Annotated in this window: 205 protein-coding genes, 1 tRNA gene, 1 other RNA gene, 5 pseudogenes and 1 riboswitch (1 of these 213 running past the window's edge); of the genes and pseudogenes, 105 read left to right on the forward strand and 107 right to left on the reverse strand. The window is 70.8% G+C overall.

Annotated features, from left to right (window positions below):
• A pseudogene (locus tag Vlu01_RS08825) lies at positions 1–829 on the forward strand (prolyl oligopeptidase family serine peptidase); its annotated part reaches 1238 nt to the left of the window's first position; the annotation flags it as partial.
• A gap of 38 nt (positions 830–867) precedes the next feature.
• Here Vlu01_RS08825 and Vlu01_RS08830 read toward each other — a convergent pair.
• Positions 868–1773 (reverse strand): L,D-transpeptidase, encoded by a 906-nt coding sequence (locus Vlu01_RS08830; protein ID WP_239095794.1) that lies wholly within the window; start codon positions 1771–1773, stop codon positions 868–870.
• A 155-nt stretch (positions 1774–1928) separates the two neighbouring features.
• Positions 1929–3377: an alpha-amylase gene (locus Vlu01_RS08835; RefSeq protein ID WP_203996442.1), complete on the reverse strand. Its 1449-nt coding sequence runs from the start codon at positions 3375–3377 to the stop codon at positions 1929–1931.
• Positions 3378–3633: 256 nt separating this feature from the next.
• Between Vlu01_RS08835 and Vlu01_RS08840 the strand changes: the two genes are divergently transcribed.
• The 4 genes from Vlu01_RS08840 (at position 3634) to Vlu01_RS08855 (ending at position 8479) form a co-directional block, all read left to right on the forward strand.
• Positions 3634–5442, forward strand: a complete 1809-nt coding sequence (locus tag Vlu01_RS08840; RefSeq protein ID WP_239095795.1) for a ferric reductase-like transmembrane domain-containing protein — start codon at positions 3634–3636, stop codon at positions 5440–5442.
• Positions 5439–6905, forward strand: a complete 1467-nt coding sequence (locus Vlu01_RS08845; RefSeq protein WP_203996444.1) for an NADH-quinone oxidoreductase subunit NuoF family protein — start codon at positions 5439–5441, stop codon at positions 6903–6905. The genes Vlu01_RS08840 and Vlu01_RS08845 overlap by 4 nt, the downstream gene beginning before the upstream one ends.
• A 63-nt stretch (positions 6906–6968) precedes the next feature.
• Complete coding sequence (locus Vlu01_RS08850; RefSeq protein ID WP_203996446.1) at positions 6969–7541, forward strand: redoxin domain-containing protein; 573 nt, start codon at positions 6969–6971, stop codon at positions 7539–7541.
• Positions 7541–8479, forward strand: coding sequence for a cytochrome c biogenesis CcdA family protein (locus tag Vlu01_RS08855; protein ID WP_203996448.1), 939 nt, complete (start codon positions 7541–7543; stop codon positions 8477–8479). The genes Vlu01_RS08850 and Vlu01_RS08855 overlap by 1 nt, the downstream gene beginning before the upstream one ends.
• A 70-nt stretch (positions 8480–8549) precedes the next feature.
• Here Vlu01_RS08855 and serS read toward each other — a convergent pair whose 3' ends face one another.
• The 5 genes from serS to Vlu01_RS08880 form a co-directional block, all read right to left on the reverse strand.
• Positions 8550–9830: a serine--tRNA ligase gene (gene serS, locus Vlu01_RS08860; RefSeq protein WP_203996450.1), complete on the reverse strand. Its 1281-nt coding sequence runs from the start codon at positions 9828–9830 to the stop codon at positions 8550–8552.
• Between the two features lie 117 nt (positions 9831–9947).
• Positions 9948–11027: a DNA polymerase III subunit beta family protein gene (locus Vlu01_RS08865; RefSeq protein ID WP_203997067.1), complete on the reverse strand. Its 1080-nt coding sequence runs from the start codon at positions 11025–11027 to the stop codon at positions 9948–9950.
• 45 nt (positions 11028–11072) lie between these two features.
• A complete protein-coding gene (locus tag Vlu01_RS08870) occupies positions 11073–12260 on the reverse strand; it encodes a saccharopine dehydrogenase family protein (RefSeq protein ID WP_203996455.1) in 1188 nt (395 codons plus the stop codon).
• A 43-nt stretch (positions 12261–12303) separates the two neighbouring features.
• Positions 12304–13458, reverse strand: coding sequence for an alcohol dehydrogenase catalytic domain-containing protein (locus Vlu01_RS08875; protein ID WP_203996463.1), 1155 nt, complete (start codon positions 13456–13458; stop codon positions 12304–12306).
• A complete protein-coding gene (locus tag Vlu01_RS08880) occupies positions 13455–13892 on the reverse strand; it encodes a hypothetical protein (protein ID WP_373307320.1) in 438 nt (145 codons plus the stop codon). Before Vlu01_RS08880 ends, Vlu01_RS08875 begins: the two co-directional genes overlap by 4 nt.
• Positions 13893–14129: 237 nt before the next feature.
• On the opposite strand from Vlu01_RS08880, the gene Vlu01_RS08885 reads away from it, so the two are divergent.
• The gene (locus Vlu01_RS08885) at positions 14130–16940 is read left to right on the forward strand and encodes a winged helix-turn-helix domain-containing protein (protein WP_203996466.1); all 2811 of its coding nucleotides are present in this window, start codon (positions 14130–14132) and stop codon (positions 16938–16940) included.
• Here the strand turns inward: Vlu01_RS08885 and Vlu01_RS08890 are convergent.
• The 4 genes from Vlu01_RS08890 to Vlu01_RS08905 form a co-directional block, all read right to left on the reverse strand.
• Positions 16933–17496 carry a DsbA family protein gene (locus Vlu01_RS08890; protein ID WP_203997069.1) on the reverse strand — a complete coding sequence of 188 codons (564 nt, stop codon included), beginning with the start codon at positions 17494–17496 and terminating at the stop codon, positions 16933–16935. The genes Vlu01_RS08885 and Vlu01_RS08890 overlap by 8 nt on opposite strands.
• 79 nt (positions 17497–17575) lie before the next feature.
• A complete protein-coding gene (locus Vlu01_RS08895; RefSeq protein WP_203996467.1) occupies positions 17576–18265 on the reverse strand; it encodes a BON domain-containing protein in 690 nt (229 codons plus the stop codon).
• Positions 18266–18511: 246 nt separating this feature from the next.
• Entirely contained in the window at positions 18512–18925 is a 414-nt protein-coding gene (locus Vlu01_RS08900) for a hypothetical protein (protein ID WP_203996468.1), read from the reverse strand.
• Positions 18926–19116: 191 nt separating this feature from the next.
• On the reverse strand, positions 19117–19266 hold the full coding sequence (locus tag Vlu01_RS08905) for a hypothetical protein (RefSeq protein ID WP_203996469.1): 150 nt from the start codon (positions 19264–19266) through the stop codon (positions 19117–19119).
• Positions 19267–19598: 332 nt separating this feature from the next.
• Between Vlu01_RS08905 and Vlu01_RS08910 the strand changes: the two genes are divergently transcribed.
• The gene (locus Vlu01_RS08910; RefSeq protein ID WP_099850669.1) at positions 19599–19964 is read left to right on the forward strand and encodes an STAS domain-containing protein; all 366 of its coding nucleotides are present in this window, start codon (positions 19599–19601) and stop codon (positions 19962–19964) included.
• A gap of 21 nt (positions 19965–19985) precedes the next feature.
• Here the strand turns inward: Vlu01_RS08910 and surE are convergent, their stop codons facing one another.
• The 6 genes from surE to Vlu01_RS08940 all read right to left on the reverse strand — a co-directional run bounded on the left by surE (position 19986) and on the right by Vlu01_RS08940 (position 27572).
• On the reverse strand, positions 19986–20849 hold the full coding sequence (surE, locus tag Vlu01_RS08915; RefSeq protein ID WP_203996470.1) for a 5'/3'-nucleotidase SurE: 864 nt from the start codon (positions 20847–20849) through the stop codon (positions 19986–19988).
• Positions 20846–21826 (reverse strand): 1-phosphofructokinase family hexose kinase, encoded by a 981-nt coding sequence (locus tag Vlu01_RS08920; RefSeq protein WP_203996472.1) that lies wholly within the window; start codon positions 21824–21826, stop codon positions 20846–20848. The genes surE and Vlu01_RS08920 overlap by 4 nt, the downstream gene beginning before the upstream one ends.
• Positions 21827–22050: 224 nt before the next feature.
• Entirely contained in the window at positions 22051–23154 is a 1104-nt protein-coding gene (locus Vlu01_RS08925) for a coiled-coil domain-containing protein (RefSeq protein ID WP_203996478.1), read from the reverse strand.
• A 4-nt stretch (positions 23155–23158) separates the two neighbouring features.
• Positions 23159–23290: riboswitch (cyclic di-AMP (ydaO/yuaA leader) on the reverse strand.
• A gap of 148 nt (positions 23291–23438) precedes the next feature.
• Entirely contained in the window at positions 23439–24356 is a 918-nt protein-coding gene (locus tag Vlu01_RS08930; RefSeq protein ID WP_203996479.1) for a cation diffusion facilitator family transporter, read from the reverse strand.
• Between the two features lie 89 nt (positions 24357–24445).
• Positions 24446–26560: a HelD family protein gene (locus Vlu01_RS08935; RefSeq protein WP_203996480.1), complete on the reverse strand. Its 2115-nt coding sequence runs from the start codon at positions 26558–26560 to the stop codon at positions 24446–24448.
• An 88-nt stretch (positions 26561–26648) separates the two neighbouring features.
• On the reverse strand, positions 26649–27572 hold the full coding sequence (locus Vlu01_RS08940) for an alpha/beta fold hydrolase (RefSeq protein ID WP_203996481.1): 924 nt from the start codon (positions 27570–27572) through the stop codon (positions 26649–26651).
• Positions 27573–27721: 149 nt separating this feature from the next.
• On the opposite strand from Vlu01_RS08940, the gene Vlu01_RS08945 reads away from it, so the two are divergent.
• Positions 27722–28384 (forward strand): carbonic anhydrase, encoded by a 663-nt coding sequence (locus tag Vlu01_RS08945; RefSeq protein WP_203996483.1) that lies wholly within the window; start codon positions 27722–27724, stop codon positions 28382–28384.
• Positions 28385–28467: 83 nt separating this feature from the next.
• Here the strand turns inward: Vlu01_RS08945 and Vlu01_RS08950 are convergent, their stop codons facing one another.
• Positions 28468–28797 carry a hypothetical protein gene (locus tag Vlu01_RS08950; RefSeq protein WP_203996485.1) on the reverse strand — a complete coding sequence of 110 codons (330 nt, stop codon included), beginning with the start codon at positions 28795–28797 and terminating at the stop codon, positions 28468–28470.
• 306 nt (positions 28798–29103) lie between these two features.
• Here Vlu01_RS08950 and Vlu01_RS08955 point away from each other — a divergent pair, with 306 nt between their 5' ends.
• Both Vlu01_RS08955 and Vlu01_RS08960 read left to right on the forward strand, forming a co-directional pair.
• Positions 29104–29595: a DUF3145 domain-containing protein gene (locus Vlu01_RS08955; protein WP_203996487.1), complete on the forward strand. Its 492-nt coding sequence runs from the start codon at positions 29104–29106 to the stop codon at positions 29593–29595.
• 47 nt (positions 29596–29642) lie between these two features.
• Positions 29643–31376, forward strand: coding sequence for a glycoside hydrolase family 3 protein (locus Vlu01_RS08960; protein ID WP_203996488.1), 1734 nt, complete (start codon positions 29643–29645; stop codon positions 31374–31376).
• 94 nt (positions 31377–31470) lie between these two features.
• Here the strand turns inward: Vlu01_RS08960 and fabF are convergent, their stop codons facing one another.
• The 5 genes from fabF to Vlu01_RS08985 form a co-directional block, all read right to left on the reverse strand.
• Positions 31471–32697, reverse strand: coding sequence for a beta-ketoacyl-ACP synthase II (gene fabF / locus Vlu01_RS08965; RefSeq protein WP_203996490.1), 1227 nt, complete (start codon positions 32695–32697; stop codon positions 31471–31473).
• A 2-nt stretch (positions 32698–32699) separates the two neighbouring features.
• Positions 32700–32939, reverse strand: coding sequence for an acyl carrier protein (locus Vlu01_RS08970; protein WP_007072348.1), 240 nt, complete (start codon positions 32937–32939; stop codon positions 32700–32702).
• A gap of 83 nt (positions 32940–33022) precedes the next feature.
• Positions 33023–33964, reverse strand: a complete 942-nt coding sequence (locus tag Vlu01_RS08975; protein WP_203996492.1) for a beta-ketoacyl-ACP synthase III — start codon at positions 33962–33964, stop codon at positions 33023–33025.
• Positions 33961–34944 (reverse strand): ACP S-malonyltransferase, encoded by a 984-nt coding sequence (locus Vlu01_RS08980; RefSeq protein ID WP_203996494.1) that lies wholly within the window; start codon positions 34942–34944, stop codon positions 33961–33963. Before Vlu01_RS08980 ends, Vlu01_RS08975 begins: the two co-directional genes overlap by 4 nt.
• A gap of 78 nt (positions 34945–35022) precedes the next feature.
• Positions 35023–36300, reverse strand: coding sequence for a PucR family transcriptional regulator (locus Vlu01_RS08985; RefSeq protein WP_239095818.1), 1278 nt, complete (start codon positions 36298–36300; stop codon positions 35023–35025).
• Positions 36301–36436: 136 nt separating this feature from the next.
• Between Vlu01_RS08985 and Vlu01_RS08990 the strand changes: the two genes are divergently transcribed.
• Complete coding sequence (locus Vlu01_RS08990; protein ID WP_203996499.1) at positions 36437–36802, forward strand: hypothetical protein; 366 nt, start codon at positions 36437–36439, stop codon at positions 36800–36802.
• Between the two features lie 65 nt (positions 36803–36867).
• Here the strand turns inward: Vlu01_RS08990 and Vlu01_RS08995 are convergent, their stop codons facing one another.
• Positions 36868–37515, reverse strand: coding sequence for a hypothetical protein (locus Vlu01_RS08995; RefSeq protein WP_203996501.1), 648 nt, complete (start codon positions 37513–37515; stop codon positions 36868–36870).
• 222 nt (positions 37516–37737) lie between these two features.
• Here Vlu01_RS08995 and Vlu01_RS09000 point away from each other — a divergent pair, with 222 nt between their 5' ends.
• The gene (locus tag Vlu01_RS09000; protein ID WP_203996503.1) at positions 37738–38352 is read left to right on the forward strand and encodes a copper resistance CopC family protein; all 615 of its coding nucleotides are present in this window, start codon (positions 37738–37740) and stop codon (positions 38350–38352) included.
• A gap of 164 nt (positions 38353–38516) precedes the next feature.
• Here Vlu01_RS09000 and gltX read toward each other — a convergent pair whose 3' ends face one another.
• From gltX to Vlu01_RS09015, 3 genes are all read right to left on the reverse strand, one after another.
• On the reverse strand, positions 38517–39926 hold the full coding sequence (gltX, locus tag Vlu01_RS09005; protein ID WP_275409279.1) for a glutamate--tRNA ligase: 1410 nt from the start codon (positions 39924–39926) through the stop codon (positions 38517–38519).
• 95 nt (positions 39927–40021) lie between these two features.
• The gene (locus Vlu01_RS09010) at positions 40022–41293 is read right to left on the reverse strand and encodes an MFS transporter (protein WP_203996505.1); all 1272 of its coding nucleotides are present in this window, start codon (positions 41291–41293) and stop codon (positions 40022–40024) included.
• The gene (locus Vlu01_RS09015) at positions 41290–42639 is read right to left on the reverse strand and encodes a GH1 family beta-glucosidase (protein WP_203996506.1); all 1350 of its coding nucleotides are present in this window, start codon (positions 42637–42639) and stop codon (positions 41290–41292) included. Before Vlu01_RS09015 ends, Vlu01_RS09010 begins: the two co-directional genes overlap by 4 nt.
• A gap of 186 nt (positions 42640–42825) precedes the next feature.
• On the opposite strand from Vlu01_RS09015, the gene Vlu01_RS09020 reads away from it, so the two are divergent.
• Positions 42826–43272 (forward strand): SRPBCC family protein, encoded by a 447-nt coding sequence (locus Vlu01_RS09020; RefSeq protein ID WP_203996507.1) that lies wholly within the window; start codon positions 42826–42828, stop codon positions 43270–43272.
• A gap of 94 nt (positions 43273–43366) precedes the next feature.
• On the opposite strand, the gene Vlu01_RS09025 is transcribed toward Vlu01_RS09020, so the two are convergent.
• From Vlu01_RS09025 to aceE, 3 genes are all read right to left on the reverse strand, one after another.
• Complete coding sequence (locus tag Vlu01_RS09025; RefSeq protein ID WP_203996509.1) at positions 43367–44299, reverse strand: DUF8832 domain-containing protein; 933 nt, start codon at positions 44297–44299, stop codon at positions 43367–43369.
• Positions 44296–45585 (reverse strand): choice-of-anchor B family protein, encoded by a 1290-nt coding sequence (locus tag Vlu01_RS09030; RefSeq protein ID WP_203996512.1) that lies wholly within the window; start codon positions 45583–45585, stop codon positions 44296–44298. The genes Vlu01_RS09025 and Vlu01_RS09030 overlap by 4 nt, the downstream gene beginning before the upstream one ends.
• A gap of 291 nt (positions 45586–45876) precedes the next feature.
• A complete protein-coding gene (aceE, locus tag Vlu01_RS09035; RefSeq protein ID WP_203996514.1) occupies positions 45877–48621 on the reverse strand; it encodes a pyruvate dehydrogenase (acetyl-transferring), homodimeric type in 2745 nt (914 codons plus the stop codon).
• 199 nt (positions 48622–48820) lie between these two features.
• On the opposite strand from aceE, the gene Vlu01_RS09040 reads away from it, so the two are divergent.
• The 6 genes and pseudogenes from Vlu01_RS09040 (at position 48821) to Vlu01_RS09060 (ending at position 53189) form a co-directional block, all read left to right on the forward strand.
• The gene (locus tag Vlu01_RS09040; protein ID WP_203996516.1) at positions 48821–49225 is read left to right on the forward strand and encodes a YjbQ family protein; all 405 of its coding nucleotides are present in this window, start codon (positions 48821–48823) and stop codon (positions 49223–49225) included.
• A gap of 72 nt (positions 49226–49297) precedes the next feature.
• Positions 49298–49699, forward strand: a pseudogene (locus Vlu01_RS28060) (transketolase); the annotation flags it as partial.
• Between the two features lie 312 nt (positions 49700–50011).
• Positions 50012–51964: pseudogene (locus Vlu01_RS09045) on the forward strand (thiamine pyrophosphate-dependent enzyme); the annotation flags it as partial.
• Positions 51965–52073: 109 nt separating this feature from the next.
• Entirely contained in the window at positions 52074–52511 is a 438-nt protein-coding gene (locus Vlu01_RS09050; RefSeq protein ID WP_203996518.1) for a DUF3052 domain-containing protein, read from the forward strand.
• A gap of 52 nt (positions 52512–52563) precedes the next feature.
• Positions 52564–53028, forward strand: coding sequence for a peroxiredoxin (locus Vlu01_RS09055; protein ID WP_203996519.1), 465 nt, complete (start codon positions 52564–52566; stop codon positions 53026–53028).
• 86 nt (positions 53029–53114) lie between these two features.
• Positions 53115–53189 (forward strand) — tRNA-Val (locus tag Vlu01_RS09060).
• Between the two features lie 43 nt (positions 53190–53232).
• Here the strand turns inward: Vlu01_RS09060 and Vlu01_RS09065 are convergent.
• A complete protein-coding gene (locus Vlu01_RS09065; protein WP_203996522.1) occupies positions 53233–53646 on the reverse strand; it encodes a VOC family protein in 414 nt (137 codons plus the stop codon).
• Positions 53647–53851: 205 nt separating this feature from the next.
• Between Vlu01_RS09065 and Vlu01_RS09070 the strand changes: the two genes are divergently transcribed.
• A complete protein-coding gene (locus tag Vlu01_RS09070) occupies positions 53852–54649 on the forward strand; it encodes an alpha/beta fold hydrolase (protein ID WP_203996523.1) in 798 nt (265 codons plus the stop codon).
• Between the two features lie 5 nt (positions 54650–54654).
• Here the strand turns inward: Vlu01_RS09070 and Vlu01_RS09075 are convergent, their stop codons facing one another.
• The gene (locus Vlu01_RS09075; protein ID WP_239095796.1) at positions 54655–54987 is read right to left on the reverse strand and encodes a hypothetical protein; all 333 of its coding nucleotides are present in this window, start codon (positions 54985–54987) and stop codon (positions 54655–54657) included.
• 139 nt (positions 54988–55126) lie between these two features.
• Here Vlu01_RS09075 and Vlu01_RS09080 point away from each other — a divergent pair, with 139 nt between their 5' ends.
• A complete protein-coding gene (locus Vlu01_RS09080) occupies positions 55127–56272 on the forward strand; it encodes a polysaccharide pyruvyl transferase family protein (RefSeq protein WP_203996525.1) in 1146 nt (381 codons plus the stop codon).
• An 18-nt stretch (positions 56273–56290) separates the two neighbouring features.
• Here Vlu01_RS09080 and Vlu01_RS09085 read toward each other — a convergent pair whose 3' ends face one another.
• Positions 56291–56497, reverse strand: a complete 207-nt coding sequence (locus Vlu01_RS09085; RefSeq protein ID WP_203996528.1) for a DUF8847 domain-containing protein — start codon at positions 56495–56497, stop codon at positions 56291–56293.
• A gap of 126 nt (positions 56498–56623) precedes the next feature.
• The gene (locus tag Vlu01_RS09090) at positions 56624–57493 is read right to left on the reverse strand and encodes a carbohydrate kinase family protein (protein WP_203996530.1); all 870 of its coding nucleotides are present in this window, start codon (positions 57491–57493) and stop codon (positions 56624–56626) included.
• Positions 57494–57599: 106 nt separating this feature from the next.
• Between Vlu01_RS09090 and Vlu01_RS09095 the strand changes: the two genes are divergently transcribed.
• Together Vlu01_RS09095 and Vlu01_RS09100 are read left to right on the forward strand one after the other, a co-directional pair.
• On the forward strand, positions 57600–60848 hold the full coding sequence (locus Vlu01_RS09095; RefSeq protein WP_203996532.1) for a DEAD/DEAH box helicase: 3249 nt from the start codon (positions 57600–57602) through the stop codon (positions 60846–60848).
• Positions 60845–61864 (forward strand): SWIM zinc finger family protein, encoded by a 1020-nt coding sequence (locus Vlu01_RS09100; RefSeq protein WP_203996534.1) that lies wholly within the window; start codon positions 60845–60847, stop codon positions 61862–61864. Before Vlu01_RS09095 ends, Vlu01_RS09100 begins: the two co-directional genes overlap by 4 nt.
• A gap of 149 nt (positions 61865–62013) precedes the next feature.
• Here the strand turns inward: Vlu01_RS09100 and Vlu01_RS09105 are convergent, their stop codons facing one another.
• A complete protein-coding gene (locus Vlu01_RS09105) occupies positions 62014–62271 on the reverse strand; it encodes a DUF3040 domain-containing protein (RefSeq protein WP_203996536.1) in 258 nt (85 codons plus the stop codon).
• A gap of 488 nt (positions 62272–62759) precedes the next feature.
• On the opposite strand from Vlu01_RS09105, the gene Vlu01_RS09110 reads away from it, so the two are divergent.
• From Vlu01_RS09110 to Vlu01_RS09120, 3 genes are read left to right on the forward strand one after another with little or no spacing between them, the layout of a single operon-like run.
• On the forward strand, positions 62760–64178 hold the full coding sequence (locus Vlu01_RS09110; RefSeq protein ID WP_203996544.1) for a ferredoxin reductase family protein: 1419 nt from the start codon (positions 62760–62762) through the stop codon (positions 64176–64178).
• A gap of 13 nt (positions 64179–64191) precedes the next feature.
• Entirely contained in the window at positions 64192–64761 is a 570-nt protein-coding gene (locus Vlu01_RS09115; RefSeq protein ID WP_203996548.1) for an FMN-binding protein, read from the forward strand.
• 47 nt (positions 64762–64808) lie between these two features.
• On the forward strand, positions 64809–65531 hold the full coding sequence (locus Vlu01_RS09120) for an FAD:protein FMN transferase (RefSeq protein ID WP_203997075.1): 723 nt from the start codon (positions 64809–64811) through the stop codon (positions 65529–65531).
• A 402-nt stretch (positions 65532–65933) separates the two neighbouring features.
• On the opposite strand, the gene Vlu01_RS09125 is transcribed toward Vlu01_RS09120, so the two are convergent.
• Positions 65934–66605 carry a bifunctional DNA primase/polymerase gene (locus tag Vlu01_RS09125; protein ID WP_203996551.1) on the reverse strand — a complete coding sequence of 224 codons (672 nt, stop codon included), beginning with the start codon at positions 66603–66605 and terminating at the stop codon, positions 65934–65936.
• Positions 66606–66853: 248 nt separating this feature from the next.
• On the opposite strand from Vlu01_RS09125, the gene Vlu01_RS09130 reads away from it, so the two are divergent.
• The 5 genes from Vlu01_RS09130 (at position 66854) to Vlu01_RS09150 (ending at position 71706) form a co-directional block, all read left to right on the forward strand.
• The gene (locus tag Vlu01_RS09130) at positions 66854–68083 is read left to right on the forward strand and encodes a helix-turn-helix domain-containing protein (RefSeq protein WP_203996553.1); all 1230 of its coding nucleotides are present in this window, start codon (positions 66854–66856) and stop codon (positions 68081–68083) included.
• A gap of 13 nt (positions 68084–68096) precedes the next feature.
• Positions 68097–68669, forward strand: a complete 573-nt coding sequence (locus Vlu01_RS09135; protein ID WP_203996555.1) for a flavoprotein — start codon at positions 68097–68099, stop codon at positions 68667–68669.
• A 210-nt stretch (positions 68670–68879) separates the two neighbouring features.
• Positions 68880–69767, forward strand: a complete 888-nt coding sequence (locus tag Vlu01_RS09140; protein WP_203996563.1) for a Nif3-like dinuclear metal center hexameric protein — start codon at positions 68880–68882, stop codon at positions 69765–69767.
• On the forward strand, positions 69757–70494 hold the full coding sequence (locus Vlu01_RS09145; protein ID WP_203996565.1) for a zinc ribbon domain-containing protein: 738 nt from the start codon (positions 69757–69759) through the stop codon (positions 70492–70494). The genes Vlu01_RS09140 and Vlu01_RS09145 overlap by 11 nt, the downstream gene beginning before the upstream one ends.
• 3 nt (positions 70495–70497) lie before the next feature.
• Positions 70498–71706 carry a bifunctional RNase H/acid phosphatase gene (locus Vlu01_RS09150; RefSeq protein ID WP_203996567.1) on the forward strand — a complete coding sequence of 403 codons (1209 nt, stop codon included), beginning with the start codon at positions 70498–70500 and terminating at the stop codon, positions 71704–71706.
• 20 nt (positions 71707–71726) lie between these two features.
• Here the strand turns inward: Vlu01_RS09150 and Vlu01_RS09155 are convergent, their stop codons facing one another.
• Together Vlu01_RS09155 and Vlu01_RS09160 are read right to left on the reverse strand one after the other, a co-directional pair.
• Positions 71727–72488, reverse strand: a complete 762-nt coding sequence (locus Vlu01_RS09155; protein ID WP_203996569.1) for a sulfite exporter TauE/SafE family protein — start codon at positions 72486–72488, stop codon at positions 71727–71729.
• Positions 72489–72541: 53 nt separating this feature from the next.
• Entirely contained in the window at positions 72542–73048 is a 507-nt protein-coding gene (locus Vlu01_RS09160) for a DinB family protein (protein ID WP_239095821.1), read from the reverse strand.
• A gap of 219 nt (positions 73049–73267) precedes the next feature.
• Here Vlu01_RS09160 and rnpB point away from each other — a divergent pair.
• The 3 genes from rnpB (at position 73268) to Vlu01_RS09175 (ending at position 78123) form a co-directional block, all read left to right on the forward strand.
• Positions 73268–73680, forward strand: an RNA gene (gene rnpB, locus Vlu01_RS09165) — RNase P RNA component class A.
• Positions 73681–74077: 397 nt separating this feature from the next.
• Positions 74078–74311 (forward strand): hypothetical protein, encoded by a 234-nt coding sequence (locus tag Vlu01_RS09170; RefSeq protein WP_203996573.1) that lies wholly within the window; start codon positions 74078–74080, stop codon positions 74309–74311.
• 686 nt (positions 74312–74997) lie between these two features.
• Positions 74998–78123 (forward strand): Eco57I restriction-modification methylase domain-containing protein, encoded by a 3126-nt coding sequence (locus Vlu01_RS09175; protein WP_203996579.1) that lies wholly within the window; start codon positions 74998–75000, stop codon positions 78121–78123.
• Between the two features lie 448 nt (positions 78124–78571).
• On the opposite strand, the gene Vlu01_RS09180 is transcribed toward Vlu01_RS09175, so the two are convergent.
• Positions 78572–78982: a GntR family transcriptional regulator gene (locus Vlu01_RS09180; protein WP_203996580.1), complete on the reverse strand. Its 411-nt coding sequence runs from the start codon at positions 78980–78982 to the stop codon at positions 78572–78574.
• A gap of 870 nt (positions 78983–79852) precedes the next feature.
• Here Vlu01_RS09180 and Vlu01_RS27515 point away from each other — a divergent pair.
• The 13 genes from Vlu01_RS27515 to Vlu01_RS09245 all read left to right on the forward strand — a co-directional run bounded on the left by Vlu01_RS27515 (position 79853) and on the right by Vlu01_RS09245 (position 90982).
• On the forward strand, positions 79853–80197 hold the full coding sequence (locus tag Vlu01_RS27515; protein WP_239095797.1) for a hypothetical protein: 345 nt from the start codon (positions 79853–79855) through the stop codon (positions 80195–80197).
• Between the two features lie 130 nt (positions 80198–80327).
• The gene (locus Vlu01_RS09190; RefSeq protein WP_203996581.1) at positions 80328–81149 is read left to right on the forward strand and encodes a GntR family transcriptional regulator; all 822 of its coding nucleotides are present in this window, start codon (positions 80328–80330) and stop codon (positions 81147–81149) included.
• Complete coding sequence (locus tag Vlu01_RS09195; RefSeq protein WP_239095798.1) at positions 81137–81913, forward strand: glycosyltransferase family 2 protein; 777 nt, start codon at positions 81137–81139, stop codon at positions 81911–81913. Before Vlu01_RS09190 ends, Vlu01_RS09195 begins: the two co-directional genes overlap by 13 nt.
• A gap of 1191 nt (positions 81914–83104) precedes the next feature.
• Positions 83105–83500, forward strand: a complete 396-nt coding sequence (locus tag Vlu01_RS09200; RefSeq protein ID WP_131052056.1) for a transcriptional regulator — start codon at positions 83105–83107, stop codon at positions 83498–83500.
• A 204-nt stretch (positions 83501–83704) separates the two neighbouring features.
• Positions 83705–85297, forward strand: coding sequence for an FtsK/SpoIIIE domain-containing protein (locus Vlu01_RS09205; protein WP_203996582.1), 1593 nt, complete (start codon positions 83705–83707; stop codon positions 85295–85297).
• Positions 85294–85542, forward strand: a complete 249-nt coding sequence (locus Vlu01_RS09210) for a hypothetical protein (protein ID WP_203996583.1) — start codon at positions 85294–85296, stop codon at positions 85540–85542. Before Vlu01_RS09205 ends, Vlu01_RS09210 begins: the two co-directional genes overlap by 4 nt.
• Before the next feature lie 5 nt (positions 85543–85547).
• On the forward strand, positions 85548–85739 hold the full coding sequence (locus tag Vlu01_RS09215) for a hypothetical protein (RefSeq protein ID WP_203996586.1): 192 nt from the start codon (positions 85548–85550) through the stop codon (positions 85737–85739).
• Complete coding sequence (locus tag Vlu01_RS09220; protein ID WP_203996588.1) at positions 85736–86293, forward strand: DUF2637 domain-containing protein; 558 nt, start codon at positions 85736–85738, stop codon at positions 86291–86293. Before Vlu01_RS09215 ends, Vlu01_RS09220 begins: the two co-directional genes overlap by 4 nt.
• Positions 86290–88038, forward strand: a complete 1749-nt coding sequence (locus Vlu01_RS09225; RefSeq protein ID WP_203996590.1) for a replication initiator — start codon at positions 86290–86292, stop codon at positions 88036–88038. The genes Vlu01_RS09220 and Vlu01_RS09225 overlap by 4 nt, the downstream gene beginning before the upstream one ends.
• A gap of 2 nt (positions 88039–88040) precedes the next feature.
• Positions 88041–88220 carry a helix-turn-helix transcriptional regulator gene (locus tag Vlu01_RS09230; RefSeq protein ID WP_155221921.1) on the forward strand — a complete coding sequence of 60 codons (180 nt, stop codon included), beginning with the start codon at positions 88041–88043 and terminating at the stop codon, positions 88218–88220.
• Positions 88220–89431, forward strand: coding sequence for a tyrosine-type recombinase/integrase (locus tag Vlu01_RS09235; protein WP_203996592.1), 1212 nt, complete (start codon positions 88220–88222; stop codon positions 89429–89431). Before Vlu01_RS09230 ends, Vlu01_RS09235 begins: the two co-directional genes overlap by 1 nt.
• 59 nt (positions 89432–89490) lie before the next feature.
• Complete coding sequence (locus Vlu01_RS09240) at positions 89491–89829, forward strand: Imm51 family immunity protein (protein ID WP_203996593.1); 339 nt, start codon at positions 89491–89493, stop codon at positions 89827–89829.
• A gap of 379 nt (positions 89830–90208) precedes the next feature.
• Positions 90209–90982, forward strand: a complete 774-nt coding sequence (locus tag Vlu01_RS09245) for an aminoglycoside phosphotransferase family protein (protein ID WP_308440934.1) — start codon at positions 90209–90211, stop codon at positions 90980–90982.
• A 70-nt stretch (positions 90983–91052) separates the two neighbouring features.
• Here Vlu01_RS09245 and Vlu01_RS09250 read toward each other — a convergent pair whose 3' ends face one another.
• Entirely contained in the window at positions 91053–92060 is a 1008-nt protein-coding gene (locus tag Vlu01_RS09250) for a hypothetical protein (protein ID WP_203996595.1), read from the reverse strand.
• Between the two features lie 541 nt (positions 92061–92601).
• Here Vlu01_RS09250 and Vlu01_RS09255 point away from each other — a divergent pair.
• Positions 92602–93087: a DinB family protein gene (locus tag Vlu01_RS09255; RefSeq protein ID WP_203997078.1), complete on the forward strand. Its 486-nt coding sequence runs from the start codon at positions 92602–92604 to the stop codon at positions 93085–93087.
• 150 nt (positions 93088–93237) lie between these two features.
• On the opposite strand, the gene Vlu01_RS09260 is transcribed toward Vlu01_RS09255, so the two are convergent.
• From Vlu01_RS09260 to Vlu01_RS09270, 3 genes are all read right to left on the reverse strand, one after another.
• A complete protein-coding gene (locus Vlu01_RS09260; protein ID WP_239095799.1) occupies positions 93238–94050 on the reverse strand; it encodes a nucleotidyltransferase domain-containing protein in 813 nt (270 codons plus the stop codon).
• Positions 94031–94540, reverse strand: a complete 510-nt coding sequence (locus Vlu01_RS09265) for an NUDIX hydrolase (RefSeq protein ID WP_203996596.1) — start codon at positions 94538–94540, stop codon at positions 94031–94033. Before Vlu01_RS09265 ends, Vlu01_RS09260 begins: the two co-directional genes overlap by 20 nt.
• 190 nt (positions 94541–94730) lie before the next feature.
• The gene (locus tag Vlu01_RS09270) at positions 94731–95945 is read right to left on the reverse strand and encodes a hypothetical protein (RefSeq protein ID WP_203996597.1); all 1215 of its coding nucleotides are present in this window, start codon (positions 95943–95945) and stop codon (positions 94731–94733) included.
• A 106-nt stretch (positions 95946–96051) separates the two neighbouring features.
• Between Vlu01_RS09270 and Vlu01_RS09275 the strand changes: the two genes are divergently transcribed.
• On the forward strand, positions 96052–97476 hold the full coding sequence (locus tag Vlu01_RS09275; RefSeq protein WP_203996599.1) for an RNB domain-containing ribonuclease: 1425 nt from the start codon (positions 96052–96054) through the stop codon (positions 97474–97476).
• 130 nt (positions 97477–97606) lie between these two features.
• Positions 97607–98305 carry an NADPH-dependent F420 reductase gene (npdG, locus tag Vlu01_RS09280; RefSeq protein ID WP_203997080.1) on the forward strand — a complete coding sequence of 233 codons (699 nt, stop codon included), beginning with the start codon at positions 97607–97609 and terminating at the stop codon, positions 98303–98305.
• A gap of 62 nt (positions 98306–98367) precedes the next feature.
• Here npdG and Vlu01_RS09285 read toward each other — a convergent pair whose 3' ends face one another.
• A complete protein-coding gene (locus Vlu01_RS09285) occupies positions 98368–98859 on the reverse strand; it encodes a hypothetical protein (RefSeq protein ID WP_203996600.1) in 492 nt (163 codons plus the stop codon).
• A 108-nt stretch (positions 98860–98967) separates the two neighbouring features.
• On the opposite strand from Vlu01_RS09285, the gene Vlu01_RS09290 reads away from it, so the two are divergent.
• The 4 genes from Vlu01_RS09290 (at position 98968) to Vlu01_RS09305 (ending at position 102738) form a co-directional block, all read left to right on the forward strand.
• Positions 98968–99543, forward strand: a complete 576-nt coding sequence (locus Vlu01_RS09290) for an RNA polymerase sigma factor (RefSeq protein ID WP_203996601.1) — start codon at positions 98968–98970, stop codon at positions 99541–99543.
• Positions 99540–100361, forward strand: coding sequence for a hypothetical protein (locus Vlu01_RS09295; protein ID WP_203996602.1), 822 nt, complete (start codon positions 99540–99542; stop codon positions 100359–100361). Before Vlu01_RS09290 ends, Vlu01_RS09295 begins: the two co-directional genes overlap by 4 nt.
• A gap of 57 nt (positions 100362–100418) precedes the next feature.
• On the forward strand, positions 100419–101933 hold the full coding sequence (locus tag Vlu01_RS09300) for an HNH endonuclease signature motif containing protein (protein ID WP_308440935.1): 1515 nt from the start codon (positions 100419–100421) through the stop codon (positions 101931–101933).
• A 394-nt stretch (positions 101934–102327) separates the two neighbouring features.
• Complete coding sequence (locus tag Vlu01_RS09305) at positions 102328–102738, forward strand: VOC family protein (RefSeq protein ID WP_203996604.1); 411 nt, start codon at positions 102328–102330, stop codon at positions 102736–102738.
• A 57-nt stretch (positions 102739–102795) separates the two neighbouring features.
• Here Vlu01_RS09305 and panB read toward each other — a convergent pair whose 3' ends face one another.
• Both panB and Vlu01_RS09315 read right to left on the reverse strand, forming a co-directional pair.
• Positions 102796–103641, reverse strand: a complete 846-nt coding sequence (gene panB / locus Vlu01_RS09310) for a 3-methyl-2-oxobutanoate hydroxymethyltransferase (protein ID WP_203996605.1) — start codon at positions 103639–103641, stop codon at positions 102796–102798.
• Between the two features lie 142 nt (positions 103642–103783).
• Complete coding sequence (locus tag Vlu01_RS09315) at positions 103784–105568, reverse strand: NAD+ synthase (RefSeq protein ID WP_203996607.1); 1785 nt, start codon at positions 105566–105568, stop codon at positions 103784–103786.
• Positions 105569–105771: 203 nt separating this feature from the next.
• Here Vlu01_RS09315 and glnA (Vlu01_RS09320) point away from each other — a divergent pair, with 203 nt between their 5' ends.
• Positions 105772–107121, forward strand: a complete 1350-nt coding sequence (glnA, locus tag Vlu01_RS09320; protein ID WP_203996610.1) for a type I glutamate--ammonia ligase — start codon at positions 105772–105774, stop codon at positions 107119–107121.
• A gap of 124 nt (positions 107122–107245) precedes the next feature.
• Entirely contained in the window at positions 107246–107671 is a 426-nt protein-coding gene (locus Vlu01_RS09325) for a DUF350 domain-containing protein (protein WP_203996612.1), read from the forward strand.
• Positions 107672–107754: 83 nt separating this feature from the next.
• Here Vlu01_RS09325 and Vlu01_RS09330 read toward each other — a convergent pair whose 3' ends face one another.
• Entirely contained in the window at positions 107755–108684 is a 930-nt protein-coding gene (locus Vlu01_RS09330) for a S66 peptidase family protein (protein WP_203996614.1), read from the reverse strand.
• A gap of 168 nt (positions 108685–108852) precedes the next feature.
• On the opposite strand from Vlu01_RS09330, the gene Vlu01_RS09335 reads away from it, so the two are divergent.
• From Vlu01_RS09335 to mptB (Vlu01_RS09355), 5 genes and pseudogenes are all read left to right on the forward strand, one after another.
• On the forward strand, positions 108853–109617 hold the full coding sequence (locus tag Vlu01_RS09335; RefSeq protein ID WP_203996616.1) for a type 1 glutamine amidotransferase: 765 nt from the start codon (positions 108853–108855) through the stop codon (positions 109615–109617).
• A complete protein-coding gene (locus Vlu01_RS09340) occupies positions 109617–112739 on the forward strand; it encodes a bifunctional [glutamine synthetase] adenylyltransferase/[glutamine synthetase]-adenylyl-L-tyrosine phosphorylase (protein WP_203996618.1) in 3123 nt (1040 codons plus the stop codon). Before Vlu01_RS09335 ends, Vlu01_RS09340 begins: the two co-directional genes overlap by 1 nt.
• A 79-nt stretch (positions 112740–112818) precedes the next feature.
• Positions 112819–114444, forward strand: a complete 1626-nt coding sequence (locus Vlu01_RS09345) for a DUF2339 domain-containing protein (protein WP_203996620.1) — start codon at positions 112819–112821, stop codon at positions 114442–114444.
• A 56-nt stretch (positions 114445–114500) separates the two neighbouring features.
• Entirely contained in the window at positions 114501–115913 is a 1413-nt protein-coding gene (gene mptB / locus Vlu01_RS09350; RefSeq protein WP_203996622.1) for a polyprenol phosphomannose-dependent alpha 1,6 mannosyltransferase MptB, read from the forward strand.
• Between the two features lie 162 nt (positions 115914–116075).
• Positions 116076–117764 (forward strand): annotated as a pseudogene (gene mptB, locus Vlu01_RS09355) (polyprenol phosphomannose-dependent alpha 1,6 mannosyltransferase MptB); the annotation flags it as partial.
• A gap of 206 nt (positions 117765–117970) precedes the next feature.
• Here the strand turns inward: mptB (Vlu01_RS09355) and Vlu01_RS09360 are convergent.
• The 4 genes from Vlu01_RS09360 to glnA (Vlu01_RS09375) all read right to left on the reverse strand — a co-directional run bounded on the left by Vlu01_RS09360 (position 117971) and on the right by glnA (Vlu01_RS09375) (position 121563).
• Entirely contained in the window at positions 117971–119029 is a 1059-nt protein-coding gene (locus tag Vlu01_RS09360) for a hypothetical protein (RefSeq protein WP_203996632.1), read from the reverse strand.
• Complete coding sequence (locus tag Vlu01_RS09365; protein WP_203996633.1) at positions 119026–119385, reverse strand: PadR family transcriptional regulator; 360 nt, start codon at positions 119383–119385, stop codon at positions 119026–119028. The genes Vlu01_RS09360 and Vlu01_RS09365 overlap by 4 nt, the downstream gene beginning before the upstream one ends.
• 36 nt (positions 119386–119421) lie before the next feature.
• Complete coding sequence (locus Vlu01_RS09370; RefSeq protein ID WP_203996634.1) at positions 119422–119976, reverse strand: hypothetical protein; 555 nt, start codon at positions 119974–119976, stop codon at positions 119422–119424.
• Positions 119977–120138: 162 nt separating this feature from the next.
• On the reverse strand, positions 120139–121563 hold the full coding sequence (gene glnA / locus Vlu01_RS09375; protein ID WP_203996640.1) for a type I glutamate--ammonia ligase: 1425 nt from the start codon (positions 121561–121563) through the stop codon (positions 120139–120141).
• Positions 121564–121946: 383 nt separating this feature from the next.
• Between glnA (Vlu01_RS09375) and Vlu01_RS09380 the strand changes: the two genes are divergently transcribed.
• Entirely contained in the window at positions 121947–122282 is a 336-nt protein-coding gene (locus Vlu01_RS09380; protein WP_239095823.1) for an RDD family protein, read from the forward strand.
• A gap of 27 nt (positions 122283–122309) precedes the next feature.
• On the opposite strand, the gene Vlu01_RS09385 is transcribed toward Vlu01_RS09380, so the two are convergent.
• A complete protein-coding gene (locus Vlu01_RS09385; RefSeq protein WP_203996644.1) occupies positions 122310–122999 on the reverse strand; it encodes a DUF4191 domain-containing protein in 690 nt (229 codons plus the stop codon).
• A gap of 162 nt (positions 123000–123161) precedes the next feature.
• The gene (lipA, locus tag Vlu01_RS09390; RefSeq protein ID WP_203996648.1) at positions 123162–124154 is read right to left on the reverse strand and encodes a lipoyl synthase; all 993 of its coding nucleotides are present in this window, start codon (positions 124152–124154) and stop codon (positions 123162–123164) included.
• A gap of 472 nt (positions 124155–124626) precedes the next feature.
• Here lipA and aspS point away from each other — a divergent pair, with 472 nt between their 5' ends.
• The gene (aspS, locus tag Vlu01_RS09395; protein WP_203996650.1) at positions 124627–125913 is read left to right on the forward strand and encodes an aspartate--tRNA(Asn) ligase; all 1287 of its coding nucleotides are present in this window, start codon (positions 124627–124629) and stop codon (positions 125911–125913) included.
• Positions 125914–126080: 167 nt separating this feature from the next.
• Here aspS and lipB read toward each other — a convergent pair whose 3' ends face one another.
• Complete coding sequence (lipB, locus tag Vlu01_RS09400) at positions 126081–126725, reverse strand: lipoyl(octanoyl) transferase LipB (protein ID WP_203996652.1); 645 nt, start codon at positions 126723–126725, stop codon at positions 126081–126083.
• A gap of 86 nt (positions 126726–126811) precedes the next feature.
• Entirely contained in the window at positions 126812–128632 is a 1821-nt protein-coding gene (locus Vlu01_RS09405; protein ID WP_203996654.1) for a DUF6311 domain-containing protein, read from the reverse strand.
• A 225-nt stretch (positions 128633–128857) separates the two neighbouring features.
• Between Vlu01_RS09405 and Vlu01_RS09410 the strand changes: the two genes are divergently transcribed.
• A complete protein-coding gene (locus Vlu01_RS09410) occupies positions 128858–130093 on the forward strand; it encodes an extracellular catalytic domain type 1 short-chain-length polyhydroxyalkanoate depolymerase (RefSeq protein WP_203996656.1) in 1236 nt (411 codons plus the stop codon).
• Positions 130094–130178: 85 nt separating this feature from the next.
• Here the strand turns inward: Vlu01_RS09410 and Vlu01_RS09415 are convergent, their stop codons facing one another.
• The 5 genes from Vlu01_RS09415 to Vlu01_RS09435 are packed head-to-tail and all read right to left on the reverse strand — an operon-like array spanning position 130179 to position 137683.
• Positions 130179–131078 carry a TIGR01777 family oxidoreductase gene (locus Vlu01_RS09415; protein WP_203996657.1) on the reverse strand — a complete coding sequence of 300 codons (900 nt, stop codon included), beginning with the start codon at positions 131076–131078 and terminating at the stop codon, positions 130179–130181.
• Between the two features lie 47 nt (positions 131079–131125).
• Complete coding sequence (locus Vlu01_RS09420) at positions 131126–132133, reverse strand: aldo/keto reductase (protein WP_203996658.1); 1008 nt, start codon at positions 132131–132133, stop codon at positions 131126–131128.
• Positions 132134–132167: 34 nt separating this feature from the next.
• On the reverse strand, positions 132168–132827 hold the full coding sequence (locus tag Vlu01_RS09425; RefSeq protein WP_203996659.1) for a hypothetical protein: 660 nt from the start codon (positions 132825–132827) through the stop codon (positions 132168–132170).
• Positions 132824–134227 carry an AAA family ATPase gene (locus Vlu01_RS09430; RefSeq protein WP_203996660.1) on the reverse strand — a complete coding sequence of 468 codons (1404 nt, stop codon included), beginning with the start codon at positions 134225–134227 and terminating at the stop codon, positions 132824–132826. Before Vlu01_RS09430 ends, Vlu01_RS09425 begins: the two co-directional genes overlap by 4 nt.
• Before the next feature lie 21 nt (positions 134228–134248).
• Complete coding sequence (locus Vlu01_RS09435; RefSeq protein ID WP_203996661.1) at positions 134249–137683, reverse strand: DEAD/DEAH box helicase family protein; 3435 nt, start codon at positions 137681–137683, stop codon at positions 134249–134251.
• A gap of 287 nt (positions 137684–137970) precedes the next feature.
• Between Vlu01_RS09435 and Vlu01_RS09440 the strand changes: the two genes are divergently transcribed.
• The 3 genes from Vlu01_RS09440 to Vlu01_RS09450 are packed head-to-tail and all read left to right on the forward strand — an operon-like array spanning position 137971 to position 139311.
• Positions 137971–138231, forward strand: coding sequence for a hypothetical protein (locus Vlu01_RS09440; protein ID WP_203996663.1), 261 nt, complete (start codon positions 137971–137973; stop codon positions 138229–138231).
• A 41-nt stretch (positions 138232–138272) separates the two neighbouring features.
• On the forward strand, positions 138273–138890 hold the full coding sequence (locus Vlu01_RS09445; protein WP_203996665.1) for a hypothetical protein: 618 nt from the start codon (positions 138273–138275) through the stop codon (positions 138888–138890).
• Positions 138880–139311 carry a hypothetical protein gene (locus Vlu01_RS09450; protein WP_203996667.1) on the forward strand — a complete coding sequence of 144 codons (432 nt, stop codon included), beginning with the start codon at positions 138880–138882 and terminating at the stop codon, positions 139309–139311. Before Vlu01_RS09445 ends, Vlu01_RS09450 begins: the two co-directional genes overlap by 11 nt.
• 113 nt (positions 139312–139424) lie before the next feature.
• Here Vlu01_RS09450 and Vlu01_RS09455 read toward each other — a convergent pair whose 3' ends face one another.
• Both Vlu01_RS09455 and Vlu01_RS09460 read right to left on the reverse strand, forming a co-directional pair.
• Positions 139425–140516, reverse strand: a complete 1092-nt coding sequence (locus tag Vlu01_RS09455) for a helix-turn-helix domain-containing protein (protein WP_203997082.1) — start codon at positions 140514–140516, stop codon at positions 139425–139427.
• A 74-nt stretch (positions 140517–140590) separates the two neighbouring features.
• The gene (locus tag Vlu01_RS09460) at positions 140591–140758 is read right to left on the reverse strand and encodes a hypothetical protein (RefSeq protein ID WP_203996669.1); all 168 of its coding nucleotides are present in this window, start codon (positions 140756–140758) and stop codon (positions 140591–140593) included.
• 215 nt (positions 140759–140973) lie between these two features.
• On the opposite strand from Vlu01_RS09460, the gene Vlu01_RS09465 reads away from it, so the two are divergent.
• From Vlu01_RS09465 to Vlu01_RS09485, 5 genes are all read left to right on the forward strand, one after another.
• Positions 140974–141168 carry a helix-turn-helix transcriptional regulator gene (locus Vlu01_RS09465; protein ID WP_203996671.1) on the forward strand — a complete coding sequence of 65 codons (195 nt, stop codon included), beginning with the start codon at positions 140974–140976 and terminating at the stop codon, positions 141166–141168.
• 494 nt (positions 141169–141662) lie between these two features.
• On the forward strand, positions 141663–141854 hold the full coding sequence (locus tag Vlu01_RS09470; RefSeq protein WP_203997083.1) for a DUF397 domain-containing protein: 192 nt from the start codon (positions 141663–141665) through the stop codon (positions 141852–141854).
• Between the two features lie 97 nt (positions 141855–141951).
• A complete protein-coding gene (locus Vlu01_RS09475; protein ID WP_203996672.1) occupies positions 141952–142146 on the forward strand; it encodes a DUF397 domain-containing protein in 195 nt (64 codons plus the stop codon).
• A 178-nt stretch (positions 142147–142324) separates the two neighbouring features.
• Entirely contained in the window at positions 142325–142516 is a 192-nt protein-coding gene (locus tag Vlu01_RS09480) for a DUF397 domain-containing protein (RefSeq protein WP_203996673.1), read from the forward strand.
• Between the two features lie 203 nt (positions 142517–142719).
• Complete coding sequence (locus Vlu01_RS09485; protein ID WP_203996674.1) at positions 142720–142911, forward strand: DUF397 domain-containing protein; 192 nt, start codon at positions 142720–142722, stop codon at positions 142909–142911.
• A 65-nt stretch (positions 142912–142976) separates the two neighbouring features.
• Here the strand turns inward: Vlu01_RS09485 and Vlu01_RS09490 are convergent, their stop codons facing one another.
• The 9 genes from Vlu01_RS09490 to lpdA form a co-directional block, all read right to left on the reverse strand.
• Complete coding sequence (locus Vlu01_RS09490) at positions 142977–144182, reverse strand: restriction endonuclease subunit S (RefSeq protein ID WP_275409284.1); 1206 nt, start codon at positions 144180–144182, stop codon at positions 142977–142979.
• The gene (locus Vlu01_RS09495; protein WP_203996676.1) at positions 144179–145714 is read right to left on the reverse strand and encodes a type I restriction-modification system subunit M; all 1536 of its coding nucleotides are present in this window, start codon (positions 145712–145714) and stop codon (positions 144179–144181) included. Before Vlu01_RS09495 ends, Vlu01_RS09490 begins: the two co-directional genes overlap by 4 nt.
• A gap of 182 nt (positions 145715–145896) precedes the next feature.
• Positions 145897–146229, reverse strand: a complete 333-nt coding sequence (locus Vlu01_RS09500) for a helix-turn-helix domain-containing protein (protein ID WP_203996678.1) — start codon at positions 146227–146229, stop codon at positions 145897–145899.
• A complete protein-coding gene (locus Vlu01_RS09505) occupies positions 146226–146591 on the reverse strand; it encodes a type II toxin-antitoxin system RelE/ParE family toxin (RefSeq protein WP_203996680.1) in 366 nt (121 codons plus the stop codon). The genes Vlu01_RS09500 and Vlu01_RS09505 overlap by 4 nt, the downstream gene beginning before the upstream one ends.
• Positions 146592–146751: 160 nt before the next feature.
• Entirely contained in the window at positions 146752–147528 is a 777-nt protein-coding gene (locus tag Vlu01_RS09510; RefSeq protein ID WP_203996682.1) for a M23 family metallopeptidase, read from the reverse strand.
• A gap of 167 nt (positions 147529–147695) precedes the next feature.
• Positions 147696–147911 (reverse strand): prevent-host-death protein, encoded by a 216-nt coding sequence (locus Vlu01_RS09515; protein WP_203996684.1) that lies wholly within the window; start codon positions 147909–147911, stop codon positions 147696–147698.
• Positions 147912–148011: 100 nt separating this feature from the next.
• Positions 148012–149337 carry a low temperature requirement protein A gene (locus Vlu01_RS09520; protein WP_203996687.1) on the reverse strand — a complete coding sequence of 442 codons (1326 nt, stop codon included), beginning with the start codon at positions 149335–149337 and terminating at the stop codon, positions 148012–148014.
• A 201-nt stretch (positions 149338–149538) separates the two neighbouring features.
• A complete protein-coding gene (gene sucB / locus Vlu01_RS09525; protein ID WP_203996689.1) occupies positions 149539–151332 on the reverse strand; it encodes a 2-oxoglutarate dehydrogenase, E2 component, dihydrolipoamide succinyltransferase in 1794 nt (597 codons plus the stop codon).
• A 72-nt stretch (positions 151333–151404) separates the two neighbouring features.
• The gene (gene lpdA / locus Vlu01_RS09530; RefSeq protein WP_203996691.1) at positions 151405–152796 is read right to left on the reverse strand and encodes a dihydrolipoyl dehydrogenase; all 1392 of its coding nucleotides are present in this window, start codon (positions 152794–152796) and stop codon (positions 151405–151407) included.
• Positions 152797–152976: 180 nt separating this feature from the next.
• Here lpdA and Vlu01_RS09535 point away from each other — a divergent pair, with 180 nt between their 5' ends.
• Positions 152977–153306, forward strand: a complete 330-nt coding sequence (locus tag Vlu01_RS09535) for a hypothetical protein (RefSeq protein ID WP_203996694.1) — start codon at positions 152977–152979, stop codon at positions 153304–153306.
• A gap of 59 nt (positions 153307–153365) precedes the next feature.
• On the opposite strand, the gene Vlu01_RS09540 is transcribed toward Vlu01_RS09535, so the two are convergent.
• Entirely contained in the window at positions 153366–154937 is a 1572-nt protein-coding gene (locus Vlu01_RS09540) for a leucyl aminopeptidase (protein WP_203996696.1), read from the reverse strand.
• Positions 154938–155099: 162 nt separating this feature from the next.
• Here Vlu01_RS09540 and gcvT point away from each other — a divergent pair, with 162 nt between their 5' ends.
• Positions 155100–156224, forward strand: a complete 1125-nt coding sequence (gcvT, locus tag Vlu01_RS09545) for a glycine cleavage system aminomethyltransferase GcvT (RefSeq protein WP_203996703.1) — start codon at positions 155100–155102, stop codon at positions 156222–156224.
• Positions 156225–156230: 6 nt separating this feature from the next.
• On the opposite strand, the gene Vlu01_RS09550 is transcribed toward gcvT, so the two are convergent.
• The 4 genes from Vlu01_RS09550 to Vlu01_RS09565 form a co-directional block, all read right to left on the reverse strand.
• Positions 156231–157520: a DUF2314 domain-containing protein gene (locus tag Vlu01_RS09550; RefSeq protein WP_203996704.1), complete on the reverse strand. Its 1290-nt coding sequence runs from the start codon at positions 157518–157520 to the stop codon at positions 156231–156233.
• A 67-nt stretch (positions 157521–157587) separates the two neighbouring features.
• Entirely contained in the window at positions 157588–158361 is a 774-nt protein-coding gene (locus Vlu01_RS09555) for an adenosylcobinamide-GDP ribazoletransferase (protein WP_203996705.1), read from the reverse strand.
• The gene (cobU, locus tag Vlu01_RS09560) at positions 158351–160321 is read right to left on the reverse strand and encodes a bifunctional adenosylcobinamide kinase/adenosylcobinamide-phosphate guanylyltransferase (RefSeq protein WP_203996706.1); all 1971 of its coding nucleotides are present in this window, start codon (positions 160319–160321) and stop codon (positions 158351–158353) included. The genes Vlu01_RS09555 and cobU overlap by 11 nt, the downstream gene beginning before the upstream one ends.
• 99 nt (positions 160322–160420) lie before the next feature.
• Positions 160421–160627 (reverse strand): hypothetical protein, encoded by a 207-nt coding sequence (locus Vlu01_RS09565; RefSeq protein WP_203996707.1) that lies wholly within the window; start codon positions 160625–160627, stop codon positions 160421–160423.
• A 189-nt stretch (positions 160628–160816) separates the two neighbouring features.
• Between Vlu01_RS09565 and Vlu01_RS09570 the strand changes: the two genes are divergently transcribed.
• Positions 160817–161017: a hypothetical protein gene (locus Vlu01_RS09570; protein WP_203996708.1), complete on the forward strand. Its 201-nt coding sequence runs from the start codon at positions 160817–160819 to the stop codon at positions 161015–161017.
• Positions 161017–161808 carry a site-2 protease family protein gene (locus Vlu01_RS09575; RefSeq protein ID WP_203996709.1) on the forward strand — a complete coding sequence of 264 codons (792 nt, stop codon included), beginning with the start codon at positions 161017–161019 and terminating at the stop codon, positions 161806–161808. Before Vlu01_RS09570 ends, Vlu01_RS09575 begins: the two co-directional genes overlap by 1 nt.
• 59 nt (positions 161809–161867) lie before the next feature.
• On the opposite strand, the gene Vlu01_RS09580 is transcribed toward Vlu01_RS09575, so the two are convergent.
• The 5 genes from Vlu01_RS09580 to nadA form a co-directional block, all read right to left on the reverse strand.
• Positions 161868–162866, reverse strand: coding sequence for an aldo/keto reductase family protein (locus tag Vlu01_RS09580; protein ID WP_203996711.1), 999 nt, complete (start codon positions 162864–162866; stop codon positions 161868–161870).
• A 37-nt stretch (positions 162867–162903) separates the two neighbouring features.
• Entirely contained in the window at positions 162904–166956 is a 4053-nt protein-coding gene (locus Vlu01_RS27525; protein WP_239095802.1) for a WG repeat-containing protein, read from the reverse strand.
• Between the two features lie 442 nt (positions 166957–167398).
• Positions 167399–168001, reverse strand: a complete 603-nt coding sequence (locus Vlu01_RS09590; RefSeq protein WP_203996713.1) for a DUF3043 domain-containing protein — start codon at positions 167999–168001, stop codon at positions 167399–167401.
• A gap of 91 nt (positions 168002–168092) precedes the next feature.
• A complete protein-coding gene (gene murA / locus Vlu01_RS09595; RefSeq protein WP_203997088.1) occupies positions 168093–169448 on the reverse strand; it encodes a UDP-N-acetylglucosamine 1-carboxyvinyltransferase in 1356 nt (451 codons plus the stop codon).
• Between the two features lie 230 nt (positions 169449–169678).
• Positions 169679–170854 carry a quinolinate synthase NadA gene (nadA, locus tag Vlu01_RS09600; protein ID WP_203996715.1) on the reverse strand — a complete coding sequence of 392 codons (1176 nt, stop codon included), beginning with the start codon at positions 170852–170854 and terminating at the stop codon, positions 169679–169681.
• A 68-nt stretch (positions 170855–170922) separates the two neighbouring features.
• Here nadA and Vlu01_RS09605 point away from each other — a divergent pair, with 68 nt between their 5' ends.
• The 3 genes from Vlu01_RS09605 to Vlu01_RS09615 all read left to right on the forward strand — a co-directional run bounded on the left by Vlu01_RS09605 (position 170923) and on the right by Vlu01_RS09615 (position 173795).
• Complete coding sequence (locus Vlu01_RS09605) at positions 170923–172062, forward strand: glycerate kinase family protein (protein ID WP_203996717.1); 1140 nt, start codon at positions 170923–170925, stop codon at positions 172060–172062.
• A gap of 151 nt (positions 172063–172213) precedes the next feature.
• On the forward strand, positions 172214–172582 hold the full coding sequence (gene erpA / locus Vlu01_RS09610) for an iron-sulfur cluster insertion protein ErpA (protein WP_013735179.1): 369 nt from the start codon (positions 172214–172216) through the stop codon (positions 172580–172582).
• Positions 172583–172817: 235 nt separating this feature from the next.
• Positions 172818–173795 carry a carbohydrate kinase family protein gene (locus Vlu01_RS09615; protein WP_203996719.1) on the forward strand — a complete coding sequence of 326 codons (978 nt, stop codon included), beginning with the start codon at positions 172818–172820 and terminating at the stop codon, positions 173793–173795.
• A gap of 155 nt (positions 173796–173950) precedes the next feature.
• Here Vlu01_RS09615 and Vlu01_RS09620 read toward each other — a convergent pair whose 3' ends face one another.
• Together Vlu01_RS09620 and Vlu01_RS09625 are read right to left on the reverse strand one after the other, a co-directional pair.
• Positions 173951–174202, reverse strand: coding sequence for a sulfurtransferase TusA family protein (locus Vlu01_RS09620; RefSeq protein ID WP_203996721.1), 252 nt, complete (start codon positions 174200–174202; stop codon positions 173951–173953).
• Positions 174199–175350, reverse strand: a complete 1152-nt coding sequence (locus tag Vlu01_RS09625) for a cysteine desulfurase family protein (protein WP_203996723.1) — start codon at positions 175348–175350, stop codon at positions 174199–174201. The genes Vlu01_RS09620 and Vlu01_RS09625 overlap by 4 nt, the downstream gene beginning before the upstream one ends.
• A gap of 192 nt (positions 175351–175542) precedes the next feature.
• Here Vlu01_RS09625 and ctaC point away from each other — a divergent pair, with 192 nt between their 5' ends.
• Positions 175543–176505 carry an aa3-type cytochrome oxidase subunit II gene (gene ctaC / locus Vlu01_RS09630; RefSeq protein ID WP_203996725.1) on the forward strand — a complete coding sequence of 321 codons (963 nt, stop codon included), beginning with the start codon at positions 175543–175545 and terminating at the stop codon, positions 176503–176505.
• 10 nt (positions 176506–176515) lie between these two features.
• Positions 176516–176944, forward strand: a complete 429-nt coding sequence (locus Vlu01_RS09635) for a cytochrome c oxidase subunit 4 (protein WP_203996727.1) — start codon at positions 176516–176518, stop codon at positions 176942–176944.
• A 56-nt stretch (positions 176945–177000) separates the two neighbouring features.
• Here Vlu01_RS09635 and Vlu01_RS09640 read toward each other — a convergent pair whose 3' ends face one another.
• The 4 genes from Vlu01_RS09640 to Vlu01_RS09655 form a co-directional block, all read right to left on the reverse strand.
• Positions 177001–177198: a hypothetical protein gene (locus Vlu01_RS09640; RefSeq protein WP_203996729.1), complete on the reverse strand. Its 198-nt coding sequence runs from the start codon at positions 177196–177198 to the stop codon at positions 177001–177003.
• A gap of 186 nt (positions 177199–177384) precedes the next feature.
• Positions 177385–178431: an anthranilate phosphoribosyltransferase gene (trpD, locus tag Vlu01_RS09645; protein ID WP_203996737.1), complete on the reverse strand. Its 1047-nt coding sequence runs from the start codon at positions 178429–178431 to the stop codon at positions 177385–177387.
• Positions 178432–178515: 84 nt separating this feature from the next.
• Positions 178516–178914, reverse strand: coding sequence for a response regulator (locus Vlu01_RS09650; protein WP_203996739.1), 399 nt, complete (start codon positions 178912–178914; stop codon positions 178516–178518).
• A 164-nt stretch (positions 178915–179078) separates the two neighbouring features.
• A complete protein-coding gene (locus Vlu01_RS09655) occupies positions 179079–180077 on the reverse strand; it encodes a cytochrome c oxidase assembly protein (RefSeq protein ID WP_373307326.1) in 999 nt (332 codons plus the stop codon).
• A gap of 107 nt (positions 180078–180184) precedes the next feature.
• On the opposite strand from Vlu01_RS09655, the gene ctaE reads away from it, so the two are divergent.
• From ctaE to Vlu01_RS09680, 5 genes are all read left to right on the forward strand, one after another.
• Entirely contained in the window at positions 180185–180784 is a 600-nt protein-coding gene (gene ctaE, locus Vlu01_RS09660; RefSeq protein ID WP_203996741.1) for an aa3-type cytochrome oxidase subunit III, read from the forward strand.
• A 76-nt stretch (positions 180785–180860) separates the two neighbouring features.
• Positions 180861–181700, forward strand: a complete 840-nt coding sequence (gene qcrC, locus Vlu01_RS09665; RefSeq protein WP_203996743.1) for a cytochrome bc1 complex diheme cytochrome c subunit — start codon at positions 180861–180863, stop codon at positions 181698–181700.
• An 11-nt stretch (positions 181701–181711) separates the two neighbouring features.
• Positions 181712–182797, forward strand: coding sequence for a cytochrome bc1 complex Rieske iron-sulfur subunit (gene qcrA, locus Vlu01_RS09670; protein WP_203996747.1), 1086 nt, complete (start codon positions 181712–181714; stop codon positions 182795–182797).
• Positions 182794–184413, forward strand: a complete 1620-nt coding sequence (gene qcrB, locus Vlu01_RS09675) for a cytochrome bc1 complex cytochrome b subunit (protein WP_203996749.1) — start codon at positions 182794–182796, stop codon at positions 184411–184413. The genes qcrA and qcrB overlap by 4 nt, the downstream gene beginning before the upstream one ends.
• Positions 184414–184578: 165 nt before the next feature.
• Positions 184579–185268, forward strand: coding sequence for a DUF4142 domain-containing protein (locus tag Vlu01_RS09680; RefSeq protein WP_203996751.1), 690 nt, complete (start codon positions 184579–184581; stop codon positions 185266–185268).
• A 47-nt stretch (positions 185269–185315) separates the two neighbouring features.
• Here the strand turns inward: Vlu01_RS09680 and Vlu01_RS09685 are convergent, their stop codons facing one another.
• The 5 genes from Vlu01_RS09685 to Vlu01_RS09705 form a co-directional block, all read right to left on the reverse strand.
• On the reverse strand, positions 185316–185603 hold the full coding sequence (locus Vlu01_RS09685; RefSeq protein ID WP_164449239.1) for an Lrp/AsnC family transcriptional regulator: 288 nt from the start codon (positions 185601–185603) through the stop codon (positions 185316–185318).
• Positions 185604–186000: 397 nt separating this feature from the next.
• The gene (locus tag Vlu01_RS09690) at positions 186001–186876 is read right to left on the reverse strand and encodes a nucleotidyltransferase family protein (protein ID WP_203996753.1); all 876 of its coding nucleotides are present in this window, start codon (positions 186874–186876) and stop codon (positions 186001–186003) included.
• Complete coding sequence (locus Vlu01_RS09695) at positions 186873–187415, reverse strand: NUDIX hydrolase (protein WP_203996755.1); 543 nt, start codon at positions 187413–187415, stop codon at positions 186873–186875. The genes Vlu01_RS09690 and Vlu01_RS09695 overlap by 4 nt, the downstream gene beginning before the upstream one ends.
• A gap of 74 nt (positions 187416–187489) precedes the next feature.
• Positions 187490–189277 (reverse strand): RelA/SpoT family protein, encoded by a 1788-nt coding sequence (locus Vlu01_RS09700; protein ID WP_203996757.1) that lies wholly within the window; start codon positions 189275–189277, stop codon positions 187490–187492.
• Positions 189278–189409: 132 nt separating this feature from the next.
• Positions 189410–191164 carry a DEDD exonuclease domain-containing protein gene (locus Vlu01_RS09705; RefSeq protein ID WP_203996759.1) on the reverse strand — a complete coding sequence of 585 codons (1755 nt, stop codon included), beginning with the start codon at positions 191162–191164 and terminating at the stop codon, positions 189410–189412.
• Positions 191165–191290: 126 nt separating this feature from the next.
• On the opposite strand from Vlu01_RS09705, the gene Vlu01_RS09710 reads away from it, so the two are divergent.
• From Vlu01_RS09710 to Vlu01_RS09720, 3 genes are all read left to right on the forward strand, one after another.
• Positions 191291–192721 (forward strand): NYN domain-containing protein, encoded by a 1431-nt coding sequence (locus Vlu01_RS09710; protein ID WP_203996761.1) that lies wholly within the window; start codon positions 191291–191293, stop codon positions 192719–192721.
• A gap of 182 nt (positions 192722–192903) precedes the next feature.
• Entirely contained in the window at positions 192904–194163 is a 1260-nt protein-coding gene (locus Vlu01_RS09715) for a M48 family metallopeptidase (RefSeq protein ID WP_203996769.1), read from the forward strand.
• A complete protein-coding gene (locus tag Vlu01_RS09720) occupies positions 194160–195284 on the forward strand; it encodes a glycosyltransferase family 4 protein (protein ID WP_203996770.1) in 1125 nt (374 codons plus the stop codon). The genes Vlu01_RS09715 and Vlu01_RS09720 overlap by 4 nt, the downstream gene beginning before the upstream one ends.
• Positions 195285–195361: 77 nt before the next feature.
• On the opposite strand, the gene Vlu01_RS09725 is transcribed toward Vlu01_RS09720, so the two are convergent.
• The 5 genes from Vlu01_RS09725 to Vlu01_RS09745 all read right to left on the reverse strand — a co-directional run bounded on the left by Vlu01_RS09725 (position 195362) and on the right by Vlu01_RS09745 (position 202260).
• Complete coding sequence (locus Vlu01_RS09725) at positions 195362–197017, reverse strand: putative bifunctional diguanylate cyclase/phosphodiesterase (protein WP_203997090.1); 1656 nt, start codon at positions 197015–197017, stop codon at positions 195362–195364.
• Positions 197018–197096: 79 nt separating this feature from the next.
• Complete coding sequence (locus Vlu01_RS09730) at positions 197097–197906, reverse strand: SAM-dependent methyltransferase (protein WP_203997091.1); 810 nt, start codon at positions 197904–197906, stop codon at positions 197097–197099.
• Positions 197907–198075: 169 nt separating this feature from the next.
• On the reverse strand, positions 198076–198744 hold the full coding sequence (locus Vlu01_RS09735) for a response regulator transcription factor (protein WP_007072219.1): 669 nt from the start codon (positions 198742–198744) through the stop codon (positions 198076–198078).
• Between the two features lie 7 nt (positions 198745–198751).
• Positions 198752–200446: a sensor histidine kinase gene (locus Vlu01_RS09740; RefSeq protein ID WP_203996772.1), complete on the reverse strand. Its 1695-nt coding sequence runs from the start codon at positions 200444–200446 to the stop codon at positions 198752–198754.
• Positions 200447–200460: 14 nt separating this feature from the next.
• The gene (locus tag Vlu01_RS09745; RefSeq protein ID WP_203996774.1) at positions 200461–202260 is read right to left on the reverse strand and encodes an AMP-dependent synthetase/ligase; all 1800 of its coding nucleotides are present in this window, start codon (positions 202258–202260) and stop codon (positions 200461–200463) included.
• Between the two features lie 145 nt (positions 202261–202405).
• Here Vlu01_RS09745 and Vlu01_RS09750 point away from each other — a divergent pair, with 145 nt between their 5' ends.
• From Vlu01_RS09750 to Vlu01_RS09775, 6 genes are all read left to right on the forward strand, one after another.
• Positions 202406–202861 carry an SRPBCC family protein gene (locus Vlu01_RS09750; RefSeq protein ID WP_203996776.1) on the forward strand — a complete coding sequence of 152 codons (456 nt, stop codon included), beginning with the start codon at positions 202406–202408 and terminating at the stop codon, positions 202859–202861.
• Between the two features lie 43 nt (positions 202862–202904).
• Positions 202905–203621 carry a hypothetical protein gene (locus Vlu01_RS09755; protein WP_239095804.1) on the forward strand — a complete coding sequence of 239 codons (717 nt, stop codon included), beginning with the start codon at positions 202905–202907 and terminating at the stop codon, positions 203619–203621.
• A gap of 73 nt (positions 203622–203694) precedes the next feature.
• Positions 203695–204642: an ROK family glucokinase gene (locus tag Vlu01_RS09760; RefSeq protein ID WP_203997100.1), complete on the forward strand. Its 948-nt coding sequence runs from the start codon at positions 203695–203697 to the stop codon at positions 204640–204642.
• 3 nt (positions 204643–204645) lie between these two features.
• The gene (locus Vlu01_RS09765) at positions 204646–205371 is read left to right on the forward strand and encodes an endonuclease/exonuclease/phosphatase family protein (protein WP_373307329.1); all 726 of its coding nucleotides are present in this window, start codon (positions 204646–204648) and stop codon (positions 205369–205371) included.
• 91 nt (positions 205372–205462) lie between these two features.
• Complete coding sequence (locus Vlu01_RS09770) at positions 205463–206869, forward strand: flavin-containing monooxygenase (protein ID WP_203996778.1); 1407 nt, start codon at positions 205463–205465, stop codon at positions 206867–206869.
• A gap of 11 nt (positions 206870–206880) precedes the next feature.
• A complete protein-coding gene (locus Vlu01_RS09775) occupies positions 206881–207684 on the forward strand; it encodes an alpha/beta hydrolase (protein ID WP_373307341.1) in 804 nt (267 codons plus the stop codon).
• Between the two features lie 22 nt (positions 207685–207706).
• Here Vlu01_RS09775 and Vlu01_RS09780 read toward each other — a convergent pair whose 3' ends face one another.
• Both Vlu01_RS09780 and Vlu01_RS09785 read right to left on the reverse strand, forming a co-directional pair.
• A complete protein-coding gene (locus tag Vlu01_RS09780; protein WP_203996782.1) occupies positions 207707–209122 on the reverse strand; it encodes an alpha,alpha-trehalose-phosphate synthase (UDP-forming) in 1416 nt (471 codons plus the stop codon).
• Between the two features lie 175 nt (positions 209123–209297).
• A complete protein-coding gene (locus Vlu01_RS09785) occupies positions 209298–210146 on the reverse strand; it encodes a DUF308 domain-containing protein (RefSeq protein ID WP_203996784.1) in 849 nt (282 codons plus the stop codon).
• A gap of 537 nt (positions 210147–210683) precedes the next feature.
• Here Vlu01_RS09785 and Vlu01_RS09790 point away from each other — a divergent pair.
• Positions 210684–211388, forward strand: coding sequence for a lysophospholipid acyltransferase family protein (locus Vlu01_RS09790; protein WP_203996786.1), 705 nt, complete (start codon positions 210684–210686; stop codon positions 211386–211388).
• 56 nt (positions 211389–211444) lie between these two features.
• Here Vlu01_RS09790 and Vlu01_RS09795 read toward each other — a convergent pair whose 3' ends face one another.
• Positions 211445–215008 (reverse strand): ATP-binding protein, encoded by a 3564-nt coding sequence (locus Vlu01_RS09795; protein ID WP_203996788.1) that lies wholly within the window; start codon positions 215006–215008, stop codon positions 211445–211447.
• Between the two features lie 167 nt (positions 215009–215175).
• Here Vlu01_RS09795 and Vlu01_RS09800 point away from each other — a divergent pair, with 167 nt between their 5' ends.
• Positions 215176–215385, forward strand: coding sequence for a hypothetical protein (locus tag Vlu01_RS09800; protein ID WP_203996792.1), 210 nt, complete (start codon positions 215176–215178; stop codon positions 215383–215385).
• 85 nt (positions 215386–215470) lie between these two features.
• On the opposite strand, the gene Vlu01_RS09805 is transcribed toward Vlu01_RS09800, so the two are convergent.
• Complete coding sequence (locus Vlu01_RS09805; protein ID WP_093401197.1) at positions 215471–216163, reverse strand: Crp/Fnr family transcriptional regulator; 693 nt, start codon at positions 216161–216163, stop codon at positions 215471–215473.
• A 263-nt stretch (positions 216164–216426) separates the two neighbouring features.
• Here Vlu01_RS09805 and Vlu01_RS09810 point away from each other — a divergent pair, with 263 nt between their 5' ends.
• The 6 genes from Vlu01_RS09810 (at position 216427) to Vlu01_RS09835 (ending at position 220814) form a co-directional block, all read left to right on the forward strand.
• Entirely contained in the window at positions 216427–216924 is a 498-nt protein-coding gene (locus Vlu01_RS09810) for a polyadenylate-specific 3'-exoribonuclease AS (protein ID WP_203996794.1), read from the forward strand.
• Positions 216925–217030: 106 nt separating this feature from the next.
• Positions 217031–217525, forward strand: coding sequence for a pyridoxamine 5'-phosphate oxidase family protein (locus Vlu01_RS09815; protein WP_203996797.1), 495 nt, complete (start codon positions 217031–217033; stop codon positions 217523–217525).
• A gap of 156 nt (positions 217526–217681) precedes the next feature.
• Entirely contained in the window at positions 217682–218710 is a 1029-nt protein-coding gene (locus tag Vlu01_RS09820) for a 6-phosphofructokinase (RefSeq protein ID WP_203996798.1), read from the forward strand.
• 70 nt (positions 218711–218780) lie between these two features.
• Positions 218781–219599, forward strand: a complete 819-nt coding sequence (proC, locus tag Vlu01_RS09825; RefSeq protein ID WP_203996800.1) for a pyrroline-5-carboxylate reductase — start codon at positions 218781–218783, stop codon at positions 219597–219599.
• A 54-nt stretch (positions 219600–219653) separates the two neighbouring features.
• Positions 219654–220004, forward strand: a complete 351-nt coding sequence (locus Vlu01_RS09830; RefSeq protein WP_203997107.1) for a DUF2203 domain-containing protein — start codon at positions 219654–219656, stop codon at positions 220002–220004.
• Between the two features lie 141 nt (positions 220005–220145).
• Entirely contained in the window at positions 220146–220814 is a 669-nt protein-coding gene (locus Vlu01_RS09835; protein WP_239095805.1) for an SLATT domain-containing protein, read from the forward strand.
• Here the strand turns inward: Vlu01_RS09835 and Vlu01_RS09840 are convergent.
• Both Vlu01_RS09840 and Vlu01_RS09845 read right to left on the reverse strand, forming a co-directional pair.
• Positions 220769–221692: an HAD family hydrolase gene (locus Vlu01_RS09840; protein ID WP_203996802.1), complete on the reverse strand. Its 924-nt coding sequence runs from the start codon at positions 221690–221692 to the stop codon at positions 220769–220771. The two genes, Vlu01_RS09835 and Vlu01_RS09840, sit on opposite strands and share 46 nt — an antisense overlap.
• A complete protein-coding gene (locus tag Vlu01_RS09845; RefSeq protein WP_203996804.1) occupies positions 221689–223380 on the reverse strand; it encodes an anti-phage phosphoesterase in 1692 nt (563 codons plus the stop codon). Before Vlu01_RS09845 ends, Vlu01_RS09840 begins: the two co-directional genes overlap by 4 nt.
• A 277-nt stretch (positions 223381–223657) precedes the next feature.
• Here Vlu01_RS09845 and Vlu01_RS09850 point away from each other — a divergent pair, with 277 nt between their 5' ends.
• Positions 223658–224137 carry a GNAT family N-acetyltransferase gene (locus tag Vlu01_RS09850; protein ID WP_203996807.1) on the forward strand — a complete coding sequence of 160 codons (480 nt, stop codon included), beginning with the start codon at positions 223658–223660 and terminating at the stop codon, positions 224135–224137.
• A complete protein-coding gene (locus Vlu01_RS09855) occupies positions 224137–224700 on the forward strand; it encodes a GNAT family N-acetyltransferase (protein ID WP_203996809.1) in 564 nt (187 codons plus the stop codon). The genes Vlu01_RS09850 and Vlu01_RS09855 overlap by 1 nt, the downstream gene beginning before the upstream one ends.
• Before the next feature lie 94 nt (positions 224701–224794).
• On the opposite strand, the gene Vlu01_RS09860 is transcribed toward Vlu01_RS09855, so the two are convergent.
• From Vlu01_RS09860 to Vlu01_RS09875, 4 genes and pseudogenes are all read right to left on the reverse strand, one after another.
• A complete protein-coding gene (locus Vlu01_RS09860; RefSeq protein WP_203996811.1) occupies positions 224795–225703 on the reverse strand; it encodes a glycine betaine ABC transporter substrate-binding protein in 909 nt (302 codons plus the stop codon).
• 99 nt (positions 225704–225802) lie between these two features.
• Positions 225803–226690: an ABC transporter permease gene (locus Vlu01_RS09865; protein WP_239095806.1), complete on the reverse strand. Its 888-nt coding sequence runs from the start codon at positions 226688–226690 to the stop codon at positions 225803–225805.
• Positions 226691–226901: 211 nt separating this feature from the next.
• A pseudogene (locus Vlu01_RS09870) lies at positions 226902–228087 on the reverse strand (quaternary amine ABC transporter ATP-binding protein); the annotation flags it as partial.
• 762 nt (positions 228088–228849) lie between these two features.
• Positions 228850–229338: a glutathione peroxidase gene (locus Vlu01_RS09875; RefSeq protein ID WP_203996813.1), complete on the reverse strand. Its 489-nt coding sequence runs from the start codon at positions 229336–229338 to the stop codon at positions 228850–228852.
• Positions 229339–229550: the final 212 nt, after the last annotated feature.

Here is a 229550-nt window from a genome sequence, read left to right on the forward strand (position 1 = left end):
GCTGCGGCTCGGTCGGCTCGGCGGCGGCGCGGAGACGCTCAAGCGGGCACCGGCGTTCTTCGACACCGACGGTCTGGCGGTACGTCAGTTCTTCGCCACCTCCGCCGACGGCACCCCGGTGCCGTACTTCGTGGTCGGGGATCCGGCCGCACCGGCCGGGCCGACGCTGCTGCACGGGTACGGCGGCTTCGAGGTGTCCCTGACCCCGGGCTACGACGGGATCATCGGCCGGGGTTGGCTGGCGCGCGGCGGCAGCTACGCGGTGGCGAACATCCGGGGCGGCGGCGAGTACGGCCCGCGCTGGCACCGGGCCGCGCTGCGCGAGCACCGACCGAGGGCGTACGCGGACTTCGCGGCCGTGGCGACCGACCTGGTGACCCGGGGCATCACCACGCCGGCCATGCTGGGCATCGAGGGCGGCAGCAATGGTGGCCTGTTGATGGGGGCGATGCTGACCCGCTACCCGTCGCTCGTCGGCGCCGTCGTCGCGAACGTGCCGCTGCTGGACATGCGGCGCTACCACCGGCTGCTGGCCGGTGCCTCCTGGATCGCCGAGTACGGCGACCCGGACGTGGCGGAGGACTGGGCCTATCTGCGGGAGTACTCGCCGTACCACAATGTGCGCGGTGAGGTGCGGTACCCGCCGGTCCTGTTCGTCACCTCCACCCGCGACGACCGGGTGCACCCCGGGCACGCCCGGAAGATGACCGCCCGGCTGCGCGAGCACGGCCACGACGTGTCGTACTACGAGAACGTCGAGGGTGGGCACGGCGCGGCAGCCAACAACGAGCAGCGCGCCTTCATCGAGGCCATGTCACTGGAGTTCCTCTGGCGGAAGCTGGCGCCGTCGGCGGACTCCGTGCCCGCTCAGGCGGTTGGAGGAGGTTCGGGCAGCTCGTCGACGACCACCACCGGGGTGCCGGGGCGCACCTTCTCCAGCAGCAGACGCTGGCCGCTGGCGGTCAACCGGATGCAGCCGTTTGTGGTCTGCTGACCCAGCTCGCCGTCGTGATACCAGGTGTGGATGCCGATGTGGGCGCCGCGCAGCCCGGTCGGCACGGAGTCCAGGTCGTCGGGGATCGAGCCGAGGGCGTAGATGTCCACCCCGCCGTACACCGACTCCGGCGGTGGGGTACGGCCCAGGACGAAGGTCCGGCCGAGCGGAGTTTCCTGACCACGCTGACCGAGGCTGACCTGCCAGGACCGTTGGGCGGTGCCGTCGCGGTACCAGGTGAGCCGGAACGGTCTCCGTTCCACCACGATCTGGTCGCGTAGCGCGACGGTGCGGAAGCCGCCGGGGGGCAGCCAGGCCAGCTTGCGGTTGGCCGAGGGGAGCAGTACCGCCGTCCAACCGGACTCGCGGCCGGCGATCGGCACGGTCAACTCCACCTCGCTGATGGTCGGCATCAGGAAGGCCAGCGGCCGGCCGCCGGGCGCGTCGTACGCGGCGAGCTTGCGGGTCGGATGCAGACCGTGGGTCAGCGGTGTGGTGTCCAGGGTGTCCGGATCATCGGGAAAGCCGGCGGGAGCCGGATCGTAGTCGATCTCTGGCAGCCCGTCCGGTGCCGGTGCGGCGGCCGGCACCCGCTCGACGTCGGGCGACGGCCGCACGTCCGCGATCGGCGCCTCCGGCCCGCCCGTGGGCCCGACGACCGGCGCGGGGGCGGTCGCCGGAGTCAACGCCCACCCGGTGTACGCCGCCCCACCCATCAGCACCGCCACACCGAGCCCGACGGCAACCCCCCGCCGCCCTCTAGACCCCAAAAAACCCACACAACCACCCTACCCCCCCCAAGCACCCCAAACCCCCCAAAACCCCCGACCACTCAAGGTTGATCATGAGGTTATTGTCCTTTTTGATCTCCAATCCGGGCAATAACCTCATGATCAACGCGGACGGGTGGGGGGTGGGGGTGGGGGGTGGGGGTTTAGGGGAGGCGGGCGTTGAGGTGGATGGCTATGGCGTCGTGGGCGGGGATGTTGGCGGCGAACCAGCCGTTGGCGTCGACGGTGATGACCGGGCCGGAGCAGGTGCCGTTGGTGAAGGTGCCGTGGATGACGTCGCAGTAGCGGCCAGCCGGGAGACCGGTGTAGTAGGAGCGGCCGTTGATTGCCGAGCCCTCGTCGTTGATGGTGACGAAGCCACGGCCGGTCCGGCTGAAGGCGATGTGGTTGTTGCCGTTGTCGTACCAGTTGCTGACGCCGGCGCCCTCGGTGGCGTTGCGGAAGCCGACCATGTTCGCGATCACCGGCCAGCGATGCTCGCACTCCCAGCCGGAGTAACAGACCGTGTTGCGCGTCTTGTTGTTGCTGTCCGAGGGTGGGCCGGCGTCCCGGCTGCTGTAGGTGTAGCTCGACATCACCGTCGGGGAGCCGTACGGCCAGGCCAGCATGAAGGCGTTCGCGAGGGCGTAGCTGCCCCGGTCCCGGTAGGTGAGTACCCCACCGTCGTCGCGCTGGGTGTCGTGGTTGTCCACGAAGACCGAGGCCACGCCGCTGGGCAGGTGGCCCCAGCCCTCACCGAAGTTGCGCAGGTACGCGAGCCGTTCGGAGCGGAACACCCGGGCCAGGTCCTTGCCGTAGCGGAACTCGTGCACGTCACCGTTGCCGGTGTACTCGTTCGGCGTGATCGGCTCGCCCGCGCCGTAGATGACCTCCTGCACGATGTACGCCGACCGGTTGAGCCGGCTGCGGATGTTGGCGATGTCGGCCGCCGGCATGTGCTTGCTGGCGTCCAGCCGGAAGCCGTCCACGCCGAGTGACAGCAGGTCGTTGAGGTACGCGGCCAGTCGGGACCGGACGTAGTCGGACTCCGTCTTCAGGTCGGCGAGGTTGACCAGCTCGCAGTTCTGCACCTCGTACCGGTCGTGGTAGTTGACGATGTCGTTGTTGCCGTTGCGGCCGCAGTAGTGGAAGTCCTGCGCCTGGTAGATGCCGGGGTAGACGTGGTGCTGGTAGGACGAGCCGGCCCAGCCGGTGCCGCCGTTGGCCTGACCGGACATGTGGTTGATGACCGCGTCGACGATCACCTTCACGCCGGCCGCGTGGCAGGCGTCGACCATGGACTTGAACTGCGCGCGGGTGCCCTTGCGGGATTCGATCCGGTAGCTGACCGGCTGGTAGGCCACCCACCACTGGTTGCCGCGTACGTGCTCCTGGGGTGGTGACACCTGGACGAAGCCGTAGCCCTTCGGGCCGAGGGTGCTGCCGCACTCGCTGGCGACCGAGGGCCAGTTCCACTCGAAGAGGTTGGCGATGACCTTCTTGCCGCCGCTCGGCGCGGCAGCGGCGGGGGGTGCGGTCACCACGCCAGGGGCGAGGAGACCGGCGATCACGGCGAGGGCGAGGATCGCCGGGCGGAGTCGACGTCGATGCATCGGGTGCTCCAGGGGGCCGGGGGATGGGGGATGGTGGTGCGGGTTGCTCGCATCTTGCAAGCAACGCTGAAAGTTTCGGAAAGGTTACAAGCACATTTCAATCACTGTCAATGCGATGATGCGGGTGGCCAGTGGCGCGGGTGCTACACGCGCCACGCCGCGGGGCGGTTCGACAAGTCGTCGAGATTTTTTCCTCGAACACTGATCCGACCGGAGCCGCGCTGCGTACTGGAGTGGGGAACAGGGTCGGCCGGCGGTGCGCCGCCGCGAGACGATCGAGGAGCAGATGGCCCGGGCTACGCAGAACGAGAAGACGGCTGCCGTCCGTACCAGCAGCAGCAGTCGAGGGATCCGGGTCTGGTCCCGCGGCCAGATCATGGCACTCTCCGCGTCCGGGCTCGCCGCGTTGTGGGCCTTGACGATGCTCACCGGCGCGGGCCAGACGATGTACGCGATGGGTTTCTTCTTCACCGAGTTCTTCGCCGGCGTGATCGCGTTGGTCGCGTTGAGCCTCACGGTGATGATGGGACTGCTCGCCACCGACCGGCTGGTGCTGCTCATCCGGCACCGGGTGCTGATGCAGTCCGCGCACCGGGCCACCGGCATCCTCGGCGTGGCCGGGCTGGTCTTCCACGTCATCACGAAGGTCGTCAGCGGTCGGGCGGGGGTGACCGACGCCGCCGTGCCGTTCGTCGGTGGCCGGGGCCTCTACGTCGGGCTCGGCACCATCGCCGCGCTGCTCATGGTGGGTGTGCTCTGGACCGGCATCATCCGGGCCCGCTTCGCCGACGTCGGTCCGAAGTGGGTGTGGCGTGCCCTGCACTCGATGGCGTACGTCTCCTGGCCGTTCGCCATCTTCCACGGTCTCCTCGCCGGCCGCCCGCCCGCCACCTGGGTGAGCCTGAGCTACTTCGCCTGCGTGGTGGTGGTCGTGCTCGCCCTGATGGTCCGCCTCTCGGTCACCCTGCAACGGCGCAGTCGCGAGCAGCAGCAGGCGGCCGTCCTCAACGAGGTCATGAGCGGCAGCAAGTCCACCGAGGAGACCCGCAGCATGTCTCTGCTCGGCACCCTGACCGGCCGACGCGGTGAGGTCGACGACGGCCGTGAGAAGCGGGTCCGTCGCGACACCAGTTGGGCCGACAGCACCTCCGGAACCTGGGCCAGCCCCACCATCCGGCGCAACGACCCGGAACGATTCACCGTGCCGGTGGTGCCCGAGCCGGGCACCCTGGGCGAGCCCGTCCGGGCCGGACGGGACCGCCGCGACGAGGAGTTCGAGCCGGTCGTCCGGCGTGCCTCGCGTCGCGAGGAGGAGGAACTGGAGCGGGTCGTGCGCCGGGAGACCGAGGCGCTGGAGCCGGTGGCGCGGCGGCGTCGCGATGCGGAGCCGGTCAGCGGGCGCACGTCGCGCCGGGACGAGGAGCTGGAGAGAAGCGGGCGACGTGCGGCGCGGGTCGAGGAGGACCTGGAGCCGGTGGCCCGCCGGTCGCGCCGCGACGAGGAATCGCCCCGCCGCCGGTCACGGCGCGAGGAGGAGCGCGAGCCGGTGGGCCGCCGGGCCTCCCGTCGCGACGAGGAGCTGATGGAGTACGAGGCGCCGGTGCGTCGCCGACGCGACGAGGACGAGGAGGAGTACGGCGGCCGCTCCCGCCGGTCCCGGTCCGAGGTCGGAAGCCGGTACTCAGCTCCGCCGCAGCGCGTCCAGGACGAGGCGGAGGAGCCCTGGGACAGCCCGCGCCGGTGGGAGTCGACCGCGCCGATCTCCGCCGACCCGATCTCCGGTGCGCCCATCTCCGGTTCGCCGATCTCGGCCGCGCCCCGCAGCGGCGGTGGGCGGCACAGCGCCGAGGACGACCTGCCGGAGGCGGAGACCGACTACTGGCGTCCGCCGGCCCGGTACACCCCAGACGAGGACGTCGTCGACGACGACACTCCCACCCTGGTCGACCTGGCCTCCCGGCGTGCCCGTCGGGCCTCGTCGGCGGAGAGCCGGCGTCGCCGCAAGGCCGACCCGGACTCGGTGGACGGTGCCTACTGGGCCGGGCTGCGAGGTGAGGCCAAATGACGATGCGCACCACTGTGCCCCCGGTGGCCGCCGTCGGTGAGCCCCGGCTCACCGCGGGCTTCGCCGAATTCGGTCGCCTCGACCTGCGCGCCCACGAGATGGTGCACGGTCCGATCAGCCCGATGGAACCGTCCAACCTGCTGCGTCTGGCCGAGGGCATCCAGCTCAAGGGCAAGGGCGGCGCCGGCTTCCCGTTCGCCAGGAAACTGCGGGCGGTGCTGGAATCCTGCGAACGCCAGGACCTGCCCCCCGTGGTGGTGGTCAACGCCACCGAGGGTGAACCGGCCAGTTGGAAGGACAAGGTCCTGCTCACCCGGGCACCGCACCTGATCCTCGACGGTGCCGCGCTGGCCGCGTTCGCGTTGGACGCCGAGGAGATCGTGCTCTGCGTGGCCGACGACCTGGTGGGCCGGGACTCCCTGCTGGAGGCCCTGGACGAGCGTCGGATGCCGGCACCGACCAGCGTCGTGACGGTGCCGCACCGCTTCATCAGCGGTGAGGGTGGCGCGTTGGTGAACGGCATCAACGGGCTGCCGCACATCCCGCCCGGCACCAAGAAGCGCTCCAGCGACTCCGGTGTCGGCGGGCTGCCGACCCTGCTGTCGAACGCCGAGACGTACTCCCAGATGGCGATCGCCGCCCGACTCGGGCCGTACGAGTACGCGGCGCTCGGCACCGACGACGAGCCCGGCACGGTGCTGCTCAGCGTCACCGGCGCGGCGAAGCGGCACGCGGTGGTGGAGTGCGCGGCCGGCACCCCGTTGGCCGAGATCCTCGAACTGTGCGAGGTGCCGGACGGCCCCGGCATCCTGATGGGCGGCTACCACGGCAAGTGGATCACCCGGGAGGCGGCGGAGAAGGCCGAGGTTTCCCGCAAGGGACTCGCCGCGGTCGGTGGCACGCTCGGCGCGGGCATCATCGTCCCGCTCGCCAACGACACCTGCCCGCTCGGTGAGGCGGCGCAGGTGGTCCGTTACCTGGCCGGCGAGTCCGCCGGGCAGTGCGGTCCGTGCAAGCGAGGGCTGCCCGACCTCGCCCGCGCCGTCGACCTGGCGGTCTCCGGTAGCGCGCCGGTGGAGGTCGTCCGGGCCGCCGCCGGGGACGTCAAGGGCCGTGGCGCGTGCAGCCACCCCGACGGTACGTCCCGCTTCGCGCTCTCGGCGATGGAGGTCTTCGCCGACGACCTGAAGAAGCACACCACCGGCGAGGGCTGTGGTCGGCGGGTCAAGGGCATGATGGGCCTGCCCGGTGCCCCCGATCCCGACCCGCAGAAGCTGGTTCTGGACTGGTCCCGCTGTGACGGGCACGGTCTCTGCGCCCACGTGGTGCCGGACTTCATCCGGCTCGACCAGAACGGATACCCGGCCTTCCCGCCCACCCCCGTGCCGACCTGGTTGCGGGAGGGCGCGGTGAAGGCGGTCAAGGTCTGTCCGGAGCTGGCGCTGCGGCTGACCAAGGCCTGAGTACCGCCGATCGTGGCGGCATGGCTGCCCGGGTGACGGGCGAGCGGACCGAAGGAGACGCGGATGGGGTCGGTTACATCGACGCTACGGCCCACCGGTGCGGTCACGGCCGCACTGCTCGCCGCCGTGCTGGCCACCGCCGGATGCGGCACCGGACCGGACGCCGAGGCTGCCCCGCCCGCCGGCGGTGCGCCGTCCGCCGCGTCCCCGTCGACCGGTCCGACCGGGCCGGTGCCGGACACCCTGCGGTTCACCGGCACCACCCTGGACGGCGCGGCCTTCGACGCGGCCTCCCTGGCGGGCCGGCCGGCGGTGCTCTGGTTCTGGGCGCCCTGGTGCGCCTCGTGCGCCAGCCAGGCGTGGACGATCGCCGAGATCGAGCCGGGCTTCCGGGCGACCGTGCCGATCATCGGCGTCGCGGGGCTCGGTGAACGGAAGGCGATGACCGACTTCGTCACCGAGTTCGAACTGGGCCCGATGCCGCAGATCGAGGATCGTGCGGGGACGCTCTGGCGGCGCTTCGGGGTCGTCGAGCAGAGCACCTTTGTGATCATCGACCGGGACGGACGGGTGATTCACCAGGGTTGGCTGGACGGCGAGGACCTCACCCGCCGGGTCACCGCCCTGGCGGCCTGATGGAAGCGCCGCTGCTGCTCGCCTTGACGGCGGGCATGCTCGGCGCGGTCAACCCGTGCGGCTTCGCGATGCTGCCGGCGTACCTGTCGCTGCTGGTCGCTGGCACCACCGACACCCGGAGCGCGGTCGGCCGGGCGCTGGCCGCCGCGGGCGCGCTCACCCTCGGGTACGTCCTGGTGTTCGGTGCCTTCGGGCTGGCGCTGGCCCCGATCGCCGGCTGGCTGCGTCCCCGGCTGCCCTGGTTCACCGTGGGGCTGGGCCTGCTGCTGGTGCTGCTCGGGTGCTGGCTGCTCGCCGGCCGGCGGCTACCGACCCTGCGCCCGCTGGCCCGGGCCCCCCGGGTGACCCGCTCACTGCCGTCGATGGTGCTGTTCGGGATGGCCTACGCGACGGCCTCGCTGGGCTGCGCCATCGCGCCGTTCCTGGCGACCGTGGTGACCAGCCTCCAAACCGGCTCGACGGCACGCGGGCTGGCGCTGTTCGGCGCGTACGCCCTCGGGATGGGGCTGGTGGTCGCGGTGGCCGCGCTCGGCGTGGCGCTGGTGCGCGGCGAGGTGGTGGCCCGGCTGCGCGGGGCCGGCGCCTGGGCGCCCCGGCTCAGCGGCCTGGTGCTGCTGCTCGCCGGCGGCTACGTCGCCTGGTACGGCTGGTACGAGGTGCGGCTGGCCGCCGGCAACCGCGATGCCCTGACCGACCCGCTCGTCACCACCGCCGCCAGCGTCCAGCGTTGGCTGGCCGACACCATCGACACCGCCGGCCCCATCACCCTCACCACCCTGCTCGCCGCCCTCCTCCTCACCGCCCTGCTGAGAAGGAAGGGCACCTTGTTAACGCCTGCGGTAGAGAAAGGGCCCCTTATTAACAGCGAGCCGGCGCGCACCGAGCCGGCGCGCACCGAGCCGGCGCGCACCGAGCCGACGCGCAGCGCCGACGGCTAGCCGCGCCTGCCGGCGGGCGGCGGGCGGCGGGCGGCGGCGGGAACGCCGGCCGGGAACGCCGGCGCGCCGGTCAGCGAGGGGTTAGGCGGTCGGTGCCCAGGCGGTCGCGGAGGACCTCCGGCACCAGGACCGATCCGTCGGGCTGCTGGAACTGCTCCAGGATGGCCGGGTAGAGGCGGCTGGTGGCCAGCGCCGAACCGTTGAGCGTGTGTACGAAGCGGGTCTGCTTGCCGCCCGGCTCGCGGTAGCGGATCGCCGCCCGGCGGGCCTGGTAGTCACCACCCCAGGAGACCGACGAGACCTCCTTGTACTTGCCCGTGCTCGGCATGAACACCTCGATGTCGAGGGTCTTGCGCATCGACGCGCTGGAGTCACCGGCGGCGAGCAGGCTGCGTTGGTAGTGCAGCCCCAACCCCTCCACCAGGCTCTCCGCGTGGGTGACCATCTGCTCCAACGCGGCGTCGGCCTGCTCGGGCAGGGTGAACTGGAAGATCTCCACCTTGTTGAACTGGTGGCCCCGGACGGTGCCCCGTTCGTCGGAATGCGAGCCGGCGGCCTCGCGCCGGTAGCACGGGGTGTACGCGAACACCTTCAGCGGCAGCTTCGCGGTCTCCAGGATCTCGTCCTGGTACGCCCCGAGGATCGCCGTCTCCGCCGTCGGCAGCAGGAACTGGCCGCGTGGCGCGGACTGCTTGTCCAGGTGGTAGACGTCGTCGTAGAACTTGGGAAACTGGCCGGCGGCAAAACCGGCGCTGTCCAGCAGCAGGTGCGGCGGGAGGAGGAATTCGTACCCGGCCTCGATGTTCCGCTCGATCAGCCAGTTGATCAGCGCCCACTCCAGCCGGGCACCCATTCCGGTGTACATCCAGAAGCCGGATCCGCCCAGCTTGACGCCGCGTTCGTGGTCGACCAGGCCCAGCATCCGGCTCAACTCGACGTGGTCGCGGACCTTCTCGATGGCGGGTGGGTCACCGAAGGTCTTCACCACCCGGTTGGCCTCCTTGCCGCCCGGCACCACGTCCTCGGCGGGCAGGTTGGGCAACTCGCTCATGGTGGTACGCAGCCGCGCCTGCACCTCGTCGAGTTCCGTCTCCAGCTCGGCGACCTGCTTGCGGCCGGTCTCCGAGGTCGGCTGCGGCTCGACACCGGCCCGCTTCGCCTGTGCGTACGCCCGAGCCTCGGCCTTGCGGCGCTGGCGTTCCCCGTCGATCTCACTGATCAGCCGGCGGCGCTCCCGGTCGAGCTGCTGGATCTCCTCCAGCGCCCGGTCGACCTCGGCGGCGTCGAGCCGCTTCGCCAGCGCGGCCGCCACCGCGTCGCGATCCTTCCGGATCAACTCCATGTCGAGCATGCTGCTCCGTACGCCTCCGTCCGGGCTCAGGTGGACCTCCAGATGCTACCGTCGTGCCCGAATCGCCCCGCCTCCCGCACCCGACCCAACCCGGAGCCGGTGGTTCCGGACGACCGGTCAGAGTCGGATCGGCATCAGAATGGAGAAGGCGGCCGGGTCGTCGGGCCGGCGGATGGCCAGTGGAGTGACCGGTCCGTCCAGTTCCAGCACCAGGCGCGGGCCACCCGCTGCGTGCAGCGCGTCGAGCAGATAACCGCCGTTGACGCCGACCCGCAGCTCAGTGCCGGCCCGACCGGTCCGGTCGTCGGCCAGTTCGTCCGGGCCGAGCAGACGTACCTCGTCCGGGCCACCCAGCCCCAGCACGGTCACCGGCAGGTGGCTGCCGGCGTGTTTGCGGGTCACCGCCGGGGTACCCGAGCGCAGCGCGTCGACCAGCCACGGCGCGTCGATCGGCACCCGGCGGGCCGGGCCGCCGGTCGCGGCGGGCAGCAGGGCGTGGTAGTCGGGGAAGTCGTCCGTCAGGGTCGTCGCCCGCATCCGGGATCCGGTGACGTCGACGACCACCTGCCGTCCGATCAGGGTCAGCCGCACCTCGCCGGCCCCCGCGTCGCCGGCTAGCCGGCGTAGCCGGTCCACCGCGGCCACCGGCAGCAGCGCCCGCACCCCTGGTCCCTGCACCGTCGCGCCGGCCGTCGCCACCGCCAGCCGGTGCCGGTCGGTCGCCACCAGCCGCACCTCCTCCTCGGTCACCTCGAGCAGCACGCCGGCCAGCCCCGGCAGCGTCGGGTCGGTGCCGACGGCGAAGCGGACGGCGTCCACGGCGGCGGACAACTCGCTCCCGGTCAGCACGAGCCGGGTCGCCAGTAAGGGCTGATCGTCGGCGAGCAGGCGACGAATCCGGGTGACCTCGCGACGCGCCTGGGCCAGTCCGTCGGCCAGCTGTCCCAGGTGCGCGTCGAGCAGCCGGTGCACCACCGAGGGCTCTGCGCGTACGGCCCGGGCGATCTCGGCCACAGGCAGGCCGATCCGGCGCAGCCCGGCCACCAGCCGGGCCGGTGCCACCTGGTCGTCGGCGTACCAGCGGTAGCCGGTGGCCGGATCGACCCGGGCCGGGACCAGCACCCCGGCGGCGTCGTAGAACCGCAGCGCGCTCACCGTCAGCCCACTGGCCCGGGCCAGCTCACCGATGCTGCGCAGGTCGCCATTCACGACCCGATCCTGCCCCCTCGACCTGGTCGAGGGTCAAGCCACCGACTGCTCCTTCAGCACCCGGAAGGTGATGCCGGCGGCGGTGAGCCGGTGCAGCAGCGCGTCGCCCATCGCGGTGACCGGTGTGACCTGGCCGGAGGTGGCCGGCAGATCGTCGCAGGCCAGGCAGAGCGCGGACTCGGCGAGCATCTTCGCGGTCTCGTCGTAGCCGGGGTCGCCGCCGGCCACCTCCGTCACCACGCGTCGTCCACCTCCGACGCCGACGAACCGCACCGAGAACCACGACTTCGCCCGCTGCTCGGCGCTCGGTCCCTGCCCGGAGGCGAGCCGGCCGAGCAGCCAGCGTCGGGTCGGCGGCAGCTTCACCAGCCCCAGCACGGCACCGAGCCCCGCACCGGCGGCCAGCACCGTGGGCAGCCGCCGTACCGCCGCGAAGTGCCGGTAGCGGAAATCCGGGCCGTACTCGGGGCGGGCCGCCGCCGAGCGGCGGACCACCTGCGGGTCGATGGTCGGCAGCGGTACCGCCCAGACGGGCAGGTCCCGCGAGCGGCCCAGTCGGCCCGGCACGGCCCGGACCCGACGGTCGGCCGGGCGGGGTTCGGCGGCCCGGCGTTCGCGGGCGGCGCGCGACGCCTCGCCGGTACGCGCGAAGGCGGTCAACGCCGAGTGGTACGTGCCGGCGGAGAACCGTCCGCCGGCCCGCACGTACCCGTCGACCGTGATGGCGGAGTCGGCCGGGAGGCGTTTGATCGTGAACCAGACCCCGAGATCGTGGGGGATCGAGTCGAAGCCGCAGGCGTGCACCAGCCGCGCGCCGGTGCGTACCGCCTCGGTGTGGTGGCGTAGGTACACCCGGTCGACGAACTCCGGCTCACCGGTGATGTCGAGGTAGTCGGTGCCGGCGGCGGCGCAGGCGGCCACCAGCGGCTCTCCATGGTGGACGTACGGGCCGACGGTGCTGGCCACCACCCGGGCGTCGTCGGCCACCGCACGCAGCGAGGCCGGGTCGGTGACGTCGGCGGTGAGCAGCGGCAACCCGGCCAGCGCCGGCTCGATCGTGGCCAGCTGGTCCCGGACCGCGGCCAGCTTTTCCGGGTTGCGCCCAGCGATCGCCCAGCGCAGCCCCGGTGGCGCGTGCCGGGCCAGGTAGCGAGCGGTGAGCCCGCCGGTGAACCCGGTCGCCCCGAACAACACCACGTCGTACGACCGTTGAGCAGCCATCCCGCGATCATGCCACCGTCGTCGCCGATCCGCCCGGCGCTGGTCAGGGTGGGGTGAACACCGCGCGCAGGCACTCGTCGGGCCGGTCCCGGAACAACGCGTACCCCTCGGCGGCCCGGTCCAGCGGGAAGTGGTGTGTGGCCAGGTGCTCGGTACGCAGCTCGTCGCGGGCCATCCGGTCCAGCAGCATGGGGATGTGGCGTTGGCCGTGCTGGCGTCCGCCGCGCACGGTCAGCCCCTTGTGCACGACGGTGCCGGCCGGGAACGCGTCGACGTGGCGGGCACCGTTGTTGAGGACGAACACGGTGCCACCCTTGCGGCACGCGTACACCGCCTCCCGGACCGCCTCCGGCAACCGGGCACGGCCGGTGAACCGGTCGGCGAGTGACAGGTGTTCACCGGCGGGCCCGCCGACCGCCTCGACACACACGTCCGGTCCCCGTCCACCGCTGAACTCCCGCAGTTGCGCGGTGACGTCGGTGTCCCGCCGGTCGATGGTCTCCACGCCGACGTGCTGCCGTGCCATCAGCAGCCGCGCGGGGTGCCGGTCGACGACGACCACCCGTTCGGCGCCCAGCAGCCAGGCCGCCCGGGCGGCCAACTGACCCACCGCGCCCGCACCCCACACGGCCACCACGTCACCGGGACGCACCTCGCCCGCCTCGGCACCCAGCCAGCCGGCCGGTGCGGCGTCCGAGGCGAACACGGCCCGGTCGTCGCCCACCGACTCCGGTACCGGAAACGCCCCGACGTCCGCGTACGGCACCCGGACGTACTCGGCGTGGCTGCCGGCGAAGCCCCCTGCGGCCCGAGGCTGGCCGAAACAGCCCGCCACCGGGTGACCCCACTGCGCCTCGTTGCCGACCGGATCGGTGCTGCCGTTGTCGCAGCACGACGGCAACCCTCGCCGGCAGTACCAGCAGGCACCGCAGGCCACCGACGCGCAGACCACCACTCGGTCGCCGACCCGGTGCCGGCGTACTCCCGCGCCCACCTCGACCACGTCGCCGAGGAACTCGTGGCCGAGCACGTCACCGGGGGCCAGACCTGGCACCTGCCCGGTGAGCAACGGCAGGTCGGCACCGCAGGTGGCGCTGCGCCGCACCCGGACGATCACATCGTGGTCGTTGCGCAGTTCCGGATCGGGCACCTGACAGACGGTCAACTCGCCGCCGGCGGTCCAGCACAACGCTCTCACCGCGGCGACCCCTCCGACGGCGACCCGGTGGCGGCGATCGGCACCACCGGCCCACGCTCGCCGGGAGTACGGTCGGCGCGAAGCACCTCACCGGTCTCGGCGAGCTGCTTGACCTGCCACAACGTTCGTCGTACCAGCAGGCCGGGGTCGTCACCCAGCAGGTGCGCGGAGAGTCCGGGCCAGACGGCGTGTGGTCGTACCCGGGCCGCCAGTTCGGTGCCCCGACCGCCCGGTGCACGCGCCACCGCGACCTCGACGGCGCCGTCGAGACGGCGGAGTGGCTCCGGCCAGACCGCCGACGGCAGCACCTGCTCCGGTGACCGGTCGACCGTGACCACCTGCCACCGTCCCGGACATCCGGCGCGCCGGGCCCGATGCCGGGTGACGACGGTACGCGCGACCCCGGCCACCGCCACCCCGAGGGCGCCGGCCAATGCGGCAACTGTCCCGACCCGTCCCACTCGTACCTCCGACCTCCGCTGGCCCTCCCCTTCCACCGAACCGCGCGGAGGGGTGACCGGGTGGAATCCGCGGCGCGTTCGTCCAGCTCAGCGCCATCGTCGTCGCCGGTTGGGTGAACCCGGGTCCCCCGGAAGGGGTGAACCGCCGCGGGTCGGGTAACCGCCCGCCGCAGGATCGGGGAGGAAGACGCGTCCGTGGGGGTGGGCCGGATGCCGGATGACCACAGCGCCGTCCGGGCCGACGCGGCGGCCCGGGTGCCGGGCGGCCCGCCCCTGCTGGCCTCCCGGCTGACGCCCGCCGTGCCGCCCGAACCGATGGTCCTCCGGCCTCGGCTGGCCCGGTTGCTCGACGAGGCGGTGACCCGCCCGGCCACCCTGCTCCGGGCACCGGCCGGCTGGGGCAAGACCACCCTGCTCGCCACCTGGTGGCGGACTCGGCAGGACGCCGACCCGCAGGCCCCGACGCCGGCCTGGGTGTCGGTCGAGGCGGGTGACGACCCGGACCGTCTCTGGGCGTACCTCGGTGCGGCGCTGGGCGCCGTCCTGGACCCGGCGGAGACACCGCTGCCTGACCGGGCACCGCGTCCGGACGAACTGGAGGTCCTTGCCGCGGCCCTGGCCGCCCGGGAACGGCCGGTGGTGCTGGTCGTGGACGATCTGGACCGGATCACCGAACCGGCGGCGCTGACCGGGCTGGAGTTCCTGCTGCGCCACAGTGAGCAGCGGCTTCGCCTGGTGGCGGCGGGACGGACCGGACCACCCCTGGCAGTACACCGGCTGTGGCTGGCTGGGGAGTTGACCGAGATCGGCCCGGACGACCTGGCTTTCACCGGCGACGAGATCGCCGACCTGCTCACCGCAGACGGCGTGGCGGTACCGGCCGCCGCCGTCACCCGGCTGCGACAGCGGACCGGGGGGTGGGCAGCGGTGTTGCGGATCGCCGCGCTGACCCTGCGCGACCAGGCTGACCCGGAGCGCTGGATCGCCGAACTCGGTGCCGACCAGCCGGAGATCGCCGGCTACCTGCGGGCGGAGCCGCTGGCCGGGCTGCCGCCGGCGGACCGGGAGTTGCTGTGCCGGGCGGCGATCGTCGACGCCGTCTGCGCTGGTCTGGCCGCCGCACTCAGCGGCGACGCGGACGCCGGGGAGCGCCTGAACACCCTTGCCGACGACCGCGGCCTGCTCCACCGCGACGGCAGCCGGCCGGTCTGGTACCGGTGCCATCCCCTCCTGGCCGACCTGCTGCACCGGGAACTGGTCCGACTACCCGGGGAGGAGCTTCGCGACCTGCACCTGCGGGCATCGGGTTGGTACGCCGACAACGGTCGGCCGGCCGACGCGTTGCGCCACGCCCTCGTCGCCGGCGACTGGACGGCCGCCACCGACCTGTTCGTGATCCGATGGCCGGAACTGGTGCCCTACGAACGGCCGGCGGCCATCGGACCGGCACCCGCGCCGCCTCCACCGGAGGCGGTGAGCCGGGACCCCGAACTCGCGTTGGCCTGCGCCGCCGAACGGGCCCTCGACGGCGACGCCGACGCGGCGGCGGCGTACCTGCGACTGGCCATCGGGCACACCCGACGGCTGCCGCAACCGCGCCGGTCCCGCTTCGGCCGGCTGGCCGCCGTGCTCGAACTCACCCTGGCCCGGCTGGCCGGCGACCCGCAGACCGTACGCTCCGCCGCCGATCGCCTGCTCGCCACCAGCGATGGACGCCCGGCGGGTACCCCGCAGTCCGTCCGCCCGGAGGCGTCGTCCGACGCGGTGCCCTCCGAGATCGCGTCGTCTGGCGGCAGTGGTGTCGCGGGGACGCGCGGCCAAGCGGGTGAGGACGCCGACGTGCGGGCGGTGGCCGGCACCGCGCTGGCCCTGCTCGCCCTGGACGACGGCGATCTGACCGAGGCGGCGACCGGTTTCCGGGGAGCGCTGGTGGCTGCCCGGCAGGCGACACGTCCCCGCACCGAACTGGTCTGTGCCAGCCGATGGTCCCTGGTGACGGCGCTGCGTGGCGAGCTGCGCGCCGCCGAGGAGGCGGCCCGTGCGGCGCTGGCCCTGCCGGCCTGTCAGGGCTGGGCGGCGCTGCTCCACTGCGGGTACGCGCAGCTGGCACTGGCGGTCGTGGCGCTGCACCGGAACCAGCCGGTGGAGGCCGAAGCACATCTGGGGCTGGCCGCGCCAGCCGACGGTGAGCCCGTCGCCGCTGCGGTCGCCGGTTGGTGCCGCGCGTACCTGCGCCACGACGAGGGGGATCTCAGCGTCGGCCACCGACTGCTGGTCGAAGCGCGCGCCGGATGGGGTGCGCGTGGCGGTGAGCTGGGCTCGTGGCTGCGCGCCGCCGAGTTGGACCTGCACAGTGCCCGGGGTGACGTGCAGACCGCCCGGGAACTGGCCGGTGCGTGGCCGGCGGCGGACTCGCCGACCGTCGCGGCGGTGCCCCTGGCCGTCGCGGCGGCCCGAACCGAACTACGGGCCGGTGACCCCCGGGCCGCCGATCGTCTGCTGCCGGACTGGACCGCCGCACCGGCGGCCGACTGGCCGCTCCCGGTACGCCTGGACGCCGCGTTGCTGGCCACGGTGCTGGCCCTCCGGGCCGATGACGACCGCCGGGCGGGCCGGCTGCTGGAGCAGGCGCTCGACCTGGCCGCACCCGAGGGCTTGCGTCGCCCGTTCCTGCGGGCCGAGCCGGGACTGCGCGAGTTGCTCGCCGCCCACCTCGACTCCGGCACCGCCCACTGGCCACTGGTGAGTGACCTGGTACGCGCCGTCGACGCGTCGGCCGGCCCGGCGGGTGGTACGGGTACCGCCGACGCGACGGTGCCACCACTGGACGAGCCGCTCACCGAACGGGAGCTGACGATCCTGCGTTACCTGCAGAGCATCCTGTCCAACGTGGAGATCGCCGCTGAACTGTCGGTCTCCGTCAACACCGTCAAGACCCACGTACGCAACATCTACCGCAAACTCGACGCCACCCGCCGCCGCGACGCCGTCCGCCGCGCCCGCCAACTCCACCTCATCTAGTGCGGTGTCCAGGAACGTTGGCGGCATCGATGGCGGCCAGCAGAGTGGGTGGGTTGAAGTCGCCGTCGTGACGGACGTCGTTGACGAAGAGGGTGGGGGTGGCGTCCACCCCGCTGCGCACGGCGCTGACGAAGTCGTGCCGGATCCGGTCGCTGTGGGCGTGCTGTCCGATCTCCGTCTCCACCTCGTCGGCGGGCAGGCCGAGTTGCTCGACACCGAGCGTCAGGTGCACCGGGTCCAACTGGTCTTGGTGTTCGTAGAGCCAGTCGTGCATCTCCCAGAAGCGGCCCCGCCGTGCGGCGGCCTCGGCGGCCTCGGCGGCCCGTTCGGCGTACGGGTGCATGTTGGTGATCGGGAAGTGGCGGTAGACGTGCCGGACCTGGTCGCCGCGTTGCCGCAGCACCTCCGTCAGGTTGGCGTGGGCGAGGCCACAGAAGGGGCACTGGAAGTCGCCGTACTCGACGATCGTCACGGGTGCGTCGAGCGCCCCACGGATGTGGTCGTGTTCCGTGACGGGTGTGCGCAGTCGTGCGGTGACCTGCAGGGGCGTCGTCAGCCGATCGGTCATACCCCCCAGCCTCGGACCGGGTCGGGTGAGCGTGGCTCACCCGACCCGGGTGGTTTCCGGGGTCGACTCAGCGGAGCACCGGGGCGACCGCGATGTGGTTCTGCACCTCGCGGATGCCGGGGGCGGACCAGACCACCCGTTCCACCTCGGCGCGTTCGGGCATCGAGTGCACCAACCCGCCGAGCAGCACCGTGTCGCCGTGTACGCGTACTGTCACCTGCTCCGCTTCGGTGGCGCGGTTGCGGGCCAGCGCGTCGACGATGTGCCGGGCCAGGAGGACGCCGTCCGGGCGTACCGAGGGTCGGACGGTCATGCCGTTGCTGACCCCGCGTACGCCGTTCAACTGGCCGACGGCCTGCTCGGCGGCGCGGCGCTGGTACTCCCACTCGACCTCACCGTGCAGGGTGACCCAGCCCTGGGAGACCGTCACGTCGAGCGCGTCGACCGGCACGAACGCCTGCCACTGCAGCGCGTGCTGGACCGCGGCGGCGATCTCCGGGTCGGTACGTTCGGCACCGGTCACCAGCCGCACCGCGAGGTCGTTGGCGACCGCCCGTACCTGGGTGACCCGGTGCGCGGCGCGCTCGGCTGCCCACTTCTTGGCGTAGCTGTCCACCCGCCCGGTCAGCGTCACCACGCCCTCGGTGACGATCACCCCGATCTCGTGCGGTCGGACCCGGGGCTCCCAGTCGAGTTCGTCCAGCACCGCGGACCGGATGTCCTCGTCGGTGCGATTGATCGTCGAGATAGTGGCCATCGGTCGACTCCCTTCTCGCCAGGGTGGCGGACCGGCACGCCGGTCCGCGCCGCGCCGTCGCGGCGCGGCGCATGCACCCCACCGCCGCGGGCGTGGGTACGCCCGCGGCGCGGCGTGGGTCGGCAACCGGGTCCGCGTGACCGAGCCTGGTGACCGTCCGGGTGAATCGGCCTCATCCGCATCGGACGAGGGGCGGCGATCCGCCCGCCCTCCCCGGTCGGTGAGGGCCCGTCGTCACGGGGAGCGTCAGGTGGCGGGACTGGTCGGGTCGGCGGGGGAGTCGGGCCGGTCCACGTCGACGAATTCGATGTCCTCCAGGGCCTGGTCACGGCTCCCGGCGGCGCGCGCGGCGGTGCCGGCTGCCCAGCCGATCGCGGCACCGACCAGAGCGGCACCGATCAGCAACGTCCAGGGCAGTGCCGGCCGGCGTCCGGCGAGCGCGTCGAAGGCGAGGCCGGCGCGGTGACGGGCCTCCTCGGCGGCCGACTCGACCAGGTCACCGGCGTCTCCGGCAAGGCCGGCGGAGCTGTGGCGGGCGGTGCGGGCGGTGTCGCGGATGCTGTCGCCCGCGTTGTTCACCGCCGAGACGAGGTGTTGCCACGCCTGGTCCGCGATCCGCTCCGGCTTGCTGCGGCGCTCCAGCAGATTGGTTCCGAACATGGTGATTTCCTCCTCGGCATTGCCGGAGCCGGTGCACGCATCAGATGTCGGGAGCGTTGTCCGGCTGGCGGCGCTTGGCATCCGAGGCTGTGCCCGTACCGGCCCGGCCGCAAACCCGACACTCGGCCCCCGACGCGAGGCGCCGACGGGTATCCGCCGCGTGGTCCGGACCGATCGTTCCGGACCGGGGGTCAGCGGGCGACGACTGCCACCGCTGCCGCGCGGGCGAAGTCGTCGTCATCGTCATCGTCGTCGTCACCGTCGCCGCCGCCGAACCCGCAGGCCAGCAGAAGGGCGAGCAGAGCACTGACACCGGCGAGCGCGGCGAGTCGACGGATCATGATCGTCCTCCGGTCATTGACGTCACTCGTGATGCTAGGCACACCATGCCATGAACACGCGGCGAGCGCAGGTCAGGCCGAGTTCGTGGGCCACGCCGGCAGGGTTGGGATGCGGCGGGGGTGGCGGCAGCCCGCTACTCTGGTTCGACGGCGTCGGCGGTGCTGTGCGCCGAGAAAAGGTCAATAAAGTTTGGATATGGGCGATTTTCCACGCCCGGATCCGTGAATTGCTCATCCCGAGGGGTGGCGACCGAGGCCGTTGAAGGAATACTGTCGGTCGCGGCCCGCGTACTGATGAGGCGCCCGTCGTACGGGCGAGTGGAGGTGCTCGCGTGAGCCTGTCGATCCTGCAGACGGTTCGGCCTGGTGGTGTCATCGAGATCGCCCCGCGAGGGGAGATCGACGTCGACACCGCGTACGAGGTTAAAGAGGCCATCGCCGAAGTGCTGGCCAAGGGACGTCCGGCCCGGATCGAGCTCAACATGCGGCTGGTCACCTTCATCGACTCCGTCGGCATCAGCGCCATGGTCGCCGGCTTCCAGACCGCCGAGGTCAGCGGGGTGAAGCTGGTCGTCACCGAGCCGAGCCGGTTCGTGCACCGGCAGCTCTGGGTGACCGGCCTGCTCGGCCTCTTCGGCGCGCCCGAGCCCTACTACGCCGGTGCCGCCACGGCACCCGAGGTGCTGCCCGGGGCCTGACCGTGGCGACGTCTGGCCTGGTCAGTCCACGCCAAGGCCGGTCAGGTCCACGTCGCCGGTCAGGTCCACGTCGAGGCCGGTCAGGTCCACGTCGGTCGCCTCGGTGACCGCCCGGACGGCCGTCACCGAGGCGTAGCCCTCGGCCAGCAGCGCCAGGTCGGTGCCGGGCTGCACCGTCTGGCCCGGCTCCTCCAACGAGGTACGGACGAAGCCGTGCCCGGCTTCGGCGACCGTCATCTGCACCTGGCCGAAGGTGGCCAGGGCGGCGCGGCGCACCCCGCGCAGTCGACCGAGCGGCAGGTCCGGCGAGTTGACGTTCAGCACGCTCTCCGTGGGCCCGGCGGTCAGCCGGGGCAGCAGATCCAGGGCGACCTGGGCGGCGGTGGCCCAGTTCCGTTCGGCGTCGCGTACCCGGGCGGCGGCCGCCACCGCGGCGCCGCCGCTGACCGTGGTGGCCTCACCGACGGAGAGCACGTCCAGCGACACCGCCATTGCCCGGCAGCCGTTCGCCGCAGCGGTGAAAGCGGCCCCCACGGTGCCGGAGTGCAGCACCGCGCGCCCCGCGTTGGCGCCCCGGTTGATCCCTGACAGCAGCACCGACGGCGGCGGTCCGAAGGCACCGTGTACGGCGATGAGCGCGATGAAGCCGGGTGAGCCACCGACGCCGTACGCCGGCACCCCGTCGAGTTCCGGCAACGGGTGGTCGTGGACCACCACCTGTCCGTCCTGCTCCATGGCGCTCATCGCGGCGCTGGTGCCGCTCGCCTCCTCCAGCGGGGCGGCCACCACCACGTCCAGGCCACGGTCGACGGCCGCTCGGGCGAGCGCCTGGATGCCCGGTGCGGCGATCCCGTCGTCGTTGGTGATCAACACCCGTAGTGTCATCGGCCACCCACCCGCTGCGCCAGTTCGTCCGGGGTGGTGCGCTCCTGAGGCCGGCTGCCCGCCGGTTCCAGCCGGACCCGGTCGACCAGGCCGTTGATCGAGTCAAATCGGCCGGTACCGAGACCGTGCCGGGTGACGTTCAGCGCGCCGGCCGCCGCGCCGGTACGGATCGCCGTGCGGACGTCGCCACCTCTGGCCACCACGGCGGCGACGCCGGCCGTCATCGAGTCACCCGCCCCGCGTGGGTCGGCCGCCTCCAGGCGTGGCATCAGCACCTCGAACACCTCGCCGTCGATCAGCGCCAACGCGGGCTGGTCGGCCCGGCTGACCACCACGTTCTCCGCGCCGGAGGCGTGCAGGTCGTACATCGCGCGGGTGAGCTGGTCCTCGTCGTCGCCGTCCGTCCGCCCGTCGGCGATCAGCTCCTCGTGGCTGATCTTGAGGAAGAAGACCCCGCTCTCCAGGACGGCGGTGAGGTGCTCGCCGCAGAGGTCCACCACCACCCGGCCGCCGTTGGCACCGAGATCGGCGGCGAAGCGCCGGTAGAGGTCGGCGGGGACCAGTGACGGATGGTTTGGCCCGCTCAACACGCTCACCGGCGCCCGCAGTCCCTCGCCGAGCGCGAGGTTGTACAACTCGTCGAGCTCGTGCCGGCTCAATGGCTGGCCAGTCACGTCGACCACCTCCCGCCGGGTGCCCTCGCGGCGGTCGTGCACGTACCCGCCGGTACCGCCGGAGTCGCGTGCCACCACCTTGAGGTCGACCCCCTCGCTGACCAGCAACGGCTCCAGTACCTGCCCGACCTCGCCGCCGAGCGCCGCGCAGAGCACCACGTCGACGCCGAGTGACCGCGCCATCCGCGCCTGCCAGACTCCCTGCCCACCCGGGTGCAGGTGCAGTTCCGGCACGTCGCTCGGCTGGTCGATGGTGACGGTCAGCAGCGGGGTGGGGGCGAAGATCATGACGTGGCCGCTCATGACCGGACTCCGCAGTCCGTACCGCCGTCGAGCCTGGTGAGTCGCTCGTTGCCTGCGATCATGGATGTTCCTCCCGTTAGCGGACAAACGCCGCTTCCTGGTACGACGGTAACCAAGGGGACGCGTCGGCGCGTCGAAGGCACGGTGCCCCACCAACGGACGGCGAAAACACGACGCCGGGTGAACCGCCCGTGCAGAGCGGTTCACCCGGCGCGACGAGGAACTCAGTACACCGACAGGTGAACGTGGTTGGTGTGGTCGCTGGACGGGTCACCCCGAGCGCCGCTGTACGACTTCCAGCCGCTGCTGGGCAGCCAGATCTGCCTGTACCAGATCACATAGAGCACGGCGAGCCGGTCGGCGTTGTTCACGAAGTACGCCGCCAGGTTGTTGCCGTAGGTCCGGTCGCCGCCGGTCGCGTCTCCACCGAAGCCGTTCTTCTGGGCTGCGAAGTCACAGGCCCGGCCCTTCGGGTGCTCGCCGGAGCCGCCGGAGCGGAAGCAGGAGACGTATCGGGTGAAACCCGCCGACTTGGCCTGCTTCAGCGCGTGCAGGGTGCGTGGCGTGATGCAGCCGTTGGCCGGGGTGGGGTCGTTGACGCTGCACGACTCGGCGGGCCACGACCCGTCGGAGTTGCGGGGGGCGGGCTTGGCGGTGGGGCTGGACCCGCCGCTGCGCGACGGTGACCGGGCGGCCCGCTCGGCGGCCTCGGCCCGCTCGGCCGCCTTGTCCCGTTCGACGGCCACGGTCAACGCCCGCTCGGCCTGGTCCTTGCGCTTGGCCATCACGGCCACCTGCTTGCGCTGTTCCCGGATCTCCACATCCAGGGCCTGCTTGGTGGCGCTGACCTCGTCCCGGGCGATCTGGAGCTGGCGCAGCGCGCGGTCGGAGTTGGCGGCGACCGCGTCCAGTGCCGCCGCCCGGTCCATGAAACCGCTCGGCGATCCGCTGTTGAGCAGTGCCGACGCGGCACCCAGCCGCCCCGTGCGGTACGCCTGCGCAGCGATCTCGGCGACCTTGGTGCCACGCTCGGTGACCTGGACCTCGGTCGTCTTGAGCTGCTCGGCGAGCTGCTTCTGACGCTTGACCGAGCGGTCGAGCGCGGTCTTGGCGTCGAGGTAACCCTTGCTGGCGGCCTCCAGCTGGTTCCGGAGTGCCGGAGTGCCGCCCTCGTCGTCCACCTCGTCCGGGGCCGCCGCCCGTACCGGCTGCGGTGCCGCGGTGGCCGGGGTGAAGGGGGCCAGCGCAGCGCCGAGGGTGAGGGCGAGCGCGGCGGCGATCAGGGCCGCCGTACGGGCGGCCGGTCTTACCGTTGCCACTGCTGGCATGCATACGTCCTTCCGTCAGCCGCCGACCGGGTTAGCTGACGGGTTCGGGACGGAAGATCCCTACCGCTGACGCGGATACACCCCAGGAACATGGTTCCCCGGTTCGCCCTGGCGGGCGATTAGGCGGCGGCCGCCGCCGGCACCGGTGGGTGCCGCCTGGCGGAGGCCGGGTCCGAGCCTACCGGTGCCCCTGGGACCGGTGCAGCTGCTGTTACTCCTGGTGTTCAGTTGTTGACTAGTAGAACAGACAAAAACGGACATCAGGTGAATTTAGGGATTGTTCGTCACCACCGCACCGCCCCGCAATTCCCAGGATCTGATCGCGGCTCGATCTGGAGGGTCGCGTGCTCGATCTGGAAGTCCTCATGCAGCGCCGTGCGGGCCGCTGCCAGCACGGCGCCGACGTCGGCACCGTGGGTGATGGTCAGGTGTGCGGAGGCGACCTCCATCCCGGAGGTCAACGTCCAGACGTGCAGGTCGTGTACGCCGGCGACCCCGGGCACCGTGGCCAGCCGGTCGTGCACCGCGGTGACCTGAAGGTGTTCCGGTGCGGCCTGGACCAGGATGCGCACCGCCGCCCGCCCCAGACGCCACGTGCGGGGCAGGATGAACCCGGCGATCGCGACCGCCACCAGCGGATCGGCCCACCACCAGCCGGTTGCGGCGATCAGCAGGGCGGCCGCGATCACGCCCAACGAGCCGAGCAGGTCGCCCAGCACCTCCAGGTAGGCCCCGCGCAGGTTGATGCTCTCCCGCGCCCCCGGGCGCAGGAGGGCGAAGGCGGTGATGTTGGCGAGCAGGCCGAGGGTCGCCACCACCAGTACCGGGCCAGTGAGCACCTCGGGCGGATCGTCGAACCGGCGGGCCGCCTCGACCAGCACGTACACCGCGACGCCGCAGAGCAGCACGGCATTGGCCAGGGCCGCGAGCACCTCCAGCCGGTAGAGCCCGAACGTGCGTTGCGGATCTGTGTTGGCCCGACGGGTGGCGGCGACGGCCGCGAGGGCCATCCCGATGCCCAGCACGTCGGTGAACATGTGTCCGGCGTCGGAGAGCAGGGCCAACGAACCGGTCCGCAGAGCGGTCACTGCCTCGATCACCATCAGCGTGCTGAGCAGGGCGAACGCTGCCCACAGCCGGCCGGAGTGGCGGTGTGCGGCGTTCGAGACCGCAGCGTGGTGGTGGTCATGGCCGGAGCCCACCCAGACACCTTGCGTCGTCTGTCAGGCCGGAGACGTATCTATGCCAACATCGCTATGTGTGCAATCGTCGGTGGGTTCGGCGCTCGATCTCAGCCGATCGGATCGAGAGTGGTCAACCGCTGGGTGGCCCGGGACAGTGCGACGTAGAGGGTACGGACGCCGGAGCCCGGCTCCGCCCGGATCTCGCTCGGGGCGACCAGCACCACACCGTCGTACTCCATGCCCTTGGCCTCCAGGCTGGTCACCACCTGCAGCCGCTCCCCGCCGACCGCCCCCAGCCACGCCGCGACCTGATCCCGCCGTGGCACCGGGGTGATCACGCCGACGGTCCCCTCGACCTCGCCGAGCAGGGCGCTGGCGGCCGTGACGACAGTGGTCTCCAACTCCGACATCGGCACCACGAGCTGGACCGGATCGATCCCGGTGGAACGGACCGCGGTGGGCAAGGCGAGATCCGGGTAGGCCCGCCGGATCTCGGCCGCCGCCACCGCGAAGATCTCCGCCGAGTTGCGGTAGTTCGTGGTCAAGGTGAACCGGTGCCGCCGACGGCGACCCAGCGCCTGGTCGCGGGCCCGAGCCAGTTCCTCCGGATCCCCCGTCCACGCGGTCTGTGCCGGGTCACCCACCACCGTCCAGGACGCCAGCCGCCCGCGCCGGCCCACCATCCGCCACTGCATCGGTGAGACATCCTGGGACTCGTCGACCACCAGGTGGGCGTAGTCGCGGTAGTCCTCCGGACGTTCCCGGGCAGCCTGTCGGGCGGCCCGCTGCCGCTCGCCGAAGGTGCTCAGCTCACGCACCCCGCCGGCCAACTGGAACGGGTCCCGCTTCCGCCGGGCGGGGCGCATCGGCTTGCCGAGCAGTGCGTCCAACTCGTCCAGCAGCGCGACGTCGGCGACGGACAGACCCTCCGTGGCCAGCCCCTGGTACGCCGTACCGAGCAGCCGGATCTCGGCACCGGAGAGGATGCCCCCGCCGTACCGGCGTAGCCGCTGCGGATCGGCCAGCCAGGCGAGCACGTGACGCGGGTGCAGCCGTGGCCACCACGCCTTCAGGAAGTCGCGGAAGTCCGTCCGGTCGATCAGCTCGTCCTCGAAGACGCGCTGCTCGGGCAGCCCGGTGATGCCGAGTCGGCGGACCTGTGACCAGAGGGCGGCGAGCACGCCGTCGAAGCCGGCCCGACGCACCTCGTTGCGGCGGGCGCCGCGGGGCAGGGCACGATTGCGGATGGCATCCAGCTCGGCCCGCTCCAGCCGCAGCAACGTGCCCCGGTACAGCAGACGCAGCTCGGTGGGGGAGTCGGGCACCGAGTCCCGGGCCGCCCGCTCCAGCACCCGACGCATCCGCAGGGAACCCTTGACCGCGGCGACCTCGGGCGGGTCGGTACGGGTGGCTACCACTCCGGGGAACAGGCTGCCCAGCGAGTGCAGGGTGGCGGTGTCCTCGCCCAGCGACGGCAGCACCGAGGCGATGTACTCGACGAAGACCGAGGAGGGGCCGATCACCAGGATGCCGCCTCCGGCGTACCGGCTGCGGTCGGCGTAGAGCAGGTACGCCGCGCGGTGCAGTGCCACCGCCGTCTTGCCGGTGCCCGGACCTCCGGATACGAGGGTCACCCCCGAGCTGGGGGAGCGGATCGCCTCGTCCTGCTCGCGCTGGATGGTGGCCACGATGTCCCGCATGCCGCGACCGGTGGTGCGGGACAGGGTGGCCAGCAGCGCACCGTCGCCGACCACCGGCATGTCCGGTGGGGCGGCGTCCGGGTCCAGCAGATCATCCTCGATCCGGACGACCCGCTCACCGCTCGACTGGATCGTCCGACGCCGGACGACACCGAGCGGCTCGGCCGGGGTCGCCTGGTAGAACGCGGCAGCGGCCGGGGCCCGCCAGTCCACCACCAGCGTGTTGGCGTCCTCGTCGCGGATACCGAGTCGCCCGACATAGAGGGTCTGCCCGTCCCGCAGATCGAGCCGGCCGAAGACCAGCCCCTCGTACTCGGCGTCGAGCAGGTGGCGTCGCTGCGCGGCGTGGAAGACCATCGCGTCCCGTTCGACCAGCGCACCGAAGTTGCCGACCCGGGCGAGTCGGTAGCCATCCCGTTCCGCGCGCACCGCCGATCGACGTAGCTCGGCCAGTCGTGCGTACACCCGGTCGAGATGCCGTTGCTCGGCGGCGATCTCCTGATCCAGGGTGCTCTGATCCACCGCTCGTTCTCCTCGTGACGCCGCCCGGCCAACCGCACGAGATTACGCCCCACGCCCGAGAGCCAGTCCGCCGGATCTTCGCGGGAGGTCAGCCGGGGACGCGTCGCCGAGCCGGGAGGGCGGCCAGGACCCGGCGCAACACGCCCGCCAGGGCGGCGTTGACCTCCTCCGGCCGCTCCATCATCAGCATGTGCCCGGCACCCGGGCAGACGGTCAACTCGGTGGCTGGAAGGGCGGCGGCGATCGACTCCGCACAGGGCGGCGGGGTGAGCCGGTCCCGGTCGCCGACCAGCGCCGCCGCCGGTAGGTGAGCCAGCGCGGAGAGCGTGGCCAGCCGGTGCTGGGTGCCGATCGAGGCCCGGAACCCGCCGATCGACCGCAACGAGGCACGGGCCACCGCCGAGGTGACCAGCCGAATGTCCGTGGGGTCGCAACGGTCCCCGAAGAGCATCCAACGGATGCTCGGACGTAGCGCGCGCAGCAGGGCCCGGGGCGGTCGCCAGGCGCCACAGCGGGCGAGAACCCCGGCTCCGGTGGTCTCGGCCAGCCGGATGATCCGGGCGATCCGGGGAGACAGGCCGTAGACGGTGTGGGTGTGCCCCTCGGCGGTGGTGGAGACGAAGACCAGACCGGCGATGCGGTGCGAGAAGTGTTCCGGGTGGCGGTGCGCGTACTCCATGATCGTCATGCCGCCCATCGAGTGGCCGACCAGCACCACCGGTCCGGTCGGAGCCACCGTGTCCAGCACCTCGGCCAGGTCGTCACCCAGTTGGGCCAGGGTGGCCGTGGGCAGGGCCATACAGCTGGACCGGCCGTGCCCTCGCGCGTCGTAGGTGAGCACCCGGACCGAGCCGAAGGTCTCCTGGATGGCGGCCAGTTGACGGTGCCAGCTGCGCCCGTCCAGGGTCCAGCCGTGCAGCAGCACGACCGTCACCTCGGCGTCGATCGGGCCGACGGTCTCCACGTGCAGGCGTACGTCGTCACCCAGCCGTACCTCAGTCGGCTCCGGCATCGCCACCTCCCCAGGCCGCACGGATGCGTAACACCGGGAATACCCGGTGGTAACACCGGCTACCCGTCATGACAACACGCGAACCGGGGTGTTGAGAAGATCTCGTCGATCGGCCTCCGCCGGGGCGACGGCGCGGCCAGGCTGAAAAGGTGGCATCCACGGATGGCGTACCCGCCAGCGCCGCGCTCGCCGGCCAGGCGCGCGGGGGCACCCCGCGCGCGGCCCTGACCGAACTGCTCGCCGGCAACCGGCGTTTCGTCAGCGGGCAGCCGATGCACGGCCACGACGTGAGCGCGGCGGCCGCGACCGCCTCCGGCGACCAGCAGCCGTACGCCGTGGTGCTGGGCTGCATCGATTCGCGGGTGCCGTTGGAGGCGATCTTCGATCAGACGTTCGGCTCGATCTGCGTGATCCGTACCGGGGCGCACGTGCTGGACCGGGCGGTGCTGGGCTCGATCGAGTACGTGGTCGAGGTGCTGGGTGTGCCGCTCGTGATGGTGCTGGGTCACGAGCGGTGCGGGGCGGTGCGGGCGACGGTCGACTCGCTCCGGGCCGACCGGCGTCCGCAGGGCGCGCTGGCCCATCTGGTCGACCGGATCGCGCCGGCGGTCGTCGAGGTGGGGGTGGACGATCCGCAGGTGCTGCCGGTGGCGGTCCGCCGGCACGTGGCCCGCACCGTGACCGCGCTGCGTGCCGACCCGCGACTGGCGCCGCAGGTCGCCGCCGGCCGGGTCGCAGTCGCCGGAGCCCTCTACGACCTGGTCAGCGGCGAGGTCGCCCTGCTCGACCCGCCGGAAACGGGAATCGCGTGAAGCCGGAAACAGCGAACGCCCGCCGGGTGCGACCCGACGGGCGTTCACAGGTGGTACGGAGAGAGCGTGCTGCCCTCGACCGATCAGGCCTCGAAGACGCCGGCCTCGACCAGGCGCTTCTCGGTGGCGTCCCAACCGTCGCCCGGGTGGGCGGCGTTGAGACCGACGAGCTCGGCACGGATCTTGGTGGCGTGGCCGGCGGCGGCCAGCACCCGGATCTCCTCGATGAACGCCTCGGAGTCGGTGCGCAGGTGCGCCGTCCGGCCGTTGGTGAGGTTCCGTACGTAGGCGTGCTTGCCGCCGTTGAGCGGAATCACGTACTTGAACTCGCCCAGCACGCTGAGGGCGCCACCCTGGCCAGCCTGGCCGGCCCGGACTGACGCGCGCGCGGTCTTAGAGGTGTTGCTCGCCACGGAGGTACTCCTTGCAAGACGTACGGAGGACGGAACGTCCGGGGGCTGTTGCGGGCGCCGTCAAAGGCGAGACCCGCGGAGGCTTACGCGGCACAGGCCGCCGATGGAACTGTACACGACCCACGATGCCCGCTGGTCATCGCGGCGTCACGAGGTGGAACCGCGGTCACCTGTCCGGTTATTTCCGGACGGCGGATTTTCCGATTCCCTGGCGTACCATCCGTCACACCAGTCATCATGTGTTCCACAAGCCCGGGTCGGGCGAGGTCGTAGGGGAAGACGCACCTCGCACTCCGGGAGGTCACCGTGCCAACGCGTGGCGTCGTATACGTCCATTCGACCCCGCTCGCCGTGTGCTCACACGTCGAGTGGGCGATCGCGCGCGTCCTCGTCGCGCCGGTCAACCTGCAGTGGACGGCTCAACCCGTCGACCCCGGCGCCCGTCGGGCCGAGTGTGGGTGGTCCGGTAGCCCGGGAACGGGTGCCGAACTGGCCGCTGCCCTCCGGCAGTGGCCCATGATCCGTTTCGAGGTCACCGAGGAGCCCAGTCCGGGCGTCGACGGTGAGCGGTTCATGCACGTGCCGGGCCGGGGCCTGTTCCGGGCGACCGTCGGTGCCGCGGGGGACATCCAGATCGGCGAGGACCGGTTGCGCAGCATCATGGCCGCCGCGCGGGCACCGGAGGCCCTCGCGCACGCCCTCGACAAGGCGCTCGGCACCGCCTGGGACGCGGAACTGGAGCCGTACCGCCACGCCGGGGACGGCGCACCGGTGACCCTGCTCACCCGGGTCGGGTAGGCCGCCTGAGCAGGGTCGAGTTGCCCGGTACGCGGTGAACTGGTGGGATGGTCCGCGTGTCGACTACCCCTCGGCGCGTCGCCACGCTCGTCCTGGTGACCGCCCTGCTCGTCGCCGGCTGTTCCGGGGCTGGCCAACGCCCCGGGACGAGCCCCACCGCCTCGACCCCGGTGACGAAGCCCGCGCCGCCGTCGAGCGCCCCGCCCGAGGATCCGGCCACCCTGGCCGCTGCCCTCGTCGCCGAACTCGCCGACGAGGACCTGGTCGGCCAGGTGCTCATGCCGTACGCCTACGGCGACCAGGCGACGAAGGTGTCGGCCGGTTCGGCGGCCGGCAACCAGGCGCTGGCCGGGGTGGACACACCCGCCGAGATGGTCGAGAAGTACCGGCTCGGTGGGCTGATCCTGGTGGGCTTCAGCGCCGACGACCCCACCCAGGCCAACCAGGAGACCACCAACGTCGACAACCCGAAGCAGGTCCGCAAGCTGACCACCGGGTTGCGTGAGGCCGCCGGGCGGCTGTCCGCGGGCGCGGCGCCCTTCCTGATCGGCACCGACCAGGAGTACGGGGTGGTCACCCGGATCACCGACGGGGTCACCATGCTGCCCAGCGCGCTCGGCGCCGGAGCCGCCGGTAAGCCGGATCTGACCGAGGCCGCCTGGCGCGCCGCCGGCACCGAACTGGCCGCCATGGGCATCAACGTCGACTTCGCGCCGGTGGCCGACGTGCTGGTGACCCGCAGCACCGTGATCGGGTCCCGCTCGTTCGGCGCGGATCCCCAGCGGGCCGCCGACCAGGTCGGTGGCGCGGTACGCGGGCTGCAGACCGCCGGCGTGGCGGCCACTCTCAAGCACTTCCCGGGCCACGGTCACAGCGCCGTCGACTCGCACAAGGATCTGCCGCAGCTCGTCCAGTCCCGCAGCAAGTTGGCAGCCGAGGCGTGGCCGCCGTTCACCGCCGGGATCGAGGCCGGCGCGTTGGCGGTGATGTCCGCGCACCTCGACGTGCGCTCGGTCGACCCGGGTGTGGCGGCCACCTTCTCCTACAAGCTGCTCACCGAGGTGCTGCGTGGGGAACTCGGCTTCCAGGGAGTGGTGATCACCGACGGGATGAACATGCCGCCGGCCCGCCGCTACTCTCCGGGTGAGGCGGCGGTACGGGCGCTGAAGGCGGGCAACGACGTGATCCTCATGCCCCCGCACGTCGGGCAGGCGTACGACGGACTGCTGGCCGCGTTGCGTGACGGCACACTGCCCCGGAGCCGGCTGGTCGAGGCGGTCACCCGCGTGCTGACCATGAAGTTCACCCTCGGCGACACACCCGCGCCGGAGCTGTCCACGCTGGGCGCCCCGGCGCACCGCGCGGCGGCCACGGCGCTGGCTGCCGGCGCGGTGACCGTGCTGCGCGGCCGGTGCGACACCACCGGTGTCCGCGGCCCGGTCACCGTCACCTCGTCGGGCGGGCGGGCGCACACCCGGGCGGCGTTGACCGAGGCGCTGACCTCGGCCGGGGTGAAGGTGGCGCCCCGCGGTGGCACCGTCGTCCACCTGGTCGGCTACGGAGACGGCGCGAAGGACCTGCGGGCCGACGCGGCGGTCACCGTCGCCATGGACACCCCGTACCTGCTGGCCTCGGCCAGGTCGGCCACCCTGCTGGCCACCTACTCGTCCAGCCGAGCCTCGATGACCGCGCTCGCCGACGTGCTCGCCGGTAAGACCCGCCCGACGGGTCGCTCCCCGGTCAAGGTGACCGGGCTGCCCGCGACCACCTGCGCGGACTGACCAGCCCGACCGGCCCCGCGAACCGAACCGGGGCCCGGCGGGCGGGTGTCGGGAAACCCGCAGCGGTCAGGGCGTTCCCGACACCCGTGCCGGCTCAGGGCCGGGTGAAGACCAGCGCCACGTTGTGACCGCCGAAGCCGAACGAGTTGTTCAGCGCGGCGGGCACGTCCATGTGCCGTGCCTTGTTGGCTGCCACGTCCAGCGTGAGACTGTCGTCCGGGTCGTCCAGGTTGATCGTCGGCGGTACCACGCTGTCGCGGATCGTCAGGATGGTGGCGATCGACTCCAGCGCCCCGGCAGCGCCGAGCAGGTGACCGGACATGGACTTGGTGGCGGTGAGCACCGGGTGGTCGCCCAGCGCGACCCGCAACGCGGTGATCTCCGCGAGGTCGCCCACCGGGGTCGAGGTGGCGTGCGCGTTGACGTGGACGATGTCGGACTTCGCCACGTCCGCGTCCGAGATCGCCTTCGCGATCGCCCGGATCGCGCCGGCACCCTCCGGGTGCGGCTGGACGATGTCGAAGCCGTCGGAGGTGATGCCCGAACCGGCGAGCCGGGCGTACACCCGGGCGCCCCGGGCGACGGCGTGTTCGGCGCGCTCCAGCACGACGACGCCGGCGCCCTCGCCGATCACGAAGCCGTCGCGGCCCTTGTCCCACGGGCGGGAGGCCCGCTCGGGATCGTCGTTGCGGGTCGACATCGCCCGCATCGAGGAGAAACCGGCGAGGGGCAACGGGTGGATGACCGCCTCGGTGCCGCCGGCCACCACCACGTCGGCGCGGCCGGCACGGATCATGTCCAGTCCGAGGGCGATCGCCTCCGCGCCGGTGGCGCAGGCACTGGCGACCGAGTGCACGCCCGCGCGGGCGCCCAGTTCCAGACCGACCCACGCGGCCGGACCGTTCGGCATCAGCATCGGAATGGTGTGCGGCGAGACCCGCCGCGGGCCGGACGCCTCCAGGATGTCGTCCTGGGCGAGCAGGGTCAGCGCCCCGCCGATACCCGACCCGATGCTCACGCCGAGCCGCTCCGGGTCGAGCCCGGAGTCGGCCAGGCCGGAGTCGCCCCAGGCCTGGTGGGCGGCGATCAGGGCGATCGCCTCGGAGCGGTCCAACCGGCGCAGCTTGACCCGGTCGAGCAGACCGGACGGTTCGACCGCGAGTTGGGCGGCGATCCGGACCGGCAGTTGCGCGGCCCACTCCTGGGTGAGCGGACTCACCCCGGAGCGGCCGGCGAGCATGGCGTCCCAGGTCGACGCGACGTCCCCGCCCAGCGGGGTGGTCGCGCCGAGCCCGGTGACGACGACGTCGATGCGACTCATGATCAGGACTGTGCCTCGATGTAGCTCACGGCGTCCCCGACCGTCTTGAGGTTCTGTACCTCGTTGTCAGGGATCTTGACGCCGAACTTCTCCTCGGCGGCGACCACGACCTCCACCATGGAGAGCGAGTCGACGTCAAGGTCGTCGGTGAAGGACTTCCCCTCGGCCACGTCGTCCGGGTTCACCCCGGCAACCTCTTCGAGGATCTCGGCGAGGCCGGCGGTGATCTCGTCACGGGTCATTGCGGTGGGTTCCTCTCATCGGGTTCTCTCGACGGGGCGGCGACGCCACCCGTCGCTCCTCGGCGCCGCGCGCCGTGGGGGTCTCAGGGGCAGCGGACGACCTGACCGGCGTAGGTCAGGCCACCGCCGAAGCCGAACAGCAGCACCGGGGAGCCGGAAGGCACCTCGCGACGCTCCACCAGCTTGGACAGGGCCAGCGGGATGCTGGCCGCGGAGGTGTTACCGGACTCGACGATGTCCTTGGCGACGATCGCCTGGGGGATGTTCAGCCGCTTGGCGATGCCGTCGATGATCCGTGCGTTGGCCTGGTGCGGAACGAAGGCGGCCAGCTCCGACGGGTCGACACCGGCCCGTTCGCACGCCTGGATGGCCAGTGGCGCGAGCGCCGTGGTGGCCCAGCGGAACACCGTCTGGCCCTCCTGGGCCACGTACGGCCGCCACCCCTCGATGCGTACCGCGTCGCCGCGCTCCGGCACCGAGCCCCAGACCACCGGACCGACGCCGGCCGGCTCGTCCCCGGCAGCGGTGACCACGGCGGCGCCCGCGCCGTCGCCGAAGATGATGCAGGTGGAGCGGTCGGTCCAGTCGGTGAAGTCGGACAACTTCTCCGCGCCGATCACCAGGGCGTTACCCGACGCACCGGCGCGGATCGCGTGGTCCACCGTGCCCAACGCGTACGCGAAGCCGGAGCAGGCGGTGTTCACGTCGTACGCCCCGGGGGCGTTGATCCCCAGCTTGGCGGCGACCCGGCAGGCGACGTTCGGGCTGCGGTCGATCGAGGTGCAGGTGGCGACCACGACCAGGTCGATGTCGGCGGCGGTCAGGCCGGAGTTGGCCAGCGCCTTGTCAGCGGCGGCGGCGGCCATGTCGGCGACCGTCTCGTCACCGGCGATCCGGCGGGTCGCGATACCGACCCGGTCGCGGATCCACTCGTCACTGGTCTCCACCAGTTGGGCGATCTCGTCGTTGGTCACCACCCGCGACGGCTGGTAGTGCCCGAGGGACAGGATCCGGCTGCCCGTCATGACGAGGCCTCCCCAGCGTCGGTGTTCTGCGGACTGTTTCCGTTGGCCGGGTTGCCCGTCGTCGTGCCGTGCCGGGCGATGAGATCCCGGGCGGCCGGCAGGTCGTCCGGGGTCTTCAAGGTGACGATCTCCGGCGCGCCGGCCCCGGCGAGTTCGCGCTTGACCAACCCGGCGAGCGTGCCGGCGGGCGGCAGCTCGATCACGCCGGTCACGCCGAGTTCCGCGAGAGTGGCCATGCAGAGATCCCAGCGGACCGGGGCGGTGACCTGACGAACCAACCGTTGGAGCAGCTCGCTGCCGTCATCGACCACCGTTCCGTCGAGGTTGGACAGCAGCATGCGCTCCGGGTCCTTCGGAGCGATCTCGGCGGCGGCGGTGGCCAGCGCCGCCTCCGCCGGGCCCATGTACGGAGTGTGGAACGCGCCGGCCACCTGCAGCCGGATGACCCGGACCCCTTCCGGCGGCTCGGCCGCCAGCTTCTCCAACCCACCCAGTGCGCCAGCGGCGACGACCTGACCCCGGCCGTTGCGGTTGGCGGCGTGCAGGCCGTGCCGGCTGATCGCGGCGATCACCTCGTCCCGGTCGCCACCGAGCACCGCGGCCATGCCGGTCGGCTCCAGCGCGCAGGCGGCGGCCATCTCCCGGCCGCGTACGCCAGCGAGGGTGATCGCCGCCTCGGCCGACAGCACCCCGGCCAGCGCCGCTGCGCCGAGTTCACCGACGCTGTGCCCTGCGGTCAGGGTGACCTCCCGCATCGGCAGGTGCTCGGCGGCGAGCAGCGCCGCAGCGACCAGCAGCGGCTGGGTACGGGCGGTGTCCCGGATCTCGTCGGAGTCGGCGGTGGTGCCCAGGTGCACCAGGTCGACGCCGGCCAGCTCGGACCACGAGCGCAGTCGGGCCTCGGCGTCAGGCAGGGCGAGCCAGGGGGTCAGAAAGCCGGGTTTCTGGGAACCCTGGCCGGGGCAGAGTACGGCGAGCACGTCTATGACTCTCCTGGATACCCATGGGTTGCGCTGTGCCGGCTGGCACCAAACCGCACTAGGACAGTTGGAGGGATCCTACAAAGACTGGCGCTGGTCATCACCATGCTGTGATCTTTTACCGGCTGGTGGGGCCAATGTCTGGGTCGGGACCACCGGATCGAGCCGGCCGACGGTCAGCGCGACCCGCAACGCGAAGGCGTCCCGGGGTGCCAGCGGGCTGAACCCGGTCACCTCGGAGATCCGGCGCAACCGGTAGCGCACGGTGTTCGGGTGCACGTACAGCGCCCGCGCGGCGCTCTCCAGCGTTCCGCCTGCGGCGAAGAAGGCGTCCAGCGTCTCCAGCAGCTCACCACCGGAGCGGACCAGCACCGCGTACACGTCGTGGCGCAACCGCCGACGGGCGTCGGCGTCGCCGGCGAGGGCCCGCTCGGGCAGCAGGTCACCGGCGTGCACCGGGCGGGGTGCGGCCGGCCAGGCCGGCGCCGCCCGGTATCCGGCCAGCGCCGCCCGGGCCGACTCGGTCGCCTCGTCCAGGCTCGGCACCGCCGGGCCGACCACCACCGGTCCGTCCCGGAAGGCGGTGAGCAGTTTGCCGGTCGCCGCGACCGGGTCCGCCGCTCCACCGAGCACGATCACCAGGCGGTCACCGTGCACACCGCCGATCACCTCGACCCCGATCCGCCGTGCCTGCCGGTAGACGGTGTGCAGTACGGCGGCGACCTCGCCACCGGGGGAGGGGCCGACCGCCACCGCCACCGGTGGCGCATCCGTCCAGCCGAGCGCGGCGGCGCGGCTGGCCAGCACGTCCGGCGAGTCGCCGCGCAGCAGCGCGTCCACCAGCAGGGCCTGCAGGCGGGCGTCCCAGGAACCGCGCGACTCGGCGGCCCGGGCGTACACCCGGGCGGCGGCGAAGGCGATCTCCCGGGAGTACCGGAGCACCGCCTCCCGCAACTGCGGCTCCTCACCGGGAGCGGCCAGTTCGTCGACCCGTTCCTCCACCACGTCGATGGTCACCTTGATCAGCGCGACGGTCTGCTGGAGGGTGATCGAGCGGGCCAAGGCCTGCGGTGCGGCGGCGAACACCTCGTCGGAGACCTCCTGAGTGCCCTCGCCGGTCCCGCCACCAGCGCGCAACCACTGGACCAGGGAGCGGGCGCCGGCCTGGGCGACGAGCATCACCCAGGAGCGCTGGTCGGCCGGCAGCTCCCGGAACCAGGGCAGGGTCTCGTCCATTCGGACCACGCTCGCGGTGGCCAGCGCGCCAGCGGCCCGCTCGATCCGGCGCAGCGTGGCTGACAGGTCCGTGCCGCCCGACTCGCTCACCCGCCTAGCCTGACATGCCCTGACCTGGATCTCGACGGCAGGCGTCGGCAGCGCCGCACTGGTGGGAAACCGGTACGCGCTGCGCGGCCGGTCAGATCCGGCCAGTACGGTGACAGGGCACGTCGGGTGGGCGCCGGCGGGTGAGGGCGAGCGTGAGGAGACGCCGATGGCGTACGGGGAGGCCGACCACGGCTGTGCCCAGGGGGAGCCGTGCCGACCAGGCCCGCACGAGCAGCCGGCGCTCGCCAAGCACCACCGCCGGCTGCCGGGTCTGGCGCATCCGGTCGAGCCGACCTCAGGTCGGGTGCCCGAGCGCATCGAGGACGACTCCACGTCCGTCCGGTCGCGCGGCGGTGAGCCACCGGTGCCCCGGCAGCGCGCCATCGAGCCGACCATGGCGGAGCAGATTGAAACGACGGCCGGTGGCTGCCGCAGTGACCTGCCCGGCTGGGCCGGAGCACACCGGCACGGTCCGGTTCGCCCCGCCCAGCGTGACCTGCGGCGGGAACGTCCACCGCGTCGCTGGTGCTGAGCGGATCGGGATGCTCAGCCGGGCGACCGCGCAGCATGCGCGGGGTCGACGCCCGCAGCCGAGACTCAGTGGGTACGGCGGCGGATCAGCAGCGCGATACCGGCGAGTCCGAGGGTGATCACCATCACCACCGCGACGTTCAGCAGGAGTAGGCGTCGCAGGTCGCTGAACGCCTCGTTGATGTCCTGGGCGGGGTTGAGCGCCTCTTCCGGGATGATGCGTTCACCGCCGCCGACACCCCCGCTGACCGCCTCGTAGGTCCGTTCCAACGGCACACCGGCGGTCCGCAGCGTCTCGGACATGCTGACCCGGCCGAGGTACCAGGCGGCGCTGACCTTGCGATCAGGCTGCTTGGCGGGGCGGTAGACGCGCGGCCCCCCGACCGCCTTCGGGTACAGGTCGTAGGTCTGCTTCGGAGCGTCACCGGCCAGCACCACGACCGTGTACTTCGGACCGAGATCGGCCTTCTTCGGGCCGCCGGACTGGCGGACCAGACCCCGGTGGTTCACCTGCTCGATGACGGCGACGACATGCGCCGGGTGGGTCTCGGCGCGCAACCGCAACGGCTCGGCCAGCCCGTGCCCGGTGATGTCCACGCCGGCCGGCGGCGTCTTCGGCGCCGCCCGGGCCACCTCGACCGAGGTGAGTGACAACAACACCGCCGCCACCGCACCCGCCGTCACCGCGGCCAGTCGCCTCATCCGTCGGACCATGCCGCCTCCTCGCCCCGTTCGATGGGTGGCTGTGCTGCAGGGGTCACACGTTGGAACGCCGACGGTGGTGACCGTGCCCACAGGACAGGTACCCACTCAAAGACTCCGCGGAACGCTGATCGGTTGCAGCTGATGGAACACTAGTTGGAACTTTTCCCGATCGCGACTCGACCAACAACCAGCCGCGATGCAGCGGGCGGATCTTACCTTGCGGAGGTCATGATGGTGGGCAGGATAGCGCGTCTGGCGCGTTCCTGGGCAGCGGTGTTCGGCGTGGCGCTCGGCGTGTCGCTGCTGATGCCGGCGGCACCGGCCGCCGCGCACAACCAGTTGACCGGCAGTACGCCGCGTGACGGCGCCCGCGTGGCCGAGGCACCGGAACGCGTGGAGCTGCGCTTTCTGGCTCGGGTCGACGAGGACAAGGCGGAGATCACGATCACCGGGCCGGACAATGTCGACGCGACCGGCGGGCAGCCGCGCTTCGACGGCAAGCGGGTCAGCGTGCCGTTCACACCCGGGGCGGCCGGGCTGTACACCGTCGGCTACCGGGTGGTGTCCGCCGACGGGCACCCGATCTCCGGCGAGGTGCGGTTCACCCTGACCACCGGCACCCCAGCCGACCCGAGCCCGGAACCCACCGTCGCCGCCGATCCGACGACCCCCGGCGCGGTCGAGACGACCCCGGCGCCGACCACGCCCGAAGCCGTCACCCCGGCGCCCAGCTCGAACGAGTCCTCCGGCGGCGGTTGGTGGTGGGCGGCCGTCGTGGCGGTGGTGCTGCTGGCGGTCCTGGTCGTGGCCCGGCTGATCCGCCGCCGCGCGTCGCGCCGCAGCTGAGCGCGTCCGGCCGCGCTGCCGACGTAGCTGAGCGCGTCCGGCCGCGTCGCGCCGTCGCTGAGCGCATCCGGCTGCGCCGCCGACGCCGCGATCGGACGGCCGGGCGCGGCCACCGTCCACGGCCCGCGCCGGCTCCGGTCGTGACCGGAGCCGGCGCGGGAGGGTCACACCAGACGCACCCGCGCCGCACGCATCCGGGCCAGGGCGCGCTCCCGCCCGAGCACCTCCAACGACTCGAACAACGGCAAGCCGACGGTACGCCCGGTGACCGCGACGCGTACCGGTGCCTGCGCCTTACCGAGCTTGAGGCCGCGCTCCGCGCCGACCGCCTCCAGGGTGGCCTTGAGCGTTTCCGCGTCCCACGAGTCGACCGCTTCGAAGGCGGCGACGGCGGCGTCGAGCAGCTCCGCCGACCCCTCCTTCATCGCCTTGTTCCAGGCGGCCTCGTCGATCAGCGGGGAGTCCACGAAAAGAAAGTCGACGTTCGGCACGATCTCGCTGAGCACCGCGATCCGGGTCTGCGCCAACGGGGCCACCGCGGCGAACACGGCCGGGTCGAACTCCGCCGGCTGCCAGGGCGGCGGCGCGATGGTGCCGGTGCCGGTCAGCCAGGGCTGACACGCCTCGACGAACTCGGCCACGGGCAGCGCCCGGATGTACTCGCCATTGAACGCGCGCAGCTTCTTCTCGTCGAAGAACGCCGGTGAGGGGTTGACCTCCGTCAGCCGGAACTCCTCCTCGATGACCGACCAGGGCACGATCTCCCGGTCACCGGAGGGCGCCCAACCGAGCAGCATCAGGTAGTTGCGCATCGCCTCGGCGAGGTACCCCTCGTCCCGGTACGCCTCCAGGGCGACCTTGTCGCGGCGCTTGGAGAGCTTCTGCCGCTTCTCGTTGACCACCACCGGCACGTGCGCCCAGATCGGCGGCTTCACCCCGAGCGCGTCCCAGAGCAGCTGCTGCTTCGGTGTGTTGGGCAGGTGTTCCTCGGCCCGGATCACGTGGGTGATCCCCATCGTCATGTCGTCCACGACGTTGGCCAACAGGAAGACCGGTGAACCGTCACCCCGGGCGATGACGAAGTCCTCGATGAGCTTGTTCTCGAAGGTCGGCTCGCCCCGGATCAGGTCGGTCACCACCGTGGTGCCCTCGTCCGGGGTGCGGAAGCGCAGCGCGCGACCCTCGCCCGGCGGTAGTCCCCGGTCCCGGCAGAAGCCGTCGTAACCGGTGTACTGGTTGCCGGTGCGAGCCTGCACCGCTTCGCGGGTGCAGTCGCAGTAGTACGCCCGGCCCGCCTCGTACAGCCGCCGCGCCGCATCCCGGTGCTCACCGGCGTACGAGGACTGGAAGTAGGGGCCTTCGTAGCTGCCCCGCTCGATGCCGATCCAGTCCAGCGCCGACAGGATGCCCTCGGTCCACTCCGGCTTGTTGCGGGCCGCGTCGGTGTCCTCGATGCGCAGCACGAACACACCGCCCTGCTGCCTGGCGTAGATCCAGTTCTGCAGGGCCGAGCGGGCACCACCGACGTGGAACATACCGGTCGGGGAAGGGGCGAAGCGCACACGTACCGTCACAGCCACCAGCCTACGACCGCCCACCTGCTGGTAAGGAAGGGCCCCTTCCTATCGCCTGGGGTTGTACAGGGGGCCCTTCCTAACACAACGGTCTGTCAGGGGACGGAGCGGATCTTCAGTACCAGGACGCTGCCAAGTACGGTCACCGCCGCGGTGGCCGCGTACAACGCGGGGTAACCGCCGAGGTACACCACGATCGGTGCGGAGATGGCCGGCCCGAGCACCTGCGGGGCGGAGTTGGCAATGTTGATCACGCCCAGGTCCTTGGCCCGGTCGGTGGCCTTGGGCAGCACCTGGGTGATCAGGGCGGCGTCCACCGACAGGTACACCCCGTAACCGGCACCGAGCAGCAGCGCGGCGAGCATCGCCACCGGCCAGATGGGCGCCACGGCCAGCAGCAGCGCCGCCAGCGCGATCACCATCCCGGACGTGATCACGTAGATCTTCCGTCTGCCGGACCGGTCCGACAGCCGACCGGCGACCACCGTGGTGGCCATCAGCCCGGCGGTGTAGAGCAGGATCAGCACCAGCAGGCCACCCTCGGGGTCGGCCACCTGGACCTCGTCGGTGAGGAAGTAGAGCAGGTAGAGGGTGCCCAGGGCGTTACCGAGCTGGACCAGGAACCGGGTGATCCAGGCCCAGCCGAAGTCGGGATGCTGCCGCGGCGACACCCACATCGAACGGAGCAGACCCCGTAGGGCCGGCCGGTGGGCACGGGGCAGCGGGTCGTCCTTCGTCCGCAGGGCGAACGGTACCGCCAGCAGCAGGACGGCTCCGGCGATCGCCAGGTAACCGGCGGTGACGCCGGTGAACACGGCGGTGACCAGGACCACGCCGAGCACCAACCCCAACGCCTGCGGGATACCGACCCAGCCGGAGACGCCGCCACGCTGGACGACCGGCACCCGGTCCGGTACGGCGGCGGTCAGGCTGGCCAGCATCGCGTTGAGGCAGACCTGCGCGGTCACCCAGCCGACCGTCACCCCGAGCACGGTCTGTGCCTGGGCGAGTAGCACCAGGGCCATCGCGGCGAGCACCGCGCCACCGAGGGTCCAGATGTGCCGCCGGCCGAACTCCCGGCGGCCGATCCGCAGGCAGGTCCGGTCGGACAGCGCCCCGGCCAGCGGGTTGGCGATCACCGCGGCCAGGGCGCCGAACCCGGTGACCACCGCCAGCATGGCTTCCTTGTCGGCCGGTGCGATCTCCCCGAGCTGCTGGGGGAGGAGGACCTGGATCGGGGTGAAGAAGGCCATCCAGACGCCGAGATTGGCGGCGAACAGCAGCGCGATCCACTCCCGGCGCACCGGTACGGTCGGCTCGGCGAGCGCGGCCGGCAGCGAGGCCGGGGCGGGGTCGACGGTGGTCACCGAGGTTGTTCCCGCCGGGCGGTCGCGATCACCTCGCGTAGCCAGGCGTACGACGACTTGGGGGTGCGCTGGCCGGTGTCGAAGTCGACGTGCACCAGGCCGAAGCGTTTGGTGAATCCCTCGGCCCACTCCCAGTTGTCCAGCAACGACCAGACGAAGTACCCGGTCACGTCCACCCCGTCGTCGATCGCGGCGCGTACCGCCCGCAGGTGGCCGTCCAGATAGCTGATCCGATCCGGGTCGAGCACCCGTCCGTCGGCGTCGGGCGCGTCGTCGTAGGCGCAGCCGCTCTCGGTGATCTGGATCGGCGGCAGTCGCGTGCCGTACCGGTCGTGCAGCCAACCGAGCAGCTCACGCAGCCCGTCCGGGGCTACCGGCCAGTCGAATGCGGTACGCGGGTAGCCGGTGAGCGGCACCAGCTCGAAGGGGAGTGGTGAGTCCTCCTCGGCGGCGCGTACCGCCGTGGGGTTGTAGTAGTTGACGCCGAGCACGTCGATCGGCGCGGCGATCACGTCCAGGTCGCCGTCGCGCACCGCCGTGGTGTCGAAGCCCAGCTCCGGCGGATACCCGCGACCGAGCAGCGGGTCGGTGAAGAGCCGGTTGTGCAGCGCCTCGTAGGTCGCCGCAGCGGTGGCGTCGGCCGCGCTGCCACCGACGACGCGCACCGGGGAGTAGTTGTTGGCGATGGCCACCGGGCCGGTGCTGCGGGCGCGCAGCGCGGCGACCGCGAGGCCGTGGCCGAGCAACTGGTGGTGGGCGACCGGGAAGGCGTCGAAGAGCAGCATCCGGCCGGGGGCGTGGACGCCGGTGGCGTGTCCGAGGCTCATGTGGATGAACGGCTCGTTGAGGGTGATCCAGAGGCGGACCCGGTCGCCGAGGCGGGCGGCGACCAGGTCGGCGTACTCGGCGAAGCGGTGCGCGGTGTCCCGGTTCAGCCAGCCGCCGGCGTCCTCCAGCGGCTGGGGCAGGTCCCAGTGGAAGAGGGTGGCGACCGGGTCGATGCCGTGCGTGAGCAGTTCGTCGACCAGCCGTTCGTAGAAGTCCAGCCCGGCGGGGTTGGGCCGGCCGGTGCCGCTGGGCAGCACCCGAGGCCAGGCGATCGAGAAGCGGTACGCGTCGACGCCCAGCCCGGCCATCAGGGCGACGTCCTCGGCGTACCGGTGGTAGTGGTCGCAGGCCACGTCGCCGCTGCTGCCGTCGCTGATCCGGCCGGGAGTGTGGGCAAAGGTGTCCCAGATGGACGGTCCGCGTCCGTCGGTGTCGGCGGCGCCCTCGATCTGGTACGCGGAGGTGGAGACGCCCCAGCGGAAGCCGGTGGGGAACTCGGGCAGCGGAGCGTTCGACATGCGCCCTCCCGGAAACGCGAGACGTGCTCGGAACTTTAGGGGGCGGCGCGTCCGGACGCCATAGGCATCCGGACGACGAAGAGCAATACCTTTCGGCGTGTCTTTTACGAACCCGTCCGCATACGTCCGTTTTTGCGCATAGAGTGCCGAATATCGTGGGATGTCCTCACTGGAGGAAAGACGGAAATGATCCTCGTGGAACGCAGCGCGCACGTGGCGGCGCCGGTGAAAGCGGTCTGGGACGTGGTGCAGCGGGCCGAGCAGTTGCCGGCCTGGCTGGCCGGGGTCCGCGCGGCCGAGGTCCTCTCGGGGGAGGGCTTCGGTCGGCGGCAGTTGGTCCAGGCTGGACGCGGCGCCGCGCATGAGGCCGAGGTGATCGCCTATCAGGAGCCGACCCTGATCGGCTGGCGTGAACGCGCCAAGGGCGCCGGTGCCCGAGCGGAGGCGCGCACCGAGATATACGTCCAGCTCACGCCCGACGAACAGGAGGACGGGACGGTCGTGCGGCTCATCGTCGTACGCTGGCCGGCCGGCCCGGTCAAGGCCGCCCTGCTCCGGCTCGGCCTGCGTCGGGTCGGCGCCGACCTGGAGGACTCGCTGGCCCGGCTGACCGATCTGGCCGCCGTCGGCTGACGGGCCGCGTCCCGGCGTCACCCGCGAAGGTGGCGGCCCCGGTGTCCCCTCCAGGGATGCCCGGGCCGCCACCGCTCGTCGGAGCCCTGGCGCGTCACACGATCACGGTGAACGCGGCGACGCGCACCTCGTCGAGGTGCCGGAACTCGAAGAACAACCGGTAGGTGCCGGCGGACGGCACGGTGACGCCGAACGCCACCACCGAGCTGGGCTGGCTGGCCGCGGCCGGATGCACGTGCAGGTACGCCAGGTCGCCCTGGCGCAGCGCCACCAGGTGCCCGTACGCGCCCAGGTGCCGTTGCAGGTCGTTCACCGGCTGCCCGTCGTGGCCCAGCCAGACGAGCACCTGGTTGGACTCACCCGCGCGCAGCCCACCGTCGAGGGTGACCGTGTAGCCGTCCACCAGGATCGTCTCCTCGGGTGGGGCCAGCGGGCCAGCGGCGTACCGGCCAGGGACCGGCACGTCGACCCCGAGTGTGACGCCGGCCGGTGCGCCCTGCGGCCAGAAGTCCGCGATGGCTCGTAGTGGGCCGGGCGTGGCCGGGGTGACCGTGACCCGCCAGGTGCCGTCGGCCGACATCTCCGGATGCACGTGCTGGTAACCGGAGAGGTCCCGGCCGACCAGGATCAGGTGCATTCGGCGCTCGTGGTTCTCCTGGAAAGCGGTGAGCGCGGCACCGGTCGGGTCGGTGATCCGGAAGGCCAGTTCGCCAGGCCGGCCGGCGGCCAGGTCCGGGGTGTCCAGGGCCAGCGTCCAGCCGTCGCGGGACACCTCCAGGCCGCCGGGACCGTGACCGACGTGCGCGCCGGAGGCCATCGGTCGAGGCGGAGCGGACACCGGGCCACCACCGGCGCGCCCGGCGAAGAACCCGACGGTCAGGGTCAGGCCGAGCACCAGCGCGGCGGCGGCGTAGCGCCACACCGTGCCGCCCGCCGACGGTGCCGGGTCGGGGCGGGGGCGCCCCGGCTGGGACGCCCCCTCGATCTGGTCGACGGCCGTTCCCGGCCGATGATCGGTGGCGGTCATGACAAGCGGGGCTGGAGTACGAACAGCCCCTGCTCGATGCCGCTGACCACCACGATGCCGCTCGGGTAGTACGGGTAGGTGCTCCAGGCCCCGTTCATCGAGGCGCTGTTGCTCGACGGGTAGATGTCGAAGAACCCGGCCTCGGTGGCCTGACCGTTGGCCACGTTACGCAGATCAAGGATGCGCAACCCGGCCCGGTAGTTGGCCTGGTAGCTGTAGTTGCCCTTGACGTACTGGTTGTGATCGGTGGCCTGAACCCCGGAGGGGGCGCTGTAGGTGCCGATGTGCCGAGGCGCGTCCAGGTCGGCCAGATCCCAGATGTAGGTCTGCGTCCGTACCCCGCGTCGGCTCTCGTCCAACTCGTCGTCGAGCAGGAAGTACCGCTGGTTCTCGGTGAACCAGCCCTGGTGGGTGTAGGCCCGCCCGGTGTAGCCGATGCGGGACAGTTGCCGAGGCGCCGACTTGGTGGTCACGTCGACCACGGTCACCGTGTCCTCGTTGGAGCTGACGCAGATCTCCCGCCCGGTGTAGGCGGTGTCCGGGCCCCGGTAGACCACGCACTGGGTGTCGTGGGTGTAGCCGTCGTTGCTGACGCAGCCGGCGTACACCGGGGACTTCGGGGTGCGGATGTCGACCATGTGCAGGCCGCCGCTGCAGGTGTTCGTGCCGACCGCGTACGCGTACCCGGTTTGCTCGTTGATGGCGATGTTGTGGGAGTTGCCGAACTGGCTGTAGTGCGCGTTGGCCGTCCAGGTCTGTGCTGCGGTGACGTTGCGCAGCCGGGTCAGGTCGAACACCTGCATGCCGTGCCCGGACACGTCCGCCACCACGTACGCGTGGTCCCGGTAGACCTTGATGTCGCGCCAGATCGCGGTGCGGTTCTGGTACGCGGGCAGGTTGCCCAGGTAGACCGGGGCGGTCGGGTTGGACACGTCCACGAAGGAGGTGCCGTTGCGGCGTCCGACCAGCGCGTACTCCTTGCCGGTCTGGGCGTCGGTCCAACCCCAGATGTCGTTGGCCTGGCTGCCGCCGATGCTGGACAGCGGCAGGAACGACAGCAGGTCCACGTTTCGGCAGGGGTAGCCTGCCGCCTGACCGTTGGTGCAGGCCGCGGCGGCGGCCGCGACGAGCTGCTGGCTGGGTTCGCGTTGGGCCATGAACTCCTGCGCCGACGCGCGCCCGGCCGGGGTGGCCGGGTCGTGCGCCACCGAGGGCGAGCCCGCCGGGACCATCGACACCACCAGGGCGCCGACGGCCAGGGCGAGACCAATCCGGACGATTCGCATGTGCGCTCCCTCCCGTCGCGCGCCGATGCGGCGGTGACGTCCCGGCTGGCGGTGGACGGGCGCGACGGGGGTGGGTCCACCGGCCAACCTGGTGTCCCGGGGTCGAGCTGAAACACCTATCGGCAATTGTGGATGTGTCGTGTTACACGAAAAAGGCATCCATCGATACCGGAAGGGTCATATCTGCGGCCTGGCGACGGCGCACGGCCGGGAAACAGAGACCGTACGCGAAAGGGCCCGGCCGCGGTGTCACACCGCGCCGGGCCCCTTCGACCGGGGTTGCCCCCAGGGTCAGCTGTCGCCGCCGGTCTCGCCGACCGGGGCGGCGTTGACGTCGTCGATGGCGTACTTCTTGGTCGCCTCGGCCGGCACGCCGGCCGGCACCGCTCCGCGCAGCGCGAGCTGTCGCAGCGTCGCGACCGCGATCGACTCGGCGTCGACGTGGAAGTGCCGCCGCAGCGCGTGCCGGGTGTCGGAGAGGCCGAACCCGTCGGTGCCCAGCGAGGTCCAGTCACCCGGCACCCACCGGGAGATCAGGTCCGGCACCGCCCGCATCCAGTCGCTGACCGCGACCTTCGGCCCCTCGGCGTCAGCCAGCTTGCGTTGGACGTACGGCACCCGCTGCTCGGTGCCCGGGTTCAGGAGGTTGTACTCCTCGCACTCCACCGCGTCGCGGCGCAGTTCCGTCCACGAGGTCACCGACCAGACGTCGGCGGCCACCCCCCAGTCCTGCGCCAGCAACTGCTGCGCCTTGAGGGCCCACTGCATGCCGGTGCCGGAGGCCAGCAGGTTCGCCCGGGGGGCGTCACCGTCCAGCGCGGGAGCGGGGGAGTAGCGGTGGATGCCCTTGACGATGCCTTCGACGTCCACGCCCTCGGGCTCCGCCGGCTGGTGGATCGGCTCGTTGTAGACGGTCAGGTAGTAGAAGACGTTCTCCTGCTCCTCGCCGTACATCCGGTGCAGGCCGCGCTCCATGATGTGCGCGATCTCGAACGCGAACGCCGGGTCGTAGGCGACCACCGCCGGGTTGGTGGCGGCCAGCAGCAGGGAGTGTCCGTCCTCGTGCTGGAGCCCTTCGCCGTTGAGGGTGGTGCGTCCGGCGGTGGCGCCGAGCAGGAAACCCCGGGTCATCTGGTCCGCCGCAGCCCAGAGGCCGTCACCGGTGCGCTGGAACCCGAACATCGAGTAGAAGATGTACATCGGGATCATCGGCTCGTCGTGGGTGGCGTACGACGTGCCGGCCGCGGTGAACGAGGCGACCGAACCCGCCTCGTTGATCCCCTCGTGCAGGATCTGCCCGACGGTCGACTCCTTGTACGACAGGAACAGCTCCCGGTCGACGGAGGTGTACCGCTGGCCGTGCGGCGAGTAGATCTTGGCGGTCGGGAAGATGGAGTCCAGGCCGAAGGTGCGTGCCTCGTCGGGAATGATCGGCACCCAGCGCTTGCCGAACTCCTTGTCCTTCATCAGGTCCTTGAGCAGCCGGACGAAGGCCATCGTGGTGGCCACCTTCTGCTTGCCCGAACCGCGCTTGACGTCGGCGAAGCGCTCCGCGCCCGGGATTTTCAACGTCTTGGCGCTGGTCCGCCGGGTCGGCAGGTAGCCGCCGAGCTGCCGGCGCCGCTCGTGCAGGTACTGCATCTCGTCGGACTTCTCGTCCGGCCGCAGGTACGGCGGCAGGTAGGGGTTCTCCTCCAGCGCCGAGTCCGGGATGTCGAGGTAGAGCCGGTCGCGGAAGGTCTTCAGATCCGCCAGCGTCAGCTTCTTCATCTGGTGCGTGGCGTTGCGGCCCTCGAACTGCGAGCCGAGCGTCCAACCCTTGATCGTCTTGGCCAGGATAACGGTGGGCTGACCGGTGTGCTCCGCCGCCGCCTTGTAGGCCGCGTACAGCTTGCGGTAGTCGTGCCCGCCCCGCTTGAGGTTCCAGATCTCGTCGTCGGTGAGCTCCTCGACCATCTTGCGGGTCCGCGGGTCACGGCCGAAGAAGTGCTCCCGCACGTACGCCCCGGACTCCGCCTTGTAGGTCTGGTAGTCGCCGTCGGGCGTGGTGTTCATCAGGTTGACCAGCGCACCATCGGTGTCGGCGGCGAGCAGTGGGTCCCACTCCCGTCCCCAGACCACCTTGATGACGTTCCATCCGGCGCCCCGGAAGAACGCCTCCAGCTCCTGCATGACCTTGCCGTTGCCGCGTACCGGCCCGTCCAGCCGCTGCAGGTTGCAGTTGATCACGAAGGTGAGGTTGTCCAGCTCCTCGCGGGCCGCCACCCCGATCGCGCCGAGGGTCTCCGGCTCGTCCATCTCGCCATCGCCGAGGAAGGCCCAGACGTGCTGGTCGGAGGTGTCCTTGATGCCCCGGTGCTGCAGGTAGCGGTTGAACCGGGCCTGGTAGATGGCGTTCAGGCCGCCCAGACCCATGGAAACCGTGGGAAACTCCCAGAAGTCCGGCATCAGCCGGGGGTGCGGGTACGAGGGGAGGCCGCCGCCGGGGTGGGACAGCTCCTGCCGGAAACCGTCCAGCTGGTTCTCGCTGAGTCGACCCTCCAGGAACGCCCGCGCGTACATGCCGGGGGAGGCGTGCCCCTGGTAGAAGATGTGGTCGCCGCCACCCGGGTGTTCCTTGCCCCGGAAGAAGTGGTTGAAGCCGACCTCGTAGAGCGAGGCCGAGCTCGCGAAGGTCGAGATGTGGCCACCAACGCCGATCTCCGGCCGCTGCGCGCGGTGCACCAGCATCGCCGCGTTCCACCGCACGTACGCCCGGATCCGGCGCTCCACGTGCTCGTCGCCGGGGAACCACGGTTCGCGCTCCGGCGGGATGGTGTTGATGTAGTCGGTGGTGGTCAGCGACGGCACCCCGACCTGACGCTCCCGGGCGCGCTCGAGCAGCCGCAGCATGACGTAGCGGGCTCGCTTGGTGCCACGGTCGTCGATGACACCGTCGAGCGACTCGACCCACTCGCTGGTTTCTTCGGGGTCGATGTCCGGAAGCTGGCTCGGCAGGCCGGCCGTGATCACCGGGCGCTTGCGTTCCGTAGCCACAGGCGTTCCCTCGGTTGTGTGTGGGATAGGTCTCTGCCACCATCCTGCCCCGTCGCGGCGCTCGGCGTCACGTCCACCCGGCCGAAGGGCGACGCGCGACACACGTACCGACCAGTAACTATGTCGGTTCCGTGACGGCCGCGAGCAGGCGCGTCGGCGGGGTTCGGCGGGCCGTCACCGGGTGAGGAAGAATGCGGATGTGCGTAGCGAGCTGATCACCGTCCGGACCGGTTCCCGGCCGACCGTCCGGGACATCACGGCCGAGGCCGAGCAGTTCGTCGCCAACTCCGGCGACGGGCTGCTGCACGTCTTCGTGCCGCACGCCACCGCCGGTGTGGCCGTCATCGAGACCGGATCAGGTTCGGACGACGACCTGATCACCGCGCTGGACGCGGTACTGCCGACCGACGAACGGTGGCGGCACCGGCACGGCTCACCGGGACACGGCCGGGATCACGTGCTGCCCGCCTTCATCGCCCCGTACGCGACGCTGCCCGTGCTCGGTGGGCGACTGGCCCTGGGCACCTGGCAGTCGATCTGCCTGGTCGACACCAACGGCGACAACCCCACCCGGCAGGTCCGCTTCTCCTTCCTGCCCGGCTGAGCCGCCCCAGTTCGATCCCCGGCCCGACCGGGTGAGACACGCTCGACTGTGCGCGGCGTGCGTTGGTCGGTAATGCTGTCGGACGTGACCACCCCGCAGGATCTCGACGACCGGTTCCGGGAGTCCCTGGCCGCCCTCACCACACCGCCGCACCGTACCGACCCGGCGGGGCCGGTGGCCGAAGGCAGCGCGCTGACCGGTGCCCAACTGCTGGAGCTCTTCGACGCCCAGGTCACCAGCCGGCAACTCGATCTGGCTGGCCGCTGGCTGCGCAGCTTCGGTGAGGGCTACTACACCATCGGCTCCGCAGGTCACGAGGGCAACGCGGCGGTGGCGGCAGCCCTCCGACCCACGGACCCGGCCCTGCTGCACTACCGCTCCGGCGCCTTCTACTGCGTCCGGGCCGCCCAGGCCGCTCAGGCCGCTCAACCTGCTCAGGCCCGCCCGGCCACGGACGTCGCCGGAGCGGGTCGGCCCGGCGAATCCGGCGCGACCGGCCAGCCCGCCCCGCAACCCGTCTCTGCGGAGACCAGCGGACAGGAGTCCGTCCCCGTCGCCTCGGGTCAGCCGGCCACCGGTCCGGTCACGGCAGAAAGCGACTCGACCGCCGGTGCATCCGCAGACTCCGGCCAGGCCGCCGGCGTCGAAGACGTCGAGTCGGATCCGGTGGTGCCAGCGGCCCACTCCCGGCCGGTCACCGCGCCCGGGCCGGTCGGCGCGCCCGGCGACGGTGACCCGCCCGGCGGACTCCGGATGACGGTCGTCAAACGGCCGGTGTCCCGGGCGTACACCGACGCGGCCCGGGACGCCCTGCGTGGCATGGTGGCCTCCAGCCAGGAACCGATCGCCGGTGGGCGGCACAAGGTGTTCGGCCATGCCGACCTCGCGGTGGTGCCGACCACCTCCACCATCGCATCGCACCTGCCCCGAGCGGTCGGCATGGGCCTCGCCGTGGAGCGGCTGCGCCGGCTGGACGCCCGAGGAGAAGCGAACCGGGGTACCCCGGAACCCGAGCCGGCACCCTGGCCGGCCGACGCCATCGTGGTCTGTTCGTTCGGCGACGCCTCGATCAACCATGCCAGCGCCACGGCCGCGTTGAACACCGCCGGCTGGTACGACCACACCGGCCTGCGTATCCCGGTGCTCTTCGTCTGCGAGGACAACGGGCTGGGCATCAGTGTCCGGTCCCCCCAGGGCTGGGTGGCGACGGCCCTGCGGTCCAAGCCCGGCATCCGGTACTTCGCCGCGGACGGGTCCGACCTGGTCGGCACGTACGAGGCGGCGGTCGAGGCGGCGGCCTGGGTACGCCGGCACCGCCGCCCGGCCGTGCTGCATCTGACCACGGTGCGGCTGATGGGTCATGCCGGCGCGGACGCCGAGAGCGCCTACCGCACCGCCGCCGAGATCGCCGCCGACGTGGACCGTGATCCGCTGGTCGCCACCGCGCGGCGGCTGGTCGACGCGGGTCTGGCCAGCGGCACGGAACTGCTGGACCGCTACGACGAGATTGGTTGGCAGGTCCGCCGCATCGCCGAGCAGGTGCTCGACGAGCCGAAGCTGGCCGATGCCGCTGAGGTGATCGCCCCGCTGGCACCGCGCCGGCCGGTCCGGGTCGCCCTGGCGGTCGCCGACGCGGGCACCCGCGCGGCCGGGCCGGACGCCGGGGAGCGGGCCGAGGCGTTCGGCGGCAAGCCGCCGGAACTGGCCGGGCCGCTCACCCTCGCGCAGAGCATCAACGCGGCGCTCACCGACGGGCTGCTCAACCACCCCCAGATGGCGGTCTTCGGCGAGGACGTCGCCGTCAAGGGCGGGGTCTACGGGGTGACCAAGGGGCTGCGGGACCGGTTCGGCGCCGCCCGGGTGTTCGACACGTTGCTCGACGAGACCTCGATCCTCGGCCTCGGTCTCGGCGCGGGCCTGGCCGGGATGCTGCCGGTGCCGGAGATCCAGTATCTGGCGTACCTGCACAACGCCGAGGACCAGCTACGGGGCGAAGCGGCGACCATGCGGTTCTTCTCACAGGGGGCGTGGCGCAACCCGATGGTGGTGCGGGTTGCCGGGCTGGCGTACCAGGAGGGCTTCGGGGGCCACTTCCACAACGACAACTCGGTGGCCGTGCTGCGGGACGTACCGGGCCTGGTGATCGCCGTGCCGGCCCGACCGGACGACGCGGCGGCGATGCTGCGGACCTGTCTGGCGAGCGCGGCCGTGGACGGCAGCGTCTGCGTGTTCCTGGAGCCGATCGCGCTCTACCACACTCGTGATCTCTACACCGACGGTGACGGTGAGTGGTTGGCGAGCTATCCCGAGCCAAGCGCCTGGGCCGGCGGCCACGTGCCGGTCGGGCGGGCCCGCGTGTACGGGGTCGGTTCGGCCGAGGACGTCACCATCATCACCTTCGGTAACGGCGTCCGGATGTCGCTGCGGGCCGCCTCCACGCTGGCTGACGAGGGGATCGGCACCCGGGTCGTGGACCTGCGTTGGCTCGCGCCACTGCCGGTGGCCGACCTCATCCGGGAGGCCGCGGCGACCGGCCGGGTACTGGTGGTGGACGAGACACGCCGATCCGGTGGGGTGGGCGAAGGGGTGATCGCCGCGCTGGTGGATGCCGGATATGTCGGCGCCGCACGCCGGGTGGCAGCGGTTGACTCTTTCGTGCCGCTGGGTCCGGCCGCCCGGCAGGTCCTGGTGTCCGAGGAGGCCATCACCCAGGGTGCCCGTACGCTGCTGGCACGGTAAATTTCGTTCCACCCGGTGCGCCACTTGCGCAGGAGGGCACAACTGTGTGGACTTTGCCTGACGGCGTCGAACAGACGCCGGTTGAGACGAGATGAGGAGGCACGCGACAGTGAGCGCGACCGCTGGTCAGGCTGCTGACGGGGTACGCAGCCTGGCGGACCGGTTCGGCATCGAGCCGGGGATGGTCGTCATGGAGATGGGCTACGACGACGACGTCGATTCCGATCTCCGGGACGCCCTGACCGACCGTTGTGGAGATCTTGTCGACGAGGACACCGACGAGGTGGTCGACGCGGTGCTGGTCTGGTACCGGGATGGCGACGGTGATCTTTTCGAGCTGCTCGTCGACGCCCTCGGCCCACTGGCCGACAACGGGGTCGTGTGGCTGCTGACGCCCAAGGCCGGCCGCGAGGGCCACGTCGAGCCGAGCGAGATCGCCGAGTCGGCACCCACCGCCGGCCTCCAGCAGACTTCCACGATCAACGCGGGCCGGGACTGGAGCGGTGCCCGACTGGTGCTACGTCGCGGGGCCAAGAGCAAGAAGTGACCCGCCCCGGCGAGCGACCGAGGCCGCTCCGGAACCGATCCGAGGAGTACGCATGCCCATCGAGGTTGGCGCCCAGGCACCCGACTTCGTGTTGAAGGACCAGAACAACCAGGAGGTCCGACTCTCCGACTTCCGGGGCCGGCGTACCGTCCTGCTGGTCTTCTACCCGCTGGCGTTCACCGGAGTGTGCCAGGGCGAGCTGACCGAGGTACGGGACAACCTCGACGAGTACGTCAACGACGAAACCCAGTTGTTGACCGTCAGCGTCGACTCGGTCTTCGCTCACAAGGTCTGGGCGGATCGGGAGGACTACCAGTTCCCGCTGCTGTCGGACTTCTGGCCGCACGGCGCCGTCGCTCAGGCGTACGGCGTCTTCAACGACGTGGCCGGCATCGCCAACCGGGGCACCTTCGTCATCGACCGGGCCGGCGTGATCCGATTCGCCGAGATGACCATGCCCGGTGAATCCCGCGACCAGCAGGGCTGGCGCAAGGCCCTGGCGGAGGCCGTGGCCTGAGGCGGTCCACCCGAAGTGAGGCGTCCGTCCGGGCCGGCGGGTGGCAGGGTAAGCTTGCCAACCGCCGGCCCGCCGTACGGCGTTCCGGGCGCGTAGCTCAGTGGGAGAGCACTCGCCTTACAAGCGAGGGGTCGCAGGTTCGAAACCTGCCGCGCCCACCAGTACCAACAACGGCCCGGAGATCGATTCTCCGGGCCGTGACAGCTACTCGGCGTAGGGCTGGTCCGCGCCCTGGGCGCTGTAGCCGAGGCTCCAGATGTAGCCGTCCGGGTCGGCGAAGGAGCCGCCGTACCCACCCCAGGGAAGGGCGCCGGCGGGCTTGAGGATCGTCGCCCCGGCCCTCTCGGCCTCCGCGATGACCTCGTCGACCCGTGCCTGACTGCGGACCACGTAGGTGAGGACCAGTCCGCTGAAGCCGCTGCCTTCCGGGCTCGTGCCCACCTGGTCGGCCAGGCCCTCGCGGCCGTAGAAGCCGACCAACGAGCCGCCGTCCGATTCGAAGAACACCGAGACGCCGTAGTCATTCTTGACCTTCCAGCCGAGCCCTTCCGTGTAGAACTGCTTCGACCGGGCGAGGTCCCGGACACCGAGGAGGATCGAGCTGACGTTCGCTTTCATGCCCTGTCTCCTGAGCGCGTGAGGAATGATGCACACGAGGGTCACGCTATGAGCGGCTCCGTGTCCGGCGCTTCTTGATTCCTGACCGGTTCTCACCTGCCGCCGCCCCAGCGGCGTCCACCGTCGCGCAGTGCACCGAACCTCCCTCTCCATCAGCGAGGCGGCGGTCAGTAGCGGTTGGACAGCAGCGGACGGGAGGGTTCAGGTGGCTTACGCCGAAGCGAACGGCGTTCGATTCTGGTATGAGACGCACGGCGCCGGACGACCGTTGGTGCTGCTGCACGGCGGGTTCGGCGCGGTGGAGACCTTCGCCGCGATCCGGCCGGCCCTGGCGGGGCGTCGCCTCGTGGTCAGCATCGACCTACCGGGCCACGGACGCACCGCCGACGTCGGCCGGCCCCTGCGGTACGAGTCGATGGCCGACGACGTGGCGGCGCTGATCGTTCACCTCGGACTGGCCGAGGCCGAAGTGCTCGGCTTCTCCCTCGGCGGTGGGGTCGCCCTGCGGTTGGCGGTGCAGCACCGACAGTTGCTCCGCCGTCTCGTGGTGGTGTCCGCGCCGTGCCGGCGGCAGGGCTGGTTTCCCGAGGTGCTTGCCGGTATGCCTGAGCCGGACGAGGCGGCCGCCGAACGGCTGCGTGGCACGCCGCCCGAGCAGCTCTACCGGCGTGTCGCGCCGCGCCCGCAGGATTGGCCACGGCTCTGGGTCAGAACCGGTGAGTTGCTGCGCCGCGACTACGACTGGTCACCGGAGGTCGCCGCCATCACCACACCGACGATGCTGGTCTTCGCCGACGCCGACTCGGTCCGCCCGGCACACATGGTGGAGCTCTTCGGCCTGCTCGGTGGCGGCCATCGGGACGCCGGGTGGGACGGCACCGACCGCCCGGCCGCCCGGCTGGCCGTCCTTCCTGGACTCACCCACTACGACATCGTCGACTCACCCGCCCTCCCCGCCACGGTCCTGCCCTTCCTCACCCACTCGTCCACCCCGCCCACCTGACCCCGTTACCCCTTCGCCACGTTGATCATGAGGTTGTTGTCACCCCGCCCGGCTTGGCGCGACAACAACCTCATGATCAACCAGCGGGCCTGGCGGCGAGTGATCCGCGCCTCGGCCCGGTGCATGGCCGGGGTGTCCGGGTTCTGGGCGGGGCTGGCCGCTTTGACGAAGGCGCGACGGCCGCTGGTGGTGCGTACCCGGTCGGCGGTGCCGGGGGAGTAGCCGCCCGACTGCGACACCGCTTCGACCACCCGGTCCCCGATGATCTTCTCCACGGCGGATCGGACATCGGCGGGCAACTGGTGCCACCGTAGTCGGTTCCTCGTATCGGCCCGCATGTCGCTCACGGTGCCCGTGGGCGGACCTGGCCGGCAAGCCGTTTCCCAGCCGGGGTGGGTAGAGCGGCTCACCTGCGAGGACTGTTCACCAGCGCAGCGGGGAAACGGCGGAGCGGACGCACCTGGGGAGGAGCGACGGATGACGCGTGCCGGACTGACCATCGGCGTGCTCGGCTCGTACGGTGGACGCAACCTGGGCGACGAGGCGATCCTCACCGGTCTGCTGACCGATCTACGTCAGCAGGAGCCGCACGCACGGATCATCGTGTTCTCACGGAACCCCGCGCACACCGCGGTCGCCCATCCGGACGTGGAGGCGGTGCCGTGGGAGGGGGTCAGCAGAACCGACTCGGCCCTCGTGCTGTCTCAGCTCGACCTGCTCATCCTGGGCGGCGGTGGCATCCTCTACGACAAGGAGGCACGCCGCTACCTGCGGGTCGTACGGGTGGCGCAGGAGCGTGGTCTGCCGCTGCTGACGTACGCCGTCGGTGTCGGGCCGCTCAACGAGATGGTGGACACCGGCATGGTCCGGGAGACGTTGGCCGGCGCGGTCCAGGTGACCGTACGCGACCAGGAGTCGCGGATGGTGCTGGAGGAAGCTGGCCTGCTCAATCCGATCACCGTCACCGGCGACCCGGCGTTCCTGCTGGAACCCGAGGACTTCCCCGCGGACTTCCTCCGCGAGGAGGGCGTGCCGGCCGGCAAGCGGCTGGTCGGGATGAGCGTGCGGGAACCGGGCCGGGCGGCGGAACGGCTCGACGTGGACGGATATCACCGGCTGCTGGCGCAGATCGGCGACTTCCTGGTGCACCGGATCGACGCGCACGTGTTGTTCGTACCGATGGAGCGCGACGACATCCGGCACTCGCACGGGGTGCTGTCGCACATGATCGCCGCCGAGCGGGGGCGGATCCTGCACGGCACCTACTCGCCGCAGCAGGTGCTGGGGTTGATGCGCCACTTCGACCTGGCTGTCGGTATGCGCCTGCACTTCCTGATCTTCGCCGCGATGATGGGTACGCCGTTCCTGCCCCTGCCGTACGCCGGCAAGGTTTTCGACCTCGCGCAGCGGCTCGGGGTGCCGGCGTTGCGTGGCGTGGAGCGCGAGGTGGAGGGCCCCCTGCTGGCCGAGGTGGACCAGTTGTGGGACGAACGCGAACAGCGGGCCGAGGTCACCGCCCAGCGGGTGGCGCGGGTGTGCGACGAGGCCCGGGGCACCTCCCAGGTCACCCGGGCGGTGCTGGAGAGCCTGCGCAACCGGTCCCTCGTCGAGGTCGGTGCCTGACCGACGAGGCGGCGGGGTTCAGACCGCCGGCCCCCGCCAGCAGTAACGCCACTGTTGCCGGTCGGCGTCGACGGACTCCAACTCGTAGATCTCGGCCTCCGCCAGCCCTTCCGGTCCCAGTCGATGGTGGGTGAGCGGGGGCCGGCCGTTCGGGTCCAACTCGACCGTGACGTGCTCGCCGTCGGCCACGCCGCCCACCAGCGGGATCTCAACCGTGGATGCCATGGGCCCCATCCTGCCCCGCCCGTCGGTCACCCCGCAGGGCGAACCCGGCGATCATGCAGTTGTGGTTCCTGGTTCATCACGAATCGCGGCTCTTGGGAGGTGCCACAACTGCATGATCGGCGCGGGTTAGGGGTGGGGGAGGAGGTTCGGGGGGTACTGCATGCCGTCGTGGGTGCAGGCTGCGGCGGCGACTCGGGACGCGTATCCGGCCGCCTCCGCCCAGGTCGCGCCGCGCGACCGGGCCGCGATGACCCCGGCCGCGAAGGCGTCCCCGGCGCCGTTGGTGTCGATCACCGGGCCGGGCGGCACGGCCGCCGGAATCCGCTGCACACCGCCGCCCAGGTACAGGTCGGCGCCGTCCGCGCCCCGGGTCACCAGCACCGGGCGCGGCGCCAGCGTGCCGGCCACGGCCGCCGCCCGGTCGCCCAGCGCCGCGCCGCTGACCAGCACCAGCTCGGCGACGTCGGCGAACCGACGGTGGTACGCGTCGCGTCCGTCCCAGTCGTGCAGGTCGGTCGAGGTGCCCACCCCCTCGCCCAGCACGTCACCGAGGTCGGGCAGCAGCTCCCGCACCCATCCCATGATCGACAAGTGGACGTGGGTGGCGTCCCGGACCAGCTCCGCCACCTGAGCCGCCGTGAACGGTGGGGGACCGTCCGAGTCCCGGGGGTCGTACAGCGACATCCGCCGACCGGTGGGGTCGACCAGGTTCACCGACCGCCGGGTCCCCGCCGGGTCGTCGGCCAGGATCGCACGCACGTCGGTACCGGCCAACGCGGCCCGGACGACGGCACCCGCCGGGTCCACGCCCACCGTGTCGACCACCGTCACCCGCAGCCCGAGTGCGTGTGCGGCGAACACCAGACCGGCGCCGGTGTTGCCGACGCGCAGCTCGATCGGGTCGACGGTGACGGAGTCGACCACCGGCAGCGGCAGCCGGGGCACCCGTACCCGCACATCCACGCCGAGACCACCGATCACCAGAAGGTCGCACATGGCGCCGACGCTAGCCGGCCGGTGCCGCCTATCCTGGCCCGGGTGTCGACAGGACCCCGGGTCGCCGCCAGCGCCGAGCGGGGCCGTCCGGTCCGAGGGGGAGCGCGTGCTGGTCGTCCATGGGATGTGGCTGCCCGGTCGAGGGCTGGCGGTCTGGGCCGAGGACAGCACCCTGCCACCCCACGCCCCGCGTCGTCCCGGCCGAGCACCGCGAGCCCGGCCGCACCCGTTCGCCGCCGGGCACGCCACGCTGGTCGCGCTGCTGGCCGAGGTCGCCGAACCGGACGATCACGGAACGGCGCTGCTGCGGCTACCCACCCGGGCCGGCTCGCCGCTGGACTCGCCGGAACTGGTGCGCACCGCCGTCGTGGCACCGGTCCGTGGCCCGGTCACCCTCGCCGGGTGGCAGGTCCCGGTCCTGGCGTACGCCCCGGACGCCGCGCTGTCCCTGCTGCGTGCCGCCGCCGCGCTGGCCGCCGCGTCTGGCACGAGCCTGCGACACCTGGTCGAACTGGCTGACTTCGCCACCGACCTGGCCGCCCGGGGCCGGGTCCTGCCCAGCCTCGCCGATGTGCCTCCGGCCATGGCACCGCAAGGCGACCCGACCGGGACGTCGTCCGCCTGGGCGGTGTGGCGGCCCCTGCTGACCGGCACGGACATCACCTGGGCCCGGTCGCTGGCGCTGGCCCTGCCCCCCGCCGCCCGGGCCGTCGTCGAGGCGGAGCTGTCCGCGTTGGCACCTGGCGATCGGGACGGACACCGCCGGGCGGCCCCATCGGACACCGGCCGTCGTCGGACGGCGTCATCCGGTGCATCCGCTGCCGGCACCGGCCCGCGATCCGTGCCGCAGGCGTCGAGCTCGTCCGACGGGTCGGCGGACACGCCCGGGCTGCTCGTCGCCGACGCCCTCGACGCGCTCACCGATGCGGCGGTGCGCGCCGCGCTGCCGCCGATGACCCTGGCCAGGGGAGCGCGATCGAACAGCGCCGTCGCGGCCTGGCTCGGCGCGTTGACCGGGCCGCGTCGCGGGTTCACCGCCGAGGCAGCGGCGCTGCGCACGCTCCGGTCGGAGCTGGACCAGTGGCAGCGCGACGCCGCCGGTGGCACGGTGCGGGCCAGCTTCCGGCTGGTCGAGCCGTCGGCCGACGAGTTGACCGAACCGGTGCCGGTGGTGCCGACCGACCCCGCCGCCGTCGTCGCCACCGCCGGCCGGTGGCGGGTCGAGTTCGGGCTGCGCGCCAACGACGAGCCGGGCCTGCACGTCGACGCCGGACAGGTGTGGCGCGGCGACGGCGGCACCGTCGCCGGTGACCATCCGCAGGAGATCCTGCTGGCCGAGCTCGGCCGGGCCAGCCGCCTCTGGCCGGAACTGGACGTGGCCCTGCGTACCGCCCGGCCGGAAGCGCTGGAGCTGGACACCGAGGGCGCGCACCGGTTCCTGCGGGAGGGCGCGCCGACGCTGCACGCGGCGGGCTTCACGGTGCTGCTGCCAACGTGGTGGCAGCGGCCCGCGTCGCGGCTCGGCGCACGGCTGCGGGCCCGCTCCCGCAGCGCGCCCGGCGCGGTTGCCGGCCCGGCCGACCGGGTGGGACTGGACGCCCTGGTCGACTACCGCTGGGAGCTGGCCCTCGGCGACGAACCGTTGACCTCCGACGAGTTGACCCACCTGGCGGAGCTGAAGACCCCGCTGGTCCGGCTGCGGGGGCGCTGGGTCGAACTGGACCCCAAACGGCTCGCCGCCGGCCTGCGTCTGCTGCGCTCCACCGGCGAACTCACCGTGGCCGACCTGCTGCGACTCGGCCTGTCCGACGCCGATCAACCGGACGCGTTGCCGGTGCTCGAGGTGAGCGCCGACGGTGCGCTCGGCGACCTGCTCGCCGGTGCCGTGGAACACCGGCTCACCCCACTGGACGAGCCGCCGTCCTTCCACGGCACGCTGCGGCCGTACCAGCGACGGGGGCTGGCCTGGCTGGCGTTCCTCCAGTCGCTCGGGCTCGGTGGGGTCCTCGCCGACGACATGGGGCTGGGCAAGACGGTGCAACTGCTGGCGCTGCTGGCCGCCGACCCTCCGCAGGCCGGCCCGACCCTGCTGATCTGTCCGATGTCGCTGGTCGGCAACTGGCAGCGGGAGGCCGCCCGGTTCACCCCCGACAAACGCGTACACGTGCACCATGGCGCGCAGCGGGCGCGGGGCGCGCAGTTCACCGCCACCGTGCACGCCGCGGACCTGGTCCTCACCACGTATTCGGTGGCTGCCCGGGACGCGGCGGAGCTGGCCGGCGTCGACTGGCACCGGGTGGTGGTGGACGAGGCCCAGGCCATCAAGAACGCCGCCACCCGACAGGCCGAAGCGGTACGGGCACTGCCCGCGCGACACCGCATCGCGGTCACCGGTACGCCGGTGGAGAACCGGTTGGCGGATCTCTGGTCCATCATGCAGTTCGCCAATCCGGGCCTGCTCGGCCCGGCGGCGACGTTCCGCAAGCGGTTCGCCGAGCCGATCGAGCGGCACGGGGACGCCGAAACCGCCGAACGGCTTCGCCGGATCACCGGTCCGTTCGTGCTGCGCCGGCTCAAGACGGACTCGTCGATCATCTCGGACCTGCCGGAGAAGCTGGAGATGGAGGTCTTCTGCAATCTCACCGCCGAGCAGGCGGCGCTCTACCGGGTGGTCGTCGACGACATGCTGGCCCGGATCGAATCCAGTGACGGCATCGAGCGGCGCGGCCTGGTGCTGGCCACCATGACCCGGCTCAAGCAGGTCTGCAACCATCCCGCGCAACTGCTGCGCGACGGCTCGCCCCTGAACGGACGGTCCGGCAAGCTGGCCCGACTGGAAGAGATCCTCGACGAGGTCCTCGCGGCGGGGGAGAAGGCCCTGCTGTTCACCCAGTACGCCGAGTTCGGCGGGATGCTGCGCGGGCACCTGTCGGCCCGGTTCGGCCGGGAGGTGCTGTTCCTGCACGGCGGGGTCGGCAAGGCCGACCGCGACGCGATGGTGGCCCGTTTCCAGTCCGACAGCGGGCCGGCGCTGTTCGTCCTCTCGCTCAAGGCCGGCGGGACCGGCCTGACGCTGACCGCCGCCAACCACGTGGTGCACGTCGACCGGTGGTGGAACCCGGCGGTGGAGGACCAGGCCACCGACCGCGCGTTCCGGATCGGACAGCGCCGCCGGGTGCAGGTCCGCAAGTTCGTCTGTGCCGGCACGGTGGAGGAGAAGGTCGCCGCGCTGATCGCCGACAAGCGTGGCCTGGCCGCCTCGGTGGTCGGCACCGGCGAACAGTGGGTCACCGAACTGTCCACCAACCAACTGCGTGAGTTGTTCGCCCTGGAGGCGGGAGCAGTGGCCGAGTGAGCACCGACAGCGCGGGCAGGTTCGCCGACTACGGTCGGCCGCGCCGGGTCGATGGCGGCCTGCGCGCCCGCAGCACCCGTGGCGCGATCGGGGTCTCCTGGTGGTCCCGCCGATTCCTGGAGGTGCTGGAGTCCTTCGCGCTCGGCACCCGGCTGACCCGGGGCCGGTCGTACGCCCGCGCCGGGCAGGTGCTTCGCCTCAACGTCGCCCCGGGCGTGGTGAGCGCGGTGGTGCAGGGATCCCGGCCCACGCCGTACCAGGTCAGCGTGGCACTGCCACCCTTTCCGGTTCGGCTGTGGGCCCGGATCGAGGGGGAACTCGCCGCCCAGGCGTTCTTCAGTGCCCGGCTGCTCGCCGGCGACCTGCCGGCCGAGTTGGAGGAGCTGTTCGTCGCGGCCGGAGCGCCGTTGTTCCCGGCGGCGGTCACCGACCTGGACCAGCGGTGCTCGTGCCCGGACGTCGCGGTGCCCTGCAAGCACCTCGCCGCCACCTTCTATCTGCTCGCCGAGGCGTTCGACGCGGACCCGTTCACCCTGCTGCACTGGCGTGGTCGCAGCCGGTCGGAACTGCTCGCCCGGCTGCGACGACTGCGCGCCGAGACCCATCCGTCCACGACCACGCAAGCGCGGGACGGTGAACCGGCCGGTGTCGACGTTCCGGCAGCGCGGGACGTGGCAGCGTCGCCGGAACGGACCTCCCGACGTGGCCGCTCCCGCGCCCGGGCCGCCGGGCCGGCCGACGCCGGCCGGGTGGCCGACGGTGGATGGCCGGGCCACCAGGAGGTGGAGATGCCCGCCACCGGTGCCACCCGGGCGCTGGCCGACCTGCCCGTCACACCGCTGGCCGAGACGGTCGACCGGTTCTGGCTGCCGCCCGTGCCGCTGCCGGACCGTCCGCCGACCCTGACCACCCAGCCGGACCTGTTGTTACGGCAGTTGGGCGCGCCCGCGCCGGCCATCGGTGGACCGGGACTCGTCGAACGTCTCGGTCACGCCTACCGCCAGCTCGGCGATTAGGCCGGGTCTCCTGAGGCTCGCCCGAAGCGAGCGGGGCACGGTCCTGTGACACCCGGGCCTCGTCGTCATGGTCACGCTCGATCCAGGATCGAATGGCCTTCCGCGTCGCTACGCGGCCAGTCGATCCTGGACGGAACGCGACCTGTCGGTCACAGCCAACGTTGCCGGAACCGCCACATCAGCACCGCGTTGGTCAACAACACCACCGCGAAGATCGCCCCGGCGACCCGGCCGGCGAGTACGGTGGTCGCCGGCAGCGCCGCCCAGAGTGCGACGGTCAACAACAGCAGCCAGCGGCCATGACGGCCCCGGGCCCGATGGTCGAGCCGAGCGAAGAACGCCGGGTCGCTCTCTCGCAGGTTGCGGGTGATCTGCTCAAATCTGCGTTGATCCTCTTTGCTGAGCATGTGCCTTCCCCTCACGCGTTCAGCAACGGTGTGGCCGAATACCCGCTGGGGTGACGGCTAACGCGCTCGTGCTGTTGCTACTTTGGGGCACTCCGGGGCGAGCAGGAGCGACCGGCGGCAGCTGAGCGGTTGCTTATCCGCACCTTAAGTTTCGGGCGGTGCGGCGGGGTGGCACGGCAGCCGGTGTCAGGGGGTGGGATTGTCACCCACTGACCGGGTGTGGCCGGCGAACGCCCTGCTTGCGGCGTGCATACCCGAGGTGGTCCGGTACCCGCCGGACGTCTGGTCCCTGATGAGCTCAGCCTTAAGTGCCCCGACCGGGCGGGTCGGCCCGTCTTGTCGGGGTGACGATCGGTGACTATCTTCCCGGGCAAAACCCTCAGGCTCAGTCGTCGCACCTCGGGAGACCGGTCACGGCCTGAGGCGACGCGCGGCAGGAATCGGAAACGGTGCATGGCCGATCAGCTCGACGAGTGCGGCGGCCGGGCGTGACGACCTACCCCCGCCCGTACGCCGGCCCCCGGCCGGACCTCAGCCCCGGGGCGTGGTCGCACCACCATCCGCCCGCCCCACCGCCGGCCGTGCCCCGGCGTGGTGCCGGTGGCCGGCGACTGCTGATCGTGCTGTTCCTGGGCGGTCTCGTCGCCAGTGTGCTGCCGTGGTGGCGGGACACCCCGGCCGGCTCCCTGACCGGCACCACCGCGATGATCACGGCCGCCGGTCAGATCACCGGCCTGGTCGCCGGCTACCTGCTGCTGGTCCAGGTGCTGATGATGAGCCGCCTGCCGATGCTGGAACGGTGGGCCGGCGGCGAGCGGATCGCTCGGTGGCACCGCGACGTCGCCGCCACCCTGCTGGTCGCGGTGCTCGCGCACACGGCTCTGATCGTGGTCGGCTACGCCGGGCTGGAGGGTCGCTCGCCGCTGGGCCAGGCCGGGGTGATGCTGCGCGAGTACCAGGACATGGTCTCCGCGTTCGCCGCCGCCGGTCTGCTGGTGCTGGTCGGCCTGGTCAGCGTGCGGGCGGTACGCCGGGTGCTGCCGTACGAGCTGTGGCACGCCACCCACCTGGCCGCGTACGCCGTGCTGCTGCTCGGCTTCGCCCACCAGTTCAGCAACGGCAGCCAGCTGTTCCGGCCCGGCCCGGCGCGGACCGGCTGGATCGCCCTGTACGTGCTGGTGGTCGTCGCGTGGCTGTGGGGTCGAGTGATCATTCCGCTGCGGTTCAACCTGCGGCACCGGCTACGGCTGAGTGACGTGGTCACCGAAGGTCCCGACGCCGTCTCGCTCTACCTGACCGGGGAACGCCTCGATCGGTTGAAGCTGCTGGGTGGACAGTTCTTCCGTTGGCGTTTCCTGACCCGGGGTTGCTGGTGGCAGTCGCACCCGTTCTCGGTCTCCGCCGCCGCCAACGACCGCTGGTTGCGACTGACCGTCAAAGTGGTCGGTCGACATACCCAGGATCTGCGCAACCTCGACCCCGGCGTACGGGTCTGGGCGGTCGGTCCGTCGGGCACCTGCACGGCGGCTCACCGCACCCACGAGCGGGCACTGCTGATCGCCGCCGGCAGCGGCATCACCCCGCTGCGGGCGATGCTGGAGGAACTGCCACCCGGCGCCGCCCTGATCTACCGGGCCCGTACCCCTGCCGACGTGCTGTTGCAGGAGGAACTGGACTGGCTGTCCCGCAACCGCGGTCTGCGGGTCTGGTACGTCATGGGCTCCCGCAGCGACCCCGGTCCACGGCAGGTGATGACCCCGGACGGACTACGTCAGCTGGTGCCGGACGTGGCCCGGCGCGACGTGTACCTGTGCGGCCCGCCCGGCCTGGTCGAGCAGTACCGTCGGGTGCTCCGCCAGGCCGGCGTGCGCCGCCGTCAGATCCACCTCGCCACCTTCGAACTCTGAGAGGGTTCACCGCATGCGCCGCGCGCTCCTCGCGATCACCGGCCTGGCCGCCAGCACCACCGCGCTGGTGGTGTTCAAGGCCACCCCGGGCACCGGTCAACTCGCCCGGGAGGAACCCGCGCCGCCACCTCCCGTCGCCGAGGGGCCGCAACCGTCGACCAGCTCGAAGGCGACGAAGCCGAAGGCCGGCAGCTCACCGAAGCCGAACCGCAGCGCGTCCGGGGCGAGCCGGTCCGACTCGGGTGGCACCCCGAAGACTCCCGCCGCTTCCCGGGCCGGTACGGCCGCCGCGCAACCCACCCCCAGCACGGTCATCGGGCCGGTGGTGACCAACGAGTTCGGTGACGTGCAGGTCCGGATCAGTGTGGTCGGCGACCAGATCGTCAACGCGGCGGCGCTGCGGCTGCCGCGTGGGACGGCACAGTCGGACCAGCGCAGCGACCAGGTCGACAGCCGTTACAGCGGTGCGGTGGGGATGGTGGTGGAACGGCAGAGCGCCGACCTGGACACCGTTTCGGGCGCGACCGCGACCAGTGACGCCTACCGGCGGTCGTTGCAGGCCGCGATCGACCAGGCGCGATGAGTACGGGCACGGTGATCCGGCCCGGGCTGCGTCGCGTCGAACACGTGATGGGGACGGCGGTCAGCCTCGACATCGCCGAGGACCGGTCCACGTCGGAGCTGGCCACGCTGGCCGACGAGGTGTTCGCCTGGCTACGGGAGGTGGACGCGAGGTTCAGCACGTACCGGCCGGACAGCGAGGTGTGCCGCTTCGACCGGGGCGAGTTGCTGCTCTCGGAAGCGTCGGCCGACCTGCGCCGGGTGCTGGAACGCTGCGCCGACCTGTGGGGTGCCACCGACGGCTTCTTCGACGCGTACGCCACCGGCGGGCTGGACCCGTCCGGGTACGTCAAGGGCTGGGCCGTCCAGGTCGCCTCGGACCGGTTGCGGGCCGCGGGTGTCGACAACCACTGCCTGAACGCCGGTGGTGACGTGCGGGTACGGGGCCGGTCGTCGACCGGGCTGCCGTGGCGGATCGGCGTGCGGCACCCCTGGAACCCGTCGGCGGTCTGCCTGGTGCTCACCGGGACGGACCTCGCGATCGCCACGTCAGGTGTCTACGAGCGCGGCCCCCACGTTCGGGACCCGCGTCGGGGAGTCCCGGCGCGGGGTCTGCGGTCGGTGACCGTGATCGGGCATGACCTTGGACTGGCCGACGCGTACGCCACCGCGGCGGTGGCCATGGGTGTGGCGGGCATCGGCTGGCTGGACCGGCTGCCCGCACACCGGCACGCGGTGGTCACCGACGACGGGCAGTGCCTGCACTCGGCCGACCTGCCGGCGATCGACTGATGCCGCCGACCGGTTCGATCCGTGGCGGTCCAGGCAGTCCGCCCGGCCGGGAACCACCGGCCCGGATCGCCGCCTGCTGCCGACCGCCGCGTGCTGCCGACCGCCGGGTTCGGCACGGTTCAGGGCCAGCGGGGCAGCCGGTGGGTGCTCGCCGGGCGGGACCCGGTCGGCCGGGGGCGGCCGGGCCGCGAGCCCGGCGGACGGGTGGCCGCCCATCGGTGCCCGAGTCGGTGTCGCCGAGGCGGCTCTGCCCCGCCCGGGTGGTGTCTGGTGTCGTCGGTGGACATCGCATCCCCGCTCCCGGCGCGGACGCGCCGTCAAAGCATCCAACGAGCGCCGGTGCTCCCGGGTCTCGCTGCCGGCGCGTCGCACCAGGTGACCAGCCGGCCGGCGAGGCGCCCGTCAGTGGCCTCGGCGGGGCAGCGGCAGATGACCGGGGACCAGCGCCGAGGTCAGCGTCACTCCGGTCGCCCGCAGCGCCTCGACCAACGTGTTCTGCACGAGGTAGGCGTCCGGCAGCTGCCACCGGGCCTGCTCCGGAGCGACCGCCCAGCGGACCTGCCCCTCGGGCAGCCGGGTCGGCGGCGCCGCGATCCACGATCCTCGACCGTGCAGGACCACGTCGAAGCAGTGCTCCAGTTCGGGTCGCAGTGGGTCACCCGGGCGGACCAGGAACATCCACCGCCCGGTCGGGGTGACCAGCACCGGTCCGCGTACCCCCGGGCCGACCGGGTGGGCGCGTACCGCGTCAAGGACCATCCGGCCCAGGTGGGCGGGGATCTCCAGCACGTCGAAGGAGCGGCCGGTGGGCAGCAGTACGCCGTGTGGCCGGGACCGCCACCAGGTGGCCACCCGTGCCGGGTCGACGCTGGCAGCATGCTCCCAGTCCTCCAGGGCGGGATGGCAGCCGACCGTCGGGCAGCCGGCCCGGCCGCAGACGAAGCGGCTCCGCGCCAGGCAGGCGCCCGGGGTCACCGCCCAGCCGTGCAGCGCGTAGCGCACCGCGACCCGGCGCAGTCGTACCCGTTCCAACGGCGACAGACGCGCCACGTGTGGTCCGACAGTTCCCCACATTGGTGCCATCTCCCCTCGCCGCGCCCGACCGGCGTCAGCTCGTACGTCGAGACCCGTCACTGCCGTGGCCCGTCATCGTTTGGTTTGACAAAGTGGCCGATGCAACTTGCACGAAAAGTACGAGGTCCGACCAGATCACTGACGCACTTCCTGTGCGACCAGCGAAAACCTGAGATCCGGACGGATCGCCGCGCCGACCGAACGGCCCCCGGCCCCCGGCCAGGGCTCCAGCGAGGAGAGGACTGGGGATGGACGAGCTGCCCATAGGACGGCGGGTGGCCTACTGGCGCGGCCGGCGGAAAATGTCGCAACAGGTCTTCGCCGACCGGTTGGGCAAGTCGAAGAGTTGGGTCGACAAAATCGAGCGGGGCGTACGGCGGCTGGACAAGTTCTCCGTGCTCTACGAGATCGCGGACATCCTCCAGATGGACGTGCAGCTGCTGCTCGGCAAGGACCCGGAGCGGCGTACCGACGCGCTCAACTGCATCGACCAGTTCGAGGTGGAGGAGATCCGGGCCGCGCTGGAGCGCTACGACGCGATCAGCGCGTACTTCGACGCGGCACCGAGCCCACCACCACTGGCCGACATGAGCAAAGCGGTCACCCACGCCTGGCTGACCTACCAGTACGGCCGCTACGGAATGCTCATCCGAGCGCTGCCGAAGCTGCTCCGTGATGCCCAGGCGGCCGATGCCGCGTACGGCGGCGACCAGGCCCAGCGCGCCGCCCACCTGCTCGGTCAGGTCTACCAGCTCGCCTCCTCGGTGCTCCGCAAGCTGGGCGAGTGTGACCTCGCCTGGCTCGCCGCCGACCGTTCCATCGCCGTCGCGCAACGCGCCGACGACCAGTTGCTCGCCGGTGTCGCCACCACCCGGGTCTGCAACGCCCTGGTGGCGATGGGCCGACCCCGGCCCGCGCTGGAGCTGAACGTACGGATCGCCAATCGGGTGGCACCGGGCGGCGGCAACGACAGCCGACCGGAGCGCCTCTCCGTCTACGGGATGCTGTTGCTTCAGGGCGCGATGGCCGCCTCCCGCATCGGTGACACCGCCACCGTCGAGGATCTGCTGAACGAAGCTCACGCGGCGGCGGTCGAACTCGGCGGCGACCAGAACCACTACTGGACGTCGTTCGGGCCGACCAACGTGGAGCTGCACCGGGCGGCGGCCGCCGTCGAGCTGGGCGACGGCGGGCGGGCCGTCGAGGTTCACCGCCAGAAGATCCAGCCCGCGCTGTTCGACGCGCTGCTCCCCGAACGCCGGGCGCACCACCTGCTCGACCTGGCCCGGGGCTTCGCTCAGATCGGCGACGTGGCCAACGCCGGTGAGATGCTGCTCCGCGGTGACCGCCTGGCGCCGTCCGAGATTCGCTGCCGCCCGATCGCCCACGAGGTCATGTCAGACGTCCTACGTCGCACACGTGGTGCGCCGCCTTCTCCGATCGCGGAGTTGGCTGAGCACATGGGAGTAGGAGTATGACCTCGGAGCCGGCATGACCGGTTCGCACCGCCACGACGGGCACCGCCAGGTGCTCTACATCATCGCCTGTGGCTCGCCACTGGCCCGAGACGTGGGCCGGCTCGTTGACCTGGCCCAACAGGACAGCTGGGACGTCTGCGTGATCACCACGCCCGACGGCGCCAAGTTCGTCGACCGCACCGCGCTGGCCCGACAGACCGGCCACCCGGTACGTACGCACTACAAGAACCCGGGCGATCCCGACGTGCTGCCCACCGCCGACGCCATGATCGTCTGCCCGGCCACGGTCAACACCGTCAACAAGTGGGTGGCCGGCATCACGGACACCCTCGCCCTGGGGCTGCTGGTGGAGGCGCAAGGCCGGGGGATACCGCTGGTGGCCGTGCCGTACACCAACGCGGCGATGGCCGCCCACCCCGCCTTCCGGGCGGGCCTCGCCCGGCTCTCCGAATGGGGGGTGGGCGTGCTCTTCGGCGACGACGTCTTCCCCCTGCACGCGCCGGGGACGGGTGAACGGCACCAGCATGCCTTTCCGTGGGCGCTGCCGCTGACCGCCGTGCGTGACCGCCTCTGTCGCACCGGTTGACCAGCAGCCCACCGTCGACGACCGCCGGACCGGGATCCGGTGCCACCTGACACCCGGTTCCGACCGCCGAAGAATCCGCGACCCGGCCACGGGCGTTCACCCGTGGCCGGGTCCGCACTGTCGACGCGGCACGGTCGGGCACCGAACCGGGGCTCGGGTAAGCCCGGGTGACGTTCGGTAGAAGCGCCGACGCCGGTAAGCTCACCGGCCGTGAGCACAACCGCAGCCGTACCAACCGTCGCCGACGTGGTGACCGAGGTGACGGGGCACTACCCACCGGCCTGGGCCGAGGAGTGGGACAAGGTCGGCCTGGTGCTCGGTGAGCCGTCCGCCCCCGTACGCCGGATCCTCTGCGTGGTGGACGTGGTTCCCGAGACGGTCGCGGAGGCGCTCGACGCGGGCGTCGACATGATCATCGCCCATCATCCGCTGCTGCTGCGCGGGGTGTCGTCGGTGGCGCCGACGACCTACAAGGGCCGCATCGTCCACCAGCTGATCAAGGCCGATGTCGCGCTGTACGTCGCGCACACCAACGCCGACGTGGCCGTGCCGGGCGTGTCCGACGCCCTCGCCGCCCGGTTCGGCCTGCTCGACCTACGCCCCCTGCAACCGGCCCGCCCCGGCACCCCCGCCGCCGGACCGGGGCGCGGTGCCGGCCGGATCGGTCGCCTGCCGCAACCGATGACCCTGGCCGAGCTGGCCCGTCGAGCCGCCGCCGTGCTGCCGGCCACCGCCGCCGGAGTACGCGCCGCAGGCGATCCAGACCGCATCGTGCGTACCCTGGCAGTCTGCGGTGGCGCCGGGGACAGTTTCCTGGCCGACGCGACCGCAGCCGGGGTGGACGCCTACCTCACCTCGGACCTACGCCACCACCCGGCCGGTGAACACCTCGCCACCGGGGGACCGGCGTTGCTCGACGCCACCCACTGGGCCACCGAACGGCCGTGGCTGGACGACCTCGCGGCGCTGCTACGGGCCGCGCCCGGCGTCGAGACCCTGGTGTCCGACCTGGACACCGACCCGTGGACCGTGCACGCCGCCTCACCGCACCCGGACGAACCCGCGCCGGAGGACAAGGAGCCCGACCGTGAAGGCTGACCCCCAGGTCCAGCGCCGCCTGCTCGACCTCCAGGCGATCGACACCGCCCTCGCCCAGCTCGCCCACCGGCGTCGGGCGCTGCCCGAGCGGGCCGAACTGGAGGCCCTCGCCCGGGAGCTGTCCGCCCTGGAGGACGAGCGGGTTCGAGCCCAGGTGGCGGTCGACGACCTGGACCGGGACATCGCCCGAATGGAGAAGGACGTCGACCAGGTCCGGGCGCGCAAGACCAGGAACGAGGACCGGCTGACCGCCGGCACCGGCCCGGCCCGCGAGTTGGAGGCGCTCCAGCACGAGCTGGCCTCCCTCAACCGCCGGCAGAGCGACCTGGAGGACGCCGAGCTGGAGCTGATGGAGCAACGGGAAACCGCACAGTCGGTGCTGGACGGCGTGGAACAGCGGCTGACCGAGGTGCGGGAACGTCGCGCCGCCACCGAGCAGCGGCGCGACGACAGCCTCGCCGAGATCTCCCGCGAGGAGGAGTTCAAGCGCTCCGCCCGCCAGCCCCTCGCCAACGACCTGCCCGGCGACCTGGTGCAGCTCTACGAACGGATCCGTACCGACACCGGACTTGGCGCGGCGCTGCTGGCCGCCGGCCGCTGCGGCGGGTGTCGGTTGGAGCTCTCCGGCGCCGACCTGGGCCGGATCCGTAAAGCCGACCCCGACGACGTGGTCCGCTGCGAGGAATGCCGCCGGATCATGGTCCGCACCAACGAGTCCGGGCTGTAGCCGGTGGCCACGCGTACGGTCCTCGTCGAGGCCGACGGCGGATCCCGGGGCAACCCCGGGCCGGCCGGGTACGGCGCGGTGCTCCGCGACCCGGCGACCGGCGAGGTGCTGGCCGAACGGAGCGAGGCGATCGGCGCCGCCACCAACAACGTCGCCGAGTACCGGGGACTGATCGCCGGCCTGGCCGCCGCCGCCGAACTGGGCGCCGACGAGGTCGAGATCCGGATGGACTCCAAACTCGTCGTCGAGCAGATGTGCGGGCGATGGCAGATCAAGCACCCCGGCCTGCGCCCACTGGCGGCCGAGGCGGCCCAACTGGTCGGCCGGTTCACCGCCGTACGCTTCGCCTGGATCCCTCGGGACCGCAACACCCACGCCGACGCCCTCGCCAACGCCGCCATGGACGCCGCAGCCGCGTCCGGCGTCGCCACGCCGACCGTCGAGCCGCCCCGCCTGGTCGAGCCGCCGCGTCGCCTCGGTGGCCCGGAACCCGCCGGTGGCGGTGCCGCCGAGGTCGCCGCCCGGACCGAGTCACCGGGCGCGGACCTGACCAGTGCGCCGGTGTCCTGGGAGCCCCGGCCCAGCTTCACCGCCACCCGACTCATCCTGGTCCGGCACGGCGAGACCGAGTACACCGAGCAGGGGCGCTACTCCGGCCGTGGCGACATCCCCCTCAGCAGCAAGGGACGGGCCCAGGTGCGGGCCACGGCCGCCCGGGTGGCCGCGCTCGCCCCGGACGCCGCAGCCGTGGTCAGCTCACCGCTGTCCCGGTGCACGGCGACCGCCGAAGCGATCGCCACCGCCATCGGTGACCTGCCGGTACGCCGCGACGACGAACTCATCGAATGCGACTTCGGGGCCTGGGAGGGACGCACCTTCGCCGAGGTACGCGAGGGCTGGGCAGGCGAACTCGACGCCTGGCTCGCCTCCACCCGGGTCGCCCCACCGGACGGCGAGTCGTTCGAGGCGGTCGCCGAGCGATGCGCCCGGGTGGTACGGCGACTGCTCGACGCGTACCCCGGTCAGGCCGTCGTGGTGGTCTCACACGTCTCACCGATCAAGCTGATGTTGCGCGACGCGCTCGGCGCCACCGACGCCTTCCTGCACCGCCTCTACCTCGACGCGGCCGGCGTCTCGGTGCTGGACCGCTGGCCCGACGGCGGCGTCGCCGTCCGCTCCGTCAACGAGACCGCCCACCTCGCCGCACTCTGACCCGCCGGCGAGGCATCGGGTCAGGCGAGGGCGCGCCAGAGCAGGTAGCCACCGATGACGGTGCCGAAACCGACGATGATCGTTTTCAGCACCGCGGAGGGGAGTCGGCGGACCAGGCGGGCACCGGCATACCCGCCGACCAGCGTGGCCGGGGCGACCACCGCTACCCCGGCCCAGTTCACCGGGCCGGCGATGGCGAAGATGACAAGCGTGGTCAGGCCGATCACGGCGGAGAGCAGATTCTTGATCGCGCTCACCCGGGCCAGCGTCGCGTCCAGCACCAGCGCCAGGCCGGCGACCAGCATCACCCCGACGGCGGCACCGAAGTAGCCCCCGTACACCGCAGCCAGCGCCACCACCACCTGCACCGTCACGGCCCGGCGACGCGGCGTCAGCTCACGCGGGTGGCCGACCAGGCGGCGCAGCGGATCCTGAAACGCCAGCAGCGCGGTCGCCCCGAGCACCAGAAAGGGTACGACCAACTCGAACGCCCGCGCCGGGGTGATCAGCAGCAGCCCGGCACCCGCCAACGCGCCGACCACGGTGGTGGGCACCACCGCGACCAACAGCCGCGACCGGGGCAGATCCACCCGGCTGCCCGCCACGGCGGCAAGATATCCGGGCGCGACCGACAGCGAGTTGGTGACATTCGCCGGTACCGGCGGCAACCCGATCGCGAGCAACGCCGGAAACGTGATCAGCGAGCCGCCACCGGCCACCGCGTTGACCGTACCCGCGGCGAGACCGGCGGCGAGCAGTAACGCCGCATCGGCGAAATCCATGATCAGCAGGCTAGTCGTCCGGACCGAGTCCCGTGGCCCGACCCTCGCCGAAGCTACTCCCCGACCGGGCCGCCGGCCAGCTCAGTCACGATGTCGAGGTGTCCAAGGTGACGGGCGTACTCCTGCACCAGGTGGAACATGACCCGCTCCAGCGACGCCGGATCAGCACCGTCCCACCGTGGCCCCGGCGCGCCGCGCTCGGCCAGGTCGGCACCCTCGACAACTGCCCGGGTGTGCGCCCCCTGAGCCCGCAACGCGGCCGCCAACTCGACGAAACCCTCCTCCGGCGCGACATACCACCGACCGTCACGCCAGTCGCCCCACGGGTCCCCGACGTCGCGCCCCTGGAACCCCCACTCGATCCAGCGAACCTCCACGTGACGCAGGTGCTTGAGCAACGCCAGTGGCGACCAGCCGGACGGCAGCCGGCTCCCTCGCCGCTCCTCCTCGGCCAGCCCGGCCACCTTCGCCAGGACGCTCTCCCGGAAATAATCGAGATAGCGCAGAAACACCTCGCCCCGCCCGTCGGCGGGCGCTGTCGGTTCGGGAAACGGCGGCATCGTCACCGGACCAGTATCCGTACCCACCCACCCGTTCCCCGGCGGCGGGCCACGGGGAGGCAGCAATTTCCGGGTTGTTGCGGTGTCGCGGTCGGTCGGAAGCGGCAACATCGGGGATGTTGCTGCCTCCTTCGAGCCACCGCTGTACGGTGCCGCCGGTCTCGACGCGGGCACGGCATAGTCGCGGACCCGGTGTCGTTAGGATGAGTACGCGACGGACGAGTCGACCGGGCGGTCGCGTCGGCGGGCTGCGGCCCGCCGCCGAGGAACGTCCGGACTCCACAGGGCAGGGTGGTTGCTAACGGCAACCCGGGGCGACCCGCGGGACAGTGCCACAGAAAACAGACCGCCGACCCCATACGGGGACGGTAAGGGTGAAACGGTGGGGTAAGAGCCCACCAGCATCCCGGGTGACCGGGATGGCTCGGTAAACCCCACCCGGAGCAAGGCCAAGAATGGGTTGTCACCGCTAGTTGACAACTCGCGCAGACGCTTGAGGGCTGCCCGCCCGATGTCTGCGGGTAGGCCGCACGAGCCTGTCGGCAACGGCAGGCCGAGATGGATGGCCGCCGCCGGCGCGCACCCCAGGTGCACGCCGCGCACAGAATCCGGCGTACAGGTCGACTCGTCCGTCGCCCCCAGCTCAGAGCCGTGATCATGGCCCTGAGCTGGTTCTATGTCCGGGCGTCGATGGTCGTCGTTGGTCAACTTTGGCCGGCGTTTGACGCCCTGACGGCGCCCTGACGCCCTGGAGACGCCCTGAGCGCCGGCTCAGTCGACCTCGTCTCGGGTCGGGCGCTGGCTGTGCCGCTGTGGGCCTTCTCGGGGCCTTGCTCGATGGTTCCGGGAGTGGGGCCGGCGGCTGTTGGGGGAGGCCGGGCACGTCCTGGCGGTGGAGCTGGCGCCGCAACCCGGTGACCCGGTGGCAAGCCAGTCCCGGGGTTGGACTGGCGCGGCAGCCGGAAGCCCCGGCGCACGACCAGGCCGACTCGCTGGCTTCCGTAGCGGTCTTGGTGGTCCCATTCGTGTGTGAGGTGGGACGAGTGCGTGCCGGAGCTGCTGGAGCACCTGGGGGAGATGGGTCTGGTCGGGCTGGTCAAGATTGACGGCGAGCGGGAGCGCGAGCCCTGGACGGTGGTGGTCTCAGGTCAGCGGCTCCCTGGTGCGGCGATCAGGGTCGACGGCCACAGCCTTGAGTACTGCCTACGCCATGTGGTCGCCGCGCTTCATGAGCGCTTCCCGGACGAACTCGCGCTGAGTTGAGATCCGACTGTCGGGGCGGTGTCCCGGCGGCTGTCGGTGGCTCACCGCCCCGGCGCCGTAGGCGGCCGGGGCGGCTTGCCGCCGGCCGGGCTTGCCGCCCCGCACCGCGCGGAGCGCGGTGCCTTGATCCAGAACAGAGCAAATCGGCAATGGTGCGGGTAAAGCCGGGTGACTCTCGTTGGGAGCACACGGTTTAGGAAGGGTGTAGCGCTCGACACCACGTCGCTTGGCCTACCAGGGCAAACAGCGAACTTCATGCCGACCGCCCCCATGATCATCCCGCGCCTGTTCCGGATCTTGCGGCAGTGGTCGACCTGCTCATTACGACGGTCCCCGGGCGCTGGTCCACCGCCTTCTCCTCGCGCCCGAGCTGGCGTCTGCGTCCGCGACCGTCCGCTAACGCGCGCCGGCTTGACTGCTCGCTTGCCTGCTTCGGGAACCTGCGGTGCGCATACCTGTGGGTAGCCCCAGCAGTGGGTCAGCGAATCCTGCCGGGAACTGGGCAGCGGGCGATCGGACCCTCTCAGCATTCACTGGCTTGCCTGCTGCTGCCCGTCCAACGCCAGGTTGGCCGTCTCGCCTCGGCCCGAGAGAGTTCCCGGGCCTTCGGTCCATCCTCCTGACGCTTAGCGCCGGCGGCCCAACGGGTGGTCCGCGGGTGGCCCTGTCAGTAGTACTGTCCTGCTGTGGCGAGCCTGTTCGGACGGAGCAAGTTGCGCGAACGCGCGCAAGAGGTCGACCTGGACCGAGTGCGGGAAGCGATCCGCATAGTCGAGGCATGGCATCAGGACTATCATGAAGGCTCGCTGAAGAAGGACAAGGAAACGAGCCGTGAACAGGCTTATAACCAGGACTTCTTCATCAGGATCCTAGGGTTCCGCGAGAAGCCATCACGCACCTACACTTTTGAACCAAAGGCCACAACGGAAAAGCGACAGCTTCCCGACGCGCTGATCAGCTACACAGACGACTCTCAAAAAATTAGGAATGTTTCGGCCGTCGTTGAACTTAAGGGTGCCTCCGTAGACCTGGACCGACCGCAGAGGCGCGAAGGAAACCTTAGTCCCGTACAGCAGGGATTCAAATACAAGACTCAATACAGGGTTTGCCCATTCGTAATCGTAAGCAACTTTTGGGAAATCAGACTCTACAACGACAATCAACTGGACTATGAGTCCTGGACGCTCGACGAGTTGGTCGATCCCACCGACGACTACTTCGCGTTCCGTACCTTCTATTCTCTGCTGCACAGCAGCAACCTGACCTCTGAGCGCGGTCCCTCTCGCACCCAAGCACTCCTGAGCGACATCCGCGTTGAGCAGGAAGAGATTGGCAAGGAGTTCTACTCCGTATATCGGGACGCTAGGCTCAACCTGCTGCGCGACATTTACATTAGGAACGATGCCGTACGTAGTGACATCGAGCTAGGTATCGAAAAAGCCCAAAAGATCATCGACCGCATCGTCTTCACTTGCTTTGCCGAAGACCGGGGCCTCCTTCCGGATAACACGCTTCAGCAAGTTGTGCAGTTTGCCGATAAGTCCACGTTCGGCGGATCTCTATGGAACACCTTAAAGGGCTTCTTCGACGCTGTCGACGTCGGGAGTTCGAAGCTCGGTATTCCCGAAGGCTACAACGGTGGCCTTTTCGCCTCGGACCCCTACCTAAATAACCTGCAAGTGGGTGACGAGGCACTGCGAGCCGTCACAGCACTTAGCAACTACAACTTCGTCGAGGACCTCAGTGTCAACATCCTCGGACATATTTTCGAACAATCGATCAGCGACCTTGAGCAAATAAAGGCTAAGGTCGAAGCCAAGTCACGTAATCTGAATGCCGTTGTCGAGGAGGAGCGTCAGCAAACGAGCCGCCGAAAAAAGGACGGCATTTTTTACACTCCGGACTACATTGTCCGCTACATTGTCGAGAACAGTCTCGGCTCCTACTTGCGACAGATTGAGGAGCGCTGCAAGGCTGAGTACGGATTGAAAGCCGAGATCCTCGATGCAACCTACGAGAAACGCGAAAAGCAAGCCTACTCAAAATATCAGGACTTCCTCCAAAATATCCGCGTGCTAGACCCAGCCTGTGGCAGCGGCGCTTTCTTGGTGCATGTTTTAGACTACCTCCTTGCCGAGAATCAACGAGTCGACGCGATCCTTGGCGGGAGCCTGATGAGCGTCGATGACTACGTCCGCGAGATCCTCCAACGAAACATTTACGGCGTTGACGTGAATGAAGAATCGGTAGAGATTACGAAGCTCAGCCTCTGGTTGAAGACTGCGCGCCCAGGCAAGAAGCTAACGGCCCTTGATGGGACGATCCGGTGCGGCAACAGCCTCATCTCTGACCCTGCTTACGCCGGGAAGAGGGCATTCGACTGGCAACTGAACTTTAAGGACGTGTTCTCGGCAGGCGGCTTCGACGTAATTGTTGGCAATCCGCCGTATGTCCGCTCAAGAGACAACTCGTTCGACGACGTCAAGGAGTACATCCGGAGCAACTTCGCGAATCTTCACGAGAAGCCTAACCTGTACCTCCTGTTCATGGAGCAATCGATGCGCCTACTTCGTGACGGCGGCAAGTTGGGCTTCGTTGTTCCAAATTCCTGGCTCGGAATGGAGTCGGCCAAGAAGACGCGGAAGATGCTCTTGGACGAGACTACCTTGGAGCGGTTCGTCAACCTCAAGGGGGAGAGCTTTGAGGGCGTCAACGTCGAGACTGTCGTGTTTGTCCTTTCCAAGGCTGCCAGCTCCCCGGATCACGAGGTTCTCTATCAGACCATTGACGAGCCATCCATTGAGTCGATGGACTACCAAAAGATCCCCCAGGCTCGTTGGCTCGGCACGGCGAATCTCATCTTTGACTTGAAGAGTGACGCTTCTGACTTCGCCTTGCTAGATCGCCTCGCGCGCGTTGATAGCAAGGTCGAGGACTTTTATGACGCCAGGGTAGGAATGCAGGCCTACGAGCGCGGTCGAGGAACCCCTCCCCAAACCGCGGAAGACGTTCGAGGCCATGTCTTTGACTACAGGTACAAGTTCGACGAGTTCACCTATCCCTATCTTGAGGGACGCGACGTGCTCCGCTACGGCCTCTCGTGGTCGGGCCAGTGGCTTCGGTACGGAAGGTGGCTTTCCCAGCCAAAGGAATTCCGGCAGTTCTCGGAACCGCGACTGCTCATACGAGAGATTACCGGCCAGTTTCCGTTCGTTCTCTATGGAGCATATACAACTGAGATTTATCTCAACAATAAGAGCATCCTGAACGTTCTTCAGAAGGATGACACGTACTCGCTGAAATTCCTGCTCGGAATCCTAAATTCGTCGCTCATTGGGTTCTATCATCAAAGGCGGGCAGCTAAAGGCAATCGGACACTCTTTCCCAAGATCGTCGCCAACGATCTCAAGAATTATCCGATTCCAGCGACAGCTCCTGATGCGCAGCAGCCTATCGTGATTAACGTCGACCGGCTGCTCGAAGAGAACCGCAAGCTTCAGGACAAGTCGCACCGCTTCCAGCGTCTGGTCAAGTCGGAGTTTTCGGTGGACCCGTGGCCCTCGAAGCTGGCCACCTGGTGGCGGCTAGACTTTGCGGAGTTCACTCGCTTGCTCAAAACTAAGATTTCCCTGCGGCAGAAGGATGAGCTTCTGGAACTGTTCGATTTGTACGCGCGCGAATGCAGCAAGCTTGAAGAGCAAGTCCGCCTTATTGACACCGACATTGACGAGATGGTGTTCGACCTTTACGGATTAAGCGCCGAGGAGAAAGCGCTTGTCCGGGGCATGGCCGCGGAGGCTCCTTCCGCCTAATCCCCGCGCTGCCGCCATCACTGTCTGCCGTCGACTCGCCCTTCTGAAGTGCTAGCCGCCGCCCGGCCCGCCACGTCAAGCGGACCTTGACGGCTCGTTCGGACGCTGGAGGGTCGGGCGGTGGTCTGCTCGGTTCGCCCGGGTCGATGGCAGACGGGATGGCCTACCGCAACCACCCACGGACCTGGACCCGCCGGCGGTGCCCCGGCCATCCACCCTGGAGCCGGAGCGCCCCCGCCGGAGGCGCAGTAATCGCAACCCCGCGACCCCCGCCAGCTCGCCGACGCGGCCGGCGGCGGCCCTCCGGGCTTCCCGCTGTCCGCGCCAGCCGCCGGGCGCCAGGCGTGACGGCCGCAGAGCGGCAGTGGCAGCGGCCGGCCCGCGCCCAGGCGGCGGCGCGTGCGGCCCGTTGCGGGCCGCCTTGATGAGGTGTTGAAGCTCTGCGCCGTTATTGGCCGGTGTCGTGTACGTGATAGGCCCTGATTACTGTTTTGACCTGCTCCCCCTGCCGAATGACCTTCTCCTGCTCAATCAGCGCTGTTCCGACCTCTACCTGGAACAGTGTTGCTAGGCGTGCATCTGCTGACATCACTCGCTGACTGGCGTCCGCCTCGTCCGGCGGGTTCTCCGTTTGCGGGGTCGCGTATGTGCCCCTGCCATGCTCAGTGGTGGCAAAGCCTTCCTCGCGCAGGACAGCTATCGCCTTGCGGATCGTGCCGCGGGCTGCCCGGAACTCAGCGGCGAGGACGCTCTCGGCTGGCAGTAGGGCGCCGGGCGGGATGACAGCGCTTTCGATTCGCTCCCGCAGTTCATCTGCGATGACCCGGTAGCGCGGCTGTCCGTAGTGCGGGGTGGGCACCGGGCCACAGTACCTGGCACTTGTCTTACCAAGTGCCAAGCGGAAGCGTCGTTTTGATGTGTAGACAAGTCGTCCACTTGTAGGTACGTTTCCGAGTGTGCGGCTGGGATGACGTTGTGTATCAGGGATGGTGCTTGCGTCGGCCTGGTCGCGCGTAAGGCGCGGCGTCCTGGTGGGCCGGTTGCGGTGGCCGCGCGTACAAGGTGGCTCGGCGATACCCGACCCGTCCGATGTCGGACGGTGCGCCGTGCCCTCTGTCGGGCCGGCGGCCGATTGGTCCCCCTGGTCGGTCGCCGGCTCCCTACGTGTGGAGGTGCGATGCCTGGCTCTCATCGTCGACGTCCCTGGTTCTCGTCCTGGCGTTTACGACGACGGGCAGACCGAATCGACCCGGCGGCAAACAGCAGTCTCGGCGGGGCCACTTCCGCCAGCTACCGGACTTCGTCCCGCTGGTCGGCAGAGTGGACCCGGGAGCTTCCGGCGCTGCGTCCGCCGCCCCTCATGACCCTCGGGCAGGCGTACCGGGGTAACGGTGGGAGGTGGCCGAAGTGAGTACGCCACGCCGGCCGACGAGGCCGCCTGTGCATCCGGACTGGTGCGCGTCGGATCGGTGCGGTCATTTGGTCCCGCCGGTGATGTCGCACATGCAGCGGCGCCACCGGGGCGCGTCGCTGAAGGTCGGTGACCCCTGGGCCTCCGGGTCGGTCGTGTCCTACCTGGTCGGGGCCGATGGCCAGGCTCCGCGAGTCATGGTGCACGTGTCCTGCCGGGTGGGCACTCCCTGGGCGGAACTCCCTCTGTCTCAGGTCAGGCAGTTGGTGGAGCAACTGCGATCGTTGCTGGCCCAGGCCGAATTCCGAGGAGACGCGCATGGGGACGACTGACGAGCCCACCGACGCGCGGCCGGCTAGGGCGGCGAAGGGCGCCGAGTGTCCCGACTGGTGTCGGGGCTGCGGTCCGAACGACCCGATGCATCGAGGGCTGCTCGCCACGATCGGCAGCGAGCGTAGCGGCTGGGTGAGCGTGCAACTGCTCCTCGACCGGTTCCGCCGTCGCGACCCGGTCGTCAAGGTCGACGCGACCCGCTCCGGCGCGACGGAATCCGTGCTGCTCTCGCGCGTGCAGCTCGACCGGCTGATCTACGAACTGACCTACGTCCGATGGCGAGTGATGACCAAGGGACGACCGTTGGAGGGCAACTATGACCGCGACTGATCGCCGCAGCACCCTCCGTGCTCCTGCCGCTGCGCATCGTCCGCGTCGGCCGGCCCTGGCGGTGGATCCGGTGCCGGAGCGGCCGGCGGGTGGGACCACCTGGCAGTCGTTGGAACGTCTAGGGGGTACGGTGACCGGTGTGCATGGCCGGGACTGGCGCCCTCGTTACCTGCAACTCGCTGAAGAGTTGCGGGTCAAGATCACGAGTGGGGAACTGGCCCCCGGGACGCTGATGCCGAGCGAGACGGAGTTGGCCGACACGTCGGGCCTGTCGCGCACCAGTGTCCGCAACGCCATCCGCCAGCTCCGCGAGTGGGGCCTGGTCCGCGCGGAGCAGGGGCGCGGCACCTACGTACGGGCACCCCGTCAACGCGTACGGCGCCGTAACGCGGAGCGGTACCAGTGGGAGAAGGATCGGGTCCTGCTCGACGAGAACGAGCGGCTCAAGACCGGTGCGACCGAGCATGACACCGGCCTGACCGTCGATGACCTCAAGTTCCACGCCGAGTTCACCCGCGTGGAAGCCGATGCGGACATGGCGGCGGCTCTGCAAGTTGAGCCGGGTACGCCGCTGCTGCGCCGGGTCTACTGGACCTCGTCGCGGCATGAGAACGCGCCGCTGACCATGTCGTACTCGTACCTGCCCTATGACCTGGTGGCCGCGAACCCGGACCTGCTCGACGCCAGCAAGGAGCCCTGGCCCGGCGGCTCGCAGCACCAGCTCTACACCGTCGGCGTCGAGCTGGACCGCATCGAGGACGAGGTTCGGGCGCGTCCGCCGTCGCCGGATGAGGCCGAACTGCTCGACATCGACCCCGGCGTCTCCGTGCTCACCGTGCGCAAGACCTCCATCGACACCACCGGCCGCGTCGTCGAGGTGGCCGACGTGGTGATGCCGGGCGACCGGACGGAACTGGTCTACTCCCACAAACTGCAACGGTGGAAAACTTGACACGTCTCGTCTCGGTCATCACCCCCGTCCACGCGCCCAGCGTCGAGTACCTGGCTGGCGCGTACGACTCGTTGGTCAAGCAGGACATGCCCGACGGGTGGGGCTGGCAGTGGCTCGTCCAGGAGGACGGGCAGACCGGAGCACTGGCTCAGGTGCTGCCGGACGACCCTCGCATCAGCATCGGCGGTGGTCGTCCCGGCGGGCCGGGTGTCGCACGAACCCTCGCTCTCTCCCGTGTCACCGGCGAACTGGTCAAGGTGCTCGACGCGGACGACCAACTGACCGCCGGCGCCCTCGCCCGGGACATCGCCGCCTTCGACACTCACCCGCACATCGGGTGGACGACGTCCCGCGTCCTGGATCTGATGCCCGACGGGTCAACCGTCGGATGGGACCAGGACCCGGACGGCGGACCCATCGCCCGCGGTGCCGTTCTGGCCTTCTGGCAGGCCAACGGCTACCGCGCCCAGGTCCACCCCGCCACCCTGTGCATTCGCCGTGATCTGCTCCTGGCGCTCGGCGGCTGGATGGCGCTGCCCGCCTCCGAGGACACCGGCCTGCTCCTGGCCGCCAGCGCGGTCAGCGAGGGCTACTTCACCCGCGAACACGGGCTGCTCTACCGCAAGTGGCCCGGCCAGGTTACAAGCCAAGCGGCCCACCGCGAGCCCGTCGAGTACGAAGGCCGTATGAGAATCATCGAGGCCAGAGCCGTAGCCCTGGCCTCGATGCTCCCGAACGGACTGCCGGTCACTCCTGCGGCGTAGCCTCATGGCCCGGTATCCCATGGGCACGCCGACGCTCCTTCATCTCCGCCTCGTAGATGTGCCGCCAGCGGCCAGCTAGATGGGCGCGTGGAGGAAGCAGCCCTGCCCGCGCCTACTCGCTAGATGAAAGCCGGCGTGATGCCTAGGACGAGGATGATCACTACCAGGATCTTGATCACCACGGCCTGCGGGGCTCGCAGCGAGAACGTTAGCTCGGTCAAGCTTCACCTCCCTCGGTTTGTGACGCGCTGGGCAGTTGGCCAGGGAAAATAGACATATAGCGTTGGATGGCGACTCACATTCGCCATCCAAGGGAATGCCCTCTTGGCCGCGGCAGATCATCGCATGGCGGCCACCTAGTTCGCAATTACCCCCTGCCGGTTGTCCAAGATGCTAGGTGCGAGTCAACCGGGCGTGGATGACACTTTCGAAGTGACCCCCAGGATGCTCGGAAGTCATCACCTCGTGTCCCGGTGGCGCCTCCCGTGCGCCCGATCCGACGTCCACGTTGTCCGAACCGTCTGGACAACGTCGCAGCTCAGGAGTGTTGACTCATTCCGAGGTCGAGCGGAGCTGCTGGGCGCGAGTAAACTAGCGGCTATTCTAGCCAGATCACCTTTGACGGGTAATCGAAAGCTTTACTCGAAGCTTAATCCGAACACTGCCGGGAAATCATTCTCGGCTGCTTTCGCGTCCTTTCTCGGCGCCCGTAATCGTGACTTTGTTGACCCGTCTTTCTGGGGAACATCAGAGGCGCCAACTCGTATGCCATACTCGTGGCGGCAGCTCTTCAGCCCGCATGGCGCCTGTGACCTGCGGCGGAGCGGCCCCTCGGTTTGTTCAACGCGCTGGGCGAACCGACCACTCGACGGCCCTCCCGCTCACATCGGGGGGGCCGTCGCTTCGCTCAAGGGCCCGTAGGCCGACTGGGCGTGGCGGGATGCGCCTGACCGGATTGAACCTTCTACGCAGTGCGCTTTGCGGGGTGCGTTCGACTTCTGTCCTCGCGGTCCGTTTGTCCAAATGAGGCGGCCGGATCTCGGCCCGCTTTGAGCGGTAGACAGCCGCACCTAGCCGGGCGCATCACAGCGGTTCCCCGAACCCCTCGGCAAACTTGTTGACTTGTCTGCCAAGTGCCGTCTACCTTGGACCGCAACTTGGCAGACAAGTTAACAAGCTGGAGGTTGAGCGATGGCTCTGCGTGGCGGTACGAGGTTCGCCGTGCGGTTCGAGGACGTGTTCCCGGCGGGGTGCGCGTTGGTGCCCGAGTCGCTGGGTGAGGTCGAGGACTACGACGAGAAGACCGGCCGGCGTAGCCCGGCCAAGGACAAGGTGACCGGCCAGCGGGTGTGGCAGGTCCGGGTGATGGACCTTGACCCTGAGCTGGGCAAGCGCTCGCGTGAGACGACGGTGAAGATCTCGGCCGATTACCAGCCGGTGCCGCCGACGGGTGCGCCGTTCGAAGCGGTGGAGTTCGATGGCATGACGGTCACGCCGTACGTGGCGAACAACGGTCGGATGGCGTACTCGCTGCGGGCGACCGGGCTGCGGGCTCCGGTGGTTGGCGGCAAGAAGGCGGCGGCGTAGCCGCATCTGGTGGGGGCGGGGCTGTCTGGTCTTGGCGGACGGCAGCCCCGCCCCCTGGTGTCTCTTCCCCTGCTCTGTCGAGAGAGGTCGTGACGTGTCCAAGGGTAGGCGTCGGGCTGGCCGTGGCTGGCCCAGGTGTGGCGTGTGTCGGGTTCGGTCGCTGCGGGGTGTCAGGTGATCGGGCGGCCTCGCGGTGAAGTGGTGATGACCTCGGCCGGGGATCTGATGGTGATCCGGCCGAAGCGGTTCGAGTTGCCGCTCTGGGCGGTGCTGCTCGGGCTGGTGTTGCGCTGGTCCGGGCGGGTCGTGTGGTGGTGTCTGCGGCATCCGGTGGCCACCGGCTCGGCGCTGCTGGCGCTGTGGCTCTACGTCGAGTTCGGCTGGTCCGGGCTGGTGGTGCCGCTGGTGCTCGGCTCGGCGGCCTCGGCGGTGTGGCGGTGGCGCGACGAGTCGTCCTGGTGGACCTGGTTGGCCGGTCCGCTGCTCGGATCGGTGCGGCGGGTGTTCGTCTACCGGCGGGTGTGGCGTGAGGCCATGACGCTGTGCCGGCTCGCCGACACGTACGACCATCGGCCTGTCCTGCCGCAACTGCTGCGGGTGCGTTCGGATCAGGCGCTTGATGTGCTGACCGTCCGCATGGTCCGGGGGCAGGCGCCGGAACAGTTCCAGGCGGTCAGCGCCAACCTGGCGTACGCGTTCGGCCGGCGACACGTCCGGGTCTACTCGGAGCGTCCCGGCGACCCACCAACCCGCACCGGTCGGGCTGCGTGGCTGCTGCGGCTCGTTGATCGGGTGCGGTACCGGGATCGGCCGACGCTGGTCTACCTGGCGGTGGTGCGTACCGATGCGCTGCGCACGATGGTCCCACCGTTCCCGGTGCCCGTGGTGCCGGACTTCACCGCGCTGCCCCTGGCCCGGCGAGAAGACCTGCGTACCTGGTCGCTGCACCTCCTCGCCACGCATGTCCTCGTCGGCGGGGCGACCCGCTCCGGCAAGGGCTCGGTGCTGTGGTCGCTGGTGCGGGTCCTCGGCGGCGGGATCGCCTCCGGCCTCGTCCGGCTCTGGGTGATCGACCCCAAGGGCGGAATGGAGTTCGCGCTCGGCCGTCCGATGTTCGCCCGGTTCGCCTGCAAGTCGTTCGAGGCCATGGCCGATCTTCTCGACGAGGCCGTCACCGTCCTGCGGGAGCGGCAGACCCGTCTTGCCGGCACGGTCCGGGTGCACACGCCGACCGAGGCTGACCCCCTGGTCGTGGTCGTCGTCGACGAGATGGCCGCCCTGACCGCGTACCTGCAAGATGTCGAGCTGCGGAAGCGCATCGCGTCGTCGCTCGGGCTGCTGCTGTCCCAAGGTGCCGGCGTCGGCGTCCTCGTCGTGGCGGCGTTGCAGGACCCGCGCAAAGACGTGCTGCCGTTTCGGGACCTGTTCCCGACCCGCATCGCGCTCGGCCTCACCGAGGCGTCACAGGTCGACATGGTCCTTGGCGACGGTGCCCGCAACCGGGGCGCGCTGGCCGACCAAATGCCGCGGTGGGCCAAGGGCGTCGGGTACGTGATCCTCGACGGCACCCCCGACCCGATGCGGGTCCGGTTCTCGTACGTCTCCGACGACGACATCCGCGCCATGGCCCGGCAGTACCCGGCCCCGGTCGACGCGGCGGACATCCTCGCCCAGGTCGGCCGGGAAACCGCCACCGAACCGGCCCGGCCCCCGCTGCCGCGCACGCCGTCCGGCCCGCTGCTGCCCGAATCGCTGCGCAACCTGCTCGACCGCGACACCGGCGGTGAGGGCCGATGACCGCGACTGGTCGCCGCTTTTACCGGCTGCGTACCCCCGAACCGATCACTGCCGTCTCCGTCCGCGTCGACCCGGACCGGCCCGACCCGTACCCGGTCTATCTCGCCGTCGGCGCGGGCCGGCGACGCATGTCCCTGACCCCCGACGAGGCGTGGGCGCTGTGGCGCTGCCTCTCCGAAGCGGTCGCCTCCCTCGGCACCCCTCCCGACTACATCCGCACCGACATCCGACCGGCCCGGAGGTAACCGCCGTGAACACTCTGACCCGCGTCATCAACCGGCTCCGGCGTCCGCTGCGCATCCGGCTTGTTGGCCCTTCCCACCAGACCGCCGCCGCACTGCACGGCCTGGCGCACATGGTCCACCGCCGCCACGACATGAACGGCCGGCGCATCCGCATCGACCTGACCATCCGCGAAAAGCCGTTGGAGGAGTGGCGATGAACGCGCGCACGGAATCCGCGGTACGCCTGGTGATCCTGCTCGCCATCGGCACGATGGCCGGCGCTGCCGCCTTCACCCACGTACACGACCTGTCCGTTGCCCACGGTCAACCGCACTGGATCGGCTGGGCCAACGCGGTAGCCGTCGAGCTGATGGCGATCTACCTCGGCCTGGAACTACGCGCCCGCCGTCGCGCCGGTCGCCCCGTCGGCCTGGTCGGCTCGCTCCTGGTGGCGTTCGCGCTGCTGTCCCTCGCCGCCCAGGTCGCGGGCGCCGAGCCGTCGGTGTGGGGCTGGATCGTTGCGGCCGTGCCGTCGCTGGCGTTCCTCGCCCTGGTCAAGGTCGTCCTGTCCAACGCCCCGGTCATGCCACCGGCCGTCGAACCGGACCAGTCGACCGCGCACCGGACCGAGGATTCTGAGCCGGCCACCGATGTGGAACCGCTCCGTCCGATCGAACCCGCCCCGCCGGCTGTCTCGGCTCCGGCGGCGGTGCTGCCCGCGCGTGGTGTCGTCCAGCCCAACCGACCGCACGTCGTCGGGATCATCCGATGACCGCTGCCACCCTGCCCGGCCTCGAACCCGCCCCGACCCCGGCTGCCACTCCTCGGCCGGGGTCGCGGGCGGCCCGCATGGCGCTGCCTCGCTCGGTCGACGTGCTCAAGGAGATCGCCGCTGAATACGGCGTCTGCGTCCGCCCCCTCGCGATGCGCCGCACCGACCTGAACACCGGCCTGACCGAGGTCATCGACCTGCCTTGCGGCGCCACCCGCGAAGACAAGTGCGGCCCGTGCGCAAAGAAAAACCGCCGGCTGCGGCAGGCCCAGATCCGGGAGGGCTGGCACCGCGACGACGAACCGCTACCGCCACCGGATCCGGCGACCGAGGAACAGAAGGCGCTGATCCTGCTACGCGGGCACCTGGAGTTCTCCCGTGACGAGGCGTCCCGGGCGAGCCAGTGGGACCAGGTCGCCGACCTCGACGAGGCGATCCGGGAAGTGGAAGAGGCAATCGCGGCCGAAGGACTCCGCGGCCGGGTCGCTCCACCGCACTCGAACGGTGACGAGGACCAGGCCGACGACGACAACGGCCGGCGCCGCAAGCGCTCGACCCGCCGTCGCCAGGATGCCCCCGACCTACCTCGGCGCAAGGTCGAGCGCCGCACCGTCGGCAAGACCTACACCGCCCCCGACGGCACCATTTACCGGCCGTCGATGTGGCTCACGCTAACCCTCGACTCCTACGGCCCGGTGCGCCCCGACGGCACCCCGCTCAACCCCGACCGGTACGACTACCGGCGGGCGGCCTGGGATGCCGTGCACTTCCCTCGGCTGCTGGACCGGTTCTGGCAGAACCTGCGCCGCTGTGAGGGTTGGAACGTCCAGTACGCCGGCTGCGTCGAGCCCCAACGCCGACTCGCCCCACACGCGCACTTCGCCGTCCGGGGCACCATCCCGCGTGACGTGCTCCGCACCGTGGCGGCGGCCACCTATCACCAGGTGTGGTGGCCCAGTGTCGATGTCCAGCGGTACACCCTCGACCGGCTTCCCGTCTGGGACGAGCAGGCTTCGGCCTGGGTCGACCCGAGCACCCGTGCGCCGCTGACCACCTGGACGGAAGCCCTCGACGCCATCGACGACGACCCGGACGCCGAACCGGTGCACGTCGTGCGCTTCGGCACCCAGGTCGACGCTCGCGGCGTCATGCCCGGCACCGAGGACGCCGAGCGGACGATCCGCTACGTCACGAAGTACATCACCAAGCACACCGGCGACGTACACAAGATCACCACTGACCGGCAACGGGCGCACCTCGACCGGCTCTGGCAGGAACTCCAGATCACCCCGTGCACCGACCGTTGCGCGAACTGGCTGCTCTACGGCATCCAGCCGAAGCGAGCGAACGCGAAACTCAAGCCGGGCCGCTGCAAGGGCAAGGTCCACCAACGCGACACCCTCGGCATCGGCGGCCGGCGCATCCTCATCTCCCGCGACTGGTCCGGCAAAACCCTCTCCGATCACAAGCACGACGTGCGGGCGTGGGTGCGGGCGCTGCTCGGCGTCAGCGTCGGCCTGGAGGGCGTCGACGACCAGGGCGCCACCGTCGAACCAGTCCGGCACGCCTGGGAACTCGCCCGTCCCGACGATCCCGACGTGGGGCCGCTGGCCCATCGGCTGCTACGGGCGATCGGCGAACGTGCCCGCTGGCGCTCCGAACTCCTCGCCGCCAAGGACCGCGCCGCCCAGCTCCCCGACACCACACCAACGGAAACGGATGGCACGACGGGGGAGGGGCAGTGACGGTGACGAACGATGGGCTCTGGACGATCCGGGACGTGGCGGCGTACCTGCGGGTACCAACCGAAACGCTGTACCGCTGGCGCAAGGTCAAGTACGGTCCGCCGGCGGCCCGGGTCGGCCGACACCTGCGGTACGAGCCGGAAGCGGTCCGATCCTGGGTACGTGAGCAGGCAGCGGCCTGATGGGACACGTAGAGGATCGCTGGTACAAGACGCTGCGCCACCCGGGCGGGCAACGGGAGCGGGTCAAGACGGAACTGTTCGGCAAGGGCCTGCGCTACCGGGTTCGCTACATCGGCCCGGACGGCAAGGAACGCAAGAAGTCGTTCCCGGACCGGGCCAAGCGAGAGGCTGAGGCATTCCTCGTCTCGACCGAGTCGGACAAGCTCCGGGGCTCCTACGTCGACCCGAAAGCCGGCCGGATCACCTTCGCGGAGTACGCCGAGAACTGGCTACGGACACGCTCGTTCGACGAGTCGACCAGGGAGAGCACCGAGTTCCGGGTACGCAAGCATCTGCTGCCGTTCTTCGGCTCTGAGCACCTGGCCTCGATCAAGCCGGGCCATATCCGGGAGTGGGACGCGAGCATGGTCGGCAAGCTGGCTCCGGCGACTCGGGCCGTTGTCTTCGCTCACCTGCGGACCATCCTCGGCGCGGCGGTCGATGACGAGCGGATTGCCAAGAATCCGTGTTCGGCAAAGTCGGTCAAGCCGCCGCGACCGGTTCAGCGTCGGGTGGTGCCGTGGCGGTACGACCAGGTTTCGGCAATCCGCGGTGGCCTCGCCCAGCGGTACCGCCCCATGGTCGACCTCGGGGCCGGCTGCGGTCTGCGGCAGGGGGAAATCCTCGGTCTCGGTGTCGATGACATCGACCTCGACGCCGGCTGGGTGCACGTCTGTCGTCAGGTCAAGCTCGTCCGTTCCCGGCTCGTCTTCGGGTTGCCCAAGAACGACCGGGACCGCCGGATACCGCTGCCCGACTCGGTCGCCCAGGTGCTGCGGCAGCACGTCGACGACTTCGCCCCGGTGTCGCTCACGCTGCCGTGGGAGGACCCGACCACCGACGAACGGGTCACGGTCCCGCTGCTGTTCACCACCACCCGGCGTGGTGCGATCAACCGGCGCACCTTCGACGACAAGAGTTGGCGGCCGGCTGTCGTGGCGGCCGGCATCACGCCGACCCGCGCCACCGGGATGCACGCGCTACGGCACTTCTACGCCTCGTCGCTGCTCGACGCGGGGGAGAGCATCAAGGCCCTCGCCTCGTACCTCGGCCACGCCGACCCCGGTTTCACCCTCCGCGTCTACACGCACCTGATGCCAGCGAGCGAGGAACGCACCCGGCAGGCCATCGACCGCCTATTTGAGCCTGGGTCCGGAGGTGCGGGATCGTGACCGTGACAACGACCGCCAGGATCTTGTCGCCGGCTACCGGCGGCTGCCAGGCTCGCCCGATGACCTTGTTTCTCATGATTGAGACGACGCCCGGTGAGTATTCGCTGCTGCTGAATGCGGGGACGACGCCGGTTGACGACCTGGTCGAGGAGCTCAAGCACGAGCCCAACGGATACTTCTGGGAAGGCGTGGCGCAGGTTCTCGTCAGCACCGAGGCTCAGTCGCTCGAAGGTCGATTCGTCTATGCCTCCGAGGGTGGCACGTTCTGCGCCCACGGCACCGATCGACGGGCGCTGGAAGAGCTGGAAGCGCGGATGAACGCGGTCGCCACCGACGGTGAACGCATGCGGCGGCTGATCACGGACGCCGAGGCGAGCGGCTTCGAGTTCGACGACTGACAGTCAAGGTGGGCAGGCCCAGGCCGCATAGCCCGGACGCCCTGGCGACGCCCTGAGCGAGTGCCGGACGAACGAAACGCCTGCTCAAGGCACGAACGAACTTCATAATCCGGCGTACAGGTCGACTCGTCCGTCGCCCACCTTCGGCTATCACACTCTGGTGCTGCACGACATCGCGTTCAACGTCGATGGTCGACGAGGATGGCTCAGTGAGTGAGATTCCGGATCTTGGTCCTCCGCCGCAGCGCATCACCGTCGAGGTAGAACTGGTGCGTCGACTCGTGCTGACCAGTTCCCGCAGTGGGCCGACCTTCCGGTTGAGCCGGTAGCTGACGGCGGCTGGAACAACTGGACCTTCCACCTCGGCCGCGAGCGGCTGGTGCGTCTGCCCAGCGCTGCCGAGTACGCCTTGGCGGTCGAGAAGGAACATCGGTGGCTCCCAGCGCTCGCCGCTAGGCTGCCGTTGCCCATCCCCACTCCGGTGGCAAAAGGCGAGCCCGGTGCGGGCTACCCCTACCCGTGGTCGATCTACCGGTGGCTCGACGGCGAGACCGCGAGCGTCGAGGGTGTCGCCGACCCGGTGCGATTCGCGCTCGACCTGGCCGGATTCCTTGCCGCCCTGCAAAGCGTCGACGCTGCTGGCGGTCCGCAGCCGGGCATCCACAACTGGTTCCGGGGTGGCAGTCTGCGCACCTACGACAAGGACGTTGAGCGTGCGCTCGCAGAGTTGGACGGCCATGTCGATGCCGGTTTGGTCCGCGAGATCTGGGCGAGGGCACTCGGTGCCCGCTGGGACGGTGCGGACCGCTGGTTCCATGGCGACATCGCCCCGGGGAACCTGCTGCTTGCGCACGGCCGGTTGACGGCCGTCATCGATTTCGGCACCTGCGGCGTCGGTGATCCGGCCTGCGATCTGGCGATCGCCTGGACGTTGCTGACTCCTGACGGCCGGGAGGCGTTCCGCAAGCGGCTGTCGGTGGATGCGGCAACATGGGCGCGCGGGCGTGGCTGGGCTCTCTGGAAGACCCTCACCACGTACTCCTACACCAACCGAGATCGTGAAGATGGAGGAGTGTCTGCGAACGCGCAGCGCGTGCTCGGCGAGATCTTCTCCGAGTACGCGGCCAGCGCTGCCACCAGAGCCCTTCGATGACACAGAAGCGTGCACCGGGCTGCGCCGGGCCCAGCCAAAGACCGGCGGCCTTGGAGTCGTGCCTGGTCGGTTAATTCACGGTGCCGGGGGCGAGCACGGTCACCGACGTGGGGAACGTCGTCACGACGCGGCGGTCGTTGCTCTGTGGGTCGACGACGATCAGCTCGGTCCCGGTGCCGGTCCAGCGTTGCAGGACCACGCCGTCGGCCACCACGCCTAGGCACAGCTGTGGTCCATCCGTACTGCGGTAAGACGTCTCGATTCTGGCGGTGGCGGCGCCGGACGTGGCGTCGACGCCCAGCAGCGCCACCGACGGTGCCACGGGTGAGCCTTCGTTGGTGGGCAGCCGATTCGGGCGGCCGATGACCGCCCAGATGGTCGGTGGATTTCCGCCCGCGTGCCACAGCGGAATCAGCGGACCCGCCGTCTCACCCGGCTCCAACTGCTCGGGCGCGACCACCGGCAGTGTCCGGGTCACGCCCGTGACGACGTCCTGGACCGTGAGGGTCAACGCCTGTGCCGTGGCCGGGTCGGCCATCGGGGTCATGTCGAACGTTGCCAGTTCCCGACCGGCGAGGAACGCCACCTCGGTGGTGAGGAGGGAGGTCGTGATGCCCAGCGGGCTCACCGTCCCGCCCGGCAGTGCCATGGAGCCGAAGGTACGCCCTTCGGTGCTCAGCTTGGCCAGCAGCAGCGAGCGGGCATCGGTGGACCAGAGCCACAGCTCGTAGCCCTCCGCGACCTCGTACTTCGTGGTGCCGGCCAGGTCCCGCACCTGCCATCGGCCGTCCCGTTTGACGCCCAGCCATCGCCCGTCCGGCGACAGTGACAGGTGCAGCGGCTCGGCAGCCGCGGGCGTACGCCCGACGCGGAAATGCTCCCCGGACCGGGTCACCAGGTAGACGTCGTTCTGGGCGAACGTACGGGTGTCGGGGTCGAGGCTCGCTGCGTTGACCATGAGGTGGTACATCAGCGCGCCCCGACCCACCCCGCGGTGATCCGGCAGGTCGACGACCTGGGCTGGTGGCACCAGGTGAGGCGGAAGCTCGCTGAACACGGCTTCGATCCCGGCGGTCACGGCCGGCGCTGGCTCCGTCCGCTGAGTCGCCATACGCCATCCGACCATTCCCGCCGCCACCAGCACGACGATCGCGACACCTGTCACCGCGACCGTTCGCCATCGCCGCGCCGGCCGCACCGGATCTGTCCGCGTTGTAGGAGATGTCATCGCAATGTCCCCGCTTCCGGCGTCGACCGCCCAGCACACCGAAGCGGAGACAGCCCAGCCGCGTCAACAGCCCCGTTCGATCCGTCATTCGAAATAAGAGCGACCGGCAATAGGGCTGGCGGGGCTGCGGCGCGCCCTGGCACTTCGGCTGGCGGCGTTGTCGTCGTCGGCCATGCAACACCGGCATGGCCTCCTCCTCCGCCTTGCCACCCTCGGCCAAGACCCGCCTCGCCTCCACCGCCCTACTGCCGGTCGCTCTAAACCGGGTCGAGATCGTCGGTGGGATCTGATCGAGGTGCGTTGTCCGCGTGCCGCGGGACAGCGGGGACGAGTGGGCTGCCGTTAGGGTCCGAGGATGGTGGAGAGTCGCCCAGATCCCGTGACCACGTTGATGAAGGCGAGCACCGGCGGGGAACGCGTCATGCTCGACGCGTTTCTTGACTTTCATCGCTTCGTGCTGCTGCGGAAGCTGCAGGGGATCTCCGACGCTGACGCCGCCCGCCGACTGGTGCCGTCGGCGACCACCCTCGCCGGCCTGGTGAAGCACCTGACAATGGTCGAGCGGAACTGGTTCCGGTGTCTGCTCGCGCCAGGACCGGAGGACGTCTATCTCACCTCCGAGCAGGACGCGGCGGACAGCTTCGCGTTGACCGAGGACGACTCTGTCGAGCGGTTGTCGGCGGCGTACGCGGCGGAGTGTGCCCGGTCGCGGGAGATCGCGGGCCGGTTCGAACTCGACCACGTGGTGCCCCACCCGCAGCTCGGGGAGGTCTCGTTGCGCTGGGTCCTGGTGCATCTGATCGAGGAGACGGCGCGGCACGTCGGCCACGCCGACATCCTCCGCGAACTCACCGACGGTTCGACGGGTGCCATCTGACCGAGGTGGACGCCGCCGCCGTCGACGATCAGGGGGTGACTGACGGAATCCGCCCTGGCCGAGGCGGACGCTGACCTGCCGGCCGAGGCCGAAGGTGGCCGCCGCGGCGGCCGAGAATCGCCGCAGCGGCTGGTGCCACGAGTTCGTCTGCTACCTGTCGGCCGGCGTGCCGGTGAGGTCGGTGAGGACACGTCGCTGGAAGGCGCGGGCCGCCGCGCCGGTGGGTGGGACACCGCCGTCGCGGGCGGCGATCGACCGCTCGACCAGCTCGATGGTGTCGACGTCGACCAGCGGTCCGGACTCGTCCACCAGCCGCCGGCCGGCGGCCACCTTGGGCAGCCAGATTCCGGTGCGCAGGCGTACCCAGGAGCGGCAGGCACCGAGCACGGCGTCCTCCGCGCCGGGGGCGGGCACCTCACCGGCGGGCGTCGGTCGTGCCAACCACCAACGCAGCGCGTCCAGGACCAGCCGATGCAGGTCGTCGGGGGCCAGGTCGGCGAAAGCGTCTGCGGCGGGCGGACCGAGCAGAGCCTGCCCGCTCTGATGCAGGATGCTGCGGTCCAGGCCGTACCAGAACAGGCCGTCCGCGCTCGGACGCTGCGCCGGGCCGTACGAAACCCGGAAGTCCATCCGCGCGCCGGTGTTCAGCTCGACCTCGAACCCCGGTTCAGGGGTGCCGGAACGGGCCACCTCCCGCCGGTACACGACCAACTCCAGACCGCGTGCCGGGCAGGGCAGCGCCTCGTGCCGCAGTCGGGCCACCAACTCCTCGGCGACCCGGCGGTCCAATGGGCCGGCGCAGATCAGCGCCACGTCCACGTCGCTGCGCCCGGGATGGTACGCGGACAGACCCACCGAGCCTGCCGCGTACGCCCCGCACAACTCGGCACCGAGCACGTTGCCGGCGACCGTGACCAGGTCGGTCAGGTACCGCCGCAGCGGTTCAGGCGTACTCCAGCTCACCGGGCTCGCCCCACAGCGTTCCGGCGGGCAGGAAGAACGTCGAGCTCTCCCCGCCGAGGGCATGCCGGATGACCATCCGGGCGTGCTCGTCGAGGTCCGGTAGCTGTCCCGGCTTGAACCACCGTACGTCCAACGACTCGTCGTCGTTGACCCGTGCCTCGCCACCCAGCAAGCGGCAGTGGAAGCCGAGGTTGAGGTACTCGCAACGGTCGCCGTTCGGGTACGTGTGCGGGTGCGACACCGCACTGCTGAGCCGCAGCGGTTCGACGGTCAGGCCGGTCTCCTCCAGCACCTCGCGGACGACTGCCGTGGCCGGCTGCTCACCCGGCTCGACGCAGCCGCTCACGACCGACCAACGGCCGTCGTCGGCGCGCTGGCCGAGCAGGAGATCACCCGCGTCGTTGCGGACGATGGCACTCACGCTGGGTAGCCAGAGTAGGTCGTGGCCGATGTGCTTGCGCATCCGCAGGATGTAGTCCGGTACGCCCATCCGGTGACCTTAGCCAATCCGGTGATCCGGGCTCGCACCCGGGCCGGTGGCATCTATTTTCGCAGTTCAGGCCCGCAGGGCAGGGAGCACGTCTACTGTGGAAGGGTCTGGCGACTTGCCGTGTTCCGGTGGCGGTCGGTCGTTTCCCGGTGCACAGTGATGCCATGAGCGACAGCGGACGTGGGCATTACTACTGGTGTACGCGACACCATCGGGTCGAGTCCGGTGCCGACGTGTGCCCTGCGCGGCACGTTCTCGGACCGTACGACTCGACCGCGGATGCGGAGAACGCCCTGCAACAGGTGCGGGAACGCAACGAGGCATGGGAGGCGGAGGACGCTCGCTGGACCGGGGAGGACAGGTAGACGGCGCGGGATGCCTCCCGCGTCGAGGCACCGCGTGCGTCGCGAGGGCGGCAGCACGTCCCCATGAAGGGAACCGAGATGGCCGAAGCGCAACAGGCCACCCGCCCGGCCGCGAAGCGTACGCCCGCGAGGAAGACCGCCGCGACGGAACGCACCGCAGGACTCGCGCGTACCCCGTCCACCCGCCGCGCCTCCGGCACCGCGCCGGCCGCCCGTAAGGCGACCGCCGGGACCGGGCGGACTCCGGCGGCGAAGAGCGCCGCCACGACGCCGGGAACCAAGGCCACGTTGGCGCGGAAGACCGCCGCGGCCAAGAAGGCCGCTCCCGCGAAGAAGACCGTGTCGGCGAAGGCCGCACCGACGAAGGCACCCGCCCCGAGGACCACCGCGACATCCACCCGGACCGCCACCGGCACGCGCAAGACCACGACCGCAGCGACTCGCACCCCCGCGAAGAAGGCGACGTCCGCGCGGAGCACGACGGCCCCCACGAAGAAGACGACGGCGGCGAAGAAGACGACGGCGGCGAAGAAGACAGCGGCGGCGCGGAAGACGGCCCCCGCGAAGAAGGCCACGTCGGCCCGCACGACGGCCCCCGCGAAGAAGGCAGCGACCGTGCGGCGCCCGGCGGCGAAGGCGGCACCCACGAAGAAGACGGCGCCCGCGAAGAAGGCGACGGGCGCGCGGAGCACGTCGGGGGCGCGGAAGGCACCTGCGAAGACCGCGACGTCGGTGGTGAAGAAGGCGGCGGCGCGCAAGACGGCGGCGAAGGCCCCGGCCAAGAAGTCGCCCGCGAAGACGGTGGCTGCCAGGAAGGCACCGGCCCGGAAGAGCACCACGGCGACCACCCGCACGTCGGCGGCGAAGAAGGCATCCGCGACGAAGTCGGCGGCGACGAAGGCGACTGCGAAGAAGGCCCCGGCGAAGAAGGCAGCCGCGAAGAAGGCTTCCGCGACGAAGTCGGCTGCCAAGAGGTCGCCCGCGAAGAAGGCGACTGCGAAGAAGGCATCCGCCAGGAACGCCGGGCGCGCCACGTCCAACGGGCGGACCGGCACCGCGCGGAAAACGGCCGGCTGACCCGGCGTACGCCGACGAACCGTCGCTCGGAGGAGGGCGTGGGGTGACTGGCGCTGTCAGGATTGGCGCATGGTCATCCGACGTGTCCTCGCCCCGCGCATCGATTTCGGGGCGCTACGCCGAGAACTGGGGCTGCCCGAGGTCTACCCGGAGGCGGCGCAGCGGGAGGCCGACGAGGCCGCCACGGCGCCGCCCCGGCCGGCCGTCGACCGCACGGACATTCCGCTGGTCACGGTGGATCCGCCCGGCTCGCGGGACCTGGACCAGGCGATGCACCTCAGCCGCCGCCCCGGCGGCGGCTACCGGGTGCGGTACGCGATAGCCGACGTCGCCGCCCACGTACGCCCGGGCGGCGCGCTGGAGGACGAGACCTGGCGCCGAGGGCAGACCGTCTACCTGCCCGACGGCAACGTGCCGCTGCACCCGCACTCCCTCGGCGAGGGGGCGGCGAGCCTGCTGCCCGACGTCGACCGGGCGGCCGTGCTCTGGACCATCGACCTGGACGCCGACGGTGGCGCCAGCGCGGTGGTGGTGCAGCGTGCCCTGGTCCGCAGCCGGGCTCAACTGGCGTACCCGCAGGTGCAGGCGGACGCCGACGCGGACCGGCTGCCCGAGCCGATCGCGCTGCTGCCCGAGATCGGTGCGCTGCTCACCGCCCGAGGGCTGAGTCGGGGAGCGATCAACCTGCCCATTCCCGAGCAGGACGTGGAAGCCGACGGTGACGGTTGGCGGCTCGTGCTGCGGGCACCAGTGCCGATGGAGGAGCACAACGCGCAGATTTCGCTGCTCACCGGGATGGCCGCCGCCGACCTGATGCTGGCCGGCGGGATCGGCCTGCTGCGGACCATGCCCGCGCCGAAGTCCGAGGCGGTGCAGCGGCTGCGGGCCGCCGCCGCCCCGTTGGGCGTGCACTGGCCGGACGACGTGGGCGTGGGTGAGCTGCTGCTCCGGCTGGATCCGGCCCAGCCTCGGGCCGCCGCGTTCATCGACCAGGCGGCCGAGCTGATGCGGTCGGCCGCGTACACCCCGTTTGACGGCGAGCTGCCCGAGCAACCGACGCATGGCGGGGTCGCGGCCGCGTACGCCCATGTCACGGCGCCGCTGCGACGACTCGCCGACCGGTACGCCACGGAGGTCTGCCTGGCCCTGCACGACGGCCGTGCGGTGCCCGACTGGGCCCGCGCGGCGCTGCCCCGGCTGCCTGCGGTGATGGCGGCCACGGATCGCACCGCGTCCGCGGCGAGCCGGGGCGCGATCGACCTGGCCGAGGCGGTGCTGCTGGCCCATCGGGTGGGGGAGACCTTCGACGCCGCGGTGCTCGACGTCGACGCGCCGTCGAACGGCAAGGGCCGCCCGCCCGGCGGCACGGTGGCCCTGGATGATCCGCCGGTACGCGCCCGCTGTCTCGGTGAGCTGCCACTCGGCACCCGGGTCCGGGTCCGGCTGATCGCCGCCGACCCGGTCAAACGCTCGGTCGCCTTCGAACTCGCCTGACGCCGCGATCTCGCCGCCCGTGCGCCTCGCACCGCGCGCCTCGCACCGCGCGCAGCGGGCAGCGGGCAGCGGGGATTGTCACAGCGTCCGTCGCTGCTGCCGGGCCAGCGGATTTGCGAGGATGACGACCATGGCATACGACCCGAGCACCCTGCCCGACGTTTCCGGGCTCACCATCGGCATCATCGGTGGCACCGGCGACCAGGGCCGAGGGCTCGCCTACCGGTTCGCCCGGGCGGGCCTGACGGTGCTGATCGGTTCCCGCGCCGCGCAGCGGGCGGCCGAGTCGGCAGCCGAGATCGCTGCCCTGCCCGGGGTACCGGCCGACGGCAGCGTCACCGGTGCCGACAACGACGAGGTGGCCCGTCGCAGCGACCTGGTGATCATCGCGGTACCCTGGGACGGGCACGCCGCCACCGTCGGCGCACTCGCCGAACCGCTCGCCGGCAAGATCGTCGTGGATTGCGTCAACCCGCTCGGCTTCGACAAGCAGGGCCCGTACGCGCTGCCGGTGGCGGAGGGCAGCGCCGTCCAGCAGGCCGCCGCGCTGCTGCCCGACTCCCGCGTGTGCGCCGCGTTCAACCACGTCAGCGCCCCGCTGCTGGCCGATCCCCAGATCGACCGCATCGAACTGGACGTGCTGATCTGCACCGAGGAGCGGGAACTGGTCGGCATCGTCGGCGCGCTCGCCGCCCACATTCCCGGCATGCGTGGCATCTACGCCGGACGACTGCGTAACGCCCACCAGATCGAGGCGTTCACCGCGAACCTGATCGCCATCAACAAGCGTTACAAGGCACACGCCGGCGTCCGCGTCACCGACCTCTGATCGGCCGAAGACCGACAGGGTGTGACCCGGTCGCTGAGCGGCCGAGTCACACTCTGCAACGGTCAGAAGTTGACGTCGACGCCGGTGTCCTTGCACGTCGCGGTGAGGTTCGCGGCGGCCTTCTGGAAGGCGGGCTTGTCGCCGTACGCGACCGGGTCGGACGAATCGACGGCCTGCGTCACCTGGGCCTGGAACTCCTTGATGGCGACGACCACCTTGCTGTCCGGGCTTCCGGTGCCGGCGGCCTTGCCGAGAGCGGTGGCCATGTCGGTGTAACTCTCCGACAGCATCTCCGCCGTCGGCTCCTTACCGGCCTGCAGCGCGTCGAACAGAACCTGCTTCGACTCGTCCCCGGCCTCCTTCACCGTCTGGCAGATCGTCTTGTCGTCCGCCGCGTCCGCTGCGGTTGACGCCGGGGCATCCGCGCCGGGCGCCGCACTGGTGGCGGCCGGTGCGGACGAGTCCGGCGCGTCGGCCTGCTCCCCACCGCAGGCGGTCAGCGCCAGTACCGTGACCCCGGCCAGGGCGATTCCAAAGAGATGATGACGTTTCACGGCTGCGAATCGTAGTTCCCCCTGTCGATCGGCCTGCCGTCAGGCCTCCCCGGGGCGAGGAATCGACCGCCGACGCAACACCTCTCGGTCCGCCGGCCATAGTGTGATGTGACGATCCAGATGGAGCCGACCGACCAGGAGTTGTGGTCGGCGACGGTGGCTGGCGACGAGGTGGGGTTCGCCCGGCTGTTCGACCGGTACGCGCGGACCGTCTACAACCACGCTTTCCGACTCACCGGGTCCTGGTCGCTCGCCGAGGATGTCACCCAGTCGGCCTTCCTGGTCGCCTGGCGACGTCGCGACGACGCTCGCCTGGTCGACGGCTCGATACTGCCCTGGCTGCTGGTCATCACCACCAACACCGCGCGCGGTGAGTCCCGCTCGGCGCGGCGTTGGCGTGCGCTGCTGCGGCGCATACCGCATGAGCGCGGTACGGAACGCGACGTGGCCGACGACGCGGCCGGCCGGGTCGATGACGAACGGCGAATGCGGGAGATCCTGACGGCGGTGCGCCGGTTACCCCGTGCCGAACGTGAGGCCGTCGCGCTGTGCCTCTGGTCCGGTGTGTCCTACGCCGACGCGGCGGTCGCCCTGGACATCAGCGAGAGTTCGGTCCGCTCCCGAGTGAGTCGGGCTCGCGCTCGGTTGACCAGCCAACTTCTCGATGACGCGGAGGACCGATGAACGTGCTCGACCTGCCCGCCGAGCGTGACCTGCCAACCGGACGGGCGGCCAGGATGCGGGACCGACTCGTGACGGAAATGGGGACGGTGCCGAACCGTCCGCCAGTGCGTCGTCGCATCGCCGTCGCGCTCGTCGCCGCCGCGATGATCGCCACGGCCGGGGTGGTGACCTGGCCTGATCCCGCTCGGGACACCCGGTTCCTCGCCCTGGGACCGGCGGAGCTGTCACCGACGCTGCGGCAGGCCGCCGAGCGGTGCCTGGCCCTCGGCGACGAGCCGGCCCGGGTACGGGCGACCGTCGCCGATCTGGCGGTCGGCGTGGAACGGGGCAACCATGCCGCGTTGATGTTCCTTACCGGCGACCACTACGTCGCGTGTGACCTCTGGGAGCCACCCCACCAGTCATGGTCCGGTGGCACGGCGACCTCCATCGACGATCCGACCTGGCAGAGAGCGTGGCTGCCCGGCCCGGTTCAGCGGCTCCTGCTCACCTCGACCGACCCCGACGGCGGCGAGGTGGTGGCGATCGGGCGGGTGAGCGACCGCGTGCACCGGTTGGTGTTGCAACAGCCTGACGGCACGATCACACCGGCCCGGGTCGCCAACGGCGCGTTCGGCCTCGTCGGCGACGACATCAGCGAGGACGGCGGGGCGAACCTGGTCGCCTACGACAGGGCCGGCGTCGAGATCGACCGGCGACCGTTGTTCAGGCCGTTCGACCAGCTTGGTCGCTGCTACGTCGACCCGGCCGGCGTGGTCGTCTATGGCGATCCGGGGCCTGCGTGCCAGCCGGCCGAGCCCTGGCGCCGACAGCGTTAGCGCAGCCTGAGGTGGCGGCGCGGAAAACTGTCGTACGGGTGTTCTAATGTTGGCCACGTGTTGGAGGAGTTGGCCCGGGTCGAGGCGGAGACGCAATCGTGCGTCGAGGCCGCGGTGTGGGCCATGCCGGAGAGCAGCCTCACCGACGCCCTCGACGCGGTGCACCGGCTGGAGCAGCGGCTCGCCGCGATGAAGCTGGCCCTCGTGCGCGAGCTGGACGGCCGTGGGACGGCGCTGGCCCAGGGCGCGTCATCCACCGCCGTCTGGCTCCGCGACAAGCTCCGCCTCAGCGTGCCGGCGGCCCGGGGGCTGGTCGACCTCGCCGAGGCCCTCGACCACGAAGCAGAGCTGTCCGCCGCGCTCGCCGCCGGCCAGGTCGACCTGGCGCAGACCCGGGTGATCGCCGGGGTTGCGGCCCTGGTGCGGCGGGAAGCCGACACCGAGGCGGCCGGACGAGCCGTCGACCTCCTGGTCGGCTGGGCGGGACAGTTCGATCCGACCGTCCTGCGCCGGCTCGGCTCCCGGATCCTCGACCACGTGGCGCCGGAGGCGGCCGAGGCGGCCACCGGCAGGGCGCTGGAGGCTGAGGCCGCGCGGGCAGCTCGCGATCGACACGTCACCCTCTCCGACCTACGCGACGGGCGCACCCGGCTGACCGGCAGCCTCGCCGCGGAGACCGCCGCGCTGCTGCGGGCCGCCATCGATCCGCTCACCGCACCCTCCGGCCCGGACGATTCTCGCTCGTCCGGGCAACGCCGCCACGACGCCGTCGGCGACATCTGTCGACTCGCCCTGCGCAGCGGTGACGTGCCCGAGCACGGCGCGGACGCCGCCCAGATCGTCGTCACCACCGGATACGACGTTCTCACCGCAAGCCTCGGGCCCGGCACGCTGGACGGTGGTCTCACCCTCACCGCGGAAACGGTGCGCCGGTTGGCCTGCGACGCGGCGGTGCTTCCCGCCGTGCTCGGCGGCGCGGGTCAAATTCTCGACGTCGGCCGGCAGCGTCGCCTCGTCTCCGGGCCGTTGCGGAGGGCGCTGGTGCTGCGCGATCGTGGCTGCGCCTTCCCGGGCTGCGACCGCCCACCCCGCTGGTGCGAGGGCCACCACCTGCGGCACTGGTCCGCCGGCGGCAACACCAGCCTCGCCAACGCGGTGCTGCTCTGCCGCCACCATCACCGTCAGGTGCATCACCACGGCTGGCAGGTCCGCCTCGCCGCCGACGGTCATCCGGAGTTCCTCCCGCCGACCTGGTTCGATCCGGATCAGCGCCCCCGCCGCAACCGCCTGCGGCATCCGCCCGCACCCGCCAACCGACGCCCCCTTACGTCCGTGCCCGCCGGGTCGACTCGGTCTCTGCCCGCCGGGTCGACTCGGTCCGCGCCCGCCGGTCCGCCCCGGTCTCTGCCCGCCGGGTCGTTCCGGTCCGTGCCCGTCGGGCCACGGACCCGCCCGGCCGTTGCCCACGCGGCGACGGTGGCGAGGACCGACGGGTGGCGGCCCGACCCGGCGGGACGACGAAGAGCCGCACGACCGTCCGGTCGGCCCGCCGTCCAGGCGCGCCCGCCCTGACCCGGCCCCGCTCAGCCGCCGCCGGTGGGTCAGGCCCGGCCAGAAGATCGGGGTACGCGACAACCGTCCGGGCCGGAGGGTGTCGTCGCTGATCGACCAGTGCACCGGCGTGCCGGCACCGTCCTCGCCGAGCTGCGCCGAGCCCCGCGTGGCCCAGTCGGTCTCGCGGAGAGACCGTAGGCGAGCGAGCTCACTGAGGTGGATCCGGAATTGGAACTCCCATGACGGCGGCCCCCGCAGCATCACCATCACGACAGCGGGATCCGCACTGTTCTCGTCGACCACCACTTGGCCATCCGATGGTCGCAGCCCTGCCTCGGAAAGCTGCCCCAGTGTCGGGGGTTGGGTCTAACGTCCGACAGTGACCAGGTCACCTCGCCAGGAGAGTGCTGCCATGACATCTCAGCTCAACCCGTACCTCACGTTCGACGGCAACGCCCGCCAGGCCATGGAGTTCTACCAGTCGGTGTTCGGCGGGCAGTTGCAGGTCAGCACCTTCGGCGAATTCGGCACGTCCGATCCGGCCGTGGCCGACAAGGTGATGCACGCGAGGCTGAACACCGATCAGGGGTACACCCTGATGGCCTCCGACACCGCGCCCGGCATGACCTACAACCCCGGCGACACCATCACCTGCAGTCTGAGCGGAGACCCGGGTGACGGCCTTGAGGAGATGTGGGCGAAGTTGTCCGACGGCGGCACCGTCACGACGCCGTTCGAGAAGCAGATGTGGGGGGACCTGTACGGCATGTGCGTCGACAGGTTCGGCATCCCGTGGATGGTGAACGTCGCTCAACCGCAGTGATCGGCGGCAGCTGCGGGACGACACCTGTCCCGCAGCTGCCGCCGGCAGTCGACCGGATCAGAAGGTGTGTTCGGGGGCGGGGAACTGCCCCGCGCGGACCTCGTCGGCGAAGCGGCGGGTGGCCTCGTCGAGGGTGTCGGCCAGGGCGGCGTAGCGTTTCACGAAGCGTGGTGCCTTGCCGGTGCGCAGACCTGCCATGTCCTGCCAGACGAGCACCTGAGCGTCGGTGTCCGGGCCGGCGCCGATGCCCACCGTGGGGATCGGCAGTTCGGCGGTGACCCGCTTGGCGACGTCGCCGGGCACCATCTCGAGCACCACCGCGAAGGCGCCCGCCGCGGCGACCGCCCGCGCGTCGGCCAGCACCTCGTCGGCGGTCTCGCCGCGGCCCTGCACCCGGTATCCGCCGATGGCGTGCTCACGCTGTGGCGTGAACCCGATGTGCGCCATCACCGGGATGCCGGCACCCACGATCGCCTCGATCTGCGCGGCGTAGCGCTGACCGCCCTCCAGTTTCACGGCGTGACAACCGCCCTCCTTCATGAACCGCACGGCCGTCCGCAGCGCCTGGGTCGGACCCTCCTCGTACGACCCGAAGGGCAGATCGCCGACGACCAGGGTGTGCCGGGTGGCCCGGACCACCGCCCGTACCAGCGGCAGCAGTTCCTCGGCGGTCACCGGCAGGGTCGTCTCGTAACCGAACACGTTGTTCGCCGCCGAGTCGCCCACCAGCAGCACCGGGATCCCGGCGGCGTCGAAGATCGCCGCCGTGTACTGGTCGTACGAGGTGAGCATCGACCATTTCTCGCCGCGCTCCTTGGCGGCGAGCAGGTCGCGGGTACGGACGCGACGGGTGGCCGGACCGCCGTAGAGGGCGGTCACCTCGGCCGGAGTGGATTCCACCACGATGTTCTCCTTCCTCGAGGCCGCGTACGCGGTCCCCGGGTTCTGCCGCGATCGTCCCACCGTGCAGACGGTCGACGGCAGGGCGAAGTGGAGGATTTCACTCCGACGCACCCACAGCTCGGCTGAGCCACCCGGGAGTCGGTCAGCCGTCCTCGCGCCACCGGTTGGTGATCGGTAGCCGCCGGTCCCGTCCGAACGCCTTCATCGAGATCTTCGTACCCGGGGCGGACTGGCGGCGCTTGTACTCGGCGGTATCCACCAACCGCAGCACCTTGTCCACCACGGCAGGGTCGTGGCCGGAGGTGATCAGGCCGTCGCGGCCGAGGTCGCCGTCGATGTAGCCGATCAGGATGGGATCGAGTACGTCGTAGTCGGGCAGCGAGTCGCTGTCGAGTTGTCCTGGGCTCAGCTCGGCGCTCGGTGGCTTGCCGATCGAGTTCTCCGGGATCGGTGGCGTCAGGCCCAGCCGGCTCGCCTCGGTGTTGCGCCACTTGGCCAGCCGCCAGACCAGGGTCTTCCACACGTCCTTGATCGGGTTGAAGCCACCGACCGAGTCGCCGTACAGGGTCGAGTAGCCGACCGCCAGCTCACTCTTGTTGCCGGTGGTCAGCACCAGGGGGCCCTCCTGGTTCGACAACGCCATCAGGATGACGCCGCGGACCCGGGCCTGGAGATTCTCCACCGCCACCCCGGACAGCGACAGGTTCGCCAGGAAGGTGTCCACCATCGGCTGGATCGGCTCGACCCGGTAGTCCAGGCCGGTCCGCTTGGCCAGGTCGGCGGCGTCGGAGCGGCTGTGCTCCGAGGAGTGCTGGCTGGGCATGGAGACACCGATCACCCGGTCACCGCCGAGGGCGTCCACCGCGATGGCCGCAGCCACCGCCGAGTCGATGCCGCCGGAGAGCCCGAGCACCACCGAGGGAAAGCGGTTCTTCTCGACGTAGTCACGCAGGCCGAGCACCAGTGCCTGCCACACCTCGGCCTCGTCGGCCACCGGTTCGATGACGCCGCCGACCGCCGCCGGGCCGGTGGGCGAGGGCGGGATCCCGTCGAGGGTACGACGCACCACCCGCAGCCCTTCGGCGATCTGCTCGCCGTCACCGCCCGCGCCGGTACCGGGGTCGGGGGTGACCTCGTCGACGGTGGGCAGGTCGACGTCGTGCACGAGCAGGTGCGTGACGAACTGCGGTGCCCGGGTGAGCACCGTCCCGTCCGCCGCGACGATCATCGAGTCGCCCTCGAAGACCAACTCGTCCTGACCACCGATCATGTTGACGTACGCGATGGTGGCACCGGCCTCGGCGGCCCGCCGGCGTACCACCGGAAGTCGCAGGTCGTCCTTGTTCAGTTCGTACGGCGAACCGTTGATGTTGACCACCAGACCCACCCCGGCCCGCCGGGCAGCGGCGAACGGTCCGCCGGCCTGCCAGAGGTCCTCGCAGATGGTCAGGGCCACGTCCACCCCACCGAGCCGGACGACGGTGAGCATGTCGCCGGGCACGAAGTAGCGGTCCTCGTCGAAGACGCCGTAGTTGGGCAGGTGGTGTTTGAAGTAGGTGGCGACCACCTCGCCGCGGTGCAGCACCGCCGCGGCGTTGCGGGTGCCCCGGCCCGGCTCGGCGTCCGCGCTGATCTGCGGCGGACCATCAGCGTCCAGGTAACCCACCACGACCGGCAGCTCGCCCAGGCCGTCGGCGGCCAGGTCGGCGGCGAGCCGCCCGAGTGCCGCCTGGGAGGCGGCCACGAAGGAGCGCCGGAAGACGAGGTCCTCCACCGGGTACCCGGTCAGCATCATCTCCGGGAACAGCACGAGCTGGGCGCCGGAGTCGGCGGCCCGGCGGGTCCAGGCGCGGACGAGGCCGGCGTTGCCGGTGAGGTCACCGACAGTGGGGTTGACCTGGCACAGGGCGAGACGCAGGGTGGGCATGTCCTCATCTTGCCCCAGCGGTACGGGGTCGACACGTCGACGTGGGGCAGTGCGACCGGGCCGGACCGTCGGTCGGGACCGGACGGGACGCAACGGCCGCGGTTCGGTTAACGTCTGCGTAATCGGGTCGAGGGAGACTGGTCGGTCAGGTCGGACGGAGTCCGACCGCAGGCGGACATAGGGTGTCGCGGAAGGTTGGGGAAGTGGACCGTCAGCAGGAGTTCGTCCTCCGTACGCTGGAAGAGCGGGACATCCGGTTCGTCCGGCTGTGGTTCACCGACGTGCTCGGCACGCTCAAGAGTGTGTCGGTGGCCCCCGCCGAACTGGAGGCCGCCTTCGAGGAAGGCATCGGTTTCGACGGCTCGGCCATCGAGGGATTCGCCCGGGTCTTCGAGTCGGACATGGTCGCCATGCCCGACCCGACCACCTTCCAGGTCTTCCCCTTCGAGGGCGGGGTCAGCGGCGAGAGCGCCCGGATGTTCTGCGACATCTCGCTGCCCGACGGCAGCCCGTCCTGGGCGGACCCGCGCCACGTGTTGCGCCGGGCGCTGTCCCGGGCCGCCGACAAGGGGTTCACCTTCTACACCCACCCGGAGATCGAGTTCTTCCTGCTGGAGAACGGGCCGATGGACGGCTCGGTGCCGGTGCCGGTGGACACCGGCGGCTACTTCGAGCACACCACCCACGCGGTCGCCCGGGACTTCCGCCGCCAGGGCGTGCTCGCCCTGGAACGGATCGGCATCTCGGTCGAGTACAGCCACCACGAGGTCGCCCCGGGCCAGCAGGAGATCGACCTGCGGTACGCCGACGCGCTGACCACCGCCGACAACATCATGACCTTCCGGCACGTGGTCAAGGAGGTGGCGCTCTCCACCGGCGTGCAGGCCACCTTCATGCCCAAGCCCTTCACCGACCAGCCGGGCAGCGGCATGCACACCCACCTGTCGCTGTTCGAGGGGGAGCGCAACGCGTTCCACGACGCCAGCGACCCGATGAAGCTGTCCAAGGTGGCACGGGCGTTCATCGCCGGGCTGCTGGCGCACGCCCGGGAGTACACCGCCGTCACCAACCAGTGGGTCAACTCGTACAAGCGACTCTTCCCGCAGGCGCTACCGGACCGGGTCACCGAGAGCCCCGCGTACGTCTGCTGGGGTCACCTGAACCGCTCCGCGCTGGTCCGTGTCCCGGCGTACGGCAAGCCGAACTCGGCCCGCGTGGAGATCCGCTCGCCCGACTCGGCGGCCAACCCGTACCTCGCCTTCGCGGTGCTGCTCGGTGCCGGGATGAAGGGCATCGAGGAGGGGTACGAGCTGCCGCCGGGGGCCGAGGACGACGTGTGGGCGCTGACCAGCGCCGAGCGGCGGGCGATGGGGTACGAGCCGTTGCCGGAGAACCTGTCCGAGGCGATCGACGTGATGGCCGGTTCGGAACTGGTCGCCGAGGTGCTCGGCGAGCACGTCTTCGACTTCTTCCTGCGTAACAAGCGGGCCGAGTGGGAGCAGTACCGCCGCCAGGTCACTCCGTACGAGCGGCAGCACTACCTGTCGCTGTAACCGCGGATCCGCCGGATCCGCCGGACCCGGCCCGCCACCGGGCGGCCGAGCGTTGCGGGGTGCCGCTATCGTCTCGATCACCGTGCCGGCGTCCGCCGGCCGGAGACCCGTCGGGAGGCAGTCGGTGCTGGAGGACCTGCTCAGCGGAGCCTGGCAGAGTGTGGTGTTCGGGGTTGTCGGAGTCGGCCTGATGGCCGCCGGCTTCTTCCTGGTCGACCTGCTCACCCCGGGCAAACTGCGGGAGCTGATCTGGATTCGCCGTAACGCCAACGCCGGCCTGCTGCTCGCCGCGAATCAGCTCGGCGTCGCCGGCATCGTCTTCACCGCGATCCTGACCAGCTACCACGACTTCGCCAAGGGACTGGCCTCGACGATCATCTTCGGGCTGATCGGTCTCGGCATCATGGCGTTGGCCTTCTTCGTGCTGGACCTGCTCACGCCGGGCAAGCTCGGCGAGGTCATCTGCGCCGACGAGCCGCACCCGGTGGCCAAGGTCAGCGCCGCCAGTCACTTCGGTGCCGCGCTGATCGTCTGCGCCTGCATCGCCTGAGAGCGACCGGTTTTCCTGGCCTGCCGCCGCTGCCGCTGCTGGCCCGGTCAGATCTCACGGATTCGGATCTGTCCGGCGCAGCGTCAGCGGACGGCGGGAGCGACGGTAAGGGTGCCGGAGTCGGCGTCGAGGGTGGCCCGGGTGCCGACCGGCACGGTGAGCTGGCCCGGACCGTGGCCGATCGGCAGTCCGCCCAGCACCGGCACGCCCAGGTCGCCGAGGCGCTCGACGAGCACATCGGCGACCGTGGTGTCCCAGCCGTCGGCGCAGTCGGTGAACTGCCCCACGGCCACCCCGGCCAGCCCGTCCAGCGCACCGACCCGACGAAGCTGGGTCAGCATCCGATCGACCTTGTACGGCGGTTCCTGCACGTCCTCCAACAGCAGCACCTCCCCGGTCAGGTCGGGCATGTCGGGGGTGCCGATCGAGGCCACCACCAGGCAGAGGTTGCCGCCGAGCAGCCGGCCGACGGCCCGCCCCGGCACGCGTACACCATAGGTTTCCTCGCCCTCGACGGCGCGTACGGTGACCGGCTCGGTGGTGGTCAGCGCCGCGTGCAGGGACTGCGCCGAGGCCAGCGGGGTGCGCTCGTCGCGCCAGGCCGCCCCGGGCCCGTGCACTCCGGCCAGGCGGGCACCGCGCCAGAGCGCCAGTTGCAGGGCGGTGATGTCGGAGAACCCGGCCACCACCTTCGGGTCGCGGCGGACCGCCGCCATGTCGATCGCGTCCACCACCCGTTGTGCGCCGTAGCCGCCCCGGGTGCAGATCACCCCGCGTACCTGGGGGTCGGCGAAGGCGGTGTTCAGGTCCGCCGCCCGCAGCGCGTCGGCCCCGGCCAGGTAGCCCTGCCGGGCGTACGCGTTGGGTGCGAGTACCGGCCGCAGTCCCCAACCGGTGAGCAGCTCGACGCCCCGGGCCACCCGCTCGGGACGGGTCGGCCCGGACGGCGACACCAGCATCACCGTGTCGCCGGGACGCAGGGCCGGGGGTCGGCGGACCTCGTCGGTGCTCACAGCAGGCGAGCCTAGTGCGGCGCCGGTGGCTCGTGGCCGAGGTGCCGGGCGGCGCACGCCGGGGCGCTGCGCGGCTGAGCCGGGGGAAGGTGGCGGGTGACGGGCCGGCCGCAGGCTGGGGACGAGCCGCTCCGGGCGTGTTTCCGGATACCGGATAGCCTCGACTATGTGGCAACCGCGTTGGTGATCGAGAACGACCCGACCGACGATCCGCGCCGGCTGGGGGAGTGGCTGACCGAGGCTGGGCTGGAGCTGTCGGTGGTTCGCCCGCACGCGGGCGACCCGCTCCCCGCTGACCTGGACGGGTTCGCGGCCCTGGTGGTGCTCGGCGGCGACCAGCAGGCTTATCCGTTGGTCGACGGCGTGCCGGCGGCACCCTGGTTTCCGGCCGTGGAGAAGCTGCTCCGCAAGGCCGTGCGGCACCGGGTGCCGACCCTGGGCATCTGCCTCGGCGCGCAACTGCTCGCCACCGCCCACGCCGGCACCGTCGAGCGCAGCCCGTCCGGTCCGGAGGCGGGACCCGCCGTCGTCGGGCGGCGTGACGCAGCCGAGAACGATCCCCTCTTCCGGTACGTGCCGCTGATTCCCGACGTGTTGCAGTGGCACGCTGACGAGATCACCGAACTGCCCGCCGGGGCCACGCTGCTGGCCGCCTCCACCCGCTATCCGCACCAGGCGTTCCGCCTCGGCGACCGGGCCTGGGGACTGCAGTTCCACATCGAGTGCGACACCGCGATGATCGCCGAATGGGCGACCGACTCGGCGCTGCTGGCTGAGCTGGGTTACGACCCGCAACTGGTGATCTCCGCCTGTGACGCGGTGATGGTCGACATCGAGGAGGTCTGGCAGCCGTTCGCGGCGCGGTTCGCCGCGCTCGCCCTCGGCGAGCTGGAGGACGGGTCGCGTCGCAGCCTGCCACTGCTCGGGCACTGATGGGCCGGCCGACCAGCGCCACGGGCCGACTCGCCCGCTACGGCTTCGGCGTCACCGACGACGACGCGGGGGCCCGCGCCGCCGACCTGCTCGGACCGGGTGGCCTCGGCCTGTGGCGTACGCAGACGCAGGAACCGACCGACGAACCGGCCGGCGAGCTGCTCACCGCGCTGTCCCGGGTCGCCGACCCGGATCTGGCGCTGCGCCAGCTGCACCGCCTGGTCGAGGCGGAGCACCGTGCGGCTGGCGCGAACGGCACCATCGGCCCCGGTGGGGCGTTGCGGCGGGATGCCGGACCCGGCCGCGGCACGAACTCCGGTGGTGCGGGTACCGACGCCACCGCCGATGCCAGCGGAGGCATCGGGACGGGCTCGGCGCTGCTGGCCGCACTGCACGACGATCCGGGCCTGCGTCGCCGGCTGCTCGCCGTCCTGGGCGCCTCCGCAGCACTCGGCGATCACCTCGTGGCCAACCCCGACCAGTGGTCGGTGCTGCGTACCGCACCGGACGGCCTTGCGCCGACCGCCGACGGCAGCCTCGACCTGTCGGGCGAGGGCAACCCGATCGCGGTGCTGCGGCGGGCGTACCGGCTGGCGTTGCTGCGGGTCGCGGCGGCCGACCTGACCGGCGGGCGCGGCCTGGAACAGACGATGGCTGCGCTCTCGGAACTGGCCGACGCCACGCTGTCGGCCGCGTACCAGATCGCCGTGGCGGAGCTGCCCGAGGGCACCCGGGAACCGCGCCTGGCCGTGGTCGCGATGGGCAAGTGCGGCGGCGGCGAGCTGAACTATGTCTCCGACGTCGACGTGATCTTCGTGGCGGCTGAGGACGACGACCTGACCGCCGCCACCACCGTGGCCACCCGGCTGATCCACATCTGCGGCCTGGTCGCCTGGCCGGTCGACGCGGCCCTGCGCCCCGAGGGCAACCGGGGCCCGCTGGTGCGGACCCTCGCCAGCCACCTGGCGTACTACCGGCGCTGGGCCCGGACCTGGGAGTTCCAGGCGCTGCTCAAGGCCCGCCCGGCCGCCGGTGACCTGGCGCTCGGACAGGACTGGATCGACGCGCTGGCACCGTTGCTCTGGCAGGCGGCGGAACGCCCCGAGGCGGTCGAGGACGTCCGAGCGATGCGCCGCAAGATCATCGATAACATTCCGCCGAAGGAGCTGGAACGCGAGATCAAACGCGGTCCCGGCGGGCTGCGCGACATCGAGTTCGCGGTGCAGTTGCTGCAACTGGTGCACGGCCGGGGCGACGAGACGCTGCGGGCGCCCGGCACCATCCCCGCCCTGCGGGCGCTGGTCACCGGCGGCTACGTCGGCCGGGCCGACGGCGAGGCGCTGCTACGCGGCTACCGCTTCCTGCGCGGCGTCGAGCACCGGCTGCAACTGCAGGGCCTGCGGCGCACCCACACCGTACCGACCGAGCCGAGGGCGTTGCGCTGGCTCGCCACCTCGCTCGGCTACACCGCCACCCCCGGGCGCAGCGCCGTCGAGGAGTTCCGCGCCGAGTGGGTCACCCACGCCTCAGAGGTACGCCGACTGCACGCCAAGCTGCTCTACCGGCCGCTGCTGGAGTCCGTGGCCCGGGTACCGGCAGACGGGCTGCGGCTGACCCCGGAGGCGGCCCGCAACCGCCTGGAGATCCTCGGCTTCGCCGACCCGGCCGGGGCGCTGCGTCACCTCCAGGCCCTCACCGGCGGGGTGAGCCGCACCGCCGCCATCCAGCGCACCCTGCTGCCGGTGCTGCTCAGCGAGTTCGCCGACGCGCCCGAGCCGGACCGGGGGCTGCTCAGCTACCGGCAGGTCTCCGACTCGCTCGGCAGCACGCCGTGGTACCTGCGGCTGCTGCGCGACTCCGGGCCGGTGGCCCGTCGGCTGGCCCGGGTGCTCTCCTCCTCCCGGTACGTCACGGATCTCCTGGCCCGCGAGCCGGAGGCGCTGCGCCTCCTGGCTGAGGAGAGCGAGCTGAGCCCCCGCCCGCGCGAGGTGCTCTTCGAGGGTTTCACCGCCGCCGGCGCCCGGCACGCCGACCCGGTCGAGGCGACCCGCGCGGTACGCGCGCTGCGCCGCCGGGAACTGCTCCGCCTCGCCTGCGCCGACCTGCTCAGCCGAGCCGGCTCGCTCGCCCCGGCCCGCCCCGACGGTGGCCGCACCACGTCCCCCCTGGCCGACATCACGGCGGTCGGCACCGCACTCTGCGACGTCACCGACGCGACGCTCGCCGCCGCGCTGCACATCGCCCGCGCCGCCCAGCCGGCGATGCCGGGGCTGACCTTCGCGGTGATCGGGATGGGCCGGCTCGGCGGGTACGAGTCGAACTACCTCTCCGACGCCGACGTGCTCTTCGTCTACGAACCACCCGAGGGCGTCAGCGAGAGCGCGGCCAGCGCCGCCGCGCACGCCATCGCCGAGGAGCTACGGCGGCTGCTCGGCATGCCCGCACCCGACCCGCCCCTCGGCGTCGACGCCGACCTGCGTCCCGAGGGCCGGCAGGGGCCACTGGTCCGCAGCCTCGCCGCCTACCAGCAGTACTACGCCCGCTGGTCGAAGGTGTGGGAGGCGCAGGCGCTGCTGCGCGCCCGCTGCGTCTGCGGCGACGCCGAGCTGGGCGCACGGTTCGAGCGGATGGTCGACCCGATCCGCTACCCGGCCGGCGGGCTGACCCGGGAGCAGATTGTCGAGATCCGGCGGATCAAGGTACGCGTGGAGACCGAGCGGCTGCCCCGGGGCGCCGACCCGGCCACCCACACCAAACTGGGCCGGGGTGGCCTGGCCGACGTGGAGTGGGCGGTGCAGCTGCTCCAGTTGCGGCACGCGGGCGCGCACCCGGCGCTGCGCGGCACGCGTACCCTCGACGCGCTCGCCGCCGCCCGGGACGCGGGCCTGGTCGACCCGGCGGACGCCGAGGCGATGGCGGCCGGCTGGACGCTCGCCGCCCAGGTCCGCAACGCGCTGATGCTGGTCCGGGGCCGTGCCGGCGACCAGTTGCCCCGGCACGGCGTGGAACTGGCCGGCGTGACCCGGCTGCTCGGTCACGACGACCCGGGCGAGTTCCTCGACGAGTACCTGCGCACCGGCCGCCGCTCCCGCACCGCCACCCAACGCGTCCTGGAGATGTAAGGAAGGGCACCCTGTTAACGCCTGCGGTAGAGCAGGGGCCCCTGCTTAACACCCCGGCCGGGCGTGGTACGACTGCTCGGTGCCGACACCCACCCCTGCCGCCGACCCGGACACGCGCGGCCCCGGTGCTCCGTCAGGTGTCGGCGGACCCCCGGCCCTGACCGTCCTCGGCCCGCTGGTGGTGTCGCTGGTGCTGGCGGGCCTGTTCCTGCTGGCCCCGCCGATGGGGACCGATCTCTCCGCGCAGGTGGCCCGCGCGGGCTTCGCCGAACGCAACGGTTTCGCACCGCTCGACTTCTCCTGGTACGGCGGGGTCAACCAGTTCGGCTACAGCCTCTACACCCAGACGCTCGGCGCCTGGGTCGGGGTGCGTACGGTCGGTGCGGTCGCGGCGGTCGTCTCCGCCGTGGCGCTGGCCTGGCTGCTGGTGCTGACCGGTGCCCGTCGTCCGCTGCTCGGCGGCCTACTGGGCGCGGTCATCCTCGTGGGCAACCTGGCCAGTGGCCGGATCACCTTCGCCGTCGGCCTGATGTGGGCGCTGCTCGCGCTCTGCGCGGTGGCCGTGCCCCGGGGGCCACGGTGGGCGTGGCTGTCGGCGGCCGGCGTGGCGGCGGTGCTCGCGACGGCCGCCAGCCCGGTGGCCGGCCTCTTCACCGGCCTCACCGGCGGTGTCCTGCTGATCCTCGACGTCTGGCGACACCGGCGACCCGGGACCGCCGCCCTGGTCCTCTGCCTGGCGCCGCTGGTGACGGTCGCACCGATGGCGGTGCTCTTCGGCAACGGCGGCTGGCAGCCGTTCAGCGCCGAATCGCTGCGGGTCAACCTTGCCCTGGCCGTGGTGGTGCTCGCGTTCGTGCCGGTGCGGGCCGTGCGGGTCGGTGCCGGGCTCACCGCGCTGCTCCTGGTCGCGGCCTACTACCTGCCCAGTCCGATCGGCTCGAACGCGTTGCGTCTGCCGATGCTCTTCGCCCTGCCGGTCATCGCGGCCTACGTCGAGCTGAGCCGGCGGTGGCTGGCCGCGCTGCTCGTCGCGCTGTTCTGGTGGCAGTCCCCGGTGATGACCAACGACATCGTCCGTCGCGGGTCGGCGCCGGCGTACGCCGCCTTCTTCCAGCCCCTGCTGGACGACCTGGACGGGCGGGCACCGATCGGCCGGGTCGAGGTGGTGCCGCTGCGGGACCACTGGGAGAGCGTGTTCGTGGCCGCCGCGGTGCCACTGGCCCGGGGCTGGGAGCGGCAGGCCGACGCGGGACGTAACGCGCTCTTCTACGACGGCACTCTCGATGCCGACCGGTACGGCGAGTGGCTGCGGCGCAACGCCGTCAGTTATGTCGCCGTCGCGCCGGACGCGGCCCTCGACCGGTACGGCCGGGACGAGGCGACGCTGATCCTGGCCGGCCAGCCGTACCTTCGCGAGGTCGGCCGCCCCGGGCAGTGGCGTCTCTACCAGGTGCTCGATGCCGAACCGCTGGTCTCTGCGCCGGCCCGGCTCACCGGGTCCGACGACGCCGGGGTGCGGTTCACCGTCGACACCCCAGCCGACCTGCTCGTGCGGGTCCGGTGGTCACGGTGGTTGTCACTGGCCGCCGGAGACGGGTGCATGCGCCCCGGGACCGACGGCTGGGTCACGGTGCAGGCCCGCGAGCCCGGCAGCTTCGAGGTCACCAGCAGCCTGAGGCCGTCCGGCCACTGCCCGTCCCGTTGACCCCCGCGCCATGCCCACCTCGGTACGGCGGTCACGGTACTGGCAGCATGGCGGGCGTGCCCCATCACCTCGTGCGCTGGACCGGACTGGCCGGATCGATCATGCTCGCCGTGGCGGCGTTCCTCGGTGGCGCCCTGCCCGACGGTGATCTGCGACCCAACCCGGTCAAGATCTGGTTGGGCCCGAACGGGCCGCTGATCATCGGGCTGTGGCTCTTCGGCACCGCAGCCATGGCGGTGGCCTGGTGGACGCTGCGGGACCGGGTGCCGTCGCTCCGGTGGGCCCTGGTCACCGCCGGGCTCTGGGTGCTGCCGTTCCTGTTCACCCCGCCGCTGGGCAGCCGGGACGCCTACGCGTACGCCTGCCAGGGGGCCAGCTACGCGGGCGGCATCAGCCCCTACGAGTACGGCGTCTCCACGCTGCCCTGTCCGTGGCTGGACACCATGTCGTACATCTGGCGGGACACCCCGGCGCCGTACGGTCCGCTGTTCGTGGTGCTCTCCGGCGCGGTGGTCGCCGCGACCGGTTCCCTGATCGGCAGCATCGCCCTGTTCCGGGTGCTCGCACTGGCCGGCGTGGCGCTGACGGCGGCCTGCCTGCCGGTGCTGGCCCGCCGTTGCGGCGTACCGGTCGAGCGCGCGCTGTGGCTCGCCCTGGCCAGCCCGCTGGTGGGGGTGCACCTGGTTTCCGGCGTGCACAACGACGCGCTGATGGTGGGGCTGCTGGTGGCCGGGCTGGCCGTGGTGGTCAGCCGCCCGGGACGACCCTGGCCGCTGCTGGCCGGCGGCGTCGTGCTCGGCCTGGCCGCCGGCATCAAGGTGACCGCGCTGGTGGTGGTGCCGTTCGCGGCGCTCGCCGCGATAACCGGCGGCTTCTCGCTGCGCGCGCTGCTGCGCCACGGTACGCCGGTGGTCGGCGGCGCCGTGGCCACGCTGTTCGGGGTGACCCTCGCCGCCAGGCTGGACCTCGGCTGGATCACCGGGCTGTCGCACGGCAACGAGGTGGTCGCCTGGACCTCGCCGCCGACCGCCGTCGGGCAGACCGTCAACTACCTGGCGCTACCGTTCGGCCAGCACATCGACGCGCTGCCGGTGACCCGGGCCATCGCCGTCGTGGTGCTGTTGGCGGTGCTGGTCTGGCTGTGGTTCCGGGCCCGTCACCGTGATCCGCTCTGGCACGCCGCGCTGGCGTTGACCGCGACGGTGGCGCTCGCCCCGCTGTTCCACCCCTGGTACTGGTTCTGGCCGCTGGCGCTGCTCGCTGCCACCGCGCAGCGCACCTGGTGGTTCAGCGCGGTGACCGTGTACGCCGCCTTCCTGGTGCTGGCCGACGGCACCGGGCTGCCCCGCTACACCAAGACGGTCGGTGCGCCGCTGATGACGCTGTTCGTGATCGTGGTGACGATCCGCTTGGTACGGTCGGCGAAGGAGGCCCGGGCGGCAGCCCGTCAACCGGTGCCGGTCGAATAGACCAGGTCCGGCGGGGCGTGCCCGGCACCGCACTGGAGGAAGGTACCGCCGGTGACCGATCCCGGCGCCCGTTCCCACCTCGGTCCCCGCTTCGCGTCCGGCACCCGGGGCGATCCGGGTCCCGGGCGCGAGCCTGATGCCCGGCCTGCGGGCCCACGTGACCTGGTGGCCCGGTACACCGGACTGCTCGGGGCGCTGCTGCTGGCGGTCGTCGGCTACCTCGCCGGTGCCCTGCCCGATGCCACCACCACCCGGTTCTGGAACACCGACGGCGGCCCACTGGCCGTCACGGTGTGGCTGATCGGCACGGTCGCCATGGTCGGTGCCTGGTGGACGTTGCGCGACGGTGCGCCGTCGACCCGGTGGGCGTACGTCACCGCCGGGCTGTGGGCGTTGCCGCTGCTGTTCACCGCTCCGCTGGGCAGCCGGGACGTCTACTCGTACGCCTGCCAGGGTTGGATCTACGCCGACGGTGGTGACCCGTACGCCACCGGGGTGGCGGCGGCGGGTTGCCCCTGGGTCGAGGCGGTCGCGCCGGTCTGGCGGGACACCCCGGCACCGTACGGGCCGTTCTTCGTCCTGCTCGCCGCGTTGGCCGTGGTGCTCGGTGGTGGGCTGGCGGGCACCGTGGTGCTGCTGCGGCTGCTGGCGCTCGGGGGCGTGCTGGCGGCAGCGGCCTGCCTGCCCGGCCTGGCCCGGACGGCCGGCGTACCGGCCCGGCGGGCCGTCTGGCTGCTGCTGGCCTGCCCGCTGGTCGGCGTGCACCTGGTGGCTGGCGCGCACAACGACGCGGTGATGCTCGGCCTGCTCCTACCCGCCCTGCTGATCCTGGCCCGCCGACCACCAAATCAGCCCGCGTCGTCGCAGTCGATCGAGACGCTGCCGTCCTCTGGGGCGCTGCCGGGGGCTTTGCCGGCTTCAGGGGCGTCGCGAGCTTCGGGTGCGGTGCCGACTTCTGGGGCGTTGCCGGCTCCGGGCGGGCTGCCGGCAGTTGGCACGTCGCCGGCTTCGGAGGCGCTGCCGGTTTCCGGGGTGCTGCCAACTCCTGGGGTGCTGTCGGTTCCCCGGGCGGTCTTGGCCGCTGGGGCGCTGCTGGTGGCCGGGGCGCTGCTCGGGTTGGCGGTGTCGGTGAAGGCGACCGCGGTGGTGGTGCTGCCGTTCGCGGCGCTGGCCGCCGTGCGGGGCCGGCTCACCGTGGCGGCGCTGCTGCGCGACGGGGGTCTGCTGGCCGTCGGGGTGCTCGGTGGGCTGCTGGTTCCCTCGCTGTTCTCCGGTCTCGGGTTCGGCTGGGTCGCCGGGCTGGCGCACAGCGGCGACACCGTGCAGTGGACCTCGCCGCCGACCGCCGTCGGCATGCTCGTCGACTACGTCGGCGAACTGGTGGGCCGGCGACCCGACGCGGTCCCGGTGACGCGCACGATCGGCCTCGGACTGCTCGCCGCACTGCTGCTCCTCCTCTGGCACCGCACCTGGTCCGCCCTGCGCCCCCCACCCGGACCAACCGATCCGGCACCCAACCGCCGCACCCCGAACGCGTTGATCATGAGGTTATTGCATGGGCAAGCGCTTACCCAGGACAATAACCTCATGATCAACACTCCGGTGGGGTTGGTGTTGGGGGGTGCGGGGGTGGGGTTGGGGGTCACGGTGCTGCTCGGGCCGGTGTTTCATCCCTGGTACGCGACGTGGCCGCTGGCGGTGCTCGCGGTGGCGGCGACCCGGACCGCCTGGTTCGTGCTGCCGTCTGCGTTGGCCTCGTTCCTCGCCCTGCCGGACGGCACCAACCTGGCCCGACTGTCCAAAGCCCCGGGTGCGGTCGCGATGACCGTGCTGGTGCTCGCCACGCTGATCTGGACCCTCTCCCACCCCCACTCCCACCCCCACTCCCACCCCCACTCCCACCCCCACTCCCACCCCCACCCACCTGATCCCCGCCGGGACCCGGCACACCACCGATCGTGGCAGTCCAGCTGTTCGACACGCCGGTATATGAGCAGCTGAGCTGCCACGGTGATGAGCGGCCCCAAGTCACGACAGAGGCGCGGGCGGGAGGTGGGTCAGCGGCGCGTGCCGCAGGTGGGGCAGGTGCGACCGGTGCCGGTCCGATCCCCCGCCGCCGGCACCACCTCCGCCAGCTGCCGCCGGTCACCGGCACCCGGACCAGCCAGGTCACCTCGCTGGCCGCCGTCGACCCGCCGGAGACGAAGGGCGACGGCGACCAACAGCACGACCGGTCCGAGCAGGCCGACGGTGAGGGCGGTGGACACCAGGGTCGGGTAGGTCGGGTGCGGGGCGCCACCGAGGCCGTCCACCGCGCCGGCCAGGATGTGCGCGCTGAGCAGGCCGATCGGGGTGAGCAGGGCAGCGACCGCCCAGCCGCCCCGCCAGTCCTGTCGCATGGCCAACCCGACGGCGAGCAGCAGGACGACCCCCAGCAACGCCGCCCCGACCGCCGGCAGCAACTGCTCGGACGTCCACTGGTACGAGCCCCAGTAGAGATCGTTCCCCGGCGCCCAGGCGGCCAGGCCGCCACTCGTGGCGGCGATGATCGGCAGGGCCCGGGCTGACCGCGCCAGGTGTTCATCGACCGCGAGCGCCAGGACACCCAGGGCGACCTGGGGAACCAGCAGCAACAGCGGCGGCCGGGGCAAACTGGTGGCCAGGCTCAAGACCGGCACCGCCGCGGTCGCCAGCACTGCCACGGTGATGGCGACGCGGGTGAGGCGACCGGGCGCGACGAGCGCCAACAGCGCGGAGAGCAGCCAGACGAGCCACGCGACGACGGCAGCCGACGCGAAGGGCCCGAACCTTGGTGCGCCTGTGGCCACGGGCGACTGCTCGACGATCGCCCAGAAGCCGGCCAGGAAGGCGGCGGTGGTCAGGGCGAGCAGCGCCGCGAGGCGTACCCCGGGGATCAGGTCGGTGACACCGGCGGCCCGCAGCCGCTGGCGGAGGCCACCGCGCACGAGGTCGGCGGCGTCTGCGGGGGAGGGCCAGCGCCGTCGCGGGTCGGCCAGTTCGAGGTACGTCCCGACGATCTCGTCAGCGCGGTCGCGGCGGTAGTCCGTGGGGTACGCCCGAAGCAGGCGTCGGTAGCGACGCTCCAGGTCTCTCATGCCAGACCTCCGGCGGTACGCGGCGCGAGCGGGCGCACCGAGCGGGCGCGCAGTCGCGCGGTGGCGGCCTCGACGTTGCGGCGCAACCGTTCGGTCTCTGCGGCGAGCGTGGCGTCGCCGGTGGCGGAGAGGCGGTAGTAGCGGCGCAGCCGCCCGTCGACGGTCTCTTCCCGGTCGAGTTCGACCAGGCCGGCATCGGTGAGCCGGTCCAGTGCGCCGTAGAGGGTGCCGGGGCGCAGCGACAGCCGCCCGTCGGAGAGGGCGGCGACCTCGCCGATGATCGCGTAGCCGTGCATCGGCTCGCGGGCGAGGGCGGTCAGGATGAGGAAGGTGGGTTCGCGCAGCGGTGTGTCCACCCGGTTAATATATCGGACGCGAAGGTATTCGGGGTGTCAGTGGATGCCTGCGGCGTGCAGCTGTCCGGTGGCGGCGCGGTCGATGCTGGTCCGCGCCAGCGAACCGGCCACTCCCAAGCCCATCGCCGAGCTCAGCACCAGCAGGCCGAACAGAACCGGCATGAACACCGTCCTGACCACCATCGCCCAGCAGCCCTTCAGGCCGATTCGACCGCCGTCCCGGGCCCGTACGAGCTGTGTGCCGGTGAGGACCGCGCCGAGTGCCCGGCCGTTGCCGTAGCACAGCCCGTAGATCATCGGCACCAGGACGCACGACGTGAGCGCCAGCACGACGACGGCGTCGATGGAGAGGCCCTGCCCGCCGTCATGCAGCAGGCTCAGGACGACGACACAGACCCCGATCCCGACCAGGCACACCACCGTGTCGACCAACCAGGTCAGGGTCTGCGCCAGCAGACCGGCCCGCACGTACGGGGTGCCGTCGCCGAACGTGGCGACCCGTTTGGCAGCTCCCCGCCCCCACGTGTGCTCCGCGTACGCCTTGGCGGCCTCCAGGCGCGTCGACGGCCGATCGGTTGCGCGTACGGTCATTGTCACCCTCCCGGCAGGTCACGTTGTCGGCACAGTGTGCGGCAGCGTCGACCGGGTCAGCCGACGGGGTGGTGCGGCAACCCCCAGGTGGTGTCGAGCGGCCGTCGACGCGTTCGGGCCGGCCCCGCGAACGCGGAGCCGGCCCGAAGGTGCTGAGCGCAATCAGCAGTCGAAATACATCGCGAACTCGTGCGGGGTCGGGCGCAGGCGCACCGGGTCGACCTCGTTGGCCCGCTTCCAGTCGATCCAGGTGGAGATCAGGTCGGGGGTGAAGACGCCACCGTCGAGCAGGTAGTCGTGGTCGGCTTCGAGGGAGTCCAGCACGGCCGGCAGAGAGCCCGGCACCTGCTTGACGTTGCCCCACTCCTCCGGCGGGAGGTCGTAGAGGTCCTTGTCGATCGGCGCCGGCGGCTCGATCTTGCTCTTGATGCCGTCCAGGCCGGCCATCAGCATCGCCGAGAAGGCGAGGTAGACGTTGGCCGACGGGTCCGGCACCCGGAACTCGACCCGCTTGGCCTTCGGGTTGCTGCCGGTGACCGGGATGCGGGTGCAGGCGGAGCGGTTGCGCTGCGAGTAGACCAGGTTGACCGGCGCCTCGAAGCCGGGCACCAGACGACGGTACGAGTTGACCGTCGGGTTGGTGAAGGCCAGCAGCGACGGGGCGTGGTGCAGCAGACCGCCGATGTACCAGCGGGCGGTGTCGGAGAGGCCGGCGTATCCGGTCTCGTCGTAGAACAGCGGCTCGCCGTTCAGCCAGAGGCTCTGGTGGGTGTGCATACCGGAGCCGTTGTCCCCGAAGAGCGGCTTCGGCATGAACGTGGCGGTCTTGCCGGCGGCCCAGGCCTCGTTCTTGACGATGTACTTGAACAGTTGCATCTGGTCGCCGGCGTGCAGCAGGGTGGAGAACTTGTAGTTGATCTCCGCCTGGCCGGCGGTGCCGACCTCGTGGTGCGACCGCTCCACGGTGAACCCGCTGTCGATCAGCCGGCGCACGATCTGGTCGCGCAGGTCGGCGTAGTGGTCCACCGGCGGCACCGGGAAGTAGCCACCCTTGTACGCGGTCTTGTAGCCGCGGTTGCCGCCATCTTCCTCGCGGCCGGTGTTCCAGGCGCCCTCGATCGAGTCGATGTAGTAGTACGACTGGTGCGCCGAGGTCTCGTGGCGGATCGAGTCGAAGATGTAAAACTCCGCCTCGGCCCCGAAGTACGCGGTGTCCGCGATACCGCTGGCGGCCAGGAAGGCCTCGGCCTTCTTCGCCACGTTGCGCGGGTCACGCGAGTACGCCTCGCGGGTGAACGGGTCGTGGATGAAGAAGTTCAGCGCGAGGGTCTTCTGCGCGCGGAACGGGTCGATGAAGGCGGTGGCAACGTCCGGGAGCAGGAGCATGTCCGACTCGTGGATCGCCTGGAAGCCGCGGATCGACGACCCGTCGAAAGCGAGACCGTCGGTGAAGAAGTCGTCGTCGACGGACTCCACCGGCAGGTTGAAGTGCTGCATGACGCCGGGCAGGTCACAGAACCGAACGTCGACGAACTTCACGTCCTCGTTCTTGAGGTAACGCAGGAGTTCCTCGGGATTGGCGAACACTCGTCCTCCTGGCACGTCCACGGATAGCTAAGCTCCTGGCGACGCTATGGCCGCGCGGTTGCCCAGCCGTGTCTCCAGTGTTTCTGCCGTGTTACGTCACTCGCGTTGGGTCACCTGGGTGTCGTACCCGGACACCTCAACCCAGAGAAACGGGTCCGGCTGTGCCAGTGTAGTGAAACTTGATGGGGTTGGTCCTTTTTGACGTCGCCCGTCCACGCGGCCCCGGCCGCCGGTCCTGGCCTGCCTGCGGTCCGGTTCGCTGCCCGCCAACCGTCGGGCCTGCACCCGGGTCGGCTGCGGCGCTGACTAGGCTCGTCCAGGTGACCAGCCAGCCGCACACCTCGCCACCCCCCGCCGCGGATCCCGACTTCGTCCCGGCCGACCTGGGCCGCCGGTTCGGGGCGCTGGTTGTCGACTGGATTCTCTGCCTGCTCGCGTCGGGCCTGTTCGCCAGCCCTGCTCGGGACGCCTGGGCGCCGGTGCTGGTGCTGGTCCTGCTGTACTGCGTGTTCCTGGGTCTGTTCGCCCAGACCCCCGGCATGTACCTGACCCGGATCCGCTGCGTCGACTGGTCCGACGGCGGCCGGATCGGCTTGCCCCGGGCCCTGCTGCGTGGTGTGCTGCTCGCCCTGGTCGTCCCCGCTCTGCTGATGGACCAGCACCGGCGTGGCCTGCACGACCGCCTCGCCGGCTCGGTGGTCACCCCGGCGCCGCGCTGATCCGCGATCGCCGGTCGAACAGCGGGCTCAGCGACCGCGCATCTGGCGGAACGCCCCGCGCGGCGGGCGGAGGTTCTTGGGGACGGCGCCCTTGGGCATCTGGGGGCGGGCGGTCAGCGCCTTGAGCCGCTTGTCGAGCGAGTTGACGTCCTTACCGCTGAGGTTGCGGGGCAGCCGCATCAACGTCATCCGCAGCTTGCGGATCGGCAGCTCGCCCTCCTCCTGCCCGATGACGTAGTCGTAGAGCGGGGCGTTGCCGATCACCTTGGCCAGCCGGCGCTTCTCCTGGCCGAGTAGCCCACGAACCCGCTGCGGGTTGCCCTCCGCCAGCAGGATCACGCCGGGTCGACCGATGACCAGGTGCACCATGTCCATCTGAGTGGTCGAGCTGACCGCCGCGGAGACCCGCCAGTCACCGCGCATGTTCTCCATGATCTGCGCGGCGGCGCCCGGCTGCCCCTCGGCCGCGTTCATCATCGCCCGGTTCGACCGGAGGTTGAGCACGATCAGCAGGCAGAGCAGGGCGAACAGGATGCCCAGCGGCAACCAGAGCCAGCCCCAGAGCGCGACCGCGACCACGGTCAACGCGAGCGGGATCAGCACCGCGCCGGTGGCCAAGGGGGCGAACCACTTGTCCTGCTTGGCGGTGAACCGGAACACCATCCCGATCTGCTTCAGCCGCTGGCCGAACGAGACCTTCTCCTGGGGCTTTGCCATGTCGTCAAGTCTAGTGCTCGCCCACCGCACCGTTGATCCGCGCCCGGCTCACCACCGAAGCCTCGCCGATCATGCAGTTGTGGTCGTACCGATAAGGCACAAATAACGCATAACGACGACCACAACTGCATGATCGCTAGGGCTTGGGGGTGGGGTGGGGGTTTAGCGGGTGGTTAGGGTGACGGTTTCGCGGGCGGCGAGGGCCTGCTGGTAGAGGCGGCCGGCGCGGTAGGAGGAACGCACCAGGGGGCCGCTCATCACACCCGCGAAGCCGATCTCCTCGGCCTCCTCGCGCAGCTCGACGAACTCCTCCGGCTTGACCCAACGTTCCACCGGGTGATGCCGAGCGGACGGGCGCAGGTACTGGGTGATGGTGATCAGCTCGCAGCCGGCGGCGTGCAGGTCACGTAGTGCCTGGGAGATCTCGGCGCGCTCCTCGCCCAGCCCCAGGATCAGGTTGCTCTTGGTGACCAGGCCGTCGGCGCGGGCCTGCCGGATGACGTCCAGGGAGCGCTCGTAGCGGAAGGCCGGGCGGATCCGCTTGAAGATCCGGGGGACCGTCTCCACGTTGTGCGCGAGCACCTCCGGCCGGGCGCCGAAGACCTCGGCGAGCTGCTCGGGTACCGCGTTGAAGTCCGGGATCAGCAGCTCGACACCGCAGCCGGGCTGCAGGGCATGGATCTGCCGGACGGTCTCGGCGTAGAGCCAGGCGCCGCCGTCGGGCAGGTCGTCGCGGGCGACGCCGGTGATCGTGGCGTACCGCAGCCCCATCGACACCACCGACTCGGCGACCCGGCGCGGCTCGTCAGCGTCGAACTCGGCCGGCTTGCCGGTGTCGATCTGACAGAAGTCACAGCGGCGGGTGCACTGGTCACCGCCGATGAGGAAGGTGGCCTCGCGGTCCTCCCAGCATTCGTAGATGTTGGGGCAGCCGGCCTCCTGGCACACCGTGTGCAGCCCTTCGCGGGAAACCAGCCCGCGCAGCTGGGTGTACTCCGGGCCCATCTTGGCCTTGACCTTGATCCACGGGGGTTTGCGCTCGATCGGCGTCTCGGCGTTGCGGGCCTCGATCCGCAGCAGTCGCCGCCCCTCGGGGGCGGGCGTCGCGGAACTCGCGGCCTGGCCGGTCGTCGGCGCGGAGTGCTCGATCGTCACAAAACGAGCCTACGCCGGACGGCCGCCGTCGATGAACGGCGGGCGACGGCCATCACCCCGAAAATCCTGTGACGCCGGACACCGGAGGCAGGAAAAACGGGTCACACGGCGACGGCGGGTGGTGCTAGCGTGCCGGCACGAAGCGACGACGGAGCCGAGTAGCGCCCCGCCCGCCAGTTGAAGAGAGCCGCCGGTTGCTGCGAGGCGGTCTGGCACCGGGGCCGCGAAGACCCTCCCGAGCTGCGGGAAGAACAGCCCGCGGTGTAAGGAAGGGCCCCCTCTTAACGCCTGCGGTAGAGGAAGGGCCCCCTCCTAACACCCCGCGCCCAGTAGAGCCCGCCCGGCTGGCCCCGGTGAAAAGGCGACGAACGAGGCTCCCGTTCCGACGGGAGCGAAGGTGTGGTGGCACCGCGAGGTTCCCGCTCGCCCACACCTCCCGGGGATCGCGTTGCGATTGATCGAGGAGGTAGCCATGCAACGCATCCTGTCCGACCAGCTCACCCGACACACCGGGCGTACCGTCCGGATCGCCGGCTGGGTCCACCGCCGCCGCCTGCTCAAGTCGGTGGCCTTCCTGATCGTCCGGGACGCCGCCGGCCTCGCGCAGGTCGTCGTCACCGACCCTGCGGTACGCGCCGAGGTGGAGATGCTGCCCGAGGAGACCGTCGTCGAGGTGGTGGCCACGGTGGTCACCAACGCGGCGGCACCCGGCGGGTCGGAGCTGACCGACCCGTGCGTACGCCCTCTCGGCCTGCCCGCCGAGCCACCGCCGTTCGATCTCTACCGACCTGACCTGGCCGCTGCGCTGCCGACCCAGTTGGACCACGCACCGGTCGCCCTGCGCCACCCGACCCGGTCGGCGGCGTTGCGGATCTCGGCGGCGGCGGTGGCGGGTTTCCGTGCCTCGCTGGACGCCCGGCGTTTCGTGGAGATCCACACGCCGAAGGTGGTCGCCTCCTCCACCGAGAGCGGGGCGAACGTCTTCGCCCTGGACTGGTTCGGTCGGCCCGCGTACCTGGCCCAGTCGCCGCAGTTCTACAAGCAGCTCATGGTCGGGGTCTTCGAGCGGGTGTACGAGGTCGGGCCGGTGTTCCGCGCCGAGCCGCACGACACCGCGCGACATCTGGCGCAGTACACGTCGCTCGACGTCGAGCTGGGCTTCGTCACCGATCATCGGGACGTGATGGTGGTCCTGCGGGACACTCTTGCCGGGATGCTCGACGCGGTCGCTGACCGGGCCGGGGGCGCATTGGGCACCCTCGGCGTCGCGGTTCCGGCGGTGCCGGCACAGATCCCGGCGGTGCACTTCAGCGACGCGCTGCGGATCGCCGACGCTCCCGCTGACGAACCCGACCTGGCACCGGCGCACGAACGCGCGCTGGGGGAGTGGGCCCGGCGTGAGCACGGCTCGGAGTTTCTCTTCGTCACCGGGTACCCGATGGCGAAGCGACCCTTCTACACCCATCCGGACCCGGCGCGGCCGGGCTACTCCAACGGCTTCGACCTGCTGTTCCGGGGCCTGGAACTGGTCACCGGTGGGCAGCGGCTGCACCGGCACGCCGACTACCTGGCCGCGTTGGCCGCCCGGGGCGAGCCGGTCGAGCCGTACGCCGGCTACGTCGACGCCTTCCGCCACGGCATGCCCCCGCACGGCGGCTTCGCCATCGGCCTGGAACGCCTCGTCGCCCGCCTGACCGGCGCCCCCAACATCCGCCAGGTCACCCCCTTCCCCCGCGACCTCCACCGCCTCACCCCCTGACCCGCCCGCCCTGCCCCCCGCCCGCCCTGCCCCTGCCCCGCCCCGACTCGCTTTGATCATGAGGTTGTTGTCGCCGACGGTCGACGTGGCGTGGCAACAACTTCATGATCGACCGTGCGGAGGCGGGGGGTGAGCGCTGGAGGGGGGTGGGAGGGGTGGGTGGGTGGTTAGGGGGTGGGGCGGAGGGTGGGGAGGTGGCGTTCTACTACGGGGAGGACGTCGGCGACGGTGATGGGGCGGCCCAGTTCGGCGGTGAGGGAGGTGACGCCGGCGTCGCGGATGCCGCACGGCACGATCCGGTCGAAGGCGGCCAGGTCGCAGTCGCAGTTGATGGAGAAGCCGTGCAGGGTGACACCCCGGGCGACCCGGATGCCGATCGCCGCGACCTTGCGCTCCGGGCCACGGTCGTCGGCCGGCACCCAGACCCCGCTGAGTCCCTCGACCCGGCCTGCGGTCAGGCCGAACTCGGCGCAGACGTCGATCAGCAGATGCTCGACCCGCCGCACGTACGCGACCACGTCGACCGGGTCGGGCAGGCGCAGGATCGGGTACCCCACCAACTGTCCCGGGCCGTGCCAAGTGATCTTGCCGCCCCGGTCCACGTCGATCACCGGAGTGCCGTCCATCGGGCGGTCCCACGGCTCGGTGCGCTTGCCCGCGGTGTAGACGCTCGGGTGCTCCAGCAGTAGCACGGTGTCGCCGTCCTCGCCGGCCACCACCGCCTCGTGCAGGCGGCGCTGCTCGTCCCAGGCGGCGGCGTAGTCGAGGACACCGGCGCGTACGGCCGTCAGGCCGGAGGTCGTCGCGGTCACCCGTTCAGCCTAGACCCGTACCCGCTGGTCGCCATCGGTGAGCCAACTCACCGTCGGACCTGCCAACTCACGTCGGACCTGCCAACTCACCGCCGGACGTGCCATACCCAGACGTCCTCGACCCGCTCCGGCTCGCCGAAGAGCAGGACCAGGGTGCGCCGGATGGCTTCCTCGTCGACCGGCCACTTGGCGCCGTGCACCTCGTCGGCGAGCACCACGGTCTCGATGCGCCAGTGCTCCAGGTCGGCCCGGACCTCCTCGCGGGTGCCCTCGGTGACGATCGGCGGCAGTCCGGTGCGGGCAGCCTGGTCCAGCAGCGCGCCGAACGGGCGTGGTACCGGACCGATGCGGCCACGATCGTCGGGGCCGCCGGGGCCGAGGAAGAACCCGGACGGGATGGCGAACTCACCCTGCCGGTTCGCCAACGCGTACGCCTGCCAGCGCTGGCCGTCGGGGTAGACGTCCAGGGCGAGCGGCGCCGGGGTCAGCACCCCGCCGGGGGAGACGTGATCCCGCCAGGCACCGGAGGTGATGAAGCGCGGGATCGGCTCACGTTCGCTGGTCAGCAGCGGGGTGGGGAACAGCGGCACCAGGGCCACCGCGAAACCGACCGTCCAGGCGACCGCCGCCGCGCGGGACAGCGGACGGCGACGGAGCTGGTCCACCGCGTACGCGAGCAGCAGGCCGATCACCGGCGTCACCACCAAGGCGAACCGGGCGGGCAGCGCGGCGTTCACCACCGGCAGGTGTCCGAGCAGGTCGAAGGGCATCGGCAGGTCGGTGCGGTGGCCGTCGATTTTGGCCACCGGTCCGAAGGAGAGCGCGGTGAAGACCACCGCGACGATCCCGAGGGCCCAGAGGGTCGCCCGTCGATGTGCGTCGCCGCCTCGCCACAGCAGTACGAAGCAGCCGACGGCGAGCACCAGCAGTGGCAGCCCGAAGAAGGAGTTCTCCTCGGTGGGGTTCGGTGCCAGCGAGGTGCCGAACCCGGCCTCGCCCGCCAGCGAGCGGCGCGGGTAGGCGGCGTACGCCGCGATGTCCTCGGAGTGGATCACCGCGTCGAAGCCGGTGCCGTGGAACCGCTGCGGCCCGGCGAAGTGCAGCCACAGCGGGTAGGACAGCAGCACCCCGGCGACCACGGCGGTCACCGCCAGCCCGCGCAGGAAGGAGGGGAGGACCGCGCGTGCCTCGGCCCGGTTGGCCGGGTGCAGCGCCCAGACGGCGACGAAGAGCCCGAGCGCCAACGCGGTGAAGAAGAGACCCTCGGCGGCGATCGAGAAGGCGACCGCGACGAGTACGCCGAGGATGGCGCCGTCGCGCAGCCAGCGGCCCGGCCGGCGCAGCGCGAACAGCCGCCACACCAGCAGCGGCACCAGCCAGCCGGCGGTCCAGTTCAGGTGCGCGTTGGCGTGCGAGACCATCCCCGGCGAGAAGCCGATGAACAGTCCACCGATCGCGGCGGCGAGCGGGCTGCGGAGCAGGTGCCGGGAGAGCAACCAGTACCAGGCGACCGCGGTGGCGGCCAGGTTGAGGGTGAGGATCACCAGGAAGGTGGCGGGCGGCCCGATCAGATACGTCAGCGGGGCGAAGAGCACCGCGTACACCGTGATCGAGGTGTTGACCGCGAGGTTCACCCCGTCCGGCACGTTGATCAGGTAGGTGAAGAGGGGATTCTCCCCGTGGGTCAGCGCGTGCCCGCCGAAGGCCAGCAACCATTCGAACAGTGCCTGGTCGCTGGAGTTGACGGTGATCGCCCGCCCGTTCGGGTCGATCCAGAGCCCACTGGTCACCCAGACCGCGAGCGCCAGCGCGACCAGCACCACGGTCACATCGATGCGGCGGTCGCGAGCGACCCGCGAGGGCGACGGTGAGGCGGGCGCGGACGCCACGGACGGGGAGGTGGGCACCTAGCGGACGTTACCAACCGCACCGGGACACGCCGGTCAGACCCGGCACCTCCGGATGCAAGGAAGGGCACCTTGTTAACGCCTCGTGTATAGGAAGGGCCCCTTCCTAACACCGTGCGGCAGCGGCACATCCGGACATCGACGAATGTGTGTACGGCCACCATGTCATCGGTGCGACACACCTGCGTAACGTCGCGGCAATCATTGGTGATCCAGCTCACACTCATGGAGGCTCTCGTGCGCCGCACCCGTACCCGGCTCGCCGGTGCGCTGGCCGGGCTGGTCCTGGCCGCCACCGCGCTGGCGGCCGTCGCCGCTCCCGCCCAGGCCGCGTCCCTGACCATGGTCACCGGCTTCGGTTCCAACCCCGGCAACCTCGCCATGTACGCGTACCGGCCGGACAACCTGCCCTCCGGCGCTCCGGCCGTGGTGCTGCTGCACGGCTGCGCCCAGAACGCCAGCGGCTACTTCACCAACTCCGGCTGGCAGAAGTACGCCGACCAGTGGCGATTCGCGCTGATCGTCCCCGAGCAGCGCTCAACCAACAACTCCAGTTCCTGCTTCAACTGGTTCGAGACCGGCGACACGACCCGGGGGCAGGGGGAGGCGCTGTCCATCAAGCAGATGGTCGACCACGCCCGGTCCTCGTACGGCATCGCCGCCAATCGGGTCTACGTCAGCGGGCTGTCGGCCGGCGGGGCGATGAGCGCGACGATGCTCGCGGTCTATCCGGACGTCTTCGCCGGTGGCTCGGTCATCGCCGGGATGCCGCACCGCTGCGCCACCAGCATGGTCAACGCCTTCTCCTGCATGAGCCCGGGCGTGGACAAGACCCCGGCGCAGTGGGGTGACTTGGTCCGCAGCGCCCACCCCGGCTACTCCGGTGCCCGCCCGAAGGTGGCCATCTGGCACGGCACCAGTGACTACACGGTGGCGACGGCGAACGCCACCGAGTCCCGCGACCAGTGGACCAACGTGCTCGGTGTCTCGCAGACGCCGACCGGCACCCGGCAACTGCCGGCGGGTACCAGCGTCGAGGTGTACGGCAACGACCTGGTCCGGGTACACCGGGTTTCCGGGATGGGGCACGGCACCCCGGTCGACCCGGGCTCCGGCGCGGACCAGTGCGGCACCGCCGCCGCGTACTTCCTGGACACCATCTGCTCGACGTACCACGACGCGGTCTTCTTCGGCCTGAACGGCGGCGTCACCCCCAGCCCGACCCCGACGACGTCACCGAGCCCGACCGCGTCCCCCAGCCCGACGCTCTCGCCGAGCCCGACCGCGTCCCCGACCTGCGTCACCGCCAGCAACTACGCCCACGTGAGCGCCGGCCGCGCCTACCACTCCGGCGGCTACGCCTACGCCAACGGCTCCCAGCAGCGGATGGGCCTCTACAACACCTTCCACACCACCACCCTGCGCCAGACCGCCCCCAACCACTGGACCATCGGCTGCTGACCCCGCGCCGCCCGACCGCGTCGATCATGAGGTTGACGGCAAAGACGGAACTGCCGTCAACCTCATGATCAACCAGGAAGTCGGGTCAGTCGTGCAGGGCGGCGTGGAGGGCGGTGCGGAGGTCGGGGTGGCGGAAGGTGAACTGGGCGTTGTTCAGCACGCGGGGGAGGACGCGGGTGCTGGTGAGGGCCTCCTGGGCGAAGCCACCCAGGGCGACCTTCAGCGCCACCGCCGGGATCGGGATGACCGCGGGGCGGTTCAGTTGGCGGGCCAGCTCACGGGTGAACTCGGCGTTGGTGACCGGGGCCGGGCCGACCACGTTGACCGGCCCGGCGAGGTCCGCCCGGGCCAACAGGAACGTGGTGGCGTTGAGCCAGTCGGTCATCGAGATCCACGGGATCCACTGCCGGCCGCTGCCGAGCCGACCGGCGATGCCCAGCTTGAACGGCAGCAGCTGCGGCTTGAGCAGTCCGCCGTCGCGGTGCAGCGGCAGCCCGGTGCGCAGCCGCACCACCCGTACCCCGGCATCCTCGGCCGGCCGGGTCGCCGCCTCCCACACCCGGGCCACGTCCGCGAGGAAACCCTCGCCGGCCGGCGCGTCCTCCTCCACCACCCGGTCGCCGGTGTTGCCGTACCAGCCGATCGCCGAGGCGTTCAGCAGCACCTCCGGCCGGTCGGCCGCCGGCAGGCCGGCGATCGTGGTGGCCAGGGTGGTGGTGGTGTCCACCCGGCTGGACCGGATCAACTGCCGGTACCGGTCGTTCCAGCGCCGGTCGCCGACACCCGCGCCGGCCAGGTTGACCACCGCGTCGGCCTCGGCGACAACCGCCGGGTCCAGCTGCGCCGCCGACGGCGACCATCGTCGTTCGTCGGCGGCGCGTGGCGGCCGTCGCACCAGCCGGGTCACCTGGTGCCCGTCGGCGACGAGCAGGTCGACCAGCCGGGTGCCGAGGAAGCCGGACGCGCCGGCCATGAGGATCCGCATGCCCTACATCTTCGGGTACGCGCGGCGAAGCGACCGCGTCGAGTCGGTCATGCCCGCGTGGCGGCGTCGCCCGAACGTAGCTCCGACAACTCCCGCTCGACCTCCGCAAAGGCATCGGCGGGCAGCGGCCCGAGGGTGAGCACCCGGGTGTTCTCCGCCACCTGCGCCACCGTGCGGAAGCCGGGAATCGGCACCGTACGCGGGCTGCGGGCCAGCAACCAGCCGAGCGCGCCCTGGGCGAGGGTACGACCGTCGGCGGTCAGCGCCGCCCGGACCCGGTCGATCCGCTGTGCCCACTCCGGCGCGGGTTGGCCGTCGGTGAACCAGGGCAGCCACTCGGGCGCCCGCCCCCGCACGTCGTCGTCGCCCAGCGACCTGGTGGCGGCGGTCAGCAGCCCCATCGCCAGCGGCCCCCGGTTGATGCTCGCCAGGTCGTACTTGTCGCAGACCGCCAGCACCTCGGCGTTGTCCCGCAGCACGGACTGGTCGTGCTGGATCGCGGTGCAGTGTGGACCGGCCGAGGCGAAGGCGGCGGCCGAGGCAGGATGGTCGGTGCTCCAGCCGTACGCCCGGATCTTGCCCTCGGTGACCATGCCCTCCAGCGTGTCGACCAGGTCGAGCGCGAGCGCCGGATCCAGGTCGTTCAGGTGCAGCTGCAACAGGTCCACATGGTCGGTGCCGAGCCGGCGCAGCGACGCCTCCAGGCTGGCCACCGCGTACTCCGGGCGGTGGTCCTCGCCGGTGGCCCGGCGGGTCGCCTCGTCGGAGGCGTAGCCGAACTTGGTGGCGATCACCACCCGATCCCGGCGGCCGGCGAGCGCCCGACCGAGCACCCGCTCGCTGTGCCCGGCCCCGTAGTTGCTGGCCGTGTCGAAGAAGGTCACCCCGTGCTCGATCGCCGCGTGTACGGCCCGCACCGACTCCTCGTCGTCCACCTCGCCCCAGCCCAGCGGCTGCCGGTCGTCGCCCCACAGCGGCCCGCCGATCGCCCAGCACCCCATGCCGATGGCGCTGACCTCGATCCCGCTGCGACCCAGTTTCCGGTTCATCGTCATGCCCACCAGCGTCCCGCTTGGAGCGCACTCGAAGTCAAGCGCGCTCAGATCGCCCTGAGTGCCACCGCTTGACGACGGCATCGATGTCCGCGATCAGGCTGCACCAACTGTGCAACTGCGCGACAGGCCCATTCAGGTCGAGCCGTTCCAGCAGCTGCCTGCGGTTGTCGTCGAAGCGCCGGGCCACCGCGGCGCGCCGACGGCCGGATTCTTCGGACGCGGTCAACAGACAGTCACGGAGAATGCCCTTGGGATCGGCGCGCGATTCCACTTCACGCCTCTTCGGGAGATTCAACCTCGCGCGTCCTCCAGGGTTGCCCGCCACGCGACGGATCGCCACCTCGTCGAGCAGCAGCCATGCCTCGGTCATGCGTACCGGAATGACCGGGACGAGATCAGCCGCAGTTCCCGCCGACCGGAAGGCCGACTCGATCTCCACTCGGCGGGCGTCCGGTCCGGCGTTGTCCGCGTCTCGGTGTACGACGATCACGTCGACGGGACCGTCGACGAGTTGGAGTCCTGCCCTTATCCGCGAGGCTACGTCCTTGCCGACCCTCGGCAGCCGCCCGAAGTCCGGTCTGCTCAGGGCGACTGGGCAGCCCTTGTCGAAGAACAGGCGTTCGATATGTGCAGCCAGCGGGTCGTCCGACGTGCCCTCAGGCACGAACAGGCCAGAGTAGGTCCGGGTCATCATGCAGTCAGGTCCGAGGGAAGACGTAGGTGTGCCTGCGGTGGCTCGGAGAGGTAGGCGAGGATGTCGGCCATCGAGAAGGTGGGACCTCCCCGCCTTGCCCGCCAGGTTCGCCGGAAGGGCAGCAGGGACAGGGCACGCGCCGCTGTGCCATCTGGAGCCGCCGTCAGGCGCACGTCGGCTAGCAGCAGATCGTCGGGGTCACAGAGTTGCACCACGCCGGGCGAGTGAGTGTTGATGATGACCTGTCGGAAGGGGTTGTCGTGGCTGAGTACGTCGGTCGGGTCGACGGCGAGGTCGCGGACCAGTTGCACCATTGCCGCCAGGTTCGCCGGATGGATTCCGTTCTCCGGCTCTTCCATGCAGATCAGGCCGGTGAGCTCCGCGTCCTCAAGGAGTACGCAGAGTGCGAGGAAGCGCAAGGTCCCCTCGGACAGCGCGCGTGCCGGAAGCCGCAAGCCTCCCCGCTCGGTGAGGAAGAGCGTGAAGAGTTCCCGAGCCTCGTCGAACTCGACCTCCAGGTCCTCGACTGCGAGACCCGACAGGTCCGAGAGCCTGCCGGCCACCCTCGCGTAGACCCGGTCCGGCTCAGCCGACCACTCCGGAGCATGCGCGACTCGGTGGAGTGTCGCAGGAAGATGCCGCCCGTTGGTGGACAGTGATTCGGAGCCGGTGGTGCCGTCCGGCGTGCGCAACGCGGACGGTTCCAGCGCCAGCCGACGCCAGCTTTTCATTTCGTTTCTTGCGGCCAAGATGGTCGGGTTGTCCGCCGTGATCTTTGTGCTCAGCACTGTTCGTGTCACCCGACTGGCTGATCGCGACCGCTCAACACGGTTCCAATCAGTGTGCTCGTTGATCAGTTGTTCGTTGTCGCCGATGTCCGTGGAGAGGAAAACGCGGCTCAGTCCCTCGCCGATCACCACCGCGTCGAGAAACGTTTGGCTCGCGGGAAAGGTCAATCGAGACCGGGCGTTCGGGATCTGGCGCAGATCTTCGCGGAGCAGATGCAGTCGACCGAACCCATGATCACCGCGCGACGGCTCATAGCCCAGAACCACTTCGTACCGAAGGTAGGTGGCCTCCGGGCGGGCCACCTCGCCGAGTTCGTCCTCCACCTCGGTGGGGACGATCATCTCGGCCGCGATGGTGATCTGGTGCTCGTGCTCGCGATAGCCGTCCCAGAACAGGTCACGCGGGTCGCCACCCCGCCCGCGAGCGGTACCCCGCACCCGCTGGGCGGCGTCGGCCAACGAGCCGGTCGCCAGGTAGGAGAGGAACTCGATAGCGTCGAAGATGTTCGACTTCCCCATGCCATTGGCGCCAGCGATGCAGGTGAAGGGGCCAAACTCGACATCCACGTCGAGCAGGTTCTTGAACCCTTGCACCTGGAGCCGCGTCAGCATGGTCCGAGCCTAGTCACGCAGCTACGCCACTTCACTGACGGGCGCGGCGGTGTTGCGTACGGAGGTGAGAATCGCGTCGATGCGGTCCACGTCGGCGGGGGCGAACAGCGACTCCGGCCCGTGCGGGGCGATCTCGGTGAACGGCGACTCGTAGAGCCTGTCGATCTCCATGGTGCCGTTCTGGGTCAGGTGACCGATGATCATGTGGATGAAGTGGATCTGGTTCCTGGTCAGCGCCCGCCCGTCGAGGAATTCGTTGAACGCCTCCGTGGCGGCCTCACGGTCCAGGCCGACCAGCGACCGGATGAACAGACCGAGCCCGTCAGCCGACCGCCGGGCCCGCTCGATGTCGTCGGCGGCCCCGATACCGCTGTCGGCGAGCATCCGTTCCAGCTCGGCGAGGTCGGTGGGGGAGAGCTGCCGATTGCGGCGCAGCTTCTGCAACGCCACGTGATTCTCGTGCTGGCGCAGGTAGGCCCGCGCCTTGATCCGGAACCGCTCGTAGTCGGTGCCGACCCGCGCCTGTGGGATAGCGACCTCGGTCAGCTCACCGAGTTCGTCGACGAAGTCGGTGTAGACAACGGTGCGCTTGCCCCGCTCGATCAGGCGCATCAGAGAGCGGACCCGGCGGCGGACCAACTCCAGCATCGGCAGGGTCACGTCCTGCCACCACTCGTCGCCGGCCACCTCGTCCAACAGCTCCCGCTGCTCGCGGATGGCCGGGATGCTGGTCTGCTCCAGCAGCGCCGAGGCGATCTCCTGCACCTGCTCGCGCAACCGCTGGTAGGCCGGCTCCACATCGAGCTGGCCGAGTTGCAGACGCAACATCATCAGGTCGAAGCGCTTGGCAGTCTCGTCGTCGTCCTTGACAGAGGTCGGCAGCCCGGCCAGGTCACGCCCGATCTCCTCGGCCGCCTCCGGGGTGAGCCGGTGCCAGTTGGCGAAGTCGGCGTAGTACTGGACGGTCCGCCGCTTGGACCGGACGACGAAGTTGTCCAGGTGCATGCCGCTGACCCGCTGGTGCAGCAGGTGGGCGAGGTCCAAACGCAGCCCGGACTCGCTGCGGGTGCCGTCGGAGGCGGGCGAATCACCGTCGGAGGCGGGTGAGCCGCCGGTGGGGAGACGTTGGTCGAGCCGGTAGAGCAGCTCGACTCGCGCCTTGAACAGCCGAGCGGTGAGGGGCTCGCCGAGTGACCCCTCGCTCTCCGGCACCTCCTGGCTGAAGTACGCGAAGTTCGCGCAACAGTCGAAGACGAAGAAGTTCTTCTTGTCCTGGCCGGGGCCGAACAGGTCCGGGCAGAGCCGGGTGCCCCGGCCGATCATCTGCCAGAACTTCGACTTGGAGCGGACGACCTTGAAGAAGACCAGGTTGACGACCTCGGGCACGTCGATGCCGGTGTCGAGCATGTCCACCGAGATGGCGATGTGCGGGGCCTTCTCCTTGACCGAGAAGTTGTCGATGAGGTCCTGCGCGCGGTCGACCTGGTGGGTGATGACCTGCGCGAAGTGGCCGGCCAGGTGCGGGTAGTTGGCGTCGAATCGTTCGCGGATGAAGTTCGCGTGGTCGTTGTTCTTGGCGAAGATGATCGTCTTGCCGAGCCGGTCACCCCCGGCGACCGTGTGCCCGTGCGTCAACAGGGTCTTCAACACCTTGTCGACCGTGTCGGTGTTGAACAGCCATTTGTTGACCGCATCGGGGTCGACACCGTCCGGCGGGCCGTCCTCACCCCAGTCGAGGGCGTCCCAGCGTTCCTTCTCCTCCTCGCTGAGATCGTCGTAGCGGATGCCGTCCCGCTGGAATTTCAGCGGCACCGCGACGGCCCGGGGCGGCACCAGGTAGCGCTCCTCGACCGCCTCGTCCAGGTCGTAGTGGTCGGTGGGCACGCCGTCTTCCAGGTTGAACAGGCTGTAGGTGTTGCGGTCGATCTCGTTGCGTGGCGTGGCGGTCAGTCCGAGCAGCAACGAGTCGAACCACGCGAAGATGGCCCGGTACTTCTGGTAGACCGACCGGTGCGCCTCGTCGATGATGACCAGGTCGAAATGGCCGGGGCCGAAGCGCCGCACGCCACTCACGGTCTCGTTGATCAAGCCCATCATGGTTGGGTACGTCGAGACGTACACCCGGCCGTCGGTGGTCTTCTCGGTGACCAGGTTGACCGTGGCCACCTCGGGCAGGTGCGCCTTGAAGGCGTTGACGGCCTGGTTGACCAGCGCGTTGCGGTCGGCGAGGAAGAGCACCCGCTTGACCCACTTGGCCCGCATGAGCTGGTCGACCAGGGCGATGACGGTCCGCGTCTTGCCCGCGCCGGTCGCCATCACCAACAGCGCCTGACGCTGGTGGTGCAGCTCGAACGCCTCGCCGACGGCCCGGATCGCCCGCTTCTGGTAGTGCCGTTCGACGATCCGCCCGTTGATCTCCAGCTCGGCCAGTGGCCGGCGGCTCTCCCGCCGCTGCACCAGTAGTTGCAGCTCCGCCTTCGTGTAGAAGCCCTGCACCGGCCGGGGCGGGTAGGCGGTGTCGTCCCACAGCCAGTGGTCGTATCCGTTGCTGTAGAAGATGACCGGGCGCTGCCCGTACGCCTGCTCCAGGCAGTCGGCGTAGAGCTTGGCCTGGTGCTGGCCGGCGGCGGCGGCCCGGCGGGCGCGCTTGGCCTCGACCACGGCGAGCGGCTTGCCGTCGTCGCCCCACAGCACATAGTCGACCGCGCCCGCGCCGCTGCCGCCGGGCATGCCGGTGACCGGGAACTCCCGGTCGCGCTCCTGGTCGAGCGGCCAGCCGGCTTCTTTGAGGAGTACGTCGATGAAGAGGTCCCGGGTTTGCGCCTCGTTGTAGTCGTGGTCGTCCGGCCGGGCCTCGTTGGCGGCCTTGGCGGCGGCGATCTGGGCGCGCAGCTTCGCCAACTCGGCGTCCAGGCTGGCGCTCTTCTCCCGCTCGGCGGCGAGCGCGTCATCCTGCGCGGCGAGCTTGTCGGCCAGCGCCTTGATTTCGGCCTGGCTGGTCTGCTGCGGCTGGCCGTGCGTCGGCCGGGGGAAATGCGTCTCGTCGAAGGCGAGGTTGCTCGGCGGCACCTGCGACTGGTCACGGGTGTAACGGCGAGCCACCCAGTACATGACGTGGAACAGTTCCCGCACCACAGGTATGGAATCGGTGGATTTGACCGGCGCGGTCTTGTGTGCCGCCCAGTTGCCCTGCTTGCGGATGATGTCCATCTTGGTATTGAGAACCGGGCCGACCAGATGACGCAGCGTCGGCTCGTGGATCATGCCGTTGAGATCTTTCTTGTACGGCTGGTTGAGCGTGCGGTCGACCTCGAACAGCCAGGTGAGGGTGTGCTCCAGCGTCCGCCGAGCATAAAAGCAGGCGGTACGCGGATCGAGCACCGTATTCCGTTCGGCCTTGAACGCCTCTCGGAAAAGATCGGGCCACTCGGTACGCAGAAAATGAAAATTGCTCATTGCGCCAACCCCCACGATCGACAGCAGCCACCGATGCTCTCACATCGGCAGGCCAAATCGAGCCCTCCTGGCAGCCATGGTCATTTGCCGGTTTGTGTGGTGTCGCTCGACCAGCGGGGCTGCGGAAGGGGATTCACGTTGGGTAGTGTCTGATCCGCTACCGAACGTGAAGGGTGTTAGTGCCCTCAACGCCAACGGACCGGAAGGACGGCATGGCCAGCATCGAGCAAGTCAAGGCCGAACTTGCCCAGGCGGCCCGGCAATACATCAGCATCCTTGGCTGACCCGTGAGCATCGGTGAGGTCAAGGTGGTCCTCGACGAAGCACACCACCTGCTCGACCAGGGCAAGACCACGATCGAGGGGGTCGGGACGGGCCTGGACGAGGCCGCCGGGCTCGTGCTCGCCACCCTGCACGACAGTCAGCGGACCGAGGCAGACCAGGCGCGCAAAGCCATCGCCGACGCGGTACGCGAGGTGAAGCTGACCCTGCGCGTGATCGCTGCCGCCCAGGAGCACGGCAGCACGTACCGAAAAGCGTTGGGGTGAGCGGTCTGCTCGCCCAGGTCGTCGCCCAACTCGGGTCCGCTATGGAGGAGCTGGACGCGCTCGCGGTGCGGGCATCCCGGGCCGCGACGGATGTCGCCGAGGCCCACGCCCGGTACACGACGGTGGGCAGGGGTTCGGATCATCCGTCGCTGCGCGGGGCGGTGACCCAGAGCCGTACCGGTGCCGACAAGGCCCACCGGCTCGCCCGGTTGTGCAGTGACGCGGCCCGGCAGGTCGGCGCGTACCTGAACGTCATCGCCCCGGGTTCGGTACCGCAGCAGGCCGCCGGATCCGGTCCACCCTCGGGCGAAGACCTCATGACTGACAGCGACCGACGCGCCCTGAGGCGCGCGAAGATGAGCGGCTATCTCATCCGATCTGTTCGGCGAGCCGACGACGTGCAGGAGCACACGAGCACGGCCACCGATACGATACGACAGTCGATCGGCATGTTTCGTGATCCCAAAGGGCCCAGCGGGACGCACTCGACCGGGACGGCCACCTCCACGGTTCCACCCGCCCCACCACGGCCAAAGATCGACGCTGCGGAAGCCGCAGGGAATCTCGCGGTGCTCGGCATTCTGGCAGGTGTGGCGGCACATCGGATTGGGACGGTTATCAGGCAACGGATAGCGAGGTTCAGAGGACGTGGACGTTAACCCACTTGGTGACCTGATTCGGGCTCTGGCCAGGGCCGACTGGGATGCCGCCGACACGGTGGCGGCGGAGATCGGCCAGCACGGCCTGCGCGGCAGCCTGGGGGTCATCGGGGCCGCGTTCGCCGTTGCGGTTCATCGGCATTTCGGAACCGACGCCACCCCGACCGATGTGGCGGCTTTCGTGGCCTCGGCTCGCGCTGAGTACGAGCAGGGCGACACCCTGTCTGCCCTTGACGTGGAGGGTGTGATCCGAGCCGCTCTCGGTGAGCCGGAACTGGTCGACAACATCCCTGCCGAGACCGTGCTGGGAGCCGAGATATTCGTCCTCGGGCAGATACTCCTTGAAGCGAACATGAGCGCAGCGGAGCTCGACGAGTTCGTCGCGGAGGCCGAGGATCTCGCCGCCGAGCACCTGTCGTAAGCGTCGCGGCCGGTTACTGCGATGCGTTGACGCAGTCAGCCCGACAGGGCCGATGTTGATCCTCAATCGTCGTCGGCCGGCCGAGGCTGCCACCAGTCCAGAGGATGTGGACGTTACGTGCTGCCCGAGGTCAGTCCGATCGTGGTGGCGAGGCGGGCGAGGTCGGCGGGGGTGGGTCCGGCGCGTAGTACGGCGATCAGCGCGGCGCGGGCGGCGGGTCGGATGCGGGTCTCGGCGGGGGCGATCTGGTCGGCGGTGACGAGGACGCGGGCGGCGGCACGGTGGTCGCCAATTGTCAGGTACGCGCGGCTCATGTCGATGAGGTGAGCGGCGCGGTGTTCGGCGGGGAGCCGGTGCCAACCGTCGGTGCGGGTGGCCGGCTGGTGGATGGCGACGGCGAGTGCGTGCTCGCCGAGGATGGTGGCGGCCAGGGCGCGAGCGAGGTTGACCGTGGTCGTCCCGAACCCGTCGCGGTCGGGGCACCGCCTGGCCCGGTCGGTGGCCTGGTCGGCGAGGTTGTCGGCGGTGCTGGCATCGCCGTGACTGGCGGCGGCGAGGGCGGCTTCGAGCAGCAGGGTGCCGGCGAGAGCGGCGTGTTCCGGTGGGAGGTCGGGGGAGCGGGCCGGGTCGAGGTGGCGTAGCGCCGTGGTGGTGACGGCCAACGCCAGGCGGCCCCGGCGCTGGGCGCGGAGGGCCTGGGCGAGGGGGAGCACGGCGACGGCGGTACGTCGCGGGTCGCCGCCGGCGGTGGTCATGGCGCGGTCGGCGGCCAGCCACGCCAGGTCGGGTTCGCCGAGCTTGACCAGCAGGTGAGCGGCGAGCCGGTACGCCCCGACCAGCACGTCAACGGTGGAGGCGTGACGAGCGGCGGTGAGCAGGTCGGGCAACATCCGCAACACCTGCGGATGCTGGGCATGCCGATAGGCGGTGTACGCGTAGGCGAGTTGCCGATCCAGGTCCGCGACGCAGTCGGCGGGGGTGTCGTAGCAGACCAGGGCTTCGCGTACCCGCTCCACGGCGGCGGCGACCTCGGTGACGGTCGCCTGTCGGGTCCGACGGCCGACCAGGAGGTCGGGGGCGACGCCGAGCACCCCGGAGATCGTGTGGATCACGGACAGTCGATCGAGGTTGCGTACCCCGCGTTCGACCTTGTCGACCCAGCTCTTCGACTTGCCGATCCGGTCGGCGAAGACCTGCTGGCTCATCCCCCGGCGGACCCGTAGCTGCGCGACCCGCCGCCCGATCGGCAGCTCACGCCGCTCCTGCCGGCCGGGGGCGGTCACCGCCGGACCTCCGGGGGTACGGCGTGGGTCGACGCGCCGCAGCGCGGACACCACCGCGACTTCACCTTGAACGCGAACAACCCGGCCAGAAACCCGAGCAGTACGGCACCGAGCAGCATCATCACCGTCTCGACAGCTACGGCGGACAGCGGATCCACGCTCACCAGCGGCCCCCGTTCGCGCGGAACCTCTGCCCCGGGGTCAACGTCCCAATCGGATACTGGCGATCGGGTACAAGCGGCGAAACTTGGACAAGTTCTGACATAACGTCATCAGCCCTTCCGGCATGCGGTGACCTCATCAGCCTCACTTATCACTTCGACACCGTCAAGTAGGCAAGTGCCGAAGTGGTAACCCCGGAGCTGCTTACGGTCGCGATGTGAGACTTGCCGCGCTGGCTGACGTTGCCGAGATGCTCGGCGGCGTATCACGCACGCGCGCAACGGAGATCGTCAAGCGCCCCGGCTTCCCGCAGCCGATCGACGTGGTCGGCAACGGCCGGATGCGAATCTGGGACCGCGAAGCGGTTGAGGCTTGGATCAGGCAGCACCGCCCACACCAGCACGGCGACTAGCGCTAGTCCGGCCGCGATGTGGTCGGCGGGATGCCAGGGCTATCGGGTGGTCGGGTTGCTCCAGTCACGACATCGACCGGGCCGGGGAATTCCGTGACCACCGGCGGGCTGGCCTCGTCAAACGTGGTCCTCGACCGCACGGAAACACCCAGCTCACCCTGCCCTCAAACGATTACGCAGCGCTCCACCAATCGGCGTACGGTGATCGAGCGCAGGTGCGCGCGCAGATCGATCACCTTGCAGTGCGCGGCCTTCTGCCCATGTTCAGGTGCATACCGTGCCCGAGAATTTCAGCATTTGTCGGGTCTCGGCCGAGAATTCATCCTCGGCGAGTTGCCGGATTGAGAGCATGTAGCGCATGCGGACAGTCAAGCCCGCATAGATGCTCAAGCAGCCTAACGACGTTGCTACGCTGAGTCGGAGGTCGGAATTCATCAGAGGCCAAGCACTCTCCGGAGCCAATCGTTGAACCTGATCAGGGAAGCGGCATGATCATGGACATGGCCGGCGCGCGGTGGCGCAAGAGTACGAAAAGTGGCAACAACCAAGGCGATTGCATCGAGGTAGCCGACGACCTTCCGGGTGTCGTCGGCGTCCGTGACTCGAAGGACCCGAACGGCCCGGCGCTGGTCTTCACACCGATCGCTTGGCGGGCGTTCATCGCCCGCGTCGCCGAGCACGTCTGACTCGAGGTTGCGGCGCTGCGGGGGCGTGGGAAGCCACACTTGGCGAGGCGCTGATCCTGCACCAGTCCACCGAGCTGATATTGGGAGTGGCGAAGTCATGGATCTGACCGGCGCGCGCTGGCGCAAGAGCACTCGCAGCGGCACCAACCAGGGAGCCTGTGTGGAGGTCGCTGACAACCTCGTGGCGGCGGTCTGCGTACGCGACACGAAAGATCATGGCGTCGGGCCGGTCTTGGCGTTCTCCCGTGATTCCTGGCAAGCGTTCGTCGCCGGGATCACCCAGCATGACTGACGGGCCGCAGACACACGAAGCGCTCGCCCAGGCATGGGGCGAGCGCTTCCGTGCTCTATAGGGAGCTTTCGTCTCTTCGGGCAGCGACAGGTCTATGGGAGCGCGGGGACGAGCGGATAGGGAGTCAGGGCCTTCTCTTAGACCAACCTATACATCCATTCAAGAGGGCGGCAGCATCATGGACATGACCGGCGCGCGGTGGCGCAAGAGCACGAAGAGCGGCAACAACGGCGGCGCGTGTGTCGAGGTCGCCGACAACCTCCCTGGCGTCGTCGGCGTCCGGGACTCGAAAGACTTGACCGGTTCGGCGCTGCTCTTCACGCCGGCCGTCTGGCGGACGTTCATCGCCAGTGTCGCCGAGCACGGTTGACCGACCGTAGACGAACGACCGTGCTCGCCTTGATGCTCGGGCGGGCACTCGTTTGCCCTGCCATCCCCGCGCTTGTCAGAGAGAGTCTCCCGTCCTGGAAGTACGGCCGAGGTCTTGGCATTCCAGGGACAGGGACGAAACGAGTGGGAGGCAGGAAGTCTCCGACCAAGGCAATCCGTCGATCTGAATAAGGGAGCAGGATCATGGACATGACCGGTGCGCGGTGGCGCAAGAGCACGAAGAGCGGCAACAACGGTGGCTCCTGCCTCGAGGTCGCCGACAACCTCCCTGGCGTCGTCGGCGTCCGAGACTCGAAGGACCCGACCGGTCCGGCTCTGATCTTCACGCCGGCCTCCTGGCGGGCGTTCGTCGCCCGCCTCACCGAGCAAGCCTGAGCGACCCGTAGGCGCACGACAGCCCCCGCCCCGACGCCCGGGTGGGCGCTTCTACATGCGCCCGGTCACAGTCCGCCCCGAAAAGCCCGATCCTGCAAGGAAGCGAACAGCGCGTCCAGTTCGGCGAGGCTTACGCGCTGAGCCGACTTAGCGGCTTCAACTTTGGCGATTCGTTCGACGAAATCCAGTTGCTCAGCGAGTGGTGGCACTAACACCGGCACGGAACCCAAGTTCTCGATGTTCAAATTGTACTGTCCCGCTGAGGTCTTACACCTGTCGCGAAGGGCTGCCCTGCCTGCGGCGGCTGCCATGAAAGTCTGGGCGAAGACAGGATGGATGCGCCGTTGATCCACACGCGCCCGGATTAGATAGGAGGCGTAAATGAAGTCGTTTGTTTGAAATTCTGTGTTGCGGATAAGGTGTTCATCGAATACCGCACAGCGTCCAACGTAGTCCGGGTTGCCGTTCGTCCGCACGAAGAGAATATCGCCGTTGACTAGTTTGAGGCGATCGAATTCGGTGGGGGTGACCGGAACGGTCTTGAGGTTCTCTAAGTCGAGGGTTCCGTTGACTACGTTCGGGATTCGAAGAGCCGGGCTGCCTGTGTTGGTGGACTTGTTTGAAGTTCCATACCGAAACTCGTTGACTAAATCTCCGAATGCCTCGACGGCCAGACGCCGTGGATTCGATCGAGGGTCGCCGAACATGTCGAGGAAGATGGATTGGGTGAGGTTGTCGAGATAAGAGAGGGCCTCTCGGCGCTTGACGCGCAGCTCGTCCGCCTTATCCAGCACCTCCGCAATTCTCCTCTGCTCAGCGAGCGGGGGCAAAGGGACGAGCATTTCCTGCAGCTTCGCCACAGGGAAATTGTCTGCTGTGGTGGCCCTGACCCAGCTTAAGATTTGGCTCGACTTCCCCTTGATGAATCGTGCCAGGTAATCTGGGTGCACCTCGGGGTTGCATAGTAAGGCTTTCATGTCCTGGTTAATCGCCACAGGAATCTGACTTAGGCCGACCGGCACCGTATGCTTCAGGACCCCCGAGCGAACGACGATCAGAATCGACTGCGCCGGAACAAGTCGAGCTGCGCTGTTTGCGAGACCGGCGTCTGTGATTTTAACCTGGGAGCCATCGATGTGCCATGACTTCATGTCCTTAGGAGTGACCCACGGGATGCTGCCATCGTAATACTGGGAGTTGCTCCGGGTCGGGGTTCCGCCGCCAACTATTCTGGTCACGTTCCCGAGCCGGGCTGTCTTTAGTGAGGTCATTTAAGCATCGCCTTCAGGTTGGCCATTCCTTGCTGGATGTCGGATTCGAGGCGCTCCAGGTCGGCGAGGATTTCCAGGGGTGAGCGGTGTTCGACTTCTTCATGGACGACTTCTCGGTAGCGGTTGAGGCTGAGGTCGTAGCCCTGTTCGGCGATGTCGGCCTTGGGGACGCAGAAGCTCTGTTCGGTCCGGGCACGCTGTAGCTCGTCGCCGTCGCGGCGGGACCAGCGGGCCAGGGCGTCGGGCAGGTTGTTCCTGGCGTGCTCGTCGGCGGTGAGGGCCACCTTGGGGGCGGGGCCGAGTTTGTCGTCGGGCAGTAGGGGAGTGCGTTTGTCGTCCAGGCTCCAGCCGTCGGCGGTGATGTCGTAGAACCAGACGTTGTCGGTGCCGCCGCTGTCGGTCTTGGTGAAGAGCAGGATCGCCGTCGATACTCCGGAGTACGGCTTGAAGGTGCCGCTGGGGAGCTTGACCACGCCGTCGAGTTTCTGGTCCTCGACCAGGACGCGGCGTAGCTCCTTGTGGGCCTTGGACGAGCCGAAGAGCACGCCTTCGGGCACGATGACCGCCGCCCGGCCACCCGTTTTGAGTAACCGCAGGAACAGGGCGAGGAAGAGTAGTTCGGTCTTCTTGGTCTTGACGACCCGTTGCAGGTCCTTCGAGGTGCTCTCGTAGTCGAGGCTGCCGGCGAAGGGCGGGTTGGCGAGGATCAGCGAGTATTTCTCCGACTCTCCGCTGACGGCCTCGGCGAGGGAGTCGCGGTAGCGGATGTCGGGGTTCTCCACGCCGTGCAGCAGCATGTTCATGCTGCCGATGCGGAGCATGGTGCCGTCGAAGTCGAAGCCGTGGAACATGCTCTCGTGGAAGTGCTTCCGCTGGGCGGCGTCGTGCATCGCGTCCGGGTAGTGGTCGCGGACGTACTCTCCGGCGGTGACCAGGAAGCCCGCGGTGCCGCAGGCCGGGTCGCAGATCTCGTCGGTCGGCGTCGGCCGGGTCATCTCGACCATGAGCTGGATGATGTGCCGCGAGGTGCGGAACTGTCCGTTGTGGCCGGCGGTGGCGATCTTGCCGAGCATGTACTCGTACAGGTCGCCCTTGGTGTCCCGGTCCTCCATCGGGATCTCGTCGAGCATGTCGACCACCCGGGACAGCAGCGCCGCGTTGGGGATGGTGAACCGGGCGTCACGCATGTGCTGCGAGTACGTCGAGCCGTCGCCGCCGAGCGTACGCAGGAACGGGAAGACCCGGTCGCGTACCGTCTCGAACATCTCGGCCGGCGCTGCGCTTCTGAACTTTGACCAGCGCAGGTCGTCGTACTTACGCCACTGGTCGTCGCAGCCCTCCGGGAAGATCCGCCGCTCCCACCGGCCGGTGCGGGTGGCCTTGTTCTCCTCAAGGGTGTGCAGGTCGTCCAAGCGCTTGATGAACAGCAGGTAGGTGATCTGCTCGATCACTTCGAGCGGGTTGGAGATTCCGCCCGACCAGAAGGCGTCCCAGATGCGATCGATCCTGCTCTTCAGCTCACCGGTTATCACGTAGCTCGGTCCCCATAGCGTCGGCCGTGTTCAGTTGACCATCGCAGGGTAGTCCGGCGGGCGGGCCATCCGGCACAGGGCGACGGACCGAGTCGCCCGCCGATCGTCGGATGCGCGCCCAACCGAGGCAACGTCGAAGAGCCGCTTCGGCTCGCCCCGCCGGGAATGAGCTGGACGATGGCTCAAGCGACGTTCAGATGGATGTTGCCGATCCTGGCGACGATGTCCAAGTGCCCGCCGAGCCCGGCGACGTAGGCGCGCAACGTCTCCAAGCTCGTCACCTCACCTTTCTCGATCTGACTGATCCGCGCCTGCGACAACCCTGCAGCCTCGGCGAGCTGGGTCTGGGTCATACCGAGCTGCTTGCGGATCTCAGCCAACTGGGCACCACTGACCGATGCGAGCATCTGTTCCCGCATCCGCCCACGCCGCGTCACCCGCTCCGGGCTGTCCCACTCAGGGTCGACAGCGCGGGCCTCGGCTTTCACATCCCGCCAGTTCGATACGCCGCTCATCGCTCTACCTTCAACCTGGTCAGGTGCTCCTCAAAACGCGCGTCCGCCAGCGGGATCGCCGTTCGATACCACGACTGCCACTGCCCGGATTTGTCTCCGGCAACCAGAAAGACCGCCTCCCGGGCTGGGTCGAACGCGAAGATCATCCGAATCTCGCTCGACCCGGCTGAACCGGGACGCAGTTCCTTCATGTGATGAAACATGCTGCCTTTCAACCGGTCCACCAGCGGCCGGCCCAACGCGGGCCCCTGCTCGGCAAGTAGCTCGATCGCCTCCGCGACGAGGTCCGCGCTGGCAGGGTCGCTCCGACACAGCCCCAGGAACCATGCCTCAACCTCCGGGTGCAGCACTACTTCCCACACGTGAGGATTATAAGCCGAGCTTATATCCGCCGTGGGGTCTTCAGGGTTCCGCTGGGACTTGGCGCTCACGGTCGGGCAGGTCCTAGTGGTGCATCGGGCCGCCGAGGTGGCACGGGCCGCCGGGCTCCACCTGGTCCGTCATTGCGCGGCTGAAAGCTGGTCAGCAGCGTGGGACGTTCGGGATGAAGCCGGAGTGACCGGTGTAGGTGTAGGCGTCGGCGATGAAGCGGCCGGCACCGATCCGATTCCAGATCGAGCTGGTGCCGTAGGTGCCGGTGACCGTGGTGCCGTTGGTCTGGCAATGGATGGTGACGTTGGTGCCGGTGGCCAGCGTGCCGACAGAGCTGTAGTTCGTGCCGGGGCCGGAGCGGACCGTCAGCGGGGTGCCGCTGGTGCGGACGGTGCCGCTCGCGGTGCCGCCGCCACAGCCGTTGCCGCTGGTGTAGGTCTTCGTGCCCCAGTACAGCGCCTGCGTCCCGTTGAACTTGATCTTGATGGCGCTGCCGTTGAGCCGCTGCTCGTAGTGCAGGTGCGGGCCGGTCGAGCCGCCGGTGCTGCCGACCCATCCGATCACCTTGCCGTAGCCCACCTGCTGACCGACGGAGACGTTGAAGCCGTTGAGGTGGGCATAGTAGGTGGTGTAGCCGCCGCCGTGGTTGATCCGGATGTACTTGCCGTAGCTGGTATTGCCGAGGTTCGTCACCACGTCGACGGTGCCCGGCGCGCTGGCCACCACCGGGTCACCGAGGTCGTCGGCGCGGTTGAAGTCGATGGCGTTCTGCGGGCTGTGGTTGGTCCGGGTCTGCCCGGACCAGGACTGGCCACACGGGAAGGGAACCCGGAACGTCGGCGCTGCCATCGCGGGGCTTGCCGGAGCCACCAACACCCCGGCCGCGAGCAGCGCGGCCGCCGCCAGACTCCACCATCGTCCACGCATTCCGGCCTCCCGATGAGGTTCACACCCCTGAACTGGGTGGTCACATCGTTGCATGCGAGATGATCGATGAAAAGGGAGTGCTGATCTGGGTGGTCAGAGCCGCCGGACCGGCTGGACCCGGACCAGGTCCTCCAGCCGAAGGATCGATCAGCCCTCGCGTGGGGGAGTCACCACTCACGGCTGAACGGGTCCTGGTCCACCGTCGAGTCGAGGTCGCGGCGGAACGTCTCGGCATCGAGCACGGGAGCGGTGGCGAAGGCCGCCATCACCTCGGCACGCAGTACGAAGGTGCGTCGCCAAATGAAGGAGTCGCCGCGCATGATCGCTCCGGAGAGATTGCGCAACTCGCGCCGCGTGATCTCCCGGTGGGCGTGCTCAGCCATGGGACAACGCTAACCGCAGGTGCTACGGAGTGCTACGACCTCCGTCGTGTCCGAGGTTGCTGCCGGTGGATCCGGGTTTACGGTGTGTCACCCTTCCTACCTACGTGGTGCCGGGGGGTTGGCCGTGCCAGCGGGCGCGGTAGGCGGCCTCGTGGGTCTCGTGGGCGGTGCGCTCCTCGAAGACCGCCGCGCGCAGCGTCTGCCGGGCATCGGACATCAGCAGCACTTCGGCGAGGACCAGGCCGACGCAGATCGCGGTGAGCAGCCCGAGGGTGGCCAACCCGGGCAGGGACAGGGCGATCGGGACGCTGGCGATGAGCGCGAGCAGGGCGGCGACCCGCGTCCACAACAGGGTGCGCAGGGTGCGTAGCTGGAAGAGCATGTTCCCCAGCAGGTAGAGGATCACCCCGCCGAACAGCATCGGCACGTCCGGCCCGTGGGCCGGCTCGGTGATCGGTACGCCGGGCTCGGCGACGTCGTGCATGATGCCCTCGGCGCCGAGGGCGAAGGTGATGATCCCGGTGATCATCAGCAGGTAGAGGTAGGCGTAGGCGTCGCGGGCCATCAGCACCCGGGCGCGACCGAGGGTGGCGTGCAGGGCGATCCGGGCGGCCGGGCCGATCATGTCGTAGTGCGCCCACCAGAGGGCGGCGGTGAAGACGATGCCGAGCACACCGGCGGTCACCCCGGGCCAGGTCGCCGGCTGGCTGAGCAGGTCGCTGCCGAGACCGACGGAGATCACCGATTCGCCGAGCGCGATGATCAGGATGAGGTCGTAGCGTTCCGTCCAGTGTTCCGCCGAGGTCACCTCCCAGCCCCAGGTGCGGTTGAGCAGCCCGGTGCCGTACTGGAGCAGCACCACGGTCACCCAGAGCGCGTCACGGACCAGATGGGCGGTGCCCGGGTCGGGCAGGTGGGCGGGGAGCAGCGCGGCGACCAGCAGCAGCACCGTGCTCAGGGTGAGTTCGGGAGCGTACCGGAGCAGTTGCCGACGCTCGGCGGGGTTGTCCCGGACGATGTGCAGGAACAACGCCAGGTGCACGGCCCGGATGACGACATAGCTCACCGCCACCACGATCGGGCCGATCCTGTTTTCGCGTGAGTTGACGAACGCCTGCGGCATGGCGACGGCGAAGCTGAACAGCGCGGCCATTCCAGCGACCATCAGCACCGGCACGAAACCCTCACCGATGCGGATGCGGGTCGCCACCACGGTGTGCACCACCCAGCACCACCAGAGCACGGCCAGCACGAGCAGGGCGTGCACCAAGCCTGTGCCGTTGAGGTTGGCGGCGGTGCTGCGGGCGATGTTGAAGAACGAGAAGACGAAGACCAGGTCGAAAAAGATCTCGAACTTGTCGACCCGGGCACCGGGTGCGATGCCGACGGCTGGTCCGAGCCGTCCGCGCCAGGCCTGGTCACCCACGGCCTGAGTCTGGCAGTGCCGGCCCCGGCCGTACGCCCGTTTGGGATCAGTCCGTCCGGCGGGTACCGCACTCCGTCCGTCAGCAGGTCGAGCCGGCGTTTGACCTGGCCACGCTGCCTCCGTCCATCCGCGGTCGAGGGCTTAGGGGAGTACGAAGGCGCCCCGGTCCTTGCGGACCGGGGCGCCTTTCGCGCGTGCGGGTTACAGGCCCAGTTCGGCTTCGAAGTTGCCGGCCTCCAGACGCTGCTTGACCGCGGTCAGGAAGCGGGCCGCGTCAGCACCGTCGATCAGCCGGTGGTCGTAGGACAGGGCCAGGTAGACCATCTGGCGTACCGCGATGACCTCGCCCAGATCCGGGTCGTTCACCACGACCGGGCGCTTGACCACGACACCTGTACCCAGCATCGCCGACTGCGGCGACGGGACGATCGGGGTGTCGAAGAGGGCACCCCGGCTGCCGGTGTTGGTCAGCGTGAAGGTCGCACCGGCGATCTCGTCCGGGCTGATCTTGTTGGTCCGGGTCCGCTCGGCCAGGTCGGCGACGCGCTTGGCGATACCGCCCAGGTTGAGGTCACCGGCGTTGTGGATGACCGGCACCAGCAGGCCCCGTTCGGTGTCCACCGCGATGCCGAGGTTCTCGGAGTCCGGGTAGGTGATCGTCCCGCCCTCCAGATCCATGCTGGCGTTGACGATCGGGTACGCCTGGAGCGCCTCGATGGCCGCGAGAGCGAAGAACGGCAGGAACGACAGCTTGACGCCGTGCCGCTGCTGGAAGGACTCCTTGGCCTGGGCCCGCAGCTTGGCGACCTTGGTGACGTCCACCTCGACCACGGTGGTCAACTGCGCCATCTCGTGCAACGACGACAGCATCCGCTTGGCGATGGCCGAGCGGATGCGGGGCAGCTTCTCGGTGGTGCCCCGCTTGGCGCTCGGCTGCGGCTTCTCGGCGGGACGGGTCGCCGCGGCGGCCGGCTGGGATGCCGCGGCCGGGGCGGCCTTGGCGGAGCGCGCCTTCTCGGCCGCGTCCAGCACGTCCTGCTTGCGAATCCGGCCGCCGACACCGGTGCCGTTGAGCGAGGCGAGGTCCACGTTGTGCTCGCTGGCGAGCTTGCGTACCAGCGGGGTCACGTAACCGGCTGCCTGCCCGCCGCCGTTGGCCGACGCCGCCTCACGCTGCGGTGTGGCGGCCGCCGGCTGCGCCGCCTGTTCGGCCTTGACCGGTTCCTGTGCCGTCTCGGCCTCGGCCGCCGGCTCGTTGTACGACATGCCGGGCGTCGGCTCGGACACCTTCGGCTCCGGCTTCGCCTGCGGCTCGGGCTTCGCCTCCGGCTTCGGCTCGGGCTTCGCCTCGGCCGGGGCACCACCGGCGGCACCCACCACGGCCAAGGTCGCGCCGACCTCGGCGGTCTCGTCCTCGGGGACCTTGATCTCCAGGACGGTACCGGCGACGGGCGAAGGGATCTCCGTGTCGACCTTGTCGGTGGAGACCTCCAGCAGCGGCTCGTCGACCTCGACGGTCTCGCCGACCTGCTTGAGCCAGCGGGTGACCGTACCCTCGGTGACGCTCTCGCCCAGGGCCGGCATCTGCACCGGGGTGCCCTCGCCGGACTGCGCCGGGGCCGCCTGCTCGGCCGGTTCCTCGACGGCCGACTGCTCCGCCTCGGCCTGCGGTTCCTGTGCCGCCTCGGCAGCCTGCTCGGCGGGGGCTTCCTGCTCCTGCCCGCCAGCCTCGCCGCCGCCGGAGCCGGCCGATTCGCCCTCGCCGGAGATGACCGCCAGCTCGCTGCCGACCTCGGCTGTCTCGTCCTCGCCCACCACGATCCGGGTCAGCACCCCGGCCGCCGGGGACGGGATCTCGGTGTCGACCTTGTCGGTGGACACCTCGAGCAGCGGCTCATCGACCTCGACGGTGTCACCCTCCTGCTTGAGCCAGCGCGTGACGGTGCCCTCGGTGACGCTCTCGCCGAGCCGGGGCATGGTGACCGATACCGGCATGTTCTCCAGACTCCTTCATTTCCCTGGTGGGGGGAGCGCCGCCCGTCGCCGGACGCCGCGGGTACGTCGTGATCAGGCGTGTGCGTGCAGCGGCTTGCCGGCGAGCGCGAGGTGCGCCTCGCCCAGGGCCTCGTTCTGCGTCGGGTGGGCGTGCACGAGCTGCGCCACCTCGCCCGGGTACGCCTCCCAGTTGTAGATCAACTGGGCCTCGCCGACCAACTCGCCGACCCGCGCGCCGACCATGTGCACGCCGACCACCGGACCATCCTCGACCCGCACCAGCTTCACGAAGCCGGCCGTCTTGAGGATCTGGCTCTTGCCGTTGCCGGCGAGGTTGTAGTTGTAGGTCTTGATCTTGTCGGCGCCGTACTGATCCTTGGCCCTCGCCTCGGTGAGCCCGACCGACGCCAGCTCCGGGTCGCTGTAGGTGACCCGGGGGATGCCCGCCTCGTCGATCACCGCCGGGTTCTGGCCGGCGATCTCCTCGGCGACGAAGATGCCCTGCTGGAAACCGCGGTGGGCGAGCTGCAGACCGGGCACGATGTCGCCGACGGCGTAGACGTTCGGCACGTTGGTGCGCAGCCGCTCGTCGGTCAGCACGTAGCCACGGTCGAGCTTGACGCCCTGCTCCTCGTAGCCGAGGTCAGCGGTGTTCGGGCCACGGCCGACCGCGACCAGCAGCAGCTCCGCCTCGACGGTGTCGCCACCGGCGATGGTCACCTTGACGCCCTTGTCGGTCTTCTCGACCTTCTCGAACGGCTTGCCGACCTTGAAGTTGATCTTCCGCTTGCGGAAGGCCCGCTCCAACGCCTTCGACGACTCCTCGTCCTCCGCGGCGACCAGCCGGGGCAGCGCCTCGATGATCGTCACGTCCACCCCGAAGGACTTCCAGACGCTGGCGAACTCGACGCCGATCACGCCGCCGCCGAGCACGATCGCCGAGGTGGGGACCCGGTCCAGGGTCAGGGCGTGGTCGCTGGTGATGACCCGCTCGCCGTCGATCTCCAGGCCCGGCAGGCTCTTGGCGTACGAACCGGAGGCCAGCACCACGTTGCGGCCGGTGTACCGCTTGCCCTCCACCTCGACCGCGTTCGGGGCGACCAACCGGCCGTGCCCCTCCACAATCGTGATCGACTTGTTGCCCTTGAGCATGCCCTGCAGGCCCTTGTAGAGCCGCGCGATCACGCCGTCCTTGTAGGAGTTGACCCCCGCCATGTCGATGCCGACCAGCTTGGCCTGCACACCGAACTGCTCCGACTCGCGGGTCTGGTCGGCGATCTCGGCGGCGTGCAGCAGTGCCTTGGTGGGGATGCAGCCATTGTGCAGGCAGGTGCCACCGAGCTTGGCCTTCTCCACCAGCGCCACGGAAAGGCCCAACTGGGTGGCGCGCAGCGCGGTCGCGTAACCGCCGCTACCACCTCCGAGGATGACGATGTCGAAGGTTGCGTCGTTCGGCTCGCTCACGTCCAACTCCCAGGTCGCTTCGCTGCATCGGGGGTCACGGTGGGGTAACACGGGACACACCCCACCTCGGCCATCTTGTCACCACCGCGTCGCACCCGCTTACCGAGGTGCCCAACGACACGTTGCCGCCACGTACCCTTGGCTCTGCCTTCGATAAGCCACGACTGGGGAGACGGTTCGGTGGGACTGTTCCGGCGAAGCAAGCGATCACGCGCGGCTGACCCTGACCGTACGGCCAATCGTGCCGATCTGGAGCACCTTGAGAACTTCGTCCGCACCCGAAAGGGTGTCGAGGCGTACATCGAGCCCCGTACCACCGTCACCGAGACCACGGTGATCCTGATCGCCGACGACGGCGAGTGGACCCGACGCCGGATCAACGGGCCCGAGGGCGCACGGCGTTTCGCGTACCGGCTGAGCATCCCGATCTACGACGTGGCGCTGATGGGCTACCCGCAACGCATGCGTGACTACAACGAGCGCCGCAAGCGCCGCCCTGAGCAGTTCTGAGTGTTAGGAAGGGCCCCCTGTACAACGCGAGGCGTTAACAAGGGGCCCTTCCTTACACCTCAGCCGTTGGCGGCGACGTCGTCGATCAGGCGCAGCAGCGTACGCACGGGAACGCCGGTGCCGCCCTTGGTCCAGTAGCCGGTGGCCTCGCCCGAGTGGTACGACGGGCCGGCGATGTCGATGTGCGCCCACGCGACGTCGTCGGTGACGAACTCGCGCAGGAAGACACCGCCCTGCAGCATGTGGCCGGCCCGGTCCATGCCCGCGTTCACCTGCGAGATGTCGGCGACGTCGGAGTCCATCCCCTTGCGTACGTCGTCCGGCAGCGGCATCGGCCAGGTGGGCTCGCCGACGGCGTCCCCGGCGTCACGGACCCGCTCGCACAGCTCCGCCGTGCCCATCACGCCGGAGATCCGCTTGCCCAGCGAGACGACCTGACCGCCGGTGAGGGTGGAGGTCTCGAACAGGTAGTCGCAACCGTCGGCGCAGGCCCGTGCCATCGCGTCACCGAGGATCATCCGGCCCTCGGCGTCGGTGTTGAGCACCTCCACCTTCTTGCCGTTGAACATCGTGATCACGTCACCCGGCCGGTACGAGGTCCCCGACGGCATGTTCTCCGCCATCGGCACGTACGCGGTCACCGGCACCGACGGCTTCAGCTCGGCCACCGCCAGCATGGTGGCCGCCACCGCCGCCGCCCCGGCCATGTCGGACTTCATCTCCCACATGCCCTGCGCCGGCTTGATCGAGACGCCACCGGTGTCGAAGGTGATGCCCTTGCCGACCAGGGCGACCCGCTTGCCGGTGCCGCCACCGTCCGGCGTGTAGGTCAGCTTGACCAGTCGGGGCGGGGCCTCCGAGCCCTGACCGACGGCGATGATGCCGCCGTACCCGCCCTCGCGCAGCGCTACCTCGTCGAGCACCTCGACGTCGAGGCCCGCCGCCCGACCGGCCTCGGCAACCGCGTCGGCGAAGGCCGGCGGGCGCAACTCGTTCGGGGCGGTGTTGACCCAGTCGCGGGTGAGCCGGACCGCGGCGGCCACCGTCTGGGCCCGGGTCACCTCGGCCTGCGCTGCCGCGTCCGCGGCGTCCGGTACGGCCACCAGCACCTCACCGACCGGCTCGCGGCGGGCCGGCTGCGGCCGGGTCTTGTACCCGGCGAAGCGGTAGCCGCCCAGCAGCGCGCCCTCGGCGACCGCGCGCAACGCGTCAGGGGCGTCGGCGTCGTCGGGCAGTGGCAGCGCCATCGCCACCCGGGACGCGCCGGCCAGGGCACGTACCGCGGCGCCTGCCGCCCGGCGCAGGGTCTCCGGGGCGGGTGCCGCACCACTGGGCTCAGCGCCGAGGCCGACGACGGCGAGCACCGGTGCGGTGACGGTGCCGAGCGTCGCCAACTTGATCACCTCACCCGGACCGCCGGTCGCGCCGAGCAGCGCCAGCGTCTCGGTCAGCTTGCCGTCGAAGGCGGCGGCGATGCTCTCGGCGCCGCTGGCGAGCAACAGGGTGCCGGCGAGGCCGCTGGTGGCGTCCTGCTCGCCGGTCGTGCTGTGCACGCCGATCACGATCGCGTCGACGGCGAGCTCGGCGGGGTCGGTGTCGACCAGGCTCAGGGTGGTGCTGGGCGATGTCACGGAGGCTGCTCCCGGGCGGGCCGGGCCGGTCGCATGGTGGCGTACCGGCGGTCGAGTTCCCCGACGGATGATTTACCCGCCGGACGTCATTGCTGCCCGCCAGGTCATCCGGCGGTCCCGCCGATGCTAACCAGCCCGGTGCCTGCCGGTAAGTTGCCACCCATGACCGAGGTGACCACCGACGCCGCCGCGACCCGGCCACGTCGTTCTCCGCTGCACGGCCGACACACCGCGCTCGGCGCCAAGTTCGCTCCGTTCGGTGGCTGGGAGATGCCCCTGGAGTACGCCGGCGGCGGAGTGCTGCGGGAGCACACGGCGGTGCGTACCGGGATCGGCGTGTTCGACGTGTCGCACCTGGGCAAGGTGCGGGTGACCGGGTCGGGCGCGGCGGAGTTCGTCAACGCCTGCCTCAGCAACGACCTGGGCCGCATCAGGCCGGGCCAGGCGCAGTACACCCTCTGCTGCGACGAGGCGACCGGGGGCGTGGTGGACGACATCATCGCCTACCTGCACGCCGACGACCACGTCTTCCTCATTCCGAACGCGGCGAACAGCGCCGAGGTGGTACGCCGGCTGCGCGCCGCCGCGCCACCGCAGGTCACGGTCACCGACGAACACGAGGGGTACGCCGTACTGGCGGTGCAGGGCTCCCGGTCGGCGGAGCTGCTGGACGGGCTCGGCCTGCCCAGCGGGCACGAATACATGAGCTTCACCTCGGCGACGCTCGGTGCGGTCGAGCTGACCGTGTGCCGTACCGGCTACACCGGCGAGCTGGGCTACGAACTGCTGGTTCCGGCCGGCGACGCGGTCGCGGTCTGGGACGCGTTGTTCGCCGCCGAGCCGACGCCGCAGGCCTGCGGGCTGGCCGCCCGGGACACGCTGCGCACCGAGATGGGTTACCCGCTGCACGGACAGGACCTGTCGCGGGAGATCACGCCGGTGCAGGCCCGTTCGGGTTGGGCGGTCGGCTGGGACAAGCCGGCGTTCTGGGGCCGTGACGTGCTGCTCGCGGAGAAGGCCGCCGGTCCGGCGCGTACGCTGCGCGGCCTGGCGGCCGTCGAACGCGCGATTCCCCGCCCCGGCATGCCGGTGTTCCACGGTGACACCCGGGTCGGCACGATCACCAGCGGCACCTTCAGCCCGACCCTGAAGCAGGGCATCGCCCTGGCGCTGATCGACACCGCCCCCGCCCTGCCCGACGGGGCCGAGCTGCACGTCGACATCCGCAACCGCCGCACCCCCGTCCGCCTCACCCGTCCCCCCTTCGTCCACCCCTCCGTCAAATAACCCCGGTCAGGGGGTGGGAGGGTGGCCGGCGTCGAGGACGGCCTGGGTCCAGCCGCCCTCGACGACGCCGCCGCCGCCGAGAACGGCCCAGTCGACGATGTCGGCGACCTCCACCACGACGGGAGAGCCGATCCGTACCGTGGGGTCGGTGTTGGCGTCGCTCGCGCTGGCACCCACGATCCGGTCCGGGGCATCCCAGGTCGTCACCCCGGCCCAGACGTACTCCGGCCCGTCGTCGCCCGGTAGCCCGTACTTGACCACCAGTTGCGTCTCCGGCGGCAGCCGTCCGGCGCGGAACCGGGCCCGGATGTCGTCCAGGCCGGCGCGGGCGGTGGCGATCGCCCGGCTCATCGCGTCACCGGAACGGGCGTACCGCACGTCGGGCTGGATGCCGGAGAAGAGCGTGGCGCAGGCGGTGGCGAAGTAACGCCCGGCCGGACCGGCATGCCCGGCCGGTGGGTGCAGGCTGAGGAAGGAGTCGGCGTCCGGGTCGGTGGCCGGGTCCAGTTCCAGGCGCAGCAGCACCGGCGCGGTCGCCCCGTGCTGCTCCGGGTTGCCGTACGCCACCGCGATGTCGTGCCCGGTCACCGTGGCCAGCACCGGCAGCTGCACGAACGCCGGCACCTCCTCGCCGGCCAACCCGTCGGTCCAGTCCCGCAGCAGTCGCCGAGCCGCGCCGGTCATCACCGCGCCCCAGGCCCGGGTGAGATGGTCGGGCACCCCCTGGGTCTGCAACTCCAGCAGACCGAAACGGCGCAGTCCCTTGGTGGTGAACCAGAGCCCTTCGGCGTCCGAGGAGTAGGGCACCAGCACCCAGTCGACCAGCCGCACCCGACCCTCGGCGTCGGGCAGTGAGCGCAGCGCCGCGGCCGGGTCCAGGAACTGCAGGCCGAAGACGTCAACCACGTCGCCGTTAACCGCCTCGGCGACCGCAGCGGCCACCGCCCGGGCGGCCCACTCGTGTGCGGGCGGCCAGCCCGGCCGGTACTCCGCCTGCACCACCACCAGGTGGGTGGCCGCGGCCAGTCGGTCCAGTTGCGCCTCGCTGGCCCCGAACGCGGTGAGCAGGTCCGGGGGCAGCTCGGGAAACTCGCCGACGGGCTGGATGTCGACGCTCATCAACGGACTGTCCAGCATCTGCCGAGCCAACCCGTACACCGGTTCGGCGAGCCGGCCGGCCAACCCCCGCACGGCCGTCCGGGCCGTCACCGACGGCAGTCCCACCGTCGGCACCAGATAGGTCGCGCTGAGCGACTCCGGGACCGGAACGGGCAGGAAGTCGTCGGTGATGAGCATGTCGTCCCCCGGGTGGCCGCGCCGGTGCTGTCGTCGCAGGTACGCTACCCGGCGCCATCCGCCCGGCTCAGTCGGACAGCACCAGTCCCAGGTAGACGAGCGTGGTGACCAGCTCGACGGTCGCGCCGAGCACGTCTCCGGTGATCCCGCCGAGACGGCGTACCACGTGTCGCAGCAGCCCGGCCGCGACGGCGAGCGCCCCCAGGACGATCAGCGGGCCCTGCCACGGCCGGTGCGGCACCGCCGCGACCGCCAGCAGCGCGACGGCGGCGGTGGCGACAGCACACGCGGCCGGCCCGACACTGCCGGCGACCAGCGCGCCCAGCCCTTCCGGACGCGCCGCCGGCACGCCGCGCCGGCAGGCCAGCGTCACCCCGAGCCGACCCGTCGCCGTGGCCGTCAGCACCGCCGCGAAGACCGCCGGGCGGGATCCGCCGGCCAACTCCGCCAACGCCGCGGCCTGTACCAGCAGGACGAGGACCAGGGCGACCACACCGAAAGGTCCCACGTCCGGCTTCTTCATGATCTCCAGAGCGGCCGGTCCACGCCGGTACGACCCGAGCGCGTCCACGGTGTCCGCGAGCCCGTCCAGGTGCAGCCCTCGGGTGAGCAGGGCGGCTGCCGCGACGGTCACCCCGGCGGCGACCAGTGGCGTGGCGCCGACGTCCACCAGCAGCAGTACGCCGGCCAGCGGCACGCCGAGCAGCGCGCCGACCGCCGGGGCGAGCGTCATGGCCGCACCGGCGGTGGCCCGGTCGATCCGGCCGACGCGCAGCGGCAGGATGGTGAAGGTGGTAAGTGCCAGCCGTGCCGCGTCGCCGAGCCGGCGCTCAGCCGGCACGTGCGGCGGAGGTCTCCGCCGGCTCGGCGGCCGGCCCGGTGCTCGTCGGGCCCGGCCCCTCGGGCTCCGGCTCGCGGAAGTCAGGCTCCGGCTCCTCGACCGGGCCCGGATCGCCGCCATCGGCTGCGCTGTCGCCATCGGCTTCGCTGTCGCCACCGGCTTCGCTGGCGTCCTCGGGGCGGGACGGCAAGGCGGCGGCCAGCGCCAGCGCTGAGCGCAGCAGCGGCAACACGGTGAGCGCGTTCGCCCCCTCGCCGAGATCGAGCCGTAGCTGGGTCAGCGAATCCAGGCCGAGCACGTCGGCGGCCAGCCGGACGGCCGGATCGCCACCGTCGTCGGCCAACAGGCACCAGTGCCGGGCCTGCCCGGCCAGGTCCCGGCTGATCAGCCCGGCGGCCACCCCGACGGGACCGTCGAGCAGCACCGGCAGCCGACGGGTGGTCGCACCCAGCAGGATGCCGGTGGCGACGGCGATGTCCCCGCCACCCAGCTCGGCGAGCACGCTCACGGCGTCCCGGCTGAGACGACGGGTGCGGTGCAGGGCGTCGCGGACCGCGGCGCAGCGGGCCATCCAGGCCACGTCGTCGATCTGGCCACCTGCGGTGACCACCCGGGCGAGTACCGCGGGCGGCTCGGCTCCGGCGGTCGCGGCCAGCACCGCCGCGGCCGTGGCCTCGGTGCCGGCGCCGCACGCGGCCAGCACCAGCAGCTGTACGCCGGCATCCGCCGCCTCCTCGGCCAGCCGTTGGCCGTAGCGCAGGGCCGCATCCACCTGCTCGGCGCTCAGCGCCGGACCATGCTCGATGGGTGCGGCGGCGGGGGCGTCCACCACCTGCAGGCTCGCGCCGGTCTCGGCGGCCAGCCGGGCGAGTACGCCCTGACCGGCGCGGGCCTGCTCGGCCCGCCGTGCCGACTCACCGGCCACCGTGCCGGCGGCGACCCCGCCAGCATGGTCGCCGTGCACCAGCAGTACCCGCACCGACCGCCACGGCGTCGGGGTGGGGGTGCCCTGGGTGGCGGCGGCGAAGGAGATCACCTGCTCCAGCGCGCCGAATCCGGTTCCCGGCACGTCCAGGGTCGCCAGCCGGTCGACGGCCTGCGGGCCGGCGTACTCGTCGGGCATGGACAGTTCCGTGCCCGGCTGGATGATCGGCCCGGTCGCGGCCGACGGGACGGCCCCGGTGGCTGCCGTTGCGCCGGTGTCCGAGGTGGCGGGCTCGGTGGGCAGCTGCGGGGTGGTCACCGGCGGTGAGCCGGGCAGCGGCGAACCGCTGGTGGTGACCGGCAGCCCGGTCGGGCCCGCCTGGGCGGGCACCGTGGGGCCGGTCCCGCCACCAGCGGCAGGTTGGCCGGTGTCGTCTCCGGGTGCTGGTGCTGGTGCTGGCGCCGCGTCGGCGGCGGGTGTCGGCTGGACGAGAGCGGGCTTCAACCGGCACGGCTGACCGGCGACCACCAGCACCACCGTGTCACAGGCGTCCGCGACGGCGCGGTTGACCGTGCCGAGGGCATCGGTGAACGCCCGGCCCAGCGGGGTGGTGGGCACCAGGGAGAGCCCGACCTCGGGGCTGACCAGCACCAGGCGGGCGGGGCAGGACCGCACGGCGGCGGCCAGTTCGTCGACGGTGGCGGTGTCGTCGGCCGGCTGGTGCGCCGGGTCCAGCAGCACGGTCACCCAGCCGCCGAGATCGTCGACGAGCAGCGTCTCCTCCGGCCGGGCGGTGGCGATCACGTCGGCGAGGCGGCGCGGGTCGGCCGCGGTCTCCTCGGTGCTCCAGGTCGCGGGCCGGCGGGCGCGGTGTGCGGCGATCCGCTCGGCCCACTCCGGGTCGTCGCCCGCGTCGGTGGCGGTGGCCAGGTAGCGGACCGTGGGCGCGTCGGCGACCAGGGACTCGGCGAACTCCGACTTGCCGGACCGGGTTCCACCGAGGACCAGAAGCGTGTTCCACCCGTCAAGGGACATGCTGCGTACCTTACGTCCAGCCGGCGGCTCGGGGCACCGCAGGTACGGCACCGTACCTGCGGGCCACGGTGCGGTCAGTGCCTGCGGGCCACGGTGCGGTCAGTGCCGTTCGGGGGCCTGGTACCTGAAGTCGTTGGGGTTGACGTCGGCCGGCTTCGGGTCCTCCTGCCAGGCGCCCTCACCGGGACGGGCCTGGAGGGCGTCGATCAGTTCCTCCCGGTCCATCTCCCGGGCCCCTTCGATACCGCCGCGTACCGCGATGTCGCGCAGTTCCGCCATGTCCATCTCCGGGATCGGTGTCGTCATTGTCGCCTCCGGTGCGTCGGGTTCGCCGAAACACATACCCGGCCACGGCGGGGTCACTCGCCGTGCCGCACCCGGCGGGTCAGCACCGGGGACGGTATCGACGCCCGTGGCCGGGTCGCCGGTCGGCGGTACGACTACGCTGGCGAAGGTCCGTCCCATGGGAGATCAGCGGCGAGGGGAGACGCGCAGATGGCGTGGAGCTGGCGGTACGAGGGCGCGAACGGCGAGTCGGTCGACGGGCCGGCCGAGTCGTTCGGCAGCCAGGCGGATGCCGAGTCCTGGATCGGTCAGACCTGGCGGGAACTCGCGGCGTCCGGCGTCACCTCGGTCGCGCTCCTGGAAGACGATCGGGTGGAGTACCGGATGAGCCTGCTGCCCGCGGCCGAGTGATGACACCCAGGGACCCCGAGCCGTTGGTGCTCGGGGTGCCCCGGGCGGCCTTCCGACCCAGTCCGGTCTTCCTGGCGCTGGTCGCCCTGCTGGTGACCAGCGCCGTGTTGACCTGGCACGGGATCGGCAACGTCCGGCTCACCGTGTTCGGCTTCGTCGTCTCCGGCTGGCTGGTCTCGCTCTGCCTGCACGAGTACGCCCACGCCGTGGTGGCGTACCGCAGCGGCGACCGGGGGGTGGCCCACCGTGGCTACCTGACCCTGAATCCGCTGAAGTACAGCCACCCGCTGCTGTCCATCGCACTGCCGGTGGCGGTGGTGCTGCTCGGCGGCATCGGCCTGCCCGGTGGCGCCGTCTGGGTGGACCGACACGTCATTCCCGGGCGGCTACGGCACACTCTGGTCAGCCTCGCCGGACCGGCCACCAACGTGGTGTTCGCACTGGTGCTGGTGGCGGTGCTGCGGCTCGGTGCGGGCGGCGGCGGGCCGGTCGAGTTCTGGGCGGCGGTGGCCCTCTTGGCCTTCCTCCAGATCACCGCCAGCCTGCTCAACCTGCTGCCGGTGCCGGGGCTGGACGGCGGGAACATGATCCAGCCGTGGCTGACCCCGCCGTACCGGCGGATGTACGACCTGTTCGCGCCGTACGGGTTCATCCTGCTCTTCGCGTTGCTGTGGAACCCGACGATCGGCGGCTGGTTCTTCACCGCCGTCTTCGCGATCGGTGACCTGCTCGGCCTGCCCCCGTGGCTGTACGCGACCGGTCTGGAGCTGATCCGGTTCTGGCGCAGCTGACCGGGGTGGGCAGCGCGTCCGCCCGGCCGGCGTGCGGTGCGCCGGCCGGGCGAGGCGGGTCAGGGCCGTTGGGCCGGCGACTCGGTACGCGCGGGATCCCGCTCGGTCACCGGCTCGACGATCTCGTCGATCGCCTTGAGCAGGCCGGCGTCGAGCTTCACACCGGCCGCCTTGACGTTGTCGTGCACCTGCTCGGGACGGGACGCCCCGATGATGGCCGACGACACGTTGGGGTTCTGCAGCACCCAGGCGATGGCCAGCTGGGCCATGCTCAGCCCGGCCTGGTCGGCCAGCGGCTTGAGCTGCTGCACCCGGGTCAGCACGTCGTCGGTGAGCCACTTGGCGATGAACCCCGCACCGGACTTCTCGTCGGTGGCCCGGGAACCGGAAGGCGGGGGCTGACCGGGCAGGTACTTGCCGGAGAGCACGCCCTGGGCCATCGGAGACCAGACGATCTGCCCGATGCCCAGCTCCTCGCTGGTGGGGACGACCTCGCTCTCGATGACCCGCCAGAGCATGGAGTACTGCGGCTGGCTGGACACCAACGGGATGCGCAGCTCGCGGGCGAGACCGTGCGCCTCGCGGATCTGCGATGCCTTCCACTCGGAGACGCCGATGTAGTGCGCCTTGCCGGAGTGCACGACGTCGGCGAAGGCCTCCATCGTCTCCTCCAGCGGGGTGCTGTAGTCGTACCGGTGAGCCTGGTAGAGGTCCACGTAGTCGGTACGCAGCCGGCGCAGCGATCCGTTGATCGACTCCATGATGTGCTTGCGGGACAGGCCCCGGTCGTTGCGGCCCGGCCCGGTGGGCCAGTACACCTTGGTGAAGATCTCCAGACCCTCGCGCCGCTCCTGCTGAAGCGCCCGCCCGAGGACGTCCTCGGCGCGGGTGCCGGCGTAGGTGTCGGCGGTGTCGAAGGTGGTGATGCCGGCGTCGAGAGCGGCTCGCACGCAGGCGAACGCCGCTTCCTCCTCGACCTGCGAACCGTGGGTGATCCAGTTGCCGTACGAGATCTCACTGACCATGAGGCCGGAACGGCCCAGGTGTCGGAATTCCATGCCTCGACCCTAACCGGCGCTGGTGAACTGGCTGGCCTCAGAGCACCGGGTTGGCGTCGGCGAGCAGCCCGTCGATCTCGGCGACGACCGCGCTCGGATGGTGGAACATCGGGTCGATCAGCGACTCGCCGCGTCGGTCCAGCGCACCCCAGTTCCCGGCGCTGTTGGTGGCCAGGAAGGCGACCGGGTGGATCAACAAGGCCGGGTGCGCGGGCGCGACGATCACCTGCCCGGCACGGTCCACCACACCCTTGCGGCCAGCCAGGTCCACCACGGCCAACCCCTCCTCGGTGAACCCGTCGATGTAGTGGCCGTCGGCGAGGGCGGTGTGGAAGCCGTGGTAGCGGGTGGGCACCACGATCTGTCCGGTGCGGTCGACCGCACCCCAGCCCTCCCGGCGTACCACCGCCACGCCCTTGTGGAAGGGCCGGACGTCGGCGAAACCCGGCGGCACCGCCACCTCGCCGCTCGTGTCGACGGCGTGCCAACCGCTCTCGTCCCGCACCACCCAGGCCAGACCGTCGGAGAACGGTCGGGCTGCCAGGTAGTTCGGCCCGAGCACCGTCTCACCGGCCAGGTTGATCAACGACCATCGGCCGGTCGGCGATTCGCGTACCCAGGCCAGGCCCTCCCGGAAGGGCTGCGCCTCGGCGTACCGGGAGGGGACCACCATGTCGCCCTCGGCGTCCGCGTAGCCCCACAGGCCCTGGCCGCCGTCGCGTGTCGGCACCGGCGCCCGGTCACGCTCCAGCACCTCTTCCCAACCGCGTGGGTACGGCCCGAAGCCGCTCTCCTCGGCTCGGGCGGCGATCGCGTCGAGGCCGATCCGGACCCGGGCCAGCAACTCGGCGTCCTGCTCGCCCCGCAGGTCGAGGGCCCGCTCGAAGTGATGGCAGGCCTCGATCAGCCGACCCTGGTCGTAGCAGCAGCGGGCGGAGTGTTCGTGCAGTGCGGCGCGTAGCCGGTCGGGTAGTTCGATGGAGTTGGCCTCCGCGAAGAGCCGGTCGGCCTCGGCGAACTCGCCGCGCCAGCGCAGCACGTGGGCCAGTCGGGCCTGAGCGAGCGCGGCGCGGCGCAGTTCGCCGGTCGCCTCGGCGTAGGTGAGCGCCATCCGACCGTCGGCCAGCGCGTCGTCCAGGTCGTCGAGCATCCGTGAGGCCACCGCGCGCAGGCTCAGCAGCCGGGCCCGGGAGCGGTTGTCCAGAGCGGTGGCGAGTTTCTCGGTGAGCCGTTCCCGGATCTCCCGCAGTTCCTCCGGGTCGTCCGCCAGTTCCCGCAGGGTCACCGGGTCGAGACGCCAGCGGAAGCTCGCCAGCATCTGCTCAGGATCGGCCGGCGATTCGGGTACGTCCTCGCCGTCGTCCGCGTCTCCGGTCGCCTGCTCGCCGTCGTCCGCCGGCTCGGACGAGGACGATGCGGTCGGCACGGCGTCGACCGGGTCGGCGTCCGCACCGGGTGTCACCTCGTCGTCGACGTCAGCGGGCCCGGCGCTGCGCGGACGCTCGGCGGGCTCTCCGGTTCCGGGCTGCGGGAGGTGACCGACGGTCGGGGCCGGATCGTCCGACGGCGTGGTGTCATCCGGCGGCGTGGAACTCGTCGGTGCGGAGACCGGCGGTGCGGACACCGGCGGTGCGGACACCGGCGGTGCGGAGACCGGCGGTGCGGACACCGGCACGGCGGAGACCGGTGCGCCGAGGTCCGGCTCGCCAGGAGGTACGGCGACCGGCGGTGCCGAGACCGGCGACGCGGGGCCCGGCGACGCTGAGACGGGCGGTGCGAAGTCCGGCGGCGCCGAGACGGGTGACGCGGTGACCGACGGTCCGTACGCCGGGGGCGCGGAGACGGGCGGCGTCGAGGCTGGTGGTGCGGAGACGGGAGATGCCGAGGCGGGCCGATCGGCCGGTCCGAACCAGCCCTGCGAGCCCTCGGACGCTGGCCGGGCGGGCGGGGGAGCGGACGGCTCGGGCGGTGGGGGGACGTACCGGCGAGGCTGGCGGGCCGCCGGTGTGGCCGGCACCTCCGGGGCGTCGCCGATCCGGTCGGGTCGCGCCACCGGCGGCGGACCGAGCGGTGCCGCGTCGGCGTCGGCCGGCTCGGGCCTCCGCCCCGACGGCGCGGGGACGGATGGCGGACCGGGCGGCGCGGAGACCGGCCCATGGGCGGGGGGTGCGGAGACCGGCCCATGGGCGGGGGGTGCGGAGACCGGCGGTCGGGTGGGTGGAGCGGAGACGGGTCGGTGGACAGGTGGCGCGGAGACCGGCGGCTGGGCGGGTGGTGCCGAGACCGGTCGGGTAGGGGGCGGTGCGACGGGGGACGCAGCGGCCACCGAGGGCATCGGCGTTGGTGGTGGCGAGGCGACGACCGGCTGGTCGTGCAGGGGAGCCGGGCGGACCTGATGCTCGTGCAGCGGCGCGGGACGTACCTCATGCTGATGCAGTGGTGCTGGTCGGACCGTGTCACCGGTCGGTGCCCGATCGGCACCGGAGGCGACCGCGGGCTGGTCCTGGCCGGGGAGGTCGGGCCGGTGCCGGTCGGGACGCCCGGTCGGGTCACGATCCTGGCCGGGCTGGCGGATGTCGTTCCGGTCTCCCGCAGTGGTCGAGGGACGGATCCGATGCGGGGGGCCGACCTCCGGTTGGTGACGCTGCGGTGCGGGGGAGACCGGTCGGGCCCGTCCGGCCGCGGGGGAGACCGGCCGGTCCTGTTCCGGAGCGGGTGAGACGGGATGGTCCGGCACCACCGACAGATGACGGCGACGCGAGTCCGGGTCAGGTGCCGCGGAAACGGGCCGGTCGGCGTCGGGCAACGCGGCGGCCGGCCGGTCGTCGAACCGCTGCGGGCCGGGACGGTCCGGCACTCCACCCGGTCGTCGGTCGGCATCCTGCTCCCGCGCGGCCGGCCGCTGATACTCGCGATGATCCCGTCCGCTGCTCGGCCGCAGCGGTCCGGGCGCGGGCCAGGGCAGGTCGCCGCGCGGGGGAGCGTCGTACGCCTGCTGGTCCGGCATTGACGGCTCTGGACGACCTCGCCGAGGGGTCCGATCCGGCCGGGCCCATTCGTCGGACGCGCGGACCGGTTCGTCGTCGACGAATCCGTCCGGGTACGGCGCGGCGTCCGGGTCGCCGCCGCCGACGAAGTCGCTGCGGTAACCGTCCACCATCGGACCATCGGTGCGCGGCGGATGCCCAGGGTGGTGACTCCACTGGTATCGAGGTCGTGGTGAGGCGTCCTCAGGTGTTCGACGGTCGGCGTCCTCGACCGGGCGTCGTGCGGCGGCGGGCCGACGTGCCTCCCCGTCGGACTCCGCTACCCAGCCGGGTTCCGCCCTTGCGGCCGGGGACACCGGCGCACCACGCCAATGATCGTCGCGTCCACTCGGCTCGACGTGGCGCGGCCGGTCGGTACGCGGGTCGGGTTCACGCTGGCTCCGCCGCTCGGGCTCGGGTCGCGGATACCGGTTGCCACGGCGGTCCGGGTCACGTCGTTCAGGTTCCCGCCGGGCGTACCGCTCCGGGTCGCGTCGCGCGTACCGGTCGGGTTCGCGCTGGTCACGGGGGCGGTCCGGGTCGCGGCGGTCCGGGTCACGCTGATCGCGGCGGTCGACGTACCGGTCCGGGTCGCGCTGGTCGCGGTGTGCTGGCGCGCCTGGTCCGGCGGCCTGTGGTCCGAATTCCGACCAGATGACCCCGTCGCGACCCCGGGCGGACTCGCCGTACGCCGAGCGTCGTCCCTCGGGCCGCGACTGCTCCGGTCGGGAACCGGGCGGCACCGACCGGTCGTACGGCCGCGAGCCGTTCGGGCCGTCGACGGGTCGCCGGTCGGGGACCTCGTGCCGGCCCGGCCAGCCATCCGGCTCGTCGTCCCAGGACCGACCGGTGTACGTGCCGTCGGGCCGGGTTGGCGCGAGCGGCGGCACCTCGGCACGGCCGACGGCGCTGGCGCGGCCTCGTGCCGGAGGCGGCTGGTGCTCGGCCCCGATATCACCGGGATAACGCTGGCCAGGGAACTGCGGCTGCCACTCGCTCGTCGGCTCGACGACCCAGCGAGGCTCGGCGGGATCGTGCCACCGGTCGGCGTAACCGCGACTCATCCGCCGGACCTGTCGTTGGGGCCGGGACGTCGCCGGGAGGTGGCGCGGGCCGCGACACGCGGAGCTTGAGCCTGTCCTGCGCAACAGCAACGGTCGGACCTGCCGGTTTGGCCCGTGCCGTAGCCCAGGGCCGGCGTCCGCTCGCTCACGGTCGCGCCCCGGTGGTCGGCTCGCGTCCGCTCGCTCACGGCGATGTCACCTCGTCGGAAATGGTCGCGCTGGGCACCCCCGGAGGCCGGCAAAACTGCTCGTCCGGGCACCGAATGGCTGCGCATGGAGGGTAGCGGCGCAGGCTCGGTCACCGCCACTACGGCACCCTCGTCGACCCAAACGTTATCCTATTGATCCGGACATTTATCCCTATGCCGGTATCGGACTTCCGACCATGCCGCACCCACCGTCAGCCATTCGTCGCCGGGAGCCGAGGTGCCCTGAGTCGCGGTCAGACCTGGTCGCCGATGGCGACCCGTGGCTCCGGCGTACGCAGCTTGCGGAAGGTGATCGACCGCATGATCGCGTAGACGTAGAGCGAACCCATCCGCTGGGTGGACCTCGGGAACCGCTCGCGGACCAGCTTCTTGATCCGGCGGGAGATGAGGATCGAGTCGACCACCACACCCAGGGCCAGTGCGCCCCAGAGCAGGTTGGAAGCCAACCGGATCACCGGCGGCATCGCCTGGTTCGAGCCGATCAGCACCACCAGGGCACCACCGAAGAACCAGGTGCCGACGGTACGCCGGGAGTCGACCACGTTACGTGCCAGCAGCCGCTCCGGACCTCGGTCGCGGGGACCGCCCTCACGTCGGAACTCCGCAGCCGCCTCGGCGCGACGTTGCCGGCGCAGCGCCTTCGACTCGTCCTTGCTCAGCGGCTTCCCGGCTCCGGCGGGTCGGCGACCGGTGACGGGTCGCTTCGGCGTCTCCCGACCCTTGCCCGGGGTGTAGGCACGGGACCGGGTCGCCTCAGCCTCCTCCTCCGCTGGCGTCAGCGGATCGGTGGTGGGTTCGGCGAGGTCGGCGGACTTGCGACGAAACAGCGACGGCACGCGGCAAGGGTAGCCAACGCCGCGCGCCCGGTGCACATCGCGGTGCAGCGAACGCGCGGCGGGCGGTTCGGCCCGACGTCGCCCGGTCGCGCTAAGGCCGTTCGACCTGCGCGCCCAGATCGGCGAGTTTGGCTTCGAAGTCCTCGTAGCCCCGGTTGATCAGGTCCACGCCGTAGACCCGGGAGGTGCCTTCGGCCGCCAGCGCGGCGATGAGGTGGCTGAAGCCCGCCCGCAGGTCGGGAATGACCAGGTCGGCGGCGTGCAGCTTGCTCGGCCCGGCGATCACTGCGGAGTGTTTGAAGTTGCGCCGGCCGAAGCGGCACGGGGTGCCACCCAGGCAGTCCCGGTAGACCTGGATGTTCGCGCCCATCGAGTTCAGCGCCTCGGTGTAGCCGAGTCGCTGCTCGTAGACCGTCTCGTGGACGATGGACAGGCCGCGCGCCTGGGTCAGGGCCACCACCAGCGGCTGCTGCCAGTCGGTCATGAAGCCCGGGTGCACGTCGGTCTCCAGCGCGGTGGCCTGAAGTTCGCCGCCCGGGTGCCAGAAGCGGATGCCACCCTCCTGACCGGGCTGTCCCGGTCGTGGCGGACGGGTGTCGGTCACCTCGTACTCGCCGCCGACCGAACGGAAGACGTTCAGGAAGGTCATCATGTCGGCCTGTTCCGCGCCGAGCACCTCGACGTGCCCCCGAGTGGCCAGTGCCGCCGCGGCCCAGCTCGCCGCCTCGATCCGGTCCGGGATCGGCCGGTGGGTGTAACCGTGCAGTTTCGGTACGCCCTGGATCTCGATCACGCGGTCGGTGTGCACTTTGATGATCGCGCCCATCTTCTGCAGGATGCAGATCAGGTCGATGATCTCCGGCTCCACGGCCGCGTTGCGCAGCTCGGTGACGCCCTCGGCCATCACCGCGGTCAGCAGCACCTGCTCGGTCGCGCCGACACTGGGGTAGGGCAGCGCGAACTTGGTGCCGTGCAGCCCGTTCGGCGCGGACAGGTGCAGCCCTTCGGGGGTCTTCTCGACGGTCGCGCCGAACTCCCGCAGCGCCTGCAGGTGGAAGTCGATCGGCCGGGGCCCGATGTGGCAGCCGCCGAGGTCCGGTATGAAGGCGTGGCCGAGCCGGTGCAGCAGCGGACCGCAGAACAGGATCGGGATCCGGCTGGAGCCGGCGTGCACGTTGATCTGGTCGGTGCTGGCGCTCTCCACGTTGGCCGGGTCGAAGACCAGCTCGCCGTCCTCGTCGCCGTCGGTGACCTTGACGCCGTGCAGCCCGAGCAGACCCCGGACCACCTCGACATCCCGGATCTTCGGTACGTCGAACAGCCGGCTCGGGCTGTCGCCCAGCAGCGCGGCGACCATTGCCTTGGAAACCAGGTTCTTCGCACCGCGCACACGGATCCGCCCTTGCAGCGGCGTGCCTCCGTGTACGACCAGGATGTCGTCGGTCAACGCAACCTCCAGCGCGTGCGTGCTGCCGTTTCGATGGATGGACACGACCGGTTCGCTTACCCGGGGTACGGTCGCGCCCAAACGCCCGCGCCCGCGTGTGTCGTCGTCGCCCGGCAGCATAGCCCTCCGTGATGAGAATGGATCGGGTCACACCGCTTTGGAGGGCATTTATCGGTGATCCGGCACTTTCGTGTACACCGGGCGTCACAGAGGGTGATGCCCGGGGTGGGTCAGGCTCCGGGTAGCGCGAGCATCTGGTCCAGCGCCACCCGGGCGTGGTGCGCGGTGTCGGTGTCGACCGTGATCTGGTTGACCACCCGTCCGGCGACCAGTTCCTCCAGCGCCCAGACCAGGTGCGGCAGATCGATCCGGTTCATCGTCGAGCAGTAGCAGACCGCCCGGTCCAAGAACATGATCTGCTTGTCCGGGTGGGCCAGCGCGAGGCGGCGGACCAGGTTCAGCTCGGTGCCGATGGCCCACGCGGAGCCGGCCGGAGCCGCCTCGATGGTCCGGATGATGTACTCCGTCGACCCGACCAGGTCGGCGGCCCGCACCACCTCGTGCCGGCATTCCGGGTGGACCAGTACGTTCACGCCCGGCACCCGGTCCCGAACGTCGTTGACGCTCTCGAGCGTGAACCGGCCGTGCACCGAGCAGTGCCCACGCCAGAGGATCATCTTCGCGTCGCGCAGCTGCATCGCGGTGAGCCCGCCGTTCGGCTTGTGCGGGTCGAAGAGGACGCAGTCCTCCAGGGAGAAGCCCATTTCCAGCACGGCGGTGTTGCGGCCCAGGTGCTGGTCAGGCAGGAAGAGCACCTTCTCGCCCTGCTGGTACGCCCATTCCAGGGCCCGCTTCGCGTTCGACGAGGTGCAGACCACCCCGCCGTTACGCCCGACGAAGCCCTTGATGTCCGCCGAGGAGTTCATGTAGGTGACCGGGACGGTCCGCTCCGCCAGGCCCAGCTCGGTGAGCACGTCCCAGGCGTTCTCGACCTGCGGCAGTGCCGCCATGTCCGCCATCGAGCAGCCGGCGGCCAGGTCAGGCAGGACGACCTGCTGCGCGGGAGAGGTGAGGATGTCCGCGCTCTCGGCCATGAAGTGCACGCCGCAGAAGACGATGTACTCGGCCTGCGGTCGGGCAGCGGCCTCGCGGGCCAGCTTGAACGAGTCGCCGGTCACGTCGGCGAACTGGATCACCTCGTCGCGCTGGTAGTGGTGGCCCAGCACGAAGACCCGTTCGCCGAGCGCGGCCTTGGCCGCCGTGGCGCGGGCCACCAGGTCAGGGTCGCTCGGTGCCGGTAGGTCTCCCGGACACTCCACGCCACGTTCGGTGGCGGGGTCGCTGCCGCGGCCGAGGAGCAGCAGCGCAGTGGCGGTGTTGGAGGGTTCAACCCAGGTCGACGTCACGCCCTCCATGGTCCCACAGCATGACCGTCGTGCCGTCCGTACGGGTGTGGGCTGCCACACTGCCAGGCATGCGCGTACTGCTCTGCCCGGACAAGTTCGCCGGTACGCTGCCGGCCCCGCAGGTCGCCGCCGCCGTGGCCGACGGCTGGCGGGAGGTGGCGCCCGGAGACGAGCTGCTGGTCAGACCGCTGGCCGACGGGGGACCGGGTTTCCTCGACGTGCTCGCCGAGGCGCTGCCGGGCCAGCGGGTCCCGGTGTCGACAACCGATCCACTGGGTCGTCCGGTCGCCGGTGAGATGCTGCTCACCGACGGCGGCGCGGTCGCGTGGCTGGAAAGCGCTCAGGCCTGCGGCCTGCACCTGCTCGCCGCCGCCGAACGGAACCCGTTGGTCACCACGTCGTACGGCCTGGGTCTGCTGATCGCCGCTGCCGTCGAGTCCGGCGCGCGCACGGTGGTGGTCGGGCTCGGTGGCTCGGCCACCAACGACGGTGGTGCGGGAATGCTCGCCGCCCTCGGTGCGGTGGGGCTGGACGACAGTGGCGCGGCCCTGCCGTACGGCGGTGCGGCGCTGGCTGCGGCGGCGACGCTCGACGGGGCACCCCGGCTGCGGGACGCCCGACTGATCGCCGCCACCGACGTCGACAACCCGTTGCTCGGGTTGCACGGCACGAGCAACGTCTTCGGACCGCAGAAGGGGGCCGACCGGGCCGACGTGCTGCTGCTCGACGCCGCCCTCGGACGCTGGGCCGAGGTGCTGGAGCGCGACCTGCCGGGCTGCCCCAGCGGGCTGGGCGCGCTGCCGGGCGGCGGCGCGGCGGGCGGTGTCGGTGCCGCGCTGCTCGCGCTCGGCGGTCGGTGCGAGTCCGGCATCGGGCTGGTCAGCCGGGCCGTCGGGCTGGAGACGGTGCTCGACGAGGTCGATCTGGTGGTCACCGGGGAGGGCCGGTTCGACCACCAGTCGCTGCGCGGCAAGGTGGTGGCCGGAGTGGCCGGCGCGGCACGCGACCGGGGCGTACCCTGCGTGGTGCTCGCCGGTCAGGTCAGCACCGGGCGACGGGAGGCGGCGTCGGTCGGGGTCACCGACACGTACAGCCTGGTGGAGCACTTCGGCGGCGAGGAGCGCGGCGGGCTGGCCGCCGCCCTGGAGCGGCCGGCGCAGGGGCTGCGGGAGCTGGGTGCCCGGCTGGCCCGGCAGTGGAGCCGCTGACCCGGTCCCCACCGAGTGCCTGGTCACGCCGCCGGGTCACGCGGCCAGCGGCGGCCTACAATCAGAAACTGGACCACTGTGGGAATCGCTGACCGGCGGCTGACGTTGGCCAGGGGAGGACCACACCGACGCGCCGCAGGGAGAATTCCACGTGACCACGCCAGCGCAGACCGAGTCGACCGAGGCCAAGGCCCCCACGTCCGTCGTCCTCACCGACGTCGCGGCGCAGAAGGTCAAGGCCCTGATCGAGCAGGAGGGCCGCGACGACCTGCGGCTCCGGGTCGCCGTGCAGCCGGGCGGCTGCTCCGGCCTGCGGTACCAGCTCTTCTTCGACGAGCGTTCGCTCGACGGTGACGTCGTCACCGACTACGACGGTGTCGAGGTCGTCGTTGACCGGATGAGCGCCCCCTACCTGGCCGGCGCCACCATCGACTTCGCCGACCGGATCGACGCCCAGGGCTTCACGATCGACAACCCCAACGCAGGCAACTCCTGCGCCTGCGGAGACTCCTTCAGCTGACTCCCAGCTCCACCCAGACGGCGGCACGGCCTCACCAGGCCCTGCCGCCGTCCGCACCTCCCCGCCCTCTCCCCCGCCCCGCAGGGTTGATCATGAGGTTGTTGTCATCCACACCGGCGTGGCGTGACAACAACCTCATGATCAACCGTGCTGAGGTTCGGGTGGCGGGGCGGTCGCTTGGGGGCGGGGGTGCCGGTAGGCTGATCGGGCTCTGCTGCCGATCCCGAGGGTTGCCATGAAGATCGCCGTGACCGGCTCGATCGCCACCGACCACCTGATGAGCTTCCCGGGCCGGTTCGCCGACCAGCTCATCGCCGACCAGCTGCACAAGGTGTCGCTCTCCTTCCTGGTGGACGATCTGGTGCTACGCCGGGGCGGGGTGGCCGCCAACATCGCGTTCGGCATGGGGCAGCTCGGTCTCCAGCCGGTGCTGCTCGGCGCCGTCGGCGCCGACTTCGCCGACTACCGCTCCTGGCTGGAGCGCCACGGGGTGGACTGCGAGTCGGTGCACGTCAGCGAAATCGCCCACACCGCCCGGTTCGTCTGCACCACCGACACCGACATGTGCCAGATCGCCTCCTTCTACGCGGGGGCGATGAGCGAGGCTCGCAACATCGAGCTGCACCCGGTCGCCCAACGTCTCGGTGGGCTGGACCTGGTCCTGGTCGGCGCCAATGACCCGGAGGCGATGCTGCGTCACTCGGCCGAGTGCCGTGAGCGTGGTTACCCGTTCGCCGCCGACCCGTCCCAGCAACTCGCCCGCATGCCCGGCAAGGACGTGGTGGCGCTGATCGACGGTGCCGACTACCTGATGACCAACGACTACGAGAAGTCGCTGTTGCAGAGCAAGGCCGGCCTCTCCGACGACCAGTTGCTGGACCGGGTGAAGATCCGGGTCACCACACTGGGCAAGCACGGGGTGGAGATCGCGGGCCGGGACATCGAGACGATCCACGTGCCGATCGCCCGGGAGACCCAGGCGGTCGACCCCACCGGGGTCGGCGACGGCTTCCGCGCCGGGTTCTTCACCGCTCTGTCCTGGGGCCTCGGGCTGGAACGGGCCGCCCAGGTCGGCTCCCTGCTCGCCACCCTGGTGCTGGAGACCGTCGGCACTCAGGAGTACCAGGTGCGCCGCGACGTGTTCGTCAAGCGTCTCGCCGAGTCCTACGGCGACCAGGCCGCCGACGAACTCCGCCCCCACCTGCTGCCCTGACCCCGCCGCCTCCCCGACCCCCGTCCGGCACGAGACCTGCCGCCCGGTTCATGATTTGCGCAACTTCCCTGTTGTTGCTGCCACGCGGGCGTTGGAGCCAGCAACTTCGGTGAAGTTGTGCGGATCTTCGGGTCGGTTAGGCGGGACCTGCGGGGTCAGCGTGTTCGGCGGACCCGGTAGGCGGGGCCGGGAGCGGGACCGAGGTACTCCTGCTGGCGCATGCGGCACCAGGCCGGGATGTCCACCGCCGCAGCGGGGTCGTCGGCGAGCACCCGCACCACCGCGCCGACCGGCAGCTCCGGCAGGCGGCGGGCGAGCGCGATCACCGGCAGCGGGCAACGTTGGCCAAGGCAGTCGAGCACCTCGTCGGCGGGGGCGCCGGAAGCCGCGGGGTCGGAGGTCGTCACAGGCCCGTCACCCCCGCCTCCGCCCGCAGGTCGGCGACGATCTGCGGTAGTTCGGTGAGGAAGCGTTCCACGTCGGCCTCGGTGGTGCCGGCGTGCAGGGAGACCCGGACGTTGCCGTGCGAGAGCACCCCCATCGCCTCCAGCACGTGTGAGGGGCGCAGGGTGGCGGAGGTGCACGACGAGCCCGACGAGACAGCGAAACCCCGCCGATCCAGCGCGTGCAGCAACGCCTCGCCGTCGACGTACAGGCAGGAGAAGGTCACCAGGTGCGGCAGCCGGTGCTCCGGATCGCCGACCACCTCCACGTCCGGCACCTCGGCGGCCACCCGGGCCCGGATCCGGTCCACCAGCGCGGACAGCCGCACCGCCTGGGCCGCCGCGTCGGCCGCCGCCGCGCGCAGGCTCGCCGCCGCCGCCACCACCGCGGGCAGGTTGACCGTGCCGGGCGTACGCCCCGACTCACGCTCGTCGGACGGCCAGGGCGACTCCCAGCGGGTGCCTTTGCGGACCACGAGCAGCCCGACGCCGGGCGGACCGCCCCACTTGCGGGCACTCGCGGTCAACACCGACCAGCCGGTCGGCACCGGTGCCCGGCCCACCACCTGCGCGGCGTCGACGCAGAGCGGCACCCCCGCCTCGGCGCAGGCCGCCGCGGCGGCCTCGACCGGCTGGACGGTGCCCACCTCGTGGCTGGCCGCGATCAGCGCGGCCGACGCCACCTGAGCCCCGGCGACCGCCGTCGACCAGGCGTCCAGATCCAGTCGGCCGAGACGGTCGACCGGCACCTCGACGGCCCTACCGCCGCCGGCCACGTGCTGTTCGGCGGCGTACAGCACGGCTGAGTGTTCGATCGCCGAGTGCACCAGGACACTGCCGACCCGTCGGCGTCCGCGCAGGCCACCGAGGACGGCCGTGTGTGCGGCGCTGGTGCCGCTGGGGGTGAAGGACAGCTCGTCGGGGCGTACACCGAGGGTGTCGGCGGTGGCCTCGCGGGCCGCGTCGAGCAACTGGCGGGCGCGCCGCGCCTGGGAGTAGAGCCGATCGGGGTCGGCCCAGCCGTCGTCGAGCGCGGCCAGCAGCGCCTGCCGGGCGACCGGGTGCAGCGGCGCGGCGGTGGCCGCGTCCAGGTAGACGGGGGAGGGAGTCACGTCTGCCCACGCTATCGCCTCGGTCGGCACAAGATCCCCGGTCGGGTGGGGACAACGACCCCAACCGGGTCCAGCCTGGCATGGTCGAGTAATCTGCGACCGTCGGTGACGCCTTTGCCGCCGGTGCGGCGGCTCCGCTCGGCGGAGCCGGCCGGAACGAGACACCGCGGCGCGCTAGGGAGGCAGGACCAGGTGGTCGCAAGGAGTTCGGAGGTACGGCCGACGGCCGTACGGCGCAGCGCATCCCCGCGAGCCGGTGGGCGTCGTGCCGGGCGTCTCGCCGGGCTCGGATTCGGTGGGGCGGCTCTGCTGGTCCTGCTCACGGGCTGTGACGTCGGAGCAGCGGTTGACGGCTTCGGTTGGCCGCAGGGCGGCATCACTCCTGAGTCACGGCGGATGTACGACCTGTGGATCGCCTCGTGCGTCGCGGCGCTCGCGGTCGGCTTCCTGGTCTGGGGCCTGATCTTCTGGTGTGTCGTCCGCTACCGCAAGCGGGGCAACGAACTGCCGGTGCAGACCCGCTACAACCTGCCGATGGAGTTCCTCTACACCATCGCGCCGGTGCTGATCGTCTCGGTGCTGTTCTACTACACCGCGGTGGTGCAGACCGACGTGGTGAAGACCACCAGCAACCCCGACGTCACCGTCGAGGTCGTGGCCTTCAAGTGGAACTGGCAGTTCAACTACCGCGACGGTCAGGGTGTCGAGGCTGACACCACCGCGTCGGTGCTCGGCACCAGCGAGGTCATCCCGATCCTGGTGCTGCCGACCAACCGGTCCATCCGGTTCGAGGAGACCAGCCGCGACGTCATCCACTCGTTCTGGGTGCCCGAGATGCTGTTCAAGCGGGACGTCATGCCCGGCAGCATCCGCAACGTCTTCGAGGTCTCCTCACTGGAGAGCGAGGGAGCGTACGTGGGCCGCTGCGCCGAGCTGTGCGGCAGTTACCACGCCTTCATGAACTTCGAGCTGCGGGTCGTCTCACCGGAGAACTTCGACCGCTTCCTCACGGCCAAGCAGGGCGGTGCCTCGACCCAGGAGGCGTTGACGTCCATCGGCGAGGAGCCGTACGCGATCACCACGAAGCCGTTCGAGACGCGGCGGACCGAGAGCAACTTCAACCCGGACACTGTTCCGGCCGGCACGGGAAGCTGAGGCAACCGGCATGAAGACCGAGTGGCGTATCTTCCTGATCATCGCCGGGTTCCTGCTGTTCGCCAGCGTCCTGTACGGCGCCTGGACGTGGGGCGAGTCGGACGGTCGGATCGAGTGGATCGGCACCGTGGCCCTCCTGCTGTCGTTCCTGCTCTGCGCGATGTGTGGCGGCTTCTTCTGGTTCGTCTCCCGCCGTATCGACCTGCGCCCGGAGGACCGGCCGGACGCTGAGATCGCTGACGGCGCGGGCGAGATCGGCTTCTTCAGCCCGGGTAGCTACTGGCCGTTCGCACTGGCGCTGGCCGCCGCGCTCGGCGGTCTGGGCCTGGCGTTCTGGCAGTACTGGATGATCGGCCTTGGCGCGGTGGCCGTGATCATGGCCGCCTGTGGCCTGCTGTTCGAGTACTACAGCGGCACCCGGCGTACCGCCGAGCACTGAACCTCGAAGCACGACAGGGCCCGCCCCTCGGGGCGGGCCCTGTCGTCGTCGGTGGGTCAGGCAGCACGGTGCTGGACCGTCTTGCGACGGCGCATCGCCCGGCGCGGCGCGTGGATGATGAACGTGACGATCGCCGCCCCGCAGCCGGTGCAGGCGAGCTCGGGGCAGTCGGCACCGTGACCGTCGACGCAGGGCGGTGCCTCGAACGGCTGGCTGCTGCCGCAGGTGTCGCAGTGAAGCTGTCGCTCCGACACGGACCTCTCCTTCCGTTCGGCGGCCAGGTCGGCGGAGATCGCCGGAACTACTCGGGTGTAGTTTCCCATGGCCGTCCGACAGCCGATCCGCGCACCGGGCGGCACGGAGTCGGCCGACGGGTGCGGTGGTGGGTGCGGAACAGCTCCGACCTCGGCCGGATCGAGCCGGAAGGACGCGAGCGGGGGTCAGACGGCGCCGGCGATCTTGATCCAGCGGTCGAGGGTGCGGGCCGCCGCCCCGGAGTCGATCGCCTCGGCGGCCCGGTCCAGGCCGGCGCGGAGCGCCTCGGTCAGATCGCCGTCCAGGGGTCCCTGGGTGGCCAGCGCCGCCGCGGCGTTGACCAGGACCGCGTCGCGCACCGGTCCCGGCTCGCCGGCGAGCAGGCGCCGAGCGACGTCGGCGTTGTGGGCCGCGTCGCCCCCGCGCAGGTCGGCGAGGGTGGCCCGGGGTACGCCGAGGTCGATCGCGTCCACCACGGTCTCTCTGACGGTGCCGTTCTGGGCGATCCAGAACCGGGTCGCGGCGGCGGTGGTGAACTCGTCCAGCCCGTCCTCGCCGCGCATGACCAGCACCGAGTCGCCCCGCGCCGCGAAGACGGCCGCCATCACCGGCGCCATCGTCTCGTCGAAGCAGCCGACGGCACCGGCGTGGGGACGGGCCGGATTGGTCAACGGGCCGAGAAAGTTGAAGGTGGTCGGCACCCCCAGCTCCCGGCGGACCGGACCCGCGTGGCGCATGCCGGGGTGGAACCGGGCGGCGAAGCAGAAACCGATGCCCGCCTCGGCCACGCACCGGGCCACCTGCTCGGGCCCGAGATCCAGTGGGATGCCGAGGAACTCCAGCAGGTCGGCGGTGCCGCAGGAGGACGAGGCGGCCCGGTTGCCGTGCTTGACCACGCGTACGCCGGCCCCGGCCACGACCAGCGCCGTCATCGTGGAGATGTTGACCGTGTGCGCGAGGTCGCCACCGGTGCCGACGACGTCGATCGCCTCGGCGCGTACCTCCTCGGGCAACTCGATCGGGACGGCCCGGCGGAGCATCGCCTCGACCAGCCCGGTCACCTCGGCCGGAGTCTCGCCCTTGGCTCTCAGCGCCACGGCGAAGCCGGCGATCTGGGTCGGCTCGGCCGACCCGGACATGATCTCGCCCATCGCCCAGGCGGTGTCGGCGGCGGGTAGTTCCTCACCGCGCAGCAGCGCGGCGAGCAGGAGCGGCCAGGTCCGATCGCCCATGGTGGGCCTCCCGAGCAGACGGTTGCGGGTGGGACGGGACCGGCGCCGGCTCGCCCGGCGCCGTGGCGGTGCCGGAGTGGGACGTCAGGCGGGCGCGTTCGCGCGCAGCAGATCGGTCACGGTGGCGGCGGTGGTGACCGGGTCCAGCGGGTGAACCAGAGTGGCGTCGACCTCGGCGAAGGACGCCAGCCAGCGGTCGGCGGCGCGGGCGATCACCACACAGGTCGGTGGGGCATCGTCCGGCAGATCATCCTTGATCTGCCGGGCGATGCCGATGCCACCGCCGGGGCTGGCCTCACCGTCGAGCAGCATCAGATCGATCTCGTAGTCGTCGACCAGTCGGATGCACTCGGCGTAGGTGGACGCCTCGACGAACTCGATTCGCAGGTCGGCCGCGGGTCGGGTGCCGACGGCGAGCCGCATCCGGTCCCGCACCTGCGGGTCGTCGCTGTAGAGCAGGACGGTGCACAGACGCTCGCTCATGCCGACACTCCGCTTCGCTTCGTGCCGTCCTGAGGCTCATTCGCACCCAGCTCGACTGGCTCGCTCATGGCTTCCAACGGCTCCCACTTCGTAGCTGCGTGGCTGATCGTACCGGTCGGTGTGGTGCGGGTGACACGCCGCCCCGGGCCGGTTGCCGATGTCCCTCAGGTGGTGGCTTCCGCCGCCCGTTGGCGGGCCTCCTGGCGGTCCAGCTCGCGGTCGACCCGGCGGGCTTCCCGCTCGGACTGGCGCATCCACTGCACCACCAGAACTGCGAGCATCGTCACGCTGACGAACTCGCCGCCGGCCCACACGATGCCGCCGGCGAGCACCTGGTCGTCCCAGGGGTCGGCCCAGCTCAGCCCGAGCGAGGGGTACCAGTCACCGCCGAAGAGGGTGGTGCTCTGCATGATGGTCAGCCCGAGCACGGTGTGGAACGGCACCGACAGCAGCATCAGCAGCGCCCGGCCGGGGTACGGCCAGCGCCCGGGGAGCGGGTCCAGGCCGAGCAGCGGCCAGAAGAAGACGCAGCCGGTCATGATGAAGTGCGCGTGCACCAGCTCGTGCGCCCAGACGTGGTCCAGCGTGTAGCGGTACAGGTCGGTGAAGTAGAGCGCGAACGGGTTCACCACGAAGATGGCGAACGCCACCAGCGGGAACGTGTAGATCCGGGCGATCCGGCTGTGCACCACCGCGAGCAGCCGCTTGCGCGGGCCGGTTGGCAGCGTACGCAGAGCGAGGGTCACCGGCGCGCCCAGCGCCAGGAAGATCGGCGAGATCATCGACAGAACCATGTGCTGCACCATGTGCACCGACAGCAGGGTGGTGTCGTAGGCGCCCACCCCGGTGACCGTGACCAGGGCGATGCCGGCGAGGCCGGGGCCGAGGAAGAAGATCGTCCGGGAGATCGGCCAGCGGTCGCCGCGTAGCCGCAGCCGGTACACCCCGTACAGGTAGAGACCCGCGGCGAGGACCAGTGCGACGGCGAGCCAGTTGTCCAGCCGGGACTCGGTGACCACGGCGGTGATGGAGAACGGCGGGGCGACCTCGGCCGCCAACGCCCCGGAGATGGTCGTCACCTCGGTCGCGGCCGAGTCGGTCGCGACCGCGTTGAGCAGCGGCGCGCCCGGTGCGGCCCAGGAGATCGGATCGACGTGCAGCACGCCAATCAGCCTAGGTCAGGCGAACCGGACGGTACCGATCGGGCCATGCTGGGCCGGGTTTCACCCCCCGCTGATCGCCGGCCGTGGTGAGCGGCCATAATGACCGCGTGACTGCGGCCCCAGCCATTGACAAGAGCCGGATCCACTCTCTGACGCGCCCCAACATGGTCAGCGTCGGGACGATCGTCTGGCTCTCCAGTGAACTCATGTTCTTCGCGGCGCTGTTCGCGATGTACTTCTCCATCCGCGCGGCGGCGCCGGAGCAGTGGGCGGAGCACACGCAGGTGCTCAACGTCCCGTATGCGACGGCGTTCACGACGATCCTGGTGCTGTCCTCGGTGACGTGCCAGATCGGCGTGTTCGCCGCTGAGAGGGGTGACGTCCACGCACTGCGGCGCTGGTTCACGATCACCTTCGTGATGGGCCTGATCTTCGTGCTCGGCCAGCTCAACGAGTACCGCGAGCTGGTGTCCCACGGCATCAAGATCAACGGTGACGGCTACGGGTCGGTGTTCTACCTGACCACCGGCTTCCACGGCCTGCACGTCACCGGCGGTCTGATCGCCTTCGTGATCTTCATGATCCGCACCACCATGGGCCGGTTCACGCCGGCTCAGGCCACCGCGGCGATCGTGGTGTCGTACTACTGGCACTTCGTCGACGTCGTGTGGATCGCGCTCTACGCCATGATCTACTGGCTTCAGTGATCTTGGCGCGGCGCCCGACGCCTTGCCGCTGCTTCACCCCCGCAAGACAAGGTCCAACCGGTTAAGGACACAGGTCATGACTTCTGACAACGACCGCCGACGCGGTCTGCTCGCGCGGCTGCGCGGGCGGCCCGGGGCGCCCAGCAGGGGCCGCCGCCGGCTGGGTGCCGCGGTCCGGCTGGTCGCCGCGCTGATGCTGGCCGGCGGCGCCTACACCGTCCTCGCCCCTGGCGCCGCCGCGCAGGAGAACCCGCCGCTGAGCACCGCCGCCGCCGACGGCAAGGCGCTGTTCGACGTGAGCTGCTTGACCTGCCACGGGAGCAACGCGCAGGGGGTCGAGGGGCGCGGGCCGAGCCTCATCGGCGTCGGCGCGGCCTCGGTCGAGTTCCAGGTGAGCACCGGCCGGATGCCGATGGCCCGGCAGGAGGCCCAGGCGGCGCGCAAGCCCGTGGTGTTCACCCGCGACGAGATCGACCAGCTGGCCGCGTACGTCCAGGAGCTCGGCGGCGGCCCAGTTGTTCCGTCGGGCGAGAACCTGCACGCCGACGGCAACGTCGCGCTCGGCGGCGAGCTCTTCCGGATCAACTGCTCGCAGTGCCACGCGTTCAGCGGTGGCGGCGGTGCCCTCTCCTCGGGCAAGTACGCGCCGAGCCTGGGCCCGGCCACCGACCGGCAGATCTACTCCGCGATGCTCAGCGGCCCGCAGAACATGCCGGTCTTCGGCGACAACCAGATCACGCCGGAGCAGAAGGCCGACATCATCGCCTACATCCAGCAGACGCTGAACAACGACGGCGATCCGGGCGGCTTCTTCAACCTGGGCCGGTACGGACCCTCCACCGAGGGTGTTGCGATCTTCCTCGTCGGCATCGTCGCGCTGGTTTTCGCCAGCCTGTGGATCGCGGGTAAATCGTGAGCGGGGGAACCATGAGCAGCCAGACCGGGCAGCCGGCCCTGTCCGACGGGGAACCGCTCGACGTGAACGACCCACGGCTCAGCCGGTTCGACATCGTTCGTGAGGGTGCCCGGCGGGACGACATCGAGATCGTCCACTACGAGCCGCAGGTGGTCGCGGGCACCAAGGCCGAGCGGCGGCTGGTTCGCACCGTGGCGGCCTTCTTCCTGCTGACCGGCCTGGCGGCGACCGCCTTCCTGGTGATCTACATCTGGTGGCCCTGGGAGTACGAGCCGGGTCGCGGCGGGGACAAGTTCTACACCCCGCTGCTCGGCGTGACCCTCGGCATCGCTCTGCTCGCCGTCGGCTTCGGCATCCTCACCTGGGGCAAGAAACTGCTGCCCAAGGAGGTGTCGATCCAGGATCGGCACGAGGGCGCGGTGCCCGCCGAGGACCGGCGGATCACCGGCGAGACCATGGCGTACATGGCCGAGGAACTGGGGGTCAAGCGCCGGCCGCTGCTCGGTGTGTCGCTGCTGGCCGGCCTCCTGCCGGTCGGCGCTGTCGCCGCGGCGCCGCTGGTCGGCGGGCTCATCTCTGACCCGCACAAGGACAACCAGATGATGACCACCGGGTTCGCCCCTCGGGACGGTCAGAAGATCCGGCTGGTCCGTGAGGACGGTCGGCCCATCCGGCCGGCCGACATCAGCGCCGGCGGTCAGATCACCGTCTTCCCCGGCGTGGAGCACGGGGTGAGCAACCGGTACGCCGACTCGCCCACGCTGCTGATCCACCTGCGCGAGGAGGACGCCGAGGCATCCCGGCGCAACAACGAGCGCGAGGGCCACGGCGGCTACATGTGGGGCAACTACGCCGCGTACTCGAAGATCTGCACGCACGCCGGCTGCCCGGCGAGCCTGTACGAACAGCAGACCAACCGGCTGCTCTGCCCGTGCCACCAGTCGCAGTTCCTGATCACCGACAACGCCAAGCCCATCTTCGGTCCGGCCAGTCGGCGGCTTCCGCAGCTGCCGATCGAGGTGGACGCCGAGGGCTACTTCGTGGCTACGTCCGACTACACTGAACCCGTCGGGCCCGACTTCTGGGAGCGGCCGTGAAGCGGCGAAAGTTTGACGTAGCAGCCGTGCCCGGCAACACCGCCCGGGCGGTCGACGACCGCTTCCAGGTGGCGACTCCGCTGCGCCGACTGCTCAACAAGGTCTTCCCGGACCACTGGTCCTTCCTGCTCGGCGAGATCGCGCTCTTCTCGTTCATCGTCCTGCTGCTGACCGGTGTCTTCCTGACCTTCTTCTTCGAGCCGACGATGACCGAGGTCATCTACAACGGCAGCTACGCCCCGCTGCGGGGCACGCCGATGTCGGCCGCGTACGCCTCGACGCTGGACATCTCCTTCGACGTCCGCGGCGGCCTGATCATGCGCCAGATGCACCACTGGTCGGCGCTGCTGTTCATGGCCGCGATCGTGGTGCACATGCTGCGGGTCTTCTTCACCGGCGCGTTCCGCAAGCCGCGTGAGACCAACTGGATCATCGGCTCGCTGCTGTTCTGGGTCGGCTTCCTGGCCGGCTTCACCGGCTACTCGCTGCCGGACGACGGCCTCTCCGGCACCGGCCTGCGGATTGCCTCGGCGATCATGCTGTCCATCCCGGTGATCGGCTCTTGGGTGACTGCGGCGGTCTTCGACGGCGAGTTCCCCGGCACCATCATCATCAGCCGGTTCTACATCGCTCACGTGCTGCTGGTCCCGGGCCTGCTGGTGGCGCTGATCTCCGCCCACCTCGGGCTGGTGTTCAAGCAGAAGCACACCCAGTGGCCGGGACCGGGCCGGACGAACGGCAACGTGGTCGGCGAGCGGATGTTCCCCCGCTACGCGATCAAGCAGGGCGGCTTCTTCATGGTCGTCTTCGGCGTGATCGCGCTGATGGGCGGTCTGTTCCAGATCAACCCGGTGTGGCTGTTCGGCCCGTACGAGGCGTGGGTGGTTTCCGCCGCCAGCCAGCCCGACTGGTACGTCATGTTCCTCGACGGCTCCACGCGGCTGATGCCCGATTGGGAGATCAATATCCCGATCGGTGACGGGTATGTGATCCCGCCGTTGTTCTGGCCGACAGTGGTGCTACCCGGCATCCTGGTGGGGATATCCCTGCTCTACCCCTTCATGGAGGCTCGCCACCTGAAGGACTACCGCAGCCACAACCTGCTCCAGCGTCCCCGCGACGTGCCGTTCCGCACCGGCCTGGGCGTCATGGCCATCACGTTCTTCCTGATCCTGACCCTTACGGGTGCGAACGACGTCATCGCCGACAAGTTCCACATCAGCCTGAACGCGATGACCTGGGCCGGCCGGATCGGTCTGCTGCTCCTGCCGCCGCTGGCGTACTACGTCACCTACCGGATCTGCCTCGGCTTGCAGCAGCACGACCGGGAGGTCCTCGCTCACGGCGTGGAGACCGGCATCATCCGGCGTCTGCCGGACGGCCGGTTCGTCGAGGTGCACCAGCCGCTCAGCGCGGGCAAGGAGCACGGCGAGCTGGAGTACGTCGGTTGGGTGGTGCCGAAGAAGATGAACCGGCTCGGTGCTCTCGGCCCGGCCATCCGTGGATTCTTCTACCCGATCGAGAAGCCGGCCGAGGCGCCGGTCTCACCGGGGCACCCTCCGGTCGAGCCGCGCCCGGATCGGGAGGAGATCACCAGCGGGGAGAACCGCCCCTGAGATCCGCCGCAACGTGACGTGGCGCCCGTCGGATTCCTCCGGCGGGCGCCACGCCCGTTTGGCCTCTTCCGGACGTCGTCGCCGCTTCCCGTCGCCGCCGGATCGCAGGAATAACCCCGGTCAGCCGGGTATCCGTGCGGTCCAACGTCTCAACGGGGAGGAAGCATGTTGGGTATCAAACGCCTCGGCCTGCTGGCCGCGCTGGTGCTGGTCGGTGTCGCACCCGCCGCAGCAGCGCAGGCGGCGCAGCCGTCGGAACAGGACACCCAGTACCTGCAGGCGATCCACCAGACCAACCTCTACGAGATCGCCGCCGGTGAACTGGCCCAGGAGAAGGGTCAGAACCAGCAGGTCAAGGAGCTGGGGCAGCAGTTCGTCACGGACCACACCGAGCTCGACCAGTCGGTGCAGGACCTGGCCGGACAGCTCAACGTCGAGCTGTCCGACGAGCCCACCACCGATCAGCAGACGGCTCTCGACCAGCTGAACAACGCCAGCGGTGAAGAGTTCGACCGGCTCTGGGTGACCCAGGGCCTGGCGGGCCACGTCCAGGCCATCCAGGCGACCCAGACCGAGATCTCGCAGGGCACCGAGCCGCAGGTGGTTCAGCTGGCCCAGACCGCGCTGCCGGTCCTGCAGGCGCACTACGACGCCCTGGTGATGCTGGCCGAGGAGCTCGGCATCCCGGTCCCGGAGACCAGCCCGAGCGGTACGCCCAGCCCGGGTGGCACCGCCCCGGCTCCGGGGGTGACCACGCCGACTCCGGGCGGCACCGAGCCGGCTCCGGGTGGCACCGTCACCGAGGAGGCGCCGGTTCCGGGTGGCACCGAGGTCCCGGTGCCGCAGCAGAGCTGACCCGGCGGTACGAGGCGAGCCGGTCCACCCCGCGCGGGTGGGCCGGCTCAGTCGGTGCTGCCCAACCCGATGGCGAACGCCTCCTCCAGGTCGTGCCGGGAGTACGCCCGGAAGGCGATGTGCGACTCGGTGTTGAGCACCCCCGGCACCTTCGAGATGCTGCCCGCGATGATCTGCGCGATCTCGTCGAACTCGCGGACCCGGACCATCGCGATCAGGTCCACGTGCCCGGCCACCGAGTAGACCTCGCTCACCCCCGGCAGGTTCGCCAGCGCCTCGGCCACCTCGGGAATCGAGTCGGTGGCGCAGTCGATCAGCACGATCGCGGTGATCACGTGGCTCTCCGTTCGTCGGCGTCGCGTCGTCGCTCATGCTAACCGCGTGGCACCGACGCGGTGCGGTGTAGCGGTCCGTCCGCCCCACAAGGCGTGGCAACCCTGAGTGACTGCTACGCGCCGTGACGCTGGGCCCCGTCGACCGCCGCCCACCCCGTCTCCTCCATCCACGCTTTGCTCTGCTTCAACCGACGCACAACCCCGCCTTGCAGGGGTGATGCGATCAGTGCCCGCGGCGGGGGTCGGTCATCGATAGTACGGAGGGTGACTGTTGCGTCTGTTGAAGCAGAGCAAAGGATGCGAGGGGGAATGTGACGGCCGGTGCGGCTATTACCGGTGGTGATTCTGGTCGTGGTCGTGGTCGTGGGCGGTGGCGGAGAGGTCGGTCAGCACCGGATCAGGCGGTGACCGCTGGGACGGTCAGGTCGACGCCGACCCGGATCACGTCCCGCAGGTGCTCCTCGTCGCCGACGCTGGCCTGCGGCCAGATCACGCTGCGGCTGACCGTCCCCCGGACGGTGGCGCCCGCACCGACGACGCAGCGGTGACAGTCGCCGGTGACCGTGGCGGTCGGGTCGATCAGGCAACCGTCACCGGCGGCGTGCAGGTTCGCGGCCAGGTAATCGGCGGGGGTGCCGGTGTCGATGAAGGTGCCCGGGAAGGGGATCACGTCCAGCCGGCCGGCCGCTTCGGCGGGACGCCACACCGCGCGTACCAGGTCGCCGAAGGTGGCGGGCAGCTCGCGGACCAGCCGCCACGGCAACAGGGAGAAACCGGTGAAGACGTGCCCGTCGAAGGTGCCCGGCGCCGTCGGGTCGCTGGCCGGCTGACCGAGCAGGCGTACCGAATCGCCGTCCCAACCGTCCAGCAGCGCGGCGATGTCCGGACCGGGTGGTGCCGCCGGATCGGACAGGTACGCGTCGGCGTTGCCGACCAGGACGCCCCGGCCGTCGATCCAGTCCCGCAGCCGTCCCACACCGCCCGCGGTGCCCAGCGGGCTGCCCGGCTCCACCGAGAGGTGCGCCCGGGTACCCACCCGCTCCACCACCTGGTCGCCCAGGTAGCAGGCGTTGACCGCGACCGTATCCGGGCCGCTCAGGCCGAGACCGGCGAGCCGGGCCAGCGCCCGGTCCAACAGCGGCACGTTGCCCACCGGGCAGAGCGCCTTGGGTACCCGTTCGGTCAGCGGTCGTAGGCGGGTGCCCTCACCGGCGGCGAGCACCACCGCGCAGAGGCCGTCGGCGGTCGACGGGACACCCTCCGGCCCGGTCATGGCGTTGCGTCGGGCAGCGGTGGGGGGAACTGCCCGGCCAGCGGACCGATGTCGTAGTAGGCCAGCAGGCGGGCGGTCGGCCAGGTCAGCTTCGGCAGGTCGTCCAGCGGGTGCCAGGCGGCCTCGAAGACCTCGGCGCCGTCGACGGTCAGCTCGGTGCTCGACGCCGGCACCTCGGCGGTGAACACCACATCCACCCACCCCTTGGCGTGCACGACCGCGTTGGGGACCGCCGGAGTGAGCCGGCTGGGGGAGAGCCGGACACCGGTCTCCTCGAACAGTTCCCGGGCGGCACCGACCGCCGGGTGCTCGCCGCGTTGCAGCAACCCCGCCGGCAGGGTCCACCCTCGGCCCGGCGGCTGCCGCAGCAGCAGCAACCGTCCGGCCCCTGCGGTCTCGCTGTCCCGGAGCAGGGTGACGGCCCCGACGATGTACTTGGGCACGGCCATCCGGACCAGCCGACGTCGTACCGGCAGCGGCAGCCGGTAGAAGACCTGGTACGCGACGGCGCGCCCGGTGCGGCGCGTACGGGGGATCATGGCTTCAGGCTAGTGGTCGTGAGGCACCTTCGCGCCACGAGGACCACGCCCGGTAGGGCACGGGGCCACAACGGTCACTGACGGTGGTCAACCAGGTCGATGAGTTGGCGCACCACCGCGTCCGGCTCGATGACCCGGTCGAAAACCGCCACCAGCAGGGTTTCCAGATCCGGGTAGCCCAGCTCCTCCGACAGGCGCAGCAGCGGCAGATCGCTGGCCAGCCCCCGGTTGTACCGACGTAAGGCCAGCCCGATGGTGGCCCGGCCCAGACGCACCTTGTCGCTGATCGAGATGCCCGGCTCGCTGTGCTCGGCGAACCACCGGTTGATCTGCATCTGCGCGTGCGGTGACTTGACGAACCCCAGCCATTCCCGACGCGGCCCACGCGGGGCCACCTCGGCGTCGAGGCTGCTCTCCTCGTCGGTCTCGGTGAAGATCTCCACCACGTCACCCTCCTCGAGCTCGGAGGAGAGCGGCACCAGTCGACCGTTGACCCGTGCCGCGAGGCACCGCTCACCCCGGTCGGTACCCAGTTCGTACGCCAGGTCGACCGGGGTGGCGCCGGCCGGCAGCACGATCTGCCGGCCCTCGGCGACCACCTGGATCTGCGCCTCGGACAGGTCGCAGCGCAGCGAGTGGAGGAACTGCGCCGGGTCGGCCGCATCCTGTTCCCAGTCCAGCACCCGGCGCAGCCAGTCGAGCTGCCCGGTGGAGGCCCTGCCCCCGCCGGAACGGGGGAAGCGGAAGTCGGCGGCCACCCCGTACTCCGCCGCGCGGTGCATCTCCGCCGTGCGGATCAACACCTCGACCGTACGGTTCTTCGGCCCACAGACGCTGGTGTGCAGCGAGCGGTAGAGGTTGTTCTTCGGTGAGGCGATGAAGTCCTTGAATCGGCCCGGCACCGGACGCCACAGACCATGCACCGCGCCGAGCGCCGCGTAGCAGTCGGTCGTCGGGCCGTCCACCACGATGGTGATGCGGGGCAGGTCGAACGGGACGGTGTGGCCGCCGGCCACGGTGTCCTTCCAGATCGAGTACAGGTGCCGGGGTCGCGGAGCGACCGCCGCGTCGACCCGGCTGCGCCGTAGCGCCCCCTTGACCTGCGCGACCACCTCGGCGAGGTAGCTGTCCCAGCCGGGCCGGTCGTGCACGTGCCGCGCGATGCGGGCGTGCTCGTCCGGTTCGAGGTGCAGCAGCACCACGTCGTCCAACTCCCGCTTCAGGGTCTGGATACCCAGCCGGTCGCAGAGCGGTACCAGCACCTCCTGGGTCTTGCGGGCGATGCGTTCGCGGGAGGCGGCCGAGCGTACGCCCAGGGTGCGCATGTTGTGCAGCCGGTCGGCGAGCTTGATGATGAGCACCCGGACGTCCTTGCCGGCCGCAATGATCATCTTGCGGATGGTCTCGGCCTCGGCGGCCTGCCCGTAGAACGCCTTGTCGAACTTGGTCACCCCGTCGACCAGGTGGGCGACCTCGTGGTCGAAGTCCTCCGCGAGGGCCTGCAGGGTGTAGCGGGTGTCCTCCACCGTGTCGTGCAGCAGCGCCGCGACCAGGGTGGTGGTGTCCATGCCGAGTTCCGCGCAGATCTGGGCCACCGCGAGCGGGTGGGTGATGAACGGCTCCCCGCTCTTGCGGAACTGGCCGCGGTGCATGTTGTCCGCGATGGTGTAGGCGCGGCGCAGCACGCTGGGGTCGGCGCCGGTGTGGATGGTCCGGTGGGTGCGTACCAGTTGGCCGACCGGTTCGGTCTCGGCGGTCGGCCAGGTGAGCAGCGATCGGAGCCGTCTGGTCAGGGGCAACTCGCCGGGCTGTGTCGGGAGCGCGCCGCCCAGGGCACCGCCGTGTCCGGCGTTGACGTCCACCTGGGACACCCCCTCACGCCTGCTGCGCCACCACCACCGGAATCCGGCAAGCGGGAGCAGACCCTCGAAACGGGCAGGACTGCACTTCCTTAACAGAGTAAGTGAGTCGACGTAGTCCGATCGGACAGTTGCTCATGAGCGTTCGGACCAGAGTTGCGGGGACGCCGCGCTTTCGGCTTTGGTCAACAGGTCACGGAACCGGGCCGCACCGGCCACCGGGGAGGCCCAGCCGGCGGACATCTCGACCAGTCGGGTCTCCGGTCGTTCCAACCAGGACAGGATCCGCTCCGACTCCTCCGGAGTGGCGGCCGGGACCGGGCCGTGCCCGGGTGACACCGTCTCGGCGGTGGCCCGGATGGCGGTCAACGTCGGTCGAGGATGGACCCCGGGCGGCGACACGCCGGCCCCGGCGAGTCGGCCATGCCGTACCAGCGCCAGCTCCCAACCGCCGCCGGCCGCCGGATGCGCGGCGGCCACCTCGGCGAGGCCACTCAGCGCGGCCAGGCGCTGCATGCGTACGGCGGCCCGCAGCACCGCCGCGAGGCGGGAGCGCACGGTCGCCGCCTCCTCGTAACGCTGGTTGGCCGAGAGCGCCTCGATCCGGGTCAGCAGGGCGTCCACCACCGGCTGCGGGTCGCCGGTGGTGGCGGTGGCGAACGGCGTGACCGCGCGGGCGTCGTACTCCTCAGGGGAGATTCGGTGCTCGCAGGGGGCCGGGCAGCGACCCAGCTCGGCCAGCGCGCAGGCCGGCGTCACCGTGCGCAGCGACAACCGGTGGGTGCACTGGCGCAGCGGCACCGCGTCGTGGAAGCCGGCGGCGGCCAGCTCGGCGGCTCGCCGCGAGGTGAAGGGGCCGAGGTAGGCACGGTCGCCCGGGGAGATCTCCCGGACCACCGACAACCGGGGGTACGGGCCGTCGGTCAGCTTCAGCCAGACCACCCGCTCCGGGTACTTCGACCGTCGGTTGTACGGCGGCGCGTGCGCCGCGATCAGCCGCAGCTCACGCACCTCCGCCTCCAGGGAGTGCGCGCACTCCACCGCCTCCACCCGTTCGGCGGCGGCCAGCATCTCCGAAATCCGGGCGCGTTTCTCCGCGGCGGTGAAGTAGCTGCGTACCCGGGTGGCGATGTCCCGGGAGGTGCCGACGTAGAGCGGTCGGTCGTCGGCGGCCCGGAAGATGTAGACCCCGGGACCGCGGGGCAGCCCGTCGGCCAGGTGCCGCTTGCGACGTTGGGTCGGAGTGACCGCGCGGGCGAACTCGATGGCGTCGCCGATGGTGTCGACCCGGTGCCCGCCGAGACGTCCGATGAGGCCGTGCAGCACGTCGACGGTCGCCCGGGCGTCGTCCAGGGCCCGGTGGGTCGGCTGCGTGGCGGCCCGGAAGTACGCGGCAAGGGTGCCGAGCTTGCGGTTGGGCACCTCGTCGCGCAGCAGCACCCGTCGGGCCAGGGCCGCGGTGTCCAGCACCCGTGGATTCGGCCAGCGGTAGCCGTGCTTCGCGCACGCGGCCTTGAGGAAGCCGACATCGTAGGGTGCGTTGTGGGCGACCAGCACGGCGTCCGAGACGAACTCCAGGAAGCTCGGCAGCACCTGCTCGATCGGCGGTGCCGGCAGCAGCATCGCCTGGGTGATGCCGGTCAGCACGGTGATGAAGGGTGGGATCGGCACCCCGGGATTGACCAGGGTGGCCAGCACGCCCAGCTCCTCGCCGCCGCGCACCTTGACTGCGCCGATCTCGGTGATGCCGCCGCCGTCGGGAGCTCCGCCGGTCGTCTCCAGATCGACCACCACGAACGTCGTCGCGTACAGCGGCAATGCCGGGTCGACACCGTTGACGGTCGGGTCGAGCCCGGCCAGCGTCGGTTGGCGGAACTCCTGTGCTGCCATCCGCGGCACCGTAACCGTCCGGTCCGACACTCGTGCCCCATCGGCCCCAACAGTCACCACCGGTCTAGGATGAGAGATCGGCTCACCACCGGGCGGTGGGCCCGGTCGCGGTGGGAGACTTGCCACATGCCCCTCACCGAGCCGCATGACGACAACCTCCCGCAGGAGGAGCAGGTCGTCTCGGTGCCCGCGGCTGGTGGCGGTCCCATCGACGACCCGGTGACGGACAGCGACGCGGCCGAGGTGGGGCAGCCGGAGCCGGAGCCGAGTCTGCCCGAGCCGGTGCGGCAGCGGATCGTCTCGCTCACCGCCGCCGTGTTGCCGGGTCTGCCCGGCGACGAGGTGCCCGTGCCGCTGCGCCGGGTCGCCAAGTTCGCCCCGAATCGACGCGCCCGGCTCGGTGCGCCCGTGATCGCCGCCCAACTCGCCGCTGATCCGCTGTTCCGGCAGCGGGTCTCCGCCCGGGTGCTGGCCGACGTCGGTGACCTGGGTGCCGCCGTCGTTGACGGCACCGCCCCCGCCGCCGCCGACCCGGTCGAGGTGGCCGCCCTGGCCTACCTGGCCCGCCCGCGCGGCTGGCGGGAGCTGATCGACGCCAGCGGGGCTGCGGTCCGCGCCGAGGCGGACACGGCGGTCGTGGCCGAGTTGGTCCGGCAGGCGGAGCAGCGGGCCACCCGGGCCGAGCACGACCGGGCGGTGGCCCGGGTCGAGGCCGACAAGCTCCGCGACGAACTGGCCCGGGTGCGCGAGGAACTGGGCCAGTTGCGCGAGGAGACCCGGCAGTTGGGCCGTGCGCTGCGGGAGGGGCAGGCCCGGGAACGCCGGGCCAACGAGCTGCTGGCCACCGAGCGGGGCCGGGCCGCGCGCGCCGCCGCCGACGCGGACGCTGAACTGCGCCGGGCCCGGGCCCGGCTGGCCGAGGCCGAGGCGGCGGCCGGGGTGGCCCGCAGCAGTGCCAAGGAGGCCCGCTCGGTCGACGACGCACGTTTGTGGTTGCTGCTGGAGACGATCGGTCAGGCCGCCCGTGGGCTGCGTCGGGAGCTGGCTCTGGACCCGGTCGACAAACTGCCCGCCGACTTCGTGGCCGACTCCTTCGCCGATTCTCCTGCCGCCACCGAGGCCGCCGTCCGCGCCCGGGACACCGACGACCCGGCCCGGCTGGACCAGTTGCTGGCCCTGCCCCGGGCGCACCTGGTGGTCGACGGCTACAACGTGACCAAACGCGGCTTCGGTGAGATGTCCCTGGAACAGCAGCGCAAGCGACTGGTCAGCGGGCTCGGCGGGATCGCCGCGCAGACCGGTGACGAGGTCACCGTCGTCTTCGACGGGGCGGAACGGGTGCACGGCCTGCCACCCACCCCGCGCGGCGTGCGGGTGCTGTTCTCCCGCAAGGGCGAGACCGCCGACGAGTTGATCCGTCGGCTGGTCCGTGCCGAACCGCCGGGCCGCCCCGTGGTCGTGGTCTCCTCCGATCGCGAGGTCGCCGACGGGGTACGTCGACATGGGGCGTACCCGCTGGGGGCCGACTCGCTGCTGCGTCGCCTGTCGCGGTCCTGACCCCGCCGTCGTCGTCCCGGGCCGGTCGTGCGGGTGGGACGACGGGCGGGGGCGGGCGTACCCCCGGGACATAGGATGGGCGCCCATGGCGACAGGAGCGGCGGTATGAGGCGCAGGGCGGACGACGGGTCGGTTCGCGTTCGCTGCGGCGGCGGATCGCCCACGTCGAACGGAGTGCCGCGATGAGTCCGCGAGGGTGGGCGCTGCTGACCCTGGCCGGACTGGGCGTCGCCCTGCTCGTGGCGGCACTGGTGCTGATCCCGTGGCAGCGTCCGCCGGCGCCCCGGGCCGACCAGCTCGCCGCCCTGCGTGACCTGCCGACCGAGCAGGTGGAGCGGGCCCGGCAGTTCCGTTCCGCGTTGCGTCCCGGCGGATGGACGGCGCTCGGCGTCGGGCTGCTGGTGGCGCTGGCGCTCGGGTTGACCCCGCTGGGCAGCCGCCTGATCGAGCTGGCCGGGCGCCCCTTCGGCGACCACTGGATCGCGCAGGCGGTCCTCGGCGGTCTGGCCGTGGTGCTGGTCGCCGACCTGGTGACGCTGCCGTTCTCGGCGTGGCGGCACAGCGTGCTCACCCGCTACGGGCTGGCCACCAACGGCTGGGGCGGCTGGGCCGTGGACCTGCTCAAGTCGTACGCGGTCAGCGCCGTCATCGGCGCGGTGGCGCTGCTCGGCTTCTACACCGTCGTACGACTCGCCCCCCGCTGGTGGTGGGCGTTCGGCGCGGCCGGAGCCGCCACCCTGGTGGTGCTGCTCTCCTTCGTGCTGCCGGTGCTGGTCGAACCGGTCTTCAACCGGTTCACCCCGATGGAGCCCTCGCCGCTGCGCAGCCAACTGATGGAGCTGGCCGAACGGGACGCAGTGCCGGTGCGCGACGTGCTGGTGGCCGACGCGTCCCGGCGTACCCGGGCGGTCAACGCGTACGTCTCCGGGTTCGGGCCGACCCGCCGGGTGGTGGTCTACGACAACCTGCTGCGCGAGGCGACGCCGGCCGAGGTGACCGCGGTGGTGGCACACGAGTTGGGCCACGCCCGGGACCGGGACGTACTGGCCGGGACGCTCACCGGCGCGCTCGGCGCGGCCGCCGCCGTGGTGGCGCTCTACCTGATCGGCTCCTGGCCGCCACTGCTGCGCCTGGCCGGGGTCGACTCGGTGGCGCAACCCCGCGCGTTCGGATTGCTGCTCGCCCTGGTCACGGTGGCTGGGCTGGTCTTCGCCCCGGTACAGGCACTGATGTCGCGGCGGGTCGAGGCCCGTGCCGACGCACACGCGCTGGCGTTGACCGGAGACCCGGCCGCGTTCGAGTCGATGCAGCGACGCCTGTCCACGGTCAACCTCTCCGACCCTGACCCACCCCGCTGGGAGTACCTGTACTCGGCGTCCCACCCGTCAACCGTGGAGCGGATCGCTGCCGCCCGCGCGTACGCCAGGAAGGTGGGCCGGTGAGCCGTACGTTGCTGGTCACGAATGATTTTCCGCCTCGGCCGGGCGGTATCCAATCGTTCGTACACAACCTCGCGGTGCGCCAGCCGGCCGGTTCCGTGGTGGTGTACGCGTCGCGCTGGGCCGGGGCGGAGAAGTTCGACGCCGACCAGCCGTTCGAGGTGGTTCGTGAGCGCACCAAGGTGCTGCTGCCCACCCCGCTGGTGGCACGCCGGGCTGCCCGGCTGGCCCGAACGTACGGCTGCGATTCGGTCTGGTTCGGCGCGGCGGCTCCGCTCGGCCTGCTCGCCGCCGGGCTGCGCCGACGGGCCGGCATCCGACGGGTGGTCGCCCTGACCCACGGCCACGAGGTCGGTTGGGCGGCGCTGCCGCTGGCCAGGACCGCGTTACGGCGCATCGGTCAGGACACCGACGTGGTCACCTACCTGGGGGAGTACACCCGCACCCGGCTGGCCCGGGCGCTGGACGGGCGCACCGAGTTGCGGCGGCTCGCGCCCGGCGTGGACACCGACCTCTATCACCCGTCCGTCGACGGTGGCGCGGTCCGGCACCGGCTCGGCCTGTCCGACCGGCCGGTGGTGGTCTGCGTGTCCCGACTGGTGCCCCGGAAGGGGCAGGACATGCTGATCCGGGCGATGCCGCTGATCCGTCGTCGAGTGCCCGACGCCGCGCTGCTGGTCGTCGGCGGCGGACCGTACCGGAGCACGCTGGCCCGGCTGGCCCGCCAGTCAGGGGTGGAACGGGACGTGGTCTTCACCGGCTCGGTGCCCTCGGCCGACCTGCCCGCCCACTACGCGGCCGGCGACGTGTACGCGATGCCGTGCCGCACCCGGAACCGGGGCCTGGACGTCGAAGGGCTCGGCATCGTCTACCTGGAGGCGTCGGCGACCGGCCTGCCGGTGGTGGCCGGAAACTCCGGGGGCGCGCCGGACGCGGTGCGCGAGGGCGAGACCGGGTACGTGGTGGACGGTCGGGACCTCGCGGAACTCGCCGACCGGGTGGCCACCCTGCTGGCCGACCGGGACCTCGCCCGACAGTTCGGCGCTGCCGGCCGTGCCTGGGTGGAGCAGGAGTGGCGCTGGGAGACGCAGGCGCAACGCCTCACCACGCTGCTCGCCGGCTGACCCCCCCGGCCCGTCGAGATGTAAGGAAGGGCCCCTTCCTATACACCAGGCGTTAACAAGGTGCCCTTCCTTACTGCTCAGCGGATGCGGGCGAGGATGTGGTCAGGGGGAGCGGGACGGCCGAAATGCCAGCCCTGGCCGGCGTCGCATCCGATCGCCCGCAACCGTTCGGCCTGCCCACCGGTCTCCACGCCCTCGGCGGTCACGGTGAGGTCCAACGCGTGGGCCAGCGAGACCAGCGAGGCGAGGATCCGCTCGTCGGCGAGGGCATCGGGGGTACGCAGGCCGCGCACGAACTCACCGGCCACCTTCAACTCGGTCACCGGCAGATCGCGCAGGTAGGCCAGGTTGCTGTAGCCGGTGCCGAAGTCGTCGATGGCGATCCGGATGCCCAGGGCGGCGAGCGCACGAAGGGCGCGTACCGGCTCCTCGGAGGTGGTCATCATCGTGCTTTCGGTGATCTCCAACTGGAGCCGGTTCGGTGGTAGGCCGGTACGGCGCAGCAGGGCCCGCACCTCCTGCACCAGGCCGGGGCGGCGGACCTGACGGACCGCCAGGTTGACGCTGACGTACGGGGGCTGACCCGAGGCGGACGTCCAGCCGACCGCCTCGCGGCAGGCCTCGGCGAGTACCCAGCCGCCGAGCTGCACGATCAACCCGGTCTCCTCCGCCAGGCCGATGAAGCTGTCCGGACGCAACACGCCCAGCCGTGGGTGACGCCACCGGACCAGTGCCTCGACGCCCAGCACCGAGCCGTCGTGCAATGAGGTCAACGGCTGGTAGTCGAGGAAGAACTCACCCCGTTCCAGTCCCGCCGGGATGGCCGCGCTCAGTTCCTGGCGAGCCTGTTCGCGGCTGTCGCGCTCCGCGTCGTACAGGGCCCAGCCAGCGCCTCCGGCGGCCTTGGCCCAGAGCAGGGTGCTGCCCGCTGCCCGCATCAGGTCGTCCGGTGAGGTGCCGACGACCCGCCGCTCCACGATGCCCACGCTCGCCGTGACCGTCACGTCGTGCCCGTCGACCACCACCGGCTCGGAGAGCGCGGCCAGCGCCGCCTCGGCGACGGCGACCACGTCTCCGGTGCCGGTGGAGCGTTCGACGAGAACGACGAAGGCGTCTCCGCCGAGCCGTGCGACCAGGTGCGGCTCGACCGCCCGGCGTAGCCGTCGCGCCGCCGCGACCAGCGCCCGGTCGCCGATCTGGTGCCCGAACGAGTCGTTCACCCGCTTGAACCGGTCCAGGTCGAGGAAGCACAGCCCGACCCGACGGCCACTGCCGGCTGATCCGGTGACGGCGGCGGCGAGGCGTTCGGCGAAGAGCGTGCGGTTCGGCAGATCGGTCAACGGGTCGTGGGTGGCCTGATGCCGGAAGCGGGCCTCGCTGGCGCGCAGGGCCTGCTCGGCCTCGGCGCGGGCGGTCATCGCCGCACGTCGGATGGACTCCTGCTCATCGAGGGTCCGGTCGCGCAGAGCCCGGGCGTAGCCGGTGGCCACCGCGCCCAGCAGTCGGGCCAGCCGGTCCTCGATGTCGTCGGCGACCAGATCGAGGTCGCGGACCAGTCGAAGCTGGATCACCTCCACGGTCCGGCCGAGTGCCTCGGCGGAGGCGATGTGCGCGGCGACCAGCTCGTTGGCGACCCGGTGCCCCACCCGCAGGTCGAGCGGCTCCGCCCGCAGCGCCTCGGCCAGCAGGTTGGTGAGGCGCTGGAGCAGCATCTCCAACTGGGCGTGGGTCATCGGCAGATAGCTGGTACCCGCCACCGCCTTCGCCCAGGCCCGAGCGAAGACACCGACGCAGGGCTGGCCGTCCGGAGGTTCAGCCACCGAGGCGTCCGACCCCGCCGAGGAACACCGCCCGTTCGGCGTCTTCGGCGCTCTCCGGGGTCTCCGGACGCCACTGCGGCACCCACACCACGCCGGGCTCGACCAGCTCGAAGCCGTCGAAGAAGCCGGTCAGCTCGGCCCGGCCGCGTACCCAGAGTGGGTTGTCGGTGCGTCGGTAGACCTCCTCGGCCTCGGCCCGCTCGGTCTCGTCCCGGCCGTCGTCGCTGGCCTGCGACAGGACCAGGTAGCTGCCGGGGACCAGTGCCGAGCGCAGGGCCCGTAGCACCTCGGCCGGACGGTCGTCGTCGGAGACGAAGTGCAGCACCGCCACCACCAGCACGGCCACCGGCTGGGAGAAGTCGAGCATCGCGCGTACGTCGGGGTTGGCCAGGATCTGCTCCGGGTTGCGCAGGTCCTCCTGGATCACCGCGGTACGGTCGTTGCCGGCCAGGATCTCCCGACTGTGCGCCACGGCGACCGGGTCGATGTCGACGTAGACCACCCGCGACTCAGGGGCGTGCCGCTGCGCGATCTCGTGCACGTTGCCCACGGTGGGGATGCCGGAGCCGATGTCCAGGAACTGGCGGATGCCGGCGTCGGTGAGGAACTGCACCGCCCGGCGCAGGAAAGCGCGGTTGGCCTGGGCCATCAGGGGCGCCTGCGGCACCGCCGCCACCATCGCTCGGGCGGCGGCCCGGTCCACGGCGAAGTTGTGCGAGCCGCCGAGATAGTAGTCGTACATGCGGGCGACGCTGGGACGTTCGACGTCGATCGTCTCGGGTGCCCAGTCCGGCCGTCGCAATGACATCACCCCTCCGCACGCCCTCGGGGCGATGGTGCGCCCCGGCGCGTATTCTGCCCCGCTTTCGCATGCGAGGCCATAGTCGATCCGTGCGGAGCGGCGATCGATGCGAAGATCCGTGCCCCGCCGTGGTGGGACACGGATCCGCAAAGCGCCGCGCTGGGCGCGGTCAGAACTTCGGCGCGTCCGGCGCTTCGAGCAGACCGAGCCGCAGCGCGGTCATCAGTGCCTGCGCCCGGTTGGCCGCGCCGAGCTTCTCGTAGAGCTTCGAGATGTGGGTCTTGGCGGTCGATTCGCTGACGAACAGCTGCTTGGCGATGCCGGCGACGCTCATTCCGTCGGCGAGCAGTCGCAGCACCTGACCCTCGCGGGGAGACAGCTGCGGACCGGACGGGGCGAGGCGACGCTTCATCGCCTCGGCCAGGTCGGCGGCGGTGAAAGCGCTGGGGGAGGAGGCGGCGTGCCGGGCGGCGGCGACGACCTCGTCGGCCGGCGCGGTCTTCGGTACGAACGCGCTGGCACCCGCTTCCAGGGCACCGAAGAGCTGGTCATCGCCGGCGTACATGGTGAGCACCACGATGCCCATCGACGCGCTGGACTTGCGCAGTGCGCGGGTCGCCTCCAGACCGCTGCCGTCGGGCAGCCGCAAATCCATGATCACCACGTCTGGCTGCAGGGCACCGGCCTGCCGGACGCCCTCCGCCGCGGTGGCCGCCTCGCCGACGACCTCGAACTGCCGGTCGCGCTCGAAGGCGTGCCGCAGGCCCTTGCGGATCAAGTCGTGATCGTCGACAAGGAGGACCTTGGTACGGGTTGCCGGTGTCGGGCTTGTGGTCATCCTCGGCTTACTCCCCTTCTGCTGCGGCGGCGCTACCGCGAACGTTATCGCGCCGGGGCGGTGAACCGACCACCACCGCGACGGTCGTACCACTCGGCTGCCGCGGCCTGATCTCCAACCGGCCCCGGATACGTTCCGCTCTCTCGGCCATGATCGCAAGACCATAGTGCCCGTCCGAGCGCTGGTCACCTATGCCGTGACCGTCATCTGACACTTCGATCTGCGCATAGGGCGGATCGACCTCGCAGGTGACCCAGAGATTGGCCGCGCCAGCGTGCTTGCGGGCGTTGGTGACCGCCTCCTGGGCGATGCGTAGCAGCTCGGCCTCGGTCGCGGCGGGCAGCCGGGCGGTGGACTCGTCCAGGGACAGGTGCACCCGCAGGCCGCCGGAGGCACCGACGGTGCGGGCGTACTCGGCGATCGCGGCGGCCAGTCCACCGTGCCGGTCCACCTCGCTGCGCAGCTCGAACAGGCTCAGTCGCAGCTCGGTGATCACCCGGGTCACCTCCTGACGCAGCAGGCGCAGCGACTCGGCGGTCTCCTCGGCGTCCTCATGCACGGTGGCCAGGGCGTTGTCGATGCCGTAGCCCACCATCACCAGTTCCTGGGCCACCCCGTCGTGGATCTCCCGGGCCAGCCGCTGCCGCTCCTCGTTGGTGGCCAGCGAGCGCACCTCGTCGAAGAGCAGGGCGGCCTCCAGGCGCAGCGCGGCCGGGCCGGTCAGCGCGGTCACCTGGGCCACCACCGGTGGTGGGTACGCGTGCGCCCGGTCGGTCTCCAACACCACCAGACCCACCGTGCGCAGGCCGGCCACCAGCGGCACGATCAGCGCCGAGACCTCCGCGCTCCGGTGGGAGCGGGACTGCGAGCGGGCCGCGGTCTGCGACTGCTGACTGGCCCAGGCGTCGGCGATGGCCGAGTCCGCGTCGATGGTGGTTTCCCAGTCGACCCGGTCCGCACCGAGTTGGGCGAGCACCACCAGCCGGCCACCACCGCTGGCGGAGAGCACCGCGCCCCGATCGGTACGGGCCACCGTGCGCAACTCCTCCAACAGGTGCTCGGAGATCCCACCCGGGTCGAGCGTGGCGCCGGGCAGTTGGCGGGCCACCGTACGCAGCTGGGTCAGCAGGCGGGTCGCCTCGGCGTACGGCTGGGGTTTGTTGTCGTGGCGCACCTGCATCACCCGGTGCAGCGTGCCGGCGGCGTAGAGACCGAGGGCGGCCAGGATCAGCCACTGCGCGCAGACGGCGAGATATCCGGGCTGGCTCAGCTGGCGGACCCCGCCGACCTCGGTGACCGCACCGGCGACCAGCAGGCTGCCGGCGGTCACGGCGATCAGCGCCGCGCCCTCACGGAACCGGCGACGTAGCGCCGTGACGGTCACCGGCACCGCGAGGTACGGCAGCACGGCCGAGGCACCCAGTCCGCCGATGTGACCGCCGACGGTGGCCACCGCGGCGACCTGGCTGGCCGCGAGACCGAGCACCAGCACCTCCGCCACCCGGCTGAGCGGGCCGACGAGCCGGTGCTGGGGTGCCAGCATCGCCGGTAGCCCGGCCAGCGCCAACAGGACGATCCACCACAGCTGGGTCACGTCGCGGGTGGCGAACAGGGTCAGGACGGCGACCAGCGTGAGCACGACGACGCGCGCCGCCGCGGCGAGCGGGTGCGAGCGGGCCAGAGCGGATGTCGAGGCGGGCACGTGACGGATGGTAGTCAGCCGCGGTAGATATCGGCGATTTCCGCCGCGTACGTCTTGTGCACCACCTGGCGCTTGACCTTCAGCGACGGGGTCAGTTCCCCGGTCGCCTCGGTGAAGTCGTGCGGCAGCACCCGGAAGACCTTGATCGCTTCGGCCTTGGAGACCGACTGGTTGGCCCGGTCGACCGCGGCCTGGATCTCCGCCCGCAGCCCCTCGTGCTCGCGCAGCACGTCGATCCCGGTGTCAGCGGGCAGCCCGGCCGACTCCAGCCAGGCTGGCAGGGCCTCCTCGTCGAGGGTGATCAACGCGGCGATGAACGGTTGTCGGTCACCAACCACGACACACTGGCTGACCAGGGGATGTGCCCGGACCTGGTCCTCCAGCACGGCGGGGGCGACGTTCTTGCCGCCGGCCGTCACGATGATCTCCTTCTTCCGACCGGTGATGGTGAGGTAGCCGTCACCGTCGAGCGAACCCAGGTCGCCGGTGCGGAACCAACCATCGCCGGTGAGCGCCTCGGCGGTGGCCTCGTCGTTGTGCCAGTACCCCTGGAAGATGAGATCACCGGCGATGAGGACCTCGCCGTCGTCGTCGATCCGGATGGTGACGCCGGGCAGCGGTCGACCGACCGTGCCGATCCGGGTGTATCCGGGAAGGTTGGCCGTGGCGGCCGGAGAGGTCTCCGTCAGCCCGTACCCTTCGCAGACGGTCACGCCGACGCCCCGGAAGAAGTGGCCGAGCCGGGCGCCGAGCGGTGCGCCACCGGAGATCGCGTCGCGGCAGCGCCCACCGAGGGCGGCCCGCAGCTTGCCGTAGACCAGCCGGTCGAAGAGCGCGTGCTGGGCGCGCAGTGCCAGGCCCGGCCCGCCGGAGGTCTCCAACGCCTCGCTGTACGCGATGGCGACCGCCTCGGCGCGGGCAAAGATCCGGCCCTTGCCGCTGGCCTCGGCCTTCTGCTTGGCGCCGTTGTAGACCTTCTCGAAGACCCGGGGCACCGAGAGCACGAAGGTCGGCTTGAACTCCTGGAGTTCGGCGACCAGGTTCTTGGTGTCCGAGCAGTGCGCCATGGTGGCCCGGGCCTGCACCACGCCGATCTGGATGAGCCGGGCGAAGGCGTGCGCGAGCGGCAGGAACAGCAGGGTCGATGCGTTCGGGCCGAACAGGTTCGGCAGCACCGGGACGGCGTTGGCGATGTCGGCGTACATGTTGCGGTGGGTCAGCACGCAGCCCTTGGGGCGGCCGGTGGTGCCGCTGGTGTAGATGATGGTCGCCAGGTCCGAGGAGCGCAGATCGGCGCGGCGGCGCTCGATCTCGGCCGGCTCCACCTGTGCGCCGGCGGCCACCAGGTCGTCCACCCCACCCAGGTCGATCTGCCAGACGTGGGCCAGCGCGGGTAGCTGGTCCCGGACGCCGGCCACCAGCGTGGCGTGCGCGGTGGTCTCCACCACGACGGCCACCGCGCCGGAGTCGCCCAGGATCCAGGACGCCTGCTCGGCGCTGGAGGTCTCGTAGATCGGCACGGTGACCGCACCGGCCGCCCAGATGGCGTAGTCGACGAGCGTCCACTCGTAGCGGGTGCGGCTCATCAGCGCCACCCGGTCGCCCGGCCGTACGCCGGCGGCGACCAGCCCGCGGGCGACCGCGGCCACCTCGTCGCGGAACTGCCGGCACGTCACGTCGGCCCAGGCACCCCCCGCGTCGCGGCGGACGAACTGCACCGCGTCGGGCGCGGCCTCGGCGTTCTCCCAGACCGGATCGGTGAGGTTGGCCGAATCGCCGACAGTGACGATCGGCGGGACGGTGAACTCGCGCACCTGCACTCCCTCGTGCTCACGGGACCGGGTCGGGCCGCCACCTGCGCCGGTGGCTGTGTCGAAACCTACCCGCCCGGCCGGCCATCAGCCCACCGCAGGTGGGCTGCGCGGCACGCGGGCGGTCGACGGACGGTAGCCTCCCAGCATGGCGGACTCCTCCACCCAGTCGATCATCATCGGTGCCGCACCGGACCGGGTGGCGGCGGTCATCTGTGACTTTCCGAGCTACCCCGAGTGGACCGAGGCGGTCCGCGAGGCGGAGGTGATCGAGGAGTACGAGGACGGATACGCCAGTCAGGTCCGTTTCGTCCTCGACGCCACGGTGCTGGCCGACGAGTACGTGTTGGCGTACGCCTACGCCGAGGACCTGTCCCGTATCGAGTGGCACCTGGTCGCCCCGTCGAAGATGCAGAAGGCGCAGCGGGGCTCGTACGACCTGGTGGCCAACGCCGACGGGGGCACCACCGTGACCTACACCCTGGAGGTGGAGCTCGCGGTCGGGATGCTCGGCATGTTCCGTCGCAAGGCCGAGAAAATGATCATGGATGCCGCGTTGAAGCAGCTCAAGCGCCGGGTAGAAGCGTCCGGTGCGGCGCAATGACGCGTCCGGCGACCCCGTCGCCGCCGCGGTAGAGGAGCCCAGGATGGGTGCGACAGATCCGGGTACGGCCCGGGAAGAGGCGGAGCGGCTGGTCGCTACTCTGCTGGCCACCGTACGGTTGGCCGCCGCCAACCCGTCAGCGGTGCCCCTGGGCCCGCTCGGCGGAATCGTGACCGGTGTCCTCGGTCACAACGACGCCCCGGACACCACGTCCGGCGCCACCGGCGGTGGTTTCGCCACCGGTGCTGCCGAATGCTGCGTCTGCCCGGTATGTCGGGGCATCGCCGCATTGCGCGACCCCAGCCCGGAATTCGCCGAACGACTGGCCACCGGAGCCGGGGATCTGGCCGCTGGCCTGGCCAGTTTCCTGCGCGCCTTCAGCCCGACCGAACCGGCCTCCGGACCCACCGTCGACCCGGAGACGACCTCCGCCCCCGATGCCACCCCCACCGCCTCCGCCGACCCGTACGGCGACCACGTGTGGCGCGAGGCGACCCGTACCGGGCATGATTCTCAGCCGGCACCGGAGCGGGAGGTCTGGTCCGCCGCGACCCGGGCGGAGGACGTCGCCGTTCCGGCCGCCGCGCCCGTCGACGCCGCCGGGCCGGTCGCACCGGCCGGACGTCGGACGTCGAGCGAGCATCGCGTGGTGCCCGCCTCCCGGATACCCCACGGCGAACCCGTGCCGGGTGACGAGCCCGCACCGGACGGCCGTGCCGTGCCCGACGGGCGACAGGATGCACCAGGCGACGGGGCCTGACCACCACGGACGACCCGCACCACCGGCGAGGGCAGGTGTGCGCGGGGTGGCACAGCAGAGGGGAGTGGCAGCGGTGACGCTGACCATCGGAGTCGACGTCGGGGGCACCAAGGTGGCCGGCGGTGTCGTCGACGACACCGGCACCATCCTCGTGCAGACCCGACGGGACACCCCCGCCGACGACGTCGGCAAGACCCGTGACGTCATCATCGAGCTGGTCGCCGAACTGGCCTCCGGACGCGACATCCAGGCGGTCGGCATCGGTGCGGCGGGGTGGATCGACGTCAGTCGTTCCACTGTGCTCTTCGCCCCCAACCTGGCCTGGCGCGACGAGCCACTGCGGGCCTACGTCAGCGCGGCGGTCGGACTGCCGGTCATCGTCGAGAACGACGGCAACGTGGCGGCCTGGGCCGAGTTCCGCTACGGCGCCGCCCGCCACGCCGACGACTCGATGGTCATGTTCACCATCGGCACCGGCGTCGGCGGCGGCATCGTGCTCGGCGGTGACCTGCTCCGTGGCGCCAACGGCATCGCCGCCGAACTGGGCCACATGCTCACCGTCCCCGACGGCCACCAGTGCGGCTGCGGCCGACTCGGCTGCATCGAGCAGTACGCCAGCGGCAGCGCCCTGGTCCGGTTCGCTCGGGCCGCCGCCCGGCAGGAGCCGCACCGGGCCGCCGCCCTGCTGGAATTGGCCGACGGGGAGGCCGAGGCGATCACCGGGCCGATGGTCACTGCCGCCGGCAAGGGCGGCGACCCGGTTTCGACCGAGGCGTTCGCGCAGGTCGGGCGCTGGCTCGGCACCAGCCTGGCGGACATGGCACAGATCCTCGACCCGCAGGTCCTGGTCGTCGGCGGTGGCGTCATCGAGGCCGGTGAGCTGCTGATGGGCCCCACCCGTCGCTCGTTCAGCCAAGCCCTGGCCCAGCGCAGCCGACTGCCCGTGGCCGAGATCCGCCCGGCCGAGCTCGGCAACGCCGCCGGAGTCATCGGCGCCGCCGACCTGGCCCGGCGGGCCTAGCCGGTGTCCGCCGTACCGCACCCGGTGACCGAACTCGGCGTGCCGCTGCGCGTGCTGTCGTACAACGTCCACAGCCAACGCGACGACACCGCCGCGCTGGCCACGGTGGTACGCGAGGCGGCACCGGACGTGGTGGTCGTGCAGGAGGGGCCGCGCCGGTTCCGGTGGCGGGAGAAATCGGCCGCGCTGGCCGAGTCGTTCGGTCTGGTGGTCGCCGCCGGTGGGCTGCCGTCGCTGGGCAACCTGGTGTTGACCAGCCTCCGGGTACGGGTGACCGCAACCCGCTGCCGGCGTTTCCCGCTCACCCCTGGCCGGCACCTGCGCGGCGCCGCGTACGCCGACTGCCGGGTGGGCACCTCCGCCTGGTTCACCGTGGCCGGGTCACACCTGTCCACCGACCCCACCGAGCGTCCCGGCCAGGCCGAGCTGTTCAAGCGGGACCTGGCCGCCGCACCTCACCCGGTGATCGCCGCCGCCGACCTCAACGAGGAACCGGGCGGGCCGGCGTGGCGCGCCGTCGCCGACGGGCTGACCGACGCGGCGGAGGCGGCCGACCGGACCGACCGGCTCACCTACTCGTGCGCCGATCCCCGACGGCGCATCGACGCCCTGTTCGTCGATCCGCGGATCATCGTGGTCGACTACGACGTGGTGGACACTCCGCTGACCCGGCGGGCCAGCGACCACTTCCCGGTCCTGGTCGACCTGTTGCTGCCCGCCGCTGCCTGACATCGGTCCCTGGCCGGGCTGGACATCCCGCTCCGTTGTGGAGAGGATTTCGCGCGACCCGGCACTCGTGCCGAGACGAAGGAGATCCCCGGTGTCCACCTCCACCGAGCCCGGCCGGCCAGATCCGGAGACGACCACGCTCGCCCGCAGCCACGACGGCCGTCCGGTCTCCGACCGGGGCGACACCGTCTGCGTCATCGGCGCCGGCGCCAGCGGCCTGACCGCCGTCAAGAACCTCGTCGAGCACGGCTTCGGGGTCGACTGCTACGAACGCGAGACCGGCGTCGGCGGTGCCTGGAACTGGCGACACGACCGCAGCCCGGTGTACGCCAGCACCCATCTGATCTCGTCGCGGCCGTTCACCCAGTTTCCCGACTTTCCGATGCCCGACGACTGGCCGGACTATCCGCACCACAGCCAGCTGCTGTCGTACTTCGAGCGCTACGCCGACCACTTCGACCTGCGGCGGCACATCTGGTTCGGCACCGAGGTGGTGCGGGTGGAGCCGGTCGCCGACGACCGGTGGGACGTCACCACCCGCAGCACCGGCGGCTACGGACCCGAGCGCACCTCCCGGTACGCCGCCGTGGTGATCGCCAACGGGCACAACTGGTCGCCGAAGCTGCCCCGCTACGAAGGGCTGGAACAGTTCCGCGGCGAGGTCATGCACGCCTCGTCGTACAAGGACGCGGCACAACTGCGGGGCAAGCGGGTACTGGTGGTGGGCGCCGGCAACACCGGCTGCGACATCGCCGTGGAGGCCGCCCAGCAGGCGTCGCGTTGTTGGCACTCCACCCGCCGTGGCTACTGGTACGCCCCGAAGTACGTCCTTGGTCGTCCCGCCGACCAGGTCAACGACCTGCTGCTGGCGTTGCGGGTACCGCTGCGTGTCCGCCAGTGGCTCTATCACCGGACGTTGCGGCTGACCGTCGGCGACCTGACCCGCTTCGGTCTGCCGAAGCCGGACCACCGGGTGTACGAGACGCACCCGATCGCCAACAGCCTGCTCGTCTACCACGTGGGCCACGGCGCGATCGCCCCGGTACCGGACATCGAACGCTTCCACCCGCACTCGGTGGAGCTGACCGACGGTCGACAGATCGACCCGGAACTGATCGTCTTCGCCACCGGCTACCTGCCCCGCTTCGAGTTCCTCGACGGAAAGATCCTCGGCGACGACGAGGGGTTGGGCCGGCCCCGACTGTGGCTCAACGCCCTCGTACCGGACCATCCCACTCTCGCGGTCACCGGGCTGCTCCAACCGGACTCCGGCATCTTCACCCTGGCCCACTGGCAGGCCGTGCTCGTCGCCCGGTCGCTGCGGTTGCGGGCCAGCCGTCCGGACCGGGCCGCAGCCTTCGCCGCCCGGGTGCGGGCCGGGGCCGGCGAGCGCTACTCGGGACAGGTGAAGGATTCGACCCGGCACTGGTTCGAGGTCGGGCACGCCGACTATCTGCGCGCGCTGGAGCGCGCCCTACGCGAGCTGGAGAGCAAGTGACCGAGCGGGTGATGCGCAGCTGGGAGTGGGCGCGGCCGGTGCGCCCGGTCCGGCGTGAGGTGCTCAGCGCCGTTCCGGAGATGGAGGAGGGGCGGCCACCGCTGCTGTTCGTGCCGGGCTTCGGTCACGGTGCCTGGGCGTACGCCGAGAACTGGCTCGGCCATGTCGCCGCCCGCGGCTTCAGCGCCTACGCGGTGAGCCTGCGCGGGCACGGCGGCAGCGACCCGGCACCGGAGGCGACCCTGCGGGCGTACGCCCACGACGTGGTCCAGGTGGCGGCCAGCCTGCCGCGCCAGGCGGTGCTGGTGGGACACGGTGCCGGGGCCCTGGTGACCGAGTACGCCATGGCCCGCTATCCGGCCCGGGCAGCGGTGCTGGTGGCGCCGGTGCTCGGCGGTTGGGCCACGCTCGGCACCGCGTTGCGCCGCAACCCGCTCGGCACCCTGCCGGCCGTGTTCGGTGCCGGGCTGCGGCTGAACCGCAAGCAGCTGTTCAGCAGCGAGCTGCCCGACGCCGAGGCCCGGCGGCACACCGCGCGGCTGGGACGGGCGGCCCGGCGGGCCCAGTGGCAGCTGATGACCGGTGCCGATCCGGAGCCGGCGGTGGGAAACCCGCCCGTGCTGGTACTGGGTAGTCCCGACGACCGGGTGGTGCCGGCCTCGGCGCTGACCCGGGCGGCACGGCGGTACGGTGCGGCTCCGCTGCTCTTCCCCGGCATGGGGCACGATCTGATGCTCGACGCCCGGTGGCGGGAGCCGATCGACGCCATCCTCGACTGGCTGGTCAAGGACCCGGCCCGCGACGACCGCGGCTGACCGTCGCGGCACCGGCCTGGTGTCAGTCGCCGCCGAGGCGGGCCAGCATCGAACCGGTCTGATCCAAGGTGGACAGGTAGGAGCGGGCCCAGGCCCGGATGTCGTGTTCATGCAGGTGGGCGCGCATGGCCCGCATCCGCTCCCGCACGTCGGCGGGGTCGGCCCGCAACGCCGCGAGCAGGCCCTGCTTGAGCCCTTCCAGGTCGTGCGGGTTGACCAGGTGCGCCTGCGGCAACTCGGCGGCGGCCCCGGCGAACTCGCTGAGCAGCAGCGCTCCGGTGTCGTCGACCCGGGCGGCGACGTACTCCTTGGCGACCAGATTCATTCCGTCGCGTAGCGGGGTCACCGCCATCACGTCGGCGATCCGGTAGAGCGCGGCCAACTCGGCACGGTCGAACGGTTGGGTGAGGTAGTGGATCGCCGGCTCACCTACCCGGCCGAACTCGCCGTTGATCCGCCCGACCTCCCGCTCGACCCGGTCCCGGAGGATCTGGTACTGGCTGACCCGCTCCCGGCTGGGCACTGCCACCTGCACCAGCACCGTGTCACGGACCTTGACGTGCCCGCCGGCGAGCAACTCGCTGTAGGCCTTGAGCCGCTGCTCGATGCCCTTGGTGTAGTCCATCCGGTCGACGCTGAGGATCACCTGATCCGGGCTGCCCAGGTCCTGGCGCAGTCGGCGAGCCCGGTCGGCCACGTCCGGGCGGTCGGCCAGCGCGGCCATCTCGACCGTGTCGATCGAGACCGGGAACGCGCCGATGCGCACCACCCGGTCCTCGATCCCGATCCGTCGGTCGGTGGCCGGCAGCCCCAGCACCTTCGTCACCAGCTGCGCGAAGTTGTGTGCCGCCTGGGCGCGTTGGAAGCCGACCAGGTCGGCGCCGAGCATCCCGCGCAGCAACTCGGCCCGGCGGGGCAACTGCATGAACAGCTCCGGCGGCGGGAACGGCACGTGCAGGAAGAAACCGATGCGCAGGTCGGGCCGGAGAGTGCGGAGCAGCCCCGGCACCAGTTGCAGGTGGTAGTCCTGCACCCAGACCACCGCGCCGGCCTCGGCGACCTGCGCGGTGGCCTCGGCGAACCGCTGGTTGACCCGTAGGTACGCGTCCCACCAGCGCCGGTGGTGCTGCGGTTGCTCGACCGCGTCGTGGTAGATCGGCCAGAGGGTCGCGTTGGCGAAACCCTCGTAGTGGTCCCGCAGGTCTTCGCCGCTGAGCGCGACGGAGTGCATCCGCACTCCGTCGATGTCGGGCAGGACGGGCGCCGGACCGGTGCCGCCGGCCCAGCCGACCCAGGTTGCGGGGGTGTGGCGCAGCAGGGGGTGCAGCGCGCTGACCAGCCCGCCGGGGTTGCGGCGCCACTCGCAGGCACCGTCGGGAGCCACGCTGTCGTCGATGGGTAGGCGGTTGGCCACCACCACCAGGGAACTCTGTCGCATCTCGGGCATTCCGATCAGCAGGGGAGTGACCGCCACGAGGGAGGAACAACCGGGCAGTCAGCAAGTGACGTGACGTACTGCGGTATTCCTACTGACAGTAAGTTACACCACTGTTACGCACGTTGGCACGGGCCGTCGCTGTCCCGGTATCCGGGCGGTTACCCTGCGCGGTGACTCAGACGACGGCACCGTCGTCAGGGTCGCGATCGTCGGCGTCGCCGGGACGTAGCCGCCACACCAGCGTGACGAACCCGGCGAGGATGCCGGTGAAGCCGAGTAGCGTCACGATGCCCTGGTCGGCGGGGAGCAGATCGGGAAAGAGGAACAGCACGAAGCCGAGCAGCACGGCGAGAACGCCGGCCATCGCGAACTTGGACACCCGGGGTAGCGGCGGGGGCGGCGGCGGTACGTAGCGCTCGTCGTCGTCCGGGTCGTCGGGCAGGTCCGTGCCGAAGGTGTCCAGGCCGTCCAGCAGCGACGGCCCCTCCCCGTCCCGAGGACCACGTCCCACCGAGACGCCGGAGATGTCGGCGGCGTACGGCAGCCGGCGTACGCCGGTGGCGGTCGGGCCGGGCTCCTCGGTGCCCGACCGGGTGGCGGTGGCCGTGCCGCCGCTCCGCCCGGTCTGGTCGTCCACGTCCTCCACGGCGGGCCACGGATGGTCGCCGGTCTCCGGCTCGGCGTGGAAGCCGGCGACGATCCGCTCCCACTCCGCGTCGATGTCCGGTTCCTCGCTGGCACGGGCACCGCTGGTCTCGTCGGCGAGTTGACTGAGGTAGTCCCGGGCGGTGCTCAGGTGCGAGCGATCCACGTAGAGCCGGTCCACCGGCCGCGCCGGCACGGTGGTGGTGCGGGTGACCGGGTTCAGGTCGGCCGACGGTTGCAGGTAGGCGGCGATCCCGCCGGCGGCCAGCACGTCGAGCAGGTGCTCACCGACGCGCGGGTCGACATCGCCAGCGATGGCGTACTCGCTCGCGTCGAGACCGTTGTCCCGCCGTCCCCGGCGGGCCCCACCCGCTGACACCGGACCATCCTCCTCATCGCGCCACCGGCGCGCCCCGCAGCCCCTCGACGCGCCCCCGCACGCCCGTGCCTTGAATCGTGACACGTCGAGGGTGGGTTCGGGGAGTGCCTTGTGGCGCGGCGTACGGGTGGGCCCGCTCCGGCTCGCTCGCGGACGCTGCCACCGTCGCACCGCTTGTCGGTCACGGCAACCCTCGGTAATGGCGACACGGCGTCACCGAGACCGCCCCAGCCCGTGGTCACCCACCAATCCTTTGCTCTGCTTCAACCAACGCAAGGGTCCCTGACCAGGTACGACGGCACCCGCGCACGTCAGGTTCCGAACGACAATCGATACGGAAAGTCACCATTGCGTGCGTTGAAGCAGAGCAAAGCGTGGCGACCGAAGGGAGGGCGGTCGGCCGGCCGACACCCAACGTGACGGGTGTTTTCAGGCCGGACGTCCGTTGCTGCGGTTGGCGGCGGTTCGTAGGCTCGTGCCACGATCACCCGACCCGGCGCGGGTCCGCGGTGACCAACACCTGGGGAAGGGATGCCGGTGCTCTACTGGCTGCTGAAGTACGTGCTGCTCGGCCCGCTGCTGCGACTCATCTTCCGGCCGCAGGTGGAAGGTCTGCACCACGTGCCGGCTGCTGGTCCGGTCATCCTGGCCAGCAACCACCTCTCCTTCTCCGACTCGATCTTCACCCCGCTGATCGTGCCCCGAAAGGTCACCTTCGTGGCCAAGGCGGAGTATTTCACCGGCAAGGGGATCAAGGGCTGGCTGACCAAGGTGTTCTTCACCGGCACCGGCACCATCCCGGTGGACCGCTCCGGTGGCCGGGCCGCCCGCGCGGCACTGGACACCCAGCTGAAGGTGCTGCGGGCCGGCGGTATCGCCGGCATCTATCCGGAGGGCACCCGCTCACCCGACGGTCGGCTCTACCGGGGCAAGACCGGGGTGGCCCGGCTGGCGCTGGAGAGCGGTGCGCCGGTGGTGCCGGTGGTGATGCTCAACCTGGACGAGATCCAGCCGCCCGGTCAGCTCATCCCGAAGCTGGCGCGGGTGCGGATCCGCTTCGGCCCGCCGGTGGATTTCTCCCGCTACGCCGGACTGGCCGGTGACCGGTTCGTCGAGCGCGCGGTCACCGACGAGATCATGTACGAGTTGATGGAGCTCTCCGGCCGCGAGTACGTCGACGTCTACGCCCAGAAACTCAAGACCCAGCCCACCGGGACACCCGCCACGCCCGTCACGGCCTGAGCGGACGCCCCCGCCACCGGTGTGCCGCGCGGTAGCGCCGCCGGGCCAGCGACGGTTCAGGAGGCGAGGGTCTGCGCGGGGTCGGCGGGCGGGTGGGCCAGAGCGAGCAGACCCGGTGCGCCGTTGCGGTGGGCGAAGGCGCGCAGCTCGGCCAGGGGCGCGCTGGCCGCCGCCGGGTCGCCGGCGCAGGCCAGTTCGCGTACCGCGAAGGTCAGTGCCAGCATCCGGTCGGTGACGTCGGGGATGCCGGCGTAGATCTCGGCGGCGGCCAGGTGCAGCTCGGCGGCGTGCCGGTGATTGTCGTCGGCCCCGGCCAGCGCGCCGGTGACGGTCCGCAGCGCCGCCTCCGACCACGGCGTACGGTGGCCGACCCGGCCGAGCATGGCGCGTACCCGGGCTGCGGGCTTGCGCCCGGCGATACTGGCCGCCCAACCGGCTGCGGCGATCCACTCGCCGCTGGCCAACGCCGGCACCGCGGACCACGACTCGGCCAGTTCGTCGACCAACGCGGCGGCCTCGTCGACGCGCCCCTGTACCGCTCGGCACAGCGCGCCCATCGCGAGCATCGTCCAGTGCAGCCGGTGGAAGCCACTGCGCCGGGCGACGTCCAACGCGGCGGCCACGTCGTCGCGGGGCGGTGTCCCGGCTGGCGACTGATCTGCGGGTGGGCCCGGTGGCACCGGCTGGCCACGCAGCACCAGCAGGCACGACCGCAGGCCGCGCACCTGCATGTCCCAGCTGCCGGTCGGGGTGTCCACGAACGCGTCGGCGGCGGCGATCAGCCGCCCGAAGTCCCCCTCGAACCAGGCCCGCATCGCCTCGCTGGAATAACTGGTGGTCAGGGTCTGCCCGCTCGCGGTACGCGCCGGCACAGCCGAGAGCAGGGCATCGGAGCGTACCCAGTCACCCTCCTCACAGACGGCGTAGGCGAGGTTCTGGGTGGCCCGGGGCAGCGCCAGCAACTGACCGGCCCGGCTGAACTCGACGATGGTGTACAACTCGTCGAGCCCGGCCCGGTCGCCAGCCTGGTAACGGGCGGTGGCCGCGGTGATCCGGGCGTTGGTGCGGATCTCGGTCAGCCCGAGCCGTTCGCCGATCTCGGCTGCCGTGTCGGCCGCCGCGACGGCCGGATCACGCTCGTAGTTGAGCATGTGCAGCCGACCCAACTCGGCGAAGGCGTCGGCCTTCTGGGCGCTGTCCGGTAGCGGCTCGAACAGCCGTACCGCCCGGTCCAGGCAGGCCAGCGCCGCCGGGCGGTCGGCCCGCAGCCACGCCGCCTGGCCGAGCAGCGTCCAGGCCCGCGCCGCACACGCCTCGTCGCCGTGGGCGAGCAGCCGCTCGGCAAGCGCCTGCACCTGCTCGGGCCCGCCGCCAGAGAGGAAGGCATTGCCGTCGCGGTGGAACGAGATCTCGGTACTGAGCAGCTCCAACTGGAGACGGCCCACCGGATCGGAGTCGTCGGCCAGGCCGAGCGCCCGGGCGGCGTGGCTGGCGGCGGCGTCCAACCCGTGCAGCGCGTACGCCCGGCGCGCCGCCCGGTGCAACGCGGCGCGTGCCGGCGCGCAGTACCGGCGGGTCTCCATACCCAGCGAGCGGGCGATCTCGTGCGCCACCCAGCGGTGGTGGGCCAGCACCTCGGCCAGGTCGGTGTCCCGGCTCTGCGACAGCGTGTCCAGCCAGTCGGCGGTGCGTTCGTGCCGGGCCACCCGCTCGGTACGGGGTAGCCGCTGGTAGCAGACGTCACGGACCAGCACGTGCCGAAAGCGGTACTCCGGCTGCCCGGCCATCGTGGAGGCGCCCTGCTCGTGCACGAAGTCCCGCTGCTCCAGCCGGCGCAGGGCGCGCTCGACGGACTCGACCGGCTGCCCGACGGCGGCGGCCACGGCGCCGGGCCAGAACTGCACCCCGACCACCGACGCGGCCAGCAGCACCGCCCGGTCCTTCGCGTCGAGCAGGTCGACCCGGTTGGCGATGACCGCGTGCACGCTCTCCGGCATCGGCAGGTCCAGGTGTTTCTCCAGCGACCAGCCGCGTCCGGACTGCCGCAGCGCGCCCTGCTCGATGAGCATCCGGACGTACTCGTGGGCGTAGAGCGGGTTGCCGCCGGCCACCTCGATCAGCGGGGTCAGCAGGTCGGCGGAGAACGCGGCCTGGCCGAACATGTGCGCGTACAACGCGGCGATGCCGGTGTCCCGCAACGGCGGCAGGGCGATGGTGACCGAGCCGGTGATGGTCCCCGCCCAGCTCGGATCCCGGTCGACCAGTTCGGGGCGGGCGGTGCACAGCAGCAGCAGCGGCACGTCCCGGGCCGCCGCGCCGAGCAGCTCCACGAAGCGCAGCATCGCGTCGTCGGCCCAGTGCAGATCCTCGAAGACCAGCACGGTGGGACGGCGGGCCGCGAGCGCCAGCAGGAACCGCCGCCACGCCGATTCCGCCTCCTCCGCCGGCAGCGGGGTGCCGGCCAGTCCGACCAGCGGACGCAGCGCGTCGGCCACCCGGTCCCGTCCGGCGACGCCGACCAGTTCGCTGACGGCGGCGGTGAGCCGCTGCGCGGCACTGGCGGCTGGGTCGGTGTCGAGGATGCCGGCCTCGGCCTTGACGATGTCGGCCAGCGCGGCGAACGTGACGTTCTCGCCGAACGGTGGGCACCGGCCGATCCGCCAGGTCAGTGGCTCGTCCACCAGCCGGGCGGCATGTCGGTGCAGTTCGCGCACCAGCCGGCTCTTGCCGATGCCGGCCCGACCGAAGACGGTCACCACCTGGGGCCGGCGGTCGCGCAGGCTGCGGTGCAGGGCGTTGACCAGCATGCCCAGCTCGTGTTCCCGGTCGATCAGCGGCGTGGTGTCGGGCTCCCGGTCGGTGGGCTGCTGGTGTACCGCGGACCGGGCCAGCCACACCTCGGTCGGCGCGGACCGTCCGCGCAGGGTGACCGGGGGTTGCTCGTCGTAGCGGATGGTGTCCCGGGTCAGCGCGTGCGTGGCGCCGTCGACCAGCACCCCGCCGGGTGGCGCCGCCGACTGCAACCGCGAGGCGGTGTTGACCACGTCACCGGCGACGATCGCCTGCCCGCCGTCGCGGGCGGCGGCCACGTCGACCAGCGCCTCCCCGGTCGCCACCCCGACCCGGAAGCGCAACCCGTCGGTGCCGGTGGGGGTGAACCGGGTCAGCACCCGCTGCAACTCCAGCCCGGCCCGCACACACCGCAACGCGTCGGTCTCGGTGGCCACCGGCGCACCGAACAGTGCCATCACCGCGTCGCCGATGTACTTCTCCACCACCCCGCCGTACTGGCCGACCACCCGGCGGGCGGCGGAGAAGAAACCGGTCTGCATGCCGCGGACCAGCTCCGGATCGGCCCGCTCGACGTACGGGGTGAAATCGATCAGGTCGACGAAGAGCACACTGACCCGGCGACGATCCTCCTGGTTGAGGGTCCCCGCCACGTCCGTTCCGGGGCGGGGTGCGCCGCAGGAGGTGCAGAAGACCACGTCCCGCGCGAGCGGGCGCAGGCAGTGTGGGCAGACGGCACCAAGTTCCGCGCCGCAGCCACCGCAGAAGCGGTCGCCCTCGGCGGCGGTACGTCCACAGCGGTCACACTGCGCGGCGATGACACCCTCCACTGGCAGGCCCCCGACGCCCCGGGGCGCAGCATCGAGTATCACTGCCCGACGCACTGTCGGGTACCGGGCTGTTGGCTTGTGGACACTCAGCCGGGCAGCTCACCACGTTTCGGAACGGCTAGATTCAGGCAGCCGATTCGTCGACCACCGATCAGGGGGACAGCTCCATGGTGTACGTGATGCTGAAGAGCGACTGGACCGACGGTAACGGGGTCACCCACCCCGCCGGAGACTCGGTGGACGTGGACGCCGCCACCCTCGCGCAGCTTCAGGCGCAGGGGATCGTTGGCGAGGTGCCCGGTGGTGGCAAGGACGGGACCGACTGGGTCGGACCGGGTGGTACCGACTGGGTCGGCCCGGGCAGCACCAAGCCCTGACCGAACATGTGCGGGCAGGGCCGGGACGATCGTCCCGGCCCTGCCCGCGTACGTCTGCGTCGTCGTGTTGACGGTGCCGGGCGGGTCAGCGCTCGTTCATGCCGGCGCGGCGGCGCAGCGCGGGCACGTCGGTGACGACGATCCGTCGGCCCTCGGTACGCAGCCAGCCCCGGTTGGCGAACGACCCGATCGCCTGGTTGACGCTCTGCCGGGAGCCACCGGCCATCTCGGCGAGCTGGCTCTGGTTCAGCTCTATGGTGATCATCGGGGCCTGGCTCTCACCGGCCAGCCGGACCAGTGTCTTGGCGACCCGGCCGGGCAGGTCGAGGAAGACGTGGTCGGCGTTCTGCTCGGTCAGCCGGCGGATCAGCGCACCGAGGGACCGCATCACCGCGTCCAGGATGCGGGCGTTCGAGTGCACCAGCTCCATGAACGCCGGCCGGGACAACGCCAGCGCGGCAGTGTCCTCGATCGCCTCCGCCGAGGTCGACCGGGTCGAGGCGTCCAGTAGGGAAACCTCGCCGAGCACGTCCGGCGGTCGCATCACGGTCAGAATCGCCCGCTCGCCGGTGGGCGCGGTACGGAACACCGCCACCGCGCCCCGCCGCAGGATGATCAGCGACTCGCCCGGGTCGTTCTCCACGAACAGCAGCTGACCCTTGCGGTACGTCCGGGGCACCGCTGCGGCAACCACCCGCTGACGTACCTCCGGCTCGAGTCCGGCGAACATGTCGACGCCGGTGAGCGCGTCGCCCGGCTCCGGCAGGCGCATTTCCACGGCCCCACCCCTCCCCGGTCAAGGACCCCAACTCGCTCACCGGGTGAGCCTGGCGGCCCTGACGGGGTGATCCGACACCCGTTCGGCGTCCGGCAGCGGTAACACATCAGATCATGACGGTCCGGTCGCGTGCTGTACACCCCTCAAACCACTTCCGTGACCGGTTCGAGCTGCGGCGTGACCTCGCGGCGGCGCGTGGAAGCGCTCCCGGTGTCGCCGACCCGATCGACGGGCCGCGGTGACCGTCGGCGAGGATGGTCCCGATGGCCTACCGCTACTTCTACGACTGTGAGTTCATCGAGGACGGCCGGACCGTCGAGCTGGTCTCGATCGGCGTCGTCGATGAGCACGGCCGCGAGTTCTACGCGGTCTCCACCGAGTTCGACGCGTCCCGGGCGGTGCCCTGGGTCCGCCGCAACGTGCTGGACAAGCTGCCGTCTCCGGCCGACCGGTCCTGGCGGTCCCGGGAGCGCATCCGCGACGACCTGTACGAGTTCCTGGTCGAACCGATCCGGGGGCGCTCCGGTGCGGAGCTGGAGCTGTGGGCCTGGTACGCGGCGTACGACCACGTGGCGTTGGCGCAGTTGTGGGGCGCGATGCCGGCGCTGCCCCGGGAGATCCCCCGGTACACCAAGGAGCTGCGGCAGCTCTGGGACGACCGGGGTCGCCCCCCGCTGCCGAACGCCGCGGCGGCCCGGCACGACGCCTTGGTCGACGCCCGGCACAACCTGGCCCGGTGGCGGGCGATGACCGGTTCGTGAGATTCGGTACTTCGGTGGTTTGACCCGTGCTGTTGCGGGCACCGGAGTTTCGCCACCGGCCGAGGCGAGGGAGTGCCGGCGTGAACAGGCGCAGGGGAGTACCGACGTGAGCGGTGGAGTGATCGGTGGCCGACAGGCCCGCGCCCGCATCACCGAGTTGATCCGCGCGTCGCGGATCTGCACACTGACCACGATCTCCCTCGACGGTCGACTGGTGGGCCGGCCGATGACCCTCCAGCGGGCGGAGTTCGACGGGCAGCTGTGGTTCCACGCGAACGCCGCTTCGTCGACCGTCCGACAGGTGCGGGTCAACCCGGAGGTCGTGCTGAGCCTGCACGATCCGCAGGCGCAGGTCTGGGCGTCGATCACCGGCAGCGCCCGGGACGACCATGACCAGGCACGCGCCGAGCGGTTGTGGCACCCGGGGCTGGCCGCGTGGTTCCCGGACGGTCCGGCCACGGCCGGTCTCACGCTGATCGCTGTGCACCCCACCGCCGCGCGATGCTGGGACGCGCGGGGCGGCCAGGTCGACCTGATCGGTCCGGTCGGCGCGGCGTCGAGCGGTGGGCCGCCGGCCGATCGTCGCGAGGAAGGCTACTGACCGGTAGTGGGTCGCGGTGTGGGCCGCACCGAGCTGCGACTACAGTTCGTAGGGACGGCCCGCCCCGGGCCGGCAACGGTGCCGAGGTCCGCGCTGACACATATCCTGGGGCTTGATCGGGCTTGACCAGATGCTCCCCAGGAGGATGAGCAGATCATGCGTATCGGCGTGCTCACCGGCGGCGGCGACTGCCCCGGTCTCAACGCGGTCATCCGGGCGGTGGTCCGTAAGGGCGTCGCCAGCTACGGCCACGAGTTCGTGGGTTTCCGGGACGGTTGGAAGGGTCCGCTGGAGGGGCTGTCCCGCCCGCTCGGCATCGCGGAGGTCCGCGGCATCCTGCCCCGTGGCGGCACGATCCTCGGCTCCTCCCGGACCAATCCTTTCAAGATTGAGAACGGCGTCGAGCGGATCAAGGACAACCTGGCCGCGCAGGGCGTCGACGCACTCATCGCGATAGGCGGTGAGGACACCCTCGGTGTCGCCACCAAGCTCCACGAGCTGGGCGTCAACGTCATCGGCGTGCCGAAGACCATCGACAACGACCTTGGCGCGACCGACTACACGTTCGGCTTCGACACCGCAGTCAACATCGCCATGGAGGCGATCGACCGGCTGCACACCACCGCCGAGAGCCACCACCGCACCCTGGTGGTCGAGGTGATGGGCCGGCACGCCGGCTGGATCGCCCTGCACGCCGGCCTGGCCGGCGGCGCCAACGTGATCCTGCTGCCGGAGCGGCAGTTCGACGTCGAACAGGTCGCCGGCTACGTCGAGAAGCGCTTCCAGCACCAGTACGCGCCGATCGTCGTGGTCGCCGAGGGCGCGCAGCCGCTGGAGGGCCAGATGGTCCTGCAGAACCAGGAACTGGACGCTTTCGGGCACGTGCGGCTCGGCGGCATCGGCCAGTGGCTGGCCCAGCAGCTGGAGGCCAAGACCGGCAAGGAGGCCCGCACGGTCGTGCTCGGCCACATCCAGCGCGGCGGCACCCCCACCGCGTTCGACCGGGTGCTCGCCACCCGGCTGGGCCTGCACGCCATCGACGCCGCGCACGAGGGCGACTGGGGCAAGATGGTCGCGATGCAGAGCACCGACATCGTCCGCGTCCCGCTCGCCGACGCGACCGCCGAGCTGAAGACCGTTCCGCTGGAGCGGTACGCCGAGGCTGAGGTCTTCTTCGGCAGCTGATCGTCGTTCCGGCGTCGCGGTCGGGCCGCCTGGCCCGCCGCGACGCCGGCCCACGAAGGGGGTACGCCAGGTGTCACCCGGGGTGCACACCGTCGCGGTGATCGGGGCGGGCAAGATCGGCGAGCTGATGCTCTCCGGGCTGCTGCGGTCGGGCTGGCCGGTGGACCGCCTGCTGGCGACCGCTCGCCGTCCGGCTCGCGCCGAGGAACTGGCCGCCCGCTACGGCGTGCGGGTGGTGGACAATCTCACCGCCGTGCACGAGGCCGAGGTGCTGGCCGTCTCGGTGAAGCCGCAGGACGCCGCCGCGCTGCTGGACGAGATCGGGCCGAAGGTGCCCTCCGGCAAGCTGCTCGTCTCACTCTGCGCCGGCCTGCCCAGCAGCTTCTTCAGCCGCCGGCTGCCCGAGGGCACCCCGGTGGTGCGGGTCATGACCAACACCCCCGCCCTGGTGGACCAGGCGATGACCGCGATCTCGGCGGGCGCGTACGCCACCGGTGAGCACCTGGCGCTGGCCGAGGAGATGTTCAAGCCGCTGGGCGCGACGATCCGGGTGCCGGAAACCCAGCAGGACGCGGTGACCGCCCTGTCCGGATCCGGTCCGGCCTACTTCTACCTGCTGGTCGAGGCGATGACCGACGCCGGCATCCTGCTCGGCCTGCCCCGCCAGGTGGCGCACGACCTGATCGTGCAGACCGCGATCGGGTCGGCGGTGATGCTGCGCGACTCCGGTGAGCACCCGGTGAAGCTCCGCGAGGCGGTCACCTCGCCCGCCGGCACCACCATCTCCGCCATCCGTGAGCTGGAGAACCACGGCGTACGCGCGGCGTTGCTGGCCGCCCTGGAAGCCGCCCGCGACCGGGCCCGCGAACTCGCCGCCCAGGCCGAGTAGACCTTCGCGCCGGTGCCGTCGTCCCGCGCGGCGGCGGTGGCGCATACTGGCGCGGTGTTCACTCTCGCCCAGGCTCGGCACCTGGTAGCCACCCTGCATCCCCGGATCGACGAGCTGATCCGGGTCCGGGCCGACCTGGCCGAGTTGCAGGCCGACCTGACCGCACACGGGCTCAGCGCGCTCGGTGGCCGAGCCGAGGTCAAAGGCCTGGAGGCCCGGCTGTACGCGGTCCTCGACGAGATCCAGCAGCACGGCATCGAGGTCAAGAGCGTCGCGCCGGTGCTGCTCGACTTCCCCGGTGAACGCGAGGGTCGGCAGGTGCTCTGGTGCTGGCTGGAGGGCGACACCGACGTGCGCTGGTACCACCGCGCCGACTGCGGCTTCGCCGGCCGCCGCCCGATCTGAACGGGTCAACCGGCCAGCGCTGATCCTTGTACGCTAGGACGCGATGACCGAGGCTGTCCTCATGGGACGTTCGGATTCACCGGTTCTCGAACCGCCACCCGGCCACGGGCCACTCCACGAGGCACGATCGGACGAATCGCGATGACGGACGACGCCGTCGACGGAGCAGGTCGGCGCATACCGCGACGGGACATGATCAGCCGCCCCTTTCCCGACCTGACCGGGCAACAGCCCACGGCCATCCTCAACAGCCTCCGCGAATGGGCGGAGGGCCAGGCTGAGGACACCATCGCGTGGTACCTGCGCGACAAGGCGGCGCGCCGCAGGATCTCTCGGCTGCTCCGCGGATGCGCGATCCTGCTCGGGGTCGCCGGGGGAGTGGTGCCACTGGCCAGCGCCGCAGGCGTCGGTAACGGTGCGAGTTGGGGCTACGTGCTGCTCGCCATGGCGGGTGGGTGTCTGGCCTTCGACCACTTCTTCGGGCTGTCGTCGGCGTGGATGCGCGACATCGCCACCGCGCAGGCGCTGCAACGAGCGCTCACCGAGTTCCGGCTGGACTGGGCGACCACCGGTCTGCGTACCGAGACCGACGGCGCATACGGTCCGGTGGGACCGGAGGTGGCGAAGCAGCGTGAGGAGCTCATCCGAACCCTGGTCACCCGGACCTCCGAGCTGGTGGAAGCGGAGACCGGCGAGTGGCTGAGCGAGTTTCGGACCAACATCGGCGACCTGAACCGGCGAAGCGAATGGACGGCCTCGTCAGCTCAGCCCTCCACCGACCCAGCCCTGAGACAGTCGGGCTCCAGCTGAACAGCCCCGGCGGGTGAGGCGAAGGTGTAGTGCTCGCACAGCTCATCAAAGGCGTCCAGGACAACGTCCGGCGCGTACTGCGGTGACTCGGCGTCTGCGTTCTCGACCGCGTTGACGGCCGATGGATCCCAGTGGGACAGGGCGACGAGGTCGCGCCAGAGGTGGGGGTCGTGGTGGGTGCCGTAGCGTGCCCACGCGGCCAGCATCCCCGCCCGCTTGGCCATCGTCACGTCCTTGCTCAGGTTGTCACCCACGTAGAGGCAACGGTAGGGCGGAACGCCGAGTTGGTCGGAGATCTGGCGAGCGATCTCCGGGTTGGGTTTGCGTGCGGTGGGCGGAAGCACCCGGGCCCTGATGGTGTCTTGTTTCCGCTCTCCATCGGTGCTCAAGGGGTGTGGAAGCCCGACGAAACGAGGTGCGTAGATCGCTTCCAATGTCGTGTCGAGCCCAAGCGATCTGGCCCGGCTGTTGATGTTCACGTCCTTGGCCTCGGTGTGACCTACGACCCGGCAGCCGGCGGCGCGGACTGCTGCCAAAGTGGCAGCCACACCTGGATAGAGGTGTAGGCGGTCGCGGCGGACCTCGTTGAACGCGGTGAAGGCAGGCAGTAGGTGCTCGTGCCGGACCCGCCGGCTCATTCCGGGCAGACAACGTTCGGCGGTGGTGGTCTCCAACAGCGCGAACGGATGCTCAGTATTGCCATGCCTGCGGTGCACGACCTGGAGATCGCCCCGCAACTCCTGCTCGGACACGCCGAGAATCTTGGCCGCCACGGTCACCATCGCCTGCACCGCAGGGACGAAATACGCCACCCAATCGTAAAGCGTGTTGTCCATGTCGAGGATGAGCGCGTGCACGACCGGGCGGCGGATGGTCATCGGGAACCGACCTGCCACGGAGCGATCTCCAGCCGGTCACCCGCCGCAGCGCTGACCAGCGGTGCTCGCCAGGTCATGAATCTCTCGAACGAACCTTGCTGCTGGCTCCGGTACATCTCCAACTCCACGACAGGACCCGCCACCCGGATCAGGTTGAAGAAGTTACGCCGCCCGTCTGACGAAATCGAGCCGCTGCTGCCGCCACCGACGATGTTGAAACTGCCCAACTCCCAGCGCTCATTGTTGTACTCGGGAAGATGGTAGGCCTGCGTCCGCCAGACGAACGCGCGATGCTTGTGCCCGTGCATCGCGAGGTGCACGCCGTCGCGGGCGGCCATCCGCTGGATCCTGGGCGCGTCGATGGCGATACCGAAGCCGCTGGCGTACTCGTCGGGCGATTCGAGATCCTCGGTCAACGCCAGATGATGATGCAGCGCGAGTACCCGCAGCGCCGATCCCGGGCTGGACCAGGAGAGGGCGCTCGTCACCTCACGGTAGGCGGCCTCCTGCACCCGACCCATGCCGGCCAGGAACGAGCGTCCCTGCTCCAGCGAGCTGGAATTGACCGCCGCCACGTCGACGAGGTTGCCTCCGGGAAAGACGAAACGGCGAGCCATGGACAGGTGCGGCGACGCCGGATATCCGTAGAGCGCCTGGAAGAACGATCGGTAGTTGGCGGTGGCCTCGGCCGGGGCGACCTCCACCGGTGCCGCGTACTGGTAGGTGTCGCTCCGCGTCCACGCGATGTCGTGATTTCCCGGCACGACCACGAGATGCTCCATGCCGAGCCCGAGCAAGCCGTTGGTCAGCTTGAACAGTCCCGCCCTCGCCGCCTTGAACTCCTCCGGAGCGGCAACGTAGGTGAGATCGCCGGTGACGAGAACCGCTCCGACGGAGCGCTGGTGGTGAGCCAGGGCGTTGGAGATGGCATCGACCATGGTGGGGCGGGTCGCCCCGTCCTCGGTCTCCAGCCGCCACTGATGCTCCGACCGGAACTGTCCGGTCGCGTAGTGCGGATCGGTGAGGTGCAGCAGCCAGGGCCCCGGGCAGGCGACCGGCTCCGCCGAGAGAGCACCGTCCTGACGCTGCGAGGCGGTCAGGAACCGCTCGCTGGAGTCGGTGGGTCGAGTGGGCCGGACCTCCCAGATGGTGGTGTCCATGGTCCGCAGCTCATCGGCATCGAGGATTCGCTTGCCCACCAGCCGCTCCAACTGGCTCGCCGGATGGTGCGGCAGCGGCGGCGCCGAGGCGAGGGAGAATCTTCCGAAAAACTCGATGGGCTCTTCTGCGAGGGCCACCAACCGCAGCCACCCCCTGCTGTGCCGGCTGGACCGGTAGTAGCCGGGGACTCCGTCCCGCTCCGCCTCGGGAGGGCTCAGCGAGACGAAGCTTCCCAGATCGTCGGCGCGGGGCACGACCACCCGATCGACCACGGCCGGATGCACCGTGCCCGTTCCTGAGTGGAACAGCCCGATCCGCACCCGCTGCCCGGCGGCCGTCTCGCGGTCGAGTGTCTCCCACACCTCGGCCCGGCCGGGCTCGTTGGGGCGCTTCCACCAGCCCCACCAGCACCACCCTCGCTCGCGCAGCACCGCTCGGTGTTCGGGCAGGGTGTCGGCGACCAGATCCCGGTAGCGGAACAGGAACCGCAGGGCCGGGGTATTTGTCGGAGATGGTCCGTCGCTCATACCAGCGAGCCTCCAACCGCGGGCGGGACGCCCCGGGCAACGTGAGCGCCGATCCGGGAAGAACATTCTGTATACCCGAGCGCGACGACGAGCGACATCCCTTGTCCGTTCGGGCATCAGCAAGCCGGAACTTCTGTGAGTGAAGCGGTGGTTGTACATCCGGCGGTCCACCCTTTCGCGCCCGACTCCTCACCTCACATAGCGGCAGCTTGTCGTGGAACGCTCCTGAGCCGGTCGAGGGTCCATACGCAGAGGCAGATACGGTTAGTCTCTTCCGGTGAGCGGGGTGCGGCGGGCGAGTGTGGACGACGCTCGGGAACTCGTCCGATTGCGGGCGGTCATGTTGGGCGCGATGGGCGGTTCCCCGCCGGAGCCCGGAGAGTGGCAGCACACAGCCCTGCGTACGCTCCGGCGGCAGCTGCCGGACCCGGAGGCTGACCTCGCCGCCTACGTGGTGGATGCGCCGGGTCGCCCCGGGACTCTCGCCGCCTGCGCGGTCGGCGTTATCGACCTGCGGCTCGGCGGGCCGGCGGACCCGAGCGGCCAGTCCGGGTACGTCTTCAACGTGGCGACCGATCCGGCGTACCGTCGCCGGGGTTTTTCGCGGGCCTGCCTGGTCGCGCTGCTCGACTGGTTCGGCACGCGGGGCGTCCGGACCGTGGATCTGAAGACCAGTCCGGAGGGGGAGTCGCTCTACCGGGAGCTGGGATTCCGTCTCACCTCGACGGCGGCGATGCGAAGGGTCGGGAGGCTCTGATGTTCGCTGCGCCGTTGACGGATGATGTCGAACTACGGCCGCTGAACCCGTGGCACGCCGAGGAGTTCCTGGCCAACCTGGACCGGTCGCGGGAACACATCTCGCCCTGGGTGTCGCCGTCCTTCGTGGCCGCCGATCTCGACGCGGCGCGGCACGTCCTTCAGCGGTACGCCGACCGGTGGGCTCGCGACGACGGCGGCATCTGGGGAATCTGGTCCGGCGGCACGCTGGTCGGTGGGGTGCTGCTGGTGTCGCTCAGCACGGCTTCGGGCGTGTGCGAGGCGGGTTGCTGGCTGGAGCCGACCGCCGTCGGGCGGGGTCTGGTGACCAGGGCGGTCGAACGGGTCATCGACTGGGCGTTCGTCGAGCGTGGGTTGCACCGTGTGGAGTGGCGCACCAACGCCGGCAACGTACGCAGCATCGCGGTGGCCCGCCGGTTGGGCATGCGCCGTGACGGTGTCCTGCGGGAGGTGCTGCCGGGGCCGCAGGGCCGCGTCGACCTGGAGATCTGGTCGGTGTTGGCACCCGAGTGGCGGGCCCGGCGCGCCGGAGTTCCGTCGTAAGGGACTCCGGCGACGTGGCTCCTGGCGATAGTGGAGCCGCCGGTGGCGGGGGCACGTGCCCTCACCACCGGCGGCCGGTCGCCTTAGGAGCGGGTCAGGAGGTGGAGACGTCCACCGTCCCGGCGTAGTCCGGGTTGGCCTTCAGCCACTCCTCGACGGCCTTCTCCTCGTCGTCCTTGTGCACGTTGAACATCAGGTCCTCGAGCGAGCCGAGCTGCTGGTCGTCCATCTTGAACTTCTTCAGCATCTCGGTGACCTCGGGGAAGTCCGCACCGAAGCCCTGACGGGCCAGCGTGTGGATCTCCTCGGCCCCGCCGAGCGTGCCCTTCGGGTCCTTCAGGTCCTTCAGCGGGTACTTCGCGTAGGCCCAGTGCGGGTGCCACAGGGTCACCACGATCGGCTTCTGGTCCTTGACCGCAGCGTCCAGCGCGGCCAGCATGGCCGGGGTCGACGAGGTGGTCAGCTTCAGCTTGCCGGTCAGGTCGTACTCCGGGATGACCTTGTCCTGGGTGGCGGCGGTCAGGCCGGCGCCGGCCTCGATGCCGATGATCTCGCCGCCGAAGGTGCCCGCGTTCGCGGCGAGGTCCTCCAGCGAGTCGATGCCCGACACGTACTCGGGGACGGCGATGCTCAGGCTGGCGTTGTCGTACCAGACGCCGACCTTCTCGATCTTGTCGCCGTACCGCTCCATGTAGTCCGCGTGGGTCTGCGGCAGCCAGCTGTCGAGGAAGAGGTCGATGTCCCCCGTCGACAGGCCCTGGTAGACCACCCCCGCCTCGACGTTCTTGAGCTCGACCTCGTAGCCCTTCTCCTCCAGCAGGTTCTTCCAGAGGTACGAGGCGGCAATGGCCTCGTCCCAGGCCATGTAGCCGATGCTGATCTTCTTGCTGTCGCCGGCGCCGCCCGCAGAATCGTCGGAGTCGCCGCAGGCGGCAACGCCGGTCAGCGCCAGAGCGGCGGTGGCCGCCAGCGCGACCCGGCGCACCAAACTACTGCTCCACATGTGGAGTTCCTTCCCTTGTTGCGGTAAGCCGGCGGAACTCGCGGTAGCGAGGCAGGGCGCCGGCACTGATGACTTCCCCGCGTGGGTCAGGCCGGTGGATCAGGCTTCCTGCATGGCGCGTTGCGCCTTCGCCGACGCGGTACGCGCGCCGATGGAATCGGTGAGGCGGTCGAGCACCACTGCCAGGATCACCACAGCGACGCCGCCCTCGAAGCCGGCGCCGACCTGAGCCCGGAACAGTGCCGTCGTGATCACCTCACCGAGGCCGCCGGCACCGACCATCCCGGCGATGACCACCATCGACAGCGCCAGCATGATGACCTGGTTGACGCCGGTCATGATGGTGGGCAGAGCCAGTGGAAGCTTGGTGCGCAGCAGGATCTTCCACGGGGACGCCCCGAACGCCTCGCCGGCCTCGACGACCTCGCGGTCGACCTGACGCAGGCCCAACTCGGTCAGGCGTACCCCCGGCGGCATGCTGAACACCACGGTGGCCAGCGCGCCTGGCACGACGCCGACACCGAAGAAGAAGATGGCCGGGATCAGGTAGACGAACGCGGGCATCGTCTGCATCAGGTCGAGCACCGGTCGGACGATTGCCGAGGCGCGGCGGCTCTCCGAGATGACAATGCCCAGCGGTATGGCGAGCAGCAGGGCGAGTCCACTGGAGACCAGGACGAGTGCCAGCGTACTCATGGTCTGATTCCAGATCGGCATCCCGGCCACCAGACCGAGCCCGAGCGCGGTGCCGAGGCCGAACTTCCAGCCCCGCAGCCACCAACCGAGGCCCGCGAAGATCAGCACCATGACGATCGCCGGCGGCGCGGTCAGCAGCTCCACCAGCGGGTCGACCAGCGCGTCGACGGTGGCGGCGATGCCGTCGAAGAGGGCGGAGAGATTCGTTCTCGACCAGTCGACGCCGGTCTGGAACCCGTCGCCGATCCGGACGTACGGCAGCATGTCGTTCAGCCGCTCGATGATGTTCATGCTGGCCCTCCCGTCATCCGGGCTGAGGGCTCAGCAACCACCTGGGCTGGTACCTCTGGGGTGGCGGCCGGGCCGCTTCCGGTCGATGCCGTGCCGACGTCGTCGCTGGCCGGGATCGCGTCGCTGGTCTGCGCCGCGTCGTTGGTCGGTGCCGGATCGGCCGTGCCGGTGGGCTCGGGCGTGGTGGTGCTCTCGCTGACGTCTGGGCTGATGCTGCCCAGTGCGCTGAGCAGCGTGACCCGCGGAATCACGCCGGCGAGCCGACCGGCGGCGTCAACCACGGCGACCGGAGCCGGGCTCTCGGCGCAGGGGGCGAAGATGTCGGCCACCGGCGTCGTGTCCGCGACCGTGCGGGCGTACTCGGTCGACACGATCTCCTGGAGGTTCTTCCGCCCTTCCCGGACGGCCTGGGTGGCGGCGTCGGCGGTCACGGTGCCCAGGTACCGCTTGTCGCGGCCGGTGATGTAGACGGCCGAGGTCTGCGTCTCGCGCAGCACCCGGGCAGCCACTCGAGGGCCGGAGTTGACATCCACCACGCCGAGCGGTCGCTCCATGACCGCCGACGCGGTGAGGATCCTCGTCCGGTCGACATCGGCGACGAACTGGGCGACGTAGTCGTTGGACGGGTCGGTGAGGATCTCCTCGGCGGTGCCGATCTGGACGATCCGGCCGGCCCGCATGACCGCGATGCGGTCGCCGAGGCGCATCGCCTCGTTGAGATCATGTGTGATGAACACGATCGTCTTACCGAGCTCGGCCTGCAGTTCGAGTAACTGGTCCTGCACTTCACGGCGGATGAGCGGATCGAGCGCGGAGAAGGCCTCGTCCATGAGCATGATCTCGGTGCCGGCGGCGAGCGCGCGGGCCAGTCCGACCCGCTGGCGCATACCACCGGAGAGTTCCTGCGGCAGCTTGTCTGCCCAGCCGTCGAGTCCGACCATCCGGAGCGCCTGCAGCGCCTTCTCCCGGCGCTCGGCGCGCGGCAGGCCCGCGACCTCAAGCGCGTAGCCGGCGTTGTCCAACACCGACCGGTGTGGTTGGAGCGCGAAGTGCTGGAAGACCATGCTGATCTTCTCGCGGCGCAGCTTCCGTAGTGCGGCTGGCTTGAGCTTGGTGATGTCGATCCCGTCGACCTCGACCGTGCCGTGCGTGGGGGGCAGCAGGCCGTTGAGCATCCGGATCAAGGTGGACTTCCCCGAGCCGGACAGGCCCATGACCACGAAGATCTCGCCGCGCCTGACCTCGAAGTTCGCGTCGACGACGGCAGCCGTGACCGACAGGTCTGCCAGCTTCTCGTCCCCGTCTGCGCTGTTCCGGAGAATCTCCGCTGCCTTGTCGGCGCGGTTGCCGTAGACCTTGTAGAGGGATTTCACTCTGAGTGCGGACACGGTCTCCATTCCAAGGGGCACAGAGTACGCGGGCAGCTTTCTTGGGCGAGGCACGAATGCGCTTTTCTATCCACGCTGTCGTTGCCGGGGGCCTGCCGAAGTCACGACAGCCCTGGTGAGCGAGCCTCGACCTTACCCGAGAGTTTTCTGTGAACGGCAACCCCCGCAACCCAGCCCGGGTGCGCCTCGTCGCCAGAACATAGCGACAAAAATCGATGTGCCTTGCGCCTGGGCATTGGTGAGCGACGCGCAATTCTGGTATCGAGGATCGGGTGACCGGCGGGCGCTCCAGTGGGGGATATTCCGGTCATGGTGCACCATAATGGCACTAGATTGATCATGGTTTGCTGCCGTCACCATCCGAATGAGTTCTTCTCGACCGTGTTCGCTCCAGCCGTCCGTCGAGACCGATGGTGTTGTTTTCTTCACTCGCGGCACACCGTATTTCGGTACGGTCCACGCCTAGGTCAGGCGGCCCGTCTTGGATCCGTCATATCTGACCGATGTGGATTTTCATGAAACCGACATGGAATCTCCACGGGACCGAGACGGAATCTCCATGACATCTACACGATCCGGCAACACCCCAATCCCGCCACCCCACCCGCCCCCGGACCGGTCTCGTCGATCATGCAGTTGTGGTTCCCGTTCTGCCGCGATTCACGGCTTTTGCGAGGTGCCACAAGTGCATGATCGACGCGACGGGACGGGGCGCGACGCGACGGGACGGGACGGGACGGGACGGGGTGGGGGGTGGGGGGTGGGGGTGGTTTAGGTGGGGAGGGTTTTGTGGAGGGCGGCGTGTAGGTCGGGGTCGTCGGGGGTGACGGTGGGGGCGAAGCGGGTGGCGGCGGTGCCGTCGGGGGCGACGAGGAACTTCTCGAAGTTCCAGCGGACGTCGCCGGTGTGGCCGTCGGCGTCCGGCGTGTCCACCAGGGCCGCGTACAGGGGGTGTCGGTTGGGGCCGTTGACGTCCACCTTCTCCGTGATCGGGAAGGTCACTCCATAGTTGACCTGGCAGAACTCGCTGATTTCCGCCGCGGTGCCGGGCTCCTGGCCGGCGAACTGGTTGCACGGCACGCCGAGCACCGTCAACCCGCGATCGGCGTACTCGTCCTGAAGGGCCTGCAGGCCGGCGTACTGCGGGGTGAGGCCGCAGCGGGAGGCGACGTTGACGATCAGCAGGGTGCGTCCGCGGTACTGCGCGAGATCGGCCGGGCCGCCGGTGAGCGTACCGATCGGAATGTCGAAGACGGTCATGTCGGGAGGCTACCCGCCGGGAGCGGGCCCGCAGATGGTGTGGAGACGGGTGACGTTACCGACCGGTACCCGGCTGATGGCCGACGGTGAACGGCTGGTGCGGCCGATCTGACTCTACAAGCCAATCGATACATGCACATCTTGACGAAGTGGTGGCGTGTGAGTAGCGTCTCCTCAACCTTTTGGAAAGTTTCCTAACTGTTTGGAGACGC

This window comes from Micromonospora lutea (assembly GCF_016863535.1).
GTDB classification, from domain to species: Bacteria; Actinomycetota; Actinomycetes; order Mycobacteriales; family Micromonosporaceae; genus Micromonospora; species Micromonospora lutea.

Excerpts from the sequence above, each read along its gene's own strand:
- Vlu01_RS08835 (WP_203996442.1), bottom strand. The coding sequence starts at position 3,377 with ATGCATCGACGTCGACTCCGCCCGGCGATCCTCGCCCTCGCCGTGATC.
- Vlu01_RS08845 (WP_203996444.1), top strand. The coding sequence starts at position 5,439 with ATGACGATGCGCACCACTGTGCCCCCGGTGGCCGCCGTCGGTGAGCCC.
- Vlu01_RS08850 (WP_203996446.1), top strand. The coding sequence starts at position 6,969 with ATGGGGTCGGTTACATCGACGCTACGGCCCACCGGTGCGGTCACGGCC.
- Vlu01_RS08855 (WP_203996448.1), top strand. The coding sequence starts at position 7,541 with ATGGAAGCGCCGCTGCTGCTCGCCTTGACGGCGGGCATGCTCGGCGCG.
- serS (WP_203996450.1), bottom strand. The coding sequence starts at position 9,830 with ATGCTCGACATGGAGTTGATCCGGAAGGATCGCGACGCGGTGGCGGCC.
- Vlu01_RS08870 (WP_203996455.1), bottom strand. The coding sequence starts at position 12,260 with ATGGCTGCTCAACGGTCGTACGACGTGGTGTTGTTCGGGGCGACCGGG.
- Vlu01_RS08885 (WP_203996466.1), top strand. The coding sequence starts at position 14,130 with ATGCCGGATGACCACAGCGCCGTCCGGGCCGACGCGGCGGCCCGGGTG.
- Vlu01_RS08895 (WP_203996467.1), bottom strand. The coding sequence starts at position 18,265 with ATGGCCACTATCTCGACGATCAATCGCACCGACGAGGACATCCGGTCC.
- Vlu01_RS08900 (WP_203996468.1), bottom strand. The coding sequence starts at position 18,925 with ATGTTCGGAACCAATCTGCTGGAGCGCCGCAGCAAGCCGGAGCGGATC.
- Vlu01_RS08905 (WP_203996469.1), bottom strand. The coding sequence starts at position 19,266 with ATGATCCGTCGACTCGCCGCGCTCGCCGGTGTCAGTGCTCTGCTCGCC.
- surE (WP_203996470.1), bottom strand. The coding sequence starts at position 20,849 with ATGACACTACGGGTGTTGATCACCAACGACGACGGGATCGCCGCACCG.
- Vlu01_RS08920 (WP_203996472.1), bottom strand. The coding sequence starts at position 21,826 with ATGAGCGGCCACGTCATGATCTTCGCCCCCACCCCGCTGCTGACCGTC.
- Vlu01_RS08925 (WP_203996478.1), bottom strand. The coding sequence starts at position 23,154 with ATGCCAGCAGTGGCAACGGTAAGACCGGCCGCCCGTACGGCGGCCCTG.
- Vlu01_RS08940 (WP_203996481.1), bottom strand. The coding sequence starts at position 27,572 with ATGCCGGAGCCGACTGAGGTACGGCTGGGTGACGACGTACGCCTGCAC.
- Vlu01_RS08960 (WP_203996488.1), top strand. The coding sequence starts at position 29,643 with ATGGTCCGCGTGTCGACTACCCCTCGGCGCGTCGCCACGCTCGTCCTG.
- fabF (WP_203996490.1), bottom strand. The coding sequence starts at position 32,697 with ATGAGTCGCATCGACGTCGTCGTCACCGGGCTCGGCGCGACCACCCCG.
- Vlu01_RS08970 (WP_007072348.1), bottom strand. The coding sequence starts at position 32,939 with ATGACCCGTGACGAGATCACCGCCGGCCTCGCCGAGATCCTCGAAGAG.
- Vlu01_RS08975 (WP_203996492.1), bottom strand. The coding sequence starts at position 33,964 with ATGACGGGCAGCCGGATCCTGTCCCTCGGGCACTACCAGCCGTCGCGG.
- Vlu01_RS08990 (WP_203996499.1), top strand. The coding sequence starts at position 36,437 with ATGGCGTACGGGGAGGCCGACCACGGCTGTGCCCAGGGGGAGCCGTGC.
- Vlu01_RS08995 (WP_203996501.1), bottom strand. The coding sequence starts at position 37,515 with ATGGTCCGACGGATGAGGCGACTGGCCGCGGTGACGGCGGGTGCGGTG.
- Vlu01_RS09000 (WP_203996503.1), top strand. The coding sequence starts at position 37,738 with ATGGTGGGCAGGATAGCGCGTCTGGCGCGTTCCTGGGCAGCGGTGTTC.
- Vlu01_RS09015 (WP_203996506.1), bottom strand. The coding sequence starts at position 42,639 with ATGTCGAACGCTCCGCTGCCCGAGTTCCCCACCGGCTTCCGCTGGGGC.
- Vlu01_RS09020 (WP_203996507.1), top strand. The coding sequence starts at position 42,826 with ATGATCCTCGTGGAACGCAGCGCGCACGTGGCGGCGCCGGTGAAAGCG.
- Vlu01_RS09025 (WP_203996509.1), bottom strand. The coding sequence starts at position 44,299 with ATGACCGCCACCGATCATCGGCCGGGAACGGCCGTCGACCAGATCGAG.
- Vlu01_RS09030 (WP_203996512.1), bottom strand. The coding sequence starts at position 45,585 with ATGCGAATCGTCCGGATTGGTCTCGCCCTGGCCGTCGGCGCCCTGGTG.
- Vlu01_RS09055 (WP_203996519.1), top strand. The coding sequence starts at position 52,564 with ATGCCCATCGAGGTTGGCGCCCAGGCACCCGACTTCGTGTTGAAGGAC.
- Vlu01_RS09065 (WP_203996522.1), bottom strand. The coding sequence starts at position 53,646 with ATGAAAGCGAACGTCAGCTCGATCCTCCTCGGTGTCCGGGACCTCGCC.
- Vlu01_RS09075 (WP_239095796.1), bottom strand. The coding sequence starts at position 54,987 with ATGCGGGCCGATACGAGGAACCGACTACGGTGGCACCAGTTGCCCGCC.
- Vlu01_RS09080 (WP_203996525.1), top strand. The coding sequence starts at position 55,127 with ATGACGCGTGCCGGACTGACCATCGGCGTGCTCGGCTCGTACGGTGGA.
- Vlu01_RS09085 (WP_203996528.1), bottom strand. The coding sequence starts at position 56,497 with ATGGCATCCACGGTTGAGATCCCGCTGGTGGGCGGCGTGGCCGACGGC.
- Vlu01_RS09090 (WP_203996530.1), bottom strand. The coding sequence starts at position 57,493 with ATGTGCGACCTTCTGGTGATCGGTGGTCTCGGCGTGGATGTGCGGGTA.
- Vlu01_RS09105 (WP_203996536.1), bottom strand. The coding sequence starts at position 62,271 with ATGCTCAGCAAAGAGGATCAACGCAGATTTGAGCAGATCACCCGCAAC.
- Vlu01_RS09115 (WP_203996548.1), top strand. The coding sequence starts at position 64,192 with ATGCGCCGCGCGCTCCTCGCGATCACCGGCCTGGCCGCCAGCACCACC.
- Vlu01_RS09120 (WP_203997075.1), top strand. The coding sequence starts at position 64,809 with ATGGGGACGGCGGTCAGCCTCGACATCGCCGAGGACCGGTCCACGTCG.
- Vlu01_RS09125 (WP_203996551.1), bottom strand. The coding sequence starts at position 66,605 with ATGTGGGGAACTGTCGGACCACACGTGGCGCGTCTGTCGCCGTTGGAA.
- Vlu01_RS09130 (WP_203996553.1), top strand. The coding sequence starts at position 66,854 with ATGGACGAGCTGCCCATAGGACGGCGGGTGGCCTACTGGCGCGGCCGG.
- Vlu01_RS09135 (WP_203996555.1), top strand. The coding sequence starts at position 68,097 with ATGACCGGTTCGCACCGCCACGACGGGCACCGCCAGGTGCTCTACATC.
- Vlu01_RS09155 (WP_203996569.1), bottom strand. The coding sequence starts at position 72,488 with ATGGATTTCGCCGATGCGGCGTTACTGCTCGCCGCCGGTCTCGCCGCG.
- Vlu01_RS09160 (WP_239095821.1), bottom strand. The coding sequence starts at position 73,048 with ATGCCGCCGTTTCCCGAACCGACAGCGCCCGCCGACGGGCGGGGCGAG.
- Vlu01_RS27515 (WP_239095797.1), top strand. The coding sequence starts at position 79,853 with ATGGGGACGACTGACGAGCCCACCGACGCGCGGCCGGCTAGGGCGGCG.
- Vlu01_RS09200 (WP_131052056.1), top strand. The coding sequence starts at position 83,105 with ATGGCTCTGCGTGGCGGTACGAGGTTCGCCGTGCGGTTCGAGGACGTG.
- Vlu01_RS09205 (WP_203996582.1), top strand. The coding sequence starts at position 83,705 with ATGACCTCGGCCGGGGATCTGATGGTGATCCGGCCGAAGCGGTTCGAG.
- Vlu01_RS09210 (WP_203996583.1), top strand. The coding sequence starts at position 85,294 with ATGACCGCGACTGGTCGCCGCTTTTACCGGCTGCGTACCCCCGAACCG.
- Vlu01_RS09220 (WP_203996588.1), top strand. The coding sequence starts at position 85,736 with ATGAACGCGCGCACGGAATCCGCGGTACGCCTGGTGATCCTGCTCGCC.
- Vlu01_RS09225 (WP_203996590.1), top strand. The coding sequence starts at position 86,290 with ATGACCGCTGCCACCCTGCCCGGCCTCGAACCCGCCCCGACCCCGGCT.
- Vlu01_RS09235 (WP_203996592.1), top strand. The coding sequence starts at position 88,220 with ATGGGACACGTAGAGGATCGCTGGTACAAGACGCTGCGCCACCCGGGC.
- Vlu01_RS09240 (WP_203996593.1), top strand. The coding sequence starts at position 89,491 with ATGACCTTGTTTCTCATGATTGAGACGACGCCCGGTGAGTATTCGCTG.
- Vlu01_RS09255 (WP_203997078.1), top strand. The coding sequence starts at position 92,602 with ATGAAGGCGAGCACCGGCGGGGAACGCGTCATGCTCGACGCGTTTCTT.
- Vlu01_RS09265 (WP_203996596.1), bottom strand. The coding sequence starts at position 94,540 with ATGGGCGTACCGGACTACATCCTGCGGATGCGCAAGCACATCGGCCAC.
- Vlu01_RS09275 (WP_203996599.1), top strand. The coding sequence starts at position 96,052 with ATGGTCATCCGACGTGTCCTCGCCCCGCGCATCGATTTCGGGGCGCTA.
- npdG (WP_203997080.1), top strand. The coding sequence starts at position 97,607 with ATGGCATACGACCCGAGCACCCTGCCCGACGTTTCCGGGCTCACCATC.
- Vlu01_RS09295 (WP_203996602.1), top strand. The coding sequence starts at position 99,540 with ATGAACGTGCTCGACCTGCCCGCCGAGCGTGACCTGCCAACCGGACGG.
- Vlu01_RS09305 (WP_203996604.1), top strand. The coding sequence starts at position 102,328 with ATGACATCTCAGCTCAACCCGTACCTCACGTTCGACGGCAACGCCCGC.
- Vlu01_RS09315 (WP_203996607.1), bottom strand. The coding sequence starts at position 105,568 with ATGCCCACCCTGCGTCTCGCCCTGTGCCAGGTCAACCCCACTGTCGGT.
- Vlu01_RS09340 (WP_203996618.1), top strand. The coding sequence starts at position 109,617 with ATGGGCCGGCCGACCAGCGCCACGGGCCGACTCGCCCGCTACGGCTTC.
- Vlu01_RS09360 (WP_203996632.1), bottom strand. The coding sequence starts at position 119,029 with ATGAGAGACCTGGAGCGTCGCTACCGACGCCTGCTTCGGGCGTACCCC.
- Vlu01_RS09370 (WP_203996634.1), bottom strand. The coding sequence starts at position 119,976 with ATGACCGTACGCGCAACCGATCGGCCGTCGACGCGCCTGGAGGCCGCC.
- Vlu01_RS09385 (WP_203996644.1), bottom strand. The coding sequence starts at position 122,999 with ATGGCAAAGCCCCAGGAGAAGGTCTCGTTCGGCCAGCGGCTGAAGCAG.
- aspS (WP_203996650.1), top strand. The coding sequence starts at position 124,627 with ATGCAACGCATCCTGTCCGACCAGCTCACCCGACACACCGGGCGTACC.
- Vlu01_RS09410 (WP_203996656.1), top strand. The coding sequence starts at position 128,858 with ATGGAGGCTCTCGTGCGCCGCACCCGTACCCGGCTCGCCGGTGCGCTG.
- Vlu01_RS09415 (WP_203996657.1), bottom strand. The coding sequence starts at position 131,078 with ATGCGGATCCTCATGGCCGGCGCGTCCGGCTTCCTCGGCACCCGGCTG.
- Vlu01_RS09420 (WP_203996658.1), bottom strand. The coding sequence starts at position 132,133 with ATGACGATGAACCGGAAACTGGGTCGCAGCGGGATCGAGGTCAGCGCC.
- Vlu01_RS09425 (WP_203996659.1), bottom strand. The coding sequence starts at position 132,827 with ATGATGACCCGGACCTACTCTGGCCTGTTCGTGCCTGAGGGCACGTCG.
- Vlu01_RS09430 (WP_203996660.1), bottom strand. The coding sequence starts at position 134,227 with ATGCTGACGCGGCTCCAGGTGCAAGGGTTCAAGAACCTGCTCGACGTG.
- Vlu01_RS09435 (WP_203996661.1), bottom strand. The coding sequence starts at position 137,683 with ATGAGCAATTTTCATTTTCTGCGTACCGAGTGGCCCGATCTTTTCCGA.
- Vlu01_RS09445 (WP_203996665.1), top strand. The coding sequence starts at position 138,273 with ATGGAGGAGCTGGACGCGCTCGCGGTGCGGGCATCCCGGGCCGCGACG.
- Vlu01_RS09455 (WP_203997082.1), bottom strand. The coding sequence starts at position 140,516 with ATGAGCCAGCAGGTCTTCGCCGACCGGATCGGCAAGTCGAAGAGCTGG.
- Vlu01_RS09470 (WP_203997083.1), top strand. The coding sequence starts at position 141,663 with ATGGACATGGCCGGCGCGCGGTGGCGCAAGAGTACGAAAAGTGGCAAC.
- Vlu01_RS09475 (WP_203996672.1), top strand. The coding sequence starts at position 141,952 with ATGGATCTGACCGGCGCGCGCTGGCGCAAGAGCACTCGCAGCGGCACC.
- Vlu01_RS09480 (WP_203996673.1), top strand. The coding sequence starts at position 142,325 with ATGGACATGACCGGCGCGCGGTGGCGCAAGAGCACGAAGAGCGGCAAC.
- Vlu01_RS09485 (WP_203996674.1), top strand. The coding sequence starts at position 142,720 with ATGGACATGACCGGTGCGCGGTGGCGCAAGAGCACGAAGAGCGGCAAC.
- Vlu01_RS09490 (WP_275409284.1), bottom strand. The coding sequence starts at position 144,182 with ATGACCTCACTAAAGACAGCCCGGCTCGGGAACGTGACCAGAATAGTT.
- Vlu01_RS09500 (WP_203996678.1), bottom strand. The coding sequence starts at position 146,229 with ATGAGCGGCGTATCGAACTGGCGGGATGTGAAAGCCGAGGCCCGCGCT.
- Vlu01_RS09510 (WP_203996682.1), bottom strand. The coding sequence starts at position 147,528 with ATGCGTGGACGATGGTGGAGTCTGGCGGCGGCCGCGCTGCTCGCGGCC.
- Vlu01_RS09515 (WP_203996684.1), bottom strand. The coding sequence starts at position 147,911 with ATGGCTGAGCACGCCCACCGGGAGATCACGCGGCGCGAGTTGCGCAAT.
- sucB (WP_203996689.1), bottom strand. The coding sequence starts at position 151,332 with ATGCCGGTATCGGTCACCATGCCCCGGCTCGGCGAGAGCGTCACCGAG.
- gcvT (WP_203996703.1), top strand. The coding sequence starts at position 155,100 with ATGACCGAGGTGACCACCGACGCCGCCGCGACCCGGCCACGTCGTTCT.
- Vlu01_RS09550 (WP_203996704.1), bottom strand. The coding sequence starts at position 157,520 with ATGCTCATCACCGACGACTTCCTGCCCGTTCCGGTCCCGGAGTCGCTC.
- cobU (WP_203996706.1), bottom strand. The coding sequence starts at position 160,321 with ATGTCCCTTGACGGGTGGAACACGCTTCTGGTCCTCGGTGGAACCCGG.
- Vlu01_RS09565 (WP_203996707.1), bottom strand. The coding sequence starts at position 160,627 with ATGACGACACCGATCCCGGAGATGGACATGGCGGAACTGCGCGACATC.
- Vlu01_RS09570 (WP_203996708.1), top strand. The coding sequence starts at position 160,817 with ATGGCGTGGAGCTGGCGGTACGAGGGCGCGAACGGCGAGTCGGTCGAC.
- Vlu01_RS09575 (WP_203996709.1), top strand. The coding sequence starts at position 161,017 with ATGACACCCAGGGACCCCGAGCCGTTGGTGCTCGGGGTGCCCCGGGCG.
- Vlu01_RS09580 (WP_203996711.1), bottom strand. The coding sequence starts at position 162,866 with ATGGAATTCCGACACCTGGGCCGTTCCGGCCTCATGGTCAGTGAGATC.
- Vlu01_RS27525 (WP_239095802.1), bottom strand. The coding sequence starts at position 166,956 with ATGAGTCGCGGTTACGCCGACCGGTGGCACGATCCCGCCGAGCCTCGC.
- Vlu01_RS09605 (WP_203996717.1), top strand. The coding sequence starts at position 170,923 with ATGCGCGTACTGCTCTGCCCGGACAAGTTCGCCGGTACGCTGCCGGCC.
- Vlu01_RS09615 (WP_203996719.1), top strand. The coding sequence starts at position 172,818 with ATGAAGATCGCCGTGACCGGCTCGATCGCCACCGACCACCTGATGAGC.
- Vlu01_RS09635 (WP_203996727.1), top strand. The coding sequence starts at position 176,516 with ATGAAGACCGAGTGGCGTATCTTCCTGATCATCGCCGGGTTCCTGCTG.
- trpD (WP_203996737.1), bottom strand. The coding sequence starts at position 178,431 with ATGGGCGATCGGACCTGGCCGCTCCTGCTCGCCGCGCTGCTGCGCGGT.
- Vlu01_RS09650 (WP_203996739.1), bottom strand. The coding sequence starts at position 178,914 with ATGAGCGAGCGTCTGTGCACCGTCCTGCTCTACAGCGACGACCCGCAG.
- qcrC (WP_203996743.1), top strand. The coding sequence starts at position 180,861 with ATGACTTCTGACAACGACCGCCGACGCGGTCTGCTCGCGCGGCTGCGC.
- qcrA (WP_203996747.1), top strand. The coding sequence starts at position 181,712 with ATGAGCAGCCAGACCGGGCAGCCGGCCCTGTCCGACGGGGAACCGCTC.
- Vlu01_RS09680 (WP_203996751.1), top strand. The coding sequence starts at position 184,579 with ATGTTGGGTATCAAACGCCTCGGCCTGCTGGCCGCGCTGGTGCTGGTC.
- Vlu01_RS09690 (WP_203996753.1), bottom strand. The coding sequence starts at position 186,876 with ATGACCGGGCCGGAGGGTGTCCCGTCGACCGCCGACGGCCTCTGCGCG.
- Vlu01_RS09695 (WP_203996755.1), bottom strand. The coding sequence starts at position 187,415 with ATGATCCCCCGTACGCGCCGCACCGGGCGCGCCGTCGCGTACCAGGTC.
- Vlu01_RS09705 (WP_203996759.1), bottom strand. The coding sequence starts at position 191,164 with ATGGCAGCACAGGAGTTCCGCCAACCGACGCTGGCCGGGCTCGACCCG.
- Vlu01_RS09710 (WP_203996761.1), top strand. The coding sequence starts at position 191,291 with ATGCCCCTCACCGAGCCGCATGACGACAACCTCCCGCAGGAGGAGCAG.
- Vlu01_RS09715 (WP_203996769.1), top strand. The coding sequence starts at position 192,904 with ATGAGTCCGCGAGGGTGGGCGCTGCTGACCCTGGCCGGACTGGGCGTC.
- Vlu01_RS09725 (WP_203997090.1), bottom strand. The coding sequence starts at position 197,017 with ATGACCCACGCCCAGTTGGAGATGCTGCTCCAGCGCCTCACCAACCTG.
- Vlu01_RS09735 (WP_007072219.1), bottom strand. The coding sequence starts at position 198,744 with ATGACCACAAGCCCGACACCGGCAACCCGTACCAAGGTCCTCCTTGTC.
- Vlu01_RS09750 (WP_203996776.1), top strand. The coding sequence starts at position 202,406 with ATGGCGGACTCCTCCACCCAGTCGATCATCATCGGTGCCGCACCGGAC.
- Vlu01_RS09755 (WP_239095804.1), top strand. The coding sequence starts at position 202,905 with ATGGGTGCGACAGATCCGGGTACGGCCCGGGAAGAGGCGGAGCGGCTG.
- Vlu01_RS09775 (WP_373307341.1), top strand. The coding sequence starts at position 206,881 with ATGCGCAGCTGGGAGTGGGCGCGGCCGGTGCGCCCGGTCCGGCGTGAG.
- Vlu01_RS09780 (WP_203996782.1), bottom strand. The coding sequence starts at position 209,122 with ATGCGACAGAGTTCCCTGGTGGTGGTGGCCAACCGCCTACCCATCGAC.
- Vlu01_RS09800 (WP_203996792.1), top strand. The coding sequence starts at position 215,176 with ATGGTGTACGTGATGCTGAAGAGCGACTGGACCGACGGTAACGGGGTC.
- Vlu01_RS09810 (WP_203996794.1), top strand. The coding sequence starts at position 216,427 with ATGGCCTACCGCTACTTCTACGACTGTGAGTTCATCGAGGACGGCCGG.
- Vlu01_RS09820 (WP_203996798.1), top strand. The coding sequence starts at position 217,682 with ATGCGTATCGGCGTGCTCACCGGCGGCGGCGACTGCCCCGGTCTCAAC.
- Vlu01_RS09835 (WP_239095805.1), top strand. The coding sequence starts at position 220,146 with ATGACGGACGACGCCGTCGACGGAGCAGGTCGGCGCATACCGCGACGG.
- Vlu01_RS09840 (WP_203996802.1), bottom strand. The coding sequence starts at position 221,692 with ATGACCATCCGCCGCCCGGTCGTGCACGCGCTCATCCTCGACATGGAC.
- Vlu01_RS09845 (WP_203996804.1), bottom strand. The coding sequence starts at position 223,380 with ATGAGCGACGGACCATCTCCGACAAATACCCCGGCCCTGCGGTTCCTG.
- Vlu01_RS09855 (WP_203996809.1), top strand. The coding sequence starts at position 224,137 with ATGTTCGCTGCGCCGTTGACGGATGATGTCGAACTACGGCCGCTGAAC.
- Vlu01_RS09860 (WP_203996811.1), bottom strand. The coding sequence starts at position 225,703 with ATGTGGAGCAGTAGTTTGGTGCGCCGGGTCGCGCTGGCGGCCACCGCC.
- Vlu01_RS09865 (WP_239095806.1), bottom strand. The coding sequence starts at position 226,690 with ATGAACATCATCGAGCGGCTGAACGACATGCTGCCGTACGTCCGGATC.
- Vlu01_RS09875 (WP_203996813.1), bottom strand. The coding sequence starts at position 229,338 with ATGACCGTCTTCGACATTCCGATCGGTACGCTCACCGGCGGCCCGGCC.